At 41.8% G+C, this 230686-nt stretch carries 193 protein-coding genes and 2 tRNA genes (1 of these 195 cut by a window edge); 128 read left to right on the forward strand and 67 right to left on the reverse strand.

All coding sequences use genetic code 11. The features are described from left to right. The 7 genes from BMW98_RS15170 to BMW98_RS15205 form a co-directional block, all read right to left on the reverse strand. Positions 1 to 9222 (reverse strand): MBG domain-containing protein (locus tag BMW98_RS15170; RefSeq protein ID WP_170836523.1); only part of this gene is annotated, 9222 nt, incomplete at its 3' end. Positions 9223 to 9411: 189 nt separating this feature from the next. After that, positions 9412 to 10284 (reverse strand): hypothetical protein, encoded by an 873-nt coding sequence (locus BMW98_RS15180; protein WP_090259490.1) that lies wholly within the window; start codon positions 10282 to 10284, stop codon positions 9412 to 9414. Positions 10285 to 10526: 242 nt separating this feature from the next. Further along, complete coding sequence (locus BMW98_RS15185; protein ID WP_090259491.1) at positions 10527 to 11264, reverse strand: LytR/AlgR family response regulator transcription factor; 738 nt, start codon at positions 11262 to 11264, stop codon at positions 10527 to 10529. A gap of 102 nt (positions 11265 to 11366) precedes the next feature. Continuing rightward, positions 11367 to 13199 carry a tetratricopeptide repeat-containing sensor histidine kinase gene (locus BMW98_RS15190; protein WP_090259492.1) on the reverse strand — a complete coding sequence of 611 codons (1833 nt, stop codon included), beginning with the start codon at positions 13197 to 13199 and terminating at the stop codon, positions 11367 to 11369. A gap of 21 nt (positions 13200 to 13220) precedes the next feature. After that, positions 13221 to 15188, reverse strand: a complete 1968-nt coding sequence (locus BMW98_RS15195) for a sensor histidine kinase (protein ID WP_090259493.1) — start codon at positions 15186 to 15188, stop codon at positions 13221 to 13223. 172 nt (positions 15189 to 15360) lie between these two features. Continuing rightward, complete coding sequence (locus tag BMW98_RS15200; protein WP_090259494.1) at positions 15361 to 17109, reverse strand: M14 family metallopeptidase; 1749 nt, start codon at positions 17107 to 17109, stop codon at positions 15361 to 15363. Positions 17110 to 17115: 6 nt separating this feature from the next. After that, positions 17116 to 18738 (reverse strand): M14 family metallopeptidase, encoded by a 1623-nt coding sequence (locus BMW98_RS15205; protein ID WP_090259495.1) that lies wholly within the window; start codon positions 18736 to 18738, stop codon positions 17116 to 17118. A 174-nt stretch (positions 18739 to 18912) separates the two neighbouring features. Here BMW98_RS15205 and BMW98_RS15210 point away from each other — a divergent pair, with 174 nt between their 5' ends. After that, the gene (locus tag BMW98_RS15210) at positions 18913 to 19659 is read left to right on the forward strand and encodes an energy transducer TonB (protein ID WP_090259496.1); all 747 of its coding nucleotides are present in this window, start codon (positions 18913 to 18915) and stop codon (positions 19657 to 19659) included. A gap of 82 nt (positions 19660 to 19741) precedes the next feature. Then, positions 19742 to 20476 carry an energy transducer TonB gene (locus BMW98_RS15215; protein ID WP_162844586.1) on the forward strand — a complete coding sequence of 245 codons (735 nt, stop codon included), beginning with the start codon at positions 19742 to 19744 and terminating at the stop codon, positions 20474 to 20476. Between the two features lie 4 nt (positions 20477 to 20480). On the opposite strand, the gene BMW98_RS15220 is transcribed toward BMW98_RS15215, so the two are convergent. Then, positions 20481 to 21476: a quinone oxidoreductase family protein gene (locus tag BMW98_RS15220; protein WP_090259498.1), complete on the reverse strand. Its 996-nt coding sequence runs from the start codon at positions 21474 to 21476 to the stop codon at positions 20481 to 20483. A gap of 58 nt (positions 21477 to 21534) precedes the next feature. Then, complete coding sequence (gene dnaB, locus BMW98_RS15225) at positions 21535 to 23100, reverse strand: replicative DNA helicase (protein WP_090259499.1); 1566 nt, start codon at positions 23098 to 23100, stop codon at positions 21535 to 21537. 187 nt (positions 23101 to 23287) lie between these two features. Here dnaB and BMW98_RS15230 point away from each other — a divergent pair, with 187 nt between their 5' ends. From BMW98_RS15230 to BMW98_RS15265, 8 genes are all read left to right on the forward strand, one after another. Next, entirely contained in the window at positions 23288 to 24661 is a 1374-nt protein-coding gene (locus BMW98_RS15230; protein WP_090259500.1) for a UDP-N-acetylmuramate--L-alanine ligase, read from the forward strand. A 1-nt stretch (position 24662) separates the two neighbouring features. Further along, a complete protein-coding gene (locus BMW98_RS15235; protein WP_090259501.1) occupies positions 24663 to 25466 on the forward strand; it encodes a 3'-5' exonuclease in 804 nt (267 codons plus the stop codon). A 165-nt stretch (positions 25467 to 25631) separates the two neighbouring features. Further along, positions 25632 to 26006: a hypothetical protein gene (locus BMW98_RS15240; RefSeq protein ID WP_090259502.1), complete on the forward strand. Its 375-nt coding sequence runs from the start codon at positions 25632 to 25634 to the stop codon at positions 26004 to 26006. A 64-nt stretch (positions 26007 to 26070) separates the two neighbouring features. Then, complete coding sequence (locus BMW98_RS15245) at positions 26071 to 30342, forward strand: CusA/CzcA family heavy metal efflux RND transporter (protein ID WP_090259503.1); 4272 nt, start codon at positions 26071 to 26073, stop codon at positions 30340 to 30342. Positions 30343 to 30347: 5 nt separating this feature from the next. Further along, positions 30348 to 31421 (forward strand): efflux RND transporter periplasmic adaptor subunit, encoded by a 1074-nt coding sequence (locus BMW98_RS15250; protein ID WP_090259504.1) that lies wholly within the window; start codon positions 30348 to 30350, stop codon positions 31419 to 31421. A 151-nt stretch (positions 31422 to 31572) separates the two neighbouring features. Beyond that, positions 31573 to 32391 (forward strand): enoyl-ACP reductase FabI, encoded by an 819-nt coding sequence (locus BMW98_RS15255; RefSeq protein WP_090260148.1) that lies wholly within the window; start codon positions 31573 to 31575, stop codon positions 32389 to 32391. 133 nt (positions 32392 to 32524) lie between these two features. Further along, positions 32525 to 33337 (forward strand): 4-(cytidine 5'-diphospho)-2-C-methyl-D-erythritol kinase, encoded by an 813-nt coding sequence (gene ispE, locus BMW98_RS15260; RefSeq protein ID WP_090259505.1) that lies wholly within the window; start codon positions 32525 to 32527, stop codon positions 33335 to 33337. 11 nt (positions 33338 to 33348) lie between these two features. Then, positions 33349 to 34158, forward strand: a complete 810-nt coding sequence (locus BMW98_RS15265; RefSeq protein WP_090259506.1) for a M23 family metallopeptidase — start codon at positions 33349 to 33351, stop codon at positions 34156 to 34158. Here BMW98_RS15265 and BMW98_RS15270 read toward each other — a convergent pair. The 3 genes from BMW98_RS15270 to tgt are packed head-to-tail and all read right to left on the reverse strand — an operon-like array spanning position 34155 to position 37281. After that, on the reverse strand, positions 34155 to 35072 hold the full coding sequence (locus tag BMW98_RS15270; protein ID WP_090259507.1) for a DMT family transporter: 918 nt from the start codon (positions 35070 to 35072) through the stop codon (positions 34155 to 34157). The genes BMW98_RS15265 and BMW98_RS15270 overlap by 4 nt on opposite strands. Beyond that, entirely contained in the window at positions 35072 to 36151 is a 1080-nt protein-coding gene (locus BMW98_RS15275; protein WP_090259508.1) for an LptF/LptG family permease, read from the reverse strand. Before BMW98_RS15275 ends, BMW98_RS15270 begins: the two co-directional genes overlap by 1 nt. Then, positions 36151 to 37281, reverse strand: coding sequence for a tRNA guanosine(34) transglycosylase Tgt (gene tgt, locus BMW98_RS15280; RefSeq protein WP_090259509.1), 1131 nt, complete (start codon positions 37279 to 37281; stop codon positions 36151 to 36153). The genes BMW98_RS15275 and tgt overlap by 1 nt, the downstream gene beginning before the upstream one ends. A gap of 72 nt (positions 37282 to 37353) precedes the next feature. Between tgt and BMW98_RS15285 the strand changes: the two genes are divergently transcribed. From BMW98_RS15285 to rsmG, 3 genes are all read left to right on the forward strand, one after another. Then, complete coding sequence (locus BMW98_RS15285; protein WP_090259510.1) at positions 37354 to 38475, forward strand: glycosyltransferase; 1122 nt, start codon at positions 37354 to 37356, stop codon at positions 38473 to 38475. Continuing rightward, complete coding sequence (locus tag BMW98_RS15290; protein ID WP_090259511.1) at positions 38439 to 39047, forward strand: RNA polymerase sigma factor; 609 nt, start codon at positions 38439 to 38441, stop codon at positions 39045 to 39047. Before BMW98_RS15285 ends, BMW98_RS15290 begins: the two co-directional genes overlap by 37 nt. Before the next feature lie 140 nt (positions 39048 to 39187). Continuing rightward, positions 39188 to 39817: a 16S rRNA (guanine(527)-N(7))-methyltransferase RsmG gene (gene rsmG / locus BMW98_RS15295; RefSeq protein ID WP_090259512.1), complete on the forward strand. Its 630-nt coding sequence runs from the start codon at positions 39188 to 39190 to the stop codon at positions 39815 to 39817. 11 nt (positions 39818 to 39828) lie between these two features. Here rsmG and BMW98_RS15300 read toward each other — a convergent pair whose 3' ends face one another. Both BMW98_RS15300 and BMW98_RS15305 read right to left on the reverse strand, forming a co-directional pair. Beyond that, the gene (locus tag BMW98_RS15300; protein WP_090259513.1) at positions 39829 to 40197 is read right to left on the reverse strand and encodes a hypothetical protein; all 369 of its coding nucleotides are present in this window, start codon (positions 40195 to 40197) and stop codon (positions 39829 to 39831) included. A gap of 71 nt (positions 40198 to 40268) precedes the next feature. After that, the gene (locus BMW98_RS15305; RefSeq protein WP_090259514.1) at positions 40269 to 41504 is read right to left on the reverse strand and encodes an ABC transporter permease; all 1236 of its coding nucleotides are present in this window, start codon (positions 41502 to 41504) and stop codon (positions 40269 to 40271) included. A 114-nt stretch (positions 41505 to 41618) separates the two neighbouring features. Here BMW98_RS15305 and BMW98_RS15310 point away from each other — a divergent pair, with 114 nt between their 5' ends. Further along, a complete protein-coding gene (locus BMW98_RS15310) occupies positions 41619 to 42884 on the forward strand; it encodes an asparagine synthetase B (RefSeq protein WP_090259515.1) in 1266 nt (421 codons plus the stop codon). Here BMW98_RS15310 and BMW98_RS15315 read toward each other — a convergent pair. The 3 genes from BMW98_RS15315 to BMW98_RS15325 form a co-directional block, all read right to left on the reverse strand. Further along, entirely contained in the window at positions 42881 to 45718 is a 2838-nt protein-coding gene (locus BMW98_RS15315) for a PD-(D/E)XK nuclease family protein (RefSeq protein WP_090259516.1), read from the reverse strand. The genes BMW98_RS15310 and BMW98_RS15315 overlap by 4 nt on opposite strands. Continuing rightward, entirely contained in the window at positions 45715 to 48828 is a 3114-nt protein-coding gene (locus BMW98_RS15320) for a UvrD-helicase domain-containing protein (RefSeq protein ID WP_090259517.1), read from the reverse strand. Before BMW98_RS15320 ends, BMW98_RS15315 begins: the two co-directional genes overlap by 4 nt. A 91-nt stretch (positions 48829 to 48919) precedes the next feature. After that, positions 48920 to 52168: a T9SS type B sorting domain-containing protein gene (locus BMW98_RS15325; RefSeq protein ID WP_090259518.1), complete on the reverse strand. Its 3249-nt coding sequence runs from the start codon at positions 52166 to 52168 to the stop codon at positions 48920 to 48922. 190 nt (positions 52169 to 52358) lie between these two features. Here BMW98_RS15325 and BMW98_RS15330 point away from each other — a divergent pair, with 190 nt between their 5' ends. The 3 genes from BMW98_RS15330 (at position 52359) to BMW98_RS15340 (ending at position 54870) form a co-directional block, all read left to right on the forward strand. Next, positions 52359 to 52742, forward strand: a complete 384-nt coding sequence (locus tag BMW98_RS15330; RefSeq protein WP_090259519.1) for a DUF3127 domain-containing protein — start codon at positions 52359 to 52361, stop codon at positions 52740 to 52742. A 3-nt stretch (positions 52743 to 52745) separates the two neighbouring features. Further along, complete coding sequence (lhgO, locus tag BMW98_RS15335) at positions 52746 to 53942, forward strand: L-2-hydroxyglutarate oxidase (RefSeq protein WP_090259520.1); 1197 nt, start codon at positions 52746 to 52748, stop codon at positions 53940 to 53942. Between the two features lie 70 nt (positions 53943 to 54012). Next, entirely contained in the window at positions 54013 to 54870 is an 858-nt protein-coding gene (locus BMW98_RS15340) for an endonuclease/exonuclease/phosphatase family protein (protein WP_090259521.1), read from the forward strand. A gap of 67 nt (positions 54871 to 54937) precedes the next feature. On the opposite strand, the gene BMW98_RS15345 is transcribed toward BMW98_RS15340, so the two are convergent. Continuing rightward, on the reverse strand, positions 54938 to 55855 hold the full coding sequence (locus BMW98_RS15345; RefSeq protein WP_090259522.1) for a helix-turn-helix transcriptional regulator: 918 nt from the start codon (positions 55853 to 55855) through the stop codon (positions 54938 to 54940). A 224-nt stretch (positions 55856 to 56079) separates the two neighbouring features. On the opposite strand from BMW98_RS15345, the gene BMW98_RS15350 reads away from it, so the two are divergent. Next, on the forward strand, positions 56080 to 57603 hold the full coding sequence (locus BMW98_RS15350) for an aldehyde dehydrogenase family protein (RefSeq protein WP_090259523.1): 1524 nt from the start codon (positions 56080 to 56082) through the stop codon (positions 57601 to 57603). Positions 57604 to 57623: 20 nt separating this feature from the next. After that, a complete protein-coding gene (locus BMW98_RS15355; protein WP_338060843.1) occupies positions 57624 to 57986 on the forward strand; it encodes a DUF779 domain-containing protein in 363 nt (120 codons plus the stop codon). Between the two features lie 66 nt (positions 57987 to 58052). Here BMW98_RS15355 and BMW98_RS15360 read toward each other — a convergent pair whose 3' ends face one another. Next, complete coding sequence (locus tag BMW98_RS15360) at positions 58053 to 59012, reverse strand: YheT family hydrolase (protein WP_090259527.1); 960 nt, start codon at positions 59010 to 59012, stop codon at positions 58053 to 58055. A gap of 128 nt (positions 59013 to 59140) precedes the next feature. On the opposite strand from BMW98_RS15360, the gene BMW98_RS15365 reads away from it, so the two are divergent. From BMW98_RS15365 to BMW98_RS15385, 4 genes are all read left to right on the forward strand, one after another. After that, positions 59141 to 61507, forward strand: coding sequence for a TonB-dependent receptor (locus BMW98_RS15365; protein ID WP_090259529.1), 2367 nt, complete (start codon positions 59141 to 59143; stop codon positions 61505 to 61507). Positions 61508 to 61696: 189 nt separating this feature from the next. Next, positions 61697 to 62314: a deoxynucleoside kinase gene (locus tag BMW98_RS15370; protein WP_090259531.1), complete on the forward strand. Its 618-nt coding sequence runs from the start codon at positions 61697 to 61699 to the stop codon at positions 62312 to 62314. A 564-nt stretch (positions 62315 to 62878) separates the two neighbouring features. Then, on the forward strand, positions 62879 to 63988 hold the full coding sequence (locus BMW98_RS15380; protein WP_090259535.1) for a hypothetical protein: 1110 nt from the start codon (positions 62879 to 62881) through the stop codon (positions 63986 to 63988). Further along, positions 63985 to 65037 (forward strand): hypothetical protein, encoded by a 1053-nt coding sequence (locus BMW98_RS15385; RefSeq protein ID WP_090259537.1) that lies wholly within the window; start codon positions 63985 to 63987, stop codon positions 65035 to 65037. The genes BMW98_RS15380 and BMW98_RS15385 overlap by 4 nt, the downstream gene beginning before the upstream one ends. A 37-nt stretch (positions 65038 to 65074) precedes the next feature. On the opposite strand, the gene BMW98_RS15390 is transcribed toward BMW98_RS15385, so the two are convergent. Then, positions 65075 to 65539 carry a DUF2452 domain-containing protein gene (locus BMW98_RS15390; RefSeq protein ID WP_090259540.1) on the reverse strand — a complete coding sequence of 155 codons (465 nt, stop codon included), beginning with the start codon at positions 65537 to 65539 and terminating at the stop codon, positions 65075 to 65077. Next, positions 65529 to 65732 (reverse strand): hypothetical protein, encoded by a 204-nt coding sequence (locus tag BMW98_RS15395; RefSeq protein ID WP_090259542.1) that lies wholly within the window; start codon positions 65730 to 65732, stop codon positions 65529 to 65531. Before BMW98_RS15395 ends, BMW98_RS15390 begins: the two co-directional genes overlap by 11 nt. A 62-nt stretch (positions 65733 to 65794) precedes the next feature. Between BMW98_RS15395 and dinB the strand changes: the two genes are divergently transcribed. From dinB to BMW98_RS15410, 3 genes are read left to right on the forward strand one after another with little or no spacing between them, the layout of a single operon-like run. Next, a complete protein-coding gene (gene dinB / locus BMW98_RS15400) occupies positions 65795 to 66898 on the forward strand; it encodes a DNA polymerase IV (protein WP_245733618.1) in 1104 nt (367 codons plus the stop codon). A 49-nt stretch (positions 66899 to 66947) separates the two neighbouring features. Beyond that, positions 66948 to 67415, forward strand: coding sequence for a MaoC family dehydratase (locus BMW98_RS15405; protein ID WP_090259545.1), 468 nt, complete (start codon positions 66948 to 66950; stop codon positions 67413 to 67415). A gap of 55 nt (positions 67416 to 67470) precedes the next feature. Next, positions 67471 to 68196 carry a DUF2927 domain-containing protein gene (locus BMW98_RS15410; RefSeq protein WP_090259546.1) on the forward strand — a complete coding sequence of 242 codons (726 nt, stop codon included), beginning with the start codon at positions 67471 to 67473 and terminating at the stop codon, positions 68194 to 68196. A gap of 314 nt (positions 68197 to 68510) precedes the next feature. Here BMW98_RS15410 and BMW98_RS15415 read toward each other — a convergent pair whose 3' ends face one another. The 4 genes from BMW98_RS15415 to BMW98_RS15430 form a co-directional block, all read right to left on the reverse strand. Then, positions 68511 to 68816: a hypothetical protein gene (locus tag BMW98_RS15415; RefSeq protein WP_090259548.1), complete on the reverse strand. Its 306-nt coding sequence runs from the start codon at positions 68814 to 68816 to the stop codon at positions 68511 to 68513. Positions 68817 to 68822: 6 nt separating this feature from the next. Continuing rightward, a complete protein-coding gene (locus BMW98_RS15420) occupies positions 68823 to 69908 on the reverse strand; it encodes a hypothetical protein (RefSeq protein WP_090259550.1) in 1086 nt (361 codons plus the stop codon). A 63-nt stretch (positions 69909 to 69971) separates the two neighbouring features. Continuing rightward, positions 69972 to 70190, reverse strand: coding sequence for a hypothetical protein (locus BMW98_RS15425; protein WP_090259551.1), 219 nt, complete (start codon positions 70188 to 70190; stop codon positions 69972 to 69974). Positions 70191 to 70437: 247 nt separating this feature from the next. Beyond that, positions 70438 to 70866, reverse strand: coding sequence for a DUF4442 domain-containing protein (locus tag BMW98_RS15430; RefSeq protein ID WP_222843667.1), 429 nt, complete (start codon positions 70864 to 70866; stop codon positions 70438 to 70440). A gap of 79 nt (positions 70867 to 70945) precedes the next feature. Between BMW98_RS15430 and BMW98_RS15435 the strand changes: the two genes are divergently transcribed. Further along, entirely contained in the window at positions 70946 to 71377 is a 432-nt protein-coding gene (locus tag BMW98_RS15435; protein WP_090259554.1) for a peptidylprolyl isomerase, read from the forward strand. Positions 71378 to 71499: 122 nt separating this feature from the next. On the opposite strand, the gene BMW98_RS15440 is transcribed toward BMW98_RS15435, so the two are convergent. Continuing rightward, positions 71500 to 74454, reverse strand: a complete 2955-nt coding sequence (locus BMW98_RS15440) for a S9 family peptidase (protein ID WP_162844587.1) — start codon at positions 74452 to 74454, stop codon at positions 71500 to 71502. Positions 74455 to 74552: 98 nt separating this feature from the next. Between BMW98_RS15440 and BMW98_RS15445 the strand changes: the two genes are divergently transcribed. Next, positions 74553 to 76985 (forward strand): zinc-dependent metalloprotease, encoded by a 2433-nt coding sequence (locus BMW98_RS15445; RefSeq protein ID WP_090259558.1) that lies wholly within the window; start codon positions 74553 to 74555, stop codon positions 76983 to 76985. A 150-nt stretch (positions 76986 to 77135) separates the two neighbouring features. Beyond that, positions 77136 to 77654, forward strand: coding sequence for a paraquat-inducible protein A (locus BMW98_RS15450; protein ID WP_090259559.1), 519 nt, complete (start codon positions 77136 to 77138; stop codon positions 77652 to 77654). On the opposite strand, the gene BMW98_RS15455 is transcribed toward BMW98_RS15450, so the two are convergent. Beyond that, a complete protein-coding gene (locus tag BMW98_RS15455; RefSeq protein WP_090259561.1) occupies positions 77651 to 79651 on the reverse strand; it encodes a hypothetical protein in 2001 nt (666 codons plus the stop codon). The two genes, BMW98_RS15450 and BMW98_RS15455, sit on opposite strands and share 4 nt — an antisense overlap. Before the next feature lie 237 nt (positions 79652 to 79888). On the opposite strand from BMW98_RS15455, the gene BMW98_RS15460 reads away from it, so the two are divergent. From BMW98_RS15460 to BMW98_RS15510, 11 genes are all read left to right on the forward strand, one after another. Continuing rightward, complete coding sequence (locus BMW98_RS15460) at positions 79889 to 81463, forward strand: N-acyl-D-amino-acid deacylase family protein (RefSeq protein WP_090259564.1); 1575 nt, start codon at positions 79889 to 79891, stop codon at positions 81461 to 81463. An 84-nt stretch (positions 81464 to 81547) separates the two neighbouring features. Further along, positions 81548 to 83119: an FMN-binding glutamate synthase family protein gene (locus BMW98_RS15465; protein WP_090259566.1), complete on the forward strand. Its 1572-nt coding sequence runs from the start codon at positions 81548 to 81550 to the stop codon at positions 83117 to 83119. A 128-nt stretch (positions 83120 to 83247) separates the two neighbouring features. Beyond that, on the forward strand, positions 83248 to 84561 hold the full coding sequence (locus BMW98_RS15470) for a protein-tyrosine phosphatase family protein (RefSeq protein ID WP_090259569.1): 1314 nt from the start codon (positions 83248 to 83250) through the stop codon (positions 84559 to 84561). Positions 84562 to 84685: 124 nt separating this feature from the next. Beyond that, entirely contained in the window at positions 84686 to 85441 is a 756-nt protein-coding gene (locus BMW98_RS15475; protein ID WP_162844588.1) for a serine hydrolase, read from the forward strand. Positions 85442 to 85468: 27 nt separating this feature from the next. Beyond that, positions 85469 to 85744 carry a serine hydrolase gene (locus BMW98_RS20680; RefSeq protein WP_121505198.1) on the forward strand — a complete coding sequence of 92 codons (276 nt, stop codon included), beginning with the start codon at positions 85469 to 85471 and terminating at the stop codon, positions 85742 to 85744. A gap of 64 nt (positions 85745 to 85808) precedes the next feature. Beyond that, positions 85809 to 86330, forward strand: a complete 522-nt coding sequence (locus BMW98_RS15485; protein ID WP_090259575.1) for an energy transducer TonB — start codon at positions 85809 to 85811, stop codon at positions 86328 to 86330. Positions 86331 to 86350: 20 nt separating this feature from the next. Then, on the forward strand, positions 86351 to 86872 hold the full coding sequence (locus BMW98_RS15490) for an energy transducer TonB (protein ID WP_090259577.1): 522 nt from the start codon (positions 86351 to 86353) through the stop codon (positions 86870 to 86872). A gap of 46 nt (positions 86873 to 86918) precedes the next feature. Further along, positions 86919 to 87353, forward strand: a complete 435-nt coding sequence (locus BMW98_RS15495; RefSeq protein ID WP_090259579.1) for a TonB family protein — start codon at positions 86919 to 86921, stop codon at positions 87351 to 87353. Next, a complete protein-coding gene (locus BMW98_RS15500) occupies positions 87354 to 87743 on the forward strand; it encodes an energy transducer TonB (protein WP_090259581.1) in 390 nt (129 codons plus the stop codon). A 51-nt stretch (positions 87744 to 87794) separates the two neighbouring features. Next, positions 87795 to 88379 (forward strand): hypothetical protein, encoded by a 585-nt coding sequence (locus BMW98_RS15505; RefSeq protein WP_090259583.1) that lies wholly within the window; start codon positions 87795 to 87797, stop codon positions 88377 to 88379. After that, on the forward strand, positions 88369 to 89055 hold the full coding sequence (locus BMW98_RS15510) for a DUF2490 domain-containing protein (protein WP_162844589.1): 687 nt from the start codon (positions 88369 to 88371) through the stop codon (positions 89053 to 89055). Before BMW98_RS15505 ends, BMW98_RS15510 begins: the two co-directional genes overlap by 11 nt. Here the strand turns inward: BMW98_RS15510 and BMW98_RS15515 are convergent. Together BMW98_RS15515 and BMW98_RS15520 are read right to left on the reverse strand one after the other, a co-directional pair. After that, a complete protein-coding gene (locus BMW98_RS15515; RefSeq protein WP_090259587.1) occupies positions 89052 to 90725 on the reverse strand; it encodes an AMP-binding protein in 1674 nt (557 codons plus the stop codon). The two genes, BMW98_RS15510 and BMW98_RS15515, sit on opposite strands and share 4 nt — an antisense overlap. A 98-nt stretch (positions 90726 to 90823) precedes the next feature. Continuing rightward, entirely contained in the window at positions 90824 to 92206 is a 1383-nt protein-coding gene (locus tag BMW98_RS15520) for a TlpA family protein disulfide reductase (RefSeq protein ID WP_090259589.1), read from the reverse strand. A 134-nt stretch (positions 92207 to 92340) separates the two neighbouring features. On the opposite strand from BMW98_RS15520, the gene BMW98_RS15525 reads away from it, so the two are divergent. The 3 genes from BMW98_RS15525 to BMW98_RS15535 are packed head-to-tail and all read left to right on the forward strand — an operon-like array spanning position 92341 to position 95934. Next, entirely contained in the window at positions 92341 to 92766 is a 426-nt protein-coding gene (locus tag BMW98_RS15525; RefSeq protein WP_090259591.1) for a hypothetical protein, read from the forward strand. 12 nt (positions 92767 to 92778) lie between these two features. Next, positions 92779 to 94716, forward strand: a complete 1938-nt coding sequence (locus BMW98_RS15530; RefSeq protein ID WP_090259593.1) for a GMC family oxidoreductase — start codon at positions 92779 to 92781, stop codon at positions 94714 to 94716. A 3-nt stretch (positions 94717 to 94719) separates the two neighbouring features. Continuing rightward, the gene (locus tag BMW98_RS15535) at positions 94720 to 95934 is read left to right on the forward strand and encodes a ferritin-like domain-containing protein (RefSeq protein WP_090259594.1); all 1215 of its coding nucleotides are present in this window, start codon (positions 94720 to 94722) and stop codon (positions 95932 to 95934) included. Between the two features lie 166 nt (positions 95935 to 96100). Here BMW98_RS15535 and BMW98_RS20510 read toward each other — a convergent pair. Continuing rightward, positions 96101 to 96213 (reverse strand) — tRNA-Glu (locus tag BMW98_RS20510). A gap of 399 nt (positions 96214 to 96612) precedes the next feature. Here BMW98_RS20510 and BMW98_RS15540 point away from each other — a divergent pair. The 9 genes from BMW98_RS15540 to BMW98_RS15580 all read left to right on the forward strand — a co-directional run bounded on the left by BMW98_RS15540 (position 96613) and on the right by BMW98_RS15580 (position 103703). Continuing rightward, positions 96613 to 97080: an Lrp/AsnC ligand binding domain-containing protein gene (locus BMW98_RS15540; RefSeq protein ID WP_090259596.1), complete on the forward strand. Its 468-nt coding sequence runs from the start codon at positions 96613 to 96615 to the stop codon at positions 97078 to 97080. A gap of 117 nt (positions 97081 to 97197) precedes the next feature. Beyond that, positions 97198 to 98643 (forward strand): Fe-S cluster assembly protein SufB, encoded by a 1446-nt coding sequence (sufB, locus tag BMW98_RS15545; protein ID WP_090259598.1) that lies wholly within the window; start codon positions 97198 to 97200, stop codon positions 98641 to 98643. A gap of 44 nt (positions 98644 to 98687) precedes the next feature. Beyond that, the gene (gene sufC / locus BMW98_RS15550; protein ID WP_090259600.1) at positions 98688 to 99446 is read left to right on the forward strand and encodes a Fe-S cluster assembly ATPase SufC; all 759 of its coding nucleotides are present in this window, start codon (positions 98688 to 98690) and stop codon (positions 99444 to 99446) included. Between the two features lie 3 nt (positions 99447 to 99449). Beyond that, positions 99450 to 100766: a Fe-S cluster assembly protein SufD gene (gene sufD, locus BMW98_RS15555; RefSeq protein ID WP_090259602.1), complete on the forward strand. Its 1317-nt coding sequence runs from the start codon at positions 99450 to 99452 to the stop codon at positions 100764 to 100766. Beyond that, positions 100766 to 102004 (forward strand): aminotransferase class V-fold PLP-dependent enzyme, encoded by a 1239-nt coding sequence (locus BMW98_RS15560; protein WP_090259603.1) that lies wholly within the window; start codon positions 100766 to 100768, stop codon positions 102002 to 102004. Before sufD ends, BMW98_RS15560 begins: the two co-directional genes overlap by 1 nt. A gap of 3 nt (positions 102005 to 102007) precedes the next feature. Then, positions 102008 to 102448, forward strand: coding sequence for a SufE family protein (locus BMW98_RS15565; protein ID WP_090259605.1), 441 nt, complete (start codon positions 102008 to 102010; stop codon positions 102446 to 102448). A 27-nt stretch (positions 102449 to 102475) separates the two neighbouring features. Then, positions 102476 to 102826: a four helix bundle protein gene (locus tag BMW98_RS15570; protein ID WP_090259608.1), complete on the forward strand. Its 351-nt coding sequence runs from the start codon at positions 102476 to 102478 to the stop codon at positions 102824 to 102826. 38 nt (positions 102827 to 102864) lie between these two features. Next, positions 102865 to 103182, forward strand: coding sequence for an SUF system Fe-S cluster assembly protein (locus BMW98_RS15575; RefSeq protein ID WP_090259610.1), 318 nt, complete (start codon positions 102865 to 102867; stop codon positions 103180 to 103182). A gap of 104 nt (positions 103183 to 103286) precedes the next feature. Then, a complete protein-coding gene (locus BMW98_RS15580) occupies positions 103287 to 103703 on the forward strand; it encodes a BrxA/BrxB family bacilliredoxin (protein WP_090259612.1) in 417 nt (138 codons plus the stop codon). A gap of 108 nt (positions 103704 to 103811) precedes the next feature. On the opposite strand, the gene BMW98_RS15585 is transcribed toward BMW98_RS15580, so the two are convergent. The 3 genes from BMW98_RS15585 to BMW98_RS15595 all read right to left on the reverse strand — a co-directional run bounded on the left by BMW98_RS15585 (position 103812) and on the right by BMW98_RS15595 (position 106726). Next, the gene (locus tag BMW98_RS15585; protein WP_139177604.1) at positions 103812 to 104210 is read right to left on the reverse strand and encodes a hypothetical protein; all 399 of its coding nucleotides are present in this window, start codon (positions 104208 to 104210) and stop codon (positions 103812 to 103814) included. Between the two features lie 272 nt (positions 104211 to 104482). Continuing rightward, positions 104483 to 105076 (reverse strand): hypothetical protein, encoded by a 594-nt coding sequence (locus BMW98_RS15590; RefSeq protein ID WP_139177606.1) that lies wholly within the window; start codon positions 105074 to 105076, stop codon positions 104483 to 104485. Between the two features lie 195 nt (positions 105077 to 105271). Next, positions 105272 to 106726 carry a phytoene desaturase family protein gene (locus BMW98_RS15595; RefSeq protein ID WP_121505199.1) on the reverse strand — a complete coding sequence of 485 codons (1455 nt, stop codon included), beginning with the start codon at positions 106724 to 106726 and terminating at the stop codon, positions 105272 to 105274. A gap of 125 nt (positions 106727 to 106851) precedes the next feature. Here BMW98_RS15595 and BMW98_RS15600 point away from each other — a divergent pair, with 125 nt between their 5' ends. From BMW98_RS15600 to BMW98_RS15615, 4 genes are all read left to right on the forward strand, one after another. Then, positions 106852 to 107259, forward strand: coding sequence for a 6-pyruvoyl trahydropterin synthase family protein (locus BMW98_RS15600; RefSeq protein WP_090259619.1), 408 nt, complete (start codon positions 106852 to 106854; stop codon positions 107257 to 107259). After that, entirely contained in the window at positions 107240 to 107914 is a 675-nt protein-coding gene (gene folE / locus BMW98_RS15605; protein WP_090259621.1) for a GTP cyclohydrolase I FolE, read from the forward strand. The genes BMW98_RS15600 and folE overlap by 20 nt, the downstream gene beginning before the upstream one ends. Position 107915: 1 nt before the next feature. Next, a complete protein-coding gene (locus tag BMW98_RS15610) occupies positions 107916 to 108605 on the forward strand; it encodes an SDR family NAD(P)-dependent oxidoreductase (RefSeq protein WP_090259623.1) in 690 nt (229 codons plus the stop codon). A 169-nt stretch (positions 108606 to 108774) separates the two neighbouring features. Then, positions 108775 to 111009 (forward strand): sodium-translocating pyrophosphatase, encoded by a 2235-nt coding sequence (locus tag BMW98_RS15615; RefSeq protein WP_090259625.1) that lies wholly within the window; start codon positions 108775 to 108777, stop codon positions 111007 to 111009. A gap of 70 nt (positions 111010 to 111079) precedes the next feature. Here BMW98_RS15615 and BMW98_RS15620 read toward each other — a convergent pair whose 3' ends face one another. The 3 genes from BMW98_RS15620 to BMW98_RS15630 all read right to left on the reverse strand — a co-directional run bounded on the left by BMW98_RS15620 (position 111080) and on the right by BMW98_RS15630 (position 114338). Further along, complete coding sequence (locus tag BMW98_RS15620) at positions 111080 to 111658, reverse strand: DUF4251 domain-containing protein (protein WP_090259626.1); 579 nt, start codon at positions 111656 to 111658, stop codon at positions 111080 to 111082. A gap of 71 nt (positions 111659 to 111729) precedes the next feature. Further along, positions 111730 to 113058, reverse strand: coding sequence for an ABC transporter permease (locus BMW98_RS15625; RefSeq protein ID WP_090259628.1), 1329 nt, complete (start codon positions 113056 to 113058; stop codon positions 111730 to 111732). A gap of 2 nt (positions 113059 to 113060) precedes the next feature. Next, positions 113061 to 114338 (reverse strand): efflux RND transporter periplasmic adaptor subunit, encoded by a 1278-nt coding sequence (locus BMW98_RS15630; protein ID WP_090259630.1) that lies wholly within the window; start codon positions 114336 to 114338, stop codon positions 113061 to 113063. Between the two features lie 226 nt (positions 114339 to 114564). Between BMW98_RS15630 and BMW98_RS15635 the strand changes: the two genes are divergently transcribed. From BMW98_RS15635 to BMW98_RS15705, 15 genes are all read left to right on the forward strand, one after another. Then, positions 114565 to 116436: an ABC-F family ATP-binding cassette domain-containing protein gene (locus BMW98_RS15635; RefSeq protein WP_090259632.1), complete on the forward strand. Its 1872-nt coding sequence runs from the start codon at positions 114565 to 114567 to the stop codon at positions 116434 to 116436. Positions 116437 to 116438: 2 nt separating this feature from the next. After that, entirely contained in the window at positions 116439 to 117356 is a 918-nt protein-coding gene (locus BMW98_RS15640; RefSeq protein WP_090259634.1) for an adenylate/guanylate cyclase domain-containing protein, read from the forward strand. A gap of 1146 nt (positions 117357 to 118502) precedes the next feature. After that, positions 118503 to 118904 (forward strand): hypothetical protein, encoded by a 402-nt coding sequence (locus tag BMW98_RS15645; RefSeq protein ID WP_222843668.1) that lies wholly within the window; start codon positions 118503 to 118505, stop codon positions 118902 to 118904. A gap of 20 nt (positions 118905 to 118924) precedes the next feature. Continuing rightward, a complete protein-coding gene (locus BMW98_RS15650) occupies positions 118925 to 119350 on the forward strand; it encodes a hypothetical protein (RefSeq protein WP_139177608.1) in 426 nt (141 codons plus the stop codon). 147 nt (positions 119351 to 119497) lie between these two features. Continuing rightward, on the forward strand, positions 119498 to 119728 hold the full coding sequence (locus BMW98_RS15655) for a hypothetical protein (RefSeq protein WP_090259638.1): 231 nt from the start codon (positions 119498 to 119500) through the stop codon (positions 119726 to 119728). A gap of 65 nt (positions 119729 to 119793) precedes the next feature. Further along, entirely contained in the window at positions 119794 to 120630 is an 837-nt protein-coding gene (gene epsC / locus BMW98_RS15660; protein ID WP_090259640.1) for a serine O-acetyltransferase EpsC, read from the forward strand. Then, the gene (gene cysM, locus BMW98_RS15665) at positions 120627 to 121505 is read left to right on the forward strand and encodes a cysteine synthase CysM (RefSeq protein ID WP_090259642.1); all 879 of its coding nucleotides are present in this window, start codon (positions 120627 to 120629) and stop codon (positions 121503 to 121505) included. The genes epsC and cysM overlap by 4 nt, the downstream gene beginning before the upstream one ends. A gap of 512 nt (positions 121506 to 122017) precedes the next feature. Continuing rightward, positions 122018 to 122806 carry a subclass B1 metallo-beta-lactamase gene (gene bla / locus BMW98_RS15670; protein ID WP_090259644.1) on the forward strand — a complete coding sequence of 263 codons (789 nt, stop codon included), beginning with the start codon at positions 122018 to 122020 and terminating at the stop codon, positions 122804 to 122806. A 510-nt stretch (positions 122807 to 123316) separates the two neighbouring features. Further along, a complete protein-coding gene (locus tag BMW98_RS15675; protein WP_090259645.1) occupies positions 123317 to 124243 on the forward strand; it encodes an alpha/beta hydrolase in 927 nt (308 codons plus the stop codon). A 69-nt stretch (positions 124244 to 124312) separates the two neighbouring features. Continuing rightward, positions 124313 to 124894, forward strand: coding sequence for a YdeI/OmpD-associated family protein (locus tag BMW98_RS15680; RefSeq protein WP_090259647.1), 582 nt, complete (start codon positions 124313 to 124315; stop codon positions 124892 to 124894). A 139-nt stretch (positions 124895 to 125033) separates the two neighbouring features. Then, positions 125034 to 125540 carry a lactoylglutathione lyase family protein gene (locus BMW98_RS15685; protein ID WP_090259649.1) on the forward strand — a complete coding sequence of 169 codons (507 nt, stop codon included), beginning with the start codon at positions 125034 to 125036 and terminating at the stop codon, positions 125538 to 125540. 260 nt (positions 125541 to 125800) lie between these two features. After that, positions 125801 to 126622 (forward strand): carcinine hydrolase/isopenicillin-N N-acyltransferase family protein, encoded by an 822-nt coding sequence (locus BMW98_RS15690; RefSeq protein WP_090259651.1) that lies wholly within the window; start codon positions 125801 to 125803, stop codon positions 126620 to 126622. A gap of 14 nt (positions 126623 to 126636) precedes the next feature. Then, the gene (locus tag BMW98_RS15695) at positions 126637 to 126930 is read left to right on the forward strand and encodes a hypothetical protein (RefSeq protein ID WP_090259653.1); all 294 of its coding nucleotides are present in this window, start codon (positions 126637 to 126639) and stop codon (positions 126928 to 126930) included. Between the two features lie 106 nt (positions 126931 to 127036). Next, entirely contained in the window at positions 127037 to 127609 is a 573-nt protein-coding gene (locus tag BMW98_RS15700; RefSeq protein WP_090259655.1) for a Crp/Fnr family transcriptional regulator, read from the forward strand. 53 nt (positions 127610 to 127662) lie between these two features. Further along, complete coding sequence (locus BMW98_RS15705) at positions 127663 to 128427, forward strand: MBL fold metallo-hydrolase (protein WP_090259657.1); 765 nt, start codon at positions 127663 to 127665, stop codon at positions 128425 to 128427. 193 nt (positions 128428 to 128620) lie between these two features. On the opposite strand, the gene BMW98_RS15710 is transcribed toward BMW98_RS15705, so the two are convergent. The 7 genes from BMW98_RS15710 to BMW98_RS15740 all read right to left on the reverse strand — a co-directional run bounded on the left by BMW98_RS15710 (position 128621) and on the right by BMW98_RS15740 (position 134494). Continuing rightward, complete coding sequence (locus BMW98_RS15710; protein WP_090259659.1) at positions 128621 to 129607, reverse strand: aldo/keto reductase; 987 nt, start codon at positions 129605 to 129607, stop codon at positions 128621 to 128623. Between the two features lie 11 nt (positions 129608 to 129618). Continuing rightward, positions 129619 to 130608: a TIGR03571 family LLM class oxidoreductase gene (locus BMW98_RS15715; protein WP_090259661.1), complete on the reverse strand. Its 990-nt coding sequence runs from the start codon at positions 130606 to 130608 to the stop codon at positions 129619 to 129621. A gap of 1 nt (position 130609) precedes the next feature. Then, positions 130610 to 131812, reverse strand: coding sequence for an MFS transporter (locus BMW98_RS15720; RefSeq protein WP_090259663.1), 1203 nt, complete (start codon positions 131810 to 131812; stop codon positions 130610 to 130612). Between the two features lie 2 nt (positions 131813 to 131814). Next, entirely contained in the window at positions 131815 to 132558 is a 744-nt protein-coding gene (locus tag BMW98_RS15725; protein WP_222843669.1) for a type 1 glutamine amidotransferase domain-containing protein, read from the reverse strand. Between the two features lie 126 nt (positions 132559 to 132684). Then, positions 132685 to 133251 carry a Crp/Fnr family transcriptional regulator gene (locus tag BMW98_RS15730; protein WP_090259665.1) on the reverse strand — a complete coding sequence of 189 codons (567 nt, stop codon included), beginning with the start codon at positions 133249 to 133251 and terminating at the stop codon, positions 132685 to 132687. A gap of 90 nt (positions 133252 to 133341) precedes the next feature. Then, positions 133342 to 133722 carry a DUF3037 domain-containing protein gene (locus BMW98_RS15735; protein WP_090259666.1) on the reverse strand — a complete coding sequence of 127 codons (381 nt, stop codon included), beginning with the start codon at positions 133720 to 133722 and terminating at the stop codon, positions 133342 to 133344. After that, positions 133700 to 134494 carry a HipA family kinase gene (locus BMW98_RS15740; RefSeq protein WP_090259667.1) on the reverse strand — a complete coding sequence of 265 codons (795 nt, stop codon included), beginning with the start codon at positions 134492 to 134494 and terminating at the stop codon, positions 133700 to 133702. Before BMW98_RS15740 ends, BMW98_RS15735 begins: the two co-directional genes overlap by 23 nt. 223 nt (positions 134495 to 134717) lie before the next feature. Between BMW98_RS15740 and BMW98_RS15745 the strand changes: the two genes are divergently transcribed. The 12 genes from BMW98_RS15745 to BMW98_RS15800 all read left to right on the forward strand — a co-directional run bounded on the left by BMW98_RS15745 (position 134718) and on the right by BMW98_RS15800 (position 145246). Beyond that, the gene (locus tag BMW98_RS15745; RefSeq protein ID WP_090259669.1) at positions 134718 to 135560 is read left to right on the forward strand and encodes a leucine-rich repeat domain-containing protein; all 843 of its coding nucleotides are present in this window, start codon (positions 134718 to 134720) and stop codon (positions 135558 to 135560) included. Between the two features lie 45 nt (positions 135561 to 135605). Further along, positions 135606 to 135983 carry a nuclear transport factor 2 family protein gene (locus tag BMW98_RS15750; RefSeq protein WP_090259670.1) on the forward strand — a complete coding sequence of 126 codons (378 nt, stop codon included), beginning with the start codon at positions 135606 to 135608 and terminating at the stop codon, positions 135981 to 135983. Positions 135984 to 136127: 144 nt separating this feature from the next. After that, the gene (locus tag BMW98_RS15755; RefSeq protein WP_090259672.1) at positions 136128 to 136886 is read left to right on the forward strand and encodes a DUF2490 domain-containing protein; all 759 of its coding nucleotides are present in this window, start codon (positions 136128 to 136130) and stop codon (positions 136884 to 136886) included. A gap of 133 nt (positions 136887 to 137019) precedes the next feature. Next, positions 137020 to 137409, forward strand: a complete 390-nt coding sequence (locus BMW98_RS15760; RefSeq protein WP_090259674.1) for a DUF1801 domain-containing protein — start codon at positions 137020 to 137022, stop codon at positions 137407 to 137409. 83 nt (positions 137410 to 137492) lie between these two features. After that, positions 137493 to 138527: a hypothetical protein gene (locus BMW98_RS15765; protein WP_090259676.1), complete on the forward strand. Its 1035-nt coding sequence runs from the start codon at positions 137493 to 137495 to the stop codon at positions 138525 to 138527. 68 nt (positions 138528 to 138595) lie between these two features. Then, positions 138596 to 138934 (forward strand): YciI family protein, encoded by a 339-nt coding sequence (locus BMW98_RS15770; protein ID WP_090259678.1) that lies wholly within the window; start codon positions 138596 to 138598, stop codon positions 138932 to 138934. A gap of 93 nt (positions 138935 to 139027) precedes the next feature. Then, positions 139028 to 139840, forward strand: a complete 813-nt coding sequence (locus BMW98_RS15775; protein ID WP_090259680.1) for a cyclase family protein — start codon at positions 139028 to 139030, stop codon at positions 139838 to 139840. 222 nt (positions 139841 to 140062) lie between these two features. Next, entirely contained in the window at positions 140063 to 140854 is a 792-nt protein-coding gene (locus BMW98_RS15780; protein ID WP_090260153.1) for an N-formylglutamate amidohydrolase, read from the forward strand. A gap of 1 nt (position 140855) precedes the next feature. Then, complete coding sequence (hutF, locus tag BMW98_RS15785) at positions 140856 to 142232, forward strand: formimidoylglutamate deiminase (protein WP_090259682.1); 1377 nt, start codon at positions 140856 to 140858, stop codon at positions 142230 to 142232. A 117-nt stretch (positions 142233 to 142349) separates the two neighbouring features. After that, complete coding sequence (locus BMW98_RS15790; RefSeq protein WP_090259684.1) at positions 142350 to 143636, forward strand: serine hydrolase domain-containing protein; 1287 nt, start codon at positions 142350 to 142352, stop codon at positions 143634 to 143636. A gap of 80 nt (positions 143637 to 143716) precedes the next feature. Beyond that, positions 143717 to 144568, forward strand: a complete 852-nt coding sequence (locus BMW98_RS15795; protein WP_090259686.1) for a hypothetical protein — start codon at positions 143717 to 143719, stop codon at positions 144566 to 144568. A gap of 12 nt (positions 144569 to 144580) precedes the next feature. Next, a complete protein-coding gene (locus tag BMW98_RS15800) occupies positions 144581 to 145246 on the forward strand; it encodes a class I SAM-dependent methyltransferase (RefSeq protein WP_090259687.1) in 666 nt (221 codons plus the stop codon). Here the strand turns inward: BMW98_RS15800 and BMW98_RS15805 are convergent, their stop codons facing one another. From BMW98_RS15805 to BMW98_RS15815, 3 genes are all read right to left on the reverse strand, one after another. Then, positions 145247 to 146512, reverse strand: a complete 1266-nt coding sequence (locus tag BMW98_RS15805; protein ID WP_090259690.1) for a PepSY-associated TM helix domain-containing protein — start codon at positions 146510 to 146512, stop codon at positions 145247 to 145249. 83 nt (positions 146513 to 146595) lie between these two features. Further along, on the reverse strand, positions 146596 to 147813 hold the full coding sequence (locus tag BMW98_RS15810; RefSeq protein WP_090259692.1) for a DUF4374 domain-containing protein: 1218 nt from the start codon (positions 147811 to 147813) through the stop codon (positions 146596 to 146598). A gap of 30 nt (positions 147814 to 147843) precedes the next feature. Then, the gene (locus BMW98_RS15815; RefSeq protein ID WP_245733619.1) at positions 147844 to 150192 is read right to left on the reverse strand and encodes a TonB-dependent receptor; all 2349 of its coding nucleotides are present in this window, start codon (positions 150190 to 150192) and stop codon (positions 147844 to 147846) included. 289 nt (positions 150193 to 150481) lie between these two features. Between BMW98_RS15815 and BMW98_RS15820 the strand changes: the two genes are divergently transcribed. The 13 genes from BMW98_RS15820 to BMW98_RS15880 all read left to right on the forward strand — a co-directional run bounded on the left by BMW98_RS15820 (position 150482) and on the right by BMW98_RS15880 (position 161769). Next, positions 150482 to 151180 carry a DsbA family oxidoreductase gene (locus tag BMW98_RS15820; protein WP_090259696.1) on the forward strand — a complete coding sequence of 233 codons (699 nt, stop codon included), beginning with the start codon at positions 150482 to 150484 and terminating at the stop codon, positions 151178 to 151180. 409 nt (positions 151181 to 151589) lie between these two features. After that, positions 151590 to 151925 carry a hypothetical protein gene (locus tag BMW98_RS15825; protein WP_162844591.1) on the forward strand — a complete coding sequence of 112 codons (336 nt, stop codon included), beginning with the start codon at positions 151590 to 151592 and terminating at the stop codon, positions 151923 to 151925. 61 nt (positions 151926 to 151986) lie between these two features. After that, positions 151987 to 152832 (forward strand): HAEPLYID family protein, encoded by an 846-nt coding sequence (locus BMW98_RS15830; RefSeq protein WP_090259699.1) that lies wholly within the window; start codon positions 151987 to 151989, stop codon positions 152830 to 152832. 88 nt (positions 152833 to 152920) lie between these two features. After that, complete coding sequence (locus BMW98_RS15835; protein ID WP_090259701.1) at positions 152921 to 153616, forward strand: response regulator transcription factor; 696 nt, start codon at positions 152921 to 152923, stop codon at positions 153614 to 153616. Next, positions 153613 to 154989: a HAMP domain-containing sensor histidine kinase gene (locus BMW98_RS15840; protein WP_090259702.1), complete on the forward strand. Its 1377-nt coding sequence runs from the start codon at positions 153613 to 153615 to the stop codon at positions 154987 to 154989. The genes BMW98_RS15835 and BMW98_RS15840 overlap by 4 nt, the downstream gene beginning before the upstream one ends. A 99-nt stretch (positions 154990 to 155088) precedes the next feature. Beyond that, positions 155089 to 155598, forward strand: coding sequence for a universal stress protein (locus BMW98_RS15845; RefSeq protein ID WP_090259704.1), 510 nt, complete (start codon positions 155089 to 155091; stop codon positions 155596 to 155598). Positions 155599 to 155600: 2 nt separating this feature from the next. Further along, positions 155601 to 156086: a lipocalin-like domain-containing protein gene (locus BMW98_RS15850; RefSeq protein ID WP_090259706.1), complete on the forward strand. Its 486-nt coding sequence runs from the start codon at positions 155601 to 155603 to the stop codon at positions 156084 to 156086. Next, complete coding sequence (locus BMW98_RS15855; protein ID WP_090259708.1) at positions 156061 to 156831, forward strand: YoaK family protein; 771 nt, start codon at positions 156061 to 156063, stop codon at positions 156829 to 156831. The genes BMW98_RS15850 and BMW98_RS15855 overlap by 26 nt, the downstream gene beginning before the upstream one ends. 49 nt (positions 156832 to 156880) lie before the next feature. Continuing rightward, positions 156881 to 157900: a cellulase family glycosylhydrolase gene (locus BMW98_RS15860; protein WP_222843670.1), complete on the forward strand. Its 1020-nt coding sequence runs from the start codon at positions 156881 to 156883 to the stop codon at positions 157898 to 157900. Positions 157901 to 158087: 187 nt separating this feature from the next. Continuing rightward, a complete protein-coding gene (locus tag BMW98_RS15865; protein WP_090259710.1) occupies positions 158088 to 158855 on the forward strand; it encodes a GNAT family N-acetyltransferase in 768 nt (255 codons plus the stop codon). A 104-nt stretch (positions 158856 to 158959) separates the two neighbouring features. After that, the gene (locus BMW98_RS15870; protein WP_090259712.1) at positions 158960 to 159184 is read left to right on the forward strand and encodes a hypothetical protein; all 225 of its coding nucleotides are present in this window, start codon (positions 158960 to 158962) and stop codon (positions 159182 to 159184) included. A 96-nt stretch (positions 159185 to 159280) separates the two neighbouring features. Next, complete coding sequence (locus tag BMW98_RS15875; protein WP_090259714.1) at positions 159281 to 161080, forward strand: TrkH family potassium uptake protein; 1800 nt, start codon at positions 159281 to 159283, stop codon at positions 161078 to 161080. A gap of 5 nt (positions 161081 to 161085) precedes the next feature. Continuing rightward, complete coding sequence (locus BMW98_RS15880; protein ID WP_090259715.1) at positions 161086 to 161769, forward strand: potassium channel family protein; 684 nt, start codon at positions 161086 to 161088, stop codon at positions 161767 to 161769. 108 nt (positions 161770 to 161877) lie between these two features. On the opposite strand, the gene BMW98_RS15885 is transcribed toward BMW98_RS15880, so the two are convergent. Continuing rightward, positions 161878 to 164994, reverse strand: coding sequence for a VPS10 domain-containing protein (locus BMW98_RS15885; RefSeq protein ID WP_090259718.1), 3117 nt, complete (start codon positions 164992 to 164994; stop codon positions 161878 to 161880). A gap of 131 nt (positions 164995 to 165125) precedes the next feature. Between BMW98_RS15885 and BMW98_RS15890 the strand changes: the two genes are divergently transcribed. The 4 genes from BMW98_RS15890 to BMW98_RS15905 all read left to right on the forward strand — a co-directional run bounded on the left by BMW98_RS15890 (position 165126) and on the right by BMW98_RS15905 (position 170252). Continuing rightward, complete coding sequence (locus BMW98_RS15890; RefSeq protein ID WP_170836524.1) at positions 165126 to 165575, forward strand: GNAT family N-acetyltransferase; 450 nt, start codon at positions 165126 to 165128, stop codon at positions 165573 to 165575. Between the two features lie 135 nt (positions 165576 to 165710). Further along, the gene (locus tag BMW98_RS15895; protein ID WP_090259720.1) at positions 165711 to 169028 is read left to right on the forward strand and encodes a toxin-antitoxin system YwqK family antitoxin; all 3318 of its coding nucleotides are present in this window, start codon (positions 165711 to 165713) and stop codon (positions 169026 to 169028) included. Between the two features lie 12 nt (positions 169029 to 169040). Continuing rightward, complete coding sequence (locus tag BMW98_RS15900) at positions 169041 to 169427, forward strand: energy transducer TonB (RefSeq protein WP_090259722.1); 387 nt, start codon at positions 169041 to 169043, stop codon at positions 169425 to 169427. A gap of 189 nt (positions 169428 to 169616) precedes the next feature. Next, positions 169617 to 170252 (forward strand): MCP four helix bundle domain-containing protein, encoded by a 636-nt coding sequence (locus BMW98_RS15905; protein ID WP_090259724.1) that lies wholly within the window; start codon positions 169617 to 169619, stop codon positions 170250 to 170252. Here BMW98_RS15905 and BMW98_RS15910 read toward each other — a convergent pair. Beyond that, the gene (locus BMW98_RS15910) at positions 170249 to 171124 is read right to left on the reverse strand and encodes a diacylglycerol/lipid kinase family protein (RefSeq protein ID WP_090259727.1); all 876 of its coding nucleotides are present in this window, start codon (positions 171122 to 171124) and stop codon (positions 170249 to 170251) included. The two genes, BMW98_RS15905 and BMW98_RS15910, sit on opposite strands and share 4 nt — an antisense overlap. A 27-nt stretch (positions 171125 to 171151) precedes the next feature. On the opposite strand from BMW98_RS15910, the gene BMW98_RS15915 reads away from it, so the two are divergent. Further along, the gene (locus BMW98_RS15915) at positions 171152 to 172216 is read left to right on the forward strand and encodes an App1 family protein (RefSeq protein ID WP_162844592.1); all 1065 of its coding nucleotides are present in this window, start codon (positions 171152 to 171154) and stop codon (positions 172214 to 172216) included. Here the strand turns inward: BMW98_RS15915 and BMW98_RS15920 are convergent, their stop codons facing one another. Both BMW98_RS15920 and BMW98_RS15925 read right to left on the reverse strand, forming a co-directional pair. Then, positions 172217 to 172864 carry a response regulator gene (locus tag BMW98_RS15920; RefSeq protein WP_090259728.1) on the reverse strand — a complete coding sequence of 216 codons (648 nt, stop codon included), beginning with the start codon at positions 172862 to 172864 and terminating at the stop codon, positions 172217 to 172219. A gap of 1 nt (position 172865) precedes the next feature. After that, on the reverse strand, positions 172866 to 174800 hold the full coding sequence (locus BMW98_RS15925; RefSeq protein WP_090259730.1) for a tetratricopeptide repeat-containing sensor histidine kinase: 1935 nt from the start codon (positions 174798 to 174800) through the stop codon (positions 172866 to 172868). 265 nt (positions 174801 to 175065) lie between these two features. On the opposite strand from BMW98_RS15925, the gene BMW98_RS15930 reads away from it, so the two are divergent. The 4 genes from BMW98_RS15930 to BMW98_RS15945 all read left to right on the forward strand — a co-directional run bounded on the left by BMW98_RS15930 (position 175066) and on the right by BMW98_RS15945 (position 180643). Beyond that, complete coding sequence (locus tag BMW98_RS15930; RefSeq protein WP_121505200.1) at positions 175066 to 177114, forward strand: FISUMP domain-containing protein; 2049 nt, start codon at positions 175066 to 175068, stop codon at positions 177112 to 177114. A 96-nt stretch (positions 177115 to 177210) separates the two neighbouring features. Next, complete coding sequence (locus BMW98_RS15935) at positions 177211 to 177816, forward strand: hypothetical protein (RefSeq protein ID WP_090259734.1); 606 nt, start codon at positions 177211 to 177213, stop codon at positions 177814 to 177816. Between the two features lie 10 nt (positions 177817 to 177826). Further along, positions 177827 to 179443, forward strand: a complete 1617-nt coding sequence (locus tag BMW98_RS15940) for a hypothetical protein (protein ID WP_139177610.1) — start codon at positions 177827 to 177829, stop codon at positions 179441 to 179443. Between the two features lie 123 nt (positions 179444 to 179566). Then, a complete protein-coding gene (locus tag BMW98_RS15945) occupies positions 179567 to 180643 on the forward strand; it encodes a hypothetical protein (protein ID WP_090259738.1) in 1077 nt (358 codons plus the stop codon). A gap of 81 nt (positions 180644 to 180724) precedes the next feature. On the opposite strand, the gene BMW98_RS15950 is transcribed toward BMW98_RS15945, so the two are convergent. The 8 genes from BMW98_RS15950 to dnaG form a co-directional block, all read right to left on the reverse strand. After that, a complete protein-coding gene (locus BMW98_RS15950; protein WP_090259740.1) occupies positions 180725 to 182287 on the reverse strand; it encodes a RagB/SusD family nutrient uptake outer membrane protein in 1563 nt (520 codons plus the stop codon). A gap of 17 nt (positions 182288 to 182304) precedes the next feature. After that, positions 182305 to 185715, reverse strand: a complete 3411-nt coding sequence (locus BMW98_RS15955) for a SusC/RagA family TonB-linked outer membrane protein (protein ID WP_090259742.1) — start codon at positions 185713 to 185715, stop codon at positions 182305 to 182307. A 118-nt stretch (positions 185716 to 185833) separates the two neighbouring features. Beyond that, positions 185834 to 186886: a FecR family protein gene (locus BMW98_RS15960; RefSeq protein ID WP_090259743.1), complete on the reverse strand. Its 1053-nt coding sequence runs from the start codon at positions 186884 to 186886 to the stop codon at positions 185834 to 185836. Positions 186887 to 187043: 157 nt separating this feature from the next. Next, on the reverse strand, positions 187044 to 187598 hold the full coding sequence (locus tag BMW98_RS15965) for an RNA polymerase sigma-70 factor (RefSeq protein ID WP_090259745.1): 555 nt from the start codon (positions 187596 to 187598) through the stop codon (positions 187044 to 187046). Between the two features lie 349 nt (positions 187599 to 187947). Then, on the reverse strand, positions 187948 to 188724 hold the full coding sequence (gene surE, locus BMW98_RS15970) for a 5'/3'-nucleotidase SurE (RefSeq protein WP_090259747.1): 777 nt from the start codon (positions 188722 to 188724) through the stop codon (positions 187948 to 187950). A 76-nt stretch (positions 188725 to 188800) separates the two neighbouring features. After that, on the reverse strand, positions 188801 to 189454 hold the full coding sequence (locus BMW98_RS15975) for a hypothetical protein (RefSeq protein ID WP_139177612.1): 654 nt from the start codon (positions 189452 to 189454) through the stop codon (positions 188801 to 188803). 65 nt (positions 189455 to 189519) lie between these two features. Continuing rightward, positions 189520 to 190659: a 3,4-dihydroxy-2-butanone-4-phosphate synthase gene (gene ribB, locus BMW98_RS15980; RefSeq protein WP_090259752.1), complete on the reverse strand. Its 1140-nt coding sequence runs from the start codon at positions 190657 to 190659 to the stop codon at positions 189520 to 189522. A gap of 50 nt (positions 190660 to 190709) precedes the next feature. After that, complete coding sequence (dnaG, locus tag BMW98_RS15985) at positions 190710 to 192629, reverse strand: DNA primase (RefSeq protein ID WP_090259754.1); 1920 nt, start codon at positions 192627 to 192629, stop codon at positions 190710 to 190712. A gap of 187 nt (positions 192630 to 192816) precedes the next feature. On the opposite strand from dnaG, the gene BMW98_RS15990 reads away from it, so the two are divergent. The 5 genes from BMW98_RS15990 to BMW98_RS16010 all read left to right on the forward strand — a co-directional run bounded on the left by BMW98_RS15990 (position 192817) and on the right by BMW98_RS16010 (position 197350). After that, the gene (locus BMW98_RS15990; protein WP_090259756.1) at positions 192817 to 193911 is read left to right on the forward strand and encodes an Mrp/NBP35 family ATP-binding protein; all 1095 of its coding nucleotides are present in this window, start codon (positions 192817 to 192819) and stop codon (positions 193909 to 193911) included. A gap of 4 nt (positions 193912 to 193915) precedes the next feature. Further along, positions 193916 to 194155 (forward strand): NifU family protein, encoded by a 240-nt coding sequence (locus tag BMW98_RS15995; RefSeq protein ID WP_090259758.1) that lies wholly within the window; start codon positions 193916 to 193918, stop codon positions 194153 to 194155. 217 nt (positions 194156 to 194372) lie between these two features. Then, positions 194373 to 195167, forward strand: coding sequence for a PASTA domain-containing protein (locus BMW98_RS16000; protein WP_090259760.1), 795 nt, complete (start codon positions 194373 to 194375; stop codon positions 195165 to 195167). A gap of 70 nt (positions 195168 to 195237) precedes the next feature. Beyond that, a complete protein-coding gene (locus BMW98_RS16005; RefSeq protein WP_139177614.1) occupies positions 195238 to 197043 on the forward strand; it encodes a T9SS type A sorting domain-containing protein in 1806 nt (601 codons plus the stop codon). Position 197044: 1 nt separating this feature from the next. Further along, complete coding sequence (locus tag BMW98_RS16010) at positions 197045 to 197350, forward strand: rhodanese-like domain-containing protein (RefSeq protein ID WP_090259764.1); 306 nt, start codon at positions 197045 to 197047, stop codon at positions 197348 to 197350. On the opposite strand, the gene BMW98_RS16015 is transcribed toward BMW98_RS16010, so the two are convergent. Next, on the reverse strand, positions 197347 to 197973 hold the full coding sequence (locus tag BMW98_RS16015) for an HAD family hydrolase (RefSeq protein ID WP_090259765.1): 627 nt from the start codon (positions 197971 to 197973) through the stop codon (positions 197347 to 197349). The genes BMW98_RS16010 and BMW98_RS16015 overlap by 4 nt on opposite strands. 75 nt (positions 197974 to 198048) lie before the next feature. Between BMW98_RS16015 and BMW98_RS16020 the strand changes: the two genes are divergently transcribed. After that, positions 198049 to 198125, forward strand: a tRNA-Ile gene (locus tag BMW98_RS16020). Between the two features lie 172 nt (positions 198126 to 198297). Here BMW98_RS16020 and BMW98_RS16025 read toward each other — a convergent pair. The 3 genes from BMW98_RS16025 to BMW98_RS16035 all read right to left on the reverse strand — a co-directional run bounded on the left by BMW98_RS16025 (position 198298) and on the right by BMW98_RS16035 (position 201460). Further along, the gene (locus BMW98_RS16025) at positions 198298 to 199293 is read right to left on the reverse strand and encodes a Kelch repeat-containing protein (protein ID WP_170836525.1); all 996 of its coding nucleotides are present in this window, start codon (positions 199291 to 199293) and stop codon (positions 198298 to 198300) included. A gap of 4 nt (positions 199294 to 199297) precedes the next feature. Continuing rightward, the gene (locus BMW98_RS16030; RefSeq protein WP_090259770.1) at positions 199298 to 200647 is read right to left on the reverse strand and encodes a DUF4270 family protein; all 1350 of its coding nucleotides are present in this window, start codon (positions 200645 to 200647) and stop codon (positions 199298 to 199300) included. A gap of 114 nt (positions 200648 to 200761) precedes the next feature. Next, positions 200762 to 201460, reverse strand: coding sequence for a LytR/AlgR family response regulator transcription factor (locus BMW98_RS16035; protein ID WP_090259771.1), 699 nt, complete (start codon positions 201458 to 201460; stop codon positions 200762 to 200764). A 336-nt stretch (positions 201461 to 201796) separates the two neighbouring features. Between BMW98_RS16035 and BMW98_RS16040 the strand changes: the two genes are divergently transcribed. The 13 genes from BMW98_RS16040 (at position 201797) to BMW98_RS16100 (ending at position 215621) form a co-directional block, all read left to right on the forward strand. Then, a complete protein-coding gene (locus tag BMW98_RS16040) occupies positions 201797 to 203215 on the forward strand; it encodes a Gfo/Idh/MocA family protein (RefSeq protein WP_090259773.1) in 1419 nt (472 codons plus the stop codon). A 243-nt stretch (positions 203216 to 203458) separates the two neighbouring features. Beyond that, positions 203459 to 204037 carry a TetR/AcrR family transcriptional regulator gene (locus BMW98_RS16045; protein ID WP_090259775.1) on the forward strand — a complete coding sequence of 193 codons (579 nt, stop codon included), beginning with the start codon at positions 203459 to 203461 and terminating at the stop codon, positions 204035 to 204037. A 27-nt stretch (positions 204038 to 204064) separates the two neighbouring features. Then, entirely contained in the window at positions 204065 to 205390 is a 1326-nt protein-coding gene (locus tag BMW98_RS16050) for a TolC family protein (protein WP_090259777.1), read from the forward strand. A gap of 23 nt (positions 205391 to 205413) precedes the next feature. Beyond that, positions 205414 to 206535, forward strand: coding sequence for an efflux RND transporter periplasmic adaptor subunit (locus tag BMW98_RS16055; RefSeq protein ID WP_090259778.1), 1122 nt, complete (start codon positions 205414 to 205416; stop codon positions 206533 to 206535). 30 nt (positions 206536 to 206565) lie between these two features. After that, entirely contained in the window at positions 206566 to 209733 is a 3168-nt protein-coding gene (locus BMW98_RS16060; protein WP_090259780.1) for an efflux RND transporter permease subunit, read from the forward strand. A gap of 90 nt (positions 209734 to 209823) precedes the next feature. Continuing rightward, entirely contained in the window at positions 209824 to 210696 is an 873-nt protein-coding gene (locus BMW98_RS16065) for a LytR/AlgR family response regulator transcription factor (RefSeq protein WP_090259783.1), read from the forward strand. Positions 210697 to 210768: 72 nt separating this feature from the next. Next, positions 210769 to 211905 carry a Re/Si-specific NAD(P)(+) transhydrogenase subunit alpha gene (locus BMW98_RS16070; RefSeq protein WP_090259785.1) on the forward strand — a complete coding sequence of 379 codons (1137 nt, stop codon included), beginning with the start codon at positions 210769 to 210771 and terminating at the stop codon, positions 211903 to 211905. A gap of 3 nt (positions 211906 to 211908) precedes the next feature. Continuing rightward, positions 211909 to 212220, forward strand: a complete 312-nt coding sequence (locus tag BMW98_RS16075) for an NAD(P) transhydrogenase subunit alpha part 2 (protein ID WP_090259787.1) — start codon at positions 211909 to 211911, stop codon at positions 212218 to 212220. A 3-nt stretch (positions 212221 to 212223) separates the two neighbouring features. Next, entirely contained in the window at positions 212224 to 213633 is a 1410-nt protein-coding gene (locus tag BMW98_RS16080; RefSeq protein WP_090259789.1) for an NAD(P)(+) transhydrogenase (Re/Si-specific) subunit beta, read from the forward strand. 2 nt (positions 213634 to 213635) lie between these two features. Beyond that, on the forward strand, positions 213636 to 213971 hold the full coding sequence (locus BMW98_RS16085; protein WP_090259791.1) for an avidin-fold protein: 336 nt from the start codon (positions 213636 to 213638) through the stop codon (positions 213969 to 213971). Between the two features lie 64 nt (positions 213972 to 214035). Beyond that, on the forward strand, positions 214036 to 214701 hold the full coding sequence (locus BMW98_RS16090; protein ID WP_090259793.1) for a hypothetical protein: 666 nt from the start codon (positions 214036 to 214038) through the stop codon (positions 214699 to 214701). Continuing rightward, entirely contained in the window at positions 214701 to 214892 is a 192-nt protein-coding gene (locus BMW98_RS16095; protein ID WP_090259795.1) for a YwbE family protein, read from the forward strand. Before BMW98_RS16090 ends, BMW98_RS16095 begins: the two co-directional genes overlap by 1 nt. Before the next feature lie 30 nt (positions 214893 to 214922). Continuing rightward, a complete protein-coding gene (locus tag BMW98_RS16100; RefSeq protein ID WP_090259797.1) occupies positions 214923 to 215621 on the forward strand; it encodes a pseudouridine synthase in 699 nt (232 codons plus the stop codon). On the opposite strand, the gene ppk2 (BMW98_RS16105) is transcribed toward BMW98_RS16100, so the two are convergent. Continuing rightward, on the reverse strand, positions 215600 to 216391 hold the full coding sequence (gene ppk2, locus BMW98_RS16105; RefSeq protein ID WP_090259799.1) for a polyphosphate kinase 2: 792 nt from the start codon (positions 216389 to 216391) through the stop codon (positions 215600 to 215602). The two genes, BMW98_RS16100 and ppk2 (BMW98_RS16105), sit on opposite strands and share 22 nt — an antisense overlap. After that, on the reverse strand, positions 216391 to 217290 hold the full coding sequence (ppk2, locus tag BMW98_RS16110; RefSeq protein WP_170836526.1) for a polyphosphate kinase 2: 900 nt from the start codon (positions 217288 to 217290) through the stop codon (positions 216391 to 216393). Before ppk2 (BMW98_RS16110) ends, ppk2 (BMW98_RS16105) begins: the two co-directional genes overlap by 1 nt. A gap of 139 nt (positions 217291 to 217429) precedes the next feature. Between ppk2 (BMW98_RS16110) and BMW98_RS16115 the strand changes: the two genes are divergently transcribed. Continuing rightward, positions 217430 to 218212, forward strand: a complete 783-nt coding sequence (locus BMW98_RS16115) for a hypothetical protein (protein WP_090259801.1) — start codon at positions 217430 to 217432, stop codon at positions 218210 to 218212. Positions 218213 to 218215: 3 nt separating this feature from the next. Here BMW98_RS16115 and BMW98_RS16120 read toward each other — a convergent pair whose 3' ends face one another. After that, positions 218216 to 219250: a DUF1573 domain-containing protein gene (locus BMW98_RS16120; RefSeq protein ID WP_090259802.1), complete on the reverse strand. Its 1035-nt coding sequence runs from the start codon at positions 219248 to 219250 to the stop codon at positions 218216 to 218218. A gap of 93 nt (positions 219251 to 219343) precedes the next feature. On the opposite strand from BMW98_RS16120, the gene trpS reads away from it, so the two are divergent. Together trpS and BMW98_RS16130 are read left to right on the forward strand one after the other, a co-directional pair. Beyond that, on the forward strand, positions 219344 to 220315 hold the full coding sequence (gene trpS / locus BMW98_RS16125; RefSeq protein ID WP_090259804.1) for a tryptophan--tRNA ligase: 972 nt from the start codon (positions 219344 to 219346) through the stop codon (positions 220313 to 220315). A 63-nt stretch (positions 220316 to 220378) separates the two neighbouring features. Continuing rightward, complete coding sequence (locus tag BMW98_RS16130) at positions 220379 to 220906, forward strand: hypothetical protein (RefSeq protein WP_090259806.1); 528 nt, start codon at positions 220379 to 220381, stop codon at positions 220904 to 220906. A gap of 15 nt (positions 220907 to 220921) precedes the next feature. On the opposite strand, the gene BMW98_RS16135 is transcribed toward BMW98_RS16130, so the two are convergent. Together BMW98_RS16135 and BMW98_RS16140 are read right to left on the reverse strand one after the other, a co-directional pair. Then, a complete protein-coding gene (locus BMW98_RS16135) occupies positions 220922 to 224914 on the reverse strand; it encodes a T9SS type A sorting domain-containing protein (protein WP_139177616.1) in 3993 nt (1330 codons plus the stop codon). Between the two features lie 452 nt (positions 224915 to 225366). Beyond that, positions 225367 to 228381 (reverse strand): beta strand repeat-containing protein, encoded by a 3015-nt coding sequence (locus tag BMW98_RS16140; protein WP_121505202.1) that lies wholly within the window; start codon positions 228379 to 228381, stop codon positions 225367 to 225369. A gap of 307 nt (positions 228382 to 228688) precedes the next feature. Here BMW98_RS16140 and BMW98_RS16145 point away from each other — a divergent pair, with 307 nt between their 5' ends. Continuing rightward, positions 228689 to 230686, forward strand: the 5' portion of a protein-coding gene (locus BMW98_RS16145) for a M3 family metallopeptidase (RefSeq protein WP_090259812.1). 39 nt of this gene lie beyond the right edge of the window; only the first 1998 of its 2037 coding nucleotides appear in the window; it begins with the start codon at positions 228689 to 228691; the stop codon falls past the right edge of the window.

The following is a 230686-nucleotide window of genomic DNA, read 5'->3' on the forward strand; positions in this document are numbered from 1 at the left end:
GGCTTCGGCTGTTAATAACTGATTACCATTGATGCTGAAGCTAGCATTGTCTGTATCGCCTGTACCTGCCACTAATGTGTAAGTATGACTGTCAGTTGCATCTTGGTCGGTACTTGCAATTGTCCCAACTACTGAACCTACTGCACTGTTCTCATCAATACTCGAGCTGCTTAAGCTAATAGCTGTTGGCAGGTAATTGGTTGTATAAACATCACCAGTAAAGTCTGCTGTCAGTGCATTGGTAGCTGCATCGAGTATGCTGCTGTTGGCTTTCAGGTTCAGGCCAATAGTTCCTTCTCCTGAAACACCATTTACATTCACCGTATAGGTTTTGGCATCTACTACAGTTACCGAGTTGATACTTGCCGTTGCCGTACCAGTAACCACTGTTTCAAAGTCAGCGACATCTACTCCTGTAACTTCTTCAGAGAAGGTTACAGTAAAGTTGGCATCGGTATCTGCTGTGTTCAGTTGGTCGGCTTCTGCCCTTGCAATACTGCTTACCGTTGGTGCTGTGCCATCGAAGGTAGTGCTTATGGTGTTTGCTGATGCTGCACTGGTGTTGCCTGCTGCATCGGTTACTGCTGCTGCGGCTACTGCCACAGTAGTTGCTCCGTCTGCTGTTGGAGTAATATCAGCTGTCCAAACTAGGCCTGCGGTTACTACCTCCACATTGCTCGCTGTACCGTTAGTGATGTCCAGGTCTTCAGCTGTTAGGCCTGAAACTGGTTCATCGTAGGTAACAGTTACTGTAAAGGCTGCATTGGTCAGGTCGCTCACCACTGAAGTAATGGTTGGTGTGGCGCGGATTCCGTCCGCATTTACATTGGCCGTACTGGCGGTATTGTTAAGCGTTAAGATCGCATCGGTTCCAAACTCATCTACTATGATAGCTCCGTTCAGGTCGATGGTTGATCCAACCGTGATACCGTCTGTATCTAGGTCACCTTCGGCAATAGTGTAAGTAAATGTAGCGGTGTTGCTTTCGCTTACTGTTCCACTTAGTGTAGCGGCCTTCGTTTCTGTTCCTATCGTGATTGGTAGGCTTGGCGTTCCTGTAATTGTCACAGGCAAGGTGAAGCCGGTCTCAAAAGTAAGCTTATCACCAATCGCGTAAGTGTCTGCCGTAGGAACAGTTGTAGCGGTAATAATCGAAGCATTAATGATCGACAGGTTTCCATCAACCAGGTTGAAGCTGTAGTTGTTATCACTTCCTCCGTTTAAAGTTATTGCTACAATACCGGCAGCAGTGGTTTCGTCAGCAGTAGTCGAAATGGTTGGTTCAACATCTAAGTCGCTTGCATCATCGCCATTCACGAAGCCAGCGTAAGTAAATGTTAGCTCTGGATTTACTTGGCTGAAGCCTTTTACTTTATCATCTGCCGTAACCGTAAGCACCGCCTTGTTGATAGTCAGTGAACCGTTATTGGTTATCAGTGAATAGTTATCGGCTGCTCCTCCACTCAAGGTGATATCGTAGGTTCCTGCATCACTTGCTGCGTTTGCCGTTACTTCAACCGATGGAGCAGTGAAATCAGTGCTATTGTCACCATTAACCAGACCACTATAGCTAATCGTAAGTTCAGGGTTGGCATCGCCATAAGTCTTTGACTTGTTATCGGCTGTGGCCGTTAACGTTGCTTTTGCTATAGTCAATGAGCCGTTATTTATTATCAGCGAATAGTTATTGGCTTCTCCTCCACTCAAAGTGATGTCATAAGTTCCAACACCGCTAGTAGCATCGGCAATTGTGCCAATGGCAGGTGCTGTAATATCACTTTCGGCATCACCATTTACAAAACCAGTATAGCTGATGGTAAACTCAGGGTTTTCTTCCCCATAAACCTTTGACTTATCATCGGCAGTGGCAGTCAATGTTGCTTTTGCAATAGTCAGTGAGCCGTTATTCGTTATCAGTGAATAATTATCGGCTGCTCCTCCAGTCAGGGTGATGTCATAATTTCCAACACCACTGGTGGCATCCGCAATTGTGCCAATTGTAGGTGCTGTAATATCACTTTCGCCTTCACCATTTACGAAGCCATTGTAGCTAATCGTAAGCTCAGGGTTTGCTTCGCCATAAGTCTTTGACTTATCATCAGCAGTAACCGTTAATGTTGCTTTTGATATAGTCAATGAGCCGTTATTGGTTATCAGTGAATAGTTATCGGCTAACCCTCCAGTCAGGGTGATGTCATAATTTCCAACACCGCTGGTAACATCGGCAGTTGTGCTAATGGTAGGTGCTGTAATATCACCTTCGGTATCACCATTCACGAAGCCAATATAACTGATGCTAAGCTCAGGATTTGCTTCGCCATAAACCCTTGACTTATCATCGGCAGTGGCCGTCAATGTTGCTTTGTCTATAGTTAGCGAGCCGTTATTCGTTATCAGTGAATAGTTATCTGCCGCTCCTCCGCTCAAGGTGATGCTATAGCTGCCAACACCAGATGTTGCATCAGCCAAAGTTGAAATACTCGGTACCGCAATGTCTGTGGCAGCATCGCCATTTACAAAGCCGGCATAAGTAATTGTGAACGAAGGATTTTCTTCACCATAGGTCTTGCTCTTGTCTTCAGCAGTGGCTGTTAAAGTGGCCTTGTTAATGGTTAAGGTCCCCTTATTTGCTGCGAAAGAATAGTTACCGGCTACCCCTCCAGTCAGCGTGATGTCATAAGTCCCTACACCACTGCTTGCATCGGCAACAGTTGAAGCAGTTGGTTCACTTGTGAAAACCGACTTATCTTCTCCATTCACAAAACCAGAATAAGTTATCGTAAAGCTTGGATTCACTTCTCCATAGACCTTGCTTTTATTCTCGGCAGTTGCAGTTATTGCAGCTTTATTTACTGTCAATACCTGCGTGGCATTGGTTGCCGCAGCATAGCTAGCATCTCCAGACTGTGAAGCTGTGATTGTGGTTTCCCCTGCCCCAATAATACTCACTGTAGTACCAGAAACTGTTGCCACACTTGTATTCGAACTGCTATAAGTTACTCCTAGATTAGACGAAGCCGTAGCTGAAAGTGTGAAGCTGGCATCACCATAAGTTTTAGCAGCTAGCGCTCCAAAAGCAATGGTCTGACTGATTTTACTAATCGACCCTTGCAACCTGCTTTCTACCGATGCCCCAAAGTTTATTCCATCATTCGGGCTTACTTCAAAGCTAATGTACTTACCAACATCAGTACTTGTTAGCACATACGTTGAAGCAGTAGCCCCTGTAATAGCCGTTTTGTTTGCACCATTTATATCGCCTGATCTGTACCATTTGAAGGTTGTACCATCTTCAGTATCATTATCTGAATCGGCATATGTATAATCACCAGTTAAGGTCTCTCCTACAATAAGCCCTCCTGAGAAGTCTACATTGGTTGCTGTCGGCAATGCGTTCAAGTAAATATTTACTCCAGTAGCATCTGAACCCAAACTATTACCCCCAAAGTCAGCGACTACATTATTGTTGTTAACATAAGTAATGTTCAAGTTGAGCTGGGCATTCGTTAGGTCGTCAACCGTCAGAATCAGCTTATTGTCTTCAGCGGTTCCATCGGTAATGGACTGCACTGCAAAGCTACTGCTGTTACCATCCTCCACAGTAAAGTCAGTCGGGTTAGTACCCAAGGCCTTAACCGGCTCGCTGAATGTTAGCATAATCTGCGTTTCGCTATCCTTAGTGGCACTTACCAAAGTTGGAGCTATTTGATCTAAATCGATAATCGCACCTGTTCCATCCAATGGATAAACATTTCCAGCCAAATCTGTAATGGTACTTCCACCTGAGTGAAGCACTTCAAAATCGCCCAATAAAGCGCTGAGTGAATTGAACGTTATTACAATTTGGTTATCTCCCACAGTTCCGTCTGAAGCTGAAACAGCATTTTCAGACTCGCCATTTCCGCCATAAACAGTAATGCTGGTGTGACCATTAGCCCCTGGTGCTACCACCTCGCTAAAGGTTAAAGTGATCTGAGTGTCACTGTCCTTAGTAGCGCTTACCAGACTTGGAGCAGTCTCATCGTTAGTGACATTAACAGGTGCTGCCGCAGTGTTAAAATTACCCGCAATATCGGTTGCCTTGTTAGAAGTTACCCCTACTGTTACCTGACCATCTGCTGATGGTGTGATTTTAGCAGTATAGACACTTGCACTTGTAGTGCTAAAGTTGCCGGCTGTTCCATTCGTTACAGAAATGTCATTTACATCGAAGCCTGACACATCTTCCGAGAAAGTAAAAGTTGTTGTAAACTCGCCTTTTTGAGGATCATTAGCATTGCTTGTAATGGTTACCGTTGGCTGAGTCAGGTCAATTACCAATGTTTTTGCAGCAGATGCTGGAGAATAATTCCCCGCATCGTCTAATTCCTTAGCCGTGATTGAATAAGTACCCGCTGGCAAGGTTGTTCCTTCATGATTGAACAACCAAGTGGTCTGAGCATTGGTATTGGCAACCCCGATACTTGTTCCATCAATAAACACCTCAACCCTGCTATTTGAGGCTGCATTTCCTCCTATAATCAAGGTTTGATCGTTGGTAATAAAGTCTGAATCTGAAGATCCTCTATCAGTACCCACTGCCCCTACACTTGGTACCGAAACCGGGCCTGTAAGGTCGATTTCCAGACTAAAGGCATCGGAGGCCGATGACTCATTGCCCGCCAAATCTGTTGCTTTGGCGGTTATGCTATAAGTGCTTTCTGCTAAAGCCGATCTGGAACGGTCTAATGTCCAGTTACCGCTAGCGTCAGCATCGATTGTACCTACACTGTTATTGTCAATAAATACCTCAACAGTGCTATTAGCTTCTGCCGTACCATGTATTTCAATTTCATCATCATTGGTCAACCCATCTGAATCGCTTACACCCGAATCATTACTAATACCTGTTATCACAGGAGCACTAGGAGCAGTAATATCAACAGTTACACTTAGCGCTGTTGACTCGGCAGACTCATTTCCTGCGGCATCAGTAGCCTTGGCAGTAATGCTGTGAGTCGCCTCTGTAAGCGATGATCCAGTATGGTCATAAGTCCAATTGCCTGAGCCATCTGCTGTGGTATTCCCAATGCTGTTTCCACCGATAAATACTTCCACTGAAGCATTGGCTTCTGAAGTACCGTTGATTTCCAAAGTTTGGTCATTGGTTAAATTATCTGTGGCACTGCTTCCAGCATCTGTTGAAATACTAGAAATAACTGGAGCAGTCGGAGCTGTTTCATCATTGACTACCCTCAGTTCTGATGCAGCCGTATTTCCATTACCACCCGCATCCTGTGCCTTATCGGCAGCAACATTTACGGTTACATTTCCATCAGCCACTGGGGTGATGGTAGCCGTATAAATCTTCGCACTAGTTGTATTGAAACTACTTGCCGAACCATTAGCTACTGAGATATCGCTTAGATCAAATCCAGAAACATCTTCGTTGAAAGTAAAGGTTGCTGTAAAGGCACCACTTACCGTATTGGAAGAACTGGTAATTGACATGTATGGTGCTGATGTATCAACTCTTACACCTGCAGCACCAGAAACACTTATAGAAGTGCTGGCATCATTTCCTGCCGCATCTTGAATTGTTCCTCCGTTAGTATTTATTGCAGAAACGCTAACACCATTGCCATCAATATCACCGGCAACTGTTGTGTATCTGAACACCAAAGTGTTTGTACCTGAACCACTATGATATGCTGCAGCTCTATTCTGGCCGCCCATGGCGATAGTAACGCTTGGCGTGCCATTGGTTTCATCTACAAGTACTGTTTCGTTAAATACATAGGTAACATCCACGTTTTCTGTCAGGCCATAAGTTTTACCTACAATGGTACCGGTAGAAACCGATGGAGCGCTGGCATCTATCGTAATATTAAGCGTACCTGAAAGAGCCGACTCATTTCCTGCAGCATCAGTAGCCTTGGCAGTAATGCTATAGCTCGCCTCTGGAAGCGATGACCCCGTATAATCGAAAGTCCAATTGCCTGAGCCATCTGCTGTGGTATTCCCAATGCTGTTTCCACCGATAAATACTTCCACTGAAGCATTGGCTTCTGAAGTACCGTTGATTTCCAAAGTTTGGTCATTGGTTAAATTATCTGTGGCACTGCTTCCAGCATCTGTTGAAATACTAGAAATAACTGGAGCAGTCGGAGCTGTTTCATCATTGACTACCCTCAGTTCTGATGCAGCCGTATTTCCATTACCACCCGCATCCTGTGCCTTATCGGCAGCAACATTTACGGTTACATTTCCATCAGCCACTGGGGTGATGGTAGCCGTATAAATCTTCGCACTTGTAGTATTAAAGTTGCTTACGGCCGCATTCGATACTGAAATGTCTTCGGAAGCAAAACCAGTAACATCTTCGCTAAAAGTGAAGGTTGCTGTAAAGGCTCCGCTGGTCGGGCTCGAACTACTAGTAATAATGACTGTTGGTGGCGTATTGTCAACTTCGACCGCATAGCTTTCTTCCGTTCCCGGAGCTTGATCGAAAAGGGCTGCACCGTCTATTTGAGTGCCTTCAAAAATATCAATCATAAAATCGAAGGCCGCATGGCTAGTATTATTCGAATTAGTAAAAAATGCTCTACCACCTGCTAGACTTCCAGAGGTATGGGCGTAAAAAGCACGATCACCTGACCCTATAAAATTATCTAGCGTGACACTATATACTGAACCTGAAGTTAGCTGAGAAGGATTTGAAATGGTAAAAGTTTGACCAGAAGCGTCTGTGCTACTTGAAATATTCACCGTCTCTTCGGAGAGAATAGCATTGGCATCGTTCAACACTGATGAACTAGAAGCATCCCCTAGAAAAACCCTCAACCGCGCTGTACCAGAGAAAGAGTGATTACCAGATTTAGCGAATAATGTAAAGGCGGTAAGAAAATTATTGCTCGCAGCAGTAAAGGTCTGACCAATCAAAGCCTGATTCAAGTAATCATTCTCTGCCGTCTGCTGATGTGCAACCGCTCCATTATTATAGGTTATGCCAACAATGTCGTTGGCACCGGCAGTTCCGTCAATACCTTTTAACTTCAACGATAGCGTACCATCTACATGGTTAAGGTTGTTAATTGATACATCGTAAGTACTGGCATCAACTTGACTAACATTGGAAACTGAACCACCAACAGTAGAGCTTACAGAGAAGTCGTCACTACTTACATTTTTCACGTTTTCGCTAAAGCTTACCCGAAAAACTGGTGAGGTGTTAGAGTTAACAGTAGCATCGGTAGGTGTTTGCCTTGTTATTGACTGAACTGTAATAAGATTATTTACCTGTTGTGCAGTGCTTTCAACAGCATCACCAGTATTGGTACCGTCTGAAGGGGTTACTTCAAAACTAAGGAACTTTCCAGCGTCAGCCGAAACAAGGGTATAGGTTTTAGTGGTAGCCCCGGCAATAGCTGCCTTATTGGTGCCTGAAGCATCATCTGCACGATACCATTTAAACGTAGATCCGCTTTCAGTGTCTGACTGAGGGTCGCTAAAATCATAATCAGCAGTCAATTGTTCACCGACCACTAAATTTCCTAAAATGCCCAAATTAGTAGCTAAAGGAGGATTAACAATTGTAAAAGATTCATCTGTACCTGGTGCGGTAGAACCCAAAGGCACTGATAAGTCAGTGGCTACTATTGTCTGAAAAACAAAGTCGACACTCGCACTAAATCCTCCAAGCGTAGAAACATAAGCAGTACCATCTCCATAAGGATTGGAGGTTGTACCCATGTAATTAGCACTGCCAGAGCCGGTACCTTTCTCCCACGACCAGGTATAGGTATCGCCAGCGGTCAATGAAGCAGGTGCAGAAAAAACATAGGTTTCAAACCCTGAACCACTAGATACATTAACCTCTTGTGTAGCCAATGGAGTACCACTAACGGTTGTTCCGGAAAAAACCTTAATGGTAGCGGTACCTGAATAGCTATGAAACCCAGAATGACGATGCAATGAGAGACTATGCAATATGCCGGTATTCAGCGCCTTGAAAGACTGCCCGATTTGCCCCGCATCCCCTCCATCCTGATTAAAAGTGCCAGATTCGTTGGCATCATTTAGAGGAAATAGTTTTATGATGTTATTGCTACCTGTTCCATCAACACCTTTGATATCTAGGCCTATAGTGCCTTCAGAATTGGTAACACCAGTCACTTTTATATCAAAAACCGTGTTGGAGATTGCAGTTATAGAAGCTATTGTGCCATCTCCGGCCACTGTACCGCTAAGCACAAAATCATCAGTAGAAACTCTGGCGACTTCATCACTAAACGTTACCCTAAATATCACCTCATCGGCATTTGTAGTAGCATCAGTAGGTAATTGGCGCATAATTGAAGTAACTTTCACAGCTTCGAAAATCGGGCTACTCTCAACCGGAGCACCTGCACCGGTACCATCACTTGGAGTTACCTCAAAGCTGATAAATTTACCGTCATCATCTGCTACCAATGTATAAGTTTGGGCTGTGGCTCCTGCAATAGCTACTTTCCCGGTTCCGGAGGCATCATCGGACCGATACCATTTGAATGTGGAACCGCTTTCTGCATCACTGTCGCTATCTGCATAGGTATAATTGCCTGTTAATTCTTGGCCTATTCCGAAAGTACCAGAAATATTTACATTGCTGGCCGTGGGTACACTATTCGGAGTACCCAATAATACTTCTATGATAATATCAGATGTGCTAAAATTGGCAAACCCAGACTGCGACCCGTCAAAAGTTCCAGAATAAACACCGGTTGTAAAATCGGCAAAAGTGGCTTTACCAGTAATATCAAATGTGGCACTTCCTGAAAGGGTGTATAAAGTATTAGACGCCATTGAAACTGGAGCCCCCACATTTAAAGCAAAATCATCATAGTCTGAGCCTGTATCGTCATCTAATACAATAGCACTAAAATTGACCGGAGTAACTCCGTTCGAAAGGTGTAAGTCGCCATTGAGATTAAAGGTTTGGAAATTGAGATTAGAGTTCACAAAATTGAAAGAAGAATTTCCAAATATTTGGTTTACACCGTTTGAGTTACTCCATGAAGTGGAATTTCCGTTGGTTGTCGCTGAGCCTGAACCTGTAACGGTTATTGTGGTAGCCGAAGTACTCGTAGCACTAATAGTAAACTTAATCTGGGCAAACCCTGCGGACTGCAGGAATATGATTAAGGATAGTGCCCATAGAGACACTCTCCTTTTGAATAATGATTCAATAACTTTTGTTAACATGACACGCATTTCGGTGAAGATTAATTCAATATGAAAATGCGGCCTTTTATTGCGTAGAATTAAAAAATGTGCGTGAACCGCAGTTTTTTGTGCGTGGAATTAGAAGATTGAGGAGCCAAAAAACTGAAAGATTCGGGAATTAACTGCTAAGCCCTGCGCACTATTAGCTAGAGATTCGAAAACCCTTTATTACTTCACTCCCGATAAATAACCAACCAATGTTACATCGGGAGATTCCGCCAATTGGCGCGGGGTTATCACAGTCTCTGTTACCTCAATTTTGGGCAATTCATTAGTCTTTGATCTCTTATAGAAAGAAAAGAGGTCTGTCTTTAATTGAAAATCTGCAGGCATTTCAATATTCGGATTCTGCTTGAGCGCATCTACGTGCAGTGCATAGCCGGCATTTTCATAAATCATTGCTACCAGCGTGGAACAAGCCACCATGTGCTTCTGATGAGTTTTAGCATACTTGTTTATTAGCTGTCTGATAAATATCACCATTAAATCTGCACCTTCTTCACCTAGCTTTTCCACTAAAATTTTATGCAATTGACCATCCGAATAGCGTAAAGAACAGATCACGGCAAGCATCCAAGCAGTTTCATAAGCGTATGGAATATTTGTATCATTTAAAAACTGCTGAGTAGCAGCATTTACCTTCTCCTGAAATACATTATCCGCAAACCTACTGCGATAAACATATACATTCTTAACAGTGTCTTCCTTTAAAGTTGAGGGTATATCCGCAGTAACAATTCCCTTCCTGCCCGCCTGAACAATTTTTGATGCTAAGTTGAGTTCGCCCCTCCCCCTACTTAAATCTACATCTGCCCAAATAGCTCCATGGTAAATGTTTCTATAATTACCTCCTTCGCTGCCTGGGTCGAACCATGGAATAAGATAGAGCAACAGATAGAAGGCGGCATGTGTCTTTTTTGCCAAGTCGGCCTCATCAAAATCTTGCCTTAACTCATCAAGCAGTTTTATAAGGTTGAAGTCTTGATTTTCAAAAATTAAGATATCGCCAGATTGCAAATCAGATTCGGCAAGCTTCTTCATAATACTGAGTTTAAAAAAGAAGTCGAGCCAGATAAAAACTACCCAACTCGACTAAGGAAAAAAAGAAATCTTAATTGGACTTCTTTAACCAACCATCTAACCTTTGTGCAGGTTAACATACCCCTAATATTGTATGCGAATGATTTGAAGCTATACAATAGCTTAATACGAGTTATAGAAATGTGCGCGAACCAATAAAACTTGTGCGTGAACGGATTGATTACAGGAGCGAATAAAACTCGCTAGAGCATTTGTAGTCGTTGAACCAAATTATCCTTGTAAGACTTACCCAAAGGAACTTCCTCCCCATTTACTGAGATAGTAAACAACTGTAAGTCTATATCTTCAACCGTGCTGATGTTAACAATATGCGAACGATGCACCTGCACGAATATGCTGTCATCTAGCTTTTCTGCCACTTCCTTTAGCGATTGTCTTAGCACAAAACGCTTATCGGCTGTATGCAAAATGCTGTACTTATCTTCTACAGAAACCCACAGAATATCACCTACATTTACCTTAACCAGTTTATTGCGCTCTTTAATAAAAAAGCTGTTTTTAGCCAGAATGGCGTGCTTTCCATTATCAAGCAATTGCTCATCCTCTTGGTTTGGTCCATGCGTTCTAAGCAACGCTAGCTCCATGCTACGCTCTAGTTCGTCTGGATTAAATGGCTTGATTAGATATGCATGCGGTGCTGTTTCTTTGGCCTTTTGAAAGATCTCCTTATCGTCAAACGAAGTAATGAAAATGATGGGGGTTTTTCTCTCGGCCTGAAAGGCCCTCGCTAGGTCGATACCGGTCATCTCTCCTTCCAAGTTGATATCTAGCAAGACCAAATCGGGGTATTCATTCCTAAAAGCCCTAAGTGCTTGTTGGCCCTCCCCAACTACATCGGTAATGTTGTAACCTAGCTCGTCTACAAACATTTCCAGCGTGTCTGCATAGTTTGGCTCATCCTCTATTATAAGCACTTTCATCAGGTGGCAATTGTTTTAGGTGAATAAGTAAAAGTAATAAAAACGAAAAAGAAAAAATGCATGATTAGCATGTGTGGACAGGCAATAAACTTAGAGTGCCCTTCACACTGCTTTTGGAAAGCTCAACTCCACACAAGTACCCTCCCCTAACTTACTGTAAACCTGTAAACTTCCTTTGTTTAAGTCCATGAACTCTTGGCAGAGTTTTAGTCCTAAGCCAAATCCTTTTTCGCCTCGGGTGCCCACATTACTTTTTGACGAACGGGAAAAGAGCGCAGCCACTTGCTCGGGACTCATTCCTTGCCCTTGGTCTGTAACTTTAATTAGTACATTTTGGCCTTTGTGCTCACTGCTAATGGAAATAGTGCCATTCTCGGGACTAAACTTTAGCGCATTACTTAGCACATTTCGAAAAACCGTTGCGGCAGTATTTATATCTGCATAAATGCCGGCATCCTCTATTCCATTCTCAAAGTTTACCTGCTTGGCTTCCGCTAGCGACTTGTAAAGTTCCATATTCTCTTCTACCAATGCTTTGGCATTCAAAACTTCGGGGTGGTAAGGAATGCTTTGGTTTTGAGATGTAGCCCAATTCAGTAGGTTATTCAGTAAGTGATTAAGTTGATCAATCGATTGGTCTATTTTGCCACCAACCTCCAGCAGTTTCTCAAACTTCTCTTTACGAATAAAATAGTCTAGCTTTTGGCCAACACCTTGCAAGGCAATCATGGGACTACGCAAGTCATGAGCAATTATTGAAAAGAACTTATCCTTAGTTTCATTCAATGCCGAAAGCTCTTCGTTCTGGCTACTCAATTGCTTCTTGTTCTTCTGCAACTGCATGGCTAACCAAGCCACAAGGCAAAGTACTAAGCTTAAGCTACCAACACCAAACCAAAGCATCCGCTTTTGGCGTGTTTCATAGGCGTTCACTTCTTGTAGCAGTGTTATTTCGGCATCTTTCTGCTGATTGTCAAGTGTGATTTCCCAGCCCTTTAAACGGTCCATCATGTCTTGATTTAACTGCCTCTTCTCAATCTCATCGTATGCCTTATAGTACTTCAGTGCTTTCTCATATTCGCCATGATATTCCGCTATTTCAGAAAACCCAAAATTCAACTCTCGCTGGTAATCAACCAACTCCATGTTATGCGCTAAACTAAATGCGGTATCGATATGCCTTTGCGACTTTTCAGGGTCAATATCATAGTAGTACCTACCAAGGTTAGCATGGCTAAAAATAAAGTCCACGCTATCTCCTTTTATCTTTTCTATATTTAAAACAGACTCCTGATATCGTATCGCATCTTTTACTTCTCCCAAATCATACAGCAAGGTGGCATAATTAGCTTCTAAATTGGTGAGGTTCATAGTATCACCAGAAGCAAAACTTAAGTCAATGCCTTGCAGAAAATAATGCTTTGCGGAATCGTAGTTTTCCAATTCCTGGAAAGTATTGGCTATTCCATCATAAGTCGGAATAAGCGTTCCTGTATCTAAACTAGCTTTAGCCAATGAAATAGCTTTGCGATAGCTAGGGAGGGCTAAATCCATACTATCGACAGCGTAGTAAAGGTGCCCAAAACCAAGGTAAACCTCTTCCGCATACTTCAAATCATTTCGCTCTGATATGGCCAATGCCTCAGCTAGATCATCAATACATTCATCGAACATACCCAAGCGAAAGTAAGTGAACTCCCTATCTATTAGGTATCTCATTTTTAGGCTGTCCGAAAACTCGTCATAGAAGATCTCGAGGTCTAAATAACGCTGTAAGGCACTATCAGGGCTAACATCTATTACAAATTGCGCATTGTAAAGCCTTTCGAAATGGGCAGCTTCTCTTTCTTCAGCATTGATTAAGTCCTGAGCTGAAACATGAGTGGAAATGATTAGGCAGCTGAGCAAAAAAAGTAAAGCGGGCAGTCGTGGCATAACTTGGAACAAATATAAAATTTAAGCCTTACTATGTGGAAGGGTGACACTGAACTTAGTACCTGAAGACTTACTGCTTTCTACGGTTATCCTACCTTTATTGTGAAGCACAAATTCCTTTGTGAGTTTCAGTCCCAAACCAAAGCCCTTTTCGCCAGCAGCCCCTGTCCTTGAATGTCCAGTATCAGTAAATATTTTAGCGACTTGCTCGGCTGTCATCCCTACTCCATTGTCCGCAATAGAAAACACCAATTCTTCGTCTTCTTTGTTCCAGCTCATAGAAATACAGCCGCCTTCATTACTAAACTTAATGGCATTACTCAGCAGGTTACGGACTATTGTACTAAGTGTATTCACATCAGCATATACGTAACCTTCGGTATCTGGTGTTAATACCGTTAGTTTTTTTGCTTCAATTAGCGCTTGATACAGGTTCGTATTTTCGAGCACTAGTTCTTTCAAAGAAACCCGCTCCGGGTGATAAGGGATAGCATCTCTTTGAGACGAAGCCCAGTTTAAGAGGTTATTCAACAAGTGATTTAATTGATCGATTGACTGATCGATCTTACCACCAATTTCCAGCAGCTTTTCCTGCTTATTCTTCCTAATGAAATATTCCAGTTTTTGCCCAACACCCTGCAAGGCAATCATAGGGCTGCGCAAATCGTGCGCAATAATAGAGAAGAACTTGTCTTTGGTGGCATTAGCCTCTTCCAACTCTTTGGTTCGCTCCTCCACCTTTTGTTCAAGTAGCACCTTTTGTTCACTCAAGAGTCTGGTCTTAAACTGCTCCTTCTCTAGCTCCTTCTCGGCAATCTCCTTGCGCATACCTTTAATTCTGGCAGCCAAAGCCAGCGACAGTAGCACCGCTTCTGAAGCTCCGCCAATTTCAACACCGTAGGCAGTAATCAGCATTTCTGGCACTAAGCCCGCGCCTCTCAGCAACACCAAAATCAAACCCAAGATATACGGCAACCACGCTATCACATAATACAAAGCGGTATTATAACCTCTTCTGTAAGACCTGATACCAATAAAAATGTAAGATGGAAATGCAATGAGTACGATCAAACGGCCATACAGCAGTAGCTGTGTAGCATCAAAGAACAAACTCAAAGCCGACATTAATGCACTCGCTCCGGCAACTACCCAAAGATATCTATCCATCTTAGGGTCGAAAGTCTTGAGATTTAGAAAAGTTGCCGCAAAACGACTTGAAAATACCATGCTAATTCCTGCAAAGGTTAGGTAGATATGGTCGTCCAACACAGAGTTATTCGGCCAAGCAAAAAGGTAACCATAACCATTGAGCACTAAACTTGTAGCCAAACCAAAAATAGTTGCACCAACATAAAGCAGGTAAGCCTTATCGCGCAAATAGGTGTACAAAAGCAAGTTATAAACGGCCATTACAGCCATTAAACCGAAAAAAACACCTAGAAACAAGGTGCGTTTTAGCTTAAAGGCATGGTATCCGTTAACGGTAAACAGCTGAATGGGCACAGCTACCGTCCCAGTAGTTCGCACATTAATATAAATGGGGGAATTTAGAGCTGTTTCGCTAACATCAAATGCAAAATTGACACCGCTATAAGGCTTATCTACAGGGTTAAATGCATGTCCTAAAACTTGAGCCTGCCAAGCCGAACCATCGAATGTATATACCGCTACGGTATCCAATGAAGTTTGTGCAACTTCAAGAATAGCTGGATGGTTAAACCCACTTTTGGCAGATACTTTAAACCAGTAGGAACTGGTATCAAAACCAAAGTTGGTAAGTTCTACCTGTTGCCTATCGAATATACGCTGATAAGCGTCTGCTTGAATAGCCCCTACCTCTAACTGCTTTGTTGAATCCACTAAAAAGTGAAGGTTAAAGGGTATTTCACCTGTACCAGATTGCGCCAACAAGCGACCGGGGCTCGCAAAAGCAAAAAGCAGAAAACCAATGAACAAGGCATTGGAGATAAGATGGTTTTCTTTCCTCATAAAAGGTTGGTACACTTAAAGTGCAGCTTAAGGAGCTCTACCTCCTTTAACACTAAAAAATATTCACACACGCTGGTTCTAAAGAACCAGCGATTAAAATAGGCACCAAAACACAATAAAAAAAGCCGATGGAAGTTAATCCACCGGCTTTCACATTATATGCTAATTTACCTTATTTAGTTACCAAACCACCCTTGGCAGAATCTACCGTAATAGTGTATTTGCCTTTGCCACTTACAATCCAGCGAACTTTCACAAAACCATCACCAGGAATGTTTGCTACTTCTAGTTTAGCAGGGTTAACCTTTTGCTCAGTAGTAACACCAAAATCGGCATCTTCTACAATCATTCCCGCCTGCACATCTACTCCAGCAATACTGATATAATCAGGTCGCTCAATTTTGTATTTTAAGTCTTGCGAAGCATGCGTAGGCATCAAACGGTCGTTGCTAATTGTTGCCGTAATCTCCTTTAAACCTCCACCCAAGTCTTTTTCTTCAACATTAGAAATACTAAGATTAGGCATATGATAGGCGTGATATAGCGTAAATGCCATATTTCTGTGGCACTCTTCTTCCAACATAAAACCAGGTGTAGCACGGCCAAAGTTCTTCTTAAACCCTCCTACTTCAATCTCACCATAGGTTGGGTGATTAAAAGTTTTCCATGGTTCGAAAGCATCGCCCATTAATAACTCAGAGTCTACATCGTAAGAAAGGTTACCACCTCTTCTTCCTCCCTCATTGTTCTTATAGTAGGCAAAGCTTGTAAAGATTTCGTTGGTAAAGGTGTAAATACCTCTACTGCCATAAAACCAGTCTAACTCTCCACCAAATACAGAGTAAAGGTCTTTGTAAACCGTTAGGTATCTATAACCAGGAAGAATCTTCTCTCCTTTTTCTCCAATCGCATCATAAATTCTTATGTCTGCTCTATTGTAGGTTGAAAGATCTTCTTCGGCACCAGGCCCGCGCAAGATCATCCCCCCTGAATTATGGAAGCTTTGTCCACCTGCAATATTTGGATGTGCCAGCACAAAATCGGCCACTGCACGGTTTTCTGGAACACTAAACGGATACTTGTATGCCCCTCTTTGAATGTAGTCAGGCTGCCATTTCCATGCCCAGTCACGGTTAGGATCGTAGTATCCATGCGGATCTTCGTTCACTTGTCCGTCACCATCATTATCAATTCCTTCTTGACCCAAGAACTCATAACGCACCACATCTGCAGGCACGTTATCGTCCACGCCAATGGCAATCATTTTTCGCGGATCTTGCGGGTCAACTATCATGTTACCCGTTGGGCTCTTTCTTCTCATTTGAGTTATAGAGCCATTACCATCAATATCATCTGGTAAATCCTCATCAAACAAACCATCCTGGTCATCATCCATTGCAATCATACCTGCTCTTGGAGAACTTCCAGTATTCGGCTCTTGCATATAATTGTTTCTAGCATCAGGGTTAATGGTTGGTACTATATAGAAAATTCGGTTGTCAAGCATTTCTGTAACAAAATCAATATCACCGTAATTTTCAGTTAGATACCATGCTGTGTATATAGAAATCTCTCCTCCTTGAATCTCATTAGAGTGAATGTTTCCATCAACATAAAAACCAGGTTTTCTATCTGGGTCACCCTTTTCGAAATTGGTAATCTGAAGCATCCACATATCGCGGCCTTCGTAAGATTTGCCAATAGACACACGCTTAACCAAGTTCGGGTAAGCATCTGCTATCTTTTTACCTAAAGCAGCCAAACCTTCGGCCGTATAGTATCGGTTAAAAGAAATCTGAACCTTAGGGTTGTGTGGAGAGCCTGCCGCTCTAAATACCTCATCAGCATTTTGCGCCTGCACGGTAAAAGCCGTAGCTACAAAACACGCTGCAACAGTTAGTTTTTGAATAATTCTTTTCATCACTAATTACTTTAGATCGACAGAAGATGAAACAATTCCGGTATGCGGTGCACCAGCTTCTATGGTAACCGAACCTTTTCCTTTTATTAACCAAGTCAGTTGCTGAGCCTCATCGCCATCAACATTCCTGATTAACTGTACTTTTCTACCTGAAACCACTTCTTGGTTTCCATCCAATTGAAGAGCAACTTTTACCCTGCGCAACCAACGCGAACGCTGCCCCATTGTTGAATGGGTTGGCAATGTGCCGGCATTGTATAAATCGGCTGTAATACGGGTTAAACCTTTGCCTACAGACTCGCTTTTTACATTTACTAACTTGATCTCTGGCTGCATTCCTGCCAATTCAGCAATAAACTCCGCATGTTTTTCGCCCAAGTCTCCAATTTTTTCCAAAGGAGGGTTCATCATTAAAAATGGAGCTACTCCACCAACTTCTACCTTTTGTCCAGGGAAGTCAGGGTGATCAATTGCTGTCCATTCCACAAAAGCATTGTTTATTCCCTCTTGTGCCGCCCAACGAATAAAATTCACTTCAGCATTTTTGTCCTTGTTAGGAGCTGCGGTGGAGTCGCCTTTTACAGTTGGCACCCACCATCCCGGTGTACCAAAGCTTAATTTGCCAAAGTGGAAATATGCCCACTGGTAAAAATCACCACCTTGGTCGTCTGAACGCGGAGCATCCTTTAAGCCTACTATCTCATTGTATTTAGAAGAAACCAGTTGATTAATATCGTCATCACCATTCAGAATACTGGTTACAACACGCTTAGAGGCTCCAGCTCTGTTGTATTTCCAAGGCGAAGAAAGGTTGTTACCAGGACCAAAGGTTACCACTGAAAAAATGTTCCATTTGGTATAAAGCATATCTAGCAAGGCTCTGTTCTCTAGCTCAGAAACCGGATGTTCTCCAGCACCTGGAGTAAAATATGCGTACTCATAAGTTAAGGACTTGTTAAAGTGGATTCCACCTTGACCATCCTCGTTAAACTTGCCATCCAAGTCATTGTCTCTACCCTCGGTAAAATACTTGTAAGTTCCTTTCTCACCTTTCGACTTGTCTGCCTTTACCATTACGCGAGCATCAGCAGCATGGGTAGTCCAATCGCCAGTTTCGTCATAAACGCGCATCATGGTAATCATTCCATCACCATTCAAGTCCTCAAAAGGATCTTCATCCAGTCTACCATCACGATCATCGTCAGTTGGTTTAGCATTACCACTTCTGCCATACTTAAGTGCAGCAAAGTACTGCTCTGTAGCATCAGGGCTCATATTCGGAAACACATAGAAAGTTGTGTTTTCTAATAACTCAGAACGGTTGGCAATTACATCTTCTGCAAAACGAACCGCCATTTCAACACCCAAAAGGTGTTTTCCTTCTACTCCCCCCACTACGGCAATAGCAGGTTTGTTATCTACATCTCCGGTGCCCAAAGTGAGCATCCAAATGTCTTTACCTCCCAGTGTTTTGGTTAGTGATTCCAGCGAGGCACTGCTCGAAGAACTGGCCAGCGACCTAAGTCTTTGTGCCAACTGCTGAGCATTGTTGTAGTCTTGTGCCTGTACTAGGGTGGTTATAAACCCTAAAATAACCAGTGCACAACACCTCATCAGTTTAATTTTCATAGGCTGATTATTGGTTTGAATAATTCATTAATGTGTCAACCTGAAGAAAGTGATGTTGCGGCTGTAAATAAAGCAAATGCTTAGGAATGGTATTCCACGGTGTTGGGTGGAAAAGTTTGTAGATACTGATTGGAGTGTTAATTTGAAATCCCGACTATCAACAAACTTAACTTAATGAAAAACACACTACCCACATTACTGCTTTTATTCCTTTGCCTAACTGTTGATGCCCAGAAAATTGACACAGTATTTTTAGATAAAAATAGCACGGAGTTAATCAGCATTGAAGGTGCTAACAAATACAAGGTAAAGCATTATGATAAACGCGGGAAAAGGCTTTTAAAAGAAGAGCTATACTCCAAAGCAAACGTTTTGTTGCAAGAAATCAATTATAAAAAAGACAAAAAGGATGGGCACTACTATTATAAAAGTCTACAAAATGGAACAGAAACCATTGGAACCTTTAGTAAAGGGGTAAAAGTAGGTACTTGGTACACCAATAACTTAAGCGGATTTAACCTTTACTATGACGAGTTTGATAATTCGGGCAATGAAATTGGCCGCTTCTCAAAAAAAGAAGTACCTGGATATGTCGGTACCTTAAAAGGTATTGAGGTAAAAATTCAGAGTAGCCCACGATACCCCGGTGGCCCTCCTGCTTGGGGCAACTTTCTAATGAACAATTTGAAGTACCCCAAGGAAGCTCAGCAGCGCGGAGAGGAAGCTATAGTTATCATTCGTTTTCTTGTAAATAAGGATGGTAGCTTGGAAGACTTCAAAGTAATAAATCAGGAAACACCTGCGACATTACAAAAGGCAGCACTTGATGTTGTTAGAAAATCCAATAGGTGGGTACCAGCTACAATTAATGGCCATCCCATTGACTCGACAATGGATATCCGAATCGTATTTAGATTGTGATTGCCGTAGTGTTGGCTGGAAAAGTTTGTAGATACTAATTGGAGTGTTAATTTGAAAAAGGATGCCAATACTTGATAAACACATGAATGCAAGAACCCTTTTTTTCACTTTGTCTTATTTTTTAATAGCCTACACTTTGCTGGGGCAAAACAAAGTTGACACACTTTATTTCGACAACAACGGCACAGAAGTTAAAAAAACAGCCCCATTTCTATATTATGAAGTTCGGTCTCAAAAGCGTGGCAAACTAGATGGTACTGTCTATAGGGTTTATAAAAACAGGCTTGCCTTAGAAACCATCAACTACAAAAAGGGAAAGTTAGACGGGGAATACTACCTTAAGCAACTTGCAGACAGCACTATTACCAAGGGCATGATTACCAAAGGGCTGAGAGAAGGAGAATGGACGATTACAGACTTATATGGCACACCATATTATACTGAAAATTACACTGAGGGGGTGTTAAAAGATAGAAGTGCAACCGAGGAAATTATTGCCGAAGCTGTTGAGTCAGATACTACATTAAACAGCAGTTATAATACTGAAAGTTGGAACCGACACCTAGTTGCAAATTTAAGGTACCCTAGAGAAGCTACTCGGAATGGATACGAAGGTGAAGTGTGGCATGATTTCATTGTTTTAAAAAATGGAAAGCCAAGTAACTTAGTCTGGACCAATAAGGGAGAAGTAAATGAAGTTTTGGCAGCAGAAGCCAAACGCGTAATACTCCTCTACAACTATTATCAACCCATCTACAAAAATGGAGCATCCATTGCTACAAAGAAAAAGATAAGGATCGTTTTCAGACTTAAATAGAGTATCAGCCAACCACCAACACCAACTTTCCAAATCCGCTGCCGCTTTTCATAGCATCAAAGGCAGAAATGGCCTCATCGAATGGACGAACCGAATCGATAATTGGATGTATTTTGTGTTGATTGATAAAACTGACCATCTCAGTAAACTCAGCATCGTTGCCCATGGTGGCGCCTTGTAGTGTAATCTGATTCCAGAACATTCTAAAAACATCTAGCTTTTCGGGCATGCCGTTAGTCGCACCATAAAACACAATGCGGCCTGCGGGCTTCATAAGTTTTATAAAATCGTTGATCTGATTTCCACCAGCACTATCAATCACCGTATCGAAACCGCCAACGGCTTTAGTCGTTTTCTGCCAACCTTCAGTTTTGTAATTAAAACCACCTTTAGCACCTAACTTTTCGCAATGGGCTATTTTCTCGCCTTGGCCTGAGGTAACATAAACATTTGCTCCTGCTGCTACAGCATACAAAAACGCAAACTGTGCTACTCCTCCACCTACACCAGATATCAGCACATTTTTGCCTTGGCTTACTTGGCCGTGATGAAAAGTTGCCCTATAGGCAGTTAGACCACCCAATGGCAATGCGGCAGCTTCCTCCCAGTTTAAATGTGCAGGTTTTCCCACCAATCTATCGGCATCTACTAATACATATTCTGCTAACGTTCCGTCTGTAGGCATACCCAATATGGTATAGTCGGCCGACTGAACTTCGGGGTTTGAACCCCAATTGATATTCGGATTGATAATCACTTCTTGGTTGAGCCAGTTTTCGGAAACACCTGCGCCTACTTCGGCCACAACTCCTGCCCCATCAGAACCTAAGGTAACATCCATTTGAATGCCCGGATACTTACCTTCTCTTATCCATTGGTCTCTGCGGTTAAGTGCAGCAGCTTTAAGCTGCACTAAAACCTGATTTGGACCTACAGTTGGCTTCTCAACCGTTACAAACTGTAAAGGCTCTTGCTGGTTAGTGATTTTTAAAGATTTCATAGGGAGTTTAGGTTTATCGTTTCAAGTTGTGACAAACTTAAAACTTAGCGCCTAAAACTTAAAACGGTGCATCCTCACCTGCCGGTGGTAAGGCCGGAGAATCGCTTCCACTCGCCTTCGATTGGAAAGTCATGGTATTGCCACCACCCGACTCGAATTCGGTACTACCGCCTACAGGGAAGTTTCCACCATAATTACCGCCTGAATTAAAGTCCAGGTCGGTAAACTTGGTGTACTTACCGATAAACTTAAGTTGCACGGTGTCCAAAGAACCATTACGGTGTTTGGCAATAATTACCTCACCTACTCCCTGCATTGGCATACCGTTTTCATCTTGGGTAATACCATAATACTCGGGTCGGTAAAGGAACATTACCATATCCGCATCCTGCTCGATGGAACCAGATTCACGAAGGTCGGAAAGCTGGGGACGCTTATCCCCTCCTCTGGTTTCCACCGCCCTACTCAACTGAGACAGGGCCAAAACAGGCACGTTTAGCTCTTTAGCAATATTCTTCAAAGAGCGCGAGATAGAGGCAATTTCTTGCTCGCGGTTTCCTCCGCCTCCTCCACTCTTTGAAGAATCACCCGACATTAGCTGAAGGTAATCGATTACGATCATCTGAATGTCGTGCTGCTGTTTCAACCTCCTACACTTCGCTCTTAATTCCAAGATTGAAAGCGCAGGGGTATCGTCTATAAATATGGGGGCTTTGGTTAATTTCGCTGTTTTATGCACCAACTGAGCCCATTCGTGCTCGGCTAGTGTTCCTTTTTTAATCTTCTCACTTTCCAGTTCGGCCTCGCCACTGATCAGACGATTTACCAGCTGAACGGACGACATCTCGAGTGAGAAAATGGCACATGGCTGGCCGTGGTCTACTGCTGCATTTCTAATGGTAGAAAGTACAAAGGCAGTTTTACCCATTGCCGGACGTGCCGCAATAATTACCATATCCGACTTTTGCCAGCCAGAAGTAACACGGTCCAAATTGGTGAAGCCCGAAGGCACACCGGTTAAACCATCAGAATGATCCTTACGGGCCTGAATTTCTTCAAGCGCTTGGGTCATAATGTTCTTCATGCTGTCGTATTCCTTACGAATATTGCTTTCCGAAACATCGAAAAGCGCTTGCTCCATTCTATCGAGCAATTGGAATACATCGGTGGTATCCTCAAACGCATCTCTCTGAATTTCAGAAGAAATACGGATCAACTCTCTTTTAATAGACTGCTCAACAATAATCCTGGCGTGGTACTCAATGTTGGCTGCCGAACTCACCTTGTTGGTTAACTGGGTAATGTAGTACGGCCCGCCAACCATTTCTAACTTTCCACCAGTACGCAACTTGTTGGTAACTGTAAGAATATCAATCGGCTCAGAATCCTGAAAAAGGTCAAAAATTGCTTGATAGATTTCCTTGTGAGCGTCTTTGTAAAAAGACTCAGGGCGAAGAATATCAATCACATTGGTCAATGCGTCTTTCTCCAGCATCAGCGCACCCAGTACAGCCTCCTCCAGGTCGGTAGCCTGAGGTGGTAATTTACCCAACTGAGACATCTCTCCAGGTAAAGTTTTTGACTTGTAACCAAGTCGAAGTGCCGCTGATTTCCCTTTTTCCATTCTTCAAACTTAGGGTGAAAACTTGCTCCTCACAAACCTTCGCGCGAAATATTATAAAGAACTTTTCAACTTCATTTTCCACCTAGTTTTACACATATTTATCACCAGCTTTGTCAACAAAAGTTAAAGCATTCAGCCTCAACAATATGTACATTTGAAGCGCTGTTCTATATAAAAACAAACCCTAATGTTAGAAGGAAAAAACGTCCATTTTATTGCCATTGGTGGTAGCGCAATGCACAATTTAGCCATTTGCTTACACCGTTTGGGCAATCAGGTTTCTGGTTCAGACGACATGTTTTTCGACCCATCGAAAGGCAATCTAAAGCGAGAAGGCTTGCTACCCGAAGCAGACGGCTGGCACCCCAACCGTGTGGACAACTCACTCGACTATGTGATTTTGGGGATGCATGCCAAGGCCGACAACCCTGAATTACTTAAGGCTCAGGAGTTAGGGCTACCTGTTTACTCATTTCCCGAGTTTATATACGAGGCTTCCAAAAACAAAAAGCGGGTGGTTGTAGCCGGTAGTCATGGAAAAACCAGCATCACCTCCATGATCATGCACATTCTTAAAGAAGCTAATAAAGACTTTGACTATTTAGTTGGTGCACAGCTAGAGGGCTTTGATCAAATGGTTAAGCTTTCGAACGCTCCAGTAATCATTATAGAAGGCGATGAATACACCACCTCCCCACTTGACCTAACACCGAAATTCCTGCACTACCATCATGACATTGCCTGCATTAGTGGTATTGCTTGGGACCATTTTAATGTGTTTCCAACCTTCGAAAATTACAAGGAACAGTTTAGAAAGTTTGTTGAATTGACACCTACTAATGGTAAGCTCTACTACTACAACGGAGATCAGGAATTAACCAAAATAATTGAAGATCAAGAAGGTGAAGAAGAGCGTTTTTCACCTTACAGCGAGCACCCAAACACCGTAAGAATGGGGAAAACAATTCTGAAAAGTCATGGTGCGGAATATGTAATTGAAGTTTTTGGCAAGCATAACATGGAAAACCTACAAGTTGCCAAAAACATATTAGTAGACTTAGGAATAACAGAAAGTGAGTTTTATCAACACATCAAAACATTTGGCGGTGCGGCCAAACGCCTAGAAAAGATTGGAGAAAACGAAAACACCATTGTTTTCAAGGACTTTGCGCATGCACCTTCTAAGCTAAAAGCTACGAGCACTGCCGTTCATGAGCAATTTCCCGATAGGCAAACTTTTGCGGTGCTGGAGCTGCACACTTTTAGTAGCCTCAACCCAGAGTTTATCGACCAGTATGCTCACGCATTCGATGCACCAGAAAATGCAGTGGTATTTATTAACCCTGAGATAATGAAAAAGAAGGGCTTTGAACTGTTTACGCAAGAAGAGATCAGAAATGCCTTTCAGCGTGAAGACTTATTGCTGCTTTGTGATGCAGAAGCGCTCGAAAAAACCTTACTTGCACAAAATTGGAAGAACAAAAACCTGCTGTTTATGAGCTCGGGCAACTATGGTGGCCTTAACTTAGAAAAGATAACAGCAACAATACTAGAATCTTAACATGCAACTCAACCTCAAAAACCCATTAGTATTTTTCGACCTTGAAACAACAGGAATTAACGTAGCACAGGACCGCATTGTGGAATTGGCCATGTTAAAAGTGAAGCCTAATGGAGAAACCGAAAAGAAAATCCACTTGGTGAATCCTACCGTTCCAATTCCGGAAGAGTCTGCAATGATCCACGGTATTCGCGATGAGGATGTGGCCGATAAACCAACCTTTAAGGAGTTGGCCAAAAATTTAGCTAAGTTTTTAGAAGGTTGTGACTTAGGTGGCTTCAACATTGTGCGCTTTGATGTGCCGTTGCTCGTTGAGGAGTTTTTGAGAGCAGGTGTAGACTTTGAAGTAAGCCAGCGTAAACTTATCGATGCGCAGAAGATCTTCTTCTTAATGGAACAGCGTACACTTACAGCTGCATACAAGTTTTACTGTGGCAAAAAGCTGGAAGGTGCCCACGGTGCCGAAGCCGACAACGATGCCACTTACGAAGTTTTCAAAGCACAAATTGAACGCTATAATGGCGAAGAGGTAACCGATGCCTCAGGTCGTAAATTGGGCAAAATTGAGAACGATATGGCAGCCATTCACAATTTGGTAGCCAGCAACATGGTGGACTTGGCCGGAAGAATTGTACTGAACGACAAGGGTGAAGAAGTTTTCAATTTTGGAAAACACAAAGGCAAGCCTGTAGCCGAAGTACTGAACCGTGAGCGCGGCTATTACGACTGGATGATGCAAGGTGATTTCCCGCTAGACACCAAGCGTAAGCTCACCCAAATTAAGCTAAAGGGCTTTCAATTATAAAGTATAGATTTCTCATCCGACCTGCTGGTTTACCACAGGTCGGAAAAATAACATCTTGTCCCCTCCTTTCAGTCTTTCAAAAGTAAACGCCCCTTACCTATTTAGACTGTTTTAAAATATTTAAGCGGTATTTATTTTTTACATAGGGCAATTAAATTTGTCGATATGAAACGTTTTGGAGTAGCCTTGATATGTACTGCGGCTATGCTGGTAATCCTACACAGCATAACCCCGCACACACATACCAATCCTTACGGCACTCAGAACGTTACTATTAGCCAAAATCAAGAAGACAATGGCTTAATGGGCTTTCTACAGCTGGTCTTCCACCCCGACTTGGGGCAAGAACATCTAGAACATTTTCAGAACGAAGCAGGCGATTTACACATTCTGCCTCCTTTAGCCCCAGTGGCAGCCGTTCCAGATTTAACGCCTACCGAAGAACTTAATCCTGCTCCTAAGGACAGTTATCAGATTACCTACACAGAAGAGGTCTACCTTCTGTTGGCTCCACTGAGAGGGCCTCCCCACATCGCATAATAGTTTGCATTAATTGCCACTAAGGCACATTTCCAAAGATTAATTCTTTAATCAAAACCCTATTATGTTTGAGAAAATCATACAGTTTTCTGTACGACAGAAATTTATTATAACCCTATTTGTGGTAGCCATTATTGCGGGTGGTTTGTACTCGCTTAGTCAGCTACCGATTGATGCCGTACCCGACATCACTAATAACCAAGTTCAGGTGGTTACTACATCGCCAACACTTGCTCCACAAGAAGTAGAGCAGCTTATTACCTTCCCTATTGAGGTTAGTGTAGCCAATATTCCTCGGGTCGAAGAAATTCGCTCAATTTCGCGCTATGGCCTTTCTGTAATTACCATTGTTTTTGACGAAGGTATGCCCCAGCTCGATGCACGGCAGTTTGTACAGGAGCAACTAAAGCTAGCAACAGAAGAAATTCCTGATGGACTTGGCAGCCCAGAGTTAATGCCAATCACTACTGGTTTGGGAGAAATTTACCAATATACATTAGAGGTTGAACCAGGCTATGAGTCTCAGTACTCAGCCATGGAACTGCGCACTATTCAAGATTGGATAGTGAAGCGCCAGATGGCCGGAATCTCAGGAATTATTGAAATAAGCAGCTTTGGCGGCTATCTAAAGCAATATGAAGTAGCAGTCGATCCGTTAGTACTAAGAAGCTTCGACCTTACGCTAGCCGATATTTTCGAAGCCCTAGAAAACAACAACCAAAATAGCGGCAGTAGCTACATAGAGAAAAGTACTAACGCTTATTATATTAGGTCTGAAGGTCGAATCAACTCGCTAGAAGATATTGAGAAAATCATAGTGAAGCATCAGGGCGAGTCGCCAGTAATGGTGCGCGATGTAGCCAACGTGCAATGGGGAAGCCCAAAACGCTATGGAGCCCTAACCCATGATGGTAAGGGAGAAGCCGTTGGTGGAATTGCACTGATGCTCAAAGGTGCAAACTCATCAGATGCCATTGCTAATGTCCACGAGCGCGTAGAACGTGTTCAGCAGTCTTTGCCAGAAGGCGTTAAGATTGTTCCGTACCTAGACAGGTCCGACCTTGTAGGCCGTGCCATTAATACAGTTAGCAAAAACCTTATTGAGGGTGGGCTTATCGTCATTTTTGTTTTGCTCTTACTGCTAGGCAACTGGCGGGCAGGCCTTATTGTGGCTTCAGTAATCCCATTGGCCATGCTCTTTGCCTTTATTCTAATGAACCTGTTTGGAGTGTCTGCCAATTTAATGTCGCTCGGGGCAATAGACTTCGGTATTGTGGTAGATGGAGCGGTAATTATAGTAGAAAACGCGCTACACGTACTGTATACCGCCTACTTAGGCAAAAAACTCACACAGCGTGACATGGACGATATCATCACTCAATCGTCTTCAAAAATATATCAATCAGCCGCGTTTGGTGTACTGATTATTCTAGTGGTTTTCCTTCCAGTAATCACCCTTACTGGGGTTGAGGGCAAGATGTTCAAACCAATGGCACTTACCGTAAGCTTCGCCCTACTCGGTGCACTCATTCTATCGCTTACCTATGTGCCGATGATCACGAGCCTAATACTTAAAAAGCATATAAAAGAGCACAAAACATTCTCCGATAAAATGGTAGACAGCATGAGAAGTGCCTACCAACCCTTGCTCACAAGGTCGCTGCAGTGGCCCAAATTATTGCTAAGCCTAGTTGCTGCTGCCTTTATTGGGTCTGTTGCCCTACTGGGCAGTCTTGGTGCCGAATTTATTCCTACGCTCGAAGAAGGTGATTTGGCCATGCAAATGACCATTCCACCAGGAAGCTCGCTTCAGCAAAGTATCAAAACAGCCAACAAGGCCGAACAAATTCTGCTAGACAATTTTCCTGAGGTAAAACATGTGGTTTCGAAAATTGGAACATCTGAGGTACCTACCGACCCGATGGCTATAGAAGATGCAGACATTATGATCATTCTAAAAGAAAAAGCCGATTGGACGACAACGCAAGACCGTGAGGAATTGGTGGGAATGATGAAAGATAAACTTGCAAGAATACCGGGCGCTTCCTTTGAATTCACCCAACCCATACAACTTAGATTCAATGAGTTAACCACCGGTGCAAAAACCGATGTAGCCATTAAAATTTTTGGCGAAGATGTAAACACACTGGCCAGTTTAGGCGAGCAAGTGGCACAACTTGTCGAAGGCATTCAAGGCGCTGCGGATGTTAAGGTGGAGCAAACAGATGGACTCACTCAGTATGTGGTTAGGCCAATTCGTGCTAAGCTGGCACAACACAACGTGAATATCAGTGATGTTAATCAGGTAATTCGCACAGCCTATGCCGGAGAAACAGCCGGTGTGATCTTTGAAAACGAAAAGAAGTTCGACTTAGTCGTTCGTTTAGACTCTTCCTACAGGCAGTCACTCAACCTCAACCGGCTTTTTGTAAACAATGCTGAAGGCGACCTAATTCCTTTGGAAGAACTGGTGAGCTTTCAAACCGAAGAAGGTCCAATGCAGATTACACGCGAAAACGCCCAGCGCAGAATAAGCATTGGTGTGAATGTGCGTAACCGTGATATAGCCAGTTTGGTAGCAGAAATTGAAGAAAAACTAAACGCTCAACTACCGTTGCCAGCAGGTTATTATGTTACCTATGGAGGGCAGTTCGAGAATTTGGAAGCCGCCCAGCAGCGCCTTAGCATTGCCGTACCTGTTGCACTGCTAATGATCTTTATGTTGCTGTACTTCGCCTTTGGCTCCATGAAATACGCGGTGCTTATTTTCTCGGCCGTACCCATGTCCGCCATTGGTGGAATTGTAGCATTGTGGTTACGTGGCATGCCTTTTAGTATATCGGCTGGTATCGGCTTTATTGCCCTCTTTGGCGTGGCCGTACTCAACGGCATTGTGCTTATCAGCTACTTCAACGAGCTACGAAATGAAGGTAAACAAACCATAGACGCTGTTGTAATAGCCGGAGCACTCGCTCGCCTTAGGCCTGTACTTATGACGGCCGCTGTAGCTGCATTAGGCTTTCTACCAATGGCCATTTCAACCACAGCAGGTGCCGAAGTGCAAAAACCATTGGCAACAGTGGTAATAGGTGGCTTGGTATCTTCTACCCTGCTTACGCTCTTCATTTTACCTAACCTCTATGTTATGTTCAACAAAAAGGTATTTGCTAAAGCGGCTACCGTTCTGGTACTATTTATTGCCGGTTTTAGCCAAGCCAATGCTCAAACTTTCAGCTTGCAACAAGCAATAGACTCGGCAAGTGTAAACCATGCTGCTTACAAAAACTTGGACCTAGCACTTGAGCAAAGCCTGAACAACGAAAAGGCTACTTTCAAACTAGGCAACACATCGTTTAACTACACTTTTGGCCAGATAAATGATGACTACCAAGACTGGCAGTGGCAACTTGACCAAGACCTTGGCAACCTATTTTTAATAGGCGCTTCCAAAAAACTAATGGAAGCGAATACAGACCAAGCGAGGCTGGAGCAAGTAATAAAAAAGAACCTGCTTGATTATCAGGTACAAGAAAGTTGGTTCAGTTGGTACTTCAGTTATCAAAAGCAAAGTCAGTACAACATTTGGTTACCAAAATTAAACCAAGTGAGCAACTCGCTGCAACAAGCTTTTGAGCTGGGAGAAATAGCTGCAAAAGACAAACTGAGCATTGAAAATCTACTGATAAAACTGCGACAAGAAGCTTTGAGCGCGGCTAAAAAGCTAAACGAAAGCAAGGCTACCCTGAGTACTTGGACTGGCAATGAACAGTTAGAGCGCCCTACCGCCATCAACTTAGATGCTTTTCTGCTGCAAGCCAACGACAGCTTAGCCAATGTTTTTCATCAAAGAAATGAAGCTGAATTGAATGCGCTCGACTTAAAAGTAAGGCAAGAAAAATCGAAACGTTTACCAGAGTTCAGTGTAGGCTACTTCAACCAGCAAATTGTTGGAACCCGGGGGTTGAATGGCTTTCGAGCTGGCATTGGAATCCCCCTCTTTTCGGCACAAGAAAAGAGAAACGCTCAAAATGCAACGATTCAAAAACAGATTCAAAGCAATGAGCAAACGCAAACTATGGCCGAATACCAGCAACAGTTAAAAGCCTTAAAGGCCAATAAAAAACACTTACAGGCTAGTCTTGATGTGCTTCCGAGTGAAGCTGCTTTTGCTAGTCAATGGCAAGTTTTGGTAGAACTACTTGAAAGTGGCGAGATCAATCTTTTTGAGTGGACGAGCTTGCTCAACTCGCACATAGAAAACTATGCCGAGCAGTTGAGCATTCAGCAACAACTAATAAACACACAACTTCAGATCAACTTTCTAACGCAACAATAAGTAAGATGAAAAATATTAAAAACCTTCTTTTCACTCTTCCACTAGCCCTATTTGCAGCTTGTGGCAATGGTGAACCAAACGAAACACACACGGTAAACCCAAGCGAAACGGCTAATGCCGCTGCCAATTACGTGCAAGTGGGTAAGTTGGCCGTTAAGCCGCTAAGCGAAGAAATATACAGTACAGGTACAATTGATGTACCGCCTATGGAGCGCAAGGTTATTCATAGCTACCTAGAGGCGAACGTAACTTATGTGAATGTAATTCAAGGACAAACCGTAAAGCAAGGACAAGTGATTGCCAAGCTGAGCCATCCAAACCTTATTGCACTACAGCAAACTTTACTAGAATCGAAAACCGAAATTGATTTTCAGCAAGGTGAATTAGAAAGAAAAACCAAGCTAGCGGAAAGTAATGCCGCCTCAGCTAAAGAAGTAAATGCGATAAAACGCCAGTTAGACATGGCCAAAATCACCTTCGAGTCGGCTAAAGAGCATTTAGCTCTTTTAGGCATTTCCGAAGCGCAAGTTTTGAACAACGGGCCAAAAAAAGAAATCAGCATAAAGGCACCATTTAGCGGCAAAGTGAGCAAAGTGCACATAACCAACGGACAGTTTGTAAGCGTAAATCAGCCATTGGTAGAAGTACTAAACACGCACCATAAGCACTTAGAACTTGACGTATTTGCCAAAAATGCTGACAAAGTAAAACTGGGGCAAACCATCCACTTTAATGTACCAGGCAGCAGCCAAGTATTTTCAGGCAAGGTCTACCTTATCAACCCAGATATTACAGGCAACAAACTGCGTGTACACGGGCATTTAGACAATGAAGAAATAGACCTGAAAGTAGGCACTTTCATTGAAGCCAAAATCACTATTAACAATGAAGCGGTTGCACAAATTGGCAACGAAGAAATCATTCGAGAGGGCGACAAATTCTTCCTTTTTAGGCCAGTACCAAGTGGTTACGAAAAAGTGGCTATTACCAAAGGCCGCAGCAATGAGCAGTACTCAGAATTAATAGGCATTGATACCACCCAACAATGGGTGATAGCCGGAAATTACTATCTTCAGTAAGTATAAGTTTCAGCCCGGCATACGGCTGGGCTGTTACTTTAAATATTCGGAGCTATAAGTCTCGCAAAGCGTATTTTCAGATACTTTCAAAAGCGGTCATTCAAATTCAATGCATTTCCCTATTTTTACCGCACAAAAAAGAATAACCCTTATGTCACATAACCTATTGAAAGGAAAAAGAGGAATCATTTTCGGTGCACTTGACGAGCGTTCTATCGCTTGGAAGGTGGCGCAAGTAGCACATGCCGAAGGCGCTTCTTTTACCCTAACCAATGCCCCTATTGCATTAAGAATGGGCGAAATCAACAAATTGGCTGAAGAATGTGGAGCAGAAGTAATTCCTGCCGATGCCACTTCTGTTGAAGATCTTGAAAACCTGATCACTAAGTCGCAAGAAGTGCTAGGTGGAAAGCTCGACTTTATCCTTCACTCAATTGGTATGAGCCCTAACGTACGTAAAGGCCGTTCTTACGGTGACCTGAACTACGATTGGATGGTAAAAAGTTTAGACGTTTCTGCTATGTCTTTCCACAAAGTAATGCAAACTGCAGAAAAGCTTGATGCCATGAACGAATGGGGTTCTATTCTTGGCCTTTCTTACATTGCGGCACAGCGTTCGTTCCCAGATTACTCGGATATGGCGCAAGCAAAAGCCATGTTAGAATCTATTGCGAGAAGCTACGGTGAGCGTTTTGGTAGATTGAAAAACGTACGTGTAAACACTATTTCTCAGTCGCCTACAATGACAACCGCAGGTACTGGTGTTGGTGGTTTCGATGTGTTCTACGACTACGCAGACAAGATGTCTCCGCTTGGTAACGCAACTGCCGAAGACTGCGCAAACTACTGCGTAATGTTCTTCTCTGACTTTACTAAAAAAGTAACAATGCAAAACCTAATGCACGATGGTGGCTTCTCATCTTCTGGCATTACCGATGCATTGATCGAAGACTTGAAAAAAGCGAAGTAATAAATTAATAGCCGTTTTAAACAATTGCTTGTCATTCCCGACTACGATCAGGAATGCCCCTTATGAAAAGAGATTCCCCTTTTCAGAGGAATAACAAAAGAGGTGTTTAAAACGGCTAAACTCCCTTCTTACCATGCTGGTATTCCCTAATGCAAAAATCAATCTGGGACTGCAGATTACCAAAAAACTCCCCAATGGCTACCATGCCATTAACACTTGCTTTTACCCTGTACCCATTACCGATGCATTAGAATTTATAGAAGCAAAGAAAACAGCTTTCTCATCATCGGGCATTGATATTCCGGGCAACGAAAAGCAAAACCTGGTTTTGAAGGCTTATCAACTGCTCAAGAAGGACTACCAGTTACCAAACGTTTCCATCCATCTTTTAAAACAAATCCCCATTGGTGCAGGGTTAGGCGGTGGATCTGCCGATGCGGCCTTTATGCTTACCGCACTCAATGAGTATTTTCAGCTTTTCCTCGATGTTAGCATTTTAGAAGACTACGCGGCACAATTAGGCAGCGATTGCCCATTCTTTATAGAAAACAAGCCTGCCCTTGCCACTGGAACAGGCACGGAATTAACGCCATTTGAATTCAGTTTAAAGGGCCATTGGTTGGTCTTGGTAAATCCTGGTATTCATATTTCAACCCAAGCAGCATATGCTGGGGTTAACCCAAAGGCATCGGCAACCAATTTGGAAGAGCTACTCCAATCAATGGATTTTGACCGTTGGAAAAACGAATTGATAAACGATTTTGAAGCCTCCATTTTTTCGCAAACGCCCAAGCTAGCCGAAATTAAAACGCAGCTCTATACCTTAGGCGCCAACTATGCAGCCATGAGTGGTTCTGGCTCAACCATGTTCGGAATTTTTAAGCATGAACCTCAACTTAAAGCAGACTTTTTCGATAACTTATACGTTAAGAAAGTCTTGCTTTAACCATCAGAATTATGCCAAAGCTATTCTATTCGCTTAGCTTATTATTACTCTCTATTTTACAAGCAACCGCCCAAGAAGACTTTTTTAAAGTCTACTATGAGCAGACCGACACAACCATTAGTATTTATGCTGACAATAGTGGGTTTATGCCTGTTTCGGTTACACTTACGCTCGACCTAAAGGGACTGAAACCAGCGCAAGAACCTCCTGAATACTACATTATAGAAGGTAAAACAGCCACCAATAAGCTTATCGATTTGGTAATTCCCGAGGGCCGATCTTGGAACTTTAAATACCATTACAATTACTATTTGGGCAAGGCAAATGCCGTGCACAACGATGACTTTGTCTATCAACTACCGTTTGAAGTGGATAAAACATGGCCACTCACGCAGGGCTATAATGGGCGCTCTACCCATATGGGTGAGAATGCTTTGGATTTTACCATGCCCAGTGGCGAAAAGATATTAGCTGCCCGAGGAGGCAAAGTTGTAGCCATTAAAGAAGACTCAGACAGGGGTTGCCCCTCGCCCAGCTGCAACGACTATGGCAACTACATACGCATACTGCACGATGATGGCACGCTAGCCGACTACCTACATTTACAGCAAAACGGAGCACTCGTAAACCCTGGAGATGAAGTTGAAAAAGGCCAACACATTGCGCTGTCTGGAGGCACCGGATGGGCCTCTGGGCCTCATTTGCATTTTATGGTTTACAAATACGAAGGTAGCAAACGTATTTCCTACGAAACCAAATTCCAGATAAACCCAAGAGAAATCGGCTATTTGGAAGAAGGGAAAAGGTATAAAGGGAACTAAGCTGGATTGCCATTTAGTTTCGCGGCTCTTCTGCGCTTCCACCTTTTGTATACCGGATAAGAAAGCACTGAAGCCAAAATGACCAAAGTCCCATAGTAGAAACCATTGCTCATTTGCTCTTCTTCGCCATAAATAATCAGCGCCATAATAATGCCGTAAACAGGCTCTAGGTTAATAGTAAGGTTGACAGAAAATGCAGAAATGCGCTTCATCAGCTCCACAGAAACTGAAAACGCATACACCGTACACACAATAGACAGTACAGCCAACAATCCCCAATCTCTCAAGTTTGGCAAGTCGTAAGTGGCCGCTTTTCCCACAATAAAGGCTTTATAAAAAGGAATGAATATGGCGATGCCAATTGCAGCAGCCAGCATTTCATAATAGGTAATGCTATACTCTGAGTATTTATGCGTTAGCTGAGAATTAATCACTGAAAATGTAGCCGACAGGATTGCCGCTCCAATGGCGAGTGTCAAGCCTAGTGCATGGTTAAACTCAAATCTAAAAATGAGATAAAGCCCAAAAACGACCAGCAAACCAAGCAGTAATTCTATACCGGAAACTCTTCGCTTTTTAACAATCGGTTCGATAAGGCTCGTCCAAAATGTAGCGGTAGCCACACCTGCTAAGCACACCGAAACGGTAGAAACCCTGGCTGCTTCAAAGAATAGAAACCAATGGGCAGCAATCAATATTCCCGTTCCAATTAGCTTAAAGAGCACCTTTCTTTCAAAGTGCATTGGCTTTTTCCTCCACTTTAGAAAAACAAAAAGCACCAAGGCTGCAATGCCCGTGCGGTACATCACCACATCTGCTGAGGAAATACTGATTTCATTACCGAGAATTGCTGTAAAACCCCACAAAAAAACGATAAAGTGGAGTTTAAAATAATCTTTAAGGCTAGCTTCCATTATTTGGGAACGAGGCGGTAAAGGGCCGCTCCTACAACTGTGAAAATAATGTTTGGTGTCCAAATGGCCAGTATCGGATTGGAACCACCCGTTTCGGCATTACTCTTAGCCGCAATAAATAGAATGATGTAAATAAAGGCTATGAAGAAGCCCAAAGCAATCTGAAAACCAACCCCTCCTCTTGTCTTACGAGACGACAGAATTACACCAATAAAAGTTAGGATAATGGCCGTAAATGGCGACATATATCTCACCAGTTTTTCAATCTGGTAAATCGGAATATTATCTGCTCCCTTCATTTTCAGGTCGGCAATGTAATTGTCGAGCTCTGGTATGGTTAGCGTCTGCTCAAAACTGTTCATGTTGCCAAAGTCCTCTGGCTTCATGTTTATTTGCAGCAGCGTATCATTAATATTTTCGTAGCGATAGGTCTCTTTTAAGCCATCAAACTCACGTAAGCTCCATCTTTTCAGACCCCAACCATTACGGGTTGAATCCCACTTAATTTCTCCAGCCGTTAACTTCCAATCGATCTTTTGATCTTTGATCTCCTCCATTGTAAAGCGATACCCCTGCTCTCTGTTAGAATCGTAACTACTCAAAAACACATAGGTGGTCGGGCTCACTTTAAAGTGAATATTCTTCTCATTAAAGCGGAATTCCTTTTCGAAAAATCGCTGTTCAAAAGCCACACGGAATTTATTGGCGTTGGGGATAATCCACCCAGTAAAGATAAAGCTGGTAATGGCAATAATTACCGAACCAATAAGAAAGGGCCTGAGCATTCTGGGGTAACTCACACCGCCACTTAAAATGGCAATAATCTCGGTATGACTAGCCAACTTAGAGGTAACAAAAACAGTGGCAATAAACACCGTAATTGGTGTAATAAGATTGGCTATGTAGGGGGCGTAGGATAGAAAGTACTGAAAGATCAGCTTGGCCGGCACCTGATTTTTAATAAAGTCCTCATTCCTTTCAGAGAAAGTAATAATGAGTACAATTGACACCAGAATGATCACCACAAAAAGAAATGTGGTTAAGAATTTTTTCAGTATGTATCGGTCTAGAATGCGCATTAAAGTCGTGTGGTTACCTTTTTAACCATTTCGTTTTTCCAATCAACAAACGTGCCGTCAATAATATGCTTTCTAGCTTCTTTCACCAACCACAAATAAAAACTTAGGTTATGAATACTGGCAATTTGTGCCCCCAAAATTTCTTTACTGGTTATTAAATGCCTCAAATATGCTTTGCTATAAAAAGAGCTTACATAACCACCCAAATTCGGGTCAATCGGTGAGAAATCGTCTTTCCACTTTTCATTGCGCATGTTCAGAATACCTTCCGAAGTAAAGAGCATGCCATTTCGGGCATTTCTGGTCGGCATTACACAATCGAACATATCCACACCAAGCGCAATGCACTCTAAGATATTTTCCGGAGTACCCACGCCCATCAAATAACGAGGTTTGTCCTTCGGTAAAATATCGCATACTATTTCAGTATGCTCGTACATCATTTCGGCTGGTTCACCAACCGACAGCCCACCAATGGCATTTCCTTCTCGCTCAAAAGAAGCAATGGTTTCGGCCGACTTCACTCTCAAATCTTTATAGGTACTTCCCTGCACAATCGGGAAGAGTGTTTGACTATAGCCGTACTTGCCCTCGGTGGCATCAAACCTATCGCAGCAGCGCTTTAACCAACGATGGGTCATCTCCATAGACTCGCGCGCATAACCATAGTCACAAGGGTAAGGCGTGCACTCGTCAAAAGCCATAATGATATCGGCACCAATGGTACGCTGAATATCCATTACATTTTCTGGCGTAAAAACGTGCTTTGAACCGTCAATGTGAGATTTGAAGGTTACGCCCTCTTCCTTAATCTTTCTGGTACCGGAAAGTGAATACACCTGATATCCTCCTGAATCTGTCAAAATTGGCCTATCCCAACCATTGAATTTATGGAGGCCACCCGCTTTTTCGATAATATCGAGACCTGGTCTCAAATAGAGGTGGTAGGTATTGCCCAAAATAATTTGCGCATTAACATCTTCTTTAAGCTCACGCTGATGCACGGCCTTAACCGTTCCTGCTGTACCTACAGGCATAAAAATAGGCGTTTCAATAGTACCATGATCGGTGGTCACCTCTCCTGCTCTTGCCTTTGTTCCTTTGTCGTTTGCTGTCAGCTTAAAATCCATTCCCGCTATTTAGTGGTGCAAAAATAGTAGGAATGCCGAATTCTTATTTCTTTAGCAGCAATTCATTTCCATATGAGTCTTTGGCTGTTCTATTTCTTTCTGGTTTTAATGGTTGTTCAGCTTGGGTATTTGCTCACCCTAAGCGTGTCTATTTTCAGGTTAAAAACGCCAAAAAGCGACATGTATCAGCCTGTATCTGTAATAATTGCTGCCAGAAACGAAGCGCATAATCTACCCAACTTATTGGCAAAATTAAGCGAGCAAGAACATCCTCAGTTTGAAGTCATTGTAGTAAACGACAGGTCATTCGATAACACAAAAGAAGTTTTGGCAAAGGCCGAAGCGTTATATGACTTCTTAAAAGTGATTACCATTTGCGAAAAGCCCGCTAACTGGAATGGTAAAAAATATGCATTAAAAAAAGCCGTTGAAGCCGCTAAGTATGATACGCTATTGTTTACCGATGCCGACTGTTTACCTAAGAGTAAAAAATGGGTTACGGAAATTACAGCTGGCCTAAGCGAGCAAAAGCAGGTGGTTATTGGTTTTTCACCTTATGCAGAAAAGCCGGGGTTCCTGAATAAATTCATTCGGTTCGAAACACTCTTTACCGCACTGAACTATCTCGGTTTTGCTGCGATCAATAAACCTTACATGGGTGTCGGCCGAAACATTGTCATCAATAAGACTATTTACGATATAGGCTTTTTAAATAAAATCAGTGATTTAACTGGTGGAGATGATGACCTGATGGTACAAAAAGTAGCAAATAGGCAGAATACCTGTGTGATAATTTCACCCGATTCTCAGACCATATCAGAGCCTAAATTAACATGTCCAGAATTTTTCAAACAGAAAATAAGACACTTAGGCGTTGGAAAGTACTATCGTCAAAAAGATAAAACGGTTTTAGGATTTTTTTCGTTTAGTTACGTGGTCGGATGGGCAACGTTTATTCTGTTGTGTTTTTCACAAATATGGATTTTCACATTAGTGATATTCGGTATTCGGAGCTTATCATTTTATGTTATCTTTAGCCAATTGGGTCGAAAACTCAAAGCAGGCGTTCCATTCTGGGCACTTCCTGCGTTGGATTTTTGTTATCCGTGTTATTATCTCCTGATTGGATTGAGGGCGTTATCACCAAAAGGTATTGAATGGAAACAGGAAAGCAGTTTTCTCAAAAAGCATTAGAAGATTTTAGATTAATAGATTTAGCCGTTTCGGGTCAAGATGAACAAGCTTACGCTGATTTAATGAAGCGTTACAAGAAGCCTGTGTATCATATGATCTTGAAAATGGTTAGAAATGTTGATGATGCCGAAGATCTAACCATTGAAGCCTTTGCCAAGGCTTTCAAAAACCTGCACAAATTCAAAAAGGACTTTACTTTTAGTACTTGGTTGTTCCGTATTGCGACTAACAATACCATTGACTTTATTCGAAAAAAGCGATTGGACACCATGAGCTTGCACACCTCTTATAAAGATGATAATGGTGATGCTGTAACCATTGATGTGCCAGATAAAAACCTGAACCCTCAGGAAGAGGCTATTAAAGACCAGAAGATTGAACTAGTACGAATGTTTGTGGACAAGCTTCCTGCGAAATATCAGCGTTTAGTTAAGCTTCGTTACTTTGATGAATTGAGCTACGATGAAATCGCCAAAGAATTGGATGCACCGCTTGGTACCGTAAAAGCCCAGCTACACCGTGCGCGTGAGCTTATGTACGACCTAGTGAAGAACAAAAAAGAACACATCTAACAGCAATAAGTTGCAATATTCACTTGTTTAAATCATTAGCCTCCACAAGCTTATACACTAAGCCTTGTGAAACTGCTTTCCGTACCATATCATTCTTGCTATTGATATGATTAATCGGCAATCTCGCGTATTTTCGCAGCATGAATTTGATTGAGCAACATTTCCCAAACCTTACTGCACAACAGAAAGAGCAGTTTGCGGCACTTCCAGAACTTTACAGAGAATGGAACGACAAGGTGAATGTTGTCTCAAGAAAAGACATTGACAACCTATTAGAGCGCCACGTTTTGCACTCTTTGGGCATTGCCAAAGTACGCCAGTTCTTACCTGGTAGCGACATTCTAGATGTTGGTACTGGTGGCGGGTTTCCGGGTATTCCGTTGGCCATTCTCTACCCCGATAGTCAGTTTCATTTGGTGGATTCAATCGGCAAAAAAATTCGTGTGGTGAATGCTGTTGCCGAATCACTAGGTTTAGAAAATGTGAAGGGTGAGCAAATCCGTGCGGAACAGCTTAGAAATAAATATGATTTTGTGGTTAGCCGTGCTGTTACTCGTTTAGCCAAGTTTTATCCTTGGATAAAAAGGAGTTTCAAATCACAAAACAGGCATTCTTCTTTACCAAATGGCCTCCTCTATTTGAAAGGCGGAGACCTACAAGAAGAGCTTCAAGAATCAAATCTCAAAAAAATAGCCACCCATAACCTGAGTGACTTTTTTGAAGGTGAATTCTTTGACACCAAAAAGGTGATTTACGTTCCTGCACAGTAAACTGCTTAGTACTATTCTTTCTTTTTAGCGGTAAAAACTGCGATGGCGTAAACTCCCAGGAGTGTCCCCAACGGGAAATTCAGCAAACTGATAATTCCGAAAACCAAACCAGGAATATCTGCCCATTTTTGCTGCATAGCCAATCCGATGCCAATAATTAATCTTGGTAAAAGGAATAGAATGGCGATACCCCAAACAAAGGCGCCAATAATGTCGAACATTGGGCTTACCTCTGCAAAATCGGGGTCGTTGGCTTCGGCTAAACCAAAAATAAAGCTCATCAGCACGTCATAAAAACCTACAATCATTAGGCCTAGAGCACTAAATATAATGTAAATGATACCAATGATTTTCTTGTGGGAAGGGTCTGTAAAATCCATAATCGTATTGTTTCTTGAATATAAAAAAAGCCTCACTAATGTGAGGCTTTTTCGTCAGCACTATGTGCCGCTTATTCAAATCTTAAGGATTCAATCGGATCCATTTTTGATGCTTTACTAGCCGGAATATAGCCCGAAATTAGCCCAACAATTACGCATATCACCAAACCAACAGTAATCCAAACCCAAGGAATTACAAAAGTACCCCCAAGTATATTACCGAGTATGTTGCCTATGCCAATACCCAATAAAGCTCCGGCAATTCCGCCCATTTGGCAAATCACAATGGCCTCAATCAAAAACTGTTGCTTTATACGCTGTGGTGTTGCTCCCAACGCTTTTCTAATACCAATCTCCCTTGTCCTTTCGGTAACACTTACCATCATAATATTCATCAGACCAATGGCAGCACCAAGCAAGGTTACAGCACCTATACCAAAGCCTCCAAAGCGAAGCCCGCTAGTCATGCTATCTAAAGCCTCTGTTACAGAATCACTTCTTTCAACCTCAAAAGAGTCTTCGGCACCTATCCTATCACCACGGATTTGGCGCATTGTTCCTGTAGCCTCTCCCATGGCATAGTCAATATTTTCTGCGTTCTCTATCATGGTGGTTACATAATAGCGCTGCGAACCTCTTCTATCTAATCTTTTAGCATTAATCAATGGAACAATAATATTTCTGTCTTCTTCAGTATCTCCACCAAATCCACCTTTTTCTTCCAGTACACCAATCACTCTATAGTTGTTACCATAGAATTTAACCTTTTTATTAATTGGGTCTTCGTTCTCTTCAAAAAGAGCCTTTACCACTTCTGTACCTAGAATACATACGTAGTTTCCATATTGAATCTCAAGTGAAGAAAATGATCTACCACTTTCAATATTCACCCCTTTTATGGCAAAGTAGTTTTCGTCTCCCCCAGTAATGGTAATATTAGGGTTGGTGGTTTTACTTTCATATTTGATTTCGGCCGCACCAGACACATATGTGAAAATAGTGGTGGTTGATGGGTAATCGTATTGATCTTTGAATCGTTGTGCCTCATTGAAGCTAATTGGTTCGTAGGATTTTTCTCTTACCCCTCCCTGATTTCTTCTACCCGAACGTTTTGAGTTCACGTTAAAACTATTCGCTCCAAGATTCGAAAGGCTCGAATCAATTTCACTTCTAATTCCATCTACAGCCGTAAGCATACCTACCAACGATGCAATACCAATGGCAATGATAAGCCCAGTAAGCACCGTTCTTAGCATATTGGATCTAACGGATTTGATTCCCTCGCTAATATTTTCTCGTAAATTCATTGATCAATGTGAAATTAGACACGTTATAAAAGTAATCGACCTTCTGTCAAAGTTTGTCAACTTATCCGTAAATTAAACGATTCCACACTTAAACGGTTCATATTACAGTTCGTTATGAGGAAGCACCTAATTACAGCCTTTTTAACCCTTTTTGCGCTTCAGGCATTTGCCACCAAAATACTCGTTCCGATGGACGAAACCCAAACAAACCATATGAAAGCATATGGCATTGCCTACTGGGTTTTAGCTAAAGACGAACCAATTCAATGGATGTTAAATTATAAAGGTGGAAGTTTTTTACTGCCTGGCCGCACGGGAGTAGAAAACGAACTAATTATTCGTGGGGTTTCATACCAAGTAATATCCGATGCGCAAGCTGCCGAACTGGAAAACCAGCTAGCCTCGCCAAGTACCAACCAAGATGTAATGCGCTTGGAAAAGGCACCAAAGATTGCCGTGTATTCACCTAAGAGTAAAATGCCTTGGGACGATGCCGTAACACTTGCCCTTACCTATGCCGAAATACCATATGATGTGGTGTATGATGATGAATTAATGGCCGATGAATTGCCAACTTACGATTGGCTCCATTTGCATCACGAAGATTTTACTGGGCAGTACGGAAAATTCTACCAGAGCTTTAAAAACTACCCATGGTACGCACAGCAACAAAAAGATTATGAAGAATCGGCAAGAAAGCATGGCTTCGCGAAGGTTTCTGAGTTGAAGCTAGCGATAGCACACAAAATCAGAGATTTTGTAGCTGGTGGCGGCTTTCTATTCGCCATGTGCTCAGCTACCGACACTTACGACATTGCGCTTGCAGCCGATGGTGTAGACTTTATTGAAGCCATGTACGATGGTGACCCTGCCGACCCATCGGCCGAGTCACAATTCGATTTCGCCAAAACCTTTGCCTTCGAAAACTTTAAGTTGAAAAAGGATCCAATGGAATATGAATTCTCTGATATAGACAATACCGATGCCCGTAGATCGCGATCGCTCAATGAAGGCAACGACTTCTTTAAACTGTTTCAATTCTCGGCCAAGTGGGACCCCGTGCCTACAATGCTTACTCAGAACCACACCAACTTGATCAAAGGCTTTTATGGGCAAACAACTGCTTTTAAAGCAAGGGTAGTAAAGCCCGATGTGGTAGTAATGGGTGAAACCACCGCAGCCAATGAGGCGAAATACATCCATGGTGTTTTTGGCAAAGGCTTTTGGACCTTTTATGGCGGCCACGATCCAGAAGATTACCAACACCGCGTGGGCGAAGAGCCAACTGACTTGAACCTATACCCTAATTCCCCGGGCTATAGGCTCATTCTGAACAACATTCTATTCCCAGCCGCTAAAAAGAAAAAGCGCAAGACCTAATTCACCCTTTTGCAAATCTTGGCAAACTCACAGTATCCACACCTTTCAATATCTTCCGTTTGCTTGAATGGAACAGCAGGATTGTAGATTTCCTTAACCAATTCTGTAAGTCGCACATCAAAAGCCTCTATTTCCTGGTCAGCCAAAGGCTGCCCCCCTTTTAGCCATTGCGTGCCTTCCGAAAGCTTGCGCATGCTGGTAATACCTACCTTAATAGGGGCTGTAAAATGGGGTTTGGCTAGAACAGCATACAAGTAACCTTGAAAACCAGACTTGTATTTTGGGTCGACAAAGTGCTCTTCAAGCATTTCTTCATCGCTTTTGGCTGGTCTACCACGCGTTACAAATTCAACCTTACCGGTTTTATAATCCGTTATGCGCAGCTGCTCATCCTTCATGTCCATTCTATCGATGGTACCGCTAATTCTTACTGCACCAAAGCCGGCTACTTCCACTACTTTCTCGTAGTTTTCAGCCTCTAGCCCAACTACTTCAAAAGGAGCATCTTTCATATCTAGCCCCAGCACTTTATGGATCATTTGCTCCATCACCTGCTTGGTAACCAAATCGCGACCTGAAAGCTGTTGCATGTCTTGAACGATCTTATTTCGTTTAAGCGACTCAATCAGCTCCTTTTCTACCAATGGCTTGAGCAGCTTTATTTGTTCAGCAGTAACCTGTTTTCCTACGAACGGCTTATACAGAAACTCTAAAACTTCATGCACCACAATACCTAAGTTTCTCGCGTCAATATCTTCTTCAACATCGTCTTGCTCTCTAAAACTCGCCACGTTTTTCAGGTAGAATTTTAGCGGACAAGTGATATAATTTGTTAACGAAGTTGGTGAAAGGAACTTCTCACCTTCCGCCCCAACAGTAAAGCGACTGAGCAAGTTTTTCACGGCATCGCCCTTCTCTACTTCAATCGCTTCTTCTGTAGACAAATTGGGAAATTTGCCCTCATAGCTATGGCGCTCTACTTTAATGTTTGGCAGGTCATTGTAAAGCCTCAACTGTTGTAGAATGAAACGACTCTTTTCTCCTGTAGAATCGCCCTTTGTGGTGTTATCATATATAAAATGAATGTCTTCGGCCTGTTGAAGTAGGCGCTTAAAGTGGTAAGCATAAATCGCCTCTTGTTCTTCGAAAGTTGGCAAACCTTGCAGCCTTCTCAAACTGTATGGAATGTAAGAATTAAGGTTTCGCGGGGTAGGCAGTTTACCATCATTGGCCGAAACCACAATGAGGTGCTTAAAGTCCAAAGTTCTGGTTTCCAAAAAGCCCATGATCTGCAAACCTTGAACAGGTTCGCCCTCAAAAGGTACCTTTGCAGCCTTAAAATGCTCCTGAACTATTTTCTTAATAAGGCGAAGCGAAAACTCCTGCTTACCTTCTAAATAGTCGTTCAGTTGGTTTAAAGATTTAAGGAAAAAGTAAATAAACTCCCTGTCCGTTTGCCCTGCATCTTGTTCCTTAAACTGATAGAAAACCGTTGTAAGGTATTGTTTCAAAGCGGCAGAAATCGATGGCCAGTCTAGCTTACTTGCTAGCAACTGATAAAGCGCATTCGAATTGATTAATTCTTTCAACTCTGAAAGACTAACTTTAGTACGCTTTTCCCTGACAAACCAATCGTTCAGTTCTTTGTACACCTCCTCTTGGAAAACCGCAGCATAAGCATTCGAAATAAATGGCCTCAAATCATATACATGAAATACGAGATCACTGCCATTTGCCTTTGCCTTACGCATAAGCTCTAAGTAGGACAGCACAAAATCGAAAACTACTGTGGATCGCATGGGATACCCCATGGTTACATTCACCGTTTGGTCTTGTAACGGTAGCGCATAGAGCAAAGGAACCAGCAACTTCTCATCGGCCAGAACAACGGCAGTTTCTTCTGCCTTAGCACCATTTTCAATCAGCTCTTGCGCTTTTTGAGCGGCCAAATGCGCTTGCGCCATGTTTTGTGGAACAGCATGTAAACTTACCGTTTTCGGTCGTTTCAGCGAGTCGGCATTAAACCAAGTTGAGTTAGGCCATTTCACTTGATATTCGCGCATAAAGTCTCCGGCTTCTTCCCGCTTATTGTCCACATAGTATTGGTCAACATCCCAATACAATTGTGCTTTTTGCGCCTTTACCAAAGCATCAAAAATAAGCTCTTCAGCCTTGGATAGGGCATTAAACCCACAGAAGTGATAAAACTTAAAAGGATGCTCAAAATGATCCTGCTCCAGAATGGTAGCCAAATTACGATAGAGCATTCCGCCATAGGCCTTTTCCTCCCTTAACAGGGCATCGTGATAATGTTTATAGACCTCTCCTACCTCATTCCATATTTTCAGAAACTCAGTAAGCAATTTGGTCTTCTCTTGGCGCTCTGTTAGCGTTCTAAAACGCTCAATAATGGCACGAAATTCATCATTATAGCCAAAGACATTATCTATTTCCTTTATGTTTTGCAGGGTAGAATAGATCTGACCTGCATCGGCCATATAGCGATCTATTTCATCGTAATCTTTCAGAATAATTTTACCCCAAGCATAGAAATCATCGAACTCAAGCTCGTTGTTCGTTTGTCTATAAATAGTGTACAGATGAAAGAGCAAGGTAAGTTCATCAGTAATGGTCATGCCCGTCATCCGTTGCACAAACTCCTCAATACTAAGGATTGACGGCAGCATAAAGTCCTTATCACCATACTTGGCCAAAAGTGCCCTTTTAAAGAAAACGCCACCACGTTTGGTCGGAAACACAAAGCATTCGTCTTTTAGTCGGTCTAAGCTTTCCCCATCAATTTGCGATACAATATTTTCGTGAAAACCTATCATCTTACCTCCCTCACAACTACTGGTTCAACATATATTAAAAAGCCCGAAATTTTATCGTAGCCAAGTGCCAGCATTGCTGTCATGTATCGTTTTACTTGTGTATGATGAGCATCGCTCTCCTTTTCTTTTTTGTAGTCGATGATGATCGCCTCCTTACCCTTTGTGAGCAACCTATCGGGCTTATGCACTTTACCCTCAAACCATAATTCTCGCTCATTATAAACCTCATAGTCATCGGAAAACCACGAAGCTATCTGCTGGTCTTCAAACAGTTTTTCTATTCGCTCCTTTACCAAAGCAGCCGTTTTCGCCCTTAATTCTCCGGCTTGCTGCATCTGCCTTAGCACCAAATCCAAATCTTCCTTTACCCGAATAGCAGAGAGCACCTCATGCACTTGATTCCCCAACGTAATATTCTGCGCTTCTTCCGTATCCTGAAGCATAAAGAAACGGTCAGAATCATTCCGGATTTTTAATTTCTTTAGGTATGAATTCTCTGGATATACAGTCAAGGTTTCGCTATCCTTTGTCTCCTCAGATTTACCAATTTTGTGCTCGTCTTGTCCGAAGGCAAAAACCGTTTGCTCATCCATTTCCTCCACATCAAAACCGATTTCGGGCAAAATACCAAGCAGTAACTCGTTGATTCGGCTAGCACTTGGTCGTTTGGGCAAAGGCGCAGATAGGTAGAGTTTTTCGCGCGGACGTGTAAACGCTACGTAGGTCTTGTTGAGAATATCCAAGGCACTTTCCTCAGCCTCTTTGTAATAAGCCTCACTAAAGTGAGATTCCAACAGCGTGTTCTTACTAAAATCAAGCGGAATGTACTTTAATGCCGCATATTTTTCTGGCAATTCACTGGTCCAGAATTGATGTAGTGTAGCGTTGGGCAGTATATTCCAATGGGCAAAAGGAATAAAAACTATAGGCGACTCAAGCCCCTTAGACTTGTGAATAGACAGAATTCGAACCGCATTGGTGTGCTCACTTGTGGCCACAGTTTGGTTGTCACCCTCTTTGGCCCACCACTCCAAAAATGCACTAATGGAGTGCACACCACGCTGCGACTGCTCCAATACCACATCAAGCAATTGCTGCAAGTAAATATCGGCTTGGGCTTTCCATTCAAACATGAGCAAAAGCTCACTTACCAGATCAAATAGCGGCAATTGTTTGAGTTCATGCTGGCGCGAAATAAATGCTTCTGGAAACCCTGCTTCCTGCAAAGTCATTCGCTGCCCCTTACCATAAAGCATGGCCGTTGTTTGAGGTTTATTGTTCAATCGAAAAAACAAGGTCAGCAAATTAAGCTGTAGCACCTCGTCTTTATCCGACTGCAAATAATGAAGCAATTCGAGTAGAAAAACCACCGCATCGCTTTGCTGCAACTTAAGCGACTCGCCATTGATGAAAGGGACTCCTTCCGCTAACATGGCATTGGCTATACCTGAAATCTCGCTATTTCTGTTCACCAAAATCAGCATATCACTTAAACTGAATCCCTTGTCTCGATTACTCTTAATATTAGCAATCAGTGCTTCTATAGCCTGTTCTTGCCAATCTTCTTTGTAAAAAGTGGCTTTCACCAAACCGCCAGCTTCCCGCTTTGGATTTTGCTCATGCTTAAGAAAAGCCTGCTGAAACAAGGCCGTATCGCGCAGCGCATCGTTGCCTCCAAGAGCTTCAGGCAATTGTGCAAACAGCGCATTGTTAAAATCTACTATTCCCTTTAAGCTGCGGTAGTTATCGCCCAAGTTTTGGTCAGCTTCTTTAGGATAAAATAGCCCGAGTTCTTCTTTAATTTGAGAGAGCAACAGTCGCATATTTCCACCTCTAAATCGGTAAATCGACTGTTTTACATCACCCACAATCAGCACTTCATGTCCTTCGGAGAGGGCATTTATGATCAACGGCTTTAGGTTGACCCACTGGAAATTGGAGGTATCCTGAAACTCATCGATCATGATGTGTTTGTAGAAACTGCCCAGTTTTTCGAACATAAAGGGCGCATCAGCCTCTTGCAGAATATCTCTAAGGATAATATTAGTATCGGAAATAAGCATTACGTTGTGCTCATCACGGTAATCCTTCAGCTTACGATATAGTGCTTCGAGTAAGCCATAGGCATAAATGTTTTTCAGAATGGCCCTTGCCGTATTGTATTCCAGCGATTTGGAGGCAATGTAATCGATAACACTCTGAGACAAGCGTAACAAGCCATTGCTTAGGGCTTCATCTATTTGATCTTTTTTATCCGACTTCAGCGTGTACCAGCTTTTGTCTCCCGCTACGGTTTTTAAGAAGGTATCTGTAAGCTTAAAGTCACCTTTGGTGAGTTTAAGGAAGGTATTGGCTACACTCCTGCTCGCTCCTCCGCTAAAATCTGCCAACACCAGTTGATGTTTCGAGAGTAAATCTAGCGCTTCGTTCCCCCAGCTTTTTAATTGATTTTCATAAACTTTTACGTCCTTCTTAAGCTCATCAATCAGCTTTTTAAGGTCGGGCAATTCAATGGCCTGCTCAAGGCCGGCCTGAAAAGCCTCCTGAAAAAGGTTCTTTCCCAGCTTTTCAATTTGCTGGTCTACATTCCACGATTTATCATTTTCAATTTGCTCAGTGGTAAAGCTGATTAACCATTGGCGGATTTGCTCATTGTCATCCAAATCGCGAAAAAGCTCATCAATGGCCTCGCCCAGTGCCAAGTCCACATTCATTTCCACCTCATAACTCAGTGGTAAGTCGAGCTCTCGAGCAAAGGATTTCAACACACGGGAAAAGAAACTATCGATGGTAGAAACCTCGAACCTACCATAGTTGTGAATGATCAGTTCATAGGCTTCATTGGCACGTTGCTGAATTTCATCTGCCTCAAACTTTCCATCAAAATGATCGAGCAATAGGGGCAAGTAGCTTTCATCCGTTCCATTGGCAATAGCCTCCAGGGTCTCCAAAATCCTGGATTTCATTTCCTCAGTAGCCTTGTTGGTAAAGGTAATGGCCAACGTGTGTTTAAAGTCTTCTGGCCGTTGTATGAGCAGTTTTATGTACTCTTTAACAAGCGTAAAAGTCTTTCCAGAACCAGCTGAGGATTTGTAAACGGTAAGTGCCAATGTGCTTAATTTCTATTAAAAAATTGAAGTTAAGCGAAATTAGTCAATTGAAGAGCTTAGTGTAAAGTGGTGCTAGAAATTCAAGGAAATTTTATCTGTAAAGATTAACCGTACCCCTTATATTTTCCTCGAAAGTGACCCCATTCAAAGTGCCTGCATAAAAGATAACATAAGAATATTTGCCATTTGGCGCGTCTCCACCTTCGAAGGTGCCATCCCAACCTTGAGTAAGGTCTTCAGAGGCGAACACAACGCTTCCCCAACGATTAAAAATTTGTATAGAGTAAACCACAGCACAGTCCGCCACAGGCTTAAATTCATCGTTTACATTATCGCCATTTGGGCTAAATGCATTAGGCATATAAATACGCGGAATACGCTCTATCTTATCTATCGTCAAGCTGGTCTCGCAGCCATTGGCATCTACAATACGGACAGTGTAGGTACCGCGGTTCATACTCCTTCCCTCTTGTTCATCAATATTCGGGTCGTTATTCCAATAGAATTGGTAATCGGGGCTCCCCCCCTTTGCATCAACAAAGGCAGTCCCATCAGATGCATCAGGGCAAATGGGGTTATTAATAAGGGATTCTAAATCGGGCTCTAATAAGTCGGGCTCTGTTACCTCCAAATTTGACGAGCTCACAGTACAACCATTTGCATCGGTAACTACCACCGCATAAACCCCAGCTTTCAGATTATTTAATTCAGGTGAACTTGTGGTTACGTTCACTCCATTGCCCGTCCAGTTAAACGCATAAGGAGTTGTTCCTCCCTGTACATTCAACATAATGGCACCGTTGGCCTCCTCAAAACAACGGACATTTAGAATTATTGGGGCATCAACAATCTCTAGTTCATCGGGCTGCGTCACCGTTATTGGAACTGTGGTTATTTGGCAGCCCAAATCATCGTTAATGGTTGCCTCGTAATCGCCTGCTCGCAGACCACTTATGCTGGCACCAGTCATATTGTTATCCCATTCAACGGTATAATTGCTACCTTTTCCTTCGGTGATAGTTAAATCTATGGCTCCATTATTCTGCCCAAAACAAAGCACATGCGATACCGAAGGTACAGCGACAATTTGATCGTAAACTTTAACATTTAGTGTATCCGAGTAGCCCTCACAATCAGAAATTGACGGGTTGAATTCCCTGTACCAGATTTTTCCTTCTCCTGCATTGCCCCAATCCACAAAAACTTCATTGCTATTATTGGCTCCCGCAGGAACAAAATCGCCTCCTTCTATAAACCACTCGTATTCAGAACCATTTGTGGGTGTTGTATAAAAGCGTGTATTCATTCTTTCAGTAAAACACACCTCCGCCAACATGCTATTTGCTTCCACATAGCTATCAGTTTTAGGTGGAAGTGGCTCCAAACGTTTGTTAATTCTTACATCATAGGTAATGGTATCTCCCGGGCATCCCAATTCATTAAAAGGCACAAGCTTTAAGTAGGCATTGTCATTTGCTGCCCCCCAGTCTACCGTAATCTGTTTGGTATTATCAGCTGAAGTAATCTGCCCCGAAAACGGAGCTATAAGCCACTGGTAGGTATAGTCATCAGGGCCATCTACAGCGTATTCAATACCGGTAACATCGGGGCAAACGGATGCTGGACCAATCACCTCGCCAACATCAATATCGTTGATGGTAACAGAACCAAATATCACTTCAGAATCACCTCCGCAACTCGTATTACCGTCTGAAGCAATAAGCGTTACGTCATACACTCCTTCGGCATCATAGGTATGCGTTACGGTTTCACCAGTCGCAGTGGTACCGTCACCAAAGTGCCAATCGAATGTATTATACCTAGGTTGCTCGCCAGGTTTTACCTCAAACTCTGCGGTAAAGGTTAATTCGGAATTAATACAAGCTTCTTGCGAAATGACATTTTCCATTAAATAAGGATCGGCAGCATTAATCTGCACGTTCAAATTTTCCAATGAAGCGCCCGCTACGTAACCGAACGATTCGATGCCTCCATATGCATATACATAAGCAATAAAACCATCTTCGCTTTCCAAGGTATAATCTTCACCTCCGCTCAAATTAAGCGAAGCGTAAGCCAAGTCGGTACCATTTATATTTCTAAAACGGAAGGTGGGCACAGCAGCATCATTCAGCATTACATTGCCTGTGGCGGTTCTATCCACAATTATTGTAAGAAAATAGTTTGTGATATTAGAGGCTCGTAATGCATTAAATGTTATGGCCTCCAAACGCTGCTGAATTGGGCTTAGCACAATCATAAAAGGGTCACCATCTCCGCTAGCACTGTTATTATCACAGCTTACAGATGTGCTATACTGCACCACCGAAATGGGTTTATCGGCACTTAAATACGTTACACCCGTTTCTACAAAATCCTCATACTCACCCGCACCTAAAACCAAAGTAGAATTCCCATCAATACTTATGGTGGTATTAGCCTCGGCAGCGATTATTCTGTACACATAGTTATTTCTAAGCTCAATTGGGGTAACCACAAAATCCTGCCCCCACGAGCTCAGTGGATACATTTGTTCAAAAAGGTGATCGCCTGCGTAACCGCCTGCCCAGTTGGTTTGATTGGGTGCTTGGCCAGTTACCACTCCGCTGCAATCTTGGCCTCCCGTTACGCGTGTCCATTTGTTTCCTCCAAATACTGCAAAAGTTTTACACTCAGAACTACCATCATCAACTGTTCTCAAAAAAGTTCCTGTCAAATCATCAAACGACTGCAACTGGTACACATCCCCTTCGTTCATGGTAATTTGGTAAGTCGTACCTGCAGAAACACCTCCTACCACATCTACCGAAGGCGTAATTTCTATAGTTGTACCATCTTGTGGAGAGACAAGTAATATTTCAGAAGGACTATTGGCAACTCCCACCTGATCGTTGAAAGGCGGGTCTTCATAATATGCTACTGCGTAATACTCATTCCCGAGAGAATTCTTAGGCAACACAACCGTGGCATCAGCACTATTAATTCTGTTGTTGAAAGCAAAAACACTTATTTTACGATCAGCCGTTATGCGAATCGCTTTGTTTTCAATATTACCGGAAAGAGATGCCGCAAAACTATTACTTGGTTCAACACTTATAACTTCGCTGTGTGTATTGCCTGGCTGTACTGTAAAATTCTTGGTAGTACCGTTTGTAAATATCTCAAGCTTTACGTTGGCTTCACTTTTAGCCGTTATAAAAACCTCTAGCACCGAGGGGCTCTGACCATCATTATTCTCCATAAAGCCCAACCAAAACTCGGTACCCTCAGTGGTTACCTGAGCCTTAGCGCTAAAAAGCCCTATTGCCACAAACAGTATCGTAAGCAGTCCTTTCCTCACATTAAGATTTAATCGAGCCTTTAAATATGGCTAATTATTTAACACCTAAGCAGTAGTTAAGCCCTAATGTTTAACAAGTGTTGTGAGTAAGACAAGCAAATTTTGAAAAAGTAAAAAGTGCACCAGCAAAATTGTCAACTATTTGCTTCTTCTTTAATTATTCAATTGCTTTGCCATCAAATTATTTACAATGGAGATTAAAGCTACAATAGAGAAGATTTTCTCTACTCAAAATATCACTCAATCATTCAAAAAACGTGAATTCGTTGTTGAATTTGCCGATAACCCACAGTACCCTGAATACATTAAATTTGAGGTTATTCAAGACAAGTGCGATTTACTTGATCAGTTTACAGAAGGCCAAACCATTAATATTAGCTTTAACCTAAAAGGTAGAAAATGGACTGATCCGCAAGGCCAAGTTAAATACTTTAACACACTACAAGCTTGGAGACTCACTCCAGAAACAGCATCGGCTCCGGCAGCAGGTAACGGTAGCACACCTCCTCCACCAGCAGCCAACGATGAGCCAGACTGGTTAAGTAGTGACGATTCGGACGACCTACCATTCTAAGGAATGAAATACGACATTGTAGTAATTGGCGGTGGTATTGTAGGCCTTGCAACGGCTTATCAAACACTCAAAAAAAAGCCCAGCTTAAAGCTTGCCTTGGTGGAGAAAGAGACAGAACTCTGTAAACATCAAACAGGCAATAATAGCGGGGTAATTCACTCTGGCCTTTACTACAAACCTGGTAGCCTCAAAGCCAGAAACTGCATTGGCGGCTACCAGATGTTGCTAGATTTTTGCAGCGAAAATGAAATTCCCTACGAACTGTGTGGCAAAGTAGTAGTAGCCACAGATGAATTTCAAAAACCACTTTTAGAAAACCTATATAACCGCGGGCTAGAAAACGGCTTAGACAAAATATCTAAGCTCAGCATGGAAGCCCTTAAGGAAATTGAGCCCCACGTAAACGGTATTGCAGCACTTAATGTACCCTATACTGGTATAATAGACTATGTAGCCGTAGCCCATAAATATGCTGAATTAATTCAGGCCTTTGGTGGCGATATCTTTTTGGGTGAAAAAGTAACAGGCATTAAACAAAGTACTGGATTGGCTACCGTAATCACCGAAAAGCAATCGTTTGAAACCAGTTTGGTAATTAACTGTGGTGGGCTTTATTCTGATAAATTAGCGCGCCAAACCAGTGAAGAGGTCGATCTCAAAATCATTCCTTTCCGTGGTGAATACTTTAAGCTTAAACCGGAAAAAGAGTATCTGGTAAAGCACCTAATTTACCCAGTACCAGACCCCAACTTTCCATTTTTGGGTGTACACTTTACCCGCATGATCAATGGAGGTATTGAAGCTGGACCAAATGCCGTTTTGGCATTTAGACGCGAAGGCTATAAAAAGTCCCAAATTCATTTGGGCGAATTGGCCGAGTCGCTGATGTGGCCGGGCTTTCAAAAAGTAGCCATGAAATACTGGAAAACTGGCTTTGGCGAAATGTACCGTTCTTTCTCAAAAGCAGCCTTTACCAAGGCTTTGCAAAAGCTAATTCCTGAAATTGAAGAAAACGACCTAGTGGATGGCGGTGCCGGTGTGCGCGCCCAAGCTTGCGATAGAACCGGTGGTTTGCTAGACGATTTTGCAATTATTGAAGCGAATAAGGCCATTAATGTGTGTAATGCACCAAGTCCAGCGGCAACTTCGTCCCTTTCAATTGGCAATACAGTCAGCAGTTTAGCAATTGAAAGATTCTAAATAGAAAGTTTCTCTTAAGCTTAATCGTTTGGTGTAAGACTTATTTAGCCAAACCGTATATTTTAGCGGTATGAAATTTACCTATACCCTACTTTTAAGCATACTCACACTACTCCCTATTCAAAGCATAGCACAGACTAATGTGGAAGAATTCACTTTTCTTTCTTACAACATTCGTTTTAACAACCCACACGACAATGAGAATTGGTGGGGGCACAGAAAGGAAGCTGTGGTTGACTTGATCACCAATGAATTTCCAATTGCCTTTGGGGTACAGGAGGCCGTTTTGGACCAAATGACCTATATAGATAATAACACGCCAGGCTACAGCTACATTGGTGTGGGGAGAGACGATGGCAAGACTAAGGGAGAATTTAGTGCTATCTTCTACAATACTAATAAACTCAACGTGTTGAAAAGCGGTACTTTCTGGCTTTCGGAAACTCCGAATGAAGTTAGCAAGGGTTGGGATGCAGCCTTACCAAGGGTATGTACTTATGCCCAATTTGAGCACAAAGACTCTGGCATAGTATTCTGGTTGTTCAATACGCACTTTGACCACGTAGGCAATAAAGCAAGGGTTGAATCGGCTAAGCTAATTGCCACTAAAATTGATGAATTTACAGAAGAAGACACTCCAGTAATTCTTACGGGCGACTTTAACCTTACTCCTGATACTGAAGCCATGACTAAGCTGCGCGACTATTTGCAAGATGGCGCATTGGCCAAATCTACAGACCTTCAAGGCCCAGTTGGTACATTCAGTGGTTTTAAGCTAGACGCACCACTGGATAGAAGAATCGACTATATCTATTCGAAAAATGTAACGGTAAACGCTTACAAACACTTGGACACAAAACGTCCCAACGGACTGTGGGTTTCGGATCACTTACCAGTGGTTTCGAAAGTGTCAATGAAGAAGCCATAACCAAACACGGAGTTATTAAGATTACAAGGCCGGAAACTCAGTTTTCGGCCTTTATTTTATCCATTGCCTAGTCTACCAAGTTTCTAGTAGCCTTAATCTGATATTCTTTAGGGGAAAGCGCATTCGTGCGTTTGAACAATCGATTGAAGTAGGAAAGACTATTAAATCCGCACTCCATATAAACCTCTTTAATTCTACGGTTAGGATCTTTTAAAAGGCTGGCAGCTAGTTTTAGCCGTTCGTTATTAATAAAGTTCACTGGGGAAATCCCTAACTCCTGCTTAAACACGCGATGAAAGTTCGATTCGCTCATATAGGCCTTTTTGCTCAGCTCTTCTACCGTTAATGGTTGATGTAAATTCTCTCGGATATAGCGAATAATAAAAGCCAAACGATTATTGTTGCTCAGTGACTTGCTCTGGGTATTATAAATTTCCCTCGATTCAGCCTGGAGTATCCTAACAATCAACTCCTTCATAGACATTTCTACAAACAGCGACTTAGACGGGTGATTTTCGGTAAATAGAAATAGCAACTTATGAATCAGTTGATGAATAGCCATGTCGTTGGTAAAATGGAAATTGTAATCCGTAAACCTCCACTCACCACTGTCTACTTTGGGCATTGCCAAGTTCATCTGTTCAACAATTTCATCAATCTTTTCATGGTTAAAAGCCATTGCCAAGCACTTGGTAGGCCGGTTCAATTCTGCATCAGGAAAATCAATGCACATTAACTCATCAGATGGAAGAATCAGGCTCTCCCCAGGCAGAAATTCAAAAGCCTCATGATCTCGCAGGTGCATTACCTTCTTACCCACTATCATACTAGCCAATACTGGTTCGTGAAACTGCAACAATACTTGGTTAGCCTCCTGATGCGTCTCAAACACATGCATTTCTGCCTGGTCCATTGCATAGGTAGTCTGGTTTTCTACCAGCGACTCTAACCTTCTGCTATTGTAAAAGCTCTGTGATAATTCCATAGTCAAATCCTTCCGCTGTTCTCTTCAATTTATTCAACCTGAAGCGATTACTACGGTAATCTAGCCTCAGCACATGGCATTTGCAAGTATTGTTCACCCAATTGCAAGTATAGTGGAGGCAAACGATTGCAACAGTACCTAATTTTATAAAAATCCAAATAAGCCAAACAGTATTTTGACTTAATGGACTTGAAAAGATTTATCAATTTAAAAACAAGTCAATCATGAGTAATAACGTAACAGCCGCTGCTTCTGTGGTGGAAAAACCAAGATTTAAAGATCAGTACGACAACTTTATTGGAGGCAAATGGGTAGCACCGGCCCAAGGCCAGTATTTTGAAAATGTTTCCCCGGTAGATGGCAACGCCTTTACCAAAGTTGCCCGCTCAACTGCCGAAGATGTAGAAATGGCCATTGACGCTGCATGGGAAGCCGCCCCCACCTGGAACAACAGTTCAGCAACGGAAAGAAGCAATCTGCTTTTGAAAATTGCAGATGTAATGGAGCAAAATCTAGAGGCGCTCGCCCGAGCCGAAACTTGGGACAACGGAAAAGCCATACGTGAAACGCGGGCCGCGGATTTACCATTGGCGATTGACCACTTCCGCTACTTTGCAGGTGTTATTCGTGCCGAAGAAGGTAGCATAAGTGAGTTAGACACCAACACCGTTTCGATGAACGTGCTAGAGCCACTAGGCGTGGTGGCACAGATCATTCCTTGGAATTTCCCTATTCTAATGGCTACCTGGAAAGTTGCCCCTGCCCTAGCGGCCGGAAATTGCGTGGTGCTTAAGCCGGCAGAACAAACGCCCGTAAGCATCATGATCTTAATTGAAATGATTCAAGACATTTTGCCAGCAGGTGTATTAAATGTAGTAAATGGTTTTGGTGTAGAAGCCGGAAAACCATTGGCTTCAAGCCCAAGAGTAGATAAAGTGGCATTTACGGGCGAAACCACCACAGGCCAATTAATTATGCAGTACGCTGCCAAAAACATTAAACCTGTAACGCTAGAATTGGGTGGAAAGTCACCGAACGTATTCTTTGAAAGTGTTATGGAAGCCGATGACGAGTTTTTTGATAAATGCTTGGAGGGTGCTGCCATGTTCGCCCTAAACCAAGGAGAAGTTTGTACCTGCCCATCTCGCTTGCTTGTGCAAGAAAGCATTTATGACAAGTTTATTGAACGACTGATTGCCCGTGTTGAGGCCATAAAACTCGGCCACCCAATGGATGCAAATACCATGATGGGGGCACAGGCATCTAACGATCAGTATGAGAAAATCCTCAACTACATTAACCTAGGAATTGATGAGGGTTGCGAAGTACTAACTGGTGGAAAAGCAGCTTACAACGAAGGTTTAGAAGGTGGCTATTACATTCAGCCGACACTTTTAAAAGGCAACAACAAAATGCGCGTATTCCAAGAGGAAATCTTTGGACCAGTGCTTTGTGTAACAACTTTTAAAGATGAAGCCGAAGCCTTGGAGATAGCTAACGATACGCTTTACGGGCTAGGTGCAGGTGTTTGGACCCGAGATACACATCAGGCCTATCAAATTTCTAGACAAATTAAAGCAGGTAGAGTTTGGGTAAACTGTTACCATCAGTACCCTGCTCATGCACCATTTGGTGGTTATAAAAAGTCAGGAATAGGAAGAGAAAATCATAAGATGATGCTAGATCATTATCGTCAAAACAAAAACATGTTGATTTCATACGACAAAAAAGCACTCGGATTTTTCTAATGACAGTCGCTAGGGTTATAATGACTGACGAAGCCAAAGCTGTTGTCGATAAACTTCGGCAACAGTACCCGGCTTTGATCTTTCACCAAAGCGGTGGTTGCTGCGATGGTTCGGCCCCCATGTGTCTTGAAAAAGACGACCTCATTTTAAACGAAAATGATGTTTGGCTGGGCGCAGTTCACAGATGCGACTTTTACATGTCGAAAGATCAATTTGAGTACTGGCAGCACACCCAGCTTACTATTGATGTAACAAAAGGGCGTGGCGCCAGTTTTTCGCTAGAAATACCACTTGGGCTAAGGTTTGTTACAAAATCGAGGCTATTTACAGAAGACGAAATGAATGACCTATCCCTCACAAGATTGGCGTCCGAACAAGGATAAATTTTCCCTTTATTTTGATTACGCATGCTAATCGTTCATTATGAATGAATGAGGCATGCGTTTTTTTTATGCATTCAAAAACTCTAGGGTGCGCTTTTCGGAATAAGTAAACTCTGAATTTGGCAGCATAAAACCAACATGACCACCTCGCTTAGGTATTTCTAGGTGAATATGTGGATTCGATTCAGCTACAGAAACGGGAAAGCACTCCCCAACAAGCATCGGGTCGTTCAATGCATTTATAATCAACACATCGCGCGTAATTTGCTTTAAGAATGGATATGGATTACAGTGCTCGTAGAATTCTTCTGCGCTTTTAAAACCATGAATTGGCGCTGAATAAAGCTCATCGAAAAGAGTAAGATCCTTTATTTTCTCAATGCCATTCACATCAATATCTGGAAACTGCTCCGCCTTCTTCTGAATTTTAGACTTCAGCTTATTCAAGAACTTTTGCCCATAAACTTTATTAAAGCCGTTTTTCAATGTTGCCGCGCTTTCAATCAATGAGCAGGGCGCAGATATAGCCACAGCTTTAGTTACCTCTTTAGGCAGACCAAACTCAGATTCTTCTCCCAAATACCGGAGTGTTTGGCCGCCTCCCATACTAATACCTGCTAGCACAACCTCCTTATAACTTTCGGTTGTAATGCAATGCTCAACCACCGTTCTAAGGTCGTAACTGGCCGCATGATGGTAAAGGATTCGCTGGCGATTCATTTCGCCATTACAGGTGCGATTATTCCAAGCCGCCACATCCCAACCATGCTGAGAAAACAACTTGGCCAAGCCTTTTACATAGTGTCTGTCGGAACCACCTTCCAAACCATGCGAAATCACCAGCAGCCTGTTGTTACCGTTTTTAACCCAATCCACATTCAGAAAATCATCATCGGGTGTTTCGATTTGCTCACGCGTATACAACACACCATCGATTTTACGAGTTAAACTCGGTATGATGGTCTCTAAATGCTTATTTGCATAAAAAAAAGGAGGTCTCTTATAGCTAGATTCTACCAGTGGCATGTTTTAAGGGTATATTAGCGCAAGGAAATACATAAATCCTTTTATTCAATGATTTAGCGAATAAACTGGTTCATAAATTGGTCAAAAAATCACTTTTCAGCGTTTGCTTACTTTTTACCAGCCTTTGTTTGGCCACAATCGCCAATGCGCAACAGATTGTGGTGGTAGACGAACAGGACAATAGCCCTATTGCTCAGGCTACCATTCAGTTAGAAGACTCGGACAAGGCGGCCGTGACTAATGTTATGGGGCGTGCAGACATTTCTAGTTTAGGTACAGAAGGGCGCTTAATCATTCGTCATATTGGCTATAAGCCTGTGCTTATCACTTTTGAAAGACTAGCCAAGCAGGCCTACATAGTGAGCATGCGAGCTGCAGCCGAGGAACTTGAGGATGTGGTTGTTTCGGCCAATAAATGGGAACAAGACAAGCGTGAAATCCCCCAACGCATTACACAATTTAAAGCTTTGGAAATAGCCAAAGCAGAGCCCGCCACCACAGCCGACCTTCTAAGTATTGGAAGTCAGGTTTTTATACAAAAAAGCCAGCTTGGAGGCGGAAGCCCCATAATTAGAGGCTTTGCTGCCAACTCGGTGCTTTTGGTTGTTGACGGGGTACGCATGAACAATGCCATTTACCGCAGTGGCAATCTGCAAAATGTAATTACACTCGACCCAAATAGTTTAAGTGAGGCCGAAGTAGTTTACGGCCCGGGGGCAGTGATTTACGGAAGCGATGCACTTGGTGGAGTTATGGATTTCCATACCAAATCGCCAGAATTCTCTTCTGAAGGAATAAGCACAACCGGTGGTGTTTTACTTCGCGGAGCAAGCGCAGCCAAAGCCATTACGGGGAGTTTTAACTTGAGTGTAAGTCTACCCAAGTTCGCTTCGTTCACAAGCTTTACCTACAACAATTTTGATGATTTACGTTCCGGGAAAAATCGCCCAAAAGATTTTCCAAATTTTGGCAAACGCTATTGGTATGTAGAGAGAATCGAAGGTCAAGACCAAAGAATTGAGAATAATGATGTGAATATTCAAACGCCCTCTGGCTACAACCAAACCAATGTGCTACAGAAGTTTAAGTGGAAAACGAGTAACTTCTCAGACTTGACTTACGCTTTTCACTATTCTACATCATCCGACATTCCGCGCTACGATAGGCTTATTCAAACCAATATAGTAAGCCAGCCTGTTTATGCAGAGTGGCACTACGGTCCGCAAGAGTGGCAAATGCACTCTTTGCAAAGCCGCTTTTTCTACCCAACCAAACTCTTTGACGCACTCAAAATCACTACGGCATATCAGCTTGTGGAAGAAAGCCGCCATGACAGAAGGTTTAGTGAAGACTGGTTAAGGCATCGTACCGAAAAAGTAGACGCACTTTCTCTGAATCTAGATTTTGAAAGGTCATTTGGGCTCAACAATGAGCTTTTTTACGGCATTGAGTTGGTCGGTAACAAGGTGAACTCTGAAGCCTATGCGGAAAACATTGTTGATGGTAGCACGAGACCCGAAAGTACCCGCTACCCCGATGGTGATAATACATGGAATTCAGCCGCTGCCTATTTCAGTATAAAAAACGAACTGAGCCAACGCTGGATCCTCAACACTGGCCTTCGGTACAACTTTGTAAAACTTAATGCTGAATTCGTTGATAAGAGTTTTTACGATTTCCCATACGATGAAATCAACCTGAAAAATGGAAGCCTAAACGGAAACCTGGGCATAGTGTTTCTGCCAAGCGCCAAACTAAAATTAAACGCACTTTTATCTACAGGATTTAGGGCGCCCAATATGGATGATGTGGGTAAAGTATTCGACTCAGAGCCGGGTGTGGTAATCGTACCTAACCCCGATTTAAAGCCAGAAAAGACATACAATTTTGAATACGGTTTCGATGCGCAACTAACCCCGACACTCAACATTAATGTGGTGAACTACTTTACTATGTTGAAAGACGCTATGGTGAGAAGGCCTTTCACTTTTAACGGCCAATCGCAAATTGAATATGATGGTGTTTTGAGCGATGTTTATGCCGAAGTGAATACTGGAGAAGCCTTTATCTGGGGGCTTTCGGCACAGCTAAACTACCGCTTGACCAATGGGCTTAATGCCTATATGAATTTAACTTACACCGATGGAAAAGACACCGTTGAAGATTTGCCGCTAAGACATGTAAGCCCAGTGTTTGGAGAAACCGGAATTAGCTACAAAAAAGATCCACTTGAGACGAACTTTATAGTGCGCTATAGTGGCGGCATTGCCTTTGAAGACCTAGCACCTTCTGAGCAAAACAAGCCCTATTTATACACATCGGATGGCGCGCTGCCTTGGTATACATTAAACCTCAGTTCTTCATATAATTTTAGCGAGTACTTTTCCGTCCATTTAAATCTTGAAAACTTGCTAGACACCCATTACCGCACTTACTCATCGGGCATTAGTGCAGCTGGATTTAATGCGGTTCTGGCATTTAGAGCCACTTTTTAGCAACATAATAGTTTGGTAACCTGCCGTTTATTATCAGTTCAAACTAAAACTCGACCTTAGTAATATCTTTAATCTTCATATTTATTGGGTGTTCAAAAAAAGGTCTGTCTCGCAGGCTTTTTTTTATGCTTTATACTCCACTTTCCTACTTTCAAGTGATAAATTGCATGCCGAAAAAATTGAAGAAGGATGCACGTAGCGATTGCCGGAAATATCGGTTCAGGAAAAACCACTTTAGCAAAAAAATTAGGTAAGCAATTTCAATGGGATGTGCTGCTAGAATCGGTTGATGACAACCCTTACCTAAAGGATTTTTATGAAGATATGACCCGCTGGTCTTTCCACCTACAAGTGTACTTTTTAAATAGCCGATTTAACCAAGTGGCTAAAATCAGAGAATCGCAAAAGAGCACTATTCAGGACAGAACAATTTATGAGGACTGCCACATCTTTGCGGCCAACCTTTATAAGTCGAAATTCATTTCCGAGCGCGACTACAACAACTATTTGGAGCTTTTCAACTCTATGATTAAGCATACCGAAGCTCCTGACCTATTGATTTATCTAAAAGCAGATATTCCGAAGTTGGTGGCTAACATTCAAAAACGTGGCCGCGATTATGAGGAGCTTATCCGAATTGAATATTTAAAGAACCTAAACCAGCATTACGAAGACTGGATAGCCAATTATGATATCGGTAAGCTATTAGTAATTGATGTAAACGACCTGGACTTTGTAAAAAACATCGAAGACTTCGCCTCTATAGTAGAAAAAGTTAATTACGAAGTGAATGGGCTGTTTTCTTAGCTAAACAGTGATTATAGACAACAACAAAGTAAATGGTTATAGATTAACTTTTTTACTAAAAACCAAAACTAATCCAAGTAAAACTTGCACTTTACCACTCTACTAATTTATCTTGAACTAACTTTCATTTCTAGAATAGAAAGAAGGAAGTTCATCCTGCCTTTGGCCAACGAACAATAAACGCACAATTCTTATCCATAAAATCATAGATATGATTGTGCCCTTACAGGGTATTGCTCACCTCCTAAAAAAGTGTGAGTAGAACATAAAATTCTATATAATCATGAAAAAGAAATTTTTCTTATCATTAACACTGTTGTTTTTTATATCCGTAAGTGCTTTTGCTACTAGATGGTCTGTTCACGGAACTCATTCTTACGGTGACTGCACAATTACCTATGAAATATGTGAAACCGCATTTCTATCAACTGACGGTTGTACAGAAAATGACGTTCGTGCAATCTACGACCCTAGCAACTCTGATTGTCAAACAATTATCGAAAACGGAGCGCTGTTCTTATAGTCATAATGGGGCTCTTATTACTAGAGCCCCCTTTACTGCATATGAAAAATAGAATATTACTCATACTTATATGTGTTATCAGTCTACTTCAAGGCTGCTCTAAAGAAGAAAACTCCTCTAACTACAGTTATACGACCGCTGAATTAGAGCTTGTGGAAAAGGTTGTTCTTGGAGAAAAAGAGTATTTCAATCCCTCTTCTGCCTCGGTCACTTATAAAAGCACAGATTCTTTGCACTCATTTATGAGTAATGGAGGAGTCATTAGAACATATGACTCTAAGGGTAGTTTGATCCGCCTGTTTGATAAAAATGCTCTTGAGAACTCATATGAATACCCTGGCTCACTACCTACTGCATTTGACTTTACTGAAAGAAATCTCTTTCTATTTTTTGGAGGAACTCCAACTGTCTTTGTTGTTGATGAAAAGGACAGTATTGTCGATAGGATAAATTTAAAATTAGGCGAAAACCATTGGATTCAACGAGCACCATACCTTGAAGTAAACAATAATAAAGAATTAATATATATTTCTATTGCAAATATTGACTCGGAATTAAGCGAAAACAATTTCTTTTCAAAATCCTCATTAATAGGTGTCTTCAATTTTGAAGGTGATTTATTAGAAACATTTGGCAAATTCCCAAAGGAATATGAAAGTAGTGGGAAGTTTTCAAGAGGAAACCCATTCAGGTATTACCAATACCTAAAAGACAAAAACACTCACTACTTCTTGTTCGATATTATGGACGAGGTGTATATGTATAATGAAAATAAAAAAAATTGGGACACTATAAACATAAAAGCAAGAGTCAGAAGTTATGATTTTGAGGAGTCTAACATTCCTTTTTTCAGTAAACAAAGCCTAAACAAAGCGACCAATGATGTCTATCATTTCATTTCGCATAACCCCTCTAACAACAAACTCTATATTGGAACTCAACGACTTTTAGAAAAGCATCCTAATAAAGATGATTTTCTACTTATTATTTCGCCAAAAGAGAAATCCATAAAGGAGGTTAACCTTACAAAGTATTTTGGCATACAATACCACGCCTTAATGCCTTCAACAATAGCCTCGGACACATTAACTTTTTTTCTTGCCTCACCATTTTCTGACAAAGTCCACTTAATTAAAACTACCCTAAAATGAAGCGCAGAATTACATTTTTAATATTGACCCTAAAGCTATCATCTCTCTTACTTTTAGGACAAAACAACCCTCACAGTAGTTTTTTGAGTGAAGAAGACCAAAAAAAGGTTTCTAGAAATGTAGGGGAGCTTTTTTTTAGTCAAAAAAACCTTAGAATCAACGATTTCATAATTAAAGACACTCTAAAATTTGTCACATCTATTGATGAGCCTAACCACATTTTGGTATACGACAACTCTAACTTATTGATAGAGAAGCTAGAAATAAACGCTGTAGAAGATAGAATAACGGTTGTATCTGGAATTTACCAAGATTCTGGTGAAGTAATGTTAGCACCAAGACCTTTAAACAAAGACAACTATTTGTTAAAATTTAAAAGAGACAAATTCAAGGTTCAAAAATTGAAAGGGATTGTCTCGAAAAAGTCAGACCAATATTATTTTAAACATATCACATACAACAAGGGGCACATAATCATTAAAGATTTTTATACCCCAAGTAGATCCGAGGGGCTAGCCTCTGTAGTCCTTTACTCTCAAAACAAAGAAAGCTCAATAGATACACTCTCTAAAATCACAGGAACATTTCCTCAAACCTTCTTAAACGCTTATAATAGTTGGACATTTGACGCCTTAAAAACTGCTAATGGAAACTTGCTTTTGGCTGATTTCTATAATGGCTCTGTGACACTATTCGATTATACCCTTACCCAGGTAAGTAATGTTCAATTGACAGATTTCTTTCCAGACTCAAATCTTTCAACGAGTTACTTTCTAGGAACTAAGTACTTTTACTTTAAAATCTTTCGCGACTCTAAAACAGACGAGTTATACCTGTACTTTGGAAAAACAGACTCTTATAACAAAACTGTAGCATGTCTTTTTCTGTTAGATGAAGAAAGTAAAAAGTGGTCACAAATACCCGTTTTAGACAATCGTAACGCTCCTTATCCATTCGTAAACATTAAACAAATACATAATGGATACATTTACTTCCCCCTTAAATTTGATGGGACACTCGATTCTATATATCGATTAAAACTGAATTAAGCTTCTTTCATAGAAGGTGTAATTCTATGGCTGAAATTCACTCTCCCCTTTCAATCACCTCCCAAGTATGGTCGGAGAGCAACTTTGCAGTGCAGATAAATCTTTGAAATGGAGTGGATTTACCCCACTCCTTTGGAGAAACCAGAGACAATACATCCTCACCTTTCTTATTGGTGTAAAGATGATAAACCTTACTGATTAACGGCTCAAAGGTCATTTTAGCTTGGTACATGCGCTCAGAGAATTCTACCCTATCTTGAATTACCTTTGCTTGCTTGGCCAGCAATTGCATTTGCTCATAGATCTGCTTCATGTCAAGCTCTGTTTGCTCGTACATAGCAGAGAGCGACCGGCCCTTTATTTTGCCTTTGTCTTCTGGCTTTATCATGGCCGAGCCAACTGCGTGCGGAAAAGGGATTACCCCTGGATTTTCCGCAGCCATCTCAGCCATTCTTTCTAAATCAATTTGCTCAACATCAATCTTCTTTCCGCTATTGGCCATGTTGCTCAATGGTTAAAGTATCCAACTTTTGCTCTTGCACTACGCTATCTGCTTCCGAGGGTACAATAGACTCTTTCAAGTATTTTTTCGATCCGGGGAAAGATGTTTTACGCGAAATATCGTAACCCACCACAAAAATTGCCGCTATGAATAAAACAGCAACTATTACAAAAATCTTCTTCGAACGCTTCATGCTTCTGTGGAAATCAATTTAAAGCCATAAAGTTCGCGATTTCCCTAGTAAATTCGAATCCGATGGACAATTTACCGATGGCAGACTACCGAAAAATCATCCATATTGACATGGATGCGTTTTTTGCTTCTGTGGAGCAGCTGGACAATCCGGAGCTACGCGGTAAGCCCATTGCCGTTGGTGGTAGCCGCGAACGTGGCGTAGTAGCCGCAGCCAGCTATGAAGCCAGAAAGTATGGTGTCCGCTCCGCTATGCCTTCTACCCGCGCATTTAGGCTTTGTCCAGAAATTACCTTTGTAAGGCCACGCTTTGAAAGATATAAAGAGGTTTCAAACCAAATCAGGGAAGTTTTTCACGAATACACCGATCTTATTGAGCCACTATCGCTTGATGAAGCATTTTTAGACGTAACCAAAAACAAAAAGGGCATTCCTTCAGCCACATTAATTGCTAAAGAGATAAAAAGGGAAATAAAAGCCCGAACAGGACTTACCGCCTCTGCCGGCATTTCCATTAATAAGTTTTTGGCAAAAATTGCCAGTGATTATGACAAACCAGATGGCATTACGCTCATAGGGCCTGAGAAAGTGCATTTATTCATTCATCAGTTGCCGATTGAAGACTTTTTTGGTGTTGGAAAAGTTACCGCAGCCAAAATGAAAAAACTTGGTATTCACACCGGAAAAGATCTTTTACAGTGGTCTAAGGAAGGGCTAAAAGCTAGCTTCGGCAAAGCGGGTGCCTATTATTTTGACATTGTAAGAGGGAATGACAATAGGCCAGTGAATCCGCACAGAATTAGAAAGTCGCTGGGCGCAGAAAATACATTTTCGGAAGATTTGCTAACTGAGGAAGACATGAAAATGGCACTGAGAAAAATTGCCAGCGAAGTAATGAAAAGGCTGGAAAAAGCCGACACTTTTGGTAAAACCATTACCCTTAAAGTAAAATTTAGCGACTTCACACAAATTACCAGAAGCCATACGCAAAATGGTAAGATCGAAAGCTTTGATGAAATCATATCGTTGACATACAATTTGTTAGCACAAATTGAATGGAACGACTTTGCCGAAGGGGTACGCCTTTTAGGAATAACTTGTTCTAATTTTGACAACGAGCCCGAAATAAAAGCCGTAAAAGGCTTACAATTAACCTTGGATTTCTAGCCTAGAGTTAACAATTTGAATTTCACTTTTTAAAGAAATACACCAAATCATGTCAAAAGTAGTCATCGGAAGCCATCAGGAGTTCGAGCAGTACATAGGAGAAGTAATAGGCGTTTCTGATTACCTGACCATTGATCAGGAGCGTGTGAATGCATTTGCTGATGCCACTTTGGACCATCAGTGGATTCATTTAGATGATGCCCGTGCTAAAAAGGAAACCAAGTTTGGTGGAACCATTGCGCACGGTTACCTAACACTATCTATTTTGCCTCACCTGTGGCAGCAAATCGCAGAGATCAACAACATCGAAATGATGATCAACTACGGAATTGAAAAGCTAAAATTCAATCAGGCCGTAGTTGTAGGCAGTGCCGTGCGTTTAAAGGTTAAACTAACTTCGCTTGCCGACTTAAGAGGCATTAGTAAGTGCCAATTGAACGTAACATTGGAAATTAAGGACAATCCTAAACCGGCATTTACTGGAGAAATGATATTCCTATATCATTTTAAAAAGTAAGTTGGTTTAAATTTTGTGCAGGAAACTGCGTTACTATTCTACTAACCAGTTTCCTATGCACACCAACATGCGAATACTTACACTGGCCATGTTACTGGCCGTTTTTATTTCGGCCTGTAGTAAAGACGAAGAAACACCCGCCTATCCACTTACCAGTTTCGAGTCTCAAGCAAAAGCATATTTCAAAGAGGTTGCATTGGGGTTCGAATCAGGCGGTGCAAGTGAAATCACCAGACGTTGGGAAAGCCCTGTAAGGATATTTGTGGGTGGAAATTACAGCCCTCAGCACATGGATGAGCTCAACCTAACGGTTGCTCAACTAAACGAGGCAATGGCCCCTACGAACTATATTGAAGTAGTAAGCGATTCTACCCAAAGCAATTGCTACTTTCACTTTGGCTCTGCAGAATCTTACATCAAACTTTTTCCTGATATGCGTAATAGCCTGAGAGGAAATGTAGCCTACTTTAATGTATGGTGGCTAAATGATGAAATCAATCGCTCTAGAATTTTCATTGACACCACAGTGGAATTCTACAAACAACAAAGCACCATAAGAGAAGAACTAGCACAAAGCTTAGGCTTAGGAAAAGACTCCCCTCTATATCCAAACAGTATTTTTTATGAAACTGCTACCGATGGCGGCTTTGCCACTAGCTATTCTAGTTTAGACTTGGAGTTAGTGCGGCTGCTCTACCACCCTATGATGGATATTGGGCTAAACGAATTGGCTGTAGATGGTAGAATTAATAGTATATATCAGGCAGAGGCAGGTGAATAGTCCTTCTTCCTTTTATAAATCGTCTTTTGTAGCGAAGAAACCACATCGCCTTCTTCATCCACCCTGAAAATAATTTGGCTACCTGTTTAAAGGGAAATTATTTATTAGCTCCCTCCACCTAACATCAACTCTAAGGCTTCATATGCGCCCCCGTGGAGCAGCTTAGAGCTAGTTATTCTGAGTTAGTCTATTTTCAAGATCAAGAAACACTGTATTACTTTCAGGTGAGACCCTGTCAACCACCCCCCATATATCATTATCATCCTTTGCTAAAATAACTGGGTAAATTCCATCTAACTTATTTGGTAACTCAATCATCCTAACTCTTGAACAATCACATTATCAGAAAATAACACATCCCCCAGCCTGAGCTTTAGGAGTTTATTGGAGTTCACATTAAAAAAGAAAATGCCTAGTTTGGGGTTCCTGAAATTATTCAGAACAAAGTTCTCTGTATTAGTAATACACCCCTTACAGCCTGCATTCGGAATTGCAATAATGACTTCCTTATTGGAAATTTGAGGCAATTGACTCTTCACAAAGAAGCTTAATTCATAGCTTTCTCGAGTATTACTACAGCCAACCAATAAAATAAGAGCTAAAAAAAATAAAGTTCGCATGTATTATTAGTTTAATTTATTGAATTTTAACTTCCTATAGGCTATAATATTTTCGTTTTCCTTATCAAAACTCCAGTCAGCGAAGTAAATACCATCTTCAGTGCTGAACACCTCCTTAAAAAAGTTTATCCCCTCAAATTCACCAACTTTAACTAAGTTATCATCAAAAATCTCAATTAAACCAGAATTAATGTCTTCTAGTGAATTCACCCCCAGTGTACTTGACCTAACGGTTAACTTTGTATTTGGATCATAGAAAATAGCATCATGCCAACTATTTTCTTTCGCATACTCTCTTCTTTTTTCTAGGTCAGCATCAGGATTAAAAGTTTCAGGATCAGTGTAAATATTAGACTCAACCTTTATTCTTTTCGAACTTTTCTCTTCGAGATTATAAACTAATAAATCCCCTCCCATACTCAGGCAAATCACATAACTATTCAAGTGACTCACATATGCTCCCTCTTTAAAAAGTCCTCTATCAGCATAATACCCCTGAAAATCAGCAGGCATATCCAATAAATAAGATGAGTTTTTAGTCTTAAGGTTATAAATTAGAAGCGACTTATTTTTTAACTTAGTATCAGATTTAGCATACCCCACTGTGGGGAAAAAAGCCAAGTCTCCTATAACTTCAACCTCTGGATATATCGGAAACCCTATTTCCCCCTCACTAACAACATTAAAAGTATCAATTAAATCCCCATCTGAATTTATTAAGTACAGATTTTTGGATATCGAGTTGAATAGAAAAACACTGTCCCTACTATGATAATTTATAGCATTAACTTCTGGAACTCTGTTCTCCCCCTCCGTTGATAAATTCAGTTTTAAAGAAGGTAATATCTTTTCCGACTGTATTTTAAAGGGGTAAAAATAAAGTGAATGATTAATCTTGTTATAAAAAAGGATTTCGGTTTCAATTGAAGAGAAACTAGACGGGTTATTAAAACGAGGGGTTTCTTGGTCTATCCCTAATAACACATAATCCTCACTATTAACAGACTCTAAAGAATACTTATTCTCGAACTCTGCCTCCCTAGCACATGAGAAAGCAAGTACAAATAAAATGAATTTTAAAAGTTTATGCATAAGTCAAAAAGACAGGGCCTAATTATGCCCTGCTCAAAAGGTTTTTAACAAAATCGTCTAGAATCAAGGTTCGTCATAATGACAGTTAGCAGTATCTCCCTCAGCGGGCTCACCACATAATGCGTCAATTTGTGTAACTCCCATAAATGTGATTTCAACCAATCTACATTTACCATTTAAACCACCTTGAGTGTAACAAGTTGCTTGAGACTTAAAGTTGGTAATCGCTGTTAAACAAGCTACGGCAATCATTACAAAAAATAATTTAAGAAGCTTTTTCATTATGTTTATTTATTTACGTTATGCCTACTCTTTTACAAGGTTTTCGGCTCTCCCTTCTCAATAACACAACAACTTGATGTACATAAAATTAACTCTTGTGTGTACATATTATAGGGCAACTTAGAAGAGTGCCTTTCTTATTATGTGTTATTCAATAATACAAAAGACAAAAACACAAATCAAATAAAAGCCATTAATTAACACAATAGAATTTAAAAAAAATACAATTTTATCAATCTAAATAAATCTAAAAAACATTAAAAATCTTCTTCCTTATATAAATCGTCTTTTGTAGCGAAGAAACCACATCGCCTTCTTCATCCGTAATTTCTAATGGTAGCTCAATCTCAGTTTTCCCATTCGCTTCTACCTCTTGTTTTATCCTTTCGAGGATTTCATCGCCAATTTCAAACACACAAGTAACCTTTCCTTTACCCGGTTTTTTAAACTGAATACAACTGGCCTTGTCCCAAACGATGTAGCCTTTACCCAGATTCTGCAAAATAAGCAGCATATAAAATGCATCGGACATGGACATGAGCGATCCACCAAAGTGCACGCCCACCAAGTTGCGGTTCCACCAGCGCAACTTCATGGTTACCACTGCCTTTCTAAAGTCTTTCGATATGTAACTCAACCGAATACCCGCACCTAGAAATGGTGGGTAAATATTCATGAATTTGATTTTTGTCTGATTTGAAAGCCGGAACATTGCGCAGGATGATTTACTTTTGCCCTAATTAAAGTAAAAAGAAATGACGGCAGAAATTCATACCGAAAAAGGATTAATGAAAGTGGAGTTTTATGAGAATGATGCTCCAAAAACAGTTAAAAACTTTACAGACCTTTCTAAAAAAGGTTATTACGATGGACTTACCTTCCACCGTGTAATCCCAAACTTTGTAGTACAAGGTGGATGCCCTGATGGCACCGGAGCTGGTGGCCCAGGTTACTCAATCGACTGTGAGCTGGATGGCGACAACCAATACCACGACAGAGGTGTGCTTTCTATGGCGCACGCAGGTCGAAACACTGGAGGTTCTCAGTTCTTTATTTGCCACAGCAGAGACAACACCGCACACCTAGACAGAAATCACACTTGCTTTGGTAAAGTGGTTGAAGGCCTTGATGTGATAGACGACATTCGCCAAGGTGATAAAATCGAAAAAATTGTGATCAAGGATTAATCCTTAGCTCACTTAGATATAATTAAGTACCTCAACCTAGTCGGTTGGGGTATTATTTTAACCTAAAAAAAAGCCTTCTCCCTAAACAGGAAGAAGGCTTTTTACTTTTGATTTTGAAAAGACTACTTATTGCCTTTTTCTATATTCAGGCTCTCGCCTTCCTTTAGTTTCTCCTTGCTTTCATCTACCAATTCGTAGCGAAGCGTTCTGTCTTTTAGCGTTGCAGGTAAACCATGCGCCATCCACTCTGGCATTGGAGCACCTTTTAGGTAGTGATCGAAGAATTGACCCATTCTGATTGAAAGGTCTTTTCTGTTTTTACGCAAACGAAGGTTGTGTGCCTCGTCATTGTAAACCACCATCCAGCTTGGTTTTTGCAATCTTCGCAGTGCCATGTAGAACTCAATTCCTTGGTACCAAGGTACCGCACCGTCTGCATCGTTGTGCATAATAAACAGTGGCGTATTGATATTCGGCACACCAAATACTGGCGAATTTTCAATGTATAGATCGAATTCATCCCAAAGTGTTCCGCCAATTCTAGATTGCGTTTTTTCGTACTGGAACATACGGCTCATACCGCTACCCCAACGTACACCACCATAAGCCGATGTCATGTTAGAAACTGGAGCACCAGCACCTGCTGCCGCATACATATCTGTTTTTGTAACGATATGCGCCACTTGGTAACCACCCCAGCTTTGGCCTTGAATAGCCATTTTGTCTTTATCTACAAAGCCCATATCTACTACAGCTTGTGTAGCTGGTACTACGTGATCCATAGCACTTTTACCTGGGTGACCAATTTCGTACTTAATGTCTGGCACAAGCACTAGGTAATCATTACTTACGTAGTAAGGAATATTTACCGTACTGGCACTTGGTGCTGGGCTTGGGTGACTGTGCAAAGAATTTGATCTACGCTCGTAGAAATACACAATCATTGGGTACTTCTTATTTGGGTCGAAGTTTTCAGGTTTATAAAGAATAGCCTGCATAGTTTCGCCATCGTAACCAGAAGCAAACTCGATAAGCTGGTTGCTACCCCAGTTATATGGATCTTCCTGAGCATCCAGGTCAGTCAATTTTTGAATATCACTTAATGCAGTGCTGCTCGCAGTGTACACTTCAGGGTACTCTTCATAAGTAGACATTCTTAAAAGAACTCTATCTGCATTTTTGGCTTTATCCAAACCATAAACGCTCATATCCTTCATTAAAACTTCTTTTGGCGAATCGGCCGAAGCCATTGAAGTTGTATAGTAGCCAGAAGCTTTAGTCCACTCATTAGATGCCGAAAGCAATACTGGCTTGTTTGTAGGAACGTATTCTTCTTCTCTATCCAAACGCTGATAACGGAAGGTAATCTTATTGGCTCTACCTTCTCCGTTTGTAACGTTTTCAAAATCGCCAGTAGCCGGATTGATTTTCCAGATATCATAACGGTCGTTAATAAATACCTCTTTGTCGCCTTCAGTCCATCCGGCAGTTCCGTAAGCATATGCAAGCGATGGTGAATCGTGCAATTCGTTCGCGAAGCTCACTGGAATATTCTCCGTAAGGTTTTTAGTGGTTTTGGTAGCCAAATCCATTGCATACCAATGGGTATCGTTCAAATCGTACCAAGTAATGTACTTACCATTTGGCGAAAGCTGCTGCCATGCGCCCATGGTTCCTTTCATCAATAAGTCTGCATCACCTGTTTCAGCATCAACAAGGTAAATATCGCTTGGCGTTTGGGTATCCCAAGTGTACTGAACACGGTAAGGCTTATCTGTAGAAGCTAGGAAAAAGTCCATATCCTTCTCAGTATCGACTCTTACAGACTCCAACTCAAGGTCAGCAAGCTGCACCATTTTCCCAGTCTCTACATTAATATATGCACTGTAGGTTCTGTTCTTTTCGCGAGTTGCTTGCAGCTTCTGCATTGGCTGAATGTAAGGGTCGTTATATGACCAAACATCTACAGCCGGCTTGTCTTCTTTTAATAAAGTAGTATCAGACTCGTAGGCATATTTTACCGGACGAGGCGCAGTACCGAAGTATAAACGCTTACCAGACTCTGAAAAGCTGATTCTACTATTATCACTTACCATCCAGTTTTCAGGAGTACCAGCAGTAGTGGTATCGGCAACTATTTGTGCTGCTTCTCCACCTGCAGTCCAGTGGAATAAGCTGTAATACTTATCTTCGGCATCCTTTTCGCTAGCAGAACCAAAGAAAGCTACTTGAGTACCTTCCTCATCAATTGTAATCTTTTTGTAGCCAACTAAACCACTGTTTAGCTCAAAGCTTTCTCCACTCGCAATATTAAGCGCGTGAATTCCAGATGGCGCCAAAGAATCAACCTCATCATATTCATAAACAAGAATGTTTCCTTTGTCAGATAGGCTGTATTCCATTACACCAGTAAAACTTTTAGTTTCACCAGTAGCCATGTTGTATAAAACCAATTCTGTGCCCTTAGACTTTTCTCTTGGGTCCTTTGGCTCGGCCGGAGCTTCTTCAGCCTTTGGCTCTTCTTTCTTCTTGTTTCTCTTCTTCTTTTTCTTCTTGCCTGTTTCTTCCGGAGCTTCCTCAGTTTTCTCCTCTTTCTTTTTAGGCTTATCTAGCGGCTTTTCGTGCAACCAAGCTATCCACTCCTCAGAGTCTTCAGGCAGTTGGTAGTTCTTTACTCGAGCCACTTTTTTCATGTCACCGCTTTCAAGGTTCACTATGTAAAGCGAATCCTTTGGCATTTTAGAACCCGAGGTTTTTTTAAGCTTCAATTCACGCACTTTATCGTGCTCAGGCTTAACTTCAGCAGCCACAAATTTCCCGTTTGTCGAGAAGGTGTAGCGAGAGACGCGTTCTACACGAATGGTCTCATTATTATTTAAATTTCGTAGCTCCAACACGGCATCGCCCTCTTGTGGTGCAATTCTATATGCAGCCCACTGGCCGTTGTTACTAATATTTACCGTTTGAATGCTTTTCCAATCATCGTACACATCGTGTGTTAATGGCTTTTTTTGGGCAAAAACCGCTGTAGAGACCATTAAACAGATGATTAATAGGTAGTTTTTTCTTCCAATCATTTGTTTACTCGTTTTTGAGACCTTACAAATATAAACGTATAGTGGTGTTAGCAAAGACTTATTATATTCAGGTCGATTGAATCTTAAAACCTTATAAAATGCTAAAAAAGACCACATGGGTAATGCTTTTATGCCTTGTAGCACATACGCTAATTGGGCAAACCAGCATTGCTGAAAAAACGAAAGACTTTACCAAAAAGGAAGGCTTTTTCACCTACTATTGGGACGAAAGTGCCGGTAAAGTTTGGTTAGAAATAGATAAACTAGAAAGTGAATTCCTATATGTAAACTCGCTAGCTGCGGGTGTTGGATCTAACGACATTGGCCTGGATAGAGGCCAGTTGGGCGGCACCAAAATAGTTGAGTTTAGAAGAGTTGGACCGAAAGTATTGTTGGTGCAACCAAACTATGACTACCGCGCTGTTTCTAACAATCCAGAAGAAGTAAAAGCGGTAAAACAAGCCTTTGCAGAATCTGTACTCTACGGCTTTAAAGTAGAAGCCGAATCTGATGGCAAAATACTTATAGACATAACCTCTATGTTGCTAGACGATGCACATGGAGTTGCCAGAACTTTGAGCCGTTCGCGCCAAGGTAACTTTAGAGCAGATGCTTCGCGCTCGGCCATTTACCCGCCAATGCTTAAGAACTTCCCGAAAAACTCTGAGCTTGAGGCTACTATTACCTTTACCGGTACTGCCACAGGCGGTTACCTAAGAAGTGTAACACCTACACCAGACAATGTTACGGTACGCATGCACCACTCATTTATTGAGTTGCCAGATGCAAACTATGAACTGAGAAAAGCTGACCCTCGCTCAGGCTATGGCAGCATTAGTTACATGGATTACGCTACACCAATTCAAGACAATATTGTAAAGCGTTTTACCAGAAGACACAGATTAGAAAAGAAGAATCCAAAAGCGAAGGTTTCGGAACCAGTGGAGCCAATTCGTTACTATGTAGACCGTGGCGCACCAGAGCCAATTAAGTCTGCCCTAATTGAAGGAGCTCGTTGGTGGAACCAAGCGTATGAAGCTGCCGGCTATAAAAATGCTTTTATAGTGGAAGAAATGCCTGCCGATGCTGACCCGCTAGATGTTCGCTATAACGTGATTCAGTGGGTACACCGTTCTACCCGCGGCTGGTCTTACGGCTCATCCGTTACCGACCCGAGAACTGGCGAGATCATAAAAGGGCACGTTAGTTTGGGTTCTCTGCGCGTAAGACAAGACTTTTTAATTGCTCAGGGATTAATTACGCCTTATGAGAATGGCACAACGCCAGATCCTAAACTATTAGAATTAGCTTTGGCTCGTTTGCGCCAGCTTTCAGCCCACGAGGTTGGCCACACCATTGGCCTATCGCACAACTTTGCGGCCAGTGTGAACGACCGCGCTTCTGTAATGGACTACCCTCATCCATTGGTTGAACTGAAAAATGGTACAGTTGAACTGAAAAATGCTTATGATGTAGGTATTGGCGACTATGATAAGTCTGCCATTATTTGGGGTTACCAAGATTTCCCTGATGGTACAGATGAAGACAAGGCGCTCGATGCCATTATAGATCAGCGCGTAAAAGACGGTTTATTATACTTAACAGATTCTGATGCCAGACCGATTAGTTCGGTATCTCCTACAGCTCACCTTTGGGACAATGGAAAAAGTGCGACTGAAGAGTTAAACCGCTTAATGGAGCTACGTAAAGTAGTTTTGCAGAATTTCTCTGAAAAGAACATTGCGGTGGGTGCACCTATGGCCACTTTGGAAGAAGTTCTTGTACCAATGTATATGATTCACCGCTATCAGCTTGAAGGCGCGGTAAAATCGGTTGGTGGCGTTTACTACAACTACAAACTGCGTGGCGATACGCAAGCAGCCCAAAGAGTTGTGCCGAGAGCTGAACAAGAAGCTGCACTTAGTGCACTTTTGAATACTATTAAGCCTGAAAATCTGGCTTTCCCTCAGCATATTTTGGATATCATCCCTCCGCGCCCTCCTGGCTTCTGGAGAGGCAGAGAAAACTTTAAGGTAAGAACCGGGCTAACTTTTGATGCTGTTGCTCCGGGCGAAACATTATCGGGTGCAGTTCAGGAGTTTATTTTAAACCCACAACGCGCTACCAGATTGGCTCAGCAAAAAGCAATAGACCCAAGCCAAATTGGTTTGGAAGAGGTGATTGGAGCTATGGCTCAACAGGTGTTTTCTTCAACAAACAACGCTTACCATGCAGAACTGCAGCGCGCCAACGTAGACCAGTTCACCAATGCTTTGATCAACTTAGCTAAGAGCACACAAGCTTCGGCTACGGCACGTTCGGCAGCTTACGCTAGCTTAATGGAAATAGCTGATCAAGATTTTGATGAAGGCGACCTAGTTGAAAAAGGATTTATGGCCATGCAAAAACATAAAATCAAGACTTTCTTAAACAACCCAATGGAGTACAATCCGCCAAGCGCACTTACGCCACCGGATGGTTCGCCAATTGGCACCGACTTGATGGACTGGTGTAGCTTTGGAAACCATTAATATTTAACACAATAAAGTACCGGATCAATCTGTCTCTCTGCTTGAAGAGGCAGTTTTTCCGGTATTTTATTTTATAATCAACAAGTTCTTTTTCAATATTGAGTTACATACTTAGATTGACATCGTCAATAGCATATTAGTTAACTGTTTATGAGCAAGCGCAACATAGTAGGACTTATCCTCATCATTATTTCCCTTATTTGTCTATACCCGGGGCTTACCCTCCCAATTCTCAATATTCATATTGGTGCAAGTGTACCTATGCTAGGCGAATTTGAGCTTTATGATAGAACACAAAGCGTAATTAGTGGCATTAAACTTCTATATGAGTTCGACAACACACTTGTAGCAACCCTGATCTTAATATTTTCGGTACTCGTACCCATTACAAAAGCGCTATTACTCTTTGCAGTAATGGCTTTTAAAAACTGGAAAAGCCGCATTAAAGTCTACAACTTTGTAGCCATTATTGGCAAATGGTCTATGGCCGATGTTTTTGTGGTGGGCATATTCCTTTTCTACCTTGCCACAGCTTCAGAAGAAGGCATTCGCGCCAGCATTCACGAAGGTTTCTACTACTTTACTGCCTACTGCCTTATTTCAATCTTGAGCATTCAGGTGCTCGATGTGAAAGAGGTAAAGCAGTCGAAAGACCAAGTGATCTTTTAATTCCTTCTACCACCTCTTCTCGGAAAACCAGTGGTCGCTCCACCTCGGTTAATCTTCTGACGATTGTTATAGGTACGGTTTAGCTGTTGCCTTTGTGTAGTAGAAGGTCTTTGAACATTCCTCGTATTTCTGGTGCTATTGGCATTTTGCCAGTTGCCATTCTGCGTGCGCTGAAAAACGTTCCCTTGTCTGTCAGTCAATACATTGTTTCCCCTTTGGGTGCTTGGCCGAACCCTGTTATTATTGGTTGGCCTTCTATTAGCGCCAAGGTTGTTCACCCTGTGGTTCTGATGGTTTAAAGTTCTAACCCCTGCCCTATTATTGTAAACGCTGTGTCGTTGGCCAGCCATGTAGCCCGCAGCAAAGCCACGGTTATACCCTCTGTGATAACCATGATAATAGCCTCCTCTATATCCTGGGTAAAATCCTCGTGGCCCCCAATAAGGTCTGTAGTACGGGTGAAAGCCCCAGCCAACCCAACCAAAGCTAAAGCCTACACTAAAGCCCCAGCCGGTGTATGGGTTCCAATGCACCCCAAAACCGAAGGTTACTGGTCGTGGGTAGTAATAATAGCCATACCAAGGTCGGTAGTAAAAGCCTGTGCCATACACTACAACTCCATTGTAAATATAAGAGTGGTAATAACCTGGTGTGTATCCCACATAAATTACCTCGGGCTGCACATCGTAAATATAAACGTACTTAACATTGTACACTGGGCTTGAAGGCGGTAGGTCGTCCACCTCGCTTGGCCTCTCTGTTGAAACCTTGTAAGTACCTTTGGCTTTTGATGAAGTAAACCAAATGCCATCTTCCACGCAGTAGTATTTGTTATTAATCCTCAATACTGTTTGAGGAGAATTTAGCGCATACTCTACAGCCGTGCCATCCACTTTAGAAAACTGCGGATCGCCATCAAAAGTCACCTCAATTGTTTTGTTTTTGTCTACCTCTGCAGTTTCAGGAATCACTTGATCCAAAAGCGCCTCATGGGCATCTGGAGTACCAGGCACGCTTGCCTTAATATCGCTAATTGGCGAATCGTCTGGGATATTGGCAAAACCGGCAGGTAAGTCTTCTGGGTCTACAAATGCCCAATCACCATCACTTAAAGTGCTCGACTGATAAAACCTACCAGCCAAAAGCAAATAATGCATTTGCGACTCGATATCCATTATAATATCGCTTTCCGTATTTTGAACATAGAGCAATTCTGTTCCGGAAATTTGCTGATAATCCGGTGTTCCATCTACCAAAACGAGTTCCGCGGGAGCAGTAACCACCAATATACTTGGAGGGCCAGCAGCAGTCATTTGCTCTTTGGCCTCATCGCTTGGCTCGCCCTCTTCTTTAGGTGCATTGGCCTCCGCAAAGTCCTTTATTTTTTTGGGTGCATTGTCAATCCGAGTCCAGCCTTCTAGCACGCTTTCCGACTTATACCAATAATCCCCTCCTTTTAAATAGTGTACCGATCGGTTCTTCTCTTTAGCGATAAAAAAGGGTGTGTTCATTACATAACTAATGCCTGAACGGCTATCTTCTTTAAACTTTGGTTCTCCATCTATGGTCACCAACATGGTAGCACTTTCCCTATACAGAATATCCGGAGCATCATGCTTCAGTCCTTTATCTCCTTCGCTCACCGACTCCATTCCCGCCAAGCTTGCCTTTAACTGACTTAAAGACATTCTCGGCTCCCATTTCATTATCTCGTCTGCCAAAAATGATTTTAGCCCTTCAATTTGGGCATCGGTTACTTCTTCAGGAAACTTTGTTTGGGTGACTTTTATATCTAAAAGAGCCGCTTCGTCTTGATCCATATCGGTTGCCAGCGTAGCCTGAAGCCACACAGCACCAAACACTAGTTTTCCATCACTACCTTTGGCTGAAACAGCCATCCTACCTTCTACTACATTGTTTTTGAGGTCATCTAACTGAGGCTGGTATAGTGTAACTTCTTTACCAGATGCTGTGGTTAACACACGTGGCCAGGGCATTTTTTCATCTTGGGCAGAAAGAGAAAAACACAATAGTAAAAACAAGCTTGACAGAAGGAGTTGGTAGACTTTCATTACAATTAATTTGATTAAAAATTAAATAATTTAAAGACCTGTTCCACATGCTTTGTTCAATATTTTGACAGATTAGTGTTCCGACCCATTCATATTTTCCTTTAACCAGTCGAATTAGAATGCCAAAACCTCTTAAATTGAACCATTATCAACCGTGAAAAAATGCGCATCAAACACTATCTCATTTCCGCTCTTATTCTGACTATACTTAGCTGTGGCTCTAAAGACCATTACGACTTAATTATCCGCAATGGATTGGTTTATGACGGCATTAACGAAGAGCCGTACATTTCCGGAATAGGCATAAACGGAGATAAAATCGTGAAGATTGGCAACCTGATTGAAGCCACCGCAGACAGGGAAATTGATGCGGAAGGACATATTGTGAGTCCCGGTTTTATTGACATGCACGCGCACATTGAGCGCATTATGGAATTACCCACGGCCGAGAATTTTCTAAAACAAGGAGTAACCACCGTTTTGGCCGGCCCCGATGGACGAGGCCCTTCACCCATGGGCAAGTTTTTAGATAGTTTGGAAACATTCGACCTGGGTATTAACACGGCATGGCTGGTTGGCCATAACACAGTAAGAAGGAATGTAATGCAAACCGACAACCGTAAACCAACGGAAGAAGAGCTTACGTCTATGAAAAAGGCTGTGGAAGAAGCCATGCTTTCGGGTGCATACGGCATTTCAACTGGGCTCAAATACGTACCAGGTGCCTACTCTGATTTAGCAGAAGTAATAGCGCTATCAGAAGTTGCATCTGAGTTTGGCGGTATTTATACTTCCCACCTACGGGAGGAAGGACTCGGATTAATTGAAGGGGTAAAAGAGGCTATTGTGATTGGGCGAGAAGCCGATATTCCAATTATTCTAACCCACCATAAAGCCATTGGCAAACCAATGTGGGGCGCCAGCGAAAAGACTTTAGCAATGGTAGACTCTGCACGCGCACTGGGTATTGATGTGATGATGGATCAATATCCTTACACAGCCAGCGCCACAAGCCTAGCAGTTTTAATCCCCACTTGGGCAAGAGCGGGTGGTAATGAGGAATTTAGAAAGCGTGTTGAAGACCCCGAAACCCGAAAGAAGATTCATGCCGAAATAATGTACAATATTGAGTACGACCGAGGCGGCAATGATTTGGAGGTGGTGCAATTCGCCAACGTTTCATGGAAACCGGACCTGAATGGTCGCACATTGAAAGACTGGGTAATTGAAAGAGGCCTTGAACCTACATTTGCCAACGGTGCCGACTTGGTAATTGAGGGACAGTTAAATGGAGGTGCCTCTTGTGTTTATCACGCCATTGGCGAAGAAGATGTAAAACGAATTATGCAGCATCCGCTGGCCATGGTAGCCTCAGATGGAGGCCTAGTTGTTCCGGGCAACAGCCATCCACATCCTCGTAGCTATGGCACATTTCCGAGAGTGCTAGGACACTATGTTCGCGAAGAGAAAATCATCAACCTCCCTTTGGCACTTAGAAAAATGACATCTCTGCCAGCCGAACGACTCGGGCTCTCAGACCGAGGCTTTATCCAAGAAGGAATGAAAGCAGATATTACCGTTTTCGATCCGCAAACAGTAAAAGACATGGGGACTTTCGAAGATCCTCATCATTACCCAGAAGGAATTCCTTATGTGGTTGTGAACGGAAAAGTAACTGTTTCGGAGGGAGAATTAACGAGCAATAGAGCAGGAAAAGTCCTGCGCAAAACAAAGTAGAAACTTTAAAGTCACCCAAGTCCTGCGCCTAAACAACTATTCCAATTTTTGGTTTAAATTGACCGTAAAGCAACATTCAATTATATGAATCTAAACGAGTTCTTTTCTTGGTTTCCGTGGTGGAGTTATGTACTCCTTGTTTTGCTCATCGTGTTTTTGCGAGACATCATTCAGAAAAAGCATACCATTAGCCACAACTTTCCAATTGTTGGGCATTTGCGCTACATGCTAGAGCGCATTGGGCCAGAGCTGCGCCAATACATTGTGGCCAATAACCGAGAAGAACTGCCTTTTAACAGAAGTCAACGCTCGTGGGTTTATGCCTCTTCCAAAAGGGAGAACAACTATCAAGGATTTGGAACGGACCAAGACATTTACGCTCCTGGCCATATTTTCATAAACCCAACAATGATTCCCTATGCCTTGCCAGAAGGCCACCCCAACAAGCAAACGCCAAGCCTTTTACCATCGGCCAAAGTGATGGGTGCTTACAACAAACGTAAAAAGCCATTTAGGCCAAAATCGGTAATTAATATCTCTGCCATGAGTTTTGGCTCACTTTCGGCAAATGCGATTTCGTCACTCAACAAAGGTGCCTATAAAGCAGAATGCTACCACAACACAGGCGAAGGTGGCTATTCGCCTTACCACATGCATGGCGCAGATACCATGCTGCAAATTGGTACTGGCTATTTTGGTGTGCGTGATGACAACGGAGATTTTGTAATGGATAAACTAGTTGACTTGGTTAACCAGCATGAAGCAGTAAAGGCCATCGAAATTAAGCTTTCGCAAGGTGCTAAGCCAGGTAAAGGTGGTGTGCTACCAGCTTCTAAAATCACTAAAGAAATTGCGGAAATCAGGCACATCCCACTAGGTCAAGATGTAGTTTCTCCATCTGGCCACAAAGCATTTACCAACATGACGGAAATGCTCGACTTTATAGAAGCTGTAGCCAAAGAAACAGGCTTGCCTGTAGGTATAAAGTCGGCCGTGGGTAAACTAGATATGTGGGAAGAGCTTACTGATTTAATGCTAGCCAAAGGCATAGGCCCAGACTTTATTACCATTGATGGTGGTGAAGGCGGTACCGGTGCAGCACCTCCATCTTTTGCCAACCACGTGTCGTTGCCATTCATTTTTGCTTTTACTAGCGTATATCAAATCTTTCTTAAAAAAGGACTTACCGATCGCGTGGTGTTCATCGGTTCGGGCAAATTGGGTTTCCCTAGTAGTGCCTTAATGGCTTTTGCCCTTGGAGTAGATGTTATTCAGGTGGCGCGCGAAGGCATGCTCTCCATAGGTTGTATTCAGGCACAGGTTTGTCATACAAACCGCTGCCCTGCTGGGGTGGCTACACAAAACAAGTGGCTACAGGCAGGGATTGATCCCGCATTAAAATCGGAACGCTTTTACAACTATGTAAAAACCCTGCGCAAAGAGATTCTAGAAATCACCCATGCCTGCGGTTATGAGCATCCTTCGCAAATGACTATGAAAGATGTAGACATTAGTATGGGGGATAACAACTACACCACCACCCTTGCCAATGTTTATAATTACGAAAAAGCTCAAGTTCCTTTTAAAAGTATGGCTGACCTTATAGCATGCCCTCATTTAGGTGGAAAAAAGGAGACGAACACAGCTTTGGCTTAAGTCGATTTTTCCTTTTAGGTGTAATCAACGTGATTTTTCGAACGGGTATTTTTACTCGTTCAATTTCCTTTTTCTTGCGGTTACTTTGATTGAGTTAAAAAACGAGACTTAACCTTTAACACGCAATCATGTCAACAAATAAAAGTACACCACAACCAGAAAAAGGCACCTACCTGCTATCGCCAGGTGCAGGCGTAAAAGTAACTTTCACCCCTAGCCCTAATGCCTACTTAGAGGTAAATGGCAGTAAAGTAGCCAGTATTTCTGTTGGAACCGTTGGTTCTAGCACCGGAGCTGCTGAGCAGTTTACCATGCACAACTTGGGCAAATATGCCGAAGCCAACATTGTAGTTGAATACGGAGATGCTAAAAAACCAAGCAAGGCTTACTGCCATATGGATTTCTTTTTGAGCGGCAGCACCTCTAGCTGGTCACGAGATAACAACGGGCTGCCTAATAATTGCGACACTGTAATTCCTGCCAGTTCTACCCCAGAGTCAAATGGCAACGATTTTATTAACATACCGGTAGTGGCTCCAACTGGCGGAGTGCCATCTGGCGTACCTTCCAAGCATCAATTTTTAAATAAGGACATGGTGTTTATGGTAGATCAGGTGGGCAGCAACTTGCTTTTTAGAGGCAACTCACCTTTGGCTCCAGCCAAGGTAGCCAATGGCCCACAGCCAATCGACTTCGATACGCTGCATGCTTATATGGAAGACCGATACGATACCCAAACAGATACCACAGGCAAATTCCCTAAAAAAGGAGATTATGTTTTGGTGGATGTATGTTTACTAAGCCCCAATTCTGAAGCTGGTTCTATTACTCAGGAAGTAGAATCGTTTTTAGATGCCAAGGGAAAGCCAGGCACTATGGCCGACTTAGCCGATAGGACCTTCTTCCCAACAGCACCGCAAACTGTAAGTGGCTCTAGCGGTATTCTCGGCCAAATGTGCAACTGGGTAATTCAGCCAGATGCTTCGAGAGGAAGCACAGACGATGCCTATGACCAAAAGTCTAGCAAGTTGCTCTATGACTATATGAACACTGCAAACGACAAGCCTTATGTGTATTACATTCACTGCGCGAGTGGCCATGATAGAACCGGCATTGTTGCCTCTACCTACCTAATGCGCCAATACTCAAGCTTTGGGCTGTCAGAAGCATTCATTTATGGTACTACAATTGCCAAACTACCAGCCGGAATTGGCGGTGGCAAAGACCAGCTTCAGCCAGACTGCAATGATATTAGCACGGGCAAGGAAGATCCAAATCGTTCGCGCTGTTTACTTATTGCAACAGTATACAACGAAACTGTTCAAAACATTTACAATACGCTGAACAACCTTACGGGAAGTTCCGCCAAAAGCTTGTCAACGCAAGCATTGGCCAAAGACCCAGCAAATGTTTACGACAATTACCCTTGGCAAACGTCTTAACAGCACTCAACACACACGATACAGTCCGGAGTCCAGTAAATGGGCTTCGGATTTTTTCGTTAAAGCAAGTATGCCCTTTCTTCTCTCCCCTACTAAGCTTAAATTGAAAACAAACACTGTTTTCATGAAAAGATCAATACTAATCCTACTATCCTCTGTGCTACTTTTTAGCCTTCAAGTGGCAGCACAAACCAGCAAAGCCGATGAATTGGTCAAAGCCTTTGTAACTGAAACAAAAGTACCGGGATTGAGCATTTCCATTTCGCAAAAAGGAAAACTGGTCTTTTCCAAAGGTTATGGTTTTGAAGACTTGGAAAAACAGACTCCGGTAGACCCTTCCAAAACCAAGTTTAGAATTGGCAGTGTTTCCAAAACCGTAACCGCAGCAGGTTTAGCACAACTTTATGAAGCAGGAAAAATAGATTTAGACGCACCAATAGAAACCTATGTTCCCTCATGGCCAGCCAAGGGCGAAACCATTACTTTAAGAATGCTGGCCGGGCATTTGGCCGGAATTAGGCATTACAAGGGCCTTGAATTTATGAGCAACAAAAAGTACGAGACAGTTACCGAAGGGCTCGATATTTTCATGAACGATCCTTACATCAACAATCCCGGAACCGAGTACGCCTATTCTTCTTATGGCTGGAATTTAATTTCTGCAGCAATGGAAACGGCTGCCAATGAAGACTTCCTCTCTTTTATGCAAACCGATGTTTTCAATGCACTTGACATGGAAAATACCGAAGCAGATCACGCTGACAGGAAAATCGATCGCAGAACCAAGTTTTATCAATTCAGAAATGGCAAAGTGATTGATGCGCCTTATGTAGACAATAGCTATAAATGGGCTGGTGGTGGCTTTGTAGGCACTACCTAAGACCTATGTAAGTTCGGTCAGGCGCACATGCAGTCTGGATATTTAAAAGAGAGCACTCTAAATGAGTGGATGAAAGGCCAAACGACCAACGCGGGCAAAGCCACCAACTACGGCATAGGCTGGCGAACATTTGAAAGACCCAATGGGCAAACCTATTATGGACATAGCGGTGGTTCAGTGGGCGGTATCACCTATTTCCTTATTCACAAACCCAGCCAAACAGTATTGGCCATTACAGGCAACATGGATCCGTTGAATTACGATGGACTTCAGTTTGATTTAATGGAGCTGTTTATTAACTAATCTTTTTGGTGATTAACTAATTAATTCGTTTATTTAACTACAAAACTAGTTAAACGAACGCTTTATGAAAAAATTAATCCCATTATGCTCACTCCTTTTATTTACTGGGTGTAGCGATGAAGACCTTTATGTATCGCCCGATGGTGATATGCCTCAGGCCGTTTTAATTGAAGAAGAAATACCCGCTTCTGAGCAAGACATATTTATGGTGGTAGAGGAACAACCTATATTTCCGGGTGGCCAAGAAGCATATACCAAATTTTTAGGCACTAATCTTACCTATCCTGAAAAAGCTAAAAATATGGGTATTGAAGGGCGTGTATTTGTATCATTTGTTGTTCAGAAAGACGGTGAACTAAAAGATTTCCAAATTATAAGAGGTATTGGTGGTGGATGCGATGAGGAAGCACTACGTGTACTTATGGCATCTCCTAACTGGGAGCCCGGTAAGCAAAGAGGAAGAGAAGTAGCTACTAGAATGCAGGCAGCCATCACTTTCAAGTTGGACGGATCTAAAGCATCTCCCTCTAACCCTTCAAGACTGATTATTGAAGTGCCAGATCAAGAAATCGAAATTGAGAAGTAAGCCAGTTAAACAAACACTTTATGAAAAAATTGATCCCACTATGCTCACTCCTGTTATTTATTGGATGCAGCGATGAAGACCTATATGTATCGCCCGATGGTGATACACCTCAAGCAGTAATGATTGTCGAAGAAGAAATACCAATGTCTGCCAGCGAGATATTCGCTGTGGTAGAAGAGCAGCCAACCTTCCCAGGTGGAATGGGCGAATGGATGAAATTCTTAAGGACAAATCTCAAATACCCTACTAAAGCAAAAGAAATGGGTGTTGAAGGTGCAGTATTCCTTTCTTTTGTAGTTCAAAAAGATGGGGAGGTTGACGACATACAAGTAATCAGAGGAGTTGGAGCTGGCTGTGACGAGGAAGCAGTTAGAATGTTATTGGAGTCGCCAAATTGGACTCCAGGAAAACAACGCGGTCGAGAAGTTGCCACCAGAATGCAAGTAAGGATTGTCTTTAGAATGGCCAACTCTAACAAGAAACAACCAAGCCTTTCTCCACTAGAAGTAGAAACCCCAGCAGTTACTGTAACAGGACTTTAACATCAAGCCCAAGCGTCAAAATACTAAAACTAACCTCACAAACCTTATGCTTCTTTGCATAGGGTTTGTGTTATTCAGTTGTGCTGAAGAAGCAGCTGACATAAACCCCGTACAAGTTGCAGATACTGAACTAGCAATTGAAGAAGAAGGTGCTTTTATCTGCTACATTACTCCTATGCCCACTTTTCCTGGTGGAATGCGTGCTTGGAACGACTTTTTAAAGCAGCACTTAAAATATCCAGCCATTCAAGAATCTATTGAAGGCAGAGTCATGTTCGCCTTAACGATAGACAACGAAGGCGTAATGAAAGACATTAGTATACTTCAATCACCTCATCCCAAATTAAGTGAAGAAGCCCTTCGTGTACTCAAACTATCACCCAAGTGGACTCCTGTGAAAGTTTATGACAGAGAAGCTGGTATATCTAAACTCGTTGAGAGTAGATTAAGTCTAATCATTAGGTTTAGAGGGTGTGATTAAATGAGGCTGCACATTATGTTCTTTCTATTGGTATTTATTGCTGCCAGTTGCAAGCACTCACCACCACAAACCAAGAACGTTCGAGTACATACCAGCCTCCCTCCTCACTATCCCGGTGGTACAGCAGCTTGGCATAACCATGTGCGCAGCATCATTTACCGCCCCAAAGTAGATGGACGGATTTATACAGGAGTTGTATTTCTCAATTTTTTGGTAAAAACTGATAGCACTGTAAGCGACACTCAAGTGGTAAGAGGCATTCACCCGACCTATGATAGTCTTGCCGTAAGCATTCTTGCCAGTTCAGGGCCTTGGGTCCCTGCTACGGAAAAAGGCCAACCAGTAGATGCACGTCAAGCCATAAGAATAGTCTTCCCCAGACTAAAATAAGCTTGATTAGCTCGCAGGTTTTATCAACTTTGTAAAACCTAATCATGCCACATGAAGCTTGTAAAGCGAACTTTTCTAACCACATGCATTTGCTTATTGTGCTATACACAAGCCTTTGCCCAAACCAAGTTTGAGCGAGAATATCGTGTTAAAACCAATGAAGTTCCGGCAAGAGCCATTGCCTTTATTAACTGGCAAACCAGCTACGGCAAAATAAGATGGTACTACGAAGAAAACTTTGAGGCCAATGCTTATGAGGGTAAACTAAAGATCAACAAGCAAAAGTACAGTATAGAGTTTGACACGCTCGGAAACCTGCAGGATATTGAAGTTGAGCTTAATGTAAAGAGGATTGATTCACCGGTCTTGGATGAAATCAAACAATCCCTCAGCGAAAAATTCGATAGATATAAAATTATTCGGCTGCAACAACAATTCAGCGGTAACATTAAAAGTCTAAGTTCTTTCTTACAAACCCCAAGCCCCACCGACAGCTATGTGGTTCGATACGAAATGACGATTAAGGGCAAAAAGAATGGTAGTCGTGAACTTTACGAAGTCACCTTCAACTCGGCTGGAGAAGTAATAAATGTCTCAACTATTGTTTCGCGAAACACCGACAACCTTGAGTACTAAAAAGCTGTTGATTTTATTGTTTGCCTTAAGTATCCGTAGTGCTTTGGCTCAGAGCACCTACCTCATTGGCACGCTTCCGAGTGTCAATATCAGCACCAATTTGAACGAAAACTACGGGCTGAATTTTAAATCTGAGTTCCGACAAATTTTTGCCGCAGGCTTTATGGGCGATGAACCGATCTTCGATCACCGCTACATTCACACCGATTTGTCTATTATGGCTTCCAGGAAAGTTGGCACCGAAAACAAAGTGGCTTTTGGCTATCTTATCCGCATGCGAGAAGATGGTGAAAACTTGCATCGACTTACGCAACAGATTGCCCTAATGAGCCACATTAACGGACTAAGACTAGCACATAGAATTAGAACGGATGAAACTTTTCATGCAAATGGAGAGCCAAGGTTTAGGCTACGCTACAGGGCTGCTTCCGACTTTGCATTGAACGGAGCAACTATTGACCCTCGCGAATTCTATATTAAGCTCACAAACGAATACGTGAACGATTGGCAAGGTGGAAACTACAGCCTGGAAGTACGTGTAACACCGCTACTAGGCTATGCCATAAACGATGCTAACAAACTTGAAATAGGTTTAGACTACCGAATTGGTTCGGTACTAAAAGACATAAACACAAACAGCTTTTGGGCTATGATCAATTGGTATTTAAAGCTTTAGTTAGCTTTCGCCTCTTCCATTTCTTTGAGTTTTCTGCGTAGAATTTTACCCACATTAGACTTTGGCAATTCATCTACAAACTCAATATGTTTCGGCTTTTTATACCCTGTTAATTCATGCTCGCAATATTCACGCAGCTCTTCTTCCGTTAATGATGGATCGGACTTGACGATGAATGCTTTTACGCACTCATTAGAATGTGGATGCGGCACACCAATCACGGCTACTTCAAGCACTTTTGGATGGTCCACGATTACATTTTCCACCTCATTTGGGTAAACATTAAAGCCGGAAACGTTGATCATATCTTTCTTACGATCTACAATCTTGAAAAAACCCTCTTCGTCCATCATACCGATGTCACCGGTTCTAAACCACTCTTTATTGAAGAAAACGCCTTCATTATCTTGGTTCCAATAGCCGCTCATTACCTGAGGTCCTCTGACACAGATTTCACCTATCTCACCTTGCTTTAGTTGCTCCCCTGCTTCGCTAAAAATAGCCAACTCAGTAGAAGATACCGGTAAACCAATTGTGCCCATTTTATGGGTGCCATCCAATGGATTACAGCTTACCACTGGTGCAGTTTCACTCAGTCCGTAACCTTCTACCAATGGTGAATTGGTCATTTCTTGCCACTTTTTAGCCACAAAGTCTTGCACTGCCATTCCACCACCAATGGCGCCCTTTAAGTGAGTCCAATCAACCTCCTTAACATTTGGCTGGCTGAGCAAACCATTGAAGAGCGTATTCACTCCTGTAAATAGCGTGAACTTGTGTTTCTTTAGTTCTTTGATAAAGCCCGGCATATCGCGCGGATTGGTAATAAGCACGTTTTTGGCACCAATGTGCATCATAAATGTGCCGTTTACATTTAGCGCAAAAATATGGTACAACGGAATTGCGGTAATCATCAAATCAGTTTGGCCGGCCTGTAAAAGCGGACGGAACCATTCATTGATTATTGCAGTATGCGCCACCACATTACTGTGTGAAAGCGTTGCTCCTTTTGATACGCCCGTGGTTCCACCAGTATACTGCAAAAATGCAGTATCCGAAGGGCTCATTGCAGGTTCTGTATACTTCATGCGAGCACCCGCTTTTAGTACATCCTTCCATTTAAGTGCTCCTTTAAGGCTGTAGGCAGGCACCATCTTTTTTACATGCTTCACCACAAGGTTTACAATGCTGCCTTTAAACCCACCAAGTTCATCACCCAATCCGGTAACAATCACATGTTCAATTTTCGTTTCGTGAAGAATCTCTTCTAAACTATGGGCAAAATTGGCAACAATGACAATGGCTTTTACTTCGGCATCGTTAAACTGATGCTCCATTTCTCGCGGTGTATAAAGTGGGTTGGTATTCACCACAATACAACCTGCCTTAAGCGCACCAATTAACGCAATAGGATACTGCAAACAGTTAGGCATCTGCAGGGCAATCCTATCCCCCTTTTTCATCCCTAGTTTTTGTTGTAGATAAGCTGCAAAGAAATCGGAACGCTGATCTATCTCATGGTAAGTAAGCGACTTACCCATGTTTTCAAAAGCCTCTCTGCTACCAAAGCTCTTAAAGGCCTTTTTGAACAGTTCTAGCAAATGATCTGGCTGGTTCTCACTAATTTCTGCAGGAATCCCCTTAGGGTATCTATTAATCCAAGGATGCATTATCTCTTTCTTAAAGTTTGGGCTGTCTCAAATATAAAAGAAATGCCGTGGCAATCGATTGTAGCCACAAAAAAATCATTTCCACGCCTTCAATTTATTTATTCCTCGGCAAAATAAAGGTCTAGCAGTGTGCGGGTTTCTGGCAGCGAAGGTTTAGGTGCAAAAACACTTACAATATTAAAGTCGCTGTCAATCAACAAGTAGCGTGGAATGGTGATCACCTTGTAGTCACTTAAGTCCAGTCGGTTAATCAAATACTCCTTCTCTTTTGGCAAATTATGCGTGGTCAGGTACTTCTGCCACTGCTCCAAATTAGTGTCGATTGAAACAGGCACAAAAGCCACATTTTTACCTGCATAGTCTGCTTTTAGCTGCTCAAATGCAGGCAGTTCTTCTATACATGGGCCACACCAAGTTGCCCAAAGATCTACGTAAATGAGCTTGCCTTTAAAATTAGAAAGTGGCACCTCCTCACCTAGTGCATTGGCAAATACAACGTCCATAGCTCGCTTGCCTGGTATTAGCTTTTCATACTCGGCCAATTTTGCCTGCACCATCTCCTTATATTCGGCTGAATGCTCTGCGGCCATAAAGTTATTGGCCTGCTGCTGAATGTTTTCCGTCAGCCCTTCTAATTCCATTTGCTTTACCAGTGCCCCCAGCGCATCATATTCGTTCATAAATGCAGTGAATTTCAGCCCGCTAAAAATCCCATTCTCGTGCATTTGCGCATCCACAAATTCATACATCATATCTCTAAAGTTGGGGTGCTTCATGTAGTCGTCATCCATAATTCCTTCAGACAGTTCATTCAGCACTGATTTAGCTGACTGAAGCACCTCAAACTTTTGTGTTTCGGCCACATCCCAATACCCTTTGAACGAACCGTAGATCGGCATTGAAAGGATTGTGTTCATCTCGTCCAATTTTAGCCGCATCTCTTCGAGTGCTATAAACTCTTTCGGTGCATCCAATTGATTTAGAAGCATGCGTCTTTCTTCCGTTTTTTCTTTAGCCAGATGAACGGTTTCCATTACGTCATCGGAATTCAGGTTGCTACCACCCTCTAAATAAGAACCACTTTTAGGGAAGGCCACACCACTTAAGTAGGCCTGTAAATGGGCGCACTCACCCTTAAAGACAGCTGCTTCGGGGTCGCGGTAATTCACTTCTATGTACAGCTCACCCCCGGGTTGCAGATACAACTTATTTCTGCCGAGTGAAAAATAAGTTGGCTTGTTTAGATCAAAAGAAAGGCTAAAACTCCCTTGCTCATCCGTTTCAATTTTATGGTCCTCCCCCAGACCAAAATCAGCCTCCAAAGCATTGGAATTAAGTATTCGAGAAGCGTTCCCCCAGTTAATCAGTTTACCAGAAAGCGTTACCTGATTGTTTGTAGATTCTGTTTTATTGCACGAAACTGCCACAGAAAAGGCAAGAAGACACAGGAATATACTGGAGTAGGATAAGCGAATTCTCATGTGTCAAAAGTAGCAAAACCCACCAAAAGCGCACTACCTCTTATACTTTTCCATCATCCAAAAATTCAGCTATGCCTTTTTAATATCCAGCTTATTTTTCGAAATTGAATGTTGATAAACAACACAAACACAACATGTCGAAACACACACCCAAGGAGCTGGACTTGTTTCTTAACATCTCTAGTCACCTCACTGGCTTTAAGACCATTTCCCTACTCGGCACAGGAATGACCGAGACCTACTTTAACACTATTACTGCACATGTAAACCCAAATACGGTAGCTCTTTTTTACGAGGCCTGTGCTGAAATACTTGCTTTAGATGGTGATAATGCGATTAAAGACGCAATCAAAAACGAGCTAATCCCTGACGGGAACTACGCTGGTTTAGGTAAAAAAATCATCCTCATGTGGTATTTGGGTAATTGGGATAACGATGTTATTTCTGCACAAGCCTACACACAAGGCTTGGTTTGGGACGCTGCTGAGACCCATCCCCCTGGTGCTAAACAACCAGGCTATGACTCTTGGAGAGAACGCCCAATTAAAGTTAACTGCTAAACACACACCATTATGCAACAACAAACTCACGAATACGATGTGGTCATCGTAGGCTCTGGTATTGGTGGCTCCATTGTGGCCAAAACCTTAACGCAAGCAGGTAAAAAAGTGCTACTCTTAGAAGCTGGCCTCGAAGCAGGAATCGACTTTCAGAAAAAGGAAGCTTTTAATAACTACATGGGTTACTTGGACAAGTTTTATCAAACAGCCGCCAAAGTACCCAACTCGCCCTACCCCAACTTAAAGGATGCACCTTCTCCAGATGTAATCGACATTGAAGCCATTGAGCCATGCAAACCGGCAACCAACGGTTATTTGGTGCAAGCCGGTCCAATTCCTTTTGGTAGCGATGCTTGGCGTGGGCCAGGCGGCACTACGATGCACTGGCTGGGTTCAACCCCGCGCATGCTCCCCAACGATTTTAAAATGAAATCCCTATATGATGTTGGCGTGGATTGGCCTTTCGACTACGATGCACTGAAACCATATTACGAAATGGCTGAATTCGAAATTGGTGTGGCCGGCAATGTGGATGAACAGAAAGGGCCAGATGTTTCGAAAGACAAAAACTATGGCAAGGACTATCACTTTCCAATGAAGAAAATTCCACAAAGCTACTTGGACGAAAAAGTGATAGAAAAATTCCCAAAAGGATTTAAAGTTCACTTTAACGGAAAAGCCCATGACCTGGAATTTGTGAGCACTCCACAAGGAAGAAACTCTATTCCGAATCCCGAGTATCCATACAGCGATGTGGTGTGGAATGAAGACAAACATAAGCTTGAGCTTCAGTCGGATAAACGCTGGAACACCTTTACTAAGGGTTACGAAGCGGTACCAGATCAACAAACTACAAAATACACTCCGGTTGGGGCCGTATGGGACGATCACCAAGGACACAGATGTGAGGGAAACGCCAGTTGTGTTCCTATTTGCCCAGTACAGGCCAAGTACAATGCACTTAAAACTTTGCGCAAGTCAGATCCGAAATTGATTACAACGCAAACACAAGCAGTAGCCTCGAAAGTACTTACAGACGAAAGCTCCGGAGATGTAATCGGCATTGAGTACAAAAAGTATGAAGATCCAAATTCTTCAGTTTTCGAAACGCACATTGCCAAAGGGAAAGTTTATGTGTTGGCCGCTAACGCCATAGAAAATGCAAAAATCCTTTTGGCCTCTGGCATAGCCAATTCAAGCGACCAGGTAGGTAGAAACCTGATGGATCACATGGTAATGCTCACTTGGGGCTTGTTGCCGGAAAAAGGTTTTCCGTATAGAGGCCCTGGCTCTACCACCAACATACCTACCATGCGCGATGGGGATTTTAGAAAAGAACACGCAGCCTGCATCTCTCCTATTGACAATTGGGGCTGGGGCTGGCCTAAATTTTCGCCCGGATCGGATGTAGAAAATGCTGTAGCGGCAGGCATGTTTGGCAGGGAGTTGAAGTATCATATTAATGATGTAGTACCTCGCCAGTTGCTGCTTCATTTTGAGTGTGAGCAAACACCCGAACCAAACAATAGGGTGACTATTGACCCCAACTATCTGGACAATTTAGGCAACTATCGTCCTGTAATCCACTACAGTGCTTCGGACTATATGAAGAAAGCCTTTGCAGAATATAAAAAGGTATCGGACCAAATTTTTGAAGCTGCAGGAGTTGAAGACTTTACTGAATACACTACCAGCCACCCCGATTATGCCGAATACGAGGGCAAAGTATACAATTTCTGGGGTGCTGGCCATATTGTGGGCACCCACCGCATGGGCACCGACAAGGAAGAGTCGGTAGTAAATGAAAATGGTCAAACATGGGATCATCAAAACCTTTACCTAGTTGGCTGTGGTAATATGCCAACCCTGGGCACTTCAAACCCAACACTTACCATGTCGGCTTTGGCCTTTAAAACCTCCGAAGCCATACTTAATCAACTAAAAGACTAAACCATGAACTTATCATATCGCAAAAAGAACGACCCAAAAAGACAACAATTAATTCCTGAAGCAGAACAGCTTTTAGGCAGTGAACTACGCTTTGAGGAAGAAATACTACTGGAGGCAGCAGAAACTGCGGCTGAAAAAAAGTCGCTAGAAGACCTTAAAAAAGACCTTCAAACCGCAATGGAATTGGAGCTATCCACCATTCCACCCTATTTATCCGCACTCTACTCTATTAAAGAAGGAACGAATTTAGAGTCAGTGGAAATCATCAAAAGCGTTGTTATTGAAGAAATGCTACACATGGTAATGGTAGCCAACTTAATAAATGCAGTTGGTGGCACACCTGTAATTGGCCAATTTACGCCTGATTACCCCAGCAAATTGCCAGGCGATGTAATGCCACAGCTTACCGTGCCACTTGCCCCCTTTTCCATAGACTCCATTAGAACATTCGAGAAAATTGAGCACCCTGAAGGTGGCCTTCAGTTTCTCTCCGAAAAAGAGAAGAAAAAGATTCAGCAAACAGGCGCTGAAGGCTTTACCGGCATCGGAGAGTTTTACAAAGCCATAAAAGACGCCATGATAAAACTGGAGGAAGAAGCCAAAGCAAAAGGCGAAACGATCTTCATCCCTAATCGAAATCAGGTTACCGATGAGCAATACTATGGCGCTGGCGGCAGAATTATAACGGTAAGTAACCTTGATGATGCCATCCAATTAATTGACGAAATAGTAGGGCAAGGAGAAGGAACTTTAGGCACTATTTTCTCGCAAGACTACGACCCGCAAGATGACGACTATCAGGTATTTGGACCAGATGTTGAAGAGTACGCACATTACTTTAGGTTTAAAGAAATTCGCTACAGCAGATTCTATGCAGTAACTGACTCGGCTCACCGCGACAGCCCGAACAAAGGTTTGCCTACTGGCCAGCCTTTTAAGGTTGACTGGAATGCCATTTATAACTTCAAACCCAATCCTCGGTTGTCATCCTTAGAAAAGGGAACAGCACTATACGACAAATCGCTCGAGTTTTGCAAAACCTACACCATGCTGCTCAAAAACATTAACGATGCCTGCAACGGTGAACCTGACTTATTAATTAAGGGCATTACGCTGATGTACGATCTAAAGTACAAAGCTCAAGAGCTAATGAAAATACCACTTGAAGATGGCATTCATACTGCAGGGCCTTGTTTCGAGCTTGTAGCATGTAACTAACAACAAAAGGCCAGCAAATTGCTGGCCTTTTGTTCATCCACTAATGATACTAAATTCAAACAAACCTGTTCAGTATAGCTTGTGCTTGTCTCTAAAACTAACCTAATCAAATGCAAGGGCACCTAGAAAACGGTGCCCTAAACGACAAACATGTACTAACTTCAATTGGCTGTAGGAGAAGGATTCGAACCTCCACGGAGTGGTTAGACCGATTGGCTTTATCCCAGAACCTCCACCCCCGAGAAAGGAGGGCACGGCTGCCTGTTTCGTCACCCTACAGTGTAAAGATGCTCGCCTGCTACCTGCAGGAATTCCAGGTTTAAAACCTCAAGTCAAGCATCTCGTTTTTTCAAACTAAAAGTCTATGATCTAAAATCTGACATCTAGTATCTAAAAAGCTGTAGGAGAAGGATTCGAACCTCCACGGAGTGGTTAGACCGATTGGCTTTATCCCAGAACCTCCACCCCCGAGAAAGGAGGGCACGGCTGCCTGTTTCGTCACCCTACAGTGTAGTATTCAAGAAGTTTCGCTTTCGCTATTATTCCGTTTGAATGTGATACAAACATATAGCGAATTCTCATATTATTAAAATATCTCTAACCAAATGAATCAATATTTACAGATAATTAAATTTTAAAATATTAATTTTACGAATTCAATAATTCAACCAGTGAAAAATGCCTGATAATTACGAAATCGATAATGTAGACCTTAGCATACTGTCTCTACTGCAGCACGATGCCAAAAAACCTTATACCGAAATAGCTAAAAAAGCATTCGTTTCGAGCGGAACGGTTCATGTTAGAATGAACAAGCTTGAAAAGATGGGAATTGTAAAAGGAGCCTCTTTAGACTTGAACTTGGCAAAGCTGGGTTATACTGTTGGAGCTTTTCTTGGTGTTTTCTTGGCGAAAAGTTCGCTTTACGAGAAAGTAGCAAATCAGTTAAAGAAAATCCCAGAGATTACATCCATTCATTATACCACAGGAAACTATAGTATGTTTGTGAGGATCTATGCAAAAAGCACCGACCACCTAAAAGATATTCTACACGATAAAATACAAAAGGTGGAAGGCATTGAAAGAACAGAAACCTTTATTATACTAGAGGAAACACTGAGCAGAAGCATTCAGTTGGATCAATAGACACACACCTTGTATTGATAAGGTAAATAGACCATAGGGAAAAAAAACGGCAAGGAAACCATTCGATTCCCTTATTGGTTGTACCTTTGTGTTTGAAATCAGTCTAAATAAGATTCAATGAGCAACGATGATCAAATCTTAGAGGAGTTCACATCCAAAGAATATGAGTTTGGATGGACAGTTGACTTAGAAGCAGATGAAGCTCCGAAGGGATTAAACGAAGATATCATTCATTTTATTTCGGCCAAAAAAGAAGAACCACAATGGCTTCTTGAATGGCGATTAAAGGCATTTCGTGCTTGGCAAAAAATGGAGGAGCCTACTTGGCCGAATGTCGACTACCCACCTGTTGATTACCAGGACCTTATATATTACTCTGCTCCTAAGCAGAAAACCAAACCTAAATCGCTTGACGAAGTAGACCCAGAGTTACTGGCTACTTTCGAGAAGTTAGGAATTTCCCTAACCGAGCAAAAGCGTTTAACTGGTGTTGCCGTTGATGCGGTGATTGACTCCGTTTCTGTAGCAACTACCTTTAAGGAAACCTTAGGTGAATTGGGTATTATTTTCTGCTCTTTTTCAGAAGCAGTTCAAGAACACCCAGAATTGATTAAAAAGCACTTGGGCTCAGTTGTGCCTATTACGGACAACTACTTTGCAGCGCTTAACTCAGCAGTATTCTCTGATGGGTCTTTCTGCTACATTCCAAAAGGCGTTCGCTGCCCAATGGAGCTTTCAACGTACTTCCGTATTAATGCTGCCAACACAGGTCAGTTCGAAAGAACCCTGATTGTTGCAGAAGAAGGTTCTTACGTGAGTTACCTTGAAGGCTGTACAGCCCCTATGCGTGACGAAAACCAATTGCACGCAGCTGTGGTAGAAATTAAAGCAGCCGCAGATTCAGAGGTAAAGTACTCTACCGTACAAAACTGGTACCCAGGCGATAAAAATGGTAAGGGTGGTATTTACAACTTTGTTACCAAAAGAGGTATCTGCGAAGGAGACCGTTCTAAAATCTCTTGGACTCAGGTAGAAACTGGCTCAGCAGTTACATGGAAATACCCTTCATGTATTCTGAAAGGCGACTACTCTCAGGGAGAATTCTACTCAGTAGCAGTTACTAATAACTACCAACAAGCCGATACCGGTACTAAAATGATTCACATCGGTAAAAACACCCGATCTAGAATTGTATCGAAAGGAATTTCTGCAGGTAAATCACAAAACAGCTACCGTGGCCAAGTAAAAGTGATGAAACGTGCTGAAAACGCGAGAAACTTCTCACAATGTGATTCACTTTTGATGGGCGATAAGTGTGGTGCACACACCTTCCCTTATATCGATATTGAAAACCAATCGGCTCAGGTAGAACACGAGGCAACCACTTCTAAAATTGGTGAAGACCAGATCTTCTACTGCCAACAAAGAGGAATTGACGAAGAGTCTGCAGTTGCCCTAATCGTAAACGGTTATGCCAAAGAGGTACTGAACAAACTACCTATGGAGTTTGCAGTAGAGGCACAGAAACTGTTGGCCTTAACCTTAGAAGGTTCAGTTGGGTAAGCACCAACACGCAAAAATCAAATTACAAGAGAATTAAGACAGAGATGTTATCAATAAAGAATTTACAAGCAAAGATTGAGGAGAAGGAAATCCTGAAGGGAATTAACTTGGAAGTAAAGCCGGGTGAAGTACACGCCATTATGGGGCCAAATGGTTCTGGTAAAAGTACTTTGGCTTCTGTACTTGCAGGTAGAGAAGACTATGAAGTAACTGGTGGAGATGTTGACTTCTTAGGCAAAGACCTTTTGGAAATGGATGCTGACGAAAGAGCCCGAGAAGGTGTTTTCTTGGCATTTCAATATCCGGTAGAAATCCCTGGAGTAAGCACAACCAACTTTATGAAAACGGCCATTAATCAAATTCGTGAGCACCACGGAGAAAAGCCGTTAGATGCTGTTTCTTTCCTTAAAGTGATGAAAGAAAAGATGAAGCTGGTAGAGATTGACCAATCGCTTTTGAGCCGTTCGCTCAACGAAGGATTCTCAGGTGGTGAGAAAAAGCGTAACGAAATCTTCCAAATGGCAATGCTTGAGCCAAAGTTGGCTATTCTTGATGAAACAGATTCAGGACTTGACATTGATGCACTAAGAATTGTTGCAAACGGTGTTAACGCCCTAAAATCGAAAGATAACGCTACTATTGTAGTAACACACTACCAGCGTTTGCTCGACTATATTGTACCTGACTACGTGCACGTACTTTACAAAGGAAGAATCGTAAAATCGGGCACTAAAGAATTGGCTTTAGAGCTTGAAGAAAAAGGTTACGATTGGATTAAGGAAGAAGCAGAAGCAACCGCATAATTAATGGAGAAACTAGCAGGACAAAAAGTGCTGGAATCTTTGAAAGAGCGATTTCAGGCTTTTGAAACAAGTTTAAACGGACATAGCAATTCGGCTGCGCACCAAGTGCGTAAAGCAGCATTCGAAAACCTTCAAACCAAAGGTTTACCGCATGCCAAGCACGAGGAATACAAGTTTTTCAACCTTACCAAAGCGCTTGAAAAGAACTTTAACTTTCCTCAAAGCTCCTCTCCTGCCAAAGTGAATGCTGACACCGTTCAGCAGTTTGGCATTGAGGGATTGGAGGCACACAAATTGGTATTTATCAATGGTGTGTTATCAGCTGAACTTTCAGACAACATAGCTATTGAAGGGGTTTCAATCGAGGCATTGCAAGATGCCTTCAACAAAGAGAATGTTGCCCTTTTTAATACTGAAGCACAATTTGAGGAAGATGCCTTTGTGGCCATGAACACGGCTTTTGCCCAAAATGGTATACAAATCACTGTAGCCGATAAGGCCATAGTTGAAAAGCCAATCATGCTTCAATTTATTGGTGCATCTGCAGAAGAAAGCTTCGATTACCAAGTTAGAAACTTGATCAACATTGGTAAACTAGCCGAGGTAACCATTATCGAAAAATTCGATACTTTGGAAGGCGCCAGCAGTTTCACCAATATTGTGAACGAAATTAGTGTTGCAGAAGGTGCTCAGGCTAAGTATTACAAAATCGAAAACGATGCGGCTAATACTTACCACATTGCCAATACGCACGTTTCGCAACAGCAGAACAGTCATTTCACAGCCAACACTATCGCTTTAGATGGTGCCATGGTTAGAAACAACTTGAACATTAAGCTTCAGGCCGAGAACTGTGAAGCGCACATGAATGGTCTTTATGTGTTGGGAGACAAAACCCATGTAGATAACCATACCGTGGTTGACCACATGATGCCTAATGCTTATAGCAATGAGTTATATAAAGGCATTATGGACGATAAGTCTAAAGGTGTTTTCAATGGTAAAATATTTGTTCGCCAAGATGCTCAAAAAACAAATGCATTCCAGTCGAATAAGAACATACTATTAACCAACGATGCCACCGTTAACACCAAACCTCAGTTAGAGATTTGGGCTGATGATGTGAAGTGCTCTCACGGTTGTACTACCGGTCAGTTAGACCGCGATGCCCTCTTCTATTTACAGGCAAGAGGTATTCAAAAAGACAAAGCCAGAGCCATATTGCTACACGCTTTTGCAAGCGATGTAATAGAAAACTTCGAAATAGAAGCTATTCAGCAATATGTTGAGGCAATCATTACAGAAAGACTAGCAAAATAATGCCGAATACGCTCACTAAGAGTACGTTAGATATAAACAAAATCAGACAAGAGTTTCCTATTCTTGACCAACAAGTTAATGGGAAACCTCTTATCTACCTTGATAATGCTGCGACCAATCAAAAACCTTTAAGGGTAATTGATGCACTTTCAAGACACTACAAAGTAGATAATGCCAATATTCATAGAGGCATTCACACTTTGGCAGAAAGGTCTACCGCAGCATTTGAAGAAACCCGGAAGATTATAGCCGAATTTATTGGCGCAAACGAGGTTGAAGAAGTAATCTTCACCAAAGGCACTAGCGAAAGCATTAACCTTGTGGCTTCTTCATGGGGAAGAAAATTCCTTAACGAAGGAGATGAAGTGCTTATCAGTACCATGGAGCACCATTCGAACATTGTGCCATGGCAAATGATTTGCGAAGAAAAAGGAGCTACCCTTCGGGTAATGCCAATAGATGCCAATGGTGATATTATTTTAGAAGAAGCAGAACAACTGATTTCTGACAAAACTAAAATGGTAGCCTTTAACCATGCTTCAAACAGCCTTGGAACAGTTAACCCTGTTAAAGCGCTTGTAGAAATGGCTAAAAAAGTTGGTGCTAAAGTTTTGGTTGACGGTGCCCAAGCTACTTCTCACCTACCCGTCAATGTAAAGGAACTAAACGTAGATTTCTATGCGCTTTCTGCCCATAAAATGTACGGACCAACAGGCTTAGGTGTACTTTACGGCAAAAGAGACATTTTAGAAAAGATGCCACCTTATCAAGGAGGTGGAGAAATGATCAAAGATGTTTCATTCGAAAAAACCACCTATAACGACATTCCTTACAAGTTTGAAGCAGGCACTCCGGACATTGCCAATGTAATTGCTTTCAAAGAGGCTGTACACTTCATAAACGAACTAGGGAAAGAAAATATAGCAGCGCATGAAAATGAGTTGCTAAAACACGCTACTGCTCTTTTGAAAGACATTGACCGTGTTAAGGTTTATGGTGAAGCTAAGGAAAAAGTAGCTGTACTTTCTTTTGGTGTTGAAGGTATTCACCACTTTGATTTAGGCATGTGGATGGACGCTAAAGGCATTGCTGTAAGAACAGGCCACCACTGTACCCAACCATTGATGGATCATTTCTGCATAGAAGGAACTACCCGAGCATCATTCTCTGTTTACAACACGATTGAAGAGGTAGACCAGTTCGCTGCGGCTCTTAAAGACATCATCAAAAAATTTTAGTGCATGAGTGCATCAATAGAAGCAGTTCAGAATGAAATTATAGATGAATTTTCCATGCTCGATGGAGATATGGAAATGACGATTGGTTACATCATGGAATTGGGCGAGCAACTGCCAACAATGGACGATTCGCTTAAAACTGAAGAGAATATTGTAAAGGGTTGCCAATCTAAAGTATGGTTGAATGCCAATTTTAGGAATGGAGAAATCTCTTTCGATGCAGACAGTAATACGGCAATCACCAAGGGGCTAGTGAGCCTTTTAGTACGTATTCTATCGGGCAGACAGCCACATGAAATCATTGATGCTGACCTCTTTTTTATTGATAAAATTGGTTTGAATAGATTCATAGGTACACAGCGATCTAACGGATTGGGTGCCATGATGAAGCAAATGAAGATATACGGATTGGCGTTTGCTACGCAAAACACAAAATCGCAATAATTCAAATAACAAACCTCGAACATTTCAATGAGCGAAAAACCTTACAACTTAGAGGAAAGAACCGAAAGGTTTGCCATTGACGTCAGATTATTTATTCGAGGTTTAAGGCTTGATATTGCCAATAAAGAAGATGCAAAGCAAGTAGTTAGGTCTTCTGGATCCATTGGGGCAAATTATATCGAAGCCAATGAATCTTTAGGCGAAAAAGACTTCAAATTTAGGGCAAAAATTGCTCGCAAGGAGGCCAAAGAGACAAGGTACTGGTTAAGAATCATTAACACACTCAATGATAATGAACTAGAAAAAACTAGATTGAGTTTGATTCAAGAGGCTGAAGAATTATTGAAAATACTATCTGCAATTATTAACAAATCCTAAATTGAAATTTGAGATTTGTAAATTGAATATTACGAACGATGAGTGGAGTAAAAGAAGGATTAAGAGACGAGGTGGTGGCGGCTATAAAGACCGTTTACGATCCCGAAATCCCTGTGGACGTTTATGAGCTGGGCTTGATCTACGAGATCAATGTTTTTCCGGTAAACAACGTTTATATTTTGATGACATTAACATCGCCTTCATGCCCTGCGGCAGAAGTTTTGCCAGATGAGGTAAAACAAAAAGTAAAGGAAATTGAAGGAGTGAACGAGGTAGAGCTTGAGTTAACTTTCGACCCACCATTTACTATGGAAATGATGTCGGAAGAAGCAAAACTTGAACTCGGCTTTATGTAAATTGGTTTGAGGTACAGCCTTTAGTTCAGAATGATATTAATTGTGAACTTGAGCCATTACCTAAACTTGAAAAACTTAGAATTTAAAACATAAACTTTACAAATATGTACCCAGAACATTTACTTGTTCCATTTAGACAAGAGCTAACTGAAGCTGGTTTTACTGAGCTAAAAACAGCAGATGCTGTAGATGAGCACTTTAAAGATCACAAAGGCACCTCATTAATCGTAATCAACTCTGTATGTGGTTGCGCAGCTGGCACGGCACGTCCTGGTGTTAAAATGGGCTTAAAGCTTACAGACAAAGCCCCTGATAACTTGATGACCGTTTTTGCCGGTGGCGATATCGATGCTACTGCAAAAGTTAGAGAGTACCACTTGCCTTACCCTCCTTCTTCTCCATCTATTGTATTGTTCAAAGATGGCGAGTTGGTTCATATGGTTGAGAGACATCACATTGAAGGCAGATCGGCCGAAGTTATTGGTAATCACCTTGCCGATGTTTTTGAAGAGTACTGCTAGACTTTAGTACAATATTAAAGAACTAAAAAAAGCTCCCTAGGGAGCTTTTTTCATAGTTAAGTATAGTTGGTTAGTATTATTTGTGTCAACATCAACTGGAAGTATGGTTTAAATATCCAATCGATAGTACGAGGAATCGTTGTATTTGATAAGGAAATCACTGGCGTTTAACAGCCTTCTTAAATGCTTGTTCTTTGTCTGCTTCAGTGAACTAACAGGAGCTTCTAATAACAACACATCATTCTTATCGTAAATTTTGATGATTTGCAAAGGAGACGATTCTTCCATGATTCCTTCCTCGTCAAAAACGAAGTTTGGCGTTTCAGCTTCAATCTCTAAATCTTCCTTTACCAATTCTATCAGCTTTTCAGCTTCCTCTTTTGTTAACTTGTCTTCATCTCCTAATGGAGTTGCAAGTACCGTTGCGCTAATTCCGACCAAGAAAAGAACTACCATTACCAAGCGTCTTTTCAAAGTGTAGTTGTTGTTGAAAACTAATGAGTTCATGACCAATTGTTGTTTTATTTTGAGTTTTACTATTTGAGCAGTCGACCAAAACCGCTCGGTTGTCATTTACTTTCCAACCAGCATGCCAAAAACAATTAAACATTGATTATCAAGCACTTACATTAATTCAATTACGATTTCAAACGATTGACTGTACACTAGCGTACAACAATAATCCGTTTTTGAAACAATGTAACCTTTTGGTTTTCAATACGTCACAAAAAAAACCTCGATGTTTCCACCGAGGCTCTCCTCCAATTAAGATTGCACTTTTAATTAAGAGTGATTGTATGATAAAAGCTTCTGCCGTCTGCAGTAAACTGGATATTATATTTTCCTGAAGGAAGCTTGCTAACATCATAGCGCTTCATTCCTCCTAAAGTATCCTTCACCGTTTGTCGGTAAACCATATCGTTAAAATTGTCTAGCATGCGCATTACAAATGGCTGATGACCAGCTCTTAGAAACACCTTCATTTCTCCATTCTGAACCCTTACAATTGGTTTTATGTAGGTTGTTTGGTTTTCCAGCTCCATGCTAGCCGACTGCTCGGTCACAGTTATCGGCAATAGCTGAACAGTCTCTTGGTCTTCTACCTCCAACACCAACTTCCCTCTTTCCAGTTTTTCTAGGTTGAAAACCTTCCCGTATTTTCCAAACTTGGTTTCATCTGAAAACAGTACCTGTCCTTTCTCATTCAAAAGCCTGATGCTTGTACCTTCATTTACATTGTCAAGTTTCAATACCACGGCCTTTTGCTTTACTGTAGTCAAACTGATTTCTCTTTCATTCTCTCTGGCCTGAGCCGTTAAGCCAATTGTCATAAACATGATGACCATAAAGGCTTGGGTGATTCTTTGTTTCATTGTTGTTGATTTTGAGTTGTTTTGCGACAGCATTTCTGGCGCTTTCTTCATAAGTCATCGCCACATATTTTTGACCTTGTGGCGAATTCTTGTTCAAATGAACGCGCAAAACCACCGGCGTTTGTCATAGTCCGGTAAATGGATGTCATAAGATGTCACAAAAGAGAGAAATATTGTAAAAACGGCTGCTTCCGGCTATAGACTCCAGTCGCGCAACAGCTTTTTAGCCGCAATAATACCAGAAAGGGTTACGCCAGGTATGCCTTGGCCGGGATAAACCGTATCGCCTACCTGATAGGCCTTATGACCATCTAAACGGGCACCTAGCATCTGCCAAGGTTTAATGTGATTGAACTGCGGATATCCACCAACGAATCCCCACTTTCTACCCGTCCACTTTTGCCACGACTTAGGACCAGAACTATGCTGATAAACAATGTTCTCCCTTTTCAGAAAGTCCTTTTCCACTAATACATCTATTACTGCATCAGTTAGCTTATCAGTCTCATAAGTCAAATACGCTGGATTTTGCCAGTGCGTACTTACCGACATTACGGCCAAACCTTCATCATCTGTTCTAGATAAATCAGCTGGATGGTTCAGGCTAATGAATATTGATTTAGACCCAATGCCTTCCAACGGACTACTTAAATGAATTTGATGGTGAATGGTATCAAAAGAGCGGTGAGGTTTAAAGCCTATACCGAGCTGAAATGCGCTGTTTAATTGGTCAGAACTCATCAGCTGTTGCTCAAATTTCGGCTTTATTTCTGGGAAATATTCGAGCGTGTTATTGATGGGGATGCCTGAAATGAGAAACTCAGTTTGATAAACCGCTGTGCTCGATTCAACTTCATAACCTCTATCATTTTTCACAACAGACCTCACTCCTTCCCTTAAGTTCACCTCTCCTCCATTCGACTCTATATAGTCTACAAAGGGCTGCACCAGATTAATCAAACCACCATCTATATAGTAATTGGGCAAATTTGTATAGCACAATGCGGCTGCGCCAAACATAAAGTTTACTTCACCCATGTGGTTTTGAGCAGAAATAAGCAATTGCTCGTTTACAAAATCAACAAATGCTTTGTTGGTGTGCAAGCCGTATCGGTTAACTACACTTTCAACAGTTTTAAAAACATACGGCAAATACTTAACCTGCTTTAACGATGCATTTTTCACCGCCTCAATAAGGTCGCTCAAATTGTTAAGTGGAAAGCTAAGTTGCTTTAGTGAGGTTTCCCACACAAAATCACTCACCCGATAGCACTCTTCCCAAAACTGGCGCTGCCCTTTGGCACCAAACACCCTCTCCGCTTCTTTTATCCATTGCTCTCTACCTTCGAACCTAGCGCAAACCAGGCCATTACTCAGGTGCACCCGCATTGGTAAGTCAAGCCTGCGAGCATTTAATTCAATGCCCGTTTCGTCTAATACATATTGCAAAGGCATGCCATTGCCCAACCCTACAAGGGTAGTTGCCCCAGTTTCAAAAACAAAACCTTTGCGCCAATAAGCACTGGTACAGCCTCCCGGTAGGTAATTCTGCTCTAAAACTGTGGTTTTCAACCCTTTTTTGGTTAACATTGCCCCCGCTACCAAGGCGCCCATTCCAGATCCGATGATTAAAACTTGGGTGTTCTTCAAGGCTATTTCTTTCTTGTTAAAGAATTTTTACAAATTCCTGAACAAAAGAGAATAACCTAATGTTGGGTAGTCGAACAAAAAAAGAGTAGTAAGCAGACTTCTTACTCAGAATTTGAATCACATTAATGAAAGTAGCGGTTTTTAGAAAGGAGCACTTCAATGCTGCGCACAGATTGCATAATGCCGATTGGTCAGACGAAATGAACCAGAAGGTGTTTGGTAAGTGCAACAACCCCAATTACCATGGACATAACTATGAATTGGTGGTAAAACTTACGGGCGAAACAAACCCAGAAACGGGTTATGTGTACGACATGAAGGTGTTGAGTGACATAATTAAAGAGCATGTCACCAAGCGCTTCGACCATAAAAACCTAAACCTCGATGTGGAAGAATTCAAAACGCTGAACCCTACAGCGGAAAACATTGCGGTAGTCATCTACAATATACTCAGAGAGCAAATTGAAGCAGACTACGATCTGAAAGTTACACTTTACGAGACAGAAAGAAATTATGTTGAATACCCCGCCTAACGATTTGATGATAGAAGAAATTGGCAACGAACACGTTGGCACCTCTTATGACACTCCAATGAAGGAAAACGCCTTTGAAATGGATGATGATCTGAAAATGGAGCTTATTGAAGACAAGTTCCGTGAAATTATGGAGATAATGGGTTTGGACTTGACCGATGACAGTTTGAGCGGAACGCCTAAGCGTGTGGCCAAAATGTACATCAAAGAGATTTTCAGCGGTCTTAATCCGGCCAACAAACCAAAAATTGCGCTGTTCGAAAACAAGTACCAGTACAATCAAATGCTGGTAGAAAAGAACATCACATTCTATTCTAATTGCGAGCATCATTTTGTGCCGATTATAGGCAAGGCACACGTGGCCTACATAGCCAACGGACCGGTTATTGGGCTCTCTAAAATCAATCGCATTGTAGAATATTACGCCAAAAGACCACAAGTTCAGGAGCGCTTAACTGTACAAATAGCCAATGAACTAATGGAGGTAATGGGTACGGAAGATGTGGCGGTGGTCATTGATGCCGATCACCTTTGTGTTTCTTCACGTGGTATTAAAGATGTGAATAGTAGTACCGTTACGGCTCAATTCCATGGTAAATTTAAAGAAGACGCTACCCGCAAAGAATTTCTGAGTTACATTCAAACAGAAAAATAGTATGGCTGTTCTGGTAGTTGGCGCTAGTTCTGGTATTGGCAAAGCCATTGCCACAGGCTTGATCGAAAGCGGTGTGGATGTTATTTCCGCATCGCGCAACCGACCAAGCATAAACGGAATAGTCCATCATAACTTAGACGTAACAGACCCATCGGCAGATCTCTCATTTATTCCCGATGTACTAGAGGGTTTGGTGTATTGCCCAGGTAGTATTAACCTCAAACCTTTTCATAGACTCAAGGAGGAGGACTTTCAAAAAGACCTCGATATCAATGTGCTTGGAGCAATAAGAGTGCTTCAAGCGGCTTTTAAAGCCTTAAAAAAATCCGATGGCGCGTCTGTAGTGCTGTTTAGTACCGTAGCCGCCAAGCTCGGCATGAATTTCCATGCCTCTATCGCCACTTCAAAAGCTGCCCTAGAAGGATTGGGCAAATCGCTAGCGGCAGAATGGAGTGCACACAATATTTGCGTCAACATACTGGCTCCTTCGCTCACAGACACCCCACTAGCCAGTCAACTGCTTTCGAATGAAGACAGAAGGGAGGCTTCGAACAAAAGGCATCCCATTGGCAGGTTCGGCAAAGCAGAGGACCTTTCAAACCTTGCTCAGTTCTTGCTTTCTAAAGAAAGTAGCTGGATCACCGGACAAGTAATTGGCGTGGATGGAGGTATGGGCAGCCTGAAACCATGACCACCAAATGAATAGGTAGCCTAGTGGCCCTTTCACCCCATATCTTAAAAGCAACCATCCAATAGCATGCTTGCTTATTTCGCATAAAATCGAATTCATTTTAAACTTCTTTCCTTTGCTTTCTGAAAGCAAGCCCTATATTTGGACGATCTAAAAACGACTAACAATCATGTCCAACTTAATTTATGTGGTTCCGCTTCTTGGCGTAATCGGGCTTTTGGTGATGGCTACCAAGTTCCGATGGGTAAATGCACAAGATGCCGGAGATGAAAAAATGAAAGGCCTAGCCAAGCACATTCGCGAGGGTGCATTGGCATTTTTAAGTGCAGAATATCGAGTGCTAGCCATATTCGTTGTGGTAGCAGCCATTTTACTCGGTATCATTTCTACGCTCGTTGAAACAACTCACTGGTTCATTGTAGCAGCCTTCGTAATTGGTGCTGTATTCTCTGCTTTAGCGGGAAACATCGGTATGCGCGTGGCTACAGCTGCAAACGTTCGCACTACACAAGCGGCCAGAACCAGCCTTTCTAAGGCACTTAAAGTGTCTTTCACCGGTGGAACCGTTATGGGACTCGGTGTTGCAGGATTAGCCGTTTTTGGTCTTAGCTTGCTATTTATTGGCCTTTTCTTCTCGTTTATGGGAGGCGAATGGACCAACACTCACGATATGACCATGGTGCTGGAAGCCCTAGCTGGTTTCTCACTTGGTGCCGAATCAATCGCTCTTTTCGCACGTGTTGGTGGCGGTATTTATACCAAAGCAGCCGATGTTGGTGCCGATCTTGTAGGTAAGGTAGAAGCTGGTATTCCTGAGGATGATCCAAGAAACCCTGCAACCATTGCCGATAACGTAGGCGACAATGTAGGCGATGTAGCAGGAATGGGTGCCGACCTTTTCGGTTCTTATGTGGCTACTGTTTTGGCCTCTATGGTGCTTGGTAACTATGTTATCAGAGATATGGGTGGTTCAATTACCGATAATTTCGGAGGTATTGGCCCTATCCTACTTCCTCTTGTAATAGCTGGTGCAGGTATTATTTTCTCTATTCTAGGAACCTTAGTTATTAAAGTTTCTGACGAGAATGCGAAAGAACCTGAAGTGCAGAAAGCACTTAATAAAGGAAACTGGGGATCTATCATCCTTACGGCAATCGCTTGTTATTTCCTTATCGATATGCTTTTACCTAAAACCATGCAGATGAGTCTGTTTGGCGAAGGAATTGTGGAAATCACTTCTATAAGAGTATTCGGAGCAGTTTTGGTAGGCCTTTTTGTAGGTGGCGCCATTTCTTACATGACAGAACACTTTACAGGATTAGGCAAACCACCGGTTATGTCTATTATTCAAAATTCATCTACCGGAGCAGCCACCAACATTATTGCTGGTTTGGCTACGGGCATGAAATCGACCTTCGGCCCAATTATACTTTTTGCTGGAGCCATTTGGGGTGCTTATGAACTAGCAGGATTTTACGGTGTAGGTATTGCAGCTTCTGCCATGATGGCAACTACTGCCATGCAGCTGGCTATCGATGCCTTCGGCCCTATTGCTGATAACGCGGGTGGTATTGCTGAAATGAGTGAACTACCAGAAGAAGTAAGAACGAGAACCGATATTTTGGACTCAGTAGGAAACACTACAGCAGCCATAGGTAAAGGCTTTGCAATTGCTTCTGCAGCATTAACTGCCCTTGCACTATTTGCTGCTTACGTTACATTCACCGGCATTGACGGAATCAACATCTTTAAGGCCGATGTACTTGCTGCCCTATTTATTGGTGGTATGGTACCAGTTATCTTCTCTGCCTTAGCCATGCAATCGGTAGGTAAGGCTGCCATGGAAATGGTAAAAGAAGTAAGACGCCAGTTCAAAGAAATTCCGGGTATTATGGAAGGAACAGGTAAGCCAGAATATGACAAGTGTGTGGAGATTTCTACCAAAGCATCTATTAGAGAAATGATGCTACCAGGCGCTATTACCATTGTATTCCCAATTTTGATTGGCTTTATCATGGGACCTGAAGCACTAGGCTCTTACATGGCTGGTGTGGCAGTATCTGGCGTACTTTGGGCTATTTTCCAAAACAATGCTGGTGGTGCTTGGGACAACGCTAAGAAGTCGTTTGAAGCAGGTGTAGAAATTGATGGAGAAATGACTTACAAAGGTTCTGATGCACACAAAGCGGCCGTTACAGGCGATACTGTTGGTGATCCTTTCAAAGATACTTCTGGTCCTTCTATGAACATCCTTATTAAACTTACTTGCCTTGTAGGTTTGGTTATTGCACCAATATTGGGTGAGATGTACATGGAAAATGACGCAGACCTTCACGTAGACAATCAATTGAAGAAAGAAATTCAGGTTGAAGCTACTGAAGAACTGATTACCGATGCTGAATAGTTTTGTAATTGCTTGATATAAAAAAGCCTGAATCAGTAATGATTCAGGCTTTTTCTTTTGGTAGATGTCTTTAATTAACCAATCCTATGCGTCTGTTAGAATTCACCATAATAGTCGATTCTGAAGCACGCTCAAAGTTACCTCTCATCGATAACCTATTTGGACCGTCATTAAACTGTCCCTTTACATACTCACCACTAATTTCAATGTAAAGCGTTATCAAGTTAATTGAAGCTGGACTGTTGAAGTTGATTCTAACACCGACACCTTTGTCCTTACCTCTTTCAAAAATCTCGTATTGCTGAATTTTCCCTTGATAAGTAACACCGCCTGCTCCATTTAAACCTATATTGATGGGGTCGCCAAACTGAACAGCAATATCATCACCATCAATCCTCACAAAGTTCACAGAGTTTACAACGGGAATAGTTCTACCCCATTTGGTAGTAATCATATCGGTTCTCAAAACAAAGTCTTTGTCCTTAATTGCCTCAAAGGCTTTCTCTTGATGTGCAATGGCCGCTGCTCTTCTCTCCTCACGCTTTTCCTTTCTTATTTCGCGCTTCGACTTTTCTTCTGTCTGTACCTGAGCATTCAACCCTACAAAGGTAAACGCCCCCAACATCATCAATACAATCGCTCTTCTCATTTTAACCTCCTAGTTTAATACACACAAGTTATTGCAAATTGTGTACCAAAGTAAGTCACATTAACATGACTTTAGTCATACCTTAAAGAAGTGATAGGATCCTGATCTGCAGCACGTTTGGCAGGCGCAATACCAAAAATTATTCCCACAACTACTGCTACTCCAAAGGAGAGCACAATAGAGGAATAGTTAACAATAGTCGGAATACTGGCTAGCTCGCTAATACCAAAGGCAATTGATAAACCGAGAATGATCCCGATCATTCCTCCACTAAAACTGATCATTACCGATTCAAGTAAGAACTGAAAGATGATGTCTGTTTTAGTGGCACCAATAGAAAGCCTTAGGCCAATTTCCTTAATGCGTTCAAGCACAGAAGCGAGCATAATATTCATAATCCCTATGCCACCAACCAGCAGCGAAATACCGGCAATACCTCCCAGTACATAATTGAATATGTTTTTTGTGCGCTGTTGTTGCTTTAGCAATAGCTCTGGAATAGTAATCTCATAGTCAACCACTTGGCTATGCTTACGCTTTAGCATTTTTGAAAGCACCTGTGCTATTGAGCCCATTTGCTCAGAATTTTCAACCTTCAGCACCAAACGATCTAGCTGATGATAATTGGTTGAACCATTGCTATCTCCATTTCTCATGGCCTCCTGAATAGCAGCATTCGAAACCAAAGAGCGGTTCTCATACCTCAACAACGCTGTACCTAGTGGAGTGTAAACATCCATGTTGTAATCCCGAATACCCAAGTTGGAAATACTCTTGTCAGAAATCATTCGCTCCTCAAGCACCCCAATAACACGCAACCAATGCTTGCCTACTTTAATGTATTTATCCAGTGGTTCTTCTCCATTGAAAAACCTAGCTGCAATGGACTTTCCAATAACACAGACAGCACTGCCAAGCTCTAAATGCTCGCTGTTAAAGAATTTACCTTCAGCCAATTGAAAGCCTGAAATTTCAAAATATTCATTACGAACACCAACGAGTTTAGTAGTACGCTGAAAAGCCTTTCGAGCCACAGAAGTTTCGATAATCACCTCTGGGCTTACCATTTCAATACCAGGAATTACATGCTGAATACTGCGGACATCTTGGAAATTCAGCCCCAAAGAAAGGTTTTTCTTTTTACTGGCCTGTCCTGCAGCAGCGTCATCCGACACCTCACCCTCGCTTTGCTCTACAACAGGCGTAATCACGATATTATTAACCCCTACGAGTTTAATCTGATCCAAGATTTCTTGCTGTGCGCCCGCGCCAATGGCCAACATGGCAATTACCGCAGCTACACCGAAAATAATCCCCAAAGCCGTAAGCAGCGACCTGACACGGTTGGCAACCACAGCCTCAACAGCTATGGCACCATTTGAAAGTAACTTCTTAAGCATTGTTAATCGTTTTTGGCTATCGACTCGCGGTTTCCTAAACGCTTAACTTCTTTGCTATCTAAACCTGAAGGGTCGGAAAGGTAGATAGTCTGGCCCACAGCCAAACCGTTCCTTATAATTACCTCATCTGAATTGGACATGCCAAGATCAACCTCTTGCTTTACGTAATTCAGCCCTTCCTTCATAACCACATAAGTTAACGAATCTCCTTGGCTGTGTATAGCCTCTACTGGCACAAAAAGAGCATCTTCAATTACCTGAGCGACAATCTTATTACTAGTTGACATCCCAGGCCTCAAAGTGGTATCAGATTCGTGAATGGCTACAGTAACCTCAAATACCTTAGAGTCTGAATTTGGTCGCTGCTGCCCCATATTTGCCACATCTAGCACAACGCCTGTCAAATGTTTGTCGGGAAAGGCATCCAAGCCAATTTCTACTTTCTGCCCAGACTTAACCGTGTTAATATCCACCTCATTAATATAGGTTTTAGAGATCATCAAACTCAAATCGGGCAAGGTGGCCACCGTAGGATCGAAAGCAGCCACACGTCCGCCCTCGCCAATTTTATTGCCCCGCCAGTCACGCTTGTAAATTAGCATACCACTTTCTGGTGCGGTTATTACAAACTGGGTAGAAACTTCGCGAAGGAACTCTACCCTGCGCTTGTCTTCCATCATTTCGGCTTCAGCAGCTTTAATTTTAGCCGCTGCTTTTTGCAACTGTAGCTGATAACCTTCTTTAGCTTGCTCATAGCGTTTTTTGGCTCTGTCAAGCTCCATCTGCTTTTCTTTGATTACGGCTGGGGGCTCATACTCAGAATTTTCGAGCACGAGTTTTTGCTTTTCCATTTCATAAAGCTGGTTTTCCAACTCTTCCCTAGCCTGTCGCAACTCCATGGCGGTGTCAAGCTTGGCTTCTTCGTACTTAGCGGTTGTAATAGTGAGGTCACTCTGCCTTTGCTCTATGCGCTGGCCCAGTTCCGATTCGTCCAAACGTGCCACGTAGTCGCCTTTTGAAACAACCGTTCCTTCATCAATTATATGGCTAATGGTGGTTTCCCAGACACCCGCTTGGCGCATGCCTTCTGGGCCCAAAATATTGACACTGTTTTTTGCGTGAAGCTCTCCCGATGCAGTTACTTCAGATCGAAAAACTCCCTTCTGAACTTCAACAAGAACTTCCGACTCTACCGAAGAGCCCTTGTTCACTTTGGTGATAAAAAAAATGATAATGGCCACAAATAGGCCTGCGAGGATTGTAAGCGTGCGTTTCTTCATAAGTTCTTTTGGTTGACATCTTGAGTTAAGCGTGACCGACTATCAAATTAGTTATTGAACGGAATCATTCAAATTTTTATTTCCTTTTTTACAGAAAATTAACGTTCACTCCCTCCCTACATCAGACTACCAACATTTATAAACGTTACACCACAGATGTTTTGAACGTAAAAATTGTTTGATATCAGTGGTTGAAAGCTGCTTTTTCGCGCTAGCTTTGTGGCTTATGAATTACCTCTCAGTAGAAAATGTCACCAAATCTTTTGGTGATCGCGCTATCCTTAACAACATCTCATTCGGTGTGGCTCAGGGCCAAAAAGTAGCCTTAGTTGGTGTAAATGGTTCTGGTAAATCTACCCTACTCAAGATTCTGATGGACATGGAGCAGCCGGATGCTGGCGAGGTAATCTTCAGAAACGAATTGGTGGTTCGTCACCTGCTACAAAACCCAGAATTCAGCGAAGGGCAAACCGTGCTCGATGCGGTTTATCTAGACACTGATGAAACCCACCTACTACTGAAGCAATATGAACGTGCTTTGCTAAAAGCGAGTAATGGAGAGGAAAACCATGAGGAGGTACAGCAACTGATTGAAAAGATAGATGCGGCTGGTGCATGGGACCTTGAAAGCCAAGCCAAACAGATTTTGGGCAAACTGGGCATTCATCAAATGGATGCCGATGTATCCAAACTTTCTGGGGGCCAGCAAAAGCGAATCGCCCTGGCTGGGGTGCTTATTCAGAAGCCAGACCTACTTATTCTGGATGAGCCCACCAACCACCTAGATATTGAGACCATTGAATGGCTGGAAAACTACCTTAGCCAGGCCAATATGGCGCTAATTTTGGTAACGCACGACCGTTATTTTCTGGAGAAAGTAACTAATGAAATTATTGAGTTGGATGGCGGAAAACTGCACGCCTACAAAGGCAACTACCAGTACTTTTTGGAAAAGAAAGCCGAGCGAGAAGCCAACGAAGCCACTAACATTGATAAAGCAAAAAACCTTTATAGGAAGGAGCTAGACTGGATAAGGAGGCAACCTAAAGCCCGCGGCACCAAAGCCAAATACCGTGTTGATGCTTTTAACGACACCAAGGCAAAAGCCTTTAGCGGCTCGCAAACACAAGAGCTAAAACTCAATGCCAAAGCTTCGCGCCAAGGCAAAAAGATTTTGGAGGTAGAAGCCCTAAGCCATGGATTTGCTGATAAACAGTTGATCCAAAACTTCTCTTACACTTTTCAGAAGCAGGATAAAATTGGAATTGTTGGCCCCAATGGTAGCGGAAAAACCACATTTATACGGCTGCTTTTAGGCGAACTAGAAGCCAACAGTGGAGAGATAATTAAGGGAGAAACAACCAAATTCGGCTATTACAGACAGATTGAACCGAACTTTAACGGTGAACAAACCATTATAGAGTTTGCTAAATCGATAGCCGAAGTTGTGGAAGTTGGCAAAGGCAAAACCATTGGCGTAAGTCAGTTTCTTACACGTTTTCTCTTTCCTCCCGATGTGCAGTACAAGCCCATTGGCAAACTAAGTGGTGGTGAAAAAAGAAGGCTTCAGTTACTTCAAATCCTGCTGCAAAGCCCCAACTTTTTAGTGCTCGATGAACCAACCAACGACCTCGACCTAATTACCCTAAACACACTAGAAGAGTACCTTGAAGCATTTGAAGGCTGCCTAATGATTGTTTCGCACGATCGATATTTCATGGACCGTCTGGTTGAGCACATGTTTATTTTCGATAGCGGCACTAGTGTAAAAGACTTCCCTGGCAACTACACCGACTTTAGGCAACAACAGCAAGAAGAAAGCAAGCCGACAACTCAGGTTAAAGAAACCGCAAAAAAATCTACCCCAAAGGAACAAAAAGAGAAGAAAAAACTTTCTTACAAGGAACAGAGAGAGTTTGACCTGCTGGAAAAGGAGATTCCGAAATTGGAAGAGAAAAAGGCGGCATTAATTGAAGCCTTGAACACTGCCGATAGTGATCATGAAAAGCTTGCGGCTTTGTCGCAAGAAATTGGTGAAATCACCGACCTTTTGGATGAAAAAGAAATGCGCTGGCTCGAGCTTTCTGAATTTGCATAAGCATGCCAACAATAGAAGTTGTTAATGATTGCGTAAGCCTAAAAGCTGAGCCTGGAAAAACAATATTAGCCTCCACACTAGATGCTGGCATACCCCATGCCCATGCCTGTGGCGGGCAGGCACTATGCTCTACTTGCCGTATTTATGTAGAAGAAGGCAGCGAAAACCTCTGCCCTCGCAACGAAAAAGAAACTGCATTGGCCGACCAATTAGGTTTGCTAAATGAGGTAAGGCTGGCCTGCCAAACAACCGTTTCTGGCGATGTAAAAATTCGCAGGCTGGTACTCGATGAAATTGATGAGGCCATTATTTTACAGCATGGTAAGGCCAGTGCCCCAAGAAGTTTAGGCGTGGAAAAAGATGCTTCCGTGCTATTTGTTGACATAGCCGATTACACGGCTTTCTCTGAGAAAACACCCGCATACGACATCGTGCACATACTCAACAGGTACTTCCACATTGCAGGCAACATTATAAAACAGCACAAGGGCAAAATTATCGACTATTATGGCGATGGCTTCTTGGCCATATTTGGCATTGATGACGATCCGAACCATGCCCAAAACTTGATGAACGCTGGCTTTGAGCTTTGCGAGGCCATCGACAAATTTGACATTGCCGTTCACGACATCATTAACAACGACTTCAAAATCAGGCTAGGTGCCCATACTGGCAAAGTAATTTGGGGTACCATAGGCATTGAGGGCATGCAAAAAGAAGCGGCCATTGGCGACACCGTAAACCTTGCCAGCAGAATAGAGCAAGCCAACAAAACACTCAATACCCGCTTCCTTATCTCATCCGACTTGTTTGAAAAACTAGAAGGTCAATGCCGTTGCCAAGAAAGCTTTGAAATTGAAGCCAAAGGCAAACGCGAGAAAATCCGTGTGCACTCCGTAAACCGACACTTTGTTGGGTGATTGGTGCATTAGGTAATCAGTAAATTGGTTATCGCTAATTCGTTATCAGTTTATCGGAAAGCAGTCCTTAGGTTCATGGTTCAAAGTTCATCACTAGGCCACCGCAAAAACCAATTAAACCACGTCATACAGAGCGCAGCGAAGTATCTCCTGCGGCCTTGCACCTAATTAGGTAATTGGTTGATTAGTGAATTGGTTATCAGTATATCGGTTCATCGGGGAATAGCAATCAGTTCGAAGTTCATGTTTTATAAAAGCCCCCATCCAAACCTTCCCCCAAGTGGGAAGGCTTCTGGCCTGTGCTAGACCTAGCCACTCTCCTTTTCTCCTCGACCGTAGCGGAGAGGCCGAGCAAATGGATTAGTTGATTAGTCACTTGTCATTAATGCTTTAGTTATCTGTTAATCGTAAAACGAGTTCCAAGTTCAATATTCAAAGGCACAGCTACCGTAACCCCTAACCATAGCACTTCATTCAGAGCGTAGCGATGAATCCCCAACAGCCTTGCACCTGATTAGGTAATTGGTTGATTGGTGAATTGGTTAAACGGAAAACAGTGTGCTAAACCTAGCCACTCTCCTTTTCTCCTCGACCGTAGCGGAGAGGCCGACCAAATGAATTAGCTGATTAGTCACTTGTCATTAGTGGATTAGTTATCTGTTAATCGTCAAACAAGTCCAAGCAACAGCTGCCGCAAACCCTAACCATAGCACGTCATTCAGAGCGCAGCGAAGTATCCCCTACGGCCTTGCACCTAATTAGGTAATTGGGAAACTGGGGAATTAGTAAAATAGGGTACTAGGCTTGTCCTCTCTCCTTTTCACCCTGAGCGTAGCCGAAAGGTCGACCAAGTACGTTGGTTCTTTCAAGGTTGGGCTATTGTAAAAACCCAGCAACTCATAACTTAAACACCTCAACACCTCCCAACACTCTCCCCTTGCAAATAAGCCCACAAATCTCTTTCTTGATGCTAGAAAAACACACACGCTCTAATAATGCTCCTGTGCTTTTCTTAAGAACGAAAAACTCTTTTTAGCATACCCAATTGGTTGTCTATAAGGAACCTTTCACAGACTATATTAAATATAACCGCCACCACATTGGCGTATAGCTAACGTTAGAGCCAATAACTGCAAACTGGATAACATGAACTTTAGGGCATCATTTTGCGATCCATTCAACCCAGAAATCATTGAACTTGGTGAGATCGAACAAAACAAGATTATGGAGAGCTTTGAGAAAATTCCGTGGAACGATTTTCTAGACAAGATGAAAACGGTCAACAATAACGAGATTCACTACTCACCATCTCTTGAAGTCGAGAACAAAGAGAACAAGACCGGACTCTCTGTTTCTGCGATAGATGGAACTGAATGGTACATTTTCTTCAAAAGACCTAAAATGGTGAAAAAATGGTTCGGGTTGGTCGAAAAGATGGACGACAACTACCTAACAGACGTGACCGGACAATCAATTGATGATGTAAGAAACTGCCTAAACGCTCTAATTAATAACGACTTGGATTATCTCGAAAAACATATAGGATAAACTGTAAAGCAGACCTCTTTATGAACACACTAACTTTCTGGCAGTATTTCAAACTAAATAAGCGAACAACGCTCTCATGTTTGAAAATCAGTTCATTATTATTTGCTGGAATAGCAACAGGGATCTCAATTGCCGTTAAATACTCAAAGAGTGCTGAAGAAGACCCTCTTATTGTTTTTATCGTATGTGAACTCTTTGGATATGGATTCGCAACATTCATTTTCGTCATTGCTATCATCGAAGGATTTACAAAGGCAAAAGTTGTTCTGGGAAAATTTCACAAGATACCTGAAAGGGTAAGGAAAGACTATTCGATCGAGTTAATTCAACGTCCTCTGAACCCTAAATATTGGTTTTTGCAGTTTCAGATAGTCCAAGAACGAAATGGAGAGTATTTCGAACTTGACAAACGAACAAAGAGAGAAATACTCGACAACTGGCTCTAACAGGTACTAAGCCCAATCCGCTACTTAGTTGTTCCAAAGGACACTTGGATCAGTATTTGAAAGTCTGAGCCTATTGCGCATAGCCAAACCTTTGATTATTTACCCACATCCTTTAAACCTTCTACCCTCAATTCGTTATATTAAAGTATGGACTCTACTACCTTAATTATTCTGATGGTTTTAATCATGTTGGTTTACACCGTAAGCTTTCTGCAATACATGAAATACCGCAGCCAACGCAAGCGAAATCAAAGCAGAATATTACAGCTACCATTGTTTATGGCTTTCCTTATTGGCCCGCTACTTTTCTTTATGATCAACAACCGACAGCGCAGAGAGCAGAAAAACTTTATGGAAGGGAAAAGACGTTTCTCTTAAATTTTAGGAAACTTCCTTACCACTTCTGCGTGTTCGTAGCTAACTAGCATTCTAACCTCATTTTCATGAATAAAGCATTTCTTGAAAAACTGTACATCAGGCAGCAAGCCTGCCCTACTTGCCCATCGCCAGAGGTGGTGGCTCATTGGTTTAATGAACTATTGGGTACGCTTTTCCCTGACTTTTCAAAGCAGCAATTCAATTCGCAAAAAGAGTTTGAACTGCATTTCGAAAAGCTAAAGCTTCAGCTAGATCAGATTCTTTCTCGCAATCCGGTAAAGACTGAGGACGACATTGAAGAAATAGCCGATAAATTCTTTGAGGAAGTTCCGGCCATTTACGAACAAATGGAACAGGATGTAACGGCCATGTTAGAGGGCGACCCTGCCGCAAAAAGCAGAACGGAGGTTATTCGGACTTACCCGGGTTTTATAGCCATTTCTGCACATCGAATTGCCCATGCCTTACAAGGTTTTGGTGTTCAACTTATTCCCCGCATTATCTCCGAATATGCGCATAGCAAAACGGGTATCGATATTCACCCAGGCGCCAGTATTGGCAACTTCTTCTGTATAGACCATGGCACCGGTGTAGTAATTGGTGAAACCACCATTATTGGCGACCATGTAAAGGTTTATCAGGGCGTAACACTTGGCGGACTGAGTGTAGATAAAAAAGATGCCAAGGTGAAACGCCACCCAACCATTGAGGACAATGTGGTGCTCTACGCTGGTGCTACCATTTTAGGCGGAAAAACCACCATTGGCCACGACAGTATTATTGGTGGAAACGTGTGGCTAACCCACAGTGTACCGCCATTTAGCAAAGTGTACTATCAGGCCCAAATGAATAATAGCGAAGGCGAAACAGATACCATTATTTTCAAAGGACATTCCGCATGAACATAGAACAGTTGATTGGCAATACGCCATTGGTTGAATACAGACACCTGAACACAAACCCAAAAGTTAAAATTTACGGAAAGCTCGAGGGCAACAACCCTGGCGGAAGTGTAAAAGACCGTGCTGCATACGGTATGATAAAAGGTGCATTAGACCGTGGAGACATAAAAAAAGGCGATAAACTGGTCGAAGCCACTAGCGGTAATACCGGCATAGCCCTAGCCATGATTGCCAGCATTATGGGGGTTGAAATGACCCTAATTATGCCAGACAACTCTACTCGAGAGCGAGTTTTGAGCATGGAAGCATACGGGGCGAAAGTGATCCTTACCCCTGCCAAGCAAACCATAGAGTACAGTCGCACATTGGCAGAAAAAATGGCTGCAGAAGAAGGCTACTTTATGCTGAATCAGTTTGCCAATGAAGACAATTATGGGCAGCATTATAAAACTACCGGACCCGAGATTTGGAACGACACCAAAGGCAAAATCACACATTTTGTATCGGCAATGGGTACCACCGGCACCATTATGGGGGTTTCTCGTTACTTGAAAGAACAAAACCCTGACGTGCAGATTGTGGGCACACAGCCTACCGATGGTTCTAGCATTCCCGGCATCAGGCGCTGGTCACCAGAGTTTCTACCCAAAATATTCGAGCCGCATAGAGTTGACCGAGTAATAGATGTAAGCCAGGAAGAAGCCACCATAATGACACGAAGAATGGCAAAAGAAGAAGGTATTTTGGCTGGTATGAGCTCTGGTGGTGCATTACACGCAGCACTAAAGCTTGCCGAAGAAATTGAAGAAGGAGTTATTGTTCACATTGTTTGCGACCGTGGTGATAGGTATTTGAGCAGCGATTTGTTTGGTTAAAGGTAGGTATTAGACGTTAGACCATAGATACTAGACATCGAACTCATCCTCGATTGCATCGAGGATGAAGGGAAGGTCGGTTTGTAACCGAAATAAGACACTGTTCAATCTTGCTCCAAGCCGCTTCTTTAGTTTCAGCATCAAAGATGCCTTTCTCGTCAGTCCTCGTTATAAACGATGACTAGTAAAACTATAGATTTCAGACGTCTGACTCTAGATTTTAGTCTCATCCTCGATTGCATCGAGGGTGTAAGAACAGTCGGTTTATAACCGACCGACTTCTAACTCAACATTCAAGAAGGTCGCAACATCTGTAGCCACTAATTCTCAGCCTTATCCAACAATGCCTTTAGGTACTGCACATTATACTGTACTGTCAATATAAAGCTGTGTAACCCTTTGCTAGGTCCCCTTTCGGTTCCAATAGTTTTTAAGCTAACATTAAAAGCATACTAATCATGGAAGCTGGTTATATTAGTATAGTCTTATATTAACGAGGCCACAACCACAAAATGAAGAATAGACTCCTCTCTTTTATATTTCTTTGCTTAACTCTATTTTCTTGCAACCAAGCAAATACAGAAAGCCAAACTGTTCAGAAAAAAACTCAACCGCTACAGGGAGAATCTGTTGTTTATAAGAGCGAAACACTTTCAGTAGTGAAGTTATCAGACCATACTTACCTACACATTTCTTACTTGGATACAGAGGCTTTTGGTAAAGTACCCTGTAATGGCATGTTCATCATATATGAAGGTGAAAGTGTAGTTTTCGATACGCCAACTAACTCAGAAAATTCTAGAGAACTTATCAGGTTTATAAGTTCGGAATTAAAAAGTAAAATAGTAGCTCTTATTCCTACACACTTCCATGAAGACTGTATAGGAGGCATTGATGAATTTGATGCTCACGGCATCACTACATATGCTAGCAAAAGAACTATAACATTATTAAATGACAATAGGTATCAGTTTAACGTGCCTATAAATGCTTTCAGAGATAGTCTAGAATTGAAGTTAAGTAGCGAGACGGTAGTGACACATTTTTTAGGTGAAGGCCACACTGAAGACAACGTAGTCGGGTATTTTTCAAAGGATAAAGTTTTGTTTGGAGGCTGCTTGGTTAAATCGGTTGGTGCTAGCCAAGGAAACTTGGATGACGCAAATGTTGAGCAATGGTCAAAAACCGTTGCCAATGTGAAAGCCAAATTCCCCGAGGCAAGTATAGTTATTCCAGGGCATGGAAAAACTGGCAACACGGCTCTTTTAGACTATACCATTAAACTATTCAATGATAAATAAAATTGATTTGCCTTGCTTCCATCCTGTTGAGGATGTCCGAATGATTACTCCGCAACCTTCAGGTACCAAGTACAAGTACCGTTATCCATTTTTCACTTCTAACACAAGGTCCCAGAGGGACGTTACATCAGTAGCTACGAATCTCCAGCCATACCCAACAGTGCCTTTTAGGTACTGCAGGTAATGTTATGTACCTAAAGGCACATCAATATAGACCGTAAAATCTTTAACCTACCGATATGTAGTTCCTAGCGGGACAAGAGTTTCGATTTATTCAGGGCTCTAATTGGTATATATGTCCACCCACAAAATACTCATACTCAATTGTGTCCAAGATTTAAAAAATCTTGCTTAGAACTGGCATACGCAGCTCCGTGACCCTTGTTGGTGTTCTCAACAAGCCTAGCAAAGGCTGTTGAAATGTTAAATTACCACAAAACTCATTGTGTAGACTGGCAATGATTTGCTTGTGCTCTCTCAAAGCTGTTTCTTCATAATAAAACCACACCGATGAGGGCCATATTTACTATTCTTATCCTGAACTTAGTAGTAATCCATTTAAATGCTCAGAATTACCAGAAAATCACTTTCGATTCAAGTACAGCCGATGGCTACTACCTAGCCGTTGAACCCGAATCAGACGACATACTAAGTGTTTTGGTACTGCTTCCCGGTTTTGGCCAAACAGCCGAAAGCATCTTCCCTGAAAGCAAAATTCAAAATGTAGCTTACGCGAATGGCATATTAACCATTGCGATAGCTGGAGGACAAAAGCTATATGCAGATGAAACAGTAATTAAAAAGCTCGACTCAGCATTTGAGCACGTTAAGTCAAAATACAAAGTAGATAAAAACCAATTCGTAATAGGTGGTTTCTCTGCTGGTGGCACCATTAGTTTACGGTTTACGGAACTTTGTGCAGAGCTTGGTCAAAAGGCGGTTATTCAACCACAAGGGGTTTTTAGTGTCGATTCGCCAGTTGATTTATTTCACATCTGGGACTACTTTCAAAGGGAGCTAAAAAAAGACTACTCTGCAGCCGGAACAGGCGAGGCCAACTTCGTTTCTAACATTATGCTTAGGGAAATTGGAGACCCAATCAACTCGCCAGATAACTACAACAAACTGACACCATTCAATGCTAACCTTGATCAACCCGGCAATGAACGATTCTTACAAAATACAGCTGTAAGAGTTTACCATGATGTAGATATTGTTTGGCAACTAAAAAATAGAAGAAGGAGCCTTTTCGATTCGAATGCGCTACCATCTTCCGAAATGATCAACAGGTTATTATTAATGGGAAATGAAAATGCAGAGTTTGTACCTGCCAATCAACCAGGCTATCGAAGCTCCGGATTAAGGCATCCGCATTCATGGTCAATTGTAAATGAGGTTGAGCTTATTCAATGGGTAATGCAGCTTTTGAAAAACTAACTCCTTTTTTCGCTCACTACTGACATAAGGCTGTCACTTACCCTAACTAAGATTACAGCAAAGTAAACCATGACTAATAAACCCCAAGCAACTTTCTACCCAAAAAGCAGAGCCGAATGGAGAACATGGCTGAGCGAAAACCATCAGTCAGAACAGTCTATTTGGTTAGTTTACTATAAGTCTTCAAGCAATAAACCTTCACTGAGCTGGAGTGAAGCAGTAGACGAAGCACTTTGTTTTGGATGGATAGACAGCACCAAGAAAACCATCGATAAAGAAAGCTACATGCAGTATTTCAGCAAGCGAAAACCAAATAGCATGTGGTCTAAAATCAACAAAGAAAAAGTAGATAAGCTCATTGAGGAAAATCTAATGAAAGATGCCGGTTTTCAAAGCATGGTCGTTGCAAAAGAAAATGGTTCATGGAATGCATTGGACGATGTTGAGGCACTGATAGTCCCGCAAGACCTAAAAGAAGCTTTAGCTAACAACCGAGAGGCTATGGCATTTTTTAATGGACTTAGTAATTCAGCCAAAAAGCTGTTGCTGCATTGGGTAACCTTTGCCAAACGGCCTGAAACGAGAAAAAAACGGATTGTAGAATTAGTCGAAAGCGCTAGTCAAAGCCTTAAACCCAAACAGTTTAGGTAAGAAGTTTAATAAACTAAGTTCAACTGTACTTCATATTTCAAAATGGATGCTTATTAAATGATTCCAAGCTCTCAAGGTGGAACTAAGTGCTCACATCAACACGTTAAACGCACCTATTGATTTGATAAAAAGAGAAAATATGAATAAGAGTTATCCGAGGTCATTTTCGCATATAGGCATTACCGTGCCCGACCTAAAAAAAGCAGTTGAGTTTTATGAAGAAGTAATGGGCTGGTACGTGATTATGGCTCCTTCAAAGATTCAAAAAGAAAGAGATACAGCCATTGGCCAGATGTGTATTGATGTTTTTGGCGAAGACTGGGAAGAGTTCGAGATCGCGCATATGTCTACTTCAGACGGAGTAGGTATTGAGCTATTCTCCTTTCCTAATATGTCTGAAGAGAAACCAGAGTTCAACCCATTCAACACAGGCCTATTTCACTTCTGCGTACAGGACCCAGACATTGAAGGTTTAACAGAAAAAATCGTTGCTAAAGGTGGTAAACAGAGAATGCCGATTCGTGAGTATTATCCGGATGAAAAACCGTATAAAATGGTTTATGTAGAGGACCCATTTGGTGTAGTATTCGAGATTTATTCTCACAGCTATGAGCTCACTTATTCTTCAGGAGCATACCAAGATTAAGGCAGTTATGGGCTGAGTATTTAATGGCGCAGCAAAGCCAACATTTGATATAACTAATGTTACCGGATTTAGAAAACTTCCGGTAACATCAACCTCATGTAGGTTCAGTCAACGCGCTTCCAACATTGATGCTTAAAGAGTGGACTCTTGCGGAAAAAGCATGTAGTTACTGGGCAAAGGTTTTGAGCAAAAGGAAATAACGTATATTCGTTCACAAGCAGTTTGCATTGTTCAAGCCTTCGTAAATAAAGCGCATCAAAATGATCAAAATCAAGCTTTTACTCATTGTTTTAGTTGGTGTTTTCTCGGTTAAATATAGCCTTAAAGCCTGTTCAGTATTGTATTATGTGGACAAGGCCACAGGCAAAATTTACGCAGTTAACAATGAGGATTATTGGTACGATGTAGAAGCCTATATTCAGATTGAGCCGAGGTCTAGAAACAAGTTAGCCCGTCTATGGTATGGCTGGGACAACTTCGCGCAGGGAGGAATAAACGAAAGTGGATTATTTTTCGATGCAGCTGTAACCCCAGAACAACAAAAAATTAATGGCTATGGCAACCCTAAGAATAACCTAGGAGATAAAATACTAGCCCATTGCCGCAATGTGGCTGAAGCATTGGCTTACTTGGAGAAGGAAAAGATAGCACTTAACAAAAGCCACATGATGTTTGGCGATAAATCAGGCAAAGCAGTAATTGTTGAATGGGTTGATGGAGAAAGAGTGCTTCACTGGATGGAAGAGAACCAGCTAATAATGACCAATTATTTGCTTTCGAAGCCAGAAGCAGGAAACTACCCATGCTACCGCTACGAATCGATAGAAAAACGAATAGCCGCTATGGAGCAAACGACAGAAATTGATTTGTTAAAAGTAGGCAATACATTTGGCCAAGCTGCTCAAACTCCACAAAAAACAGCAACTGGCAGAGTAGCAGGCACGGTGTATAGTTCTTTCATTAATATAACCGACAACCAGTTCTTTCTTTCCTACAAACTGAGCAATCAAAATGTCATTAAGCTCGACTTAAGTGATGAATTCAGCAAAACAAAAAAACAACGCATAAAGCTGGAGGATTAATTGATCTTTGAGGAATGAACCAAACTTACACCTACATTTTCGAATTCAGAGGTGGTACTTATGTTAGTCAAGTATTAGCTACTGGTTTGAATGAATCTGTAAACGAATGGCTAAAGGTCATATCAGCCCAAAGCAGTGAAATCTATCAACTTGGTGCAACCACAATAAAAGAGATAGAAAAACATTTAGAGCAACCCAAGAACCGCGAACCCGTGCTACTCAACAACCTTCAGAACGTTTGGTTTATCGACATCCACACCAAACAGGGGCTTGGGCTTGTACATATCGTTCAAACAGTTTCAGCTTAGTTAATCGTTTCTATTTTTAGATTAGAGTTCACTTCTAAAGCGCAGCCCCAATGGTTTTGCACCATTTCTCCACCTTTATTGTTGCCCTTGCAAACCAAGCAGATAGGTGAATCACAATAATCAGATTTTTGAGTTCTTCAACAGCAAATTCCCATTCAATCAGGAAGGGCTGACTGAGTTTTCTAAAGCTTTCAAAACCAAAACCTACAAAAAGGGAAGTTTGATTGTAGGCAAAGATGAAACGGAGAATCAACTAAGGTTCGTCAGTCAAGGCATTGTTCGCGAATACTTTGCCCATGAAGAGCGAGAAATGAACACTCAATTTTATCTCGAAGGAGAATTTACCACAGACTTTCACTTACTGCTTAACCAAGGTAAAAGACGCAAGTATCAGGAAAGCCTTACCGATACAACAATTAAGCAAATGGATAGCGCAACTTTCTACGAGTTTATGGAGCGCTACCAATGTGGGAAAGAGTTTGTAGACGAGATATTCAGCCAAAACATAATGCTAAGAGAACAGGAAGAGTTCAAGCATTTTAGCCTTACTCCAGATGAACTTTATCTCGATTTGCTAAATACCAAACCCCAATGGCTACAGCAAATACCTCTTTACCATATTGCTACTTATTTAAGAATGACACCCGAAACATTGAGTCGTATTCGCAAAAGAAATTGATTTGAATCAAGGCATTTGGCAAGCCTCGCTTTGAACTTTGCACAAAAAAAGAAATGAAAGTTCATCATCTCAGAAATGCAACCTTAGTCATAGAAACTCAGCGTCAAGTAATTTTGGTTGACCCTATGCTGAGTAAAAAGGGAACGAGTGCGCCATTTACACTTTTTAGGTTCAAGCCAAGAAAAAACCCTTTGGTAGACCTACCTGCCAATGCTTATGATATACTAGAGAAAGTTACGCATTGCCTCATCACCCACCTTCACCCTGACCATATTGACGATGAAGGCGTGGCCTTTTTAAAAGAAAGAAATATTCCTGTGGTGTGCAGCGCTTTAGATGTAGCCAAACTGAAGAAAAAGGGGCTTAAGGTTACAGAAACGCTAGAATATGGAGAAACAAAGGACTATTTGGATGGAAGCATCTCTGGGGTCAAGGCTGTACATGGCTACGGTTTTGTAAAGCACATTGCTGGCAATGTTATGGGCTACCACTTGGCTCTTCCTGATGAAAAATCAATTTACATTAGTTCTGATACCGTTTACACCGAACATGTAGATAAGGCATTAAAACAGTACAAACCAGATATTACTGTTTTGGCTGCAGGTATGGCTCAGCTAGATTTTGGAAAGCCCTTACTTATGAATAGCGATGACATAGTGAAGTTTGTTCAAAACTCTCCCAAGCATGTTTTTGCTAATCATATGGAATCACTCAATCATTGTCCGAATACAAGAACAGACCTTAAAAGGCTCTTAAAAAAGCATGGGCTACTGGAAAAAGTAGATATTCCGAACGATGGTGATTTTGTGAGTTATTGAGTGAGTAAATCACTTAGACGTTTTCAGGAATAATAAGAAGCCGTCTCAAAAATAAGCCGTCATTCGAGACGCTATCCAGATACCCTAGAAGGAAATACCAGAAAGTTGATAGAGCTTCGCGCTCAAGGCGAGAATGACGAAAACAGTAGCTTTTGAGACAGCTTCTTTCAGATTATGTTTATGAGAAATGAGCCTATTTTAATGACTCAAGGTGCTGGTTAATACTAGCCATGTCAGCATCGGAGATTGATAAATTCATAGCAGCAGCATTAGAAGCTACTTGCTTTTCATTTCTGGCTCCGGCCAAAGTAACTGTAATTCCTGGCTGGTTCATTGTCCAATTTAGTACCAACTGAGCAAGAGAAGCATTATAGCTATCGGCAATAACCAACAGTTCATTTAGCACTTTCTCAATTCGCTCTAAATCGAACTGCTTAAAATATCCGTTTCTATGATCAGCCTCTTCTAGCTTTCCATCTTTGAAATACTTACCTGTCAATAGACCTCTTTCCATTGGGCTATAAGCAATTAAGCTCATGTCATTAGCCTGAGCAAATGGGACTAAATCAGCTTCAATACCACGTTGCAACATACTATAAGAAACTTGGTTAGAACTCATTTTAAGAGTTTGTTCCGCCTCCTTCAGCTGATCTACGCTGTAATTACAAACACCTGCTGCTCTAATTTTGCCTTGCTCAAGTAGGCGCTCCATGGCCTCCATAGTTTCACTAATAGGCGTGGTAGAATCTGGCCAATGCAATTGCAATAAGTCAATATAGTCTGTACCTAGTCGCTTCAAACTCTCCTCTACTTCCTTCACTACATTTTCTTTTGAGGCGAACTTATAGATGGAATAGTTCTTCCCGTTATCCTCAGTATCAAAGAAGTAATCACCTTTTCCGTTATTACTTCCATCCCAGACAAGTCCGAACTTGTTCAAGATCTGAATGTCTTCTCTACGCTTATCGGCAATGGCTTTCCCTATCAACTCTTCACTTCTACCCAAGCCATAAAATGGTGCCGTATCTAAGGTAGAGATACCATTGTCTATGGCTGCGTGAATTGCGTTAATCGAGTCTTTTTCTTCATTTCCTGCCCACATGGTTCCTCCAATAGCAAAGGCACCAAAAGCAATAGGCGAAACTTCTATATCTGTATTTCCTAACTTTCTTAAGTTCATATTCTAATTGTTTAAGCTGGCAGACAGTCTGCCATTTGATTTTTAAAATGCGGGAGAACGTGTTCTCCCAACTGTTCCATTGCCTCTTCAATTGGCAATTCTGATTTCCGTAAGTGAATGGCCATGTGCGAGACCCCAGCTTTCTGATAATCCATCATCAGATCAGCTACTCGATTAATCCCAATCAATCCGCCAAAACGCGCAGGACTAAAAACTTGGTCTTTGTCTTTGGTTAAGTTCAGATGAATGGCCGTGATGTATGGCTTTTCTGGCTGGTCGTTATCATAAAGTGCACCTCGCCAGTTGAGCACCACTTCCTTCGCCTGTTCAACAGGCCTTGGATAGCTAAACCAAGCGTCCATATTTTGAGCAATCCAGTCCATAGACTGCCTGGCCCGACCGGCCAAAACCCATGGCACTTTATGCTTTGGTTTAGGATAAACCTGATAGTTGGCGTTCAGCGTTTCATAATAAGCCTGAAGGTTATGATCCTCCTTCCAAGCCTCTTTTACGATTTCATAATTTCTTCTGAAGCGTTCATCCCTATCATCAAAACTATGACCAAGCACAGGAAACTCCACTGGCCTATCGCCTAAACCAACTCCCATTAAAAAACTACTATCAGATAAGTTTTCAATAGTGGCAGCGGCTTTTGCCAACTGTAACGGATTATGGAGCGGCATTACAATAGCCGCAGTTCCTAAAAGAATGTTGTCGGTTACCCCAGCCAGATAGCCGAGGTAACTTAATGTATCGAAAAGCTGGGCTGCATCACCAAAAGAGGGATCGTACAATGGTACTTCCCGCACCCAAAGTGTATTGAACCCAAGCTGATCGGCCAATTTTGCTCGAACAAAATGTCGGCTCATATCTGGCACACCAAAGGGCCTTCCCTCCTCTTTGCGCTTTCTATCTCCGGCCAATGACCAATCATTATCTAGGGGCATTTCAAGCCCAATGGTCATTCTTCCCGGATGATGGAGCTTACAAATAGTATCCATATCAGCGCTCCCTTCTATGGCTTACCAGTGTAAGCAAAAACCCGATGAACACGAGAATAGAGCCTATCCATGGCGTTGCGCCAACTCCTAGAGATGATTCAACAATCTTTCCACCTAAAGCCGCACCAATAGCAATACCCACATTAAAGGCGGCAATGTTAAGTGCTGAAGCCACATCTTCTGTTCCTGGCGCATATTTCTCCGCCATTTGCACAATGTACAACTGCAAAGCTGGCACATTTGAGAAGGCCAGAATACCCATAAAAAACAGTGTTACTACAGCCGCTACTTGGAATGGAGCGGTAAAGTAAAGTACCAACAAGATAACGGCTTGTAGAATAAACATCACCATTAAAGCCTTGCTTGGCTTTTTATTGGAGACTTTTCCACCAACTATATTTCCAATGGCTATGGCAATACCATATACCAAGAGCAACAAGCTGGTCATACTGGCTGAAAAACCAGTCACTTCTTCCAATAGTGGGGCTAAGTAAGTAAAGGTTACGAAAGTACCACCGTAGCCCAAAGCTGTAATGGCCAGAACCAATAGTACCGAAGGGCTTTTGATCACCTTCAATTGATCTACTATTCGCAAGGCTTTTCCTCCCTGAATTGATGCAGGCACCAAAACAGCACTAGACAAGGCTCCAATAATTCCTAAGATAGACACACCAATAAAAGTGGCTCTCCACCCAAAATTCTGACCGATGAAAGTCCCTAAAGGAACACCAGTAACAATGGCTATGGTTAAACCTGCGAACATAATAGCTATGGCAGAAGCACGTTTATTAGCTGGTACTAAACTAGCCGCAATGGTAGCACCTATTGAAAAGTAAACACCATGTGCAAAACCAGTCAGTATCCTGGCCATCACCAACAAGCCGAAGGTTGGAGCAATTGCGGCTAATCCGTTACCCAATATGAAAAGTAGCATTACCCCTAAAAGCAGCTTTTTTCGTGGAATCTTGCTGGTTAATGCTGTAAGAATAGGTGCTCCAACAGCTACGCCAACCGCGTACAAACTCACTAAAAGACCCGCTGATGATATTGAAATGGCTAAGTCTTGAGCAACTGTGGGCAGTAAGCCCACAATTACAAACTCCGTAGTTCCTATACCGAAAGCACTGATGGTTAATGCCCAAAGTGCTGCCGGCATACTTTTCCTTTTGGCCGTATTGGCCGTCATTGTTGCAGAAGAATCCATGCTTATTTAGCGTTAATCAATGCAACAATTTCAGTAGCCACTTTATGGGCCGAAGCAGGGTTTTGACCAGTCACTAATCTACTGTCAACACTTACTTTTTCAGCCCAATCTGCTCCCTTCACTATGGTAGCGCCTCTTTCTAAAAGTATGTTTTCTAAAGAGAAAGGCACTACATCTTCTAACTCAACGGCAATCTCTTCTTGGTTGGTGAAAGCGCTCACTTGCTTACCTTCTACCAAATATTGACCATTGGAAAGTTTGATATTTACCAAACCTGATGGGCCGTGACAAACAGCACCAATAATTCCATTTAGCTCGTAAATTTCAGCCGCTTTTTTAGCTAAGGCTTCATTGTTCGGGAAGTCCCACATAGTACCATGCCCTCCCGCATAATAAATGACATCGTACTTTTTAGACGCTATCTCAGCTGGCGTTTTGGTATTATTAATAGCTCTTTGGAAGGTTTTATCTTCCCAGTACCTTTTATTCACTTCGTCTTCTAGGTCGAACCCATCTACTGGAGCTTTACCACCTTCTGGACTCACAAAGTCAATTTTGTAGCCCGCTTTTTCGAATACTTCATAAGCATGAGTAGCTTCACTTAAATAGAAGCCCGTGGTTTTGCCAGTGTTGCCTAGTGCTTCATGACTAGAAAGCACCATCAGTACGTTCACATCTTTTCCTTTTTGAGCCATCATAATGGTAGATGTAAAAAGGAGTGCAATAAGTAATTTTAATTTATTCATGGTTTTTCGTTTTGTTTCTGATACAAAAGTCCATGAATTATGAGCCCTGTGCGAGGAGCTAAATCACAAGAATGAGGTGTGACAAATCACTAGCAAAAAGTGATTTACATCACATCAAAAAAGGAACTAAAGTCGGCTGAGTGTTTCTCTGCTTACGCCTAAAAAAGAAGCCAACAACCGTTTGGGAACCCGCTGAATTAAATGAGGCATTTTCTGCAGAATCTCTTCATACCGCTCTTCAGCAGTCTGAGTTAATAGCGACATAATACGTTGCTGCAGGTTGATATAACCAAGGTTCGATTTGGTTCGAAAAAAGTTGGCCATGGCTGGCACTTGATGGCAAATGGTTTCTCTGTCGTTAAAGGAAAGCGAAAAGAAAACAGAGTCTTCTAGGCAGTCTACATTCATGGTGGCTTCTCGTTTAAACTGAAAAGCGGGATAGTCACTTACCCAGTAGTTTTCCATTCCAAACTGCATAATATGTTCCTTGCCTTTAGAGTCTATGGCATAAGACTTCACCAAGCCTTTTACTATCCAAAACTCATGGTCTACCTTTTGACCTTCCTGAACTAAGAAATGATGCTTTTTTAACCTTCTAAGATGAAAATGAGATGCTATAAACTCCCATTCCTCTTCGGTTAGTTTAGAGATTTCTTCAATGTGCTTTCTTAGTTGTAAATGCTCCTGCTCCACTTTTTAAGGGTTTGAAAAGGGTCAACAACAAGATAAATCTAAAAATTCAGCTTTGAGAAAATTTTATAACTAACCCTGCCTTGGCGCAGATTACAATACATTCTCCTCAAAAAGCTTTTCGAGGGTTTTGGCCAAGTCTGAACTGAAACCTGTATGCGGACGTGAAGTTTGAATGATGGAGCTTCGTACAGCAGTAAGCCAACGGAAGCGTGAGGCTAAATCCATATCTGCAATCTGTCCACCATCATTTCCTGAACAAATTTTCTCGAATGAACTCAAGTTCAGCTTGATCATTTCCACATCAGCTTCAGGATCTAGAGCCAAAAGCTTTTGCTCATTGAGCTGAATTTTAGCACCAATAAAACCACTCTTAGCATCGCACAGAATCACCCCGGCATTGATAAACTCTTCTCGTTCCACCCTAGGCACCACCCGGATAATGGCATACTCATATAAGTGCTGTTCTTGCATCTTGGGCTTCTTTAGTGAATTGATCTGAATGTGAAAGTCTTAATTTGAGGAAGTTGGCATAAACGGCTCGTGCGTCAGGAGCATGCTCCTCATCTCCAGCGGCAAGCAGCCACTCATCTGGAATAAGCGCTACCAATGCATCTATATACTCTGATTTCAGCAGCACCTTTAACTGCTCGTTTGCTTCGGAAAGTTGAGATGCCTGCTTAAGCAAAACATGATTGGCTATGATGGGGAATTTGCCTGTCGCATTCTTCTCCCAATTAGTCCATGAATGATGAAAAAGGAATGCCGCCCCATGATCGATCAGCCAAAGTTCCCGATTCCACATAAGCATATTTGTATTGCGAAACGTGCGGTCTACATTGGTAATGAGCATATCTAGCCAGACTATTTTGGAGGCCATCAAAGGGTCTACTTCCATAGCCAGTGCATCGTAATTGATAGATCCCGATAAAAAATGGAGTGCCAAATTCAAACCTTGGCTTCCTTTCAGCAAATCTTGAATTTCTTCATCGCCTTCAGACCTACCGAATGCTGGGTCTAATTCCGCAAACACTAGCTCTGGCACTTTCAGACCAAGTATTCTTGCTATCTCGCCACCTAAAAGCTCTGAGATTAACGCCTTTTCTCGCTGGCCTGCACCTCTAAACTTGAGCACGTATTTGAAGCCATCGTCAGCATCGGCTAGGGCTGGCAAAGAACCACCTTCGCGGAGCGGAAGAATGTATCTGGTAACATTTACCTGACGCAATTGAAGCGTATTTTCCATCGGTTATACTTTGGGTTGAACTGAGAAACTCAACACCGTTAATGTTTTATTCATTCAAAGATTCAACAAAAGATTCGTTTTGCAAATCACACGACAAAACTAGGGACTTACTTTCTCGCAAGATTCACACACTATTAAAATCAAATTAGCCCTCTCCTATCCCAACCTTTTTCAAATGCCCTGCGTCTAACTGTTTTTAAAACTCAAAAACAACGTTCAACACATGAAAACACCATTTTTTTCAAAGCACTCACTACTAGTAGCTTGTGCCATTACTCTGACATTCGGCTGTAAAAACAATGATGACAGCACACCGGATTTTGTCAATATTCCAGACGCAAAATTTGAACAGAAACTAATAGAGCAAGGCATTGATAGCGATAATACAATTAACCAACGCATAAACATTTCGGATGCCCTAGCGGTAACCTCACTTAACCTATCAAATTACAACGAGGGTACTGCCATTACTGACCTTACAGGGATAGAAGCTTTTACCAATCTCACTTCATTGGTATTAACAAACAATATGCTTACCACTATAGACGTCTCTAAGAACACCAGTCTAGTACACCTCAACTTGTTATTCAATGACCTGACTTCTGTTGAAGGTCTCAATGCTGCCACACAGCTAAAAACGCTCAATATTTCGTGGAACTTCCTTAGGGAAATTTCTCTAGACCTACCTTCCCTAGAAGTACTAAACCTTAGTGAAAACGATCTTACCTCAATTAATGTAGAAAAGTGCGAAAACCTCAATTCATTATTGGCCAAAAGCAATGAGCTTACTGCACTAAATGTTTCACAAAACACTAAGCTCTCTACACTGATTCTCAGTGATAACAAAATTGAACAAATTGACCTTAGTAACAACGCTGAACTTGAGTATTTGTGGATTTCAGCTAACAAGCTTCAGGCTTTAGATGTAAGCCAACTAACCAGTTTGCACAACCTAAGCATTATTAATAATCCAGACTTGTACTGTGTAACTATTGCCAAGGACCAAACAGTAGCAACAGTAAACAAAACGGAAACCCAAATGCTTTTTGAGGGAGGTTGCTGGTAAAGCCAGTAAGTTTTAGTTAGCTTCAATTGAAGTTGACGCGAAAAAATGGATTTAGAAAAGAACAAACAAAATGCGGTTGCCTTCTACCAAACAGCGTATGAAGGCAACCCTAAATTGGCCGTTGAAAAGTATGTGGGCAAGGAATACATTCAGCACAACCCAGATGTTGCCAATGGCACAGATGGTTTTATAGCCTACTTTGTGCGCATGCAGCGCGAGTACCCAAACAAAAGCATAAGCTTTGTGCGCTGCATAGCCCAAGGCGATTTGGTAGCCTTACACACCCATCAAACATGGCCCGGCAACGACCAGTACGTTACCATGGACTTTTTTAGGTTCGATGATGATGGCAAAATCGTAGAACATTGGGATGCCATTCAACAAATTCCGAAACGCTCGAAAAACCCCAACACCATGTATTAGGTCTTATCCGGAAGTATAAATAGAAAGCACTTAAAAAATTCCTCTAACAAGAATCTGTTTGCACCGTAACACTTGCTATTAGTATTTAGCAGAAAAAATTACAGCATTTTGGAAACAACCACATTCTCAACTCACTCACGACTTTTGAAAAAACTATTTTTTGCCAGCTTAATCATTTTTGGCTTAGCCTATACAAACAACGATTTAAAGGCACAAAACAACACCGCCACTCAGTACAATGGCTGGTACATGTACTTTGGTAACCACCGTATTTCAGACGATTTAGGTATTCACACCGAATATCAATGGAGAAGAAGCGATTGGATTAAAGACTGGCAGCAGTCACTGCTTCGATTTGGTTTAGACTGGTACGCTGCCGACAATATGATGGTTACCGCAGGTTACGGCTGGATAAAGTCTTTTCCTTATGGTGAACAACCAATTCCTGAATCGGCCAACGAACACCGTATTTGGCAACAATTAATACTTAACCAAAAAACTGGCAGACTGAACTTTCAGCACCGTTTCCGTACAGAGCAACGCTTTATTGAAAACATCAATGCAGTTCCTTTTTCGGCCAATGATGATGAATACATTTATAGAAACCGTGCACGATACAGGTTCTTCTTGGCCGTGCCGTTAACCAGCAGCGAAATGGAAGACAACACCCTATTCGCGGCATTCTATGAAGAAGTCTTTCTTGGTTTTGGTAAAGGTATTGGAGCCAACACCCTCGACCAAAACAGGCTTTATTTGGCATTGGGCTGGCGGTTCAACAAAGACTGTAACGTACAACTTGGCTACTTAAACCATTATGTGTTCAAATCGGATGGCATACGCTCCGAACAGAATCACACCTTGCAAATGGCACTTTTCTATAACATCGATTTCAGAAAAGGCTAACCAAAACAAAGGCTGTCTCAACAGTATCGTTCACATAAAACAGTGAGAACTTTTGAGACAGCCTTTTTAGATAAGCAAACTATCCATTTATGTATCAATTCGCTATTTTCAGTATTGAAAATAACGCGTCATCATGCATCCCGACATTCAAGATTATCACAGCAGACAAACAGCTACCGACAAAGCTATTTGCCAACTGCTTTATGAAACAATTTGCCACAATTTACCCGAGGCCGAATATAAAGTTTGGCACGCACACCCTGTTTGGTTCTTGGATGGAAACCCCATAGTAGGTTACAGTAAACTGAAAGACTGTATTCGCCTACTCTTCTGGAGCGGCCAATCATTTGATGAACCCGATTTAAAAATAGAAGGCAAATTTAAAGCTGCAGAAAAACGTTTTACAAACGTTGAGCAAGTCAATATTGAGAACCTAAAAAGGTGGTTGGAAAAAGCAAAAAACATTCAGTGGGATTATAAAAACCTGATAAAGAGGAAAGGTTTACTCGAAAGGCTGAAATGAATAAGCAGAGCTACCATTAACCGGAATTCTTTGTAACTTAATCCTTGCTAAATAAACACAAATCCTCATTTCCACTTTGGAATATGAAAACACACGCAAACAAAACACCGCAAAACGGCAGCAAGGCCAATGGCCATGCAATAGCCGACACTGAAAACCGTTCAGAAGCAATCTTTCAGTTTGTGGATAATAGGCCGGTGAATGCTATGCAACGCAGGTTGAAACAAGGCAATCAGCCTGTCCAGCTTTTATCAAGTGTCGTTCAAAGAGATGTTCCAAACTCGGCATACAAAGGTGATTATGCAGAAGAGATTGAAGCATATGTAGATAAGCTTAATCAGGCTGTTCTAAAAGCCTGGGGATGGATTATAAAAACACCCACATTAGGGAGTTTAGCCAAACTTAATGGCTACACACAGCTATGGGTTGAAAAAATCAAAGATTATGGGGAAACAAAAATTGATCCCGGAGGCCTACACACTGCTTTTGGTTATGCAGTTGAAAGTTTAGTGAGTGGCCCTTTACTTCCTACCATAGGGGACAATATGAAAGTAATTCAGCAAGGTGCTAGAGGTAGTACTAGACCAGATTTGGTTATTCAACACAACAATGTTGACATAGCTTGGTTAGACATCACGGCCAGTTCAAGTGCTGGTCATATATTTACCAAGGCCGGAGCATGGGATCAGTCGCCAAGTTGTGCCGAAATCACCTACCCTTCCATTGGCACATCTGACTTACTTGACATGGCCAATACAGCAAATGACAATCCTGAAGCCGAAATTGGTGGTGACATGGATTTAGAGGAGTATTTAGCTCGAAAAGAAAGAGCCGATCAAGAATTGGAAGAAAAAATGGCACAATGGAAAGAGATTCTCACAGACCTGCTAAAACCTGTAAAGAAAATTGGTGGGCCTTTTGTTCCTGATGACGGACCTCCAAGAAGAAAAAAGACCATCCAACTTTTAGAGAACCATATCGGAGATAGTATTCCAGAAAAAACAGCACCTCATATTCTTGCTGCCGCTGGACTTAACTCATCTGTCTATGGATTCAGAACGGGTTTCCCTGCGAATGCATCTACGGGTGTTAGCTACCTTTTAGATAAACCTATTTGAAGATAAAGTCTTAAACCAGTCCCCTCCTTCACTTTCATCAGTCATAAGAGCAAAAAACCTTTATTGCGATGAAAGAATTTACATTAATCTTTAAAATCAAATCGCTCAACGATTTCAAACCTAGTCCAGAGCAAATGAAAGAACGCATAGTTTGGCTTCAAAATATTGCGGAAAGCGATAAGCTTGTTAACAAAGGCAACACCTTACTGCCAATGCCTGAAAGTGCCAAAACAATTACCGCTAACGGCAATGTAAAAGATGGCCCGTTCGAAACCACAAACATTACCAGTGGCTATATGGTGGTGAAAGCTGAACATATCGATGAAGCAGTAGAAATAGCCAAGGCAAACCCCATATTCAAAATTGGAGGAAGTATAGAAGTACGCGAGGTTCTTCAAAGACACTAAGCCTAATCATTTTAAACTAATTCAAGGCAGCCTACTAGCTGCCTTTTTTGTAACCCGTTTTGTAACTACTTTTAGTCATCAAACACAGTGCACATGAATAAGCTCAACCTTTTAATCCTAGTTGCTCTATTTTTATCATCATGTTCTTCCAAATCAGAAATGGAAGAAAAATCTGCCAACATGAGCATAGCAGAAAAAACCATTATAGACCTCTCACACGACTTTTCAGGAGAAACAATTTATTGGGTAAATGCCAAAGAGTTTGAGCTAGACACTGTTTTTAAAGGGCAAAACCCTAATGGATTCTTCTATGCTGCGAACAATTTTAGTGCTGCCGAACATGGCGGAACACACTTGGATGCACCCATTCATTTTTCTGAAGGCAAACAGTCGGTAGAACAAATACCGTTGGAAAGACTAATAGGTGAAGGAATCAATATTGATGTTTCTGGCCAAGCTGTTAACAATCCGGAATACCTTATTTCTGTAAATGACTTTAAAGTTTGGGAAGAAAGGAATGGTAAAATCCCTAAGCACAGCATCGTCCTTTTGCAAACCGGTTATTCAAAATACTACCCCAACAAAGCACAATACCTAGGCACTGACCACCGTGGTGATGAGGCAATTAAAGAGCTCCACTTCCCTGGTCTTTCTCCTGAGGCTGCTGAATGGCTAGTAAACAACCGTAATATCAAAGCAGTAGGCATAGACACACCTAGTATAGATTACGGGCAATCTACCCTTTTCAAAAGCCATGTAATTTTACTGTCGGAAAACATCCCCGTTTTCGAAAATGTAACCAACCTAAATAAGTTGCCTTCTGCTGGTTTTGAGGTGATTGCCTTGCCCATGAAAATAAAAGCCGGTAGCGGTGCGCCTTTACGCATTATCGCCTTGCTGAAATAGACGCATATTCGGTTTTTACTTCCTGCTAATCCCCTATTTTTGGTTTTTAAAAAAAAGAGAAGTCTATCAAGTTGCTTCAAAATAATGTCAACATCTCCCTAACCCTAAAGGGTAAATAAATACTAACAGTGTATCCCTTCAGGGAATTAAAGGGTCACTTTATGGCCTTACCTGTTCTAATTGAGCGCTGGGCTAATTAGTTTTGAAAGCAAAACCACTCCTATGGATTTATACAATATTGTTGCGCCTACCGCCCCTAAAGTTCCAATCGTTATTAGTTCTCCGCATTCGGGCACTTTTTTTCCACCCGAAGTGGCCGACCAGCTTAAGCCAGAGCACGTAGCTGCTCCTGATGATACAGACTGGTTCATCCACAAGCTCTATGACTTTGCACCCGCACTAGGCATTACCATGATTACGGCAAACTATAACCGGTGGGTAATAGACCTAAACCGCGATCCTAACAGCGCTCCCCTATATAGTGATGGCCGTGTAATTACTGGTTTGGTACCAACGACCAACTTTAATGGAGAAAACTTATACCAACAAAACATCCCAAGCCAAGAAGAAATCAACAGAAGGCTTACCGCTTATTACCAGCCCTATCACCAAAAGGTAGACGAACTATTAACTGCCACTAAAGCAGAATTTGGCAAAGCACTACTCTTTGATGCACATTCAATTAGAAAAGTGGTTCCCGGTATTCGACAAGAAGCATTTCCTGACCTTATTCTTGGAGATAATGATGGGAAATCGGCCAGTGAAGCGATCATCAACGCTGCTTTTGAAGCATTAAAAACAGACCGATATGACCTTCAACACAACCACCCTTTCAAAGGCGGTTACATTACGCGCTCATTTGGTCAACCAGCAGAAAACGTACACGCACTTCAGCTAGAAATGGCCAAAACCAATTACATGGACGATTCGGAAACGACTTATGATGAAGCTAGAGCAAATGTTATGCGTACCACACTAATCAACGTTTTCGAAGTACTTATAAAAGCACTATAACATGGCAAAAGCATATCAATTCAAGGGCATTTTAACCAACAATGGCTGGCAGCAAAATGCGGTGGTAAAAGTTTCAGCTGCGGGAAATATTGAGTCCATAGAAGCAAATAGTACGGCCTCAGAAAAAGTAAATGGTTACGCTATACCTGGCTTTCAGAATGCACACTCACATGCCTTTCAATACGCTATGGCTGGCTTGGCCGAGTTACACCAAGGTACTGGAATACCAGACGATTTCTGGAGCTGGCGTACTGCCATGTACGATTTGGCGCTACAAGTTTCGCCCGAGCAGCTCGAAGATATCGCAGCCATGCTCTATTCAGAAATGGTACGACATGGTTATACTGCCGTAGCCGAGTTTCATTATGTGCACCACGATAAAAACGGAGCGCAGTACAACAACTTAGCAGAGCTTGGTGAACGCTTAGTTGCTGCCGCAAAAAGAGCAGGCATTCAAATCACACTCGTACCCATGTTTTATCAAATGGGTGGCTTTGGTAAACCGGCCGAGGAAAAACAAAGGAGGTTTATCTCCAAGACTAAAGATGAATACTACAAGCTGCTTGAAAGCAGCGAGCAGGCTGTAAGCACTTACGAACAAGCTAGTTTGGGTATTGGCATTCACTCCCTAAGAGCGGTAAAGCCAGAAGACATTATTGCCGTTTGCAACGACTTTAAAAACGACAGACCGTTCCACTTTCATGTTTCTGAACAGCTGAAGGAAATTGAGGACTGTTTGGCTTTTCATGGCAAAAGACCAGTAGAATGGCTATTGGGCAATGCTAATGTAAACGAGCATTATCATTTGGTGCATGCCACTCACTTGAGTGACGCTGAAGTTGCAGGGATTGCAAAGGCTCAAGCCAATGTAGTGCTCTGCCCTACTACAGAAGGCAACTTAGGCGATGGACTTTTCCGATTTAACGACTTTAAAAATGCCGGAGGTTCTTGGAGTATTGGTACCGACAGCCATGTGAGCATAAATCCGCTAGAGGAACTGAGACTGCTAGACTACGGCCAAAGGCTAACTACGCATAAGCGTAACACCTTTTACCAACCAAATAAAGGCGATAGCGGCTTTAATGCCATTGAAATGGCTTGGGCTGCAGGGCGAAAGGCTATGGGCAAGCCGGCCAACAACTTCTTTGAAATAGGCCAACCCTTCGATGCGGTAGTTTTCGATGCCCAAGCTCCACTTTTGGCAACATCGGCAGAGCAGCATTTGAGCAATACCATTGTTTATTCAAGCGATGTTTCGAACGTGCTCGGCACTATTGTAAATGGAAAATGGATGGCCAAAGAAGGCAAGCATATAGCTTCAGAAGAGATCTCCACAAGATTTATTAATACAATGAAAGTGCTTAAATCTCGACTATAAGCGTAAAACAAACGTTTAAGCTTTCTTCATAGGTTTTTCTCAAAAACTCTTTCTATCTTCTATCCGATTTACGGTGTTTAGACACCTCTATTTTTTCCTATTTCTTAATCACTCACCATGAAGAATCGTATTTCAACCCTCCTACTGCTTACATGCTTTGTACTTTTAACTAGTGGCAAAGCGCTGGCACAAAAACTAGAAAAGGCCAAGCCTGAAAGTGTGGGTATGTCGACTGAAAGACTTGAATACCTAACCAATACATTTCAGCAATATGTTGACAACCAGCAAATTTCTGGAGCAGTTGCATTGGTTGCCAGAAAGGGGAAAATCGCTTATTCAAATTCCTGGGGAAAGCGGGATGTTGCATCGAATGTACCAATGCAAAACGATGCTATTTTCCGCATTGCATCGCAAACCAAAGCCATTGTAAGCGTAGGGATTATGATGCTGCAAGAGGAAGGAAAACTGTTAATTACCGACCCTGTAGGTAAGTATATTCGTGAGTTTCAAGAAACAACAGTTGCTGAGCCTGTAGAAGGTGGCGAGCCGGGTGAATATAAAATTGTGAAAGCAAACAGACCGATAACTTTGCGGGATTTGCTAACCCACACCGCAGGAATTGGCTATGGTGAAGGACTAGGCGCTGACCAATGGAAAGCAGCCGGTATTCAGGGCTGGTACTTTGCCGACCGAAATGAGCCTGTTTTAGCGACCATTAGAAGAATGGCGGCATTACCTTTTGAGGCGCAGCCGGGAGAAAGATTCGTTTATGGCTATAATACAGACATTTTGGGTGCGATCATCGAAGTGGTTTCAGGCCAAACGCTAGACGAATTCCTAACTACCAAAATCCTTCAACCTTTAGGAATGAACGACACGCATTTCTATTTGCCTCAAAGCAAAAAGGATAGATTGGCTACAGTATATTCTTCTACCGATAATGGTATAGAGCGAGCACCAAACGAAGGCACCATGCTAAGCCAAGGCCAATATGTAGAAGGTCCAAGAATGAGTTTCTCTGGAGGCGCAGGATTGCTTAGCACTGCAAACGACTACGCCAAATTCCTTCAAATGATGCTGAATAAAGGCACCTACAACGGCCAGCGTATTCTTTCGCCCAAAACAGTGGAATTAATGACAGCCGACCACCTGCAAAGGGCATCCTTCCCTTGGGTGGGTGGCACAGGCTTTGGCTTGGGCTTTTCGGTAGTTAACGATTTTGGTAAACGCGGCACCCCAGGCTCCAATGGCGAATACGGTTGGGGCGGTGCCTATCATTCCACCTATTGGGTAGATCCAGAAGAAGAGCTAGTGGTTGTTTACTTTACCCAACTTATTCCTGCCATAAATATTGACGATCATGATAAGTTGAGAGCGCTGGTTTATCAGGCCATTACCAACTAATTAGGCTGGCAAAAGCCCTTCTAAAGCAATTCCGCATAGTAATGGTATGAAGTTGTTCCTTCATTCGTTTACTTAAGGACATGAGAACATTTTTGCTCGCAATTTTGGCTTGTATTTACCTGAACACACAAGCACAAGACAGCTATCCAAAAATTAAGTACATAGACACCTATGACGCTGTTTTCAAAGGCATGATAGGGTATAAAACCCCGTTCACCATGTACCTTAAGTTCTATGCATACGCCAGAAAAAGTAACGCATCCTACGCGATTACAGGTTGGTACCAAACCGAAAACCAAGTAGGCAAAACCAGCATAGCCGGTCTTTACGATGATGATCTTACGGTTTATGCTTTTCACGATAGTGCTTCCACACAGCACATGCTCAACTTTGAAACTGAAAAGACCAATTTTTGGGAGGAAATGAGCTTTTACAAAAACCTGCCTGAATATTCAGAAAAGTTTGTTTTTGGCGACTCTACCTACAATTGGACCGATAAAAACGACACGCTAAACGTAATGCTAGGAGCACATAACCTTGACATTAAAGACTCTCGGGAATTCTTGATGTTTAACCCTAGCAAAGGCTTTAAACTTGATGAACTAGGCGATAGAAACTGGATTTTTGATATCCTTGCTCATAAAGACAATCGGTATATTTTGGAGTACGCATACGCCTCTAAGCCCTTGTACATTGGCATGTGTGCTGCGGGCGAAGAGTCTGGCTTGTTATACTTAGAATTTGATGAACTAAACGCACTTACTACTTACCAATTTTACAATTTGGAAAGCTGCCTGTTCGACTTTAGCTCTATTGCCGAAAAAACCGCTAATGGCGCTATAAAATATATTACCGATCGTGGTGAGGGTAAAGCGCAATCCGTAATAATTGTTGATACGGAACAAGTGGTGATAAGCCGATCAATCAATTAAAACACCAAGCATATGGAAGAACTAAGTCCTGAAGATTTAAAAGCAATTGAAAGCCAACTGGGGTGTCCAAGTGGTGCAAAAGGTATTGAAATGGCCAGTTTGATGCACGAAACGAACTTTGGCATGACAAAGTGCGCCATTGACGCACTGGCACTAAAAAGCAATGAACAGGTATTAGAACTAGGACATGGCAACTGTGCCCACCTCCCCTACCTTTTAGGAAAAGCCGAAGCACTGGTGTACACTGGACTTGAAATTTCTGAAACCATGTCTTCGGAAGCTAAGCAAAAGAACCAAAGTCATGCAGAAGCTAAAAAGGCAACTTTTGGTCTGTATAATGGAACAGATATTCCATTCGAGGGAAACACATTTCGCAAAGTGTTTACAGTAAATACGCTTTACTTTTGGGCGGAACCAGCAAAGCTTCTAAATGAAATTCACCGAGTAATGAAGCCAGAAGGCATCTTAACGATAGTTTTTGCCAAAAAGAGTTTCATGAAAAATCTACCTTTTGTTGGAGACAAATTCACACTATACTCACCTGAAGATTTAAGTCAGTTAGTAGCAACATCAGCTTTCAACTCAGTAGATATAACCGAGCACACCGAACAAGTTAAAAGTAAATCGGGTGAATTGGTTGAGAGACAATTCTGCTTGGCAAAACTTATAAAAGCCTAGTTAGGCAATAGCAGCGTTACTTTTAACCACTTTAGGCCTGCTAATCTTACCCTTTGCGTTTTGATTGCCTGAAGCTGCTGGCTTATCAGATTTCTTAGGTTTCTTCTTTTTATTCCACCACACAAGGAAACCTGTAATTGGTAAACTGGCACAAATTAAACTGATAAAAAAGGCCAGTATTTTACCCGGTAAACCAAGTGCTACACCAATGTGCATATCGTAGTTGAGCATCATTAGTTTGTCAGCCAAACCTGCCTCAGAAAAGCGGTCGCCTGGCCAACGATAAGGCTCTAAAGTATACCGATCGTAGTAATAGACATTTTGGTTATACCAAGAACCATCGTTTAAGTAAGCAAGTACTTCGTACACGTCATCATCATCGGCAAGTGTTGGCGACATGTACCAACCAGCAGCAGTTGGTTGTACCTCCAAAGTTTTGTACCAAGCCTGATCGATTAGCGGAATGCTATCGCTCACGGCCATATTCATATTATCTAAATTAGAATGCGGATGGCTGTGTCCCGGTCTTTCTTCACCTCCCGAAGCCAAGTAGTAAATACCATCGCCAACCCATTCAAAACTATATACCAAACCGGTAATAGCCAGTACTAAAGCAAGCAATAAACTGTAGAAGCCAAGCACATTATGTAAATCATAATTCACTCGTTTAAAACTCCCGTTCCATTTAATTTTAAAGCTCTTTCTGAGCGAAGATTTGCGGGTATTCTTTGGCCACCACATAACCAAGCCAGTAATAAGCAGCACCACAAAAATGAGTGTACCTACGCCAACTACAGGCCTGCCAATTTCATAGGGCATCCAAAGGGCTCTGTGGCCATCGATAATAAAACGGAAAAAGTCGAAAGTACCCTCACCAATAGTTTGTTGTTTGTACAGAAATTCTCCGGTGTAGGGATTCATAAAAACAGCCGTAAAACTTCTCTTTCCATCAATCATAGAAGAAAAACCAACAGCCGCAGCGCCTTCGGCATTACTATAAGTAAGCCCTGTTGCGGTTGCGCCTGGCATGTGCAACTGCGCGGTATCTAGCAATTGGCTAGGAGGAACAAAAGCCGTGTTTTGCGCTTCTACAAAACGCCATGGCTCCACGGCATCTTTAATGTCTTGCTGAAAAACATAAATACAGCCGGTAATGCTTACAATAAAAACTATAATACCCGAAATAAGCCCTAGCCACAGGTGAATCCAGTCGTTAAAACGTCTAAGAGCACTTTTGTTGGAAGACTTACGCTGCTTGTTTTTCATTTAGTATAGGGGTTGATGTAGTAAGGTGAAAGAAAAACCGTCATTCAGAAGTGATTATGTACTCCCAAATGACGGTTAGTAATTTAGAATCTGAAGATTCCCGCTACGAAGTTAGCTTCTACCAAAGCTCCTTTTGTAGCTGTCAATGTGTTCAAGTCAATTTTGTAAATGTAGATTCCGTTGTCTTCAGGAATACATCTGTAAAGTGTATTACCATCTTGCAATAAGGCTAATCTACGGCCATCACCAGCGTGCTGAGGAATGTCGGTAATAAACTCAACAGTTTGGTTGTTCAAATCAATGATTGCCGATTGAAGTGGGCCATCTGACCATCTTGCTTGCTCTTCACGAGCATCCATGTTGAATTCGGCAAAAGCTTTTCCGTTACCCAAGTAAACCAGGTGAGCAGCGGTTTTTCCTTCAGCAACCTCATCAAAAGACAAGAAGTAATCTTCATCAAATTCAGTTTCACCCGCGTTAATCTTCAAGATACCAGCAGGCTGAGTAGACTGGCTGTATCCATTAGCTGGGTTGGTGTGAGAAACAGCGTAAACGTCTCCATTCTCATCACTGATTAAACCAGATTTCACGTTGAAACCACCAACTGGTCCAACACGATCATCAGTCATAATACCTTCGAATTCGAATTCTGGGTAAGAGTAAACAGCCACTTCAGCTTGATCTGTAAATGGTGTTTCCCAAGTATCGGGGCTACTTACGTAGTAAGCCAAATAAAGGTGACCATTGCTCACTCTCATACCTGCATAAGAAGTACCGAGCTCATCAGTAAGGTCAGAAGTAGGGTTATTCACTGTTTCGATAACACTTACTGAGTTGAGATCCACTCTGTGGAAAGTAACCACATCAGAATCAGAAGACATTTCTACCGCTACTAAGCTGTTGTCATCTGCTTCTACAATATCAGAAATACTGTTTGTGAAAGAAACATCACCAATTTGGGTCAATTCACCTCCACTATAGTTAATCCCTACAACGTTTACATCGTCAAGCCCACCAATACTAAAAATGGTCTCATCAATCTGAGTAAAATCGTAGTAACCTGGTTGCTCAATACCTTCGCCCAATGCAGAAAGAGAACCTGTCATTACATCCTCAAACGGCACAGTATAATAGGTAAATGTGTTGTCGCTACCCTGAACAGCCATTGAAACTACAAACGGATGCTCAAGAGTTGAATCATCAGGATTAGTATCGTCAGACTCTTCGCAAGCAGTAACTGAAAGCGCAAACAGTGCAACTACCGGCAGCGCGTATTTTTTGAATAATGTTTTAGAAAACATGTCTAGGTAATCGTTTAGTTTATAATCGGTTTATAGGGCGAATCTTAGCTTTAGATAAAAAGCACGCCCCGGTTTTTGTAAATAATATCTATCGTAAAGCCTTGCACTAGCCAAGTTTCGGCATTCCACAGAAACATTGTACTTGCCCTCATTCAAGCTTAGTGAAAGCTCTACATCGTGAGAAGTTTGCCTTGGAATCACCTTCTTAGAATCCCTTGACCCCAACTCTGCCCAGCTTAAAAAGTATTGCTCAACAAAGCTGAAGTAGTAATTGAAGTTTAAGGTTGAACCACTGCCTACTACTTCCGGAAATGTTACTCCGGCATTGGCATTGGCAAAAAAGTAAGGGGTATTCGGCAACCTAAAGCCCTTCTGAAAATTCTTTTGATAGCCCGTGTTGGTGTACGATTCATTATAAATAGAATCGGCCTGATCGGTAATATTTTGGTAGGTAATGTTCCCTCCCAGTCTCAATAAATTCTTCCACTCGTAACTGGCGCTAGCTTCTACACCCAATACACGCGTCTCAGCCAAGTTATCGTAATTAGTAACCGGACTTGAAACTTTCACTACCTGATAAATGAGGTCTTTCGCTTCGCGATAAATAAAGCTTCCCTCAACATTAAACTGATGGTCTTGCTGCATTCTAAAACCATAAGCCGCACCAACGTTCAAGTTATCGCTTTGCTCAGGACCAAGGTCTGGGTTGTCTTGTGTGAATAATCCGTCTCCAAAAATTTCGTTCGCCCACGGCATGCGATAAGTGTGCTCGTAAGAAGCCTTCAACTGCAGGTCTGAAAGCAGAAAGTAGGTACTGGCCACACCGTAGCCAAAATTGTCTTTATTAGAGGTAACCGCTTCTGTGCGTTGGGTAGTTTGGCCAAAGTCGAACTGCTTGCTAGTTTCTGCCTTCAACAAATAAGCTTTACCAAAAAATGTGGTACTCCATTTAGGGCTCACATCCAACTTATAAGCCAAGCCTATAACTTGTTTCCTAATCGATTTCGGGAATTGGTTCTCTACATTATCAGGGTTTTCCGTATCAAAAGCCTCTCTATGGAAGTATGAATAAGCGTAGTTAAATGCCAGCGAATGCTTTGTATTAATGGTATAGCCGGCATTGAATTGACTGCTAAACTCGTTGTCTGTCAAGGTAGTGTAGGTACGAGAAAGCTCACCATTATTGGAACCCGGAGTGTAAGTTGTATCGCCCAGCCAGTTGTAGGTAACACCGCGCAGTGTATCAATCACTTCGCTTTTAATGTTGCTGTAAGAATTGAAGAAACTCATATTCAACCCTTCTACAAAAACGTTTTCCTTGTTCCACTTTAACGAAGGAATTATCGACTCGCTATTGCGCACAATGCCACCATATACGGTGTTCATGGTAGCGCCTGTTTGCACCTGCTGATCGTTGGCCGAAGCGATAATGCCAAGCAATAAATTGTCGGCAAAAGACTTGTCTACAAACCCCGCCTCAAGCTTTACAGTACCCGAGCGGTACCTGTCGTGAAAGCGTTCTACATTAGCCGAATCAACAATATTGTTATTCTCTCTAATCGGCACGAAAACCTTGTAATTATTATCAGAGTAGTTGTAGTTAGCATTTCCTCTAAATGTAAATCCGGTTTCGGCATTTGTATTAGCACCATTTATTGACACCCTATGCGTGTTGAATGAACCAATTGAGTATGAGGCGTCTAAAAAGTTATTCTTCTTATTGGTAATAATGTTTACCGCACCACCAAGTGCATCGGTACCCAACCAAACAGGCACTACACCTTTGTAAACCTCTATCCGGTCAATAGTATTTACAGGAATGTTGTTTAGGCTAAGCGATGAACCGAAGTTATCCATCGGAATACCATCTAGAAAGAATTTAACCTGATCTCCAGAAAAGCCATTTAGCGTAAACTTCAAGTTCGACCCTAGTCCGCCCTCTTCCATAACACGCACACCCGACACCCTATTGAGGACTTCTTTGGCATTGGCCGAACTGTTATAAAGCGACTTGGTTCTGATGGCCGCCACTGCATAAGGTTGCTCTCTAAGCAGTTGGCTTTCAGACTTGCCTACCACTTCCACCGCGCCAAGTTCTAGGCTCGCATCTTTAAGGGTTATATTAATCGAAAGTTTCTCGGAACCCGATACGGTAATAGATTCTTCGAAAGTTTCGAAGCCTAAAAAACGTGCAACCAAAGTATAAGACCCTTCTGCAACACTGTTGATTTCGTATTCACCCTTATCGTTGGTTATGGCTCCATGCGAAGTATTCTGGAGCATTACGGTAACCCCTGCTAGTGCCTCGCCATTAGCGGCTACAACCTTGCCCGCTACTACGGCTTTTGATGAATTTTGAGCAAAAGAATATAAGCTCAAAAACAATAATGTTAGACTGATTCCCCCTCTCACAATTGCATTGTAAACGTGCTACTTTTTATTTAGACTCGTTTTAAACAGCAGCAAATGTAGAGTAGAAAAACATATTACAAAAACTATTTAGAACAAATCTAAATAGCAGTACCGTATTTTTTACATTTATCTCAAAAAGCCTCAATTTCAATCGAATGCATAAACGAGCAGCAGCTCCGGCACTTAAAGAGTTGATGAATTTTGAACTAGTTTTGCTCCATTAATGTATCTACATTGATTTTTATAAATAAGCCCTATGAAAGTAGAAATTTGGAGTGATGTGGTTTGCCCTTGGTGTTACATTGGCAAGAGAAGATTTGAAGCTGCACTTGAGCAACTTGAACAAAAAGAGAAAGTAGAAATTGAGTGGAAAAGCTTTCAGTTGGATCCAACTACGGTTACAAATACCGAGCAAACCAATGCCCAATACCTTTCAAAAAAATATGGTGTAGGTATTACTGAAGCCGAACAAATGGTAAGCAATGTAACGCAAGTAGCTGCTGGCGTTGGGCTAACTTACGATTTGGAGCATGCCGTAATCGCAAACACCTTTAAGGCTCACCGACTTATTCATTTGGCTAAGCGCTACAACAAGCAAGACGAAATGAAAGAGCGCCTGTTGAAGGCATACTTTACCGAAGCCAAAAATATTGACGATACCCCTACCCTAATTGCTATTGGTGCCGAACTTGGCATTGATGCCGATGTGACCAAAGAAGTGCTTGAATCTGACACTTATAGCGAGCACGTGCAAACTGATATTAAAGAAGCTCAGCAGATTGGTGTAAGAGGGGTTCCTTTCTTTGTATTTAACCGTAAATACGGTATTTCTGGCGCACAAGAAACTGCTGTATTCAAAGACACCCTCGACAAAGCCTTTGCCGAATGGCAAGCAGACCAACCACAAATTGAGGTGATTGATGGCGATGCTTGCACACCAGAAAAAGGCTGTTAGAACATCTTTTAATGCTATTCTAATAACATTCTAATCCCCTTTTTTAGGCCTATTGAGGCCAAAACCATTCCTTTGTTACGGTTATAAATAAAAACACTCTCTCCAAAAGAGCGTTGTTTCCTTGAATATCAGTTATTAACCAAATAGTGTGTAAAGAAATTTAACCTATGGACTGATTCGATAAAAGATATTTCGAGGAACCTCGCTCTTTTCTTTCCCTTAAGCCATAAATTCTAACTCCATTCTAATCCAAAAACATATCAATTAAAGCCCTAATATCCGTGTTTTGTATTGTTGTTGACATGAAAGGGTTTAACACCTTGAGTGACATGCTCCCCAAATTTTGACATGAGGCAAAATGGTCTATAAGATTAGTAGAAGTAGTTGTTTTAAAGGCCTTTGGGGAGCCATGGCACTTGTTCTTTTTAACTTGTCTATTGATACCCCCGATTCTACCCCAAAGGGTACTATGGAAAACCTGGCCATAAACGATCAGGAAAGTATTGTTGAGCTCGTGCTCGAAACCTTTCTGGGTTTTGAAGACGCTATTGATGAGCATGAAGATGCCGACCAAGATGAGAACAGCAAAACAAGTAGTAAGAGCCTTGACTTGAACATATACGCACAAAACAGCCTAATTGAAGCAAACACTCATACAGGGATAAATAAGCTTATTTATCATCCCTACCGGTTTTTTCAAACCGACCGATTCATCTCTATTTTCTCCCCACCACCAGAAGCTTAATGCTTCCCATCACACTTCGATTTTTCGGAGGAATTATTTCTAACCATCTTTTTAAAATTTCATGAACAACAAAATACTTATGTTGCTTGTAGCAGCATGCGCATTGGTGAATACACTGAATGCACAAACGGAAAAAACATCACAAGACACAGCCAAATTACCACCTAAGGTTTTGCATGCAGAGCCACTCTACATTGACCTCATTAGGGATTTAGGCGCTAGAAAAGGAGAGAAAGAATGGAATGTTGGCTTCGGGCTTACAGATAAGCTGAACTACGATAACTACGAATTTCTAGTAGAGTATGAATGGGCACCTGTAAACCGGCTTGGGCTAGAGGTTGAATTGCCGTTTACCTTTTACTCTACCGTAAGCCCTGCAAGCGACTTACAGCAACCGGCCAATAAGCTAGAAAGCCTAAAGGTAGCCGCCCAATGGACTTTTATGGTGAACGAAAAAGCAGCCACCTCCATGGCTTTTGGTTACATCAACGAATTTGTGCTTTCCGACTTCGGCAGCTTTGGGCGACCATTAATTACGGCCAATGCGTTCAACCCTTTTTTGGTTGTAGCTAAACGCTGGGGACACAACTTTCATACTTTGATTTATACTGGACCCATGGTTGAGTACACCTACGAGCACAGCCAGGCGCACACCAGTTACGACATCAATACCAACATTCACTACATGATTCCTAACACAAGAAATTTTGTAGGAATAGAATTCAACAAAACCATTTACAACAATGATTTTCAAATGGTTATGCGCCCTCAAATGAGAGTAAGCATTGCGCACGACTTAATGGTGGGCATTGTAGCGGGTATTCCCATTAGCAAAGAAAGCGAACGCCTAAGCTCGTTTATTCGGCTTATTTGGGAACCAAAAGGCAGGAAATCGCCCAAGCATTAAAAACTCTAATTGAATTCTAATCTATTAGCGTCTCATTTTGAGGCGCTAAGTCGTAAACTAACTTTCTACCGTATATTTGTACCTACACATGTTTAATATACTTGTAATAGAAGACGAGCAAAATGTAGCCGATCTTATTAAAAAAGGGCTTGAAGAAGAAGGCTATGCCATATCGCATGCTAGCGATGGCAAAAGTGGACTTAAAGCCTTAGATAACAATGACTTTAACTTAGTTATTCTAGATATTCTGCTGCCCGAAATGAACGGGTTGGAAGTATGTAAGAATATTCGACAATCGAATAAATCGGAAACACCAATACTGATGCTTACAGCCCTTGGCAGCCCCGAAAACGTAGCTTTAGGGCTAGACAGTGGTGCTGACGATTATCTTTCCAAACCATTCAAACTCATTGAGCTAAAAGCCAGAATCCGCAACCTTTTAAGGCGTGCAGATTATTCGGAAAGCCCGAAAAACAATACCAACAGCCTTGCTTTTGAAGACATCTCGCTTGATGACTACTCAAAAGTTGTAATGCGGGCAAATCGTGAAGTGTCGTTAACCTCTACCGAATACAGGTTACTCTACATGTTTATGAAGAACCCTGGCCGAGTAATCGCCCGAACAGAACTGCTTGATGAAGTATGGGGAATCAACTTTGACATTGGCACCAACGTGGTTGATGTTTATGTGAACTACCTGAGAAAGAAACTGGAAGCACACGGACAAGAGCGGGTAATTCATACAGTAATAGGCATGGGCTATGTTTTGAGAAAAGGCAAATGAAAATTCAATACAAAATAATTTACATCCTGATAACAGTACTGGTGATTTACACCTTACTGTTTTCAGGTTTTATCTATTACTCCATTTCGAATTACTCGTTCGAAGACTTTTATAAAAGACTCGAAATTAGGGCTGCAACAACTGCCAAAATTCAATTAGAGCGCCCAGAAGATGTTTCGAGTATTAAAGAAATGCGACAAGAGTTTTTGGAGAAACTGCCCAACCAGCAAGAGTACATCTACATAATCGATCAGCAAGACAAACTCATTTTCAAATCGGGCACTCAGCCCCTACCCGATGATTTTCTGAACAAGGTGATGCAAACCAGCGCTGCCAGTTTTAACGAAAAGAGCATTTTGTATTCAGGTATTCGCTACGAAACTTTGCGTGGCGATGAGTATATAGTTGTGGTATCGGCCGAAAACTACTTCTACACTCACCATGTAGCTTACCTACGTAACTTGTTGGTTACCTCATTATTATACGCTACCATGCTTATTGTGGTGGTTTCACTCATTCTATCGAGAACACTTATTCGCCCAATTCAGAACATTATAAAAGAGGTAAAAAAGATCAGTACCGAAAACCTTCACTTAAGGCTCGAAACGCCCGAGAAGGACGATTCGATTGGTAAACTGGTGCTAACATTTAACGATATGCTCACCAGGCTCGAAACCTCTTTTGAGACACAGAAGAACTTTATTAGTAATGCTTCGCACGAGCTGAACACCCCACTAACAACCATAATTGGTGAAGCAGATTTTGCGCTTTCCAAACCACGCTCGGCAGAGGAGTACGTAAAGTCGCTCAACCATATTTTCAACGAAGCCGAAAAGCTTGATAAGAAGACAAAAGCATTATTGCTTCTTGCCCAAACCGGCTTTAATGGTAAAACCCAAAAGTTCGATAAAGTACGTGTTGATCAACTCATTCTGGATGTAAAGGAAACAGTTGAGAAGATCAATCCGGCATTCAAGATCACTTTCGACTTTTCACTTTTACCAGAAGACCCAACCAAATTGAAGGTAAAAGGAAACGAGCAGCTGTTGCATTTAGCCCTCACCAACATTATAGTGAATGGCTGTAAATATTCTGACGAAGCCCCAGTAGAAGTGGCGCTTGGCGCTTCGGACTCCAAGGTAATTATTGTAGTAAGAGACTCGGGCATTGGAATTCCCAAGGATGAGATTCAATACATTTACGACCCATACTTTAGGGCATCGAACACGGGCAATTACGAAGGCTATGGAATTGGTTTGCCGCTGACCCGAAATATTGTGAGGCTACACGAAGGCGAGTTGATTGTAAACTCAACCGAAAACGAGGGCACCACAGTTCAGATAACTTTACCAATAGGTAATTATAAATTTTAACAGCATTCTAATCTGAGCCCAAAAACTCTAATACCATTCCAATTTGGCTATTAAACGGCTCTAACAGCCCCCATCTACTTTTGTATCAAAGTAAAATAAATGGAAGCCAAAAAGATTATGCTACCCACCGACTTTTCAGTAAAGTCGTTGAACTTGGTTCGCGAAGCCATAGAAATTTCTAATGATGAGGTCTTGGAAATCATTCTTGTGCATGGTTATCAGCTGCCCAACCATTCCATTACCGATATGCTGTTTTTCTCCAAGGCTAGAGAATTGCAAAAACTGCAAACGGTAGAGTTTCTAGAAGCTATTAATCTGATTGAGAACAAGTATACCAAAAGAATTAAGCGAATTATTGTAGACCTCATTACCACTACAAATCGCTCCTATTTAAATGATTATGTACAGAAGCTCGGTATTGAAGAGATTTTTGTACCAGAAGGTTTTCCTCTAAGTTTTGAAGGCGAAAATAGCTTTAACCCAAGCCCACTTTTAAAGCAATGCCAGCCAGCGATAACGCTTATGGACTACTCTACCGCTTTTGAAAACAGCTTTAGAGTTACCAAGCAAGTATCAGATATCTTCTTTACCTCCCACCCCACCATTTAAGTATGAATATCAAATACTTATACATAGTATTTCTGCTAACACTTGTGCTATTGGCTAGCACAAAGTCTCGTTTTTTGGCGCCCGACAAACTAATTGTTGGCAGCTGGGAAGAGGTATCGTGGAAATACGAAAAAGTAAACCACAAAGGCGGGTCGAGCTTTGAAATAGACGAAAAACAAAAGCAGGAAATCACCAAAAACCTAGTCATCCATCAGTCTGAAACTTGGGAATTTAATGACGATGGCAGCCTAATATTTTATGATGGCGAAAAGGTGAAAGAATCGCTCGCTTGGAATGTAAAAGGTCGCGGAAACATCCTAGAGCTTATTCATAACAACAAAACGCTTGAGGACTACGAGATTCAAGAGATTACAAAAGACAGTTTGGTTATTCACTTTCATTCCGATTTACAAGTGAGAGGAATTGTGAAACTGACCTTCAAGAGAAAAAGAACAGAAAAATATGCTCAGGAAATACAGCAACCATAGAAGCTTTTCGGACAACATAAAACTTGGTTCGCTTACGGCCTTTTCTGCCGGAATGGTAAATGTAATATCGGTTATCGTGTTTTTCGCTTTCACATCAAACGTAACTGGTCATTACGCCATTCTGGCACAAGAAATAGCCAAGGGAAACTGGTACCAAGCCGTTGTTGTGTTTATCTGGATCTCTCTTTTCTTGATCGGAAATTTCACTTCCAATTACCTGATCATTCATAGTAAAAACAGCACCGGGCAATATATGGCGCATGCCATTCCGGTAATTCTAGAAATCTGTGCGCTATTATTTGTAGGAGCATATCTGCAATTCTACTATTCGGATACACTGCAGGAAACGGAAATTCTAGTGGGTACTATGTTGTTCGCTATGGGACTGCAAAACGGGCTTACGGCAAGCATTTCTAACTCGGCAGTTAAAACCACTCACCTTACTGGGCTTACCACCGATTTGGGCATTCTGTTTTCTATGCTTACCAAAAAAGAATACCGAGAAGACCGCGCAGTAAGGCAAAAGACAAAACTACTTTTGGCCATTATGTTTTCTTATATGGCAGGTGGCATAACATCCGGAGTGTTTTACTATAAAGTAGGCAACGCTACTTTCCTATTTATAAGTTTGGTGTTACTCATTGTAATTCTGTACGACTACTACAAGCTTTCTGTAACACGTTTTATATTTCGCAGGCCACTCATTAAAAGGCTAATTATTAAGCAAAGTGGTGAACAGGCATAAATAGGTAAATATTGAGAAAGGGTGTATAATAACCGAAAGCTAAAAGTTGATGCGTTTATTTTTCACCTACTTAGTAATAGCACTACTTGTTATTGGTTGTAAACAGGAAAGCCCCAGCCCTGCGGAAGACGCCTTTCCTGAGACACCCTTTCTTATTGAACAAGGCGAAATAACCTACAACGGCTCCCCAGTTACGTATAATGGAGTAAATGCACTCCAAACCTTTGGCCTATCCGACCCAGCAATCATGAATGAATGGGGAATTGAAATAGTAAGAGAGTTTATAGGCAACCTAAGAGAGCAACCAATTGAAGAAGACGCCATTTTAGCATCGAATGGCAACTGGTATCACGGCTTGCAGAAAATAGTAGACCAGAACAGAGCTAATGGAAAAGTCACGATTTTATGCCCCTTCGGCTGGGTAAATGAGGCAGGTGAACAAACCCTGTTTACAGGTTTAAACCCTAGCGAACAGTCCTTTTACAGTGAATACAAAACTAAAATGCGCGCAATTGCCGCACATTTTAGAGATCAACCAGATGTTTGGATCGAAGTATGGAACGAGCCATACAGCTGGAACAACCAGCATGGCTATACCCATAGCCTCTGGCTCAGCGACATGAAGGATATGGTGACTAACCTTAGAAGCGTAAGCGGTTTCTACAATGTTATTCTGGTGCCGGGCAACGAGCAAGGGCAAGCCGAAGATGCAATTTTAGCAGAAGGCAACAAGCTGCTCAATGACCAGCATAACCTACTATTCGATTTGCATGCATATGAGAAGTGGCTAATCGATCAGTCCACAGAGGAAATAACTGACAGAATTAACGCATTGAAGAGCGAAGGCTTTGCGATAGTTTTTGGAGAAGTTGGCGTAATAAATGCAAGTGGTTTAATGCAAGTTGACCACTTTTTAACTGCAGCTCAAACCACAAACACCTCTACCCTAGCTTGGCTTTGGAACAAAAACAGTGGAGACCAAAATGCACTTTTGAATGATAATGGAGCTGCTAACAATAATGAAAACAACAATTGGGGAAACACTTTCAAAAACTTTTTAGCACAATAACCCACTTACAATCAACTAATTAAACAACAAAACAACACTTGAAATAGTGATAGACCTGAACATATAGACTTTCTAAAAACCGACATTTTATTATATTAAAGAAGGCTTGACTTAAACGGAACAGTAACCGTAACACCTGGGTGATGATGGTGGGTTTATTTTAGGTCTCACTTTTACTTTTTCACCTATGATTGAACATATAGACCAAAACTTCGGCTTGCACGCCACGCTTATTCCACAATTAACCCCAAATATGCAGGTGGGCAAAACCGACCACTTTTCTTACGTAAAAACAGGTTTTTCTTGCGACACTTTCAATATCATCCATATTCATAACCATCAAAGTTTACCAGCATCTGCCCTGGAGTATTTAGTGGGATGTTATCGTGAAAAAAACTGGGATTATTGCCTTTGGATTAACCAAGAGAACCTTACTGCTGAGCTCAAAAACACAATTACATCTATTGGGCTAAGTAAACAAAACGAAGAGGTTGGCATGTCTTTGAACTTGGCCAACTATGAACTAAACTCAATCGATAAGGATCTTACTTTTGCCGAGGTTGGCAGCAAATCTCAGCTTGAAGAGTATGCAAATGTGGTTGCCGCCAACTGGACACCTGCCGATAAAAACGTTGTGAAGTTCTATAAACAAACGGCCAACCATTACTTACTTGGTTCAGCCAACATCACACTCTTTGTCGCTTACATAAATGGCGAGCCCGCAGGTTCGGTTGAACTCTTTCCTACCGATACAGAAACGGTAGGTATTTACGGTCTTTGCACTTTAGAGAAATTCAGAGGAAAAGGCGTTGGCTCTGCCTTAATGACCACAGCACTAAACAAGTCCAAACGCCAAGGCTATCACAATGTAGTACTACAAGCCACTGAAGACGGCATTGGCATTTATGAAAAGATTGGCTTTGAGCGACATACGACCTATTTCGAATTCGCCTAGAGGCTGGGTAATTTACCGATAGCCAGCGTTGATTGACCGATAACCGATGGTTAAATCTTGCGAATAGCGCCAGATTTGCATCAGGTCAAAAACTCAAAATCAACATGTCGCACATCAGTTATCACAAAACATTTAGCTTAAAACGAAAGCTCTTGCTTTTACTCGCTATCCCTCTTGCCATTATGCTCATTTCTTTAGAAGCTCCGCACTTTAAAGAAATAGAGAAAAAGGCCATTATGCATGCATCTATGATACATGCAGGCATAACAAACGCCAAGGCAATCGGAATATTCTTCTTTAGCAAAACCGTAAAAGAGCATTATAAATAGTCTTAAGGTTGGCATTGGCAAGCAATAACCAATTTCGCTATCGGATGATTAAAATAAGCCTTAACTTACCCGCAACATCAATGCTGGTTTGCATATATGCAGTTAAAGAAAATTATTGGGCAGATAAAACTGCAATACAATAATCCTGAATTAAGAAAATCTCTACCAAAGGCGATATCGAAAATTCCTTTCTGGATAAGCCTGATCAGTATTTTCACTATCATTTACGATTTCGGTTTCGATCAAAGCAACCAATCGCAGCACATACTAAACGAGGTTTACAAAGTTGCGCTATACACCGGTATAGCGTCCATGGTACTCCGGTACTCGCTAAAAAAGCAGCGGCCAAAAGTAAAAGCTTGGCCTTACGATCTGTTATTGTTAGCCATAACCAGCCTTGTACTGTTTAACCTTACCGGCCATTGGGATGTAGATTTTTTCCAGCACTGGAACGTAATATACAGCACGCTCTTCCTACTCTTTATCCGTGAGTTTTCTACCCTACAAATCGATATTAACAGGCGTTTTTTAAATCCGGCACAGCTATTTGTACTGAGTTTTTCGGTCATCATTATTTCAGGTGCCTTGCTGCTTATGCTTCCTAGGGCTACGCACGAAGGCATCTCCTTTATGAACGCCCTTTTTACTGCCACTAGTGCAGTTTGTGTAACAGGCTTGGCAGTAGTTGACACAGGGCAGTACTTTACCGTATTTGGGCAAACCATTATCATTGTTCTTATTCAAATTGGTGGGTTGGGCATTATGACTTTCACTAGCTATTTCAGCTACTTCTTTAGAGGTGGTGCCAGCTACGAAAACCAACTGCAATTGCAGGAAATGACCAATACTGAGCGTATTGCTGATGTATTCTCTACCCTAAAAAAAATCATCATACTCACCTTTTTAATAGAAGCACTTGGCGCCATCTTTATCTATTTCAGTCTAGACAAAGCCTTGTTCGAATCAGGAACGGACCGCACATTTTTTGCCATATTCCATAGTATTTCGGCCTTTTGTAATGCTGGTTTTTCCACACTATCAAACAGCCTTTATCAGGTAGGTTTCCGATTTAATTACCCGCTTCACCTGATCGTCAGCGGTCTATTTATTATTGGTGGATTAGGCTTTCCAATCATCTTCAATTCATACAACTACTTTAAGCACATATTGAAAAACCGAATTTTTGCTTTCAATAAAGAAAGAAGAAAAATCCATGTGCCTTGGGTGGTAAATATTAACACCCGAATTGTGCTAATTACCACCATTATTCTTTTGGTATCGGCAACAGGCATGTTCTTGCTGTTTGAGTACGACAACACTCTTGGCGAGCACAATTTTTTCGGTAAAGTAGTTACCGCATTTTTTGGAGCCGCCACCCCACGAACTGCTGGTTTCAATTCCATTGACACTGCGGCCATGGCATTTCCTACCATTATGCTGGTAATGCTATTGATGTGGATTGGGGCTTCGCCAGGCTCTACAGGCGGTGGTATTAAAACCAGCACTATTGCTGTAGCCACTCTCAACTACTTGAGTGTAGCCCGTGGTAAAGATAGAATCGAAGTTTTCAATAGAGAGGTGGGCCAATACTCTGTTAGAAGGGCATTTGCCATCATCTCTTTATCCCTAGTAGTTATTGGGGCGGCCATATTCCTCATCTCTTATTTTGAAGATGAAATGACGCTGATGTCCATCGCTTTCGAATGTTTTTCGGCTTATAGCACATCAGGCCTAAGTTTGGGCATAACAGCCGACTTAAGTGCGGCCAGTAAATTAGTAATTATCGGCACCATGTTTATAGGTAGGGTTAGTATGCTCACCATTCTCATAGCCATATTAAAAAGGGTAAATCATTTGGCCTACAGGTACCCTACTGAAGAAATCTCCATAAATTAACCAATATGAAATACGTGATCATCGGACTAGGTAACTTTGGTGCTTCGCTTGCAGAAGAGCTCACCAAAATTGGCCATGAAGTAATAGGTGTAGACCGCAATATGGGAAAGGTAGAAATGGTGAAGGAAACAATCACTCACTCCATTTGCCTAGACAGTACGGATGAACATGCCGTGAAACAGCTACCACTAAAAGATGCTGATGCCGTAATGATTTGTATTGGCGAAGATGAAGGTGCAAACCTTATGTCTACCGCTTTAATGAAAAAGATAGGTGTTAAAAAGCTCATCAGTCGGGCAATTACCCCACTACACCAAACTGTTTTAGAAGCCATGCAAGTGGACGAAATAGTGCACCCAGAGCAAGAAACAGCCACCCGCTGGGCAAAAAGGCTGAACATTGACTGCGTGGTAGACTCTTTTGAGCTTACAGGAGAATACAGTATTGTAGAAGCCACAGTGCCTGAAAGGCTGATTGGTAAATCGCTAATTGATATTGGCTTCCACCAACATTATAATCTAATCGTGCTCACTACCATGTCTATCGAAGAAGGCAAAAACATGTTAGGCGTAAACAAAAAGGTAAACAAAATCAAAGGAATTGCCTCGCCTAAAACAGTGCTTAACAAAGGCGAGATCATGGTACTTTATGGCCATATGAAAGACATAGAACGCTTTCTGGAGGAGTAGAGAAAGTTTTAAAGAATAATTGGTTATTCGATCTCGCTCCTTTTAATAGAAAAAAACGCCATGCTCATCAGTGATGAGCATGGCGTTTCATTTAGTCGCAAAACCTGTTTATTTCATCTTAACCGCCCCGATACCAGCATTCCAAAGCTTTTGATTAAAGGCAGGAATTTCGTTTTTCAGCCAACCTTCGGCCTTAGCCTTAAACCCTGCCCACTGAGCATCCAGTTCAGCCTTTCTATCTCTAGACGACTGATTAACCCGCGGAATAGAACTCTCTGTTTGATTGATTAAGTACATATACTCAGCCGTGAATTTGTTGGGGAAATTCTCCACATCGTCATATGCTTTAGACATTCGTTGCACCATGTCTTTATCCCAAGCATCAAGCGCTTCTACCAAGCTTTGTCCCTCAGCTTTTAATGTCTCGTTATCCAAATCTTCTATTATTTCTTTCAACTGGTTTTGAATGCTATACAACTGATTCACCATGTTGTGCATGTTGGTGAGCTCTGCTTCCATTTCTGTCATAAAAGCATCATAGGTTTCATATTGGCCTGGTTTAGTTTCGTAGAGTGGGTTCTCTTTTATGGTGGCGGTTGTTTCCAGCACTTGGTCTTCCACTTTCAGTCTTAATGTATAAGTACCTGGAGACACCTTATGACCGCTATAACTTGCCTCTATGTAAACATTCGGCACGCCTGGCATAATTGGGTGCCGCGTATTCCAAACAAATCGGTTCAGCCCTTCATTTTTAGATAGTTTAGGATCACCTCCTGGTCCACCATCATATCTCAAATAGCCTTCTTGCTTCTTCGAGGTTATCTTATTCACTAAATCGCCATTGGCATTTAAAATTTCTAATTCAACGTCTCCTTCCACTTTGGGCAACTCATAATAAAGCACCACACCATTGGCCGGATTAACCCCAACAAAGTCAGTGGATCCGGAAAAATTAGGGTTATTTCCATTTAAAGGGCTATTCCAACTACCGTAAACAGCGTCCTCAGGCTTATAGAGTTTAGCCTCCCCCGTCTTTTGGTATTGGCTTAACAAGCCCAGATCATCCAGCACCCAAAAAGAGCGACCAGAAGTTGCTACAATCAAATCACCTTGATGTACCAGCAAGTCGTTAATCGGTGTAACCGGCATGTTTAGCTGCAATGGTTCCCACTCCTTGCCATCGTTCCAAGAGATGTAAATACCAGTTTCGGTGCCTAAATAGAGCAACCCTTTACGGGCCCTATCCTCACGAACAACCCTAGTAAAAGCTCCATATGGAATACCCTCGGTTATGTTTGTCCAGCTTTTACCATAGTTAGTGGTTTTATAAATAGCCGGAGTTTTATCATTGAATTTGTAACGAGTAGTGGCAATGTAAGCCGTAGCCGGATCGTGAGGAGAAACTTCAATTGCATTTACCAAACATTCCTCTAACCCTTTTGGTGTTACGTTTTGCCATGTTTCCATGTTATCTCTGGTTACATGCACCAAACCATCATCACTACCCGTCCAAAAAACGCCTTGTTCATGTCGCGATTCAATCATGTAAGCAATCGTTCCATAATTTTCGGCACCTACGGCCTCATTAGTATATGGACCTCCTCCATTGCCTTGTTTTTCGTCAATATTCCGGGTTAAGTCGGGGCTAGCTTCTTCCCATGTCACTCCCATGTCTTTGGTTCTCAAAACTAGCTGTGCAGCATGGTAAAATGTATTTTCCTCGTGCTGAGATCTGATAATTGGTGCATTCCAATTATAGAGGTATTTCATATTTCGGGCCTCTCTCCCCAAATACTGAATAGGTGCCGCCATAACCTGCGTGCTGCCTTTAGACTGCATATCCATCACCTCAATGGTACCGAGGTAGCTTCCGCCCATAACATAGCGCGGGTTATCTGGGTCGAAAGCTAAAAATGCACTTTCGCCACCGGCTGAGGCTGTCCAGTCCTTCTCACTTATACCGCCATACCCAAAGGACATGTTAGGAATACGCACTGAAGTATTGTCTTGCTGACCACCATAAATATTGTAGGGAAAGAGATTGTCGGCACTAATGCGATAGAATTGAGCTGTCGGCATGTTGTCTTGTGTAGACCAGCTTGCGCCATTATTAAAAGAAATAGCCGCACCGCCATCGTTGGCGATCACCATGTTTTTTGAGTTATGCGGATTGATCCATAAATCGTGGTAGTCGCCATGTGTTCCTGAAAGTGTTTCCCAGCTTTTACCGCCATCAATAGACCTTAGGGCTGGGGCACTTAGCACATAAACAGTATGTTCATCGTTCGGGTCGGCAAACACTTCTGTGTAGTACCAAGCCCGTTGCGTTAAGCGGTTATCATCGCTTACTCTACTCCAACTGTCACCGGCATTATTCGACACAAAAAGCCCACCTAAATCTTTATTAGAGTCACTCTCAATCAATAGATAGACTTTCTCAGCATTAGCTCTACTTACTGAAATAGCCATTTTACCCAGTTCATCTGGCAAGCCATTTTCAATTTTCTTCCAAGTATCGCCACCATCCATACTTTTGTAAACGCCACTTCCTTCGCCACCGCTAATTACTTTCCAGGGCTTTCGCTCGTGCTCCCACATGGTGGCATAAAGTGTGCTAGGCGCATTCATGTCCATAGAAAGCTCGCTTGCTCCAGTAGATTCGTTTACAAAGAGTACTTGCTTCCATGTTTTCCCTCCATCAACGGTTTTATAGATACCACGCTCCTTATTCGGACCATGGAGCGCCCCTTGTGCGGCTACCAAAACAACGTCTGGGTTGGTTGGATGAATCACAATTCTGGCAATATGCTGGGTAGCGTCAAGCCCTATCTTCGTCCAAGTTTTGCCGGAGTCTACCGATTTGTATACACCGTCTCCATAGGAGGTCATAACACCGCGCGGGGCATGCTCTCCCATGCCCACATATACAATATTGGTATGCGATTCGGAAACAGCTACAGCTCCTACAGAACCCGTTTTAAAATGGCCATCAGAAATATTTTGCCAGCTTTGGCCGGCATCTTGGGTTTTCCAGACACCACCACCGGTAATTCCCATGTAGTAGGTTAAAGGGTCGCCAATTACGCCAGAAGCCATATTGCTACGACCTCCTCTAAAAGGGCCTATGTTTCGGTATTTGAGTGGAGAAAAATATTCGTTGGCCGTTTGAGCAAACAAACCAAAAGACATAATTAGCCCGCAAGTAGCCAAAAGTACTCTCTTCATAGTGTAAGTTAAGTTGATTAAAATTCGGTGAGATTAAGATAGTGAATAAGTAAGAAGTTACCTTGTTAAATATTCAAATGGTAAGCCTATTTTTAAAATCAATTACCAAAGAATTCAAAAGCACATTTCTGATGATACAGCTGTTACGAACAGACGCCACAAACACTGATTTTCAGTCGCTTGTAAAGGCACTTGATAAAGACTTAGCGGCACGCGATGGTGCCGACCACGCCTATTATAATCAGTTCAATAAAATTGATATGATAAAGCATGCTTTAGTGGCATATATAGAAGAAACCCCAGCCTCTTGTGGTGCGATAAAGCAACTTGAAGAGGGTGTAATGGAAGTAAAACGCATGTACACCTTACCCACAATGCGAGGCAAAGGCTTGGCAAGCCAAGTGCTTAATGGGCTAGAAATTTGGGCAAAAGAAATGGGCTATAAAAAGTGTAGACTAGAAACTGGCAAGCGCCAACCAGAAGCCATAGCGCTATATAAAAAATGTGGTTATCAAGTTATTGAAAACTACGGGCAGTATGCGGGAGTTGAGAATAGCGTGTGTTTTGACAAAGCTATTTGATCTTTCTATTTCATTTTTAACAAGTTTAGGTTGCTCAAACCACTTATTTTATAAACTTTGTAAACTACTCATCTGATCAGGCTTTTAACTGTGCAATTACACAATTGCCATTTTAGGTTTTAAGCTTAATTTTCTATGAAAGGCTTTTTGATACTACTGCTCCTGGCATTTACCGTTGGTTTAAATGCCCAAAACACTGCAGATTTCACACAAACCGTTTCTGGCTACGGAAATGCCAATGGTGGTTACTATGAGTATGAAGCCAAATTGAAATTCAATATTCAAAAGGTTGGCCTAGGCGATATTCGGTTTAAGGTCGGGATCATCGACTTTAAAATCACCAGCTTTAAGTATGATTATAAAGACGCAGAAGAGTTTATTGGTGTTAGTTTTCCTATTACTGTAAAAAGTATCGGATCAGGTTTTAGCGCCCGGGTTTTCGCTAGCAGAAACAATAGACAACACAGCAACTTCAATGTTAACCTCAACAGAATTACTTCAGGAGCTCTGGACATATACGACTTGGAAGGTGATGAGCTAAAAACATTCAACAATGCTTTCGACCTAATGGTAAGCTCAGAAAACATTAAGGAAGTAGAAGTTAGCTTGGACAATGTAAAACTTACCAATGAATACTTCGATGAACTGAGCAGTATTAGGGCTTTAATGGATAAAAAAACCAAAACGACTGAAAGGATTGAATCCATAAAGGAAGAAATAGAGGAGCTTGAACAGGATGAGTACACCAACAACAATAGCAAACTAATTGAGCTATACACCGAACTTTCAGAAATTGATACAGATACCGACTACAGCGATCAGCTACAAAAACTCAAAGAGGCTGCTCCCAACGGTGACCCTTCCACTACAACACCTACTGGGCTCAAACTAAATAAGCAAGGACAGTCACAAGGAGCCTCCACTTTTGATGCTATTAAACGTGGAGAAAAAAACAGAATACGAATGCAGCAAATGGAGCTTTCGGCAGAAGAAAGGCGCAGAGTTGCACAAATGACAGCACACCTTAACACCATTGATAGATATGAAAGTTACGGCATGTCTCGTAGCGATGCTCAACGCTTCGCCAACTACGAGTCAAACATGCGTATTCAAGAGGAGATAATAACCCAAACCTTTCAATCTGTTGGAAACATAATTATAGATGGGATAGGCAGAAGGCAAGAAGCCATTAATGCCAACGAAGACTACATTAGACGCTACAAACAATCGGTAGAGGCAACAAGTGACAAGCTTAGAAAATACGCTAGTGGGTACCACCACAATTTAGATGAAGAGTTTGAGGCAAAATATGGAGATATAGATGACATTGACCAACTAAAGAAGGCCATATTAGAATACATATATGCTTGGGATGACTTTACCTATGCCATTAGGCAAAATAGCGCAGACCCATACAGTAATGCAGACCACCTTCTGGTACTCCAAAACATTGAAAGGGCCTATTTTGATAAAGATGAACTGAATGTCATTTACTCGCAAGAGGTATTCAGAAGCACCAGAGATAAAGACGATGAATACATTGGCTATAATAAACGAAACACAGTACTCCACTACTCTCCTGCTCTCTACACGCATACTGGCTGGTTTAGAATGGATACAGAAGACTATGAAAAGACTTTTTACGAATCGAGTACATGGCAAACACCTAGTGGGCTTCAGGGGCTACCCACAGATGGATATATGAACAAGGCTGAGTATAGAAGACAACTAAGCACACTTTCCGGAAAGGAATATTACAAACCAAAAGAACCTGGCTACTTTGGGGCATTCATGGGAGTAGGCAATAACTGGGCAATCGGGCAAACTCGGAAACTGCAAAAGCTCATTGAGAGAGAAAAAATAAATTCAATCGATAAGGATGAATTAACAGTTTCCATTTCTAATCAATTGGACCAGTTCCTTAACCTAAAGCCAAATACTCCTTATTTATTTAAGCGCAAAGAAAATATTTCTGGAAGCGATAAAGAGGTTTCGGTATTTGCTTTCAACAATGACGACTATATGATCTACACCATACCCGACCCAAGCTTGGTAAAACAACTTTTTAAAGATGAAGTAACCATTACATCTCCTTCAGTAGTCAACTCGGAAAACCGCTTGGTAAAACATAAAACCCGCAACCGTGGAAAAGAAGAAGGATGGTTTGTTCAAGGCAATACTTACAGCAATGTTTACTTTGGCAACAATGACTTGCTCTGGATTGGCGAACAATATGTAGAGTTTAGCGATGACATTTATTATGTACTATCAAAATCAAGAAATGGTGTTATTGCCGAATTAGAGCTAAAAAAAGAACAAACAAAAGACTACCTAAACCCCTATTTGGAAGTAGGAAAAATCCAAAGATTGGTTGACTATAACTCGGTAAAAGACACCAACCTGAATAGAAGATTGAGAAACAGCGGATTCGAAGACAAATCTGGCTTACCCCTCTTTCAATTAAAACTTAATAGGACTAACCTGAGTATGCTGTTTCCACAGAAAAAGGCTGACTTTGTTCTTTCGGATGATGGCGCAAAAGATGATGACAGTAAACAAAAGTACCTGTATTTCGAAATGACTAACTATACAACCCATTATGGAAGTTTAGAATACGATTTAAATGAATGGTTCAATACAGCTGACTTCTATAACAACAAGGTGGACCTTAATGATGAACTGGAAGAGCTAAGCCCTGGCCAATACGACATGTCACAAATCATAAAGTCCGTTGTAGGCTCTTTCAAGGAAGTGAGTTCCACAAGGACCCAATACTACACATCTAGTAATTATCGAACAGTTTACGAAATCATTCCAGAAGTCCTTTCTTCAATAGAAAACGCATCCTTAAACAACACCCTCAATACCAATGACGGCCTATCTAGAACCTATCATGAATTTAATGGGAGCCTAGAATCTAAAGGTAAATTAGTAAACTATAAAAAGGAAGGTGCCTGGGAATACTATCATCCAAATGGCCAACTTTCAAGAAAAGAGTTTTTTGAAGGTGGACGCCTTGAGGGTCAGCAAAAGCTATATTACTCAAATGGCCAAGTTAAATCAGTAATTAACTATTCCAATAATCTAAAAACAGGCAGAGCTACTGAGTACTTTGAAAATGGACAAAAAAAGACCATTGGTGAGTACGTAAATGGAACACGAGAGGGTGGGTTTGTTACCTATTACCCAAATGGCAAACAAAATGAAAAGGGGTATTTTAAGAAAAACAGACCAAATGGTACATGGACTAAATACTACCCGAACGGACAAATTAACCAGATAAAAATTTGGGAGAACGGGTTGCTAATGGAGGTTACAGCTACCTACGACATTAACGGAAGCTTAATAGAAGAAAAAACCGTAGTTGCAGGAAATGGAACAAGAAACTATTACGATGAGCGTGGCGAACTCATAAAATCTGAGAGCTATGTAAATGGCAAAAAAGTAAATTAAAAAAATACCATTATGAGAGCATCAATTTTAGTACTTATCTGTTTTTTCTTAACCATTGGGCTTAGTGCTCAAGAGTCGGTTGAAGAAGAACAATTTGAAATTGTCACAACGAAAGCTGAATATCCTGGAGGAACCAAGGAGCTTGCAAAATTCTTACAAGAGAACCTAAAATACCCAAAGGATGCACTTAAAAACAATATATCGGGCAAAGTGTTCCTTAGAGCCATTGTAGAGAAAGATGGTAAACTTAAAGATATCGAAGTAATAAGAAGTGTGCACCCTTCATTAGATGCAGAAGCTCTTAGGTTGGTTAAATCAATGCCCAAATGGACTCCTGCTACACAAAGAGGGCAGGCCGTTCGTAGTAAGATAATGCTTCCAATTGTGTTTATGTTCTAGTAATTAGTTCTCAAAACTAGACTTAGGTTAACCAATATTCTGGCAGAAGTACCTTTGCCCCCACTAAACAGTGGGATTGTAACCTCAGCTTTAAAAACTACAACATAGAAAGGTTGCGTTCAAAACATTTAGAATAGATATGTTTCATTCTTTCATTAACTTAACAACAGAACTTAGAGGGAGTAAAACATGAAATGGACGTATAGCATTCGCCAAAAAATGACTGCAGCGGGTATTTTGGCTGCGGTTATGGGCTTAGTTTTAATCAATAACTTGTCTGAAAGAAGAAACTTTCAGCAGCTAGAAGATTCGATAGCGTCCATTTACCAAGACAGGCTTTTGGTTGAAAGCTATATTTTTAAGCTTTACGACAACCTTCAACGCCACGATGAGCTACTGGATGCCCAAGCCTCTGCCCAAACCATACAGGAGATTAAAACCTTGGCTGCAGAGCGAAATGCACTGATAGCGCTTTATGAAGAAACCTACATAACTGAGGAAGAAGCCAAACATTTCGATGCATTAAAGAAAAGCCTAAGTGAGATTGAAATACTTGATGAAAGCACTTTGGCAAATAATAAATTCAGCACTCAAAGTGCCCAACCAACAAAGTCTGCCATTACCCATTTATCTGCCCTTTCGCAAATTCAAACCACCGAGGGTGCCTCATTAATGGATCGCTCCGAACGTATTATTGGTGGTAGCATAAGTAACTCTCAATTAGAAATGGTTTTGGTAATCTGTTTGGCTATCATTGTTCAGGCCTTGGTTTTCTCTTCAAAAAGCCTAAAAGCTGCGCCATACCAAGACCCAAGTCTAAACTAGTAGTCTGCTCCTACTATCAGCTTCAGGCATTTTGGTAAAACCTCAACGGTTACTTTGGTGCTTTCCGGTTTGGTTTCTCCATCAATCTGAAAAGGCTGTGGATCCTTTAGGTTTACTGTAACTTTTTTTGTTCGGTACACCTCAAAGTAAGAATCTGCTTCATCTAAATGATCGAAAAACTGTCCAGCCAAGCCAGGTAAGCTAAGTTCTCTAAGCACATACACCTCAAAAACGCCATCATCTACCCTACCCTGGTTACTTAAAATAGCGCCTGTACCGTACCTTCTGGCATTAGCAAAAGCAATCATATGCCCTTGCTCTTCTACTATTTGGTCATCAAGCACTAGCTCTGCTCTAAACGTTTTAAGGTTTAACAGTTGAGAAGCCACACCACTGGCATAACCTAAGAAGCCACGCCTTTCACCTTCTTCAAAATCCTTTACCAAACCAGCATTCAAACCAACATCGCTAATATGCAACCCATAATCCTTCCCATTAAAAAGCAGCATATCTGCCATTACGGTCTTTTCTTGGGCTATTACCGCTAATGCGCCTCGTATGTCATCTGGTACTTCAACTTCTGTGGCCATTCCGTTGGCCGAACCACCCGGTAAGATCCCCAAAGCCACATCAGTGTCCTTTACCACTTCGGCACAAAGCATTACTGTACCATCTCCACCAACCGCAACAACGGTTTCTGGCTGAGCATCAGCAATCACTTTTTTGAGTTTTTTCTCGTCATCTTCACCAGTGGTTTCCCACTTTTCTATGGATAAACCTAAACTTTCGCCCCAAGAATCTATTTCATGTATGTAGTCTTCTTTATCTCTATCGCCAGAGATGGGGTTAATGACGAACAGTATTTTACTCATGTAGAAAAGATTATTACCTTAATTTATATGATTTCAGCTCACCCAGAGTGGAGTTCCTATAAAGAAGCACCAATTAGGGGCAATTTGTTTGAAAAATGGTGGAAAAGTCGATTCCGATTTGTCGATTACCCCTTTCTTTTGGTTTATCGTGGTTTTGGCAATAGCCAAAAGTGCCATTTACAAGGGCACGTATTTCAAGGCATGGCATTGAACAAGCCTAAAAAGAAAGCTTCGGCCTGGCAGAACTTTATTGCGCTGCTAAAAATGTTTTTGGTAAAAACAGTGGCCAAAGCCAAAGTTGAAATAACTGTAAATGGAAAACATTACAACACACAGACCAACGATCAAGGCTTTTTCGATTTGGAGATTGAAGGGCACGGCCTATCAACCGGATGGCACCAAGTAAGCTACGAACTAAAAGAAACACTGGTAGACGGACAGGAAAGGGTTAATGTAAAATCAGAAATACTCATTACAGAAGCCTTTGAACACGGCCTGATTTCCGATATTGATGATACCTTTTTAGTTTCGCATGTAACTAAAAAGCCGAAAAAGCTTTTTACACTCTTGACCAAAAATGCGAATACTAGAAAGCCTGTAGAGGGTGTTGTAAAATTCTACAAGGCATTGAGCAATGGTCATTCAAAGTCAGAAAACCCGTTTTTCTATGTGTCGAGTAGCGAATGGAATCTGTATGAATTTTTGGTGAACTTTAACCAAATACATGAACTCCCAAAGGGTGTTTTACTGCTAAAAGAGCTTAAAGATAGCTTTCTTGATTTCTTCAAATCGGGTTACGGAAGTCACCGGCACAAAGTAGATAAGATTGAAAGGATACTTCGGCTTTACCCAAATCAGCAATTCGTACTGCTAGGCGATAATGGGCAACACGACCCACAGATATATTTAGAAATTGTAGCTACCTACCCAGGCCAGATAAAGGCAGTATACATTCGAGGTGTAAAGCACAATCATTGGAATGAAACGGAAGGCACCTTGAGCCAAATAGAAGCACTAGAAATACCCACCAAGCAGTTTAAACACAGCAGCGAGGCGTTTGATCATGCCAAAGAAATTGGGTTGATAGGGTAATTAATCTACCAAACCCTCACTAACCGCAATTCTTACCAGTCCTGCCACATTAGTGGCATCCAATTTTTTTATAATTGATTTACGATGAGTCTCCACTGTTGATACACTAATGAAAAGCTCTTCAGCTATTTGCTTTGTAGAGTGGGCTTCAGCAATCAGCTTTAGAATTTCTGTTTCTCGATTGGTAAGGCTGGCCAATTTAGAAAACCGTTCTTTCCCTATAATCTTAGAGGTATTATTAAGCACCTCAGTAATGGAAGCACTCCAATACTTCTGCCCTTTCACCACCTTATTTAGGGCAATTTTCAACTCCGTTTCGTCAAGGTTTTTCAAAATGTAAGAGTCGAAGCCTATTTCCATAGCCTTTTTTACCGTTGCATAATCCAAGTGCATAGTCAGTAAGATTGTTCGCAGTTCGGGCATGGTCTTTTTAAGTTGGCTCACTAGTTCCAAACCATTCAAACCTGGCATTTCCAAATCTACAAGCAGCACATCTGGCTTCAATATTGGTACTTTCTGCAAAGCCTCCTTTGGATCGACATAAGTAGAAAGCACTTTAAACCTATGCTCTTCTGCTATAATTCTAGAAAGACCATCGATTATCATCTGGTGGTCGTCTACAATTACAATGTGTTTTTCTTCACTCATACTACAACGGTACAGTTATTACAGCCACTACTCCACTTTCGGCACTTGGCTCGTAGTTCACGGTTCCTTTTATCATATCTAGCCTGTTTCGAATATTCATCTGTCCATGCCCGTTACTATTCGCATTACCAAAACCTTTACCATTGTCTTCTACCAAAAGGCTCAACTTATCTTTCAATCTAATCAATTGTACATTCACCTTTGTGGCCTCTGAATGTTTAATAATATTGCTAAGCAATTCTTGCAAAATTCGGTACATGCTTATTTCTATGCGTTCATTTAACCGATCTTCCATCTTATGATGTTCAAAATCATAAGTTATTTCAGTGTATTGAAAGGTATTTCTAAGTAGGTCTTCAACAGCCTTAACAAGTCCATCGTCCATTAGTGCTCTTGGCATCATTTGGTGGCTAATTTGCCTCACCTCGTCTGCAGATTTAGTAAACTGGCTAGTAATATGTGAAAGCTCACTTTTCAGGTCACCATCAACTTTCTTTTCAACAGAAGACAAACCCAGTTTAAGCGCATTGAGTTGTTGGCCTATGCCATCGTGTAGGTCTTTGCTAATTCGCTTTCGCTCTTCTTCTGTGGCTTGTACAACGGCCTCTAAACCCCGCTCCTTTTCCTCAATAATAGCAGCTTGCATTTGCTGCTTTTGTTTTGCTTTATTTCGGTTATAAAAAAGCGTGCCACCTAACAGAATCAGCCCTAAACTGGATACTAGCAAAGTAACCTGCGTATTTCTTGAAGCAATCGTGGTTTTCTGAGTTTGAATTTCGAGGTCCTTCTCAGCGGTTTCATATTTAATAAGAAGGTTATTTACGCTTTTAGTCTTCTCAACGTTTTTCAATGAATCGTTGAGCATTTTAAATTGCTCATATGCTAGTAATGCATTTTTATAGTCTCCCTTTTGCTTATACAGTTCAGCCAAATTTTCCTTAACAGCGCGTAAGTAAAGCTTATCGTTGTATTGATTGCATAGTTCTTCTGCTTTAAGCATTTCAGCAATTCCCTTATCGTATTCACCATTCACTCCAAATATCTCGCTTCTGTTCACCCATGCCTCTATAAAGCCCAAAGGATATTGAAACTCATTTGAAAGTCTAATAACTTCTTCAAAGTATTCGTTAGCCGTACTGTATTCCTTCTTCTTAAGATATACCTGCCCAATGTTGTTTAAAGCACCTATTTTGCCATATACAAAAGTGGCACTATCATAAATTGCCCCGGCAATACGAGCCTCTTTCAACGCTAAATCGAGTGAATCTGAGTTTAAGTATGCACTGCTTAAGTTGATATGGACATGACCATTATTGATTTGAACTGGTGATCTATACTTGGCGGCTAACTTGGTATACTTTACAGCGTTTTCCCAATCTTCTAAACCAATGTAGCTATTACCAATATTAATATACACACTGTTCAATACTGAGGATTTATTACTTACCTCATCATTATTATTAGCATAATCAAGCGCCTCTAATAGATACTCCACTGCGAGCGAAAACTCATTCATATCATTGAGCATCATCCCCCTATTGTTCAACACTCTAGTGACATTACCAATACTCTCTGCCCTTTTGTACACCAGCTCCGCGCTGTCCAAATATTTACCGGCCATTTCACTATTTTCCTGATATAGATACACATAGCCGAAGTCCATATATACCTTACCAATAAGCGTATCGTAGGCTACCCCATCATACTGATCTTTGATATACTCTCCTTCCAAACCATAATAATAAAAGGCAGAATCGTAGTTCAGGTTCGCTTCATAAAATCGTCCCAACTGCTTGTAGCCATTCACAACGTCCATGGTTACATTTTCCTTTAAGGCATTGTTTAAAACTGTGTGAAGACTATCGGACTGAGCATGTAAACTCAGCGGCACAGACAGGCATAAGACAAGCACTAGCCAATCGAATCTCTTTTTCATTGGTCAAAGTTTCTGCGACACAAGTCGCTTTGAGGTGATAAAAATTAGTAACCGATGCTGAGTCTCTTTGAAAATAATTAATCAGGATGGAAAGTAAAAGCAACAGACACACTTTAGTGTATTTCAAATGCATTTTAAAAAGCCTCAAACACACAACGACAAGACACCATAGCTACCCAGAAACCATGAGAAAAACCACCGAAACCTAGGAGTGAAATACTGAACGAAAGATGAGAATTTTGAATGCACAAAAATCCTCAAAGCAATGAAATACTTTAAATTAGTCTTGGCCTGCCTCATGATAGGCTGTACAAGCTCAGCACTTGCCCAAAACCATTTAACCGATGTCGTTGAGTATCCAGAAGAAGTAAGCTACCTAATTTCTCTTTTGGAAGAAGACCTGACAGAAAAGAGGAAACAAGAGTTCTATACAATGTTTCCCGTACCCGACAAGAAGCTTCCAAACAAGCGTCAAAAAGAAAGTAAAAGCGAAATCTATTATGAACTAGAAACCTCTGGCTACGAGGTCAAGTATTTTAAAATAACCCAACCGAAGCAAAAGAAAGAGCAACTTACATTTTTTGGCAAATCCACCTATTCCGAAATTAAAAGTGCGCTCTGTGAATCTGAAAACTTCGTTTGTCCAACATCCAATCAAACCACCTATATCAACTCAATAGACCTAAAGCTTTCAAGATTGGTCATCTTGCAATTCGATCCCAAAACAGGTTTGCTCAACCATATAGAGTACAGCGGTTCCAGAACATTTCAAAACAAATTCTCTGACGGGCTTCCCCAAGAACTTTGCTCTTTCACTCCAACCATAACCCCAAAAAACATACAACTCAATGCTTCGGGCATTTGCCTGGAAGGGAATTGTGAATCATGGAAGGGCACAATGCAATACGGAAACCTTGTATTTAAAGGAACACTAAAAAACGGCATTCCAAATGGCTATGGTAATATCTATTTTGTTGATGGCTGTAAATGGTTCAATGTAAAAAACAAGCCTTCGGAGTATATAGAGGCTGAATTCAAGAATGGCATAGCTCAAGGAGCTTTCCGTTTCAAAACAGATCGTTATGAGGGTGTTCCGAGGGATGTCATTTTCTATGAAAATGGTAAACCTTCCAGAATTCTTGTTCCGAAATCAGAGAATACTCCATACGGCTATAAATCTAAAATCACTCCTGACTTCAAACGCCACGATGATTCCGCAGTTATCGATATCCCCAAACTGGGTAAAATTGTTGCGCGGTTCGAAAACGACCAATTAATTGTACCTGATAAAATCTATGAATTCAGAGACTCTAAAAGGCTTTTGTACAAGGGTCGTTTAGACCAATCACTCAAAAAAACTGGCTATGGTCAATATCAGGTAGATCATTCTGACCTTATTCTTTCTTCTTTTTTCAAAAACAACAGACTTGTACTGGATAGTATTACTTCCATTCGAATGCCTGAAGAAGGATCAGAATATATTGTGGGGGGCTATCTAACTTATTTTCCGTGGGGTAAAATTGAACTAGAAAGAGCCCAAGCCAAAGTAAGTCTAGACTATATGGAAGGAACACAGCTGATAAAAGCAGAAAAGCTCTTGGTGGATGGAGAGGATTTTGTTCCTATTGGGAGAGTTGAACTATACACAGCGCGAAATGGAGAGTTGGTTCATAATGAAAATGACTACGGTATTTATGATGAAGGCGGGTACTTTATTCTTAATAAGGGTAAGAACTATTTCAACCGCCCAATTAATCCTGTGATTTCACGAGGAAAACTTAAAGACCCCCGGGACGGGACGGTCTATAATACTGCAACCTTACGAACATATAACAATAAGCTCGTAACCATGTTCACACAAAACCTAGCCTATGACGGTGCTCCTAGAAACACGATAGCCTATTCAAAATATGGATTGGCTTTTTATAGCAGAAAAGCACTGAGGAATCTTTGTCCACCAGGTTGGAGAATCCCCTCTTCTGATGATATCATAAACATTATCAAACCATTTTCAACCCATCAAAAAGTAAACAATGGAATTAATTTTTCCCCTAACCCTAGTCTCGAATCTTTAGAACTGTTCCGAGATAAATCGGGCTATTATACAGCCAATGACCATATTAGCTCCGAAAGAGGCTTAAGGCTAAATGGTGATCGAGCACTTTTTTGGATTACCGATGCACCTCCCGGACACTTTGGCGTTTTAGTAGTAGAACCCGGTGCTACAAACGAGGCTAAACTTACTTATAGAAAAGATTGGGATGGACAAACCGACTATTTGACCTGTCGGTGTATTAAGGATGGTTCGCTCTAATCCCTACCCAAAAACCGTGAGAAAAACCACCGAAAGCAAGGAGTGATTAAAGCTTTGAGCTTAGAGAACTTTGGAATAACAAAACTTCTCAAAGCAATGAAAACAAAGAACAAACTATTAAGAACTAAGCTACTTTTAGTAGTAGCACTATGTTTCACCGTATTTGCTTGTGACAACTCACCAAGCGAAGACGAAACCCCAGAAACGCCCGGAAACACAGGTAATATTGAAAATAATACCTTAACAGCCGATGGGCAGAAAAAGCAGCTAAGTATATACACGTTTGCCAAAAATGGCCCTCAACTTGAGTTCACGGCACGAGAGTCGTTAAACACGGGTGTACCTAGTATTGCCATTAGAATAAATGGCTTGCCAAGTTCAAGCACAACCCTACACTTTCAAGACGACTCAAATGATCCAGCAGAAATTCAGACCGATGAGTTTTGGACACAAATGAACGATGGCACACAAGTTTGGTATCCTGTCTTCACTTCTGATGCCTTTGAAACAACTGGCAGTATGGAGGTAACAGTAGCTGGAGACATCATCACTTTTGCTTACTCAGACATTCAACTGAATGATCACTACATCTCATCCAATGTAACGAAAACCGTCAGTTGCAGTGGAAAATTTTCGATTCACGTTTCTGAGCTCGATTTGAGCCAGGACGGAAACAGTTCAGGAAATCTTGCCACCAATTAAGCTACGAACCATGAAGAACCTATTAAGAATAGTCGTATCACTTCTGGTCTTAGCTTCAGTAGCTCAAGCTCAGGAAATAGAAATCAAAGAAGTAGACCTACCCCTTAGCAAAGAAGCAGGGAAAGCGGCAAAAAAGGGAGAACTCCTTAATGCTGGCACCTATTGGAACTCGGATAAAACAGCAACACATAACTTCTATGTTTATGAAGATAAAAAGGAAGGTCTAAAATTTATTGAGTTTACAGTAGACAATTCAGGGAACGTTACCTCCACCACTGAAGAAGCCTACAACGCAGCAAATTTGGCTAAATACAACTTGGTAGTAGAACCCAAATTAACAGATGATAAAGACCCGAATAATCTGGCAGGAAAGGAGTTCGGTTTTTTTAGAAAGACAGTACTAGCCGGAAATCCCAAACTTAACATGGGTGAGTTCGAAAACAACTATGTCAACGGACTTTGGGTAGGCTATAAGTTTAAAAAAGGCGAGCAAACCAGACTTGAAGAACGGTTTTGGCCTTTCGTATCCTTCGCAATACAAGACGGAGTTGACAACCAGCACTATCAAACCAGGAAAACCGCCAAACTTGGCAGGACTCTTTCCGGAGACATTAACTACATCCCTATGGATGGCAAAGCATTTATTGCTGGCCTTATGGCCACATCAGACGGTGAGTACATCTCTGGAGTTTTCGATATGGCAACACAAACCTGGGACAATAAAGTAATTACCCCAATGAAGGCACCAATTGGCCTTACCTACGCTCAAACCGATTACGGTGTATTGAACTTGGTTTCCATGAGTTCCTCAAATGACAGCAACCGTGCCGCCATTCTGATGGACTATCAGGGTAATGTGCTCAATAAAATTGAACTTCCACTAGCTCAAAAAGAAAGCCAACAACCAGGAGCTGAAATGGAAATACTTGAAGATGGTGAAGCTCAATTTGTAGTTGGTCCTTATTATGAAGGTGGGAACAGAAAGAATATCGGGCTAGTGATTCACAAAATCACAGATAAACTTGAGTTTTCTAAATTAATAGCTATCGATCAAATTGAAGCATCGATAGTAGAGCCGCCTAAGGCAAAGGATAAATTCAAAAAGTTCTACGAAATAAGTATTGAGACTATCACAAAGCTGAAAGACGGTAGCTACATGCTTTCTGTCAGCAGCCGTAGAGATCCAATCACTACACTTATACTCCACCTTTCTTCATCAGGCGACCTTATGACCACTTATATGATTGATGGTATGGAAGGAGATAATAATGATGCAGTAAGAATAATTGGCAAATCGGCCATTCATTTGGACTCAGACATCATTGAAGCAAACGGTTCAGTGTACGCACTCATTAGGTCTATCCCTAGCGGTTTAGAACAAGGCGTCCATACTTCAAGTGACAGTTGGGGAAATTCGGTAATTACAACTACTGTTAGGATTGATGAGCTTATGGCTGCTGGGAAAATTGCTAAGATAGATTTAGCAAGTAAGAGCATTACACAATCAGATATGTTCGACAACCTCCTAGTTGGACAGCAACCATATATTATTTCTCCAGATGGCACCTTAATCTTCAACACACTTAATCAGAAGAAAAAGGAAAGAGTAAAAGTGTTGGTTAAGTAGTTGGTTAGCCTCAAAGCATACTCCATATGCTTTGAGGTGGAGTTGCCTATTAATGGCAGTGGGGGCGTTAGTGTGCAGCCCCCATACTTTTTACTTTATCATTATCAAATACCTCAAAGCAAAATGAAAACAACATTCAAACACTTGTTCACAAGCCTGCTGTTTATTGCCTCGCTTCAAACACAAGCCCAAAACCTTGACAACTTTAAACCTGTCGGCAACCAGTTATTGCAAGACATTCAAAACAGCTCTAGTTCGGCACTACCCAGTAAATCAGTGCTTGAAACATACTTTCGCAAGGCAATTCTCCCCTCTCAAAATGTAATATTAAGTGATACTGAATTCTCTGAAAGATTGGATAAAGCAGCTACAGGGCTAAAAGAAGCCTACGAAAAAAACACTGCTGACATTCTCAACACGCTCAATATTAAGAACTTCGAACACTTTGAACTCAGCATGTATGCTATAGTACCTTTAAATGTAGAAATCCATGAAAGTAAAAGCTCAGGAGCTTTTGCTGTACCCGATAAAACCAAAGACAATCTTTCCACAGTAAAAGCGCTGTTCTTAATTGGCGATGATAGCCAAAGACTCCTAGTAAATGGTGTACTAATTGTCTTAAACAATGAATATCATTTATTAAAATTGGAGAACGAGCTATATACTTTAAGGGTCAGTAGTGGCCAATACTATGAATTCCTTAAACGGTTTAAGAAGATCATTGAATTGCAGATTTCCCCATCTGACATTGGTGAGAACCCGTTGTTTGGCAAGCAGTTTAAAAAAGAATGGTACAGGTGTAGTATTCAGCTAAAGGGTGATGGCTCTCCTACCCTTATCAGAACACAGGTGTCATCTGATGAATTCTTCGGTATGGAGTCTAAAACTGAAATTAAAACGGTTCTATTTTCTAACCTTGAAAAGAATGAAGCGCTTGAGAACATCTATAAGTTCATGTCGGTGTTAGCCCAAGAATTAATCATTCCGGCCACCCCATCAAACCAACTACGCGAAAGTATAGCCACAAAACCCTATACTTATCAGCTATTAAATAAAGATGATAAGTCAGGAATTGAACTTGCTCAGCTACAAATAAAATACGCTTCTAAGGACCAAGTAATATTCAACCTCGAAGTAAAATTGATCCCCCAAAAAAATAACAGATTTGATGTTGAGTTATGGATGATTCGTGAAAAGTAAAAGGCTGGCCCCTTTTGGGCCAGCCATCCTTACTAAACTACTAACTACAAAGAGATTACTCCTTTGTGGTTATCCTTCTAACTAAAACTCAAATGGTTCCGAACCATCTGGGTTTCCAATTCCTCCAAAAGTGTAGTCTGGTAAACCGAGCACCTCTAATTCCGAAGCAGGGATTGGAATACTAAGAGGTGTACCCGGAGTCAATTTCAAATCTTCAATAGTTGTCATTCTTCTGGCAAAATAGCCCGAACAAGCTGCATTCCAGCTTAACTCGACCAAGCGCTCATAAGTGATAGCGTAAAGCAATTCATCATCAGATTCAGTTCCGGTTAGTGGCGCCAAACCACCTCTATCAACTCGTGTTTCGTTAATCAAGCTCGCTGCTAAAGCCTTATCGCCACCTGTTCTAACAAGCGCCTCAGCTCTCAACAAATTATTCTCAGATACAGTGAAGTGAGGCATTTCACCTACATAATTATTCACTCTGAAATAATTGTATCGGCTATAATTGTAGTTACCATAAACAAAGAACCCTCTATCTGACCTAAACGGCACACCGTTGTTATAAGAGAAGTCCGTTGCCAACCTTTGATCTACCGGATTTTCAATTTCCGGATAAGTAAGCACATCGTTTGCCCATGGATAAGGTGCTGTTGGGTGATCAGGATCTGTATCGGCAGGGTTTTGAATATCTCTACCTCCAGAACCACCTTCCATCATGTTTATCATACGTTGAGAAACGCGCACCCATCCTGGATCTTGACCCTGAATTAGTGCTCTTGTATACCAATCGTTACCACCGTCTCCATTAGGAGAAACGTCCATTGTTAAACCATTGGTAGTCCATTCGAGTACTTTCACCCAGTCAGTTTCGGTTTCTGTTTGAGCCGCATTTCTGGCAGAATAAGCCTCAATTTTAGCTGCATAAGAGCGCGCAAACCTGGCTGCCTCAGTTGCTGGCAAGGTTACCCCGTTAAACCCGGTTAAGGTTGTTTCTGGATTAGCTTCAAAAATGGCCGCTGCTTCTAAGAATCTGGCTACAGCCGCATCAGCACATTCTTTATAATTACTGAACTCCAGGCTACCCAAGTCTTCATCTGTAAGGTCCTCGCTTACAATAAATCCTTGGTCGAAAAACAGCGCTACCCAACCTAGTGCCAAACCTTGCATCATTCTAGCGTTAGCCAAAACCAAAGCAGTGTTATCTTCTCCTGTTTTTGGGTCAATTGCTTTTCCGTCAAACTCGCTATTCATTACTTTCAACACATCGTTAACTGGCCCAATGGAGTTGTAAATTCCCCTCCAAGGGTTTCTGTTAACATACACTGTTGATGCAGTATTCGAGTTTACAAACGGCCTTGGAGGAATTCTTCCTCCATCGAACATGGCAAAATTGGTCCATGACGAAGAGAACACTTGAGCAGCAACGCTCAAGTACATGTTTGGATAAGAAATTTGGGTTTGGTTCCACCATTCGCCATAGGCACCCTGTACAAGTCCTGGATAATCACCAGGGTTACTGAGTACACCATTAATGTCCAATGCATTCGGATTATCAACCTCTAAATCCTCGCAAGCCGTAAACGATATGCACGCAATTGCTAAGCAAGCTCCTATTCTTTTCAATGATTTAATACTTTTCATATTCAATTAATTAGAGATTAGAAGTTAAGTGATAGTGATCCTGAGAATGTCCTAATCAAAGGGAACGTGTAGCTATCGTATCTCGTGTTAATACCTCCAGCCATTGGGTCGAAGCCTCTATATTTAGCAAACAACAATACGTTGTTGGCGATAAAGCTTAATTGAACTGACTTAAAGACATTTTTAAGACCAATACGCTCTAATTGTGGGGCTGTCATATTATAGTTAATAGAAAGCTCTCTCAATCTAACGTGCGAAGCGTCCTCCACATACTCTGCATTTAGCCTTCTACCATTGTAGATTGATTGGCGGAATGAAGTATAATGTCTCTGTCCTTCTGGTCTATGAGCTTGATCGTAGTCTGGTCCCAAACCATCTCTATCCAATGAGGCTAAACCTGCGTTGTAGATGTCACCACCAATTTGTGTTTCCCACAACATGTAAATATTGAATGCTTTGAATCTAAAGCCAGTTCTAATACCAAGGTTAAGGTCTGGGCGAGCATTACCTATAAGTAACTCTTGCTCTTCTTCACCATCCTCGTTCACCAAAGGCACCACGCGCTCATCTGATGTGTATTGAGATCCTTTAGGAATTACAAAACCCATGTCATTGATCTCATAATCATCTATTGTAGATGTGTTCCCAAGGCCAGCAAACTGCCCGTTCAATACAATTCCGTTGTCGTCAACTGTTAAATCAGAAAGTGATTTAGCATATCTACGACCATACATCTGAGTAAGCTCAGAGCCCTCTTTCCAAATACCCGCACCGCCAGCAAGTACCTGTGGTGCATTAAATTCAGTAATTGTTTGAACAGTTCTATCTCCTACCAAATCGAAGGTTAGCCCTAAGTCTGCCTTATTAATGGCCTTGTAACCTAAAGTAAACTCAATTGTATTGGTAGAAAGTGTTGCCGCATTTTGAATTTGCGTAGAACGCCCACCAGTTGCAGCTACAGATACAGGTACCGAGAGTAACTGATCTCTATTTTCTTGAGTTGAATAAGAAACTAGTAAGTCGAACTTATCTAAGAACTGAGATGACAATGTAAACTCTGCTTCTGTGGTGATGTTTGGCTTCAGATTCGGGTTCGCCAACTGTTGCGGGAATGAGATCAACCCATTACTTACATTGGCAATTTCGTACTGATCATTGAAACCAGGTCTTCCCCCTGCTGTTCCTAAAGAAGCAGAAACTTTTAGCTCGTCAACACCATCAATTTGAAAGTCTTGCGTAATTCTCCATGCTAGTGAACCACGGCTAAACCACTGCCATCTTTCGTCTTCACCAAATAATGAAGAACCATCTCTTCGTACTACAAAGTCGAAAATGTAACGGTCTTTGTAATCACCACCAACGGCTAAAGCATAACTATCCGATCTAATCTGTAAAGGTCTTGTATCTCCTACAGAAAGGAATTGGTAACCCAAGCCACTTGTATCGGCTCTTACAGCACGGAAGTTATCGAAACCGGCTACGCCTAAGAAGTCTCCATCAATATTAAAGCCCTGCTCAACGTCATCTTCATATTGATACTTCAATGTAGATCTCAAATTCCAGTCACCGAATTGCTTGATGTAAGAGAATGCAGCACTTGCGTTCATTGCAACCTCCTCGTAGTAGCCTCTATCTACATCACCCTCTTCAGGTATACCGTTAGCATTCGCCAAATAGCCAATATCTGTGTAACCTGTAGAATTGTCTGCTCTGGTATCAAAACCAAACAAACCAGTGAATTTAAGCGCCTCGCTTATGTGAACATCTCCTTGTACACTGGCAATAAAACGCTTTCTGATTCTTTCAGACTCTCTGTTTGCCAATTGATAGAATGGGTTAAAATAAGAGCCTAATACAAATGAGTTAGCATTATAGTTGTAAGGGCTTCCATCCTCTTCGTTAGGAGCAAAGAAATCTGCATCAGGAGACGCGAAGATCAAAGTTTGAATATCTCTAGGGCGTGTATCATCTTTATCCCAAATGTATCTTGATCTAACCTTTAGGTCTAAAACGTCAGCAAAGTTCTGATCTAAACCAGCAGAAAAATTGTAACGTGTGTTACCATCGTGCATGGCAATACCGCCAGATGCATTCTGCTGCTCGAACGAAACGCTCATGTTCCCATTTGCAGTTCTATTCATCAACCTTACATAGTTTCTAAAAGAAGTTGAGCCCTCAAAGAAGTCATCCAGGTGATCTTTGTAAACTGCAAAAGGCTTATCATTAATAGAAGGTGTGTCGTCTAATGCCAAACCATCAGCATCAGTAATAATGTTGCCATTAGCATCTACCTGCTTGTTATGGAACTTGGCCTTTTCTGGGTGACGATCTTTGTAAGAACGCTCCATTGTCACTTCGCTTCTAACAAAAACGTCTGTTTGACCAACCTTTAGGTTCTTACCCGACTTGGTATAAATGGCAATTACACCGTTTGCTGCTCGCGAACCGTAAAGCGTTGCAGCCGAAGCACCTTTCAGTACCTCATATCTATCGATATCCTGAACATTAATATCTGAAAGACTACCTTCCAATATGGCACCATCCAGTAGAATAAGCGGGCCATTAGATGTTCTTAAGTTGGTTGCACCTCTCAGTAAAATATCTGGTGCTGCACCCGGTACCGAACTTGGTGAAACGCGTAAACCAGCGATTTTACCTACAAGAGCATTACCTGCATTTGACGCTGGCGCTTTTGTAAGCACCTCTGAATCAACACTTGCAATGGTAAAAGATAATTTCTCCTTAGGTGTTTCAGATGCCACACCAGTTACTACCACCTCTCCCAAACTCTTCACATCTGGAGTAAGCTCTACATTAATTACCGTTCTGTTACCTACGGTTTCCTCTTTACCAACATAGCCGGCAAAACGGTAGATAAGTACGGAGCTCTCACCCGGAACAGTGATTTCGTATTTACCGTCAACATCACTCGTGGTACCTTGCACAGTACCTTTAATTAGGATATTTACGAAGGGAAGTGGTTGACCATCGTCAGTACCAGTTACAACACCAGTAATTGTGCGCTCCACTTCTTCTACAATCACAGGAGCGTTTTTGCTTCCATTTGAATTAGCAGCACTTACAGAAATGCTATTGTTTACTCTTCTAAACTTAAGGCTTCCTCTTTTGGCAATAAGTTTTAAAACATCTGCCACTACATACTCTTGCTTTGGCAAATCGAGTTTTACAGTATTACTAAGGTCTCTATTCTTATAAAAAAACTCGAATGGAGTTCGCGATTCAATAAGCTCAAAGGCATGCTCAATAGAGGCTTCCTTCAGCTCGATTTCAATTTTAAGGTCATGTACGCCTTGGGCGTTAGCCGATGCAGATGCAAGCATATTGGTTGAAGAAAGCAAGCAAGCCACAACGGTTAAAAACAAATACCTAGCAAACGATGATACGTCTGCTCGTTCGTTTTTTTTCATATATTAGTTAGTGTTTGATTAAACATAATTTTAAGTCCGGGCCGCTCTATTGCAGTAGATTGGCTCGGCATTTTTGCTCGGTTGAAGCATATAGGTTCACATCATAGGCACATACTCTCTAGGTTGGTTTAATTACTATCCGGTTGCTATCAAACTCACTGGTAAAGCCCATGGAGTAGCCCAAAGCCTCCAACACAACCTCTAAACTCTGGTTGGTGAACTTCCCAGTACCTTTTACATTCATTATTTGTTTAAAATCATCTATATCCATCTGGATGTCAACATCATACCATCGCTCCAAAACATACACCATGTTTTTAAAGGCGGTGTTTTCAAAGTGAATGGTATTGTTCATCCAGGCCAAGGTTAAGTCACTATTGAAAGACTCTACTTCCATTTCGCGCTTAAACTTATTATAGGTGAGTTGTTGAGAGGGCATTAGGCGCACCGCTTTACTTGTGGTATCCGGTTGACCGTTTTTAAATCGCAAAACATCAACAATGCCAGTAGCAAGCGATGTAGCTGCATCCCGATCTTTTCTATAATCTCTAACATTAAAAGATGTACCCACTGCGGTGGTCACAAGATTATCTGAAACTACTACAAAGGGTTTACTAGCATCCTTTGCCACTTCAAAAAATGCTTCTCCCTCCAAGTATACTCTGCGCTCCTTCTGCCCAAAGTCTTCTCTAAAAACAAGCTTAGATTGCGCATTTAAATGCACTTTAGTTCCATCCGTCAAAAAGAATGAACTACGAATGCCTCTTGGGTTTTCTTTTACTGTTTCAGTATATGTGTAGCGGGCATCTTCCTCTGGTAATGTGTTGTTTCTAAGATAAAATAAGGCAGTGATGCTTACTGTAAGCAATAAACACAGATAGATGACCGCGCTGGTCCTTGATCTCCTTCTACCTATGTTTTCTCTTCTTATTGGAGGCCTGTTACTTTGCTTGTCGCCAGCCAATGCTTTTGCTACCACTTTTCGCTGGAGCCCTTCCTCATCAATATTGTGTATGTTTTGTGACGGTGTTTGCTCCCAAAGCTCCTTCATCAAAACTTCCTGCTCCTTAATAGAGGAAGAAGAAAGGATCTTCTTGGCCAAAGCATCTAACTGTTGCTTTACATCACCACTATTATCTTCTGGGTTTTCTTTCACTGTGTTGTTAGGCAATTGTTAAGCCTGCCTAATAGTATTACACAGATTAGTTTGGCTAACCGTTACTCTGGCTTAAAATAAATTTTACAAAAATGTAAAAACACCCCATAAGAGAGCTCACAAGGGTATTTAACCAAAATAAAAAGTTGTTAATATTGAGATAAAACGACTCTTAGGCCACAGCACTGCTGCAAAAGGCCAAGAAAAAGATGTGTTCTGAATTTTCGCTAATAAACTTGAGGGCCTTCCGCATTTGGCCTTCAACGGTATTAATAGAAATCCCCATTCTTTGCGCAATTTCCTTATTACCCAAACCTTCGAATCTACTTAGTTCAAAAATCATGCGCCTGCGTTCGGGCATCAACCTCACAAGCTTTTTAAACTCCTCTTGCATGTTGTTAAAAAGCACCTCTTCCATAGTGTTTTCTACCAAACAATCTTGTTCTTCAATTGAATCTAATTGTTGGAGTTTCTTATTGTCGCGAATCTTATTGAGTGTAAGATTTTTTGCTATTGTAAACAGAAGGCCTTCTAGCGACATTGCCTCGTCTATGCGGCTTCTAGTACTCCATATTTTGAGGAAAACATCCTGAGCTAATTCTTCAGCCTCTTGCTTAGAGCCTATAATGGTGTAGCAGTAGTTGAAAATACGGGTATGGTATTCTGATACGAATAATGCCAAAGCCCTTTCGTTGCCACTTTTAATGTCAGCAATTAACCTTTCCATAATACAGTTTTCCTCTTAACTGAAATAATGGTTAGGCACCACAAATCTGATAGTTGAGTTTCCTTTTTAGTTGAGGTGCACCATTCCATTTTAGCACTTAACCACACGCTTAGCTAAGTACCGCACTTGGGTAACATTGCGTTAAACTACATAAAGATTTGGTAAGAAACCAAGCAGGCAGTTTTACATGTATATACTGATAATGGACGGTCTTATGTAAAAATAAAAACCATGGAACTCTCTAAAAATAAAAAACTAGAAAGGGCGATAAACAGAGCGCTCTACCAAATAATATTTTGAAGAATAAATTTCATCAAATGTCATTCAAGCAAGAAAGCACAAGTTATTACTATATATCCCAATCATCATTTATCTGGGCAATGGCATGATGGGCCGTTAGATCGTACTGGCATGGCACCACAGCTACATAGTTATGGTCTACTGCCCAAACATCGGTATCTTCTCCCTTGTCGTTGTTCACAAAGTTGCCAGCCAACCAAAAGTAAGGTCTACCATAAGGGTCTTTTCTATGATCGAACTCTTCTTCCCAATGTGCTTTCGCCTGCCTGCATATTTTAACCCCTTGAATCTTCTGGTTTTGTTTTGGCGGAAAATTAACGTTCAGAGCTACTCCTTTTGTTAGTCCATTCTCCAAAACCTCTTTGGCAATTTTCTGGATATATTCTACCGTATGAGAAAAGTCTGCATCGTGAGAGAAATCTGCCAATGAATAACCAATTGAAGGATGGCCTTCTATGGCACCCTCAATAGCTGCCGACATGGTTCCTGAGTACAGTACACTCACAGCCAAATTGCTGCCGTGATTTACACCACTCACCACCAAATCGGGTGTTCTATCCTTAAGCACATGGTGCTTGGCAAGCTTTATACAGTCAGCAGGAGTTCCCGAACACTTGTAGGCATCTACCCCAATATCTTCAAACAAATCTGACGGTATTAATCTTAGTGGTTCACCAATAGTAATGGCGTGCCCCATCCCTGACTGCGGACTATCTGGAGCTACTACAATTACCTCTCCAAGCGCGGTCATTGCCTCCGTGAGTACACGAATACCCTTTGAGGTTATGCCATCATCATTCGAAACTAAAATTAAGGGCTTTGCCATATATTGAAGGAGTTTTTAAGAGCCGCCAAGTTCGGAACATCTGGTGGCATGAAAAGAATAAATAAGAAAAATTTAGCTAAAGATTTTCTAGCGTATTGAAATACTGAACCAGCTTAGCCATATCTGCCACACGGTCCACTTTCAACTTTTCGTGTTTAACAAAACGCTTCAGCTCTTTCTGATGATTGCCTAACTCCTCTATCACATCAGACTTTTTGGAATTAAGGGCTACAACATTGCCCTGATCATCGGCTAAAAATAGACGGAATGCCAAATACCTACGCGTAGTATTCCCCATTGGTGATGGATTATAATATGGGTAGCGATAACCATACCTGCTGTAGCCACTGTAAGACCCTGCGCTACTCGTAGTGGTTGCTATATATTCGCGTGCTAATAGAGACTTGGTTCCCTCTGCAATCAGCTCAAAGATTGTGGGCCTCTCATAACCCGCTGAATTCTTAAAAGGCAACACATAAAAGTCTCGCTTTAGTTTATCCTCCTGCATTATAATCGAGAAGGTGTAAAACTGGCTGGCATGATACGTCTCAATCTTGCTATTGATGGCGATCTGAATGGAGTTGGCGTCCAAATCGTATTTAATAACCCCATTCTTTGTTTTACCATCATCAAGGGTTACGCTCCCCTCGTACCATTGGCTTTGAGGGAAGTCCTGCGCCATAAGAACAGCAGGTAGAATAAAAAACAATATGAGTAATGCTCTTTTCATTACTAGGATTAACGCCACCAAGGCTGAATGTTACATTAATATAACACTTTTTTGGCCTTAGATGTTTATTCCGTTTCTAGCGGAACGTATTCGGTAATCTCTAGGCCGTAACCAATTAAACCAACACGCTTTTGTGGGTTATTAGAAATTAGCTTTAGCTTATGAATGTTCAGGTCTCTCAAAATCTGAGCACCCACACCATAATCTTTCTCGTCCATTTTAACCCCGAACTTTCTGCTTAAAGGTTGTTCCGTTATACCTTCTTGCTGCAGAATTTTCATTTCATGCAATAAACGCTGGCCGCGGGCATTTTGGTTCATGTAGAGTACAACACCTTTGCCCTCCTTTTCTATCATACGCAATGCATGCTTAATCGGATTGCCAGCATCGTGTTTAAAACCAAAAATATCGCCCAAAGTACTCGAAGAGTGTACCCTTACAAGTACAGGCTCGTTTTCATCCCACTCGCCTTTGATTACCGCCAAATGCACTTCGCCAGTATTAATTTGTTTGTAGGCCTGAAGATGAAAGTCTCCGTATTCAGTTGGTAAGTCAATCGACATATCCTTCTCGATCAGGCTTTCATTGGCCAACCGATACTCGATCAAATCTTCTATAGAAACCAGTTTAAGGTTGAACTTGTCCGCTACCTTTTTCAAGTCCGGTAAACGGGCCATACTACCATCTTCATTCATAATCTCCACTAGTACACCACCTGGCTTTAAACCGGCTAATCGGGCAAAATCAATAGTTGCCTCTGTGTGGCCTGTTCTACGCAGCACCCCTCCTCTTTTTGCCTTTAGGGGGAAAATATGTCCAGGTTTACCCAACTCTTCAGGGCGGGTATTTGGGTCTACCAAAGCCTGAACCGTTTTAGCCCTGTCCGAAGCCGAAATTCCGGTAGTACAACCATGGCCAATCAAATCAACCGATACTGTGAAAGGTGTTTCGTAAGCCGCAGAGTTGTTGCGCACCATTAAGTCTAAGCCCAACTCTTCGCATCTGTCTTCTACCAAAGAGGCACAGATTAATCCGCGCCCATGCGTTGCCATAAAGTTGATTATTTCAGGAGTAACCTTTTCTGCAGCGCAGATAAAATCACCTTCATTTTCACGGTTTTCATCGTCTACAACAATGATTACTTCACCGTTTTTTATCGCCTCAATGGCTTCTTCAATGGTATTCAGTTGAATTTTCTCAGACATAGGTAATAGGTAAGCGATGCAAATGTAATCGAATCTTTCAGGCTTTAAAATTATCGTGGAATCACAATGCCAAGCTCTGTATCTACTTCAATCAATAATGCTTTTAAGTGTTTGTGAACCTTTAAAAGTTCAATTTGTTCCTCAACATCCTGCGTTTTTTTCAACGCATCGTCATTTTCGTTGATTAATATCTCTAGCTTTTTCTTCTTGAGTCTGAGCACAATCTTGTAAGCTGCATCGGGCAAATCTTCCGATTCGTGCATGGTCATAATTCGGTGGCGAGCTTGCCACCCTTCGCTCACAAAGTACTTCATTTCCAATAAGTCAATTACCAACTGGCTCATTGAAGGATCCGTAGGACCAATAAACTGATCTGGCTCAATTTTCTTTCCTGCAGCTACCAGTTCGGCAGCTTTGCTTAAGGTGCGATCAATCACCTCATCATCAAAAGGAATGGACTCTATTTCTTCAAAAATGAATTCAGAAATGCTTACCTCATCATCAAAAGCTTCATTACCATAGTTAATGAGCATACGCAAGCACTCTCGCTCAACGAAAAACGAGGTAAGTTTTACGTCACTCCGTGTCTCTTGCTCTACCGGTGGCAGCGGTTCCACTTGTTGCTCTTCATGCCTAGTGGAATCCCTATCCTTACGTTGCTGCTGAATCAACAGCTTGTTCAGCTCTGTTATCAGCACTTGCTCCTGAATATCGAGCAAACCGGCACAAGTTTTTATGTAAACCGAACGCTTGATACCATCGGGAATGAGCGCAATACTCTCGATTACTTCACGAATTACTTTAACCTTGTTCGAAGGGTCTTTGTCCCTCCCTCCATCGGTCAGAATATTGGTTTTGAAGGTAATGAAATCTTGCGCCTGCTCTTTCAAATAGGTTTTAAAGGCCTCTGAACTCATGGTTTTGGAGAAACTGTCTGGGTCTTCTCCTTCGGGGAATACCACCGCGTGCACGTCCAAATCGTGCTCCAAAATCATATTGATACCACGGAACGAGGCTTTTATACCTGCACTATCACCATCGTACAGCACAGTAATATTCTTGGTATAGCGGCTTATTAGCTGAATCTGCTCTTTGGTAAGCGATGTTCCACTCGATGCCACCACATTTTCTACCCCAGCAAGGTGCAATGAAATCACATCCGTGTAGCCTTCCACCAGATAGCACATATCCTCGTTGCGGATGGCTTGTTTGGCCTGGTGAATTCCATAAAGCACATTGCTCTTGTGGTAAACTTCCGTTTCCGGTGAGTTAATGTACTTTGGTTCTTTTTTATCGGTGCGAAGAGTTCGGGCGCCAAAAGCAATTGTTTTTCCCGAAACGTTGTGAATCGGAAACACTACCCTGGCCCTAAACCTATCGTAGACTCTGTTCTTTTCGTTCTTTAGAATTAAGCCGGCTTTCAGAAGCATTTCTTCTGTATGACCTTTGGCCTTGGCAGCCTTTAGCAGGCCATCCCACTCATCGAGCGCATACCCTAGCTCAAACTTTTTAATTATCGCCTCATTAAAGCCACGCTCTTTAAAATAGCTCAAGCCAATGGACTTACCTTCGCTGTTTTCAAACAACTGGTCTTGAAAGAATTTTCCAGCAAAGCCAAGCACAATAAATAGACTGTCGCGCTCATTTTGCGCTTCAATCTGCTCATCGGTCATTTCTTCTTCCTGTACCTCTATGCCATATTTTTGAGCCAGGTATTTTAATGCTTCAATGTAGCTAATGCCTTCAACCTCCATTATAAAGGAAATAGCATCGCCCCCCTTTCCAGAGCTAAAGCATTTAAAAATCTCCTTGGATGGAGAAACGTAGAACGAAGGTGTCTTTTCGTTGGTAAATGGGCTGAGTGCACGATAGTTTGTCCCTACCTTCTTCAAACTCACAAAATCCCCTATCACATCAATAATATCAATGCGATTCTTTATCTCCTGTATGGTAGCGTCACTTATTGCCATTCGATTTCAAATATAGCAAGCCAAGGTTAGAGATTTAAGATTGACGATTTTAAGATTTCAGATTTTCGGTCTTCGGTCTTCGGTCTTCGGTCTTCGGTCTTCGGTCTAACCCGTGAACTAATATTACCAAACGCTGTTATTAGAAAAGTCAAACGAATGCTGTTTATTTGCAGCTGAATTAATTACCATGGAGCTGACGAAAGAAAATGTGCTGAAAGCCCTTAGTCATGTGCTAGACCCCGACATTAAAAAGGATCTGGTTACGCTAGGCATGATTGAGAATATTCAGATTGAAGGGAACCAACTGGCCTTCACGGTAATGCTTACCACCCCGGCCTGTCCACTGAAGGAGTTGATTAAAAACGACTGTCTTAAAGCCATTGAAAAACATTTGGGAGAAGACATTGAAGTGGAAGTAGAAATGAGTTCTCATGTAACTACCACACGAGACAACACTCCCCTTTTACCAGGCGTAAAAAACATTATTGCCGTAGCCTCCGGAAAAGGTGGTGTAGGTAAATCTACTGTTACAGCAAACTTAGCAGTTGCACTAGCCAAGTCTGGTGCCAAAGTTGGGGTAATTGATGCCGACATTTTTGGACCATCTATGCCAACCATGTTCAACTGTGAGCATGAGCAACCGGGCATTAAAAAGGTGGGTGAAAAGAACCTGATAATGCCAATTGAGCAATATGGTGTGAAACTAATTTCCATTGGCTTTTTAACACCTGCAGAAAATGCAGTGGTTTGGAGAGGCCCAATGGCGAGTAGTGCACTAAAACAATTTATTGCCGATACGGAATGGGGCGAGCTAGATTACTTATTGATTGACCTGCCTCCTGGCACAAGCGACATTCACCTTACATTGGTGCAAACTGTACCTGTAACGGGTGCTGTAATTGTAACCACCCCACAAAAGGTGGCCATAGCCGATGCACAAAAAGGATTAAACATGTTCAAGCAGCCGCAGATCAATGTGCCGGTACTTGGAGTGATAGAAAATATGGCGTACTTTACGCCAGAAGAGCTTCCTGATAACAAATACTATATTTTTGGACAAGGAGGCGGAAAGAAGTTAGCCGAACGTTTTGACGTACCATTTATAGGAGAAATTCCGTTGGTACAAGGCATAAGAGAGGGAGGCGACTTGGGCTACCCAGCCATTATGAAGGAAGGCATTGTTGCCGATGCTTTTGCCAAAGTAGCCGAGTCTACAGCACAACGAATTGCTATTCGGAACGCTGAGAAAAAAGAAACGAAGAAAGTAGAAATTAACGCTTAACGATATGTTGGAAAGAGTTGAAGCAGCCTTGGAGAAAATCAGGCCATTTTTGATTGCCGATGGTGGCAATGTAAAAGTGCTCGAAATTACCGATGACCTGATTGTAAAGTTGGAGTTGGAGGGTGCCTGCGGAACCTGCCCGATGTCTCCTATGACAATGAAAGCCGGTGTGGAAGAAGCACTGAAGCGGGACATTCCTGAACTTAAAGGAGTTGTTGCAGTAAATGTAGCTGAAGCACAGTAACAAAATATTGGCCAATGGATAATTGCATTGGCCAACTTACTACTGCTCCCCTTCAGTTACCTCTATCGATCAGAACACGCCTTACATTAGCTTTTGCTAGAATTGCCACCCAAGCCGATTGATTAATCGGCAGCATACATTTGCCACTCTGTTGAAATAATTATCTTTGCCAAACTGTCTTAAAATTATTGGCAGTGCTTTGCGTTACTAATTTCAGATGAGCAATAAACCCTTCAACTTTTACAGTTTTCTTAAGAATGTTGGCATAATGGTAGGAATAGGCGCAGTAATGCTGCTGTTCTTTTTTTACATCTACCTACCGGCCACCACAAACCACAACGAAACCATTACGGTACCCGATTTAGAAGGAATGGCTTTCGATGATATTAATGAGTTGTTAACCAACCGCAACCTTGGTTTCGAGGTAATGAGCGATTCAGGCTATTCCGAAGAATACGATCCGTTTTACATTCTAAGCCAAAACCCAAAACCTGGGGCTAAAGTAAAGGAGAATAGAAAAATTTATCTTACCCTAAATGCCAAGGTTCCCCCACAGGTGCGCATGCCCAACCTTATTAACACCGACCTACCCAATGCTGAAGACATTCTGTTAAGCAATGGGTTAAAGCGAGGTGAAATTACTTATGTGCCAGACAGAAGGGTAAACGCTGTAATATCACAAAAACTAAAAGGTGAAGATGTAGCCATGGGCACCATGATCTACAAGGGATCGGCCATTGATTTAGAAATTGGAAATGGTGAAGGCATTAAAAGCTTTCCTACCCCAGACTTTCTGGGAAAAACGCTGGCTGAAGTTCGCTTTCAAATCGAAGCTTCTGGCTTGAAACTTGACGAAATCAATTTCATTAAAAACGATACGGTTCCGGCTAATTTGGTCTACAAACAACTACCGCCACAAGGTAGAAGCATAAGAACTGGCGACTTGGTAGAAATTTGGATTAACCGCCAAGAAGAGTTGCCTGAAGAAGAGGAACAACCGGAGCAACAATAGTTCAAATGTGCTAAGAGCTGCTTTAACCATATTGGTGCTTTTTATTGGTTTGGGGGTAAAAGCTCAAATTATGGAGGTTACTTTACCTGCACCTAAAAGCAAAGCCAGCAAAACAATTACCACCGCAGCTAAAGGCGTTAATGCAACAAACGCACTTGACATACCTTTTTGGGAAGATTTCTCAACGGACTACTTAGTGCCCAACCCAACAAAATGGCAAAATGCTGAGGTTGTCAGAATAACGAATAGCACGGGTATAAATGCGCCAACACTAAATGTGGCCTTATTCGATGGTGTAGATGCCAACGGTGTTGCCTACAACGCAAACAGTTTATTGAATGGCGCTACTGATAGCCTCACCTCACAACCAATTAATCTATCGACTGTAGGTGCCGATCAGGCCGATTCGGTTTACCTCAGTTTTTTTTGGCAGGCTAATGGCCGAGGCGAATTACCCGACAGTCAAGATTCGCTGGTGCTGCTATTTAAAGACATAAGCGGCCAGTGGAACCAAGTGTGGTCTAAAACAGGCGGAACAAACAACGCGTTTGATGACTTTACCCAAGAGCTTATACAGGTTGACCAAGCATACTTCCATACCGATTTTCAGTTTAGGTTTCAGGCATATTCTCGCCTAGCCGGCCCATATGACACTTGGTTAGTTGATTACATTTTCCTGAACGATTCGCGCCACGAAAACGACATTGCCTACTTAGATCGCGCTTTGACCAGAAAACCATCATTTCTTACTACGCCTTACAGCGCAATGCCTATCGATCAGTTTTTCGCTAGTCCGGCTACTTACTTGCAAGAAACGAATGCGGAGTTCTATAACCTCAACAGTGTTTTTCAGCCTGTATTATATTCAACCATAGTAACAGACCTTGTTACCGGAAATGAAATTGAAAGGTTGAATGACAATGTGGTGGCCTCACCCCTTCCCGGAGCTTTTGAACGAAGAACTTTTACCTCTCCGGCACTTAACCCGAACAACCTGGATAGCGATGCCGATTCGCTTTTACTAGAAACGAATTACTTTATTCGTTCTGGAGACAATTACTTTATTGAAAGTATTAACCCCGGAGTTGACACTGTATTCAACTTTAATGTTGATTACAGAATTAACGATACGGTAAAGATGGTTACGGTTTTAAATGACTATTACGCCTACGATGATGGCGAACCGGACTATGCTGCTGGCATTAACCAGCGCGGTGGGCAGCTGGCTTATGAATTCAATGTGGAACAAGAAGCACTACTCACGCATATAGATATTAACTTTCCGTTTGTACAGCAAGCTGGGGAGCCAATTGAACTGTTCGTTTGGTCAGCACTCGACCAAGCTCCTGAGTCAGTTCTATTCCAAAATTCCTATTCGGTACAACGTGCAAGCGAAATTGGTGAGCTAAAAGCTTATGAACTCGATACGCCAGTCTATGTGCAAGGCACTTTCTTTATTGGCTATCAGCAAGGCACCAATGAGTTTTTGGCTATAGGACTCGACAAGAACAACGACACTGGGGATAAAATGCACTATAATGTAAGTGGTACATGGCAAGCAAATACCGAGGTTCAGGGTAGCTTTTTAATGAGACCAAGGTTCGACAAAGCTACTGCTGCAAGCTTTCAACCTGGTAACGAATCTGCTCCTGATGTAGCAATTTACCCCAACCCGAGTTCAGGCCGATTTTTTATCAACTCCACAGCGAAGAACATACAAGTTTTCGACAATTACGGCCAGCCAGGCATTTTCACCACTTCCGAAGGGAACAATGGCACTTGGGTAGACCTCTCAAAAAATAAAAATGGCATATATTTGCTCAAGTTTTCAAGTGAAGGAAGAACCGTTTCGAAACGGGTGATTTTGAACCAGTGATATGAAGGAAATTACAGTAGAACAACTTTTAGAACGCATAAACTCAGGAGAACAGATTAACCTATTTGATGTAAGGGAATACTGGGAATATGATGAAGACAATATTGGTGCTAAATGTATTCCACTGGGAGACCTACCTAAGCATTTGGAGGAATTGGCTCCGCTTAAAAACGAAGAAATTATTATTCACTGCAAGAGTGGCGCCCGTGGCGGACAAGCACAAAAGTACCTTACCGCTCAGGGCTTTGAAAATGTGGTGAATGTTTGCGGTGGCATTTTGGCCTACAGAGAACTGGAAACTGCTTAAGCAAACAGTTCCAGCCAATCTCTAGGGCTTACATTTTGGTAGCCAACAATACCAAGCTTTTCAGCAGCTTCAATGTTTTCTAGTTTATCATCAATAAACAAACAGGTTTCCGGACTTAATTGATGATCGTTCAATATTACCTGCCAAGCACCCGGATTAGGCTTGCGCTCCCCTACCTCTTGCGAAAGGTATACCTCTGTAAAATACTTGTGAAAAGGCTTATTTGGAGAAATATGATTCACCAACCGGTTAAAGAAACGGATGTGAATCTCGTTGGTATTACTCATAACAAACAGCTTATACTTTTGCGCCATTTGCTCTATTCGCTCCAATTTATCCTTGTCAATCTTTCCTAGCATGGCATTCCAGGCTGCATCCAAATGTCCATCTTCACCAGTAAACTCTAGGTGTTCTCTTAAATGAGCCCTAAAAGTTGGGTCGTCTATTTCTCCTACTTCATACTTCAGAAAGAAATCCTCCTTGGCAGCCAACTCCTTTACTTGCTCGAAAGTTAGGTCTGAAAGGTCTGCAAAGGCCTTATAAGTAGCGTCCATATCGAGATCGATAATCACTCCACCCAAATCGAAGATGACAGATGATATTTTAGTTAAATCTGGTTTCATTTAGAGTTGTTTAATTAAAGTCAAATATGTAACATTGCACTCCAATTTTCAACGGCTTTCTTAAGCAATTGAAAAGGGCCTATAACTCAGTTGGTTAGAGTATCTGACTCATAATCAGAAAGTCCCTGGTTCGAGCCCAGGTGGGCCCACCAAAAGCTCACTCATTAATTTGAGTGGGCTTTTTTTATTTCTTAGAACAAAACCTACTCCCCTGAAAACAAAAAACCACCATTTCTGGTGGTTTCTACTTTAACAAAACATACTAGAGGGGTTGTTAAAAAAAGAGCACGACATTGCTGCCGCACTCCATTAAACAACAAAGTATTAATCTTCATCATCGTACGATTCTAATGGGAAGAAAGCCCATATATCATCGAATCGAGATGAGCCATTTCGTCCAGTAACTATATAACCAACATCATCAATACTGAAACCTGTAGCGCCTTGCCTTGCAGTTCCCTCAAAACTTGTCATCTCGGACCAGTAGCCATCGCTTGGGTCATACACCCAAGTGCTGGTAAGGGTACCATTACCAATACCTGTTGAAATATAAGCTTTGCCATGGCAAACGAAACTTACGGTTTCAGATCGCATTACATCATCATCTCCATATGTACTATGATCCAAATCGCTTAACTCCTCCCAACTATCACTACTTGGGTTGTATCGCCAAAAATCTTCTTGAAAAGCGCCATTGTGCACCCCTCCACCTACATACGCCATTCCATCTATGGTAAAAGCAATTGGGTTAATTCGTTTTGAGCCCCCTACGCTTGTCATTTGTTCCCATGAGTTAGTTGTAGGATCAAACGCCCAAAAATCTTTCAGCTGATTATCTCCATCAAAGCCGGTACCTACATAGCCCTTGCCATCAATTCCCAAACCAAAAGCACTATGCCTAGCCACTCCTTCAAAATCTGGTAATTGTGTCCATTGGTTGGTCAATGGATCATATTCATAAAAGTCTTTCAAGTAATTCACCCCATCATAGCCAGTGCCCACATAGCCTTTTCCGTCAATACTAAAGGCAATGGCACCATTTCTAGCAGCTCCAGGGAACTCAGCAATTCTCACCCATGTATTTCTACTCGGATCATAAGACCAAAAGTCATTCAATCTATCAACACCATTGTACCCTGTACCAACATAGCCAATACCGTTAATAACGAAAGAGACTGCACCACTCCTTATTGCCCCTTCAAAATCAGACTTCTCTACCCAATTTCCATCTTCAGGTGTAGACTCATACTCGTTGTCACAAGCATTCAGTGTCGCCAGTAACAATACCAGAGACAATGTTTTAAAAAAGTTAATTCTCATGCACTTATTCATAATCTGTTAGAACTTTAGTCATATATAATTTTAGTTTAACACCTGCCTGCTCATGACTTGAGTTAGGTAATTGTACTTGTTCAAATGAGCACAAAACTGTAGAGGTTGGCGGTGTAAGTATCATACTGAATTCATGCGCTCCATTATCTGCGAGTTGTGCATGAATTAAATCTGTTACGTCAAAAGAGTACACGGCCTGCTCACCCAATTCCTCATCGTAACTGAGCCCGCTGTATATAAAGTATTGTTCTGCTCCTGAATCGTTGTAATCAAAAGTCCCGGTTGTTTCCAGCTCATTGGTAAGAAAAACCGCGAGTGAATCGGGCAATGGCATGGATTGCGAATAGGTGCCCCTGAGTGGGCTAACTTCTAAAATGGCTGAATTGAACAGGTAGTTCTTACTGAGTTCATTTAACTTCTCTACATATGGCAATTCAATTCTCGAATAAATACCTACACCCGCCTTTACATAACTAATGTTACCAGTAAGTTCTGAAGAAAACCTTGCACCACTTGCTAGCCCTGCTAAACCGGTACCTTCTAAACTCGCTGTGATGGAATTGAACGAAACATAATTCGATGAATTGAAAAAGTCGAAGTACTCAGAAGATGAGTAGTCCGCTTCTTCATGATAGTACATTCTCAACTTAGTCACCGTTCCTGCAACCTCATTTTCAGAAGAATAGCTGGTATTCAACAAGCTGATAACTTGGTCTGTATTATCATCACCTGGCCGAATGGCAAAGCCAGTAAATTGATTCAAAAAATTGGAATTACCGCTATATACCTCGCCCTGTAGAGCTAAAGCAAAAAGTGTCTCACCAACTGATCCAGATATTTTAACGGGAATGGAATCACCTTTTTCCATTGTTGGGGAATATGTAAAAGTCCCGACAGGTTCTTCGATAAAAGGCATTGAGTCGAAATTGTAGTATTCAACTTCTAACTCTTCAGTATTAACCGGCTTAATCAAGTGTACTGTATAATCCCTAGCCTCTTCTTCGAGCGTCAGTGCCTCATTAAAATACAGGTAGAGATAAAGAGAATCGAATTTCATATCCTCATCCAACTCCAAAAGAGACGCTGGTCTAAGGTTCAAAAAACTCTGAGCGTATACGGTACCTGTTTGATCAAAACTGGCAGCACCTATTAAGAACCTGGCAGGAGAAGATGTTACAATGGAATCTTCAATTTCAGTATAAGTTTTTATAGAAAAGGTATCTAAAACATTTACATCAAAAACATCATCCAAAGCCCCATCTGGTGCAATACCAATGGGTTGTTCACAAGCATATATACATAGGACTGCCAGTAAAGCACAGGCCTTAAGAAATAACTTCATTGTTTAAATTTTAGGTAAAACTATGGGTGGGAATCTTCTCCTAGGAAAGAATTCAGCAAGTGCTTACATAATTCAGTAAACAGCTTCAGTTTGTTAATGGCTGTTAAGTTTTGCTTACAGAATAAGGTTTCTTACCTCGTGAAGAAACGTACGGCCAATAGGAATTTTCTCGCCATTAAGCACCGTAAGTTCATGGCCGGAAATACTGGTTACATATTCAGTATTTACAATATAGGACCGATGCACCTGCACATAATTGGCAGGCAAAGTTGAGGACACCTTTTTGAGGGCTCCAAGCGTCAGATAACTGGTATCGTCAGTAAAATACTTAATGTACTCACCCTCTGATTTTATGTATTTGATCTTAGTTGTGCTGATAATTCGAGTGGTACCGCCATCTCGTACTTTTACAGAATCGCAATAACTAGGTGTTGATGCCCCGATCCTTAGGCTTTGGCTTACCCTAAAAGCAATAAGTTGCAAGCAAGCCGGCTGCAGTGGAAGTGTAACCACATCAGTGGCAAAGTTCAAAAGGCTTGTATTTACGTTCTGGTTTTCGCTGTTGCAGTAAACTACAATGGCCACCTCAGGGTAAGCCTCTTTCATTGTCTGTAGATCCTTTATAGATATTGTATCTGAAAGAAAAACTACATCAATTTTCATTACTGCTAGTGTGTGGAATATCTGAGCGACCGAAGCTGTAACATGAACAACTTCAAAGAGGTCGGATTGGCCAATTATCTTAACGGTAGCTTCAAGGGTTATTGAAGGCTTGTAAATTAAGGTATTAAAGCTCCTGTTTATACTTTCCATTTGTCAGTAGTATTTGTTTACCCCTCTGACAGCCCCATTTAAACAAAGGTTTATAGCCTGTGTGCCGGGTTTAACTTTTGTTAACCCGCTTATACATTTGTTAACAGAAACTGGTTATTTCTTTTCCTTTTTTAACAGAAAGCAAAGGCTTCCGCAACTCATTAACCGATTGACAGCCCTTACAACTTTCAAGCTAAACTCAGGTACCTCTAAGAAAAGACTTGAGCCAAAGAGTATATACCGCCTACCCCTTTAACTTCCCTTTCAAACGATTGCGAACGGAGAATTTCGGAAGATTATATCTATATTATTTTCCAATACTCAATCGAAAATCCTATGAAAGAAAAAACCGAAAAGAACTCTCGTAGAGACTTTATTAAAACCATGGGGATAGCCGGTGCAGGCTTTACTATAGTACCACGCCACGTACTTGGTAAGGGCTTTCGCGCACCTTCAGATACTTTTTACTTAGCAGGTATTGGTGTGGGCGGAAAGGGCTATTCTGACTTGGCCGAATGCGCCAAGAGTCCGGCAGTTAAAATTGTAGCCCTATGCGATGTGGACGACAGAAGGGCGGAAAGAGCTGTGAAAGACTGGAGCGATGCCAATTATTATAAGGACTATCGCGAAATGCTCGAAAAAGAAAACAACATTGATGGTGTTACCATTTCGAGCCCAGACCACATGCACGCCATTCAGTCGTTAGCGGCTATGGAACGTGGTAAACACGTTTACGTGCAGAAACCACTTACCCACGACATTGCTGAGGCCAGAGAAATGACCGAGGCAGCACACAAATATAAGGTGGTAACCCAAATGGGTAACCAAGGTGCATCGGGCGATGGCGTGAGAAAAATGCAGGAATGGTATCAGGCTGGCCTAATTGGCGATGCTACCGAGGTTTGGTGTTGGACGGACAGACCTGTTTGGCCTCAGGGTATACAGTGGCCTGCCGAGAAAAAGGCAAAAGTACCTAAGGAACTAGACTGGGACCTTTGGCTGGGCACCGCCCCTTACAAAGAATATGTAGATAACCTAGTGCCGTTTAACTGGAGAGGCTGGTGGGACTACGGAACCGGAGCACTTGGCGACATGGCTTGCCATATAATAGAGCCTGCCTTTAAAACACTTAAGTTAGGCTACCCTACTGGTGTAGAAGCATCTGTAGGTTCAGTTTACGTGGGCGAATTCCGAAGAGGTTACTTCCCTGAAAGCTGTCCTCCTTCTTCGCACATTACACTCGACTTTCCCGCCAGAGAAGACCAGCCAGAGCTGAAACTACACTGGATGGACGGTGGAATACAGCCGCCACGTCCAGAAGAACTAGGCGCCAACGAACAAATGGGCGATGGTGGAAATGGCGTAATTATCAAGGGTACTCGCGGTACTATGATGTGCGGCACCTACGGCATTAACCCGCGATTAATTCCACTAGAATTGAACGAAGCGGTGAATGTACCTGAAACCATTGCTCGTGTACCTGAAGGACACTACGTACAGTGGGTAAACGCAGCCATGGCGGGCTATAAACAAAAAGAATGTAGTTCTGACTTTGATATTGCAGGACCACTAACAGAGAGCATACTTATGGGTAACCTAGCACTTAGAAGCTTTGATGTTCGTAAGAAAAACGGAAATAACTGGGAGTATCCGGGCCGTTACATTAAGCTTTTATGGGATGGTGACAATATGAAAGTGACGAACTTTGACGAAGCTAACCAATACGTGCGCAGAGACTACCGCACTGGTTGGTAATCACCTATTTTTAGATTTAGATTCACCTAAAGCCCGGCAATTGTCGGGCTTTGCTTTTTGGTACCTACATAACCAAGAATCTAAAGAGCCTTCCATCCTTATTAATACTCCATCAAGCAACCATTTTGGCTACTCGACAGCCTCCTATTCCATACAAATCTTTTAACTAACGGAACTTTTTCATGCTAATGGGAACTATTAATTCTCAAGAATGATTGAACGTTCATTCAGTCGAGAATCAGGATGGAAGAAAAACTAGCTGAGAAGAAAAAAATGGTAATGGAAAGTGCGCTCAAGTTAATTTATGAGCACGGTTTTCATGGATGCCCAATGAGTATGGTGGCCAAAAATGCCGGTGTGGCAGCAGGCACTATTTACACCTACTTCGAAAGCAAAGATGAGTTGATAAACGGGCTTTATTACTACGTTAAAAACAGCCTTTTTCAGGTTGCCCTTAATGCCGACAACGACCAAAAAGATTTTAAAGAGCGATACCACAATTTCTGGAATGCCCTTGATAAGCACTACATGGACCATCCGGAAATACACAAGTTCTTCGAGCAATTTAGGTCCTCTCCTTACAACACCGCAGAAAAGCAGCTCGAGCAAGATGACTGGCATGACTGGCTGCACAGTTTTGTTCAGCAAGGAATTGACCAAGGGTATTTAAAAGACATTGCTACCGACCTACATGTAATTATGGTTATGGGCAGCTTGAGCTCTCTTACACTCGTAAGAACCAGCTTTCAACACAAGATTAACCAGCGCGCTGTCGACCTAAACAAACTGGCCGACATGGTCTGGGATGCAATAAAAAAGTAACAAAACTAAATCTATAAAACACTTAATATGATCAAACAAAAGCATATAATGCTGCTGGCACTATGGGCTTTGTTTTGGCCAAGTATTTCAAAAGGTCAAACCGAAACCCCGCTACCACAACAGCTTACATTAGAGCAATGTGTGGAGTTTGCGCTTAAAAACAACCCCACCATTAAGCAATCGCTTATCGATGAGGAAATTGGCGAGCGCGAAATTAAGTCTAGCCTCTCCGGTTGGTTCCCTCAAATATCTACCACATTTGGGCTTGACGACAATATTAAATTAAGAACGCAAGCCATTGATGGTAACCTGATTGCATTTGGCCAGAAGTACAACTCCAGCCTTCTGCTACAGGTAAACCAAACGCTCTTTAATAGAGACCAATTGTTTGCATCAAAATCTGCTGACAACATAAGAACTGGGCTAACCAAAAACATTGAGGAAGTTAAGATTAGCACAGCGGTAAATGTGAGCAAAGCCTATTACGACATACTGTTGACATACGAGCAACTGAATATTCTGAACGAAAACCTGAGCAGGTTACAGAAGCAATATAACGATGCCCGTAACCGCTACGAGTCTGGGCTTGTTGATAAAACTGACTATCAGCGCGCAAGCATCTCTCTTTCCAACGTAATGAGTAACAGAAATCGGGTTAAAAATTCACTCAATTCTAAGTTCTTCTACCTAAAGCAGTTGATGGGCTTTCCGCAAGAACAGGAGTTTACGCTCGATTACAATTATGACCTGATGGAACAGCAAGTTTTTGCTGACACCACAGAAACTTTGTCTGTAGAAAACAGGGTTGAGTACCAGTTTCTCGAAAACCAAGTTGATTTGTTGAACATTCAAACCAACTACGAAAAATGGTCTTACATCCCTACCCTTTCGGCCTATTACAATTACAACTGGCTGTTTTTCAACAATGATTTTTCATCGTTGTACGAACAGTCCTATCCTACTTCAGCAGTTGGCCTTTCTTTAAGCCTTCCAATTTTTCAGGGAGGGAAAAGAACCCAAAATATTCACATTGCTGAGCTAAAAGAAGAGCGTTCTCAAATCGACCTGATCAACTTAAGAAGTCAGATCAATACAGAGTACGAAGGCGCTTTGGCCGACTATAAGAGTAACTACTTTGAGTGGCAGATTATCCGTGAGAACATGGAGATGGCCAGCGAAGTGTACGACATTATTAAGCTGCAATACGATGAAGGCATAAAAGCTTATGTAGACCTAATTGTGGCAGAAACAGAACTGAGAACAGCTCAGCTCAACCATTACAACGCTATTTACCAACTACTTGTAAGCAAGCTAGACTTGGAAAAAGCACTCGGAAACATAGAAATCAATTGATAAAGCATAACCTACAAACTAGCATGAAAAAACAGACGACCATATTTGCATTGGGAGCCTTATTGCTTACAACTATATATTCTTGTTCGGATAACAAGGCTGCAGTGCAGCAACAAGCTCCACAAGCTGTACCGGTAAAAGCCGTACAGGTGCAAAAGCAACATATATCGGCCATTGACGAATACGCGGCTACCGTAATACCGCTCAACGAGGTAGAGATTAGGCCACAAATTAGCGGTTACATTACCCAAATATTTGTAAAAGACGGCCAACAAGTAAAGAAAGGCCAAAAGCTATACGAGGTAGATAGAACCAAATACGTAGCAGCCAAAGAGCAAGCCGAAGCCAATGTAGCCATTGCAGAATCGAACTTGGCAAGAATTAAGAAAGACGTAGAACGCTACGAAAGACTAATTGAGCAAGATGCCATTGCGGCTCAGCAGCTTGATTATGCCAAAGCAGATTTGCTTTCTGCACAGTCGCAGCTTACTGCTGCCAAAGCACAGCTAAACAGTGCCGAAACAGACTTGCGTTACTCTACCCTAACCGCGCCATTTGCGGGTACCATTGGCATTTCAAATGTGCGTTTGGGCGCTCAGGTTTCTCCAGGTCAACCATTGTTAAACACAATCTCTTCGGACGATCCTATTTTGGTAAACTTTACAGCCAACGAAAAGGAGATTCCGCGCTTTAACAGGTTGATGAATGCAGAAAACAACCCAGACTCCCTTTTCACCATACAACTTGGCGATGGCAGCATTTATCCAATGCCGGGTGAACTTACCATTATGGACCGCGCAATAGGTGGCCAAACTGGTACAATTAGACTAAGAGTAGAATTCCCTAACCCGAACAGAGATTTGGTTCCGGGTATGTCTGTTTCTCTTAGAGTGATTAACCAAGACTACGGCCAGCAAATTGTAATTCCTTACAAAGCTGTAACCGAGCAAATGGGCGAATACTTTGTGTATGTAGTACAAAACGACAACACTGTACGCCAGCAAAAACTTAAGCTTGGTAGCCTTTTGGGCAGCAATGTAGCGGTGCGTTCGGGCTTAGAACCTGGACAGAAAATCGTGTACGAAGGCATTCAAAAGCTTCGTCAAGGCGCTTCAGTTTCGGCTGAAATTGTATCTCCTAAATAATGGATTCTTTCACCTTATACGATTATTTGAATGATATCTAAAACATTTATAGAACGGCCAGTAATGGCCATGGTTATCTCCATCGTAATAGTGTTGGTGGGTACGCTCGCCTTGCTAAACTTGCCTGTAACCCAATACCCAGACATTACTCCCCCAGTAGTGTCGGTATCAGCCAACTATACAGGCTCCGATGCAGAAACCGTAGAACAAACGGTAGCCACACCTGTTGAAACGCAGGTGAACGGTACCCCTGGGTTGGCTTATATAAGCTCAACCAACACCAGTACTGGGCAAATGAACATGAACGTGACCTTTGAAGTAGGCACCGACATTGACATTGCGACACTGGACGTGCAGAACAGGGTAAGTATTGCCGAGCCAAGTTTACCTGAGGCAGTAAGAAGACTGGGAGTTGTGGTAAGAAAACGAAACCCAAGTATCATGATGGTAATTGGGCTTTATTCGCCAAACAAGTCTCACGACATCAACTTTATATCTAACTACACCAACATCTTTGTGAAAGATGCCCTTTTAAGGGTTAATGGCGTGGGAGATATAAATGCCATTGCCCAAGAGTTCAGTATGCGTGTTTGGCTTCAGCCCGACAAATTAAGCCAATATGGAATTTCGTCATCTGAGGTAACCGCAGCCATTCGCGAGCAAAACCTGCAAGTTGCGGCTGGTACCGTTGGTGGTAAACCACAGTTCGACTCTCAGGCTTTTGAATATCCTATTACTGTAAACGGAAGGCTTTCTGAAGAGAAAGAATTCGGTGAAATTATTGTACGAACCAATCCTGATGATGGTTCAATTGTTTACCTGAAGGACATTGCACGCATCGAGCTGGGTCAATTCGATTACGGTAGACAATCATTCATCAATGGTCAGGAAGCTGCCATTTTGCTTGTTTACCAAGCGCCAGGTAGTAATGCTGTGGAGACTGCTGAAGGTATTTACGAGGCTTTGGAAGAGATCAAGTCCACATTACCATCAGACATGGACTATGTAGTTCCGTTTGAATCTGTTTCTGTGGTTGAAGTTTCCATTAACGAGGTAATTAAAACCTTTGTAGAAGCCTTGATTCTAGTAGTAATTGTGGTATTCCTTTTCTTACAGAGTTGGAGAGCTACGCTTGTACCAATTCTTGCAATTCCGGTTTCTATTATTGGTACATTCATCTTCTTTATTCCGCTAGGCTTTACCATAAATACCCTAACCATGTTTGGTTTTGTATTGGCTATTGGTATTGTGGTAGATGATGCCATTGTAGTGGTTGAGGCAGCTCAGCACTATATAGATCACTTTAAACTTTCGGCCAAAGAGGCTACCATGCGGGCCATGAAGGACATTTCGGCACCTGTAATTGCCATTGCCTTAATTCTTGCCGCGGTATTTATTCCGGTAGGTTTTATTCCTGGTATTGTAGGTAGAATGTATCAGCAATTCGCCATAACTATCGCCATCTCAGTATTGATTTCGGCATTTGTGGCACTTACCCTTACGCCAGCCCTTTGTGCACTTTTACTCAAACCTTCAAAGGTGAATAAGGATGGAAAAGGGCTCAACAAGTTCTTCTTCGTTTTCAATACATGGTTCGAAAGAGCTACAAGAAGTTATTCTCGCGGAGTTCAAAAGTCAATTAAAGCAGCACCATTGGTACTCATTATTTTGGTGTGTATTTATGTGGGCACGGTAGGTATGTTCAATACCAAACCAACAGGCTTTATTCCTACGGAAGATGAAGGTAGATTGTACATTTCTATGGAGCTGCCAGAAGGTTCTTCCAGTACACGTACCAAAGCCGTGATGGACCAAGTGGTTGGCCATTTAGAAAGCACAGAAGGTATTGCCGATTACACGGGTATTGCTGGTTTGAACGTAATCAACTTCTCGTTTAAATCGAACAGTGCTACATTCTTCGTTTCTATGGATCCATGGGAAGAGCGCGGCACGCCAGACAAGCAATTGTACGGACTAATGGCACAGCTTAACCAGAAGTTCGCCACGGTTCACGAAGCCAATATTAGAGTTGTGCCTCCACCAGCAATTCCTGGTTTGGGTAGCACAGGTGGTTTTAGTTTTATGCTAGAGCAACGTGCCGGTGGCGATGTAAAAGAGCTGGAACAAGTGATGGGTAGCTTCCTTATGGCGGCTAACCAACGACCAGAAATTGCCATGGCCTATAGCTTCTTTACGGCAAGAACTCCGGGTTATCATGTAGAAGTAAACCGTGATAAAGCCAAGCAATTGGGCGTGGCCGTTTCGGATGTATTCTCTACCCTATCGAGTTTTATGGGAAGTACATATGTGAATGATTTTACCAAGTATGGTAGAAACTTCCGTGTGGTTGTTCAGGCCGACACGGCTTATAGATCGCGTATTGAAGACATCAATCAATTTTATGTACCAAACCGTGTGGGAGACCAAATTCCACTAAGTGCATTAGTTGATTACCAAGTGGTGGAAAATGCACCAGTAATTTCTCACTACAACTTATTTAGAAATGCCGAGGTAAATGGTGAAGCTGCTCCAGGTTACAGTAGTGGCCAGGCGCTTACCGCGCTTGAAGAAGTAGCTGCCGAAGTACTTCCTGAAGGCTACGGTTATAGCTTCTCAGGTTTAAGTAGAGAGGAGCTGTCCTCAGGTAACTCCACCATATTAATCTTTGCTTTGGCCATTACTTTGGTGTCTCTGCTATTGGCAGCGCTATACGAAAGCTGGTCTGTGCCATTCTCGGTTCTACTAGCGCTTCCACTAGGTGCTTTTGGAGCTATTGTGGCACTTACCTTCTTACCTAAGTTAGATAATAACGTTTACGCACAAATTGGTTTGGTAACGCTAATTGGTTTGGCAGCGAAAAATGCCATTCTGATTGTGGAATTTGCTAAGGAACGTGTAGACAGAGGTATGCCACTGTTAGAGGCAACAATTGAAGCGGTTAAATTGAGACTGCGCCCAATTATTATGACTTCGTTGGCATTTATTCTTGGTGTGGTTCCATTGGCATTGGCGCATGGCGCAGGTGCTGTGGCACGTCAAACCATTGGTTGGACAGTGATTGGCGGTATGTTAGCCGCTACTTTCCTAGCCATTTTTATAGTACCAGTACTGTATGTGGTAATTACCAGAATAGCCTATGGCAAAAAAGGTTTGGCAGCGCTTGAAGCCAAGTATCAGCCAGACCCACTTGAACAGTAACTATCCCAGTTAATTAGTTAATACTCGGGCCTTCATGAAAGTTTTGACTCATTCTTTCTGAAGGCCCATTTTTTTGAGCCAATCAAAAGCATGCTTTGCTATATTTATGCGAGCATGAATTACCTGAAAGCACCTTATCCATTTTTCCATCAGGGCAAAGAGTTAATAAAAAACGCCCTACTGATAGTGCTTTTCGGCTTTACCTTCGACTACTTCTTCGAACCCTTTAATGTAGCGAGAAGCGAACACACAATTCCTTACTGGGGTATTTGCTTGGTACATTCAAGTAGTGCTGCCAGTATATATTTATTCACCTCACTAATTGCCAAACCATTGATTAATGAGGACCAATGGAAGCTTTGGAGGGAGTTCTGCTTTTTGGCTCTATGCCTTCTACTCATAGGCATTGGTAGTTTTTTGTGGAGAGAGGTTATTTATGACAATCCAAACAACGTATCGCTAAGGTACTTGATTGAGGAAGTGCGCAACACCTTTTTAGTTGGCAGTTTGATACTCTTCTTCATTACCACTATCAATTTTCGATTGTTAGAAGGCAAGAATAGAAAAAGCGCGCAACAAATTTCGTCACGCAAAGCCACCGAAGAACATGCAACTGAGCACCGTTTTTTAGAGATAAAAACAAAGGTTTCGGCCGATGATTTCCAGCTATTACCCGAACAATTGATTTGCGCCAAAGCCGATGGAAACTACGTGGAGTTCTATAGCCAGAATGGAAGCCATGCCCAAAAACAGGTAGCCCGAATTAGCCTCAGCGAAGCGCATGAACAGCTAAAGAACATACCAAAACTTGTAAAAACGCATCGGGCCTATTTGGTAAACACCCAACACGTTCAAAAGGTAGAAGGCAATGCCCAAGGCTATCAGTTAACCTGCAAAAACCTAGATTTTAAAATTCCCGTTAGCCGCACCAACCTGGCTCAGTTTAAGCAAGCGATAGGTTAAGTCTTCGTTACCAGCGTTTTGTAATCCTGAGAAAAACCTTATATTCAAGGACTTATAACCTTACGCTGAACAATGACCATTGGCCTACTCAAAGAACCTTCGGGGGAGCACCGTGTGGCACTGCTACCCGAGAACATCAAAACACTCACAGATTTAAAAGTAAGCGTTAAGATTGAATCAGAAGCAGGCGCCTTAGCCTTTGCAACCAATAGCGACTACACAAGTGCCGGAACGAACATCACTTCCCGAACTGATACATTATCAGCAGATGTAATCATTGGCATCAACCCACCCACAGATGCGGAACTTGCAGAGCTAAAACCCGAACAAGTATTGATTTGCGTTTTTCAACCACTTTCCAATCGGGCGCTGGTCGAAAAACTACTCTCGCTTAAAGTCACCTCTTTCAGCTTAGATAATATTCCGCGCACCACACGGGCGCAAGCCATGGATGTGCTGTCTTCTATGGCAACAGTTGCTGGTTACAAAGCCGTGCTAATGGCGGCATCTGCCTCTCCCCGCTTCTTCCCCATGTTTATGACAGCGGCTGGCAGTATTATTCCTTCCAAAGTATTGGTTCTGGGAGCTGGTGTAGCGGGATTACAAGCCATTGCTACCGCCCGCAGACTCGGTGCTGTTGTAGAAGCCTTTGATGTACGAACTGCAGCCGAAGAGGAAGTAAAATCGCTAGGCGCCAAATTTGTAAAAGTAGAAGGTGCCAAAGATGAAGCAACGGCCGGAGGTTATGCCGTAGAGCAAAGCGATGAATATAAAGCCAAGCAACAAGCCTTGGTACAAGAACATGCAGCCAAGGCTAACATTATAATTACCACGGCCCAGATTCCTGGCCGAAAAGCACCAATACTGATTACAGAATCAACGGTTGGAAAAATGCAGCCAGGATCGGTAATAGTGGATTTAGCAGCTGCTACCGGAGGCAACTGCGCCCTTACTGAAAACGACAAAACCGTGGTTAAAGAAGGCGTGACCATTATTGGTGACTCCAATTTGGCCACCACCATGCCAGCAGATGCCAGCAAAATGTTTGGTAAAAATGTAATCAACTTTCTGAAACTTCTTATCGCAGAAGAAGGCAGCCTAAACCTGAATTGGGAAGATGAAATTGTTGCCAAAACCTGTGTTACGCACTCCGGAGAAGTAAAAAGTGAGCGTGTAAACAAAATTCTTTTTCAACCAGAAACCGCCTAAAATATGGATAACCTACTGAGCCTGTTTTACGAAAACAGGGAATTCATTTTTCTCATCATCGTTTCTATTTTTCTAGGGATAGAAGTTATTTCTAATGTACCTGCCGTACTGCATACTCCGCTCATGTCTGGTGCCAACGCCATTCACGGGGTAGTCATCATCGGTTCGATCATTATTATGCTAGAGGCCGATCCTACCAATTATTTCGCACTTGGCCTTGGCTTTTTGGCGGTGGTGCTCGGCACACTCAATGTGGTTGGTGGTTTTGTGGTGACCAACCGCATGTTGGAAATGTTCAAGAAAAAAGAGAAGTAGACCATGACATCAATACTAGGACTCAGTCTACTCGAACTTTGCTACATCATTGCTTCGGTGACCTTTATTTTTGGTTTGAAAATGCTTTCGAGCCCAGATAAGGCACGTAAAGGAAATTTAATTGCAGCATATGGAATGGGCATTGCCATTATTGCCACCATTCTGTTTAAAGAAGAACTCACCCCCGAAAAGTGGCCAAATTATGCACTGATATTAGCGGGGCTAGTGGTAGGAACTGTAATAGGCACCCGAATGGCCTTAAAAGTGAAAATGACAGCCATGCCGCAAATGGTATCCTTCTTTAATGGAATGGGAGGTGCCTGTGCTGCTGTGATCTCTCTCGTTGAATTTGACCATTTAATGCACGCAGGCCAAGTAGAGCTAGGAATGATGATCGTGATCATTCTCGGTTTAATCATTGGTAGCGTTTCATTCTCCGGAAGTATTATAGCTTATGGTAAGCTAGAAGGCAAAATCGCAGACAGAGCATTGCCTGCAGGCCAAGTCATCAATATTGTTCTTCTTTTAGCAATACTCGGTTTGGGCGCATTTATTGTTTGGAGTGGCTCCACCTCACCTATTTATATCTATGCCCTTTTGGCAATTTCTCTGCTATACGGAGTACTCTTTGTAATGCCAATTGGGGGCGCTGATATGCCAGTGGTTATTTCGTTACTCAATAGTTTTACAGGCATGGCTGCGGCCTTTGGCGGCTTTCTGTACGACAACCAAGCCATGCTAACTGGTGGGATTCTGGTAGGTTCTGCAGGCACTATTCTAACCGTTCTTATGTGTACCGCCATGAACCGCTCACTCACCAATGTAATTATTGGTTCCTTTGGTGGCAACTCGGCCGCTGGTGGAGAAAGCGGAGAAGAAGGAAGCATTAAAGAAATTACAGTAACAGACGCTGCTATTTTACTAGCATACGCCAACAAAGTAATGGTTGTACCTGGTTATGGATTGGCAGTAGCGCAGGCACAACATACCATTCATAACTTAGAAAAACTCCTTGACGATAAGGGAGTTGAGATGAATTATGCCATTCATCCTGTTGCTGGTAGGATGCCCGGTCATATGAATGTACTTTTAGCTGAGGCAGATGTGCCCTATCCGAAATTATTGGAAATGGAAGATGCCAACGAAGCTATGGCTAGTACCGATGTAGTACTTGTAATTGGTGCGAATGACGTGGTAAATCCGGCAGCAGAAAATGATCCTTCGAGCCCAATTTATGGAATGCCTATAGTAAAAGTATTGGAAGCCAAGAATGTGATAGTAATGAAGCGCTCTATGGGCAAGGGCTATGCAGGAATTGAAAATAAGCTATTCTACCACGATAAAAACAGAATGCTTTTTGGAGACGCAAAAGACTCAATAGAAAAACTAATATCAGAAGTAAAAAACCTTTAACCTTGAACTATCACAACAAAAAATTCAAACCGATTGAGAACTCATCCAATGGAGAGGTCTCGCCCGACATGGTTTTCCATTATCAGCAAAATGGCGAAGTACTGACTTGCCAATATAAAGGTGCAAACATTGTAAAGGGGGAGATTATTGGCCTAGTAGATGAGACAGGTGTAATTGAAATGCAATACGAGCAAATCAACAATAAAGGAGAGATAAGGACTGGCAAATGCACTTCAACTCCTGAAACCCTTCCCTGCGGTAAAATCAGGCTCCATGAAAAATGGCAGTGGACATCTGGCGACTACTCTCACGGTCAATCCATTATTGAAGAAGTATAAAGAAATACAGAATAAATTGAATCTGTAAAAAAGGTTTTCTTATTATTGAAGGAAACATTCCAACATGACTAAGAAGTACCTGCTCTCAACAGCCATAGCGCTAACGCTTTTCTTATCAGCCTGTTCTGCTCCAACACAATTGCTTGAATCTTGGGCACCACCAACCATCGAAGCCAAGTCCTTCGATAAAATTGGTATTGTTATGATCTCGCAAAACGAGCAGGCTAAAGAGAATATAGAATACGCTATCGCAGAAGAAATGCGTACAAAAGGCTATAAGGCCACCCCTACTTTCAATGTTTTTCCTTTTGCAGGCAACAAAAAAGTACAGGAGGACCTAAACCTTTCGGCCGAAGAACAGCAAGATTATATTCGCGAGAGAATTAACCGATTCGATTTTGACGCCCTAATCGTTGTCAGTATTCTAGATGTTGAGCAAGAGATTAAGCAAAGGCCTTCTGTTGGATTCAGTTACTCTGGCCCCGTTCAACGCTATGATGCTAACTATACAGAGTACATTCAGTATACATCTGCCTCTGTTTATAAGGTTAATTACTCCATTCTATCTAATTACTTTATAGAAGCCAGCATGTTCGATATTGAGTCGGAAGAACTACACTGGACAGGACAATACAAAATCAAAGACCCTAGCCATTTGAATAAATCAGCAACGGATTTCTCTGATGCCTTGGTTGAAGAATTAGTGAAGAAAAACGTGATTACTAAGTAATGGAAGGTACCAAACGAGCCAATATTAAGCCCGGCATAAGGGTTAACATTGTTCTTAAACAAGACCAAAGATCGGGTAAGCTCACAGAAGGAATTGTTAAAGACCTACTCACCAAATCACCCAACCATCCTCATGGCATAAAAGTACGCCTAGCAGACGGACAAGTAGGCAGGGTAAAGGAGATTCTGTAAGACTACTGGCATTTTCCTTAAGTTTGCGAAATGCTAAAAATTCTCTTTGAAGATGACCATATAGTCGCCATTAATAAACCGCATGGGCTTTTGGTACACAGATCTGCCATAGCCACCAACACCGATGTTTATGCAGTTCAAGAGCTGAGAAATCAACTGAACTGCCATGTCTCCCCCGTGCATCGGCTCGATAGAAAAACATCGGGCGTACTCTTATTTAGCAAAAATAAGGATCTAGTTGCACCGCTTCAGCAGCAGTTCGCTAGCCACCAAGTTGAAAAAACCTATCTGGCTATTCTCCGTGGTTGGACGGATGACAATGGCACAATTGACTATGCTTTAACAAACGACAAAGGCAAAACTCAAGAAGCCATCACCCGATATAGTACACTGGAACGAACAGAGATAGCTGTTCCTTTTGGTAAACATGCCACTTCAAGATACTCCCTTATAGAGGCAAAGCCGCAAACGGGCAGAATGCATCAGCTCAGAAAGCACTTCGCCCATATTCTACATCCAATAATTGGAGATAGGCCGCATGGCTGTAACAAGCAGAATAAACTGTTTCTAGAAAAGTGGCAAATGAGCACCATGCTACTTCATGCACAAAAGCTCAAATTCACTCATCCGCTGAGCAAACAGACCATCGAGGTAAAGGCTGAATTACAATCTGAATTTAAAAGAATGTTGCATACACTGGAGTTCAACTACTCCTCTCCTTCTTTGTAAGGAATTCGCTTTAAAATGTGCTTGATTACAGCAACTCTGGCCGTTGTTTTACGGTTTGCCCGCAAAATAGTCCACGGGTTTTTCTCTGTATTAGTATGCGCAAACATTCGTTCTTTATAGCCCGTGTAAACATCCCATAACTCCTGTGCTTTAGCATCAACCGGAGACATCTTCCACCTTTTTAAAGGGTTAGAAGCAATGTCAGCAAAGCGATCGGCTTGCTCATCTTTACTAATGGAAAAGTAAAACTTCATGAGAATTATGCCGCTGTTGGTGATCATGTTTTCAAAGTCATTGACCTCCGACATAAAACGTTCATACTCTTCTTCGGTACAAAAGCCATTCACAGGCTCTACCACTGCTCGGTTGTACCAACTACGGTCAAAAAGTACAATTTCGCCCGGGTTCGGTAGTTTGTTGATATAACGCTGAAAATACCACTGCCCTTTTTCTTCCATTGTTGGTTTTGGCAAAGCCACCACCCTGTAGTTTCGCGGGTTAATATGGTGTGTAACCCTTCGTATAGCTCCTCCTTTACCGGCTGCATCGCGCCCTTCAAAAAGTAAGCATACACGCTTGTTATGCTTTATTACCCATTGCTGCATTTTTATAAGCTCCACCTGCAGCTCTTCCAGCATCTTTTCGTACTTCACGTAGCGAAGTACTTTTTCTGGGTTAATATTATCCCCCTGCTGCAACAATAGTTTTATGGCCTTATTACTATTGAGCAGTTTCAAATCCTTTTGAGAAAAGTAGTATGTCTTACTCATTAAATAAGCTTATAAATTGAACGATGGAACCTCATAACCACATTGGGATCAGGAAGCACAGTGGTATTGGCATTCTCCTTCCCTTGGTATTCGAACTTTGATAATACGTGGCGAATACTCTCTAATCGGGCCACCTTCTTGGTATTCGTTTTAATAATTGTCCACGGGCAAAAAGTAGTGTGCGTACGGGCAAACATCTGCTCCTTATAATAAGTGTAACGCTCCCACATTTCCTGCCCCTTTTCATCAACAGGGCTAAGCTTCCAATGCTTAAGTGGGTTGCTTCTACGGTCGTCAAATCTACGGCTTTGCTCTTCTTTGGTGATAGAAAACCAAAGCTTTATTACGTGCACACCGTCTTCAAACAACATGTGCTCAAACTCTGGCACTTGGCGCATAAATTGTTGATAATGGTCTTCGGTACAGAAGCCCATCACCGGCTCAACTACCGCACGGTTATACCAGCTTCTATCAAAGAAAACTATTTCACCAGCATTTGGCAGTTCCTTTATATATCTCCTAAAATACCACTGACCAAGCTCTAAATCGGTAGGTTTGTTTAAGGCCACAACCCTTAATGAACGTGGATTCATATGCTCTACAAACCGCTTAATTGAACCGCCCTTTCCTGCAGCATCTCTACCTTCGAATATTACTGCAACACGCTGCTTGGTTTCGGCCACCCAGCGCTGCCATTTTACAAGCTCTACTTGCAGTTGTTCTAACTGGCGTTCGTACTCCACGTTGAACATCGCCTTGCCGTAATCTCGGCCTTTACGTTGCAAGGCTGCTTCCAAATCGGCTCTGTTCTTAATTTGAGAAAAATCCAAATTGGTAAGCCTTTGAGATGGCTTAAGCTTATTGGTAACGGAATGGTCTGTGATTAAAAACTCACTCATATAATACTGAATCAGGGAATTCTAAATTAATGAAAAACCTACAAGTTGCATGTTATTTAAAAGCATATAGCGGAAAAACTATATTGTGAATACTATAATCCGTCTAATTCGTTTAGTTTGCGGAAAAGAATAATTCCTTATGAAATCAAAATTACTGCTTTTAGCCTGTTTATGCTTTCTTACAAAGTTATCCCTAGGACAAGATAAAATTATCACGATTTATGGAGACACGCTTCGCGGTTCATATGATATTCAACGAGACCACCGCGGCCTAGAGTCTGTCAAAATTGAGCTTGAGAATGGTGAGAAAGAAATTCATAAGATATACAGAGTTAAAAGAATTGAGGATGCCAACGGGGATATATATGAACCTATCAAGGTTGGCGATCAGTTAACTTTCGGAAAGAAAATAAAAGAAGGCACCCTTAGTCTATTCTATTTCACCGATCAGAAAAGCACCATCAGATTTAACCACTCTGCGCTTGTAAAAAGCGATGGTAGTTCCATGAGGGTACCCGGTATTGTAGGATTCAGAAAAGCAATGATGGACTTTTTGCCCGAGTGTGATCAGGTTCAGGCTAAACTCAATGATAAAACATTTGGAAAAACAGACCTCAACGAAATTATTGATGAATACAATGCTTGTGCTGACATTCAAGTAGCCGATGCCCAAGCTATTCAATCATCCAAGATCCAAGCTACTGAGACAAAGAATAAGCTATCAGACCAGTTTGATGCCTTTAGAGAGGCACTTGATGCGTCTTCAATAGCGAACAAAAAGGAAGCACTAGATATGTTTAACGATTTGGCTGATAAACTTGTGAATGGTGAAAACGTACCGAGTTATCTATCTAACGCCCTGAAACAAGCTGTTTCTGCAGACAGCAAGCTCACCAACATATTGAACAGTCTTTTGAAGTAGGCACTACTTTACATGTGCCTTAAAAGTAATAACCTGCACTGGTCGTACCCCATCATTAGAGAAAACGGCCAGTGTTTTTCTTTCTAAGCCTGTGCGGTTGGTGAAATCAAAAACCACCTTTAGTTGTGCGTTTTCTCCTGGTTTAATGGACTCTTCTGTGAGTTCAAACCTCAAACAATCACAATTAGATTCTACCTTTTCTATGTTAAGCACATCACTTCCGTTATTAGATAGAAAGATTACTTCTGTAGCAATTTCACCTTCTTCTACCACCCTAAAGTCAAAGTTCACCTTAGTAATCCCTAGTCTAGCATTGCTCTGAGACTTTTCAGGAAAAAGCGTGTACTGAATTGGGAAGTAAGCAATGGTATCATTATCATTAATTATTGGCAAAATTCGCTTAACAAAACCGAGTTGACTGCTTTTGTATGTGGGCACTGTCAAGGTAACTTTTGTAAACCGATCGTGAGGCACGTTTTTGGGCAAAAAGGCCACTTGAATTGAATCGGCACTGGAAACATTAGATAGCATCAAGTCCTTCCCCCCTAAGTTAAACAAGTCGAAAGTTGCACTTAAAGTATCTCCGCGCGTTGCTGCCTTTAGGTTGAATACCTGCTCCTTCGATCTAAACGGCCAAAACTCATTTCTGAAGGCTTTAAAAACATCAACCTCTGGCTGTAATACTTGGTACTGAAAGTAGTAGGTTTGCGCAACAACACCTTGATTTGAGGTTAGCGAGACACTATCGAAGTAGATTCCTGCGTTTTCGGGCAAATCAAGCGTAAGCTCCCAAAGCTGCTTGGCCTTAGGCTTTACCTGTTTGTAAATTGTATCTCCTTTTATCAGTTGACCAATATTTCCAACTTTTAATCGTACGCCTGTCTCAGATTCGTTTTGCCAACTCAGCTGATAACTCACCTTTTCTACCTCTCCCTCAAACACGCCTAAGTCAACAAAAGCCTTTGCCTCGTCTTGGGCTAAACTTGTATTTAGAATAAAAAAAGAAAGGATTGCGGGAAGCCAAAGGCGTAAATGCATATTGAATGAAGCTTTTAATTGGTTAGGCCAAAATTAAACGATGAATTGTTGAATTGAGTGCTTCATTCTTATTTATTTGCCCAAAATTTAAAAATGGCTAGAATACTTACAGGAATCCAAAGTTCGGGAAAGCCGCATTTAGGCAACATCCTAGGAGCGATAAAGCCTGCAATTGAACTTTCGAAAAACGAAGCCAACGATTCGTTCTTCTTTATTGCAGATTTACACTCGCTAACGACTATAAAAGACGCACAACAACGCATTGAGAACACCAATGCAGTAGCTGCTGCTTGGCTAGCCTTTGGTTTCGATACTGAAAAGAATACGTTCTACCGCCAATCGAGGGTGCCCGCCACTTGTGAGCTAACTTGGTACCTAAGCTGTTTTACGCCATACCCTATGTTGGCCAATGCGCACAGCTTTAAAGATAAGTCTGACAGACTTTCTGATGTTAACGCAGGGCTTTTTACTTACCCAGTGTTAATGGCATGCGACATTTTACTTTACGATGCTAATGTGGTGCCTGTAGGCAAAGACCAGAAACAGCATTTGGAGATTACTCGCGACTTAGCAAGTGCTTTTAACCACCAGTACGGTGAAGTTTTTGTACTACCAGAAGCCAAGATAGATGAGCACATAATGACTATTCCGGGTACAGACGGCCAGAAAATGTCTAAATCTTACGGAAACACTATTGATATCTTCCAGCCGGATAAGCAGCTGCGCAAGAACATCATGAAAATTGTAAGTGACAGTACGCCACTTGAGGAGCCAAAAGATCCTGATACTGACAACACTTTTGCTATTTACTCTTTACTGGCAAGCGATGAGCAAACGGCAGAAATGCGTAAAAACTATGAGGCGGGCGGTTACGGTTATGGTCATGCAAAACAAGCCTTGTATGAACTTATAATTGAAAAGTTCGCTGAAGAGCGAGCACTTTATAACCACTACATGGAAAACCCTCAACTTTTGGAAGAAAAGCTCGCTATTGGTGAAGCCAAAGCAGCCGAGGTTTCCAACCAAGTTTTAGAGCGCGTTAAGAAAGCAATCGGTTATTGTTAATAAAGGTGCACCAGAGGTGCACCATTTCTAAGTATTTGACGTTATATTCAACAAACATTCACTATGAAAAAGGCCATTCTACTCTTCGCTTTACCATTTTTTCTGTTTGCATGTGTTGATAACTCCGACACAGAAGCGGTTTACACAGGCAATGAAATCAAGCTCGCAATGATTCCAGGAACCGTTCAGGAGAACACTACAACTGGAACTTTAACAGTAAAGGAACGCAACGATGGCTTAGCTGAGATCACAATTGAGTTGGAGAATGTTTTGAAAAACGCTTCGCATCCGGTGCATTTACATTTTGGCGACTTATCTACTGACGGAAATGTGGCCACTTACCTTAGTAATGTGGAAGAAAAAAACGGAGTTGGTGTTAGCAAAACTATCCTGAGTGAACTAGACAATGGAAGCTCACTAACCTATAGCGACTTCTTATCTTTTGATGGCAGCATTAAAGTTCATTTTGAGGCTTCTGGACCACTAGAAGATGAAATTCTTGGTTCTACCAATATTGGTATTAATGAAGCAAAAAACGCTGCTTATCTAACTGGTGAAAAATCTATCACCAGCTGTAATTCAAACTTCTAAAACTCAAAACTGAGTTTATTGAACAATAAGTTTTTTGGAAATTCTCCCCTGATTGGAGATGACTTGTATAATGTACAGCCCTGATTTCTTTGGTGAGCTCAAATGCATTTCAAGCGTAGAGTCCACAACCTGATCAAGCTGCTGCTCTACTCTACCACTACCATTAATCATTTGTACCGTGATAGGCTGAGCACTTAGCGATTCGGAAAACTCCAAATAAACTGTTTCTCCATTTTGAACAGGGTTCTTTATGAGTGCAAAATCATGTTCTCCCTGCAAACCATGGAAATCAACAGCAACTAACTTAGAGTATTCAAATTGACCATTGAAATCTGTTTGCTTTAATCTATAATAGGTGCGGCCATTCATTGGGAATGGGTCAATCGCCTGATAGTCAATAACGCCACTAGAGTTTCCTGCACCGTCTACTGTCAATACTGGATGGAAGCTACTACCGTCTGATGATCTCTCAATGGTAAAGTATTCGTTATTCGTTTCAGAAGCAGTAGACCAATCCAACTGAACCACTGAACCACTCACTTTTGCAGTAAAATCTATCAGGGTAATCGGCAATCTTGAACCAGAATTGTCCATTGCATAAAGCGTTACAGAATTGCTCGTATTACCAATATCGTCACCATCAGTATTTCCCATTACTACATTAGAAAATGTAACAATGTTAGAAGTTGGGTTAACTGTACCGCTACCAACAGCAGGTTTTGAACCTATGCCAAACCAATCTATGGTTGAGCCCCCTCCCTCTGGAGTGAATGTCCTTAATAAAAATGGCTGAAGACCAGCCTCAGAACCAGTAGCACCAACATTAGTATAATCTAGTGTGGCATTGAAGGTAGGGTTACTAATGGTAGAAGAAGTAAAGTTCCAATAAGCGTTTAGGTAATCTGTAGCAGCAGTACCATCATCATCACCCCCATCGCCTGAATTATCATTGCTCCTGTCTGGGTGAGCTCCTGCAACGTACTCAAACTCTATCTCAGCCGATGCAGGAATGGCATCGGAAGCCACCAAAGCAAATGTCATTGGAGCGTACGCGGTAGCATCGCCAAAAGGAATGTTAATGGTTGCGGTATTGCCACCTGTAGTATACTCTTTTCTGATTCTTCCCGCACCACTTTGCTGAATATAGCCAGTGGTACTGCCACCAATTATATTCGCATCAATCCCCAAAATTATGTCTTGGTTCCCCATGATTAGGTCACCATCGTTCAACGTAATATCACCATTAAATGTAAACACCTCAGTAGTTGTCATGTCTACACCATCTGCCTTATCAATAACCAAATTATGATAAACGTTATCCGTTGTAGGCATAATCCGCTGAATACTAGCAGTTCTATTGTACGTAACCGTATTGTTTGTGGCATTTGCAGTAAAGTTGGTCACAGTAAAGTTCCCTACTGTTCCCCCATAAATCAACGAACCGTTTGCTCCATTGATGAATGTGCCAGTGCCAGAGTCCGTTCTTAATGCATTTGATGCATTAAAACCACCTGTATTAGTATTGGTATAACTAGCACCATCATTCAAAATAACATTTGCGACTGCATCGAAAGCCCCACTACCTGTAATAGTACCCGAACTACTTGTAAGTGTATAGTCGCAGCCATTGCCGTTACACCCTGTAAATGTACCTATATTGTGAAGGTTGCCGTTTATTGTTGGGTCATAGGCCGCTGTGGCGTTCCAAACACCACTTGCCCCAACAGAAATATTATTAAAGCTTGGGGTCACAACTCCATCAATAGTAAAGCTGCCATTGGTTACGGTAATGGTACCAGTAGATGTCAGTGCAGTTCCTCCCAACTCTACAGCTCCCCCTGACGTCAATTCCATATCGGAAAATGATGTTGTTCCGCTGTTCAAGGTGGCCTCACCTGAGCCTGACACATCAAAGTCACCAGTAATAGTAAGTTCCGAAGTGGCCTGATTCATTAATAAGGTTGCACCAGTACCTAGTGTCAGATCACCTGATAAGGTCACTTCTCCTTCCGCAAAAACCATTGCGGTATTAGTAGCCGAAAAATTGGTAGCAGTTAAGGTTGATGGAGACAAGTCATCCGTGTGATTTTTGTTAAACAACCCGCCTGTAAACACAACATCACCTGCAACAGCAATACCACCATCGTTAATATCGAACTCTCCATCAGTCATATTCAGATTTCCACCAACATTGATTTGAGCGCTAGCGTCAGTTAACAAAATTTCACCAGCTTGCAGCGTAGCATTGCCTGTAACATCTAAGGTGTTACTCGATACAATTCTGAATAGGCCTTCTACAACAGTAAAGTCTCCCTCAACAGTTACATCATTCCCATTGATTTGACATATAACGGAAGAGTTGTCCATTTCAACTTCCAAATTATAGAACGGCCCCAATGTTATCAACTCTGTTGTTCCGCCCGCAAAACGAACAATATTTCCAACCGTGTTTAAAGTCAAAGTCCCTGTAGCACTTAGGTTATAGTTCCCATTATCTCTTAACTCTAAAACACCTGTGGCTCCATTAATGAATGTCCCGGTACCAGTTAAATTGTCTGTTAAAACAATAGTCCCATTATTGGTATAATTACCTGATGCAGGTACTCTTATGTCAGAAATGTTAAATGCACCAGAGCCACTAAGCGTATTAGAGGCTCCGTTTAAATCGTATAAGCATGAAACTCCATCAGAACAACCATTCCACGTACCGTTATTAACCAAGTCTCCGTTAAAATCAAAAGACTCTGTAACTGTTGAGTTATCAAATGTACCCGTTCCACTTACCGTGATATTATTGAACGTCTTATTTCCATCTATACTAGAAAAAGACAAAGTACCGTCTACAGTGGTATTTCCATTAGCATTTAAGCGAATTCCACCAATGGTCGCTACCCCTGAAGTAACATTAAATTCATTGGCTACATCAACCCTTTGATTATTACCTGTACCTGTAATTTGACCACCATCTCGCATTTCTAGGTTATTCGTGATGTTGAAAGTTTCATCAACCGAAAACGTGAGGGTTCCCCCATCGATTACTACATCTAAAAATGTCTTATTACCAGTGGCGCCAACCATGTCAAGAGTACCGTTTATTGTAGTAGTACCATTGGCGTTGATCTGATTGTTTCCGATGGTTACAGTACCAGAAGTAATATTAAATTCATTTGCTATGTCAACTCTATGATTGGAAGCAGAGCCAGTTATTGCAGCTCCATCACGCATTTCAAGGTCATTCGTAATATTGAATAACTCGGATACTGTGAAGTTCACGGTCCCCCCATCAATCACCACGTTGTTAAAAGATTTATTCCCTAAACTATTATTAAATTCTAGTGTCCCGTTTATGTTCGTAGTTCCATTGGCATTAATCTGATTACCTCCTATTGTAACTGTACCTGATGTTATGTTAAAGTCCCCTGCTATGTCTACTCTATGGCCATTTGCTGCACCAGTAATAGCCGCACCATCACGCATCTCCATAGTACCTGTTACACTGAAAACCTCGTTATTGGAGTAGTTGATAGTTCCACCATCTACCAAAACAGCAAAGGAAGACTTTACCCCAATATTTGAATCAAAAGTGAGCGTACCATTTAAGGTAGTTTGATTAATCACCTGTAATGTAAAGCCACCTAGTGTAGCCGTTCCGCTAGGAACATTAAAATCATTAAAAACAATTACACGTTGCCCATTAGCCGAACCTGTGATACTAGAGCTACCACTCATGGTAAGGTCACCAGAAACATTAACATTTAGATTTGAAAGAAAATTAAGGTTGCCTGTCCCTTGAATGGCTAGGCTGGAAATAGACTTATTGGCGCCAGTAACAGATACAACATCGCCATCAGCAATGATGACCTCATCACTGCTACCAGGGATTCCCACAGGAGACCAAGTAGTATTGGTATCCCAATCTCCTCCCCCTACTCCATTACTAGTGTATGTAGTTTGAGCGTTTAGGTGAAGACATAATAAAATAAAGCAGGCGGCTAAGGGTAACCTCACTTAATTATTTTGTTTTGGTACAGAAACAAATTGCGAATATACAGGAATTATACACGTTTTAAGGGGCTTACCCTATCAACTAAAATACATTCCTGTAATCGCTATTAAAATTTATTCGAAAATCAGTTTAATACATGCAAAAACATAACGCCCAATGTGTCACACGCAAAATCACACAACTGAACTGCTTTGCCTGATAGCCTTATAAGTTGAGAGGTTCAAAATTACAAAATACCTTGACTTTGACAATTCTCTGTAGAAATTCTATTTGAACGGTAGTCAGGCACTTATGTGTAAATTTCATACCTAGCCAAATCAATTAATACTGAAAAAAGCGCAGTTCTAGCCCATATCAATACGTTTTAACAAAAACTGCTAAAAAAACATGGGCATCTACCCTTGTTCCAAGGCTAGTCTATAAGTGAAAAAATACCTATAAATAGGTACAATTATTAATGTAAAATTAATTTTGAAGAGGCTCTTTTTTGTCCACTTACGATGGAAACTATGTAGATGCCAGCGTGTAAACTTGCTGGTAATTCAACCTCCAGCTGGCTTTCGCTCCATTCGTTTAATAGCGCTTGCTGATACACACAGCTCCCATTTCGGGAATATATATACAAATGGGCCCCATTATGTATCTGCTGCCCCAAACTACCATTAATTTTTAGTCGGCCACCAGCGCTTATTGGGTTAGGACTTAAGCTAAATTCAAATGCCAGCTCCTTATGGCTGAAATCCACACGCTTAATTGCTGAATAAGCAAACTGACCATTGAAATCCGTTTGCTTGAGCCTGTAGTAAGATGTGCCGTTTAAAGGCTGCACATCATTAGCCTCATAATTCACCAAACCACTCGTATTGCCTTTACCATCAACAGACAAAATTGAGTGAAAATCCACTCCGTTTTGAGAGCGCTCTACTAGAAAATAATCATTATTCTCTTCACTTGCTGTTTGCCATTCAAGCTTCACAAGATTACCATCTTTAGCCACATTAAAATAAACCAAGTCTACAGGCAACCTATCCTCATCATTATCCATTGCATAAACATCGCCCCAATTATCTGCTTCTGTAACAGTTACTTGGTTGTTCGTTGGGTTAACAGTACCTGTCTCATGCCAATCAAAGAAAGACTCTCCAACAGGCTGTCGGTATAACGCCCCAATCATATTGGCTTCAGTTCCAGTAACATCATCATCTATGTATTGTGCTGTAAAGGTGTAGCTAGGGTCACTCATATCACTAGCATTTACAGACCAATACCTAGAGATATAAGCAGTAGCCGTTTTCCCGTCATCGTCTCCACCTGACCCTGTGTTATCAGTATTTCTATTTGGGTGATTAGCATCTGTTACATCGAATTCCACATATGGATTGCTACCCAATGTGGCCGAGTTGACAGTGAAAGATATAATTGGCGAAAAATCGTTATTATCTCCAATAGGGAAAGCATTAGAACCGCCAACTGCAGAATACTCTTTACGCAAAACGCCACTGCCATTCAAGCTGATAAAACTATCTGCACTACCACCGGACACCGTTGCATTATCAGCAAGTGTGAGCCTATTATTTGCCAAAAACAAATCACCCATAGTAAGCGTAAGCTGGTTATCGATTGTAATATTTCCTGCCAGCGTAACATCGTTCCCGGCTGCGGTTGTATTTATGTGTACGTTATAATAGTTATTGTCAGAATCACTAGTTGCTCTTAACTGTTGGTCACCATCTCTATTAAACACAACCGTATTACCCGTAGCAGACGCATAGAAATTAGTGATAGTAAAGTTTGATCCCGAGCTATTATTCCCTGAATAGGTAAGCGTAGCATTTGCACCATTATTAAAGGTTCCTGAACCATTTAGAGTAGTTGTAACCGTTAATACACCTTCATTTGTTATGTTGGCAGGTGAGTTAATTAACAAGTTTCGAATGGTCAATGAGTTTGAGCCGCTAATTGTACCCGAAGTACTGCTTAGGTTATAAACTGCAGAACCGTATGTTGGCGAACCATTGAAAGTACCATTATTAGTGATATCTCCAGACACGGTAAAGCCTTCATCTTGCGTTACGCTCCAGGTACCAGAGACATTTACTTGAATATTATTATAGGACTTGGTGCCATTTGTAGCATTAAACAGCATTGTACCATCTAATTCGGCAGTACCTGTGGAATTTACATTTGCTCCTCCCACCGTAAATGTGATTCCAGCAGCCACATAAATATTCGGAACCGTAAGCGTTCCCGCATCCAATTGAAGCGTACCACCGTTATGGTTAAAAGTACCAGCAACATCTATTGTAGAGCCACTGCCAGCCATAGAAAAGGCTCCCCCGCTTACAGTAACATTTCCATTAAAATTAACATCACCATTGTTGTGGTCATATTCCCCACCAGACATTAAAACATCTCCTGCTAAGTTGGTTTCACCAGATGCATTATCAGGAGTAAACTCTCCTCCCTCTATAATTAAGTCTCCACCGATATCAGCGGTAACGGCTCCAATTTGAAAAATACCACTCTGAATTGTGAGATCATTATCAATTGAAATATCTCCACCAAATGTCAGCGAACCGCTCGATTTATTCAGAACAAGATTATAATAAGACCCACTAAAAGCGGAAACATTGCTGTAGCCAGTATAAGTAACTGTGTTACCTACAGCCGATGCATCAAAAGTAGAAATAGAAAAAGGCCCTCCATTCTGAAGCTCCAATTGCCCACCATTGCCATTGGTAAAAGAGCCTGTTCCAGAAAAGGAGTTTCGAAACTGTAAGTTTCCTTGGTTAGTATAGTTTGCAGGACTATTAAAGGTAGCACTAAACAGACTGATTAAACCACTACCGCCTATAGTTCCCGAACTTGAGGCAAAGGCAAATGTAGTTCCGTATGAGGTTGCTGTAAAAGTACCGTTGTTAGTTAAATCACCATTAAACGTGTAAGCATCAGCCCCCGTGCAGGTCATGCTTCCACCCGAATTGATAATTATGTCGCCAAAGTTTCGTGGTTTACCGCTATAACCCGATAAAGAAAGTGAACCGTTAATCGTGGTTGTTCCTACAACTGTAAAACCAATAGCTCCAACCGAAAGCGTAATCCCTGTCGGGATTGTAGCATTTCCTGCGACCTGAATTACATGCGAATTATTATAACCGTTAATATTCGAGTTAGATGTAACAGATAAATTACCTGCAATTGAAAGCGTAACAGTATTACTGAATGAAATTGTACCGTTGTTCAGTGTAAGATTGTTGCCAGAGCTTGCAACAGATATGGAAACATTATGCCCTGACTGAACGATCACATTATCGTTTGAGTCTGGTATACCATCGGCATCGGAACCACTAATTAATGTCCAGGTAGTAGCCAAGTGCCACCCAGCGGACGCATTGGACTGAAAAGTCCCTTGGCCGAAAAGCATGGTTAAGGGCAACAAGCAAAAGATGCTCGTAATTAGTAGTCTCATTTAGGTGAACACATTTAAGAAATCCTTACACTTACGCCAGAACGCACCTGTTCAGATTCCCGGAGTTGGTTATGCGCGCAAATATACCTAAACAACATTATTATCTATTCATATATCGACTTTTCGTATGTGAAAAATTGACATAACTTAAACAAACCAAGTATTTCACTAAATAATCCAATTTTACTTTAAGGATTTTATCAAGAATTAGTTTATTTCACCATTTTCTAAGAACCATCTATAAAAACCGGTGTTATTCATGCAGCATTATTATAGCTTTGCAAGCATTATTAATTGAAGCACTTTTATGAATCCACTTTTAGAGAAAAACAGTTCTTTCAATATCCCTCCGGCTTTTACAGCAATCAAAAACGAGCACTTCAAGCCAGCAATAGAGCAGCTAATTGAAGAGGCAAAAAATGAGATCACCGCAATTGTTACCAATGCAGAAAAGCCTGACTTTAATAACACTATTGAAGCACTAGAATTCTCAGGTAAAAGGTTAGATCGCGCTTCGGGTGTGTTCTTTAATTTGAACAGTGCCGAAACCAATGACGAAATTCAGGCCATAGCTAGAGAGGTGTCTCCGCTACTCACCGAATTTTCAAACGATATTTTGCTTAATGCTGACCTCTTTAAAAAGGTGAAAGAGGTGCACGATGGCATAGACAAAAACACGCTAAGCGCAGAACAAAAAACGCTTTTAGAAAAGACTTATAAGGGATTTGTAAGAAATGGTGCCCAACTGAATGATGAGAAAAAAGCACAACTGCGTAAAATTGATGTAGAACTTGCGCAGCTTTCCCTTGAGTTTGGAGAACACGTTTTGGCGGAAACCAATAAGTATGAGTTGGTACTAGAAAACGAGGCCGACCTTGCTGGCTTGCCAACATACGCCATAGAGCAAGCAGCCGAAACTGCAGAGCAAAAAGAAAAAGCAGGTAAATGGGTAATAACACTAGACTACCCTAGCTATGTGCCTTTTATGACCTATGCGAAAAACCGAGAATTGAGAAAAGAACTCAGTATCGCCTTCGCATCTAAATCCTTCAAAGGAGATGATCTTGACAATCAAGAAATTGTAAAGAAAATAGTAAACCTTCGCCATGAGCGTGCCAACCTTTTGGGTTATAAAACCCATGCTCATTTTGTGCTAGAGGAAAGAATGGCCCAATCACCTGAAAAGGTAATGGGTTTCCTTAAAGAAATTGAAAAATACGGAAAAGGTGGCGCCAAAAAAGATGTAGAAGAGGTAGCGGCATATGCTAAAAAACTAGACGGTATTGAGCAGTTAGAACGCTGGGACTTTGCTTACTATTCGGAAAAGCTAAAGAAAGAGAAATACACCATAGATGATGAAACACTAAAACCTTACTTTCAGCTAGAAAAAGTAGTTGATGGTGTTTTTCAAACCGCCAATAAGCTGTTTGGCTTGAGCTTTAAGGAGAACCCAAGCATCGACAAATACCATCCAGAAGTTACGGTTTACGATGTTACCGATGAGCACGGCCAACCTGTAGCTACCTTCTATGCCGACTTTTTCCCTAGGGCTGGCAAAAGGGCTGGTGCATGGATGACCTCATATGCAGGCCAATTCAAAGATGATAAAGGAGATCATAGGCCACTGGTTTCCATTGTTTGCAACTTTACCAAACCAAGCAAGTCAACACCCTCTCTCCTAACCTTTAATGAAGTAACCACACTCTTCCATGAGTTTGGCCATGCCCTACATGGTATGCTTGCCGACAGCACTTACGAGAGCCTTTCTGGCACCAGTGTTTACTGGGATTTTGTGGAACTGCCTTCTCAAGTATTAGAAAACTGGTGTTATGAAAAGGAATGCCTAGACCTATTCGCGAAGCACTACGAAACCGGAGAAGCTATTCCGGCCGAATTGATCGAAAAAATCAAAGCAAGCGCCAATTTTATGGAAGGCTACCAAACCATGCGCCAATTGAGCTTTGGTATGCTAGACATGGCCTGGCACGGGCAGGACAATCAAAACGTAGCATCTGTTGGCAAGTTTGAAGATGATATAATGAGCTCGACCAACGTGTTGCCTCCACTGCCAAACACCAATATGAGCTGCTCGTTCTCGCATATTTTCCAAGGGGGCTATTCTGCCGGCTACTATAGCTATAAGTGGGCCGAAGTATTGGATGCAGATGCTTTTGAGCACTTCAAAACACATGGAATTTTCAATAAAGAAGTAGCAGCATCCTTTAAGAAAAACGTACTTTCTGCGGGTGGCACTGAGCACCCTTCGGTACTATACAAGCGCTTTAGAGGACAAGAACCTGATGTA

The organism is Roseivirga pacifica (assembly GCF_900111145.1).
Classification (GTDB): domain Bacteria; phylum Bacteroidota; class Bacteroidia; order Cytophagales; family Cyclobacteriaceae; genus Roseivirga; species Roseivirga pacifica.

Coding starts and splice junctions, on each gene's coding strand:
- BMW98_RS15180 (WP_090259490.1), bottom strand. CDS start 10,284: ATGAAGAAGCTTGCCGAATCTGATTTGCAATCTGGCGATATCTTAATT.
- BMW98_RS15185 (WP_090259491.1), bottom strand. CDS start 11,264: ATGAAAGTGCTTATAATAGAGGATGAGCCAAACTATGCAGACACGCTG.
- BMW98_RS15190 (WP_090259492.1), bottom strand. CDS start 13,199: ATGCCACGACTGCCCGCTTTACTTTTTTTGCTCAGCTGCCTAATCATT.
- BMW98_RS15195 (WP_090259493.1), bottom strand. CDS start 15,188: ATGAGGAAAGAAAACCATCTTATCTCCAATGCCTTGTTCATTGGTTTT.
- BMW98_RS15200 (WP_090259494.1), bottom strand. CDS start 17,109: ATGAAAAGAATTATTCAAAAACTAACTGTTGCAGCGTGTTTTGTAGCT.
- BMW98_RS15205 (WP_090259495.1), bottom strand. CDS start 18,738: ATGAAAATTAAACTGATGAGGTGTTGTGCACTGGTTATTTTAGGGTTT.
- BMW98_RS15210 (WP_090259496.1), top strand. CDS start 18,913: ATGAAAAACACACTACCCACATTACTGCTTTTATTCCTTTGCCTAACT.
- BMW98_RS15215 (WP_162844586.1), top strand. CDS start 19,742: ATGAATGCAAGAACCCTTTTTTTCACTTTGTCTTATTTTTTAATAGCC.
- BMW98_RS15220 (WP_090259498.1), bottom strand. CDS start 21,476: ATGAAATCTTTAAAAATCACTAACCAGCAAGAGCCTTTACAGTTTGTA.
- dnaB (WP_090259499.1), bottom strand. CDS start 23,100: ATGGAAAAAGGGAAATCAGCGGCACTTCGACTTGGTTACAAGTCAAAA.
- BMW98_RS15230 (WP_090259500.1), top strand. CDS start 23,288: ATGTTAGAAGGAAAAAACGTCCATTTTATTGCCATTGGTGGTAGCGCA.
- BMW98_RS15235 (WP_090259501.1), top strand. CDS start 24,663: ATGCAACTCAACCTCAAAAACCCATTAGTATTTTTCGACCTTGAAACA.
- BMW98_RS15240 (WP_090259502.1), top strand. CDS start 25,632: ATGAAACGTTTTGGAGTAGCCTTGATATGTACTGCGGCTATGCTGGTA.
- BMW98_RS15245 (WP_090259503.1), top strand. CDS start 26,071: ATGTTTGAGAAAATCATACAGTTTTCTGTACGACAGAAATTTATTATA.
- BMW98_RS15250 (WP_090259504.1), top strand. CDS start 30,348: ATGAAAAATATTAAAAACCTTCTTTTCACTCTTCCACTAGCCCTATTT.
- BMW98_RS15255 (WP_090260148.1), top strand. CDS start 31,573: ATGTCACATAACCTATTGAAAGGAAAAAGAGGAATCATTTTCGGTGCA.
- ispE (WP_090259505.1), top strand. CDS start 32,525: ATGCTGGTATTCCCTAATGCAAAAATCAATCTGGGACTGCAGATTACC.
- BMW98_RS15265 (WP_090259506.1), top strand. CDS start 33,349: ATGCCAAAGCTATTCTATTCGCTTAGCTTATTATTACTCTCTATTTTA.
- BMW98_RS15270 (WP_090259507.1), bottom strand. CDS start 35,072: ATGGAAGCTAGCCTTAAAGATTATTTTAAACTCCACTTTATCGTTTTT.
- BMW98_RS15275 (WP_090259508.1), bottom strand. CDS start 36,151: ATGCGCATTCTAGACCGATACATACTGAAAAAATTCTTAACCACATTT.
- tgt (WP_090259509.1), bottom strand. CDS start 37,281: ATGGATTTTAAGCTGACAGCAAACGACAAAGGAACAAAGGCAAGAGCA.
- BMW98_RS15285 (WP_090259510.1), top strand. CDS start 37,354: ATGAGTCTTTGGCTGTTCTATTTCTTTCTGGTTTTAATGGTTGTTCAG.
- BMW98_RS15290 (WP_090259511.1), top strand. CDS start 38,439: ATGGAAACAGGAAAGCAGTTTTCTCAAAAAGCATTAGAAGATTTTAGA.
- rsmG (WP_090259512.1), top strand. CDS start 39,188: ATGAATTTGATTGAGCAACATTTCCCAAACCTTACTGCACAACAGAAA.
- BMW98_RS15300 (WP_090259513.1), bottom strand. CDS start 40,197: ATGGATTTTACAGACCCTTCCCACAAGAAAATCATTGGTATCATTTAC.
- BMW98_RS15305 (WP_090259514.1), bottom strand. CDS start 41,504: ATGAATTTACGAGAAAATATTAGCGAGGGAATCAAATCCGTTAGATCC.
- BMW98_RS15310 (WP_090259515.1), top strand. CDS start 41,619: ATGAGGAAGCACCTAATTACAGCCTTTTTAACCCTTTTTGCGCTTCAG.
- BMW98_RS15315 (WP_090259516.1), bottom strand. CDS start 45,718: ATGATAGGTTTTCACGAAAATATTGTATCGCAAATTGATGGGGAAAGC.
- BMW98_RS15330 (WP_090259519.1), top strand. CDS start 52,359: ATGGAGATTAAAGCTACAATAGAGAAGATTTTCTCTACTCAAAATATC.
- lhgO (WP_090259520.1), top strand. CDS start 52,746: ATGAAATACGACATTGTAGTAATTGGCGGTGGTATTGTAGGCCTTGCA.
- BMW98_RS15340 (WP_090259521.1), top strand. CDS start 54,013: ATGAAATTTACCTATACCCTACTTTTAAGCATACTCACACTACTCCCT.
- BMW98_RS15345 (WP_090259522.1), bottom strand. CDS start 55,855: ATGGAATTATCACAGAGCTTTTACAATAGCAGAAGGTTAGAGTCGCTG.
- BMW98_RS15350 (WP_090259523.1), top strand. CDS start 56,080: ATGAGTAATAACGTAACAGCCGCTGCTTCTGTGGTGGAAAAACCAAGA.
- BMW98_RS15355 (WP_338060843.1), top strand. CDS start 57,624: ATGACTGACGAAGCCAAAGCTGTTGTCGATAAACTTCGGCAACAGTAC.
- BMW98_RS15360 (WP_090259527.1), bottom strand. CDS start 59,012: ATGCCACTGGTAGAATCTAGCTATAAGAGACCTCCTTTTTTTTATGCA.
- BMW98_RS15370 (WP_090259531.1), top strand. CDS start 61,697: ATGCACGTAGCGATTGCCGGAAATATCGGTTCAGGAAAAACCACTTTA.
- BMW98_RS15380 (WP_090259535.1), top strand. CDS start 62,879: ATGAAAAATAGAATATTACTCATACTTATATGTGTTATCAGTCTACTT.
- BMW98_RS15385 (WP_090259537.1), top strand. CDS start 63,985: ATGAAGCGCAGAATTACATTTTTAATATTGACCCTAAAGCTATCATCT.
- BMW98_RS15390 (WP_090259540.1), bottom strand. CDS start 65,539: ATGGCCAATAGCGGAAAGAAGATTGATGTTGAGCAAATTGATTTAGAA.
- BMW98_RS15395 (WP_090259542.1), bottom strand. CDS start 65,732: ATGAAGCGTTCGAAGAAGATTTTTGTAATAGTTGCTGTTTTATTCATA.
- dinB (WP_245733618.1), top strand. CDS start 65,795: ATGGACAATTTACCGATGGCAGACTACCGAAAAATCATCCATATTGAC.
- BMW98_RS15405 (WP_090259545.1), top strand. CDS start 66,948: ATGTCAAAAGTAGTCATCGGAAGCCATCAGGAGTTCGAGCAGTACATA.
- BMW98_RS15410 (WP_090259546.1), top strand. CDS start 67,471: ATGCACACCAACATGCGAATACTTACACTGGCCATGTTACTGGCCGTT.
- BMW98_RS15415 (WP_090259548.1), bottom strand. CDS start 68,816: ATGCGAACTTTATTTTTTTTAGCTCTTATTTTATTGGTTGGCTGTAGT.
- BMW98_RS15420 (WP_090259550.1), bottom strand. CDS start 69,908: ATGCATAAACTTTTAAAATTCATTTTATTTGTACTTGCTTTCTCATGT.
- BMW98_RS15425 (WP_090259551.1), bottom strand. CDS start 70,190: ATGAAAAAGCTTCTTAAATTATTTTTTGTAATGATTGCCGTAGCTTGT.
- BMW98_RS15430 (WP_222843667.1), bottom strand. CDS start 70,866: ATGAATATTTACCCACCATTTCTAGGTGCGGGTATTCGGTTGAGTTAC.
- BMW98_RS15435 (WP_090259554.1), top strand. CDS start 70,946: ATGACGGCAGAAATTCATACCGAAAAAGGATTAATGAAAGTGGAGTTT.
- BMW98_RS15440 (WP_162844587.1), bottom strand. CDS start 74,454: ATGATTGGAAGAAAAAACTACCTATTAATCATCTGTTTAATGGTCTCT.
- BMW98_RS15445 (WP_090259558.1), top strand. CDS start 74,553: ATGCTAAAAAAGACCACATGGGTAATGCTTTTATGCCTTGTAGCACAT.
- BMW98_RS15450 (WP_090259559.1), top strand. CDS start 77,136: ATGAGCAAGCGCAACATAGTAGGACTTATCCTCATCATTATTTCCCTT.
- BMW98_RS15455 (WP_090259561.1), bottom strand. CDS start 79,651: ATGCCCTGGCCACGTGTGTTAACCACAGCATCTGGTAAAGAAGTTACA.
- BMW98_RS15460 (WP_090259564.1), top strand. CDS start 79,889: ATGCGCATCAAACACTATCTCATTTCCGCTCTTATTCTGACTATACTT.
- BMW98_RS15465 (WP_090259566.1), top strand. CDS start 81,548: ATGAATCTAAACGAGTTCTTTTCTTGGTTTCCGTGGTGGAGTTATGTA.
- BMW98_RS15470 (WP_090259569.1), top strand. CDS start 83,248: ATGTCAACAAATAAAAGTACACCACAACCAGAAAAAGGCACCTACCTG.
- BMW98_RS15475 (WP_162844588.1), top strand. CDS start 84,686: ATGAAAAGATCAATACTAATCCTACTATCCTCTGTGCTACTTTTTAGC.
- BMW98_RS20680 (WP_121505198.1), top strand. CDS start 85,469: ATGCAGTCTGGATATTTAAAAGAGAGCACTCTAAATGAGTGGATGAAA.
- BMW98_RS15485 (WP_090259575.1), top strand. CDS start 85,809: ATGAAAAAATTAATCCCATTATGCTCACTCCTTTTATTTACTGGGTGT.
- BMW98_RS15490 (WP_090259577.1), top strand. CDS start 86,351: ATGAAAAAATTGATCCCACTATGCTCACTCCTGTTATTTATTGGATGC.
- BMW98_RS15495 (WP_090259579.1), top strand. CDS start 86,919: ATGCTTCTTTGCATAGGGTTTGTGTTATTCAGTTGTGCTGAAGAAGCA.
- BMW98_RS15500 (WP_090259581.1), top strand. CDS start 87,354: ATGAGGCTGCACATTATGTTCTTTCTATTGGTATTTATTGCTGCCAGT.
- BMW98_RS15505 (WP_090259583.1), top strand. CDS start 87,795: ATGAAGCTTGTAAAGCGAACTTTTCTAACCACATGCATTTGCTTATTG.
- BMW98_RS15515 (WP_090259587.1), bottom strand. CDS start 90,725: ATGCATCCTTGGATTAATAGATACCCTAAGGGGATTCCTGCAGAAATT.
- BMW98_RS15520 (WP_090259589.1), bottom strand. CDS start 92,206: ATGAGAATTCGCTTATCCTACTCCAGTATATTCCTGTGTCTTCTTGCC.
- BMW98_RS15525 (WP_090259591.1), top strand. CDS start 92,341: ATGTCGAAACACACACCCAAGGAGCTGGACTTGTTTCTTAACATCTCT.
- BMW98_RS15530 (WP_090259593.1), top strand. CDS start 92,779: ATGCAACAACAAACTCACGAATACGATGTGGTCATCGTAGGCTCTGGT.
- BMW98_RS15535 (WP_090259594.1), top strand. CDS start 94,720: ATGAACTTATCATATCGCAAAAAGAACGACCCAAAAAGACAACAATTA.
- BMW98_RS15540 (WP_090259596.1), top strand. CDS start 96,613: ATGCCTGATAATTACGAAATCGATAATGTAGACCTTAGCATACTGTCT.
- sufB (WP_090259598.1), top strand. CDS start 97,198: ATGAGCAACGATGATCAAATCTTAGAGGAGTTCACATCCAAAGAATAT.
- sufC (WP_090259600.1), top strand. CDS start 98,688: ATGTTATCAATAAAGAATTTACAAGCAAAGATTGAGGAGAAGGAAATC.
- sufD (WP_090259602.1), top strand. CDS start 99,450: ATGGAGAAACTAGCAGGACAAAAAGTGCTGGAATCTTTGAAAGAGCGA.
- BMW98_RS15560 (WP_090259603.1), top strand. CDS start 100,766: ATGCCGAATACGCTCACTAAGAGTACGTTAGATATAAACAAAATCAGA.
- BMW98_RS15565 (WP_090259605.1), top strand. CDS start 102,008: ATGAGTGCATCAATAGAAGCAGTTCAGAATGAAATTATAGATGAATTT.
- BMW98_RS15570 (WP_090259608.1), top strand. CDS start 102,476: ATGAGCGAAAAACCTTACAACTTAGAGGAAAGAACCGAAAGGTTTGCC.
- BMW98_RS15575 (WP_090259610.1), top strand. CDS start 102,865: ATGAGTGGAGTAAAAGAAGGATTAAGAGACGAGGTGGTGGCGGCTATA.
- BMW98_RS15580 (WP_090259612.1), top strand. CDS start 103,287: ATGTACCCAGAACATTTACTTGTTCCATTTAGACAAGAGCTAACTGAA.
- BMW98_RS15585 (WP_139177604.1), bottom strand. CDS start 104,210: ATGAACTCATTAGTTTTCAACAACAACTACACTTTGAAAAGACGCTTG.
- BMW98_RS15590 (WP_139177606.1), bottom strand. CDS start 105,076: ATGAAACAAAGAATCACCCAAGCCTTTATGGTCATCATGTTTATGACA.
- BMW98_RS15600 (WP_090259619.1), top strand. CDS start 106,852: ATGAAAGTAGCGGTTTTTAGAAAGGAGCACTTCAATGCTGCGCACAGA.
- folE (WP_090259621.1), top strand. CDS start 107,240: ATGTTGAATACCCCGCCTAACGATTTGATGATAGAAGAAATTGGCAAC.
- BMW98_RS15610 (WP_090259623.1), top strand. CDS start 107,916: ATGGCTGTTCTGGTAGTTGGCGCTAGTTCTGGTATTGGCAAAGCCATT.
- BMW98_RS15615 (WP_090259625.1), top strand. CDS start 108,775: ATGTCCAACTTAATTTATGTGGTTCCGCTTCTTGGCGTAATCGGGCTT.
- BMW98_RS15620 (WP_090259626.1), bottom strand. CDS start 111,658: ATGAGAAGAGCGATTGTATTGATGATGTTGGGGGCGTTTACCTTTGTA.
- BMW98_RS15625 (WP_090259628.1), bottom strand. CDS start 113,058: ATGCTTAAGAAGTTACTTTCAAATGGTGCCATAGCTGTTGAGGCTGTG.
- BMW98_RS15630 (WP_090259630.1), bottom strand. CDS start 114,338: ATGAAGAAACGCACGCTTACAATCCTCGCAGGCCTATTTGTGGCCATT.
- BMW98_RS15635 (WP_090259632.1), top strand. CDS start 114,565: ATGAATTACCTCTCAGTAGAAAATGTCACCAAATCTTTTGGTGATCGC.
- BMW98_RS15640 (WP_090259634.1), top strand. CDS start 116,439: ATGCCAACAATAGAAGTTGTTAATGATTGCGTAAGCCTAAAAGCTGAG.
- BMW98_RS15645 (WP_222843668.1), top strand. CDS start 118,503: ATGAACTTTAGGGCATCATTTTGCGATCCATTCAACCCAGAAATCATT.
- BMW98_RS15650 (WP_139177608.1), top strand. CDS start 118,925: ATGAACACACTAACTTTCTGGCAGTATTTCAAACTAAATAAGCGAACA.
- BMW98_RS15655 (WP_090259638.1), top strand. CDS start 119,498: ATGGACTCTACTACCTTAATTATTCTGATGGTTTTAATCATGTTGGTT.
- epsC (WP_090259640.1), top strand. CDS start 119,794: ATGAATAAAGCATTTCTTGAAAAACTGTACATCAGGCAGCAAGCCTGC.
- cysM (WP_090259642.1), top strand. CDS start 120,627: ATGAACATAGAACAGTTGATTGGCAATACGCCATTGGTTGAATACAGA.
- bla (WP_090259644.1), top strand. CDS start 122,018: ATGAAGAATAGACTCCTCTCTTTTATATTTCTTTGCTTAACTCTATTT.
- BMW98_RS15675 (WP_090259645.1), top strand. CDS start 123,317: ATGAGGGCCATATTTACTATTCTTATCCTGAACTTAGTAGTAATCCAT.
- BMW98_RS15680 (WP_090259647.1), top strand. CDS start 124,313: ATGACTAATAAACCCCAAGCAACTTTCTACCCAAAAAGCAGAGCCGAA.
- BMW98_RS15685 (WP_090259649.1), top strand. CDS start 125,034: ATGAATAAGAGTTATCCGAGGTCATTTTCGCATATAGGCATTACCGTG.
- BMW98_RS15690 (WP_090259651.1), top strand. CDS start 125,801: ATGATCAAAATCAAGCTTTTACTCATTGTTTTAGTTGGTGTTTTCTCG.
- BMW98_RS15695 (WP_090259653.1), top strand. CDS start 126,637: ATGAACCAAACTTACACCTACATTTTCGAATTCAGAGGTGGTACTTAT.
- BMW98_RS15705 (WP_090259657.1), top strand. CDS start 127,663: ATGAAAGTTCATCATCTCAGAAATGCAACCTTAGTCATAGAAACTCAG.
- BMW98_RS15710 (WP_090259659.1), bottom strand. CDS start 129,607: ATGAACTTAAGAAAGTTAGGAAATACAGATATAGAAGTTTCGCCTATT.
- BMW98_RS15715 (WP_090259661.1), bottom strand. CDS start 130,608: ATGGATACTATTTGTAAGCTCCATCATCCGGGAAGAATGACCATTGGG.
- BMW98_RS15720 (WP_090259663.1), bottom strand. CDS start 131,812: ATGGATTCTTCTGCAACAATGACGGCCAATACGGCCAAAAGGAAAAGT.
- BMW98_RS15725 (WP_222843669.1), bottom strand. CDS start 132,558: ATGAATAAATTAAAATTACTTATTGCACTCCTTTTTACATCTACCATT.
- BMW98_RS15735 (WP_090259666.1), bottom strand. CDS start 133,722: ATGCAAGAACAGCACTTATATGAGTATGCCATTATCCGGGTGGTGCCT.
- BMW98_RS15740 (WP_090259667.1), bottom strand. CDS start 134,494: ATGGAAAATACGCTTCAATTGCGTCAGGTAAATGTTACCAGATACATT.
- BMW98_RS15745 (WP_090259669.1), top strand. CDS start 134,718: ATGAAAACACCATTTTTTTCAAAGCACTCACTACTAGTAGCTTGTGCC.
- BMW98_RS15750 (WP_090259670.1), top strand. CDS start 135,606: ATGGATTTAGAAAAGAACAAACAAAATGCGGTTGCCTTCTACCAAACA.
- BMW98_RS15760 (WP_090259674.1), top strand. CDS start 137,020: ATGCATCCCGACATTCAAGATTATCACAGCAGACAAACAGCTACCGAC.
- BMW98_RS15765 (WP_090259676.1), top strand. CDS start 137,493: ATGAAAACACACGCAAACAAAACACCGCAAAACGGCAGCAAGGCCAAT.
- BMW98_RS15770 (WP_090259678.1), top strand. CDS start 138,596: ATGAAAGAATTTACATTAATCTTTAAAATCAAATCGCTCAACGATTTC.
- BMW98_RS15775 (WP_090259680.1), top strand. CDS start 139,028: ATGAATAAGCTCAACCTTTTAATCCTAGTTGCTCTATTTTTATCATCA.
- BMW98_RS15780 (WP_090260153.1), top strand. CDS start 140,063: ATGGATTTATACAATATTGTTGCGCCTACCGCCCCTAAAGTTCCAATC.
- hutF (WP_090259682.1), top strand. CDS start 140,856: ATGGCAAAAGCATATCAATTCAAGGGCATTTTAACCAACAATGGCTGG.
- BMW98_RS15790 (WP_090259684.1), top strand. CDS start 142,350: ATGAAGAATCGTATTTCAACCCTCCTACTGCTTACATGCTTTGTACTT.
- BMW98_RS15795 (WP_090259686.1), top strand. CDS start 143,717: ATGAGAACATTTTTGCTCGCAATTTTGGCTTGTATTTACCTGAACACA.
- BMW98_RS15800 (WP_090259687.1), top strand. CDS start 144,581: ATGGAAGAACTAAGTCCTGAAGATTTAAAAGCAATTGAAAGCCAACTG.
- BMW98_RS15805 (WP_090259690.1), bottom strand. CDS start 146,512: ATGAAAAACAAGCAGCGTAAGTCTTCCAACAAAAGTGCTCTTAGACGT.
- BMW98_RS15810 (WP_090259692.1), bottom strand. CDS start 147,813: ATGTTTTCTAAAACATTATTCAAAAAATACGCGCTGCCGGTAGTTGCA.
- BMW98_RS15820 (WP_090259696.1), top strand. CDS start 150,482: ATGAAAGTAGAAATTTGGAGTGATGTGGTTTGCCCTTGGTGTTACATT.
- BMW98_RS15825 (WP_162844591.1), top strand. CDS start 151,590: ATGGCACTTGTTCTTTTTAACTTGTCTATTGATACCCCCGATTCTACC.
- BMW98_RS15830 (WP_090259699.1), top strand. CDS start 151,987: ATGAACAACAAAATACTTATGTTGCTTGTAGCAGCATGCGCATTGGTG.
- BMW98_RS15835 (WP_090259701.1), top strand. CDS start 152,921: ATGTTTAATATACTTGTAATAGAAGACGAGCAAAATGTAGCCGATCTT.
- BMW98_RS15840 (WP_090259702.1), top strand. CDS start 153,613: ATGAAAATTCAATACAAAATAATTTACATCCTGATAACAGTACTGGTG.
- BMW98_RS15845 (WP_090259704.1), top strand. CDS start 155,089: ATGGAAGCCAAAAAGATTATGCTACCCACCGACTTTTCAGTAAAGTCG.
- BMW98_RS15850 (WP_090259706.1), top strand. CDS start 155,601: ATGAATATCAAATACTTATACATAGTATTTCTGCTAACACTTGTGCTA.
- BMW98_RS15855 (WP_090259708.1), top strand. CDS start 156,061: ATGCTCAGGAAATACAGCAACCATAGAAGCTTTTCGGACAACATAAAA.
- BMW98_RS15860 (WP_222843670.1), top strand. CDS start 156,881: ATGCGTTTATTTTTCACCTACTTAGTAATAGCACTACTTGTTATTGGT.
- BMW98_RS15865 (WP_090259710.1), top strand. CDS start 158,088: ATGATTGAACATATAGACCAAAACTTCGGCTTGCACGCCACGCTTATT.
- BMW98_RS15870 (WP_090259712.1), top strand. CDS start 158,960: ATGTCGCACATCAGTTATCACAAAACATTTAGCTTAAAACGAAAGCTC.
- BMW98_RS15875 (WP_090259714.1), top strand. CDS start 159,281: ATGCAGTTAAAGAAAATTATTGGGCAGATAAAACTGCAATACAATAAT.
- BMW98_RS15880 (WP_090259715.1), top strand. CDS start 161,086: ATGAAATACGTGATCATCGGACTAGGTAACTTTGGTGCTTCGCTTGCA.
- BMW98_RS15885 (WP_090259718.1), bottom strand. CDS start 164,994: ATGAAGAGAGTACTTTTGGCTACTTGCGGGCTAATTATGTCTTTTGGT.
- BMW98_RS15890 (WP_170836524.1), top strand. CDS start 165,126: ATGATACAGCTGTTACGAACAGACGCCACAAACACTGATTTTCAGTCG.
- BMW98_RS15895 (WP_090259720.1), top strand. CDS start 165,711: ATGAAAGGCTTTTTGATACTACTGCTCCTGGCATTTACCGTTGGTTTA.
- BMW98_RS15900 (WP_090259722.1), top strand. CDS start 169,041: ATGAGAGCATCAATTTTAGTACTTATCTGTTTTTTCTTAACCATTGGG.
- BMW98_RS15905 (WP_090259724.1), top strand. CDS start 169,617: ATGAAATGGACGTATAGCATTCGCCAAAAAATGACTGCAGCGGGTATT.
- BMW98_RS15910 (WP_090259727.1), bottom strand. CDS start 171,124: ATGAGTAAAATACTGTTCGTCATTAACCCCATCTCTGGCGATAGAGAT.
- BMW98_RS15915 (WP_162844592.1), top strand. CDS start 171,152: ATGATTTCAGCTCACCCAGAGTGGAGTTCCTATAAAGAAGCACCAATT.
- BMW98_RS15920 (WP_090259728.1), bottom strand. CDS start 172,864: ATGAGTGAAGAAAAACACATTGTAATTGTAGACGACCACCAGATGATA.
- BMW98_RS15925 (WP_090259730.1), bottom strand. CDS start 174,800: ATGAAAAAGAGATTCGATTGGCTAGTGCTTGTCTTATGCCTGTCTGTG.
- BMW98_RS15930 (WP_121505200.1), top strand. CDS start 175,066: ATGAAATACTTTAAATTAGTCTTGGCCTGCCTCATGATAGGCTGTACA.
- BMW98_RS15935 (WP_090259734.1), top strand. CDS start 177,211: ATGAAAACAAAGAACAAACTATTAAGAACTAAGCTACTTTTAGTAGTA.
- BMW98_RS15940 (WP_139177610.1), top strand. CDS start 177,827: ATGAAGAACCTATTAAGAATAGTCGTATCACTTCTGGTCTTAGCTTCA.
- BMW98_RS15945 (WP_090259738.1), top strand. CDS start 179,567: ATGAAAACAACATTCAAACACTTGTTCACAAGCCTGCTGTTTATTGCC.
- BMW98_RS15950 (WP_090259740.1), bottom strand. CDS start 182,287: ATGAAAAGTATTAAATCATTGAAAAGAATAGGAGCTTGCTTAGCAATT.
- BMW98_RS15955 (WP_090259742.1), bottom strand. CDS start 185,715: ATGAAAAAAAACGAACGAGCAGACGTATCATCGTTTGCTAGGTATTTG.
- BMW98_RS15965 (WP_090259745.1), bottom strand. CDS start 187,598: ATGGAAAGGTTAATTGCTGACATTAAAAGTGGCAACGAAAGGGCTTTG.
- surE (WP_090259747.1), bottom strand. CDS start 188,724: ATGGCAAAGCCCTTAATTTTAGTTTCGAATGATGATGGCATAACCTCA.
- BMW98_RS15975 (WP_139177612.1), bottom strand. CDS start 189,454: ATGAAAAGAGCATTACTCATATTGTTTTTTATTCTACCTGCTGTTCTT.
- ribB (WP_090259752.1), bottom strand. CDS start 190,659: ATGTCTGAGAAAATTCAACTGAATACCATTGAAGAAGCCATTGAGGCG.
- dnaG (WP_090259754.1), bottom strand. CDS start 192,629: ATGGCAATAAGTGACGCTACCATACAGGAGATAAAGAATCGCATTGAT.
- BMW98_RS15990 (WP_090259756.1), top strand. CDS start 192,817: ATGGAGCTGACGAAAGAAAATGTGCTGAAAGCCCTTAGTCATGTGCTA.
- BMW98_RS15995 (WP_090259758.1), top strand. CDS start 193,916: ATGTTGGAAAGAGTTGAAGCAGCCTTGGAGAAAATCAGGCCATTTTTG.
- BMW98_RS16000 (WP_090259760.1), top strand. CDS start 194,373: ATGAGCAATAAACCCTTCAACTTTTACAGTTTTCTTAAGAATGTTGGC.
- BMW98_RS16005 (WP_139177614.1), top strand. CDS start 195,238: ATGGAGGTTACTTTACCTGCACCTAAAAGCAAAGCCAGCAAAACAATT.
- BMW98_RS16010 (WP_090259764.1), top strand. CDS start 197,045: ATGAAGGAAATTACAGTAGAACAACTTTTAGAACGCATAAACTCAGGA.
- BMW98_RS16015 (WP_090259765.1), bottom strand. CDS start 197,973: ATGAAACCAGATTTAACTAAAATATCATCTGTCATCTTCGATTTGGGT.
- BMW98_RS16025 (WP_170836525.1), bottom strand. CDS start 199,293: ATGAGAATTAACTTTTTTAAAACATTGTCTCTGGTATTGTTACTGGCG.
- BMW98_RS16030 (WP_090259770.1), bottom strand. CDS start 200,647: ATGAAGTTATTTCTTAAGGCCTGTGCTTTACTGGCAGTCCTATGTATA.
- BMW98_RS16035 (WP_090259771.1), bottom strand. CDS start 201,460: ATGGAAAGTATAAACAGGAGCTTTAATACCTTAATTTACAAGCCTTCA.
- BMW98_RS16040 (WP_090259773.1), top strand. CDS start 201,797: ATGAAAGAAAAAACCGAAAAGAACTCTCGTAGAGACTTTATTAAAACC.
- BMW98_RS16045 (WP_090259775.1), top strand. CDS start 203,459: ATGGAAGAAAAACTAGCTGAGAAGAAAAAAATGGTAATGGAAAGTGCG.
- BMW98_RS16050 (WP_090259777.1), top strand. CDS start 204,065: ATGATCAAACAAAAGCATATAATGCTGCTGGCACTATGGGCTTTGTTT.
- BMW98_RS16055 (WP_090259778.1), top strand. CDS start 205,414: ATGAAAAAACAGACGACCATATTTGCATTGGGAGCCTTATTGCTTACA.
- BMW98_RS16060 (WP_090259780.1), top strand. CDS start 206,566: ATGATATCTAAAACATTTATAGAACGGCCAGTAATGGCCATGGTTATC.
- BMW98_RS16065 (WP_090259783.1), top strand. CDS start 209,824: ATGCTTTGCTATATTTATGCGAGCATGAATTACCTGAAAGCACCTTAT.
- BMW98_RS16070 (WP_090259785.1), top strand. CDS start 210,769: ATGACCATTGGCCTACTCAAAGAACCTTCGGGGGAGCACCGTGTGGCA.
- BMW98_RS16075 (WP_090259787.1), top strand. CDS start 211,909: ATGGATAACCTACTGAGCCTGTTTTACGAAAACAGGGAATTCATTTTT.
- BMW98_RS16080 (WP_090259789.1), top strand. CDS start 212,224: ATGACATCAATACTAGGACTCAGTCTACTCGAACTTTGCTACATCATT.
- BMW98_RS16090 (WP_090259793.1), top strand. CDS start 214,036: ATGACTAAGAAGTACCTGCTCTCAACAGCCATAGCGCTAACGCTTTTC.
- BMW98_RS16095 (WP_090259795.1), top strand. CDS start 214,701: ATGGAAGGTACCAAACGAGCCAATATTAAGCCCGGCATAAGGGTTAAC.
- BMW98_RS16100 (WP_090259797.1), top strand. CDS start 214,923: ATGCTAAAAATTCTCTTTGAAGATGACCATATAGTCGCCATTAATAAA.
- ppk2 (WP_090259799.1), bottom strand. CDS start 216,391: ATGAGTAAGACATACTACTTTTCTCAAAAGGATTTGAAACTGCTCAAT.
- ppk2 (WP_170836526.1), bottom strand. CDS start 217,290: ATGAGTGAGTTTTTAATCACAGACCATTCCGTTACCAATAAGCTTAAG.
- BMW98_RS16115 (WP_090259801.1), top strand. CDS start 217,430: ATGAAATCAAAATTACTGCTTTTAGCCTGTTTATGCTTTCTTACAAAG.
- BMW98_RS16120 (WP_090259802.1), bottom strand. CDS start 219,250: ATGCATTTACGCCTTTGGCTTCCCGCAATCCTTTCTTTTTTTATTCTA.
- trpS (WP_090259804.1), top strand. CDS start 219,344: ATGGCTAGAATACTTACAGGAATCCAAAGTTCGGGAAAGCCGCATTTA.
- BMW98_RS16130 (WP_090259806.1), top strand. CDS start 220,379: ATGAAAAAGGCCATTCTACTCTTCGCTTTACCATTTTTTCTGTTTGCA.
- BMW98_RS16140 (WP_121505202.1), bottom strand. CDS start 228,381: ATGAGACTACTAATTACGAGCATCTTTTGCTTGTTGCCCTTAACCATG.